Genomic DNA, 227,290 nt, shown 5'->3' on the forward strand with positions numbered 1-227,290 from the left:
GTTGCGGAAGTCGCCGGAGAAGATCCCCGGCGCAGTGGACGAACTCCTGCGGGTCAACCTGTCGATCGCCGACGGCCTGCCCCGTCTCGCCCTCGAAGACCTCACCCTCGGGGACGTCGAGGTGAAGAAGGGGGAGCTCCTCCTCGTCCTGGTCGAGGCCGCCAACACCGACCCGGCCGTGTTCAGCGACCCCCACGTCGTCGACATCGACCGGGAGAACGCGGCCACCCACCTCTCCTTCGGCGGCGGGCAGCACTACTGCCCCGCCACCGCGCTCGGCAAGCGGCACGCCGAGATCGCCATCGAGGTGCTCCTGGAGAAGATGCCCCGCCTCCAGCTCGCCGTGCCGGTCGACCAGCTCGTCTGGCGCACCCGGTTCATGAAGCGCCTCCCCGAGCGGCTCCCCGTCCTCTGGTAGCCGCTCGGCAGGCCGTACCTGGGCGGGTCAGTACTCGGACCCGCCCAGGTCGGGACGGTCGCGCAGCTCCACGGCGCGGGTGGCCGAGGCATGCAGTTCGAGGAGGGTGATCTCGTTGCGCCCCGCCCGGAGCACCGGGGCGGGGACGTACAGGGTGGCCTGGGCGCCGCGGGACCAATACCGGCCCAGGGCGAAGCCGTTGATCCAGACGCAGCCCTTGGTCCAGCCGGGCAGGGCGAGGAAGCTATCGGCCGGCTCCTCCACATCGGCGTACCCGCGGTGGAAGGCGGGGCCCACCGGCGGCGCGTCCGGGTCGAAGGCGCGGAAGGCCATCCCCGCGAAGCCGGCGGGATCGTCCAGGGGGAGAGCCCGGCTGGTCCATCGGTCCGGGGCCCGGCCGTTGACGAGGACGCGGCCGGCCAGTCCCTTGCGGTCGTGGATGCCCGGCCCGTAGTTGACCCTCCCCTGGTTCTCGACGAGTACGGACAGCCGGGCGCCCGGACGGGGGACGGTGAAGGCGAGGGCGTGCTCGTGGCCCTCGCGTTCGAGTACGCCGACGGGCTGTCCGTCCACGAAGACCTGCGCCCGGTCGCGGACGTCCTCGGCGTACAGGACGGCCGGGCCGCCGGCCGTCAGCGGGGTCTCGTACAGGACGAAACCGTAGCCCTGTCCGAGTTCCTCCATCGTGAGCGGCCGGTCGCCCTCGACCGGTCGGCCGAGGAGGTCGGCGTACTCCAACAGAGGTGCGCAGTCGGTCAGTTCGACGGGTCCGTGCGCCAGCTTCGGGCCGGGTGCGGGCACCGGAGCGTCGGGGACGGGGCCGTGCTTCGCGAGGACCTCCCGGAAGGCGGTGTACTTGGCCGTGGGATCGCCGGCCTCGTCCAGGAGCGCGTCGTAGTCGTACGAGGTGACCGTGGGCCGGTACGTTCCCTTGTCGTTCGCGCCGTTGGTGAAGCCGAAGTTCGTTCCGCCGTGGAACATGTAGATATTCACGGAGGCTCCGGCCGCGAGCAGCCGGTCCAGGTCGGCCGCGGCGTCCTCGGCGGCGCGCACCGCATGGGGCCCGCCCCAGTGGTCGAACCAGCCGATCCAGAACTCCGAGCACATCAGGGGCCCTTCGGGCCGGTGGGCGCGCAGCTGCGCGAGCCCGGCCTCCACCTTGCTGCCGAAGTTGACGGTGCTCAGCACTCCTTCCAGGCTGCCGCGGGCGAGGTCCGCGGGCTGGTCGCAGGTGAACAGGGGCACGTCCACACCGTGCCGGCGCAGCAGCCCGGCCAGTTCGGCGAGGTATCCGGTGTCCTGCCCGTAGGCCCCGTACTCGTTTTCGAGCTGGACGGCGAGCACCGGGCCGCCCCGGCCGCCCAGCCGGGACAGCAGGGGCGCCAGGAGCGCGCCGAGGTACTCGTCCACGGCCCGCAGGAAGCGCGGGTCGCTGCTGCGCAGCGCGATGCCCTCCTCGGCGAGGAGCCACGGGGGCAGGCCGCCGCCCTCCCATTCCGCGCAGATGTACGGGCCCGGGCGCAGCAGGACGTACAGGCCCTCGGCAGCGGCGAGGTCGAGGAAGCGGGGCAGGTCGAGGCCTCCGTCGAGGCGGAACTCCCCGCGCCGCGGGGCGTGGAGGTTCCACGGGACGTAGGTCTCGACCGTGTTGAGCCCCAGCAGCCGGGCCTTGTGGAGCCGGTCGGCCCATTGCTCCGGATGGACGCGGAAGTAGTGCAGTGCACCGGAGACGATGCGGAACGGCCGGTCGTCGAGACGGAAGCCGTCTGCGGCGATCTCCAGTCGGGGCATGCCGTGCGCTCCTGGGGAAGGGAGAAGGGAAGGTGGAGGGGAGGGGAAGGGGGCGGATTACTTCAGCGGGCGGCACAGCAGGGCGTCGGGGACCCCGCCGTGGTTCCACTTCCAGGTGTAGGCGACGCCCGCGAGGTACTCGGTGTCGGCGCACTGGCCCTTGTAGTTGCCGGGTGCCCAGTCGCTGGCGTTCGAGCCGCCAGTGGCGGGGCGGTTGTCCCCGCGGTCGAACCAGAGGGTGCGGCCGGTGGCGGGCAGGCTCGCGGCGGCGGGGGCGCACAGCAGCGCCGACATGGCGTTGCCACGGACGGCGTAGCCGACGGCGAAGGTCTGCGCGGGGCACTGGAGCTTGTTGTATCCGGCCGCCCAGTCGCCTGCGGTGACGTACCGCTCGTCCGTGACGACGGTCCAGGATCCGGTGGCCTTCGCCGGGCCGCCCGCGTCGGTGCACAGGCCCCGGCTGCTGCTGCGGCCGAGGCCGGTCAGCCGCTGGGAGTCGGGGCAGTTGCCCTTGCGGTTGCCCGGGGACCAGTCGGGCTTGGCGAGCATGGTCGCGGAGACGTCGTAGTCGGCGTGGTCGAGGTCGAGCATGTTCCAGTGGTCGACCTGGGCGACCGGACCGGTGCGGCCGGGGGTGGAGACCAGCCGGTTCCAGTCGTCCGCGCGCCAGTCCCCGCCGTCCCCGATGCCCTGGCGGGCACCGTTCGCGGCGTAGGAGAGCAAGGCCCAGTTGTCCATCGGGGCGCCGTCGGCGCCGGTCCAGCCGACGAGCGGCCAGATCGCGAAGTCGGTGTCGTTGGCCACGAGGATGTCGGTGAAGCGGTGCAGCCAGGCCTGTTCCTTGGCGTCGTTGGAGCCGCGGCCGCCGGCGCCGAACTCGCTGATCCATACCGGGGCGGTGAAGTGCTGCCCCTCCTGGGTGACGAACAGCGCCTGGGAGTTCACCACTTGGGCGAGCTGCTCGGGGGTGAAGTCCTGGTAGCGGGGGTCGTTCGTGGAGCCGGGGCCGCTACCGGCTCCGGTGTTGGCCGGTCCGGTGTAGCCGTAGAAGTGGGCGGCGTAGACGAGCTTGCCCGAGGTGATCAGCGTGTGGGAGAGGTTGGCCACCGGCGTCAGCATGGGCCGCCCGTGCGGAAGGCCGGCGAGCGGGATTCCGTACCAGTTGATGCCCTCCATGACGACCAGCATGTCGGGCGCCGCCCGCAGGATCCGGTTCCCGGCCTCCTCGAAGGCGGCGTAGGCGTCGTGGCTGTCGTACCAGCCCCAGTTGGGGTCGTCCCAGGTGTCGCGGCGCACCTCGTTGCGCAGGTCGGCCCCCACCACCCGCTTGTCCGCCTTGTAGCGGTTCACCATGAACACCCAGTCGTCCACCCACTGCTGGGTGCTCTGGCTGCTGTTCCAGCGCTCGTTGCCGTCCAGTCCGCAGCAGAAGCGGGAGGTGGTGGTGTGGTTGTTGAGGATGACCGCGAACCCGTCGGCGGTGAGCGCCGCGATGACGGCGTCGAGCACCTGCAGCGGAGTCTTGCCCTTCAGCTGCGGGTTGGCGGCGACCGCCGCGTCCGGGACGGGCTTGGTGTCGTGGACGAGCGCGTTGGAGAACGGCAGCCGGATGCTGTTGAGGCCCAGGCCGTGGAAGTCGGCCAGGATGGCGGCCACCGGTGCCCGGTCCAGGCCCAGGGGCATGTCGTGGGCCGATATCCCGTGCATGTGGCTGGCGGGATCGTTGATGTCCCCGCTGCCGGTCCATGTCCCTTGAGCTCCGGCCCAGTTGCCCGCTCTGAGCTTGAAGCGGTTACCCGCGGCGTCGACGATCCAGCGGCCCCGGGTGCTGAGCGGCGCGGTCCACGAGGCGGCCAGCTCGGGGCCGGTCAGGACCTCGGGCGCGGCCGGGGCGCCGGCCGCGGCGGGAACGGCGGCCGTCGCACCGGCCGCGGTGGTGGTGGCGAGGAGCAGCGCGGACAGCACGGCGAGTGCCGAGGCCGCGCGTCGGAGCAGTGGTGTGCCTGTCACGTTGGATCCTTCGGAGAGGGAGGATGTACCGTGCCGTGCCGTGGTCTCTGTGCGGTGGAGCCCTGTGCTGTGGCGCCGTGGTGCCGTGGTGCCGTCGCGCTCCGTGCCGTGCCCTTGCCGTCTAGCCCTTGAGGCCGCTGGTGGCGATGCCCGCCACGATGTAGCGCTGGGCGACCAGGAACATGACGACCAGGGGGACGATCGTCACGACGGCTCCGGCGAACAGGCCGGGCAGGTTGATGGTCTGCGAGGTGAGGAACGTCGACAGGGCGATCTGCGCCGTCCAGGCCGACGGGTCCTGTCCGATGACCAGGGGCCACAGGAAGGAGTTCCAGCTGTCGATGAACGCCAGTGCGCCCAGCGAGGCGAGCATCGCGCCCGAGTTGGGCAGGGCGATCCGGCGGTAGAGGCCGAACCAGCCGAGCCCGTCCAGTCGTCCGGCCTCTTCGATCTCGGCCGGGAACTGGAGGTAGAAGTTGCGGAACAGCAGGACGGCGAAGGGGTTGAACAGGCCGGGCGCGATGATGCCCCACAGCGTGTTCACCCCGCCGAGGGAGCCGACCACCACGAAGGTCGGCACGAAGGTCACCGAGCCGGGAATCATCAGGGTGGCGACCACCAGGGCCAGGAGGACACCGCGTCCCCGTACCGGGATCCGGGCGAAGGCGTAGCCGGCGGCGGAGGCCAGGAGGGTGGAGACGGGGGCCGTGATGAGGGCGATCACGGTGGAGTTCCCGAGCGCCCGGCCCATGGACAGGGTCGGGTCGTCGAAGAGCGCGGTGAAGTTCTCGAAGTGCGCCGTTGACGGCCACCAGGTCCAGTGCGGCGACGTGATGCCCCGGGCGTCCATCAGGGAGCCGCGCAGCATCAGGTAGAAGGGCGTCAGGAAGGCCGTCGTCAGCAGGCCCACCAGCAGTCCGCGCGCGCCGAGGCCCAGCGCTGCGGACAGTCTCGCCGCGGTCTTCACGGGCGGCTCACCCCTCGCTCCTGCCGAATCCGGTGAAGCGCCCCTGGATCAGGGTCACTCCGACGATGAGCGCGGTGAGTACGAAGGCTCCGGCCGATCCCATTCCGTAGTCCTGGCTTCCCATCGCGGTGTTGTAGAGGTAGCCCAGCGGGGTCTGGACGGGGGCGCCGCCGGTGCCGGAGAGCCCGCTGTTGAAGAGGTTGTAGAACTCGTCGAAGGCCTGGAAGGCGGCGATGAAGAGGAGCATCAGCACCGCGACGGAGGTGCCGCGCAGCATCGGCAGCGTGATCCGGCGCAGCAGCCGCAGGCCGGTCGCGCCGTCCAGTGCCGCGGCCTCGTAGAGCTCCTTGGGGATGCTCTGGAGGCCGGCCAGGAAGAGCACCATGTAGAAGCCGACCTGGAGCCAGAGGCGCAGGGTGACCAGGACGATCCAGTACAGCGGCGGGGTGGTGGTCTGCAGCCAGGGGACGGGTTCCATGCCGAACCAGCCGCCGAGGGTGTTGGCGATGCCGCCCGGGAGCCCGTTGAACAGGCACATCTTCCACAGGAGCGAGGCGGCCACGTAGGACACGGCCGCCGGGATGAGGAAGACGGTGCGCAGTACCGCACGCCCCCGCCGGATCCGGTGCACCAGCAGGGCGAGCCCGAGGGAGGCGGCGAAGGTGACCGGCACGATGAAGGCGGTGAACCAGAGGATCTGGGTCAGGGAGCCGCGGAAGGTCCCGTCGGAGAGCAGGGCCCGGTAGTTGTCCAGCCCCACCCAGCGGGTGGGAGCGATGGTGCCGCGCGCGTCGCTCAGGCTGAGCAGGAAGCTCCAGCCGATGGCGACGTACTTGAAGACGCCGAGGCCGATCAGGATCGGAGCGGTGAGCAGCGCGAAGGCGATCCGGCCGGAGCGGCCCGCGCCGGAGCGGCCCGCGCCCGGGCGGCCCGTGCCCGAGCGGCCCGTGCCCGAGCGGCCGGCGCGGGCCGCCCCCGCGGTGGACCGCCCGGACGGTCCGGGCGGTCCCGGCCGCCCGGACCGCCGTGTGGTCTGCGGTGCGGAGAGCATCAGCCGCGCTGCTTGTCGATGGCGGCCTGGGCCTGCTTCACCGCGTCCGCCAAGACCTCCGCGGGGACCCCCTGCCCGCCGACGATCTTCGCGGCGGCTCCCGTGAAGGCGGAGCTGACGGCGGTGTCCCAGGTGCCCGGGTTGGACTTGCCGTACGTGGCGGCCAGTTCCACGGCCTCCTTGGCGGCTCCGTCGGTGAGCTTCGCGGCCCCGGCCGCCACGGACTTGCGGGGCGGTACGTGGAACCCGTAGCTCTCGGCCCAGTCCTTCTGCAGGTCCGCCTGCCGGATCCACAGCCACTGGACGAACGTCTTCGCGGCGTCGGCGTTCTTGCTCTTGGCGTTCACGCAGCTGGTCCACCCGCCGACGCGCACGACGGGGGTGCCGCCGGCCTTGAAGGCGGGCCACGGCAGGACGCCGAAGTCCTCGCCGAGGGCGGTCTTGACGGCCGGCATCGCCCACAGGCCGCACCACTGCATGGGGACGACGTTCTGGGTGAGGGCGGACGGGTCCCACCAGTCGGTGGTGAATCCGAGGAGCAGGGACTTGTCCTCGTGCAGACGCCGCAGGCCATTCAAGGCCTCCAGCGCCTGCGGGGAGCCGAAGGCCACCTTGCCGTCGGTCACCAGGTCGCCGCCGTTCGAGCGGACGGCGAGGATCGGGCTGTCGCCCAGGCCGTCGTTGCCGAGGAACAGGCCCTTGCCGGACTTGGTGGTGAGGGCCTTGGCCGCCGCGGCCAGTTCGTCGAAGGTGGTGGGCGGGGTGATGCCGGCCTTGGCCAGCACGCTCTTGCGGAAGTACAGCATCATGACGTCGTCGATCATCTTGACGCCGTAGAGCTTGCCGTCGACGCCCACGCCGGCGACGGCGTTGTCGTTGAAGTCCGACCGCTCACCGCCGTAGAGCTCGTCGAGGGCGGCGATCTGGCCCCGGCGGGCCAGGCTTTCGCTGAAGTCGCCGATCTCGAAGACGTCCGGGGCCGCGTCGGTGAGCAGGGTCGCGTTGAGCTTGCCGGAGTAGTCGCCCGGGACCCAGGTGACCTTGACGGCTATGTCCGGGTGCGCCTTGGTGAAGGCGGTCGCGTAGCGCAGCGCGGCCTGCTGCGTGCCGGCCTCGCCGTACGCGTGGTACCAGACGTTCAGGGTGGTCTTCGCCCCGGAGGCGGCACCCGCGTTCGGGTCGGTGGAGCAGGCGGTGGTCACCACCGCTCCCGCGGCGATCAGCAGTGATCCGCCGAGAAAACGCCGTCGGCTAAGCTCGGTTCTGTGCGCGCTCATGTCGCATCCTTCCGTGAGGGTAGGCGGGATGTGGGTGTGTCCGGCGCGGTCGGTGCCCTCCATCAGTGCTTGCCGGCAGTGAGGGGCACCGGCCGGGTGGGCCGGGTGAGGTACCAGTGGTGCTCGGTGAGGTACCAGTGGTGCTCGGTTGGTGCGGTTACGGGAGCGCCGCCGCGGCCGTGCTCGGCGGGAACAGTGCCTGGACCGCCACCGCGGCTGCTCCACGGGCCCACTCCTCCCAGGGGAGCGGGCGCAGGGACAGGGGGCATTTGACCGCGGCCCCGAAGGCGTGGGCCGCGTAGGCGTCCTTGATGTGCTGTCCGAACAGGTCGTAGGTGCCCGCTCCCTCGCCGCTGACCACGACGCGTTCCGGGCCCACGAGGTTGACCAGGGTGGCGATGCCGACGCCGATCGCGCGGCCAGCCCGGGCGAAGGCGCCCCGTGCCACGGGGTCCCCGTCGCGGGCCAGTTCCACGGCGCGGTCGAAGGCGAGGTCGGGCACCCCGGTCCCGCGGCGGACCGCTTCGAGGATCGCTCCGGTCGAGGCGATGGCCTCGACGCAGCCGACCGCGCCGCAGCGGCAGCGCGGGCCGGCCGGGTCCACGCAGACGTGCCCCAGTTCCCCGGCCACGCCGTAGGCGCCGGTGACCAGTTGCCCGTTGACCACGAGCGCGGAGCCGATCCCCGCGCCGATCGTGACCAGCGCGAAGTAGCCGGTGCCGACCCCCTCCCCGAACCAGTGCTCGGCGATGGTCAGCGCCTTGACGTCGTTCTCGACGGTGACCGTCAGACCGGTGGTACCGGCGACGATCTCCGCGAGCGGTACGTCGCGCCAGCCGAGGCGGCCCGAGAAGCGGACCCGGCCGCCGCCGCGGTCCACGTCCCCCGAGACCGCGATGCCGAGGTGCCGGGTGCGGTCGCGGAACGCGGGCTCCGCGTCCAGCAGTTCGTCGACCAGTTCGGTCAACAAGCCTGCGATGGAGGAGGGTTCGTGACTGCCGATGGTTCGTTCGGCCGTGGCCCGGACCCGGGCCCGCAGGTCGCACACCACGCCGAACAGCCGGTCGTCACTGATCTTCACTCCGACGAAGAACTCCCGGTCCGGGGTGACCGCCAACGGGTTGACCGGTCGGCCGGCCCCGGGAGCGGTGCGCTCCGGCGGGAGTTCGTACAGGTACCCGTCGTCGATGAGCGGCCTCGCGGCCTTGGTGATGGCCGTCGAGGAGAGCCCGGTCCGGCGCGCGAGCTCCACCCGGCTGAGGGGACCCTCGGCCAGGAGCAGGGCGAGGACCGCCGTTTCGGCCGGTGCGGAGACCAGGGGCAGCTGTTGGTTTCGAAACACGGGTGCAACGTAGAGCAAATAAATAACTTCGTCCAGTATTGATTTCAACCCCGGGTCCGACCTAGCCTCTGGCCAACTCTCTGCCCGTACACGGGCCTTCGACCTCAGGGGACCCCTTCGTGCCTGCCGCGCTCCCGCTCGTCACCTTCGACTCCGGCTCCGGCCTCGCCGTGCTCCGCACGCCGAACAGCGTGTACGCGCTGCGCACCGGCCCGGACGGCAGCCCGCGACACCTCTACTGGGGCGCGCCGCTCGACACGGCCGCCCTGGCCCTGCTGCCGGAGGCCGCCTCCCCCGCCGCGAGCAGCTTCGAGGCCGGGGCCGCGGCGGACGAACTGGCTCCGCAGACCGGGGCGCGGTTCGGTCCGGCCGGTCTCCAGGTCCGGTTCGCCGACGGAACCAGCGGGGCCCAGTGGGAGTTCGCCGGACACCGCGTCGACGGCGGCGAGTTGCGGCTGTTCCTCAACGACCGCCGCTACCCCCTACGCGCGGAGCTCTGTTACCGCGTCCGGCCGGGCAGTGACGTCGTCGAGCGGTGGGTGGAGCTCGCGCACACCGGAGCCGAGGCCGGGACCGGGGTCGAAGCCGAGGCCGGAGCCGAGGCCGGAGCCGGAGCCGAGGCCGGCGCCGAGGCCGGTCCTGTCACCGTCGAACGGCTGGACTCCGCCTCCTGGACGGCCCCGGCCCTCGCCGACTACCGGCTCAGCCACCTCACCGGCGGCTGGAACAGCGAGTTCCAGCTGCACCGCGACCGGCTCCCGGTCACCGAGACCGTCCTGACCAGCCGCCGCGGGCTCACCGGCCACCACGCCAGTCCCTGGCTCGCCCTCGACGACGGCACGGCCTCCGAGGAGCACGGCGAGGTGTGGAGCACCGCCCTGGCCTGGAGCGGCAGTTGGCGCATCACCCTGCACCGCGACGCGGTGGGCCGCACCACTTGGACGGGAGGGTTCGGCCACGAGGGACTGCGCTGGACCCTGCGACCGGGGACCGGCCTGCGCACCCCCGTGTTCGCCGGGCTCTACACCCCGCGCGGCTTCGGCGCGGCCAGCCGGGCCTGGCACGGCTACGTCGCGGACCACGTGCTGCCGGAACCCGGACGGGAGCGGCCCGTGCTCTACAACTCCTGGGAGGCCACGGGCTTCGACGTCGAGCAGGCCGGCCAGATCAAGCTGGCCCGGCTGGCCGCCGGACTCGGCGCCGAGCTGTTCGTCCTGGACGACGGCTGGTTCGGCGCACGGCGCGACGACCGGGCCGGGCTGGGCGACTGGACCCCGCGCCCCGACGCCTTCCCCGACGGGCTACGCCCCCTCGCCGACGAGGTCCACCGCCTGGGCATGGCCTTCGGCCTGTGGGTGGAACCCGAAATGGTCAACCGGGACAGCGAGTTGTACCGCGCCCATCCGGACTGGGTTCTCCACTCCCCCACCCGGGAGGCGACCGAGCTGCGCCATCAGCTGGTGCTGAACTTCGCCCGGCCCGAGGTCGAGGCCTGGGCCCACCGGACCCTGGACCGCCTCGTACGCGACCACCGGGTGGACTGGCTCAAGTGGGACGCCAACCGCGCCTTCACCGAGGCCGGCTGGGAGGGGAACCCCGATCCCGACCGGCTCTGGATCGACCACACCCGGGCCGTCTACCGCGTCATGGACCGGCTGCGCGCCCGCCACCCCGGCCTGCGCATCGAGGCCTGCGCGGGCGGGGGCGGGCGCGCCGACCTGGGCATCCTGGCCCGCACCGACCAGGCGTGGACCTCCGACAACACCGACCCCGTCGACCGGATCGCGATCCAGGACGGCTTCAGCCAGCTCTTTCCGGCCCGGACCATGGCCGCATGGGTCACCGACAGCCCCAACCCGGCCACCGGCCGGAGCACTCCGCTGCGCTTCCGCTTCCACGTCGCCATGTCCGGTGCGCTCGGCCTGGGCGGGGACCTGACGGGCTGGTCCGCCGAGGAACTCGACGAGGCCGCCGCGCTCGTGGCCCAGTACAAGCTCATCCGCCCCCTGGTCCAGTACGGGATCCAGCACCGCGTCAAGGGCGGGGACGGGGTGACGGCCGTCCACTACGCCGCCGGGGACGGCGGGGAGCACGCCGTGCTCGCCTGGCGGCCCACGACCCGCTTCGGGCACCGGCCCGCGCCCCTCAAGCTGCCCGCACTCGACCCCGGCGCCCACTACCTGGACCCGGACCGGGACCAGGTGCACAGCGGCGCCGTCCTGGTCCACCGCGGCATCGAACTCTCGCTGCCCGCCGGGGACTACGCGAGCCGGCTGATCCGGCTGCGCCGCATCACCCCCTGAGCCCCGTGTACGGGCCGCCCGTACACGGAGAACCGCACCCACTCACAGACACCTTGGACCGGACTATGCACACTCAACACGTTCTGGTCGTCGGCATCGACGGCGTTCGGCTCGACCTGCTGCCGCAGCTGGACACCCCCCACCTGGACGAGATAGCGGACGCGGGCTTCCTCGCCCCCGTCGAGATCGACGAGACCACGCCCACGATGTCCGGACCCTGCTGGTCCACCATCGCCACCGGGGTCACCGTCGCCAAGCACGGGGTGTGGGGCAACCGGCTCGACGGCAACCGACTCGACGTCTTCCCCGACTTCACCACCCGCCTGGCACTCGAATGCGGGCGGCGGACCTTCGCGGCCGGCGGCTGGGCCCCCTTGTTCCTCGCCCAGCAGGGCGGGCCGCTCTTCACCGCCCCCAGCCGGCTGAGCTACATCGCCCCGCGCGCGGACACGCCGGAGGCCTGGGAGGAGGCCGACGAGGCCGTGACCGCCGAAGCGGCGCACGTGCTGGGCTCCGGGGAGGAGCTCCACGCCTCCTTCGTCTACCTCGGCGCCGTCGACGAGACCGCCCATTTCCTGGGCTGCGGCGAGGAGTACCGCCGCTCGATCGAGACGGCGGACCAGCGCCTGGGCCGCCTGGTCAAGGCCGTGCGCGACCGGCCGGGCCACCCCGGGGAGCAGTGGACGGTCATCGTGGTGACCGACCACGGGCACCGGGACGAGGGGGGCCACGGGGGCCGCAGCGAACTGGAGCGCACCGCCTGGGTCGCCGCGTGCGGGCCCGGTCTGGCAGCCGGCGTGACCCCGCCGGTGGTCCGGCACACCGATGTCGCCGCCCATGTCTACGCGGCCCTGGGCATCGGCCTGGACGGCCACTGGACCCTGGACGGCGCACCCTTCACCAGCTTCACCGCCTGACCGGGCGGGCTTCCGGGGGCGGGGCTCCGGCCCCGCCCCCGGTCACAGCCGTCGGGCGCCGGCCGCCGGGGTGACGGTGAGGAGCCGCGGGAAACGGTGGCCGGCCGCGCCGAAGGCCGCCGTGACGCTGTCGCCCACCGCGTTCTCGCGCCCCGCCTCCACCAGCGCGATGACGGAGCCGCCGAAGCCGCCTCCCGTCATCCGGGCGCCGAGGGCCCCGGCGCCGAGCGCGGCGGTCACCGCCAGGTCGGTCTCCGGACAGGAGACCCGGTAGTCGTCGCGGAGCGACGCGTGACCGGCCGTCAGGATCGGGCCCAGGGCGGCCGCGTCGCCCTCGCGGAGCCGGGCCACGGCCTCGGCGACCCGGCCGTTCTCGGTCACCACGTGACGGACCAACGGGACGAGTTCCTCGGGGAGTTCCTCCAGGGCCCCCGCGAGGTCCCGGGCGGGCAGGTCCCGCAGGGCGCGCAGGCCGAGCAGCCCGGCCGCCCGTTCACAGCCCGCGCGCAGGGCCGCGTACGCCCCGTCTCCCAGGTCGTGGGAGACCCGGGTGTCGATCACGAGCAGTCCGAGCCCCTGCCCCGGGAGGTCGAGGGGGACTCGCCGGTGGCTCTCCGGGGTGCGGGCGTCGAGGTGGAGGGCGGCCCCGGTGGTACAGCACACGGAGGCCATCTGGTCCATGATCCCGCAGGGCACTCCGGCGAAGGCGTTCTCCGCCCGCTGGGCGATCCGGGCCAGTTCGGGCCCGGGCAGCCGCAGTCCGTACAGCTCGTCGTAGGCGACGGCGACCGCGCACTCCAGGGCGGCGGAGGAGGAGAGCCCCGCGCCGGTGGGCACGGTGCTGTCGAAGTGCAGGTCCGCGCCGCCGACCGGGTGTCCGGCCCCGGCGAGGGCCCAGACCACACCGGCCGGGTACGCGGCCCAGCCCGGCACGGCTCCCGGGGCCAGGTCGGCCACGGCCAGTTCGGTGATCCGGCCGTCGCCCTGCGCGCTGTGCAGCAGCAGCCGGCCGTCCGTACGGGCGCGGGCGGCGAGCAGGGTGGTCTGCGGGAGGGCGATGGGGAGGGCGAACCCGTCGTTGTAGTCGGTGTGTTCACCGATCAGGTTGACCCGGCCGGGCGCCGCCCAGACCCCGTCGGGGGAACCGCCGAAGAGCTTCGCGAAGGTGCCCGCTGCCTGTGCGGTCCGGTTCACGCGAGGGCCTCCCGCAGTCGTCGCGCGGCCGTCTCGGGGGCCACGTCGTTGATGAAGGCTTCCGTCCCGGACTCCGTCCCGGCGAGGAACTTGAGCTTGTCGGGGGTCCTGCGGATGGTGAACAGCTCCAGGTGCAGGGCGAGTTCCCCGCCATCGGTGCGGGGCGCCTGGTGCCACGCGGAGATGTACGGGGTGGGGGCGGCCTCCCGCCGCGCATCCGCATCGGCCTCCGCCTCCACCTCCGGTACGGGGAACAGCCGGTCGAAGCGGCGGAGCAGGTCGAGGTAGATCCCGGGGAACTCGGCCCGCTCCGCTTCGGTGAGGCGGGTCAGGTCGGGGACCCGGCGGTGGGGGTAGAGGTGGACCTCGTACGGCCAGCGGGCGGCGTAGGGCACGAAGGCGGTCCAGTGCTCCCCGGCCGTCACGACCCGGTCGGTGGCGGCGCGGGCCCCGGAAACGAGGTCCTCGAAGAGGTTGCGGCCGGTGGCGGCGCGGTGCGCCCGCGCGGCGGCGGTCATCTTGGCGGTGCGCGGCGTGACGAAGGGGAAGGCGTAGATCTGCCCGTGCGGGTGGGCGAGGGTCACGCCGATCTCGGCTCCGCGGTTCTCGAAGCAGTACACCTGCTCGACACCGGGGAGGGCGGAGAGTTCCGCGGTGCGGTCGGTCCAGGCGTCCAGGACCAGCCGGGCCGCGGCCGGGGTGAGGTCGGCGAAACCGGCGTCGTGGTCGGGGGTGAAGCAGACGACTTCGCAGCGCCCGGCCCCGCCCGCGAGGGAGGGGAAGCGGTTCTCGAAGACGGCGACCTCGTAGTCGGCGGCGGGGATCTCGCTAAGCCGGCCGTCCCGGGAGGGGCAGAGCGGGCATTCGCCGGCGGGCGGGTGGTAGGTCCGGTTCTGGCGGTGGGAGGCGATGGTGATCCAGTCACCGGTGGCCTCGTCCCGCCGCAGTTCCGGCCTGCTGTCCACGGGATCCAGTGGGCGCAGGTCGGGCGCGTCGCGCACGGCACCTTCGTCGGTGTCGAAGTAGATCAGTTCGCGGCCGTCCGCGAGTTTCGCGAGGGTCTTCTTCACCTACCGAGAATAAACACTCTCGAACATTTTCCACCAGCCCACGCCGAGGTTTCCCCCAGACTTAAACAACATTGCCGTGTTATCTTGCTGCCTTCTGACCGGTTTCGCCGATTCCCGGGAGCGACCCGTGGCCGAGCAGGCTGCCCAACTGGCCCACCAGCGACGCGCGCTGATCCTGGACTCGGTCCGGCGCGAGGGCGCGGTGCGGGTGGCGGACCTGGTCGGGCAGCTCGGCGTCTCGGACATGACCGTCCGCCGGGACCTGGACGCCCTCGCCCGGCAAGGGCTCGTGGAGAAGGTCCACGGCGGAGCCGTCGCCCCGGCCGGGGCGAGCGCGCACGAGCCCGGGTTCGAGGCCAAGTCGGACCTGGAGGGCGACGCCAAGGCCGCCATCGCGGACACGGCCGCGACCCTGGTGGAACCGGGCAGCGTGATCGCCGTATCGGGCGGCACCACCGCGCACGCGGTCGCGGCCCGGCTCCTCGGCATCCCGCGGCTCACCATCGTCACCAACTCCCTCCCGGTGGCGGAACTGGTGTGGGCCGAAGGCCGGGAGCGCGGCGCCGGCGCCCCCACCCTGCTGCTCACCGGCGGCTCGCCCACGCCCTCGGCCGCCCTGGTCGGGCCGCTCGCCGACCTGACGATCGGCTCCCTCCACGTGGACCTGCTCTTCCTCGGCGCGCACGGGGTGGCGCAGGGCGCCGGCCTGACCACCCCCAACCTCATGGAGGCCCAGACCAACCGCGCCCTGGTCGCCTCGGCGCGCCGGGTCGCGGTCGTGGCGGACCACAGCAAGTGGGGGGTGGTGGGGCTCAGCGGCTTCGCGGCGCTCCGCCAGGCCGACTGGTTCGTCACCGATGCCGGTCTGCCCGCGCCCGCCCGCGCCGCGCTCGCGGAGGAAGTGGGCGAACTCCTCGTCGCGGGCGAGGAGCGGCCCTGAGAGTCCGCGGGACAGCCCCCGGGAACCGCCCGGGGCGGGCGGCCGGAGCCCCGGATCAGAACCCGGATTCAGGCCCCGGATCAGGCCCCGGATCAGAACCCGGATTCAGGCCCCAGGCTCCGCGGGGGCCGGTCCGGTGGTCGCCCGGATGACCAGCTCGGGGTCGAACAAGAGCTCCCCCGTGGGCACGTCCCGGTTGCTGACCAGCGCCAGTACGCTCCGCCCGACCTCCAGGGCGAGCCGGTCGGCGGGCTGGCGCACCGTGGTCAGGGGAGGGTCGGTGAACTCGGTGATGGACGAGCCGTCGTAGCCCACGACCGAGACGTCCCCGGGCACCGCGCGGCCCTGCCGGCGGATGCCCCGGATCGCCCCGAGGGCCATGTAGTCGCTGGCGGCCACGATCGCGGTGGCGCCCAGGGCGAGGAGCGGGCCGACGGCGGCCTGACCGCCCTCCACCGTGTAGGACTGCCGGATCACCCAGCGCTCCGGCTCCTCGATGCCCCGCTTGGCCATCGCCTCCAGGAAGCCCCGGACCCGGCGGTCCGCCGGCTGGTTGCCGGCCGGGCCGGAGGCCATGCCGATCCTGCGGTGACCGAGCCGGTGGAGGTGGTCGACGGCCAGCTCCGCGGCGAGCGCGTCATCGGTGGAGAAGACCGGGGTCGCCACCCCGTCCGCGAACTCGCCGTTGATGCCGACGTACGGGACCCGGCGCTGGCGCAGCAGTTCGTAGGTCTCGGTGTCGGCGCCCTCGACGGTGTTGGACGCGGAGAGGAAGACGACGGCCGCGACGCCCTTGTCGACGAGCGCGGAGATGAAGTCTCGCTCCTGGACCCCGCCCGGGAAGGCCGGGCAGAGAATGGTCTTGAGTCCGTGCGGGGCGAGCGCCGACTCGATGCGCTCGGCGACATCGGCGAAGAACGGGTTGGACACGAACTCGGTGATCACCGCGACCAGTTGGCCCTGGGTCTGCCGTTCGTAGCCGACTTCCGCCATGGCCTGTTCGACCGCGTCCCGGGTCTTCTTCGACACGCCCTGGCGTCGGTTGATCACCCGGCTGACGGTCGCCTCGCTGACCTGGGCGCGAGCGGCGACCTCGGTGATCCCGACCTTCATCGCGGTCCTTCCGTGATCGTGAGCGATACCAGACCGCCGCGCGGCACCGCCAGCGAGCGAGCTCCCTCCGGCAGGTACGACGGCGGACCGTCCATGATACGGCCGTCCGGCCCGTGGACCACTCCCCCGACCGCGCCCCCGCCGCCCAGCACCTCGACCATCACCCGGTCCCGGTCCGAGCCGTTGACCAGGTCGAAGCGGCGGTACGCGGAGAAGTCCAGGGGGACGACCCGGTCCCCGTGCACGCTCAGCAGACAGTGGTCCCCGGCGCTCACCCGCACCAGCGGGTACAGCTCGTCGGGCCGGCCCGGTTCCACCTCCCCGTCCAGCAGCAGCCCCCGCCACAGCCGCCACCGTCCCAGCCAGAACCCGACCGCCTCCCGGTGCGCCGCCGGCAGCCGGTCCAGCCGTACGGAGATCTGCGGCACCGCGTGCAGGGCCCCGATCAGCTGCCGGGCCACCGCCGCCACGGGCGCCCCGGGCGACCAGAGGAGCATGTCGGAGTGGACGGCCCCGCCGACGGCGAGCAGTGCGGTGTCGAGGGTGCGGACCCGGTTCGCGATGGCGTCCGCCGGGCAGTCGACGGAGCGGAGCATGTTGCCGAAGGGGGCCATGCCGGGTCCGGTGTAGGGCTGGCGCAGTTCCAGCAGCACGCCGGGGCGTACGGATTCCAGGGCGGCGCGCAGCTCCGTCAGCAGGGTCACCATGGCCACGCCGACGTCCCCCGCGCCGTCGCCCGCGTACACCATGGCCTGCTCCAGGAAGTCGAGCTTGAGTCCGTCGAGCCCGTACGCGCGGACCAGCCTGACGCAGAAACCGACGACGTGCGCGCGCACCTCGGGGCGGCGGGGGTCGAGCACGTGCGCCCCGGGCACGGTGGCGGGGGCGGGTGCGCAGCCGGCCCAGCGGTCGTGGCAGGCGGCTCCGGAGCCGAGCAGCAGCGGGGCGACCCAGGCGAGGTAGCTCAGCCCGTGCGCCCGGACCCGGGCCACGTGTCCGGCGAAGTCGGGGAACTTGGCCCGGTCCGGCTCCCAGTCCCCGCAGCCGGCGTACCCGCGCCCGTGGCCCTGCTCCTGCCAGCCGTCGTCGAGGATCAGTGCTCCGCAGCCGAGTCCGGCGGCCAGTTCGGCCTGGATTTCGACGGCGGCGGCGCTGACGTCCTGGTTGAAGGCGTACCAGGTGGAGTAGACGGGGGTGCGGGCCGCGTCGGGCACCGGCGCGGGGGCGAGTTCGGCGTCGAACCAGGAGCGCAGGGCCCGCAGGGCCCGTGCCACCGAGGGTGCGCGGGGGACGAGCAGGATCCGGTGGGCCTGTCGGGCGGCGGGCAGCCGGAGGTGGACGACGTGGGTGTCGTTCTCCTCGGAGACCCCGAAGCGGAGCTCGGCCTCGGGCACCGGGTCGGTGGCGGCGAAGGCGAGCAGGGTCGCGCCGTCGTGGTCGTAGAGGCAGCCGGCGGCGTGGCCGTCGACCAGCGAGACCCTGGAGCGGCCCTCCCAGTCGGCGAGGAGGGTGCGCCGCCAGCCGCCCTGCGGATGCCAGTAGCCGGCGGCGTCGCCGAGGGGCACGGAGAAGCGGATCTCGACGGGGGCCCCGTCGGCCCGGACCTCCAGCATCCGCAGCCCGTCGGGGAGTTCGCTCAGCGTCCAGGCCGGGTGGACGCCAGGGGCGTGGGCGAGGACGGCGAGCGAGACCCCGTCGAGCAGCGGCTCCTCGCGGGCGGGCGCCAGCCCCGCGGTGGTGACGGGCTCGGCGGTGGGCACGTCGCTGGTCACGCCGCTCGTCACGCCGCTCGTCACGGCGCTGGTCACGGCACTGGTCACGGCACTGGTCACGGGGTCACTCCTTCACGGCGCCGGCGAGCAGGCCGGACACGAACTGGCGCTGGAGCGCGAGGAATACGAGGGCCATCGGGATCGCGGCGGCCGCGGTTCCGGCGAGGATCGCTCCGTAGTCGGTCTCGTCCAGGCCCTGGAGGGAGGCGAGGGCCACCGGGACCGTGAACGTGGCGCTGTCGCGCAGGACGATCAGCGGCCAGATGAAGTCGTTCCACTGGTACAGGAAGAGGAAGATCGCCAAGGCGGCCAGCGCCGGTTTCATGGGAGGGAGCACCACCTTCCAGAACAGCCGCAGTTCACCGCAGCCGTCCATGCGTCCCGAGTCGAGGAGTTCGTCGGGGAGCGCGGCCATGGACTGGCGCATCAGGAAGATGCCGAAGGGCAGGGCCAGATTGGGCATGATCACGGCCTGGTAGGTGCCCAGCCAGCGCAGTTCGGCCATCAGCTGGAAGAGCGGTACGAGGGTGACCTGGGCGGGGACCACGAGCCCGAGCATGAGCAGCCCGAAGAGCGGTTCGCGGCCGCGGAAGCGGTACTTGGCGAAGCCGTAGCCGGCCAGCGTGCAGACGGCCCCCGCGCACAGGGTGTAGATCACCGCGATGAGCAGGGAGTTGAGGACCACCCGCCCGAAGTGCGCGGTGTCCTGCAGCGTTCGCAGGTTCTCCGCGAGGTGCCCGCCGGGCAGCAGGGGCGGCGGGCTGTCGAAGATCTCCCCGGAGCTGTGCGTGGCGGCGACCACGAGCCAGTAGAAGGGGACCAGGACGGCGGCCAGCGCGATGGCGAGTCCGGAGGTGAGCAGGATGCTCCTGCCGCGGTGTCGGGCGGCGGTCATGACTTCTCCCCCAGGAAGCGGAACTGGATCACGCCGAGGATGCCGATGAGGACGGCCAGGGCGTAGGCGATGGCGGAGGCGTAGCCGAAGTCGAAGTACTTGAAGGCGTTCTGGTAGACGTACACGCCGATGGTCAGGGTGGCGTTGTCCGGGCCACCGCCGGTGAGCACGTACGGCTCGTCGAAGATCTGCAGGGTGCCGATGGTGGACAGCACCGTGGTGAGCAGGAGCGCGGGGCGCAGGCCCGGCAGGGTGACGTGGCGGAAAGCGTGCCAGGGCCCGGCCCCGTCCACGGCCGCGGCGTCGTAGAGCTCGGCGGGCACGGACTGCAGGCGGGCGAGCAGGATCACCGCGTTGTAGCCGGTGTAGTGCCAGGTCAGCGCCAGGCCGAGGGACACCTTCGCCCACAGGGGGTCGGTCAGCCACGGCGACGGGTCCAGACCGACGAGCCCGGTCAGCCAGTTGACCAGACCGTAGTCCTTGTTGAGCAGGACGGAGAAGACGATCCCGTAGGCGACCAGGCCGGTGACCATCGGCAGGAAGAAGCCGAGCCGGAAGACGGCGCGGGCGCGCAGGGCGGTGGAGTCGAGGGCCACGGCGAGGCCGGTGGCGAGAGCCAGCATGACCGGTACCTGGACGGCGAGGATCACCGCGGTGTTCTTCAGGGCGGTCCAGAACAGCGGATCGTGCAGCAGCCGCGCGTAGTTGTCCGCGCCGACGAACCGGTCGCTCCCGCCGACGGTCTTGTGGAGGCTGATCACGAAGGACCGGCCGATGGGGTAGAGCTTGAAGGCGGCGAAGAGGAGCAGCGCGGGCAGGACGAAGAGGTACGGGGCCGCGCGCCGGCCCGCCCGGGGGCGCCGGGCCGTCCCGCGCGCGGCGACGGCCCGGACCCCGCGGCCGGCGCGCGTGGCGGACGGGGCGGACGCCGTGGACGGGCTGGTCACCGGGAGACCTTGCGTCCGGTCTGCCGGCCGAGCTGGTCGGCGGCCTCCTTGAGGACCTTCGCCGGGTCGGCGCCGCTCAGCAGCACCTTGGACTGGGCGTCGGTGACCAGTTTGAGGGCCCGCGCGTAGTCGGCGGTGTAATTGAACGCGGGCGAGGGGGCCTTGAGCGCCTCCAGGAAGACCTCGCCCTTCTTCTGGCCGCCGAAGAAGGCGGACGGCTCGTGGAAGACGGCGTCCTCGTAGGCCCTCATCAGGGCGGGGGCGATCCCCTTGCCCCGGTAGATCCGCACCTGGGAGGCCGGCCGGGTGAGCACGAACTCGATGAAGGACCAGGCGGCGGCCCGGTGCTTGCTGCCGCCCGCCACCGCGAGGTGGGTGGAGTTGACCGTGGCCGCGGTGGATCCGCCCCGGCGCACAGCCGGGGGCAGCCGGACCTTCCACTTGCCCGCCTCCTGCGGCACCTGCTCCTCGATGATGCCGCCGAACCAGGTGGGCATGGGCAGGACGGCCGCGGTCCCCTGCTTCAGCGAGCTCATCAGGGCGTTCCAGCCGCCGGCGAGGTCGCTGACCAGGCCGGCGTCGTTCATCGTCTTGATGAGGGTCATGGCCTTCACGGACTCCGGCGAGTCGAGGGTGATGTTCCCGCCGAGGTCGAAGTAGAAGGCGCCCTGGAGTTGGAGCAGCATCTGGAAGAAGTTGGCGGCGTCGGCCTGGGAGGCGGGCTTGTCGATGCCCAGCAGGTGGGCGCCGGTCTTTGCCTTGATCTCCTTGCCGGCCTCGATGGTCTCCTCCCAGGTCTGCAGGGCGCCGGCATCGACCCCGGCCTTCTCGAAGAGGTCGGCCCGGTAGTAGAAGCCCGCCGAATTCGCCTCCCAGGGAAGGGCGTTGACCCGCTTGCCGTCGGGGGACACGGTCTGCCACATGCCCTGGGCGAAGGCGTCCCGGTAGGTGTCCGCGCCGAGCGGCGCGAGGTCGGCGAGGCCGCCGGGGAACTTCTCCACATAGCCGGGCAGGTAGTCGACGCCGATGTGCAGGACGTCGGCGAGGCCCTGGCCGCCGGCCGCGAGCCCGGTGGTGATCTTGTCCCAGATGGCGGGGTTGCCGATGTCTTCGACCGTCACCTCGATCCCGGGGTACTTCTTGTTGAACTCCGGGACGAGCGCCTTCATTTCGGCGGCGGGGCCCTGCCAGGACCAGACCGTGATCCTGCCCTTGTCCTTCTCCCCCGCGGCCCCGGCCTGCCCCCCGGCGGCTTCGCCGCCCGTGCCGGAACAGGCGGTCAGGGCGCCGAGCGATCCGGCCCCCGCGGCGATGGCTCCAACCGTCCGCAGCACTCTCCGACGTTCCAGTTCCATACCTGACCCACCCCTGCTCGCACCGTTGCGGAAGCCGACTGGCCAGGACTGTAGCCACGCCTTCTCCTCACTTGCAAGAGTCTGATGAAAACTTTCAGTTGGATCGCGCAACAGATCCTGACAAGACCATTGCAAACTCTCAGAGACGGTTGCTAGCGTGCCGCCCGCCCCGCCCTGCCCCGGCAGGCCCAGCCGCACCCCGCCCACACCAGGGAGAACCCGATGACGCGTTCCCGTGTGCCACTCCTGTCCGCCCTCGCCCTGCTCCTGCCGCTCGCCCCGCTCACCCTCGGCGGCCCGGCCTCGGCGGCGGAGCCGACGGGCAGGGCCGCCGGCTCCGCACAGACCCCCGCCCTGCTGACCGTCACCAACCCCGGCTTCGAACAGGGGCGTACCGGATGGCGGTTCACCTCCGGCACCGGGGTCGCCACGAACTACCCGCACGGCGCCGCGCGGCTGGCCTACCTCGACGGCGGGGCGGGCAAGAAGGTGTCCCAGACGGTGACGGCCACGGGCCGGGGGACGTACGACATATCCGCCTGGATCGCGACGGGCGGGCCGAACGGCCACTACACCGCCCGCGTGAACGGCGCGGTCGCCGCGACGCTCACCCTGCCGAGCGCCTCGAACTACCGGCGCTACACGCTCGGTCGGATCGCCCTCGCCCCCGGTGACGTCCTGGAGATCGCCTTCGAGTCCGGGGATGCCTGGGTCAACGCCGACGACGTGATGCTCTCTCCCGCCTCCCCCGCGGACCCCCGGGTCAGCTCCTCCGACCCGAAGATCGTCGAGATGTTCGACTGGTCCAAGCGCAAGGCCAACAGCTGGGTGCACCTGCCGGGCACCAGGGGCCCGCTCAACGTGGACGAGAACCGCACCGGCGGCAGCGGCAACGGCACCTACGCCGCCTCCTACTGGGCCGGCTACGCCAACCGCAGCGGCTACTACTCGCGCGACATGGCCCACCAGCTGTCCGGGGCGGGGGTGCTCGCCCTGCACGCCGAGAACAAGTCGATGCTCCGCTCCTTCGCCGCGTCCGCCACCCCGGAGCACAAGTACTACCCGGCGTGGGCCTTCAACTTCGACACCTCGACCTACCTCTCGATCGACTACAAGAGCCCGACGAACTTCGTCCGCGAGGTGCCCGCCACCTTCGAGCTGGTGCAGAAGTCCGAGGAGGCGTACCGCTGGAGCGGGGACCGCGCCTACCTCGACGATCCGGCCCTGTGGGAGTTCTACCGCCACGCCACCGACGAGTTCGTCACCCTGCACGACGGGCTCAAGGACAACGGCGCCGTGAAGGTGGCGGAAGGCACCGGCCAGGGCATCTTCCAGGGCACCGCCAGCTACAACGAGCAGAGCGGCGAGCCCCTCGCCGAGGCCGGCGACGCGATCGGCTCGCAGTACCAGGCGTACCTGGCGATGGCCTCGCTCGCCCGCTCCAAGGGGGACGGCGCCCTAGCCGACCGGTACGAGACCAAGGCCGGAGACCTGAAGGCCTACTTCAACTCCACTTGGAGCGGCGCCGGTTCGGGTGCGTCCATGGTGCGCGGCTACACCACGGACGGGCGCGCCCTGACCGGCTGGGGCAAGGAGAACAGCTGGTTCATGCCCATGAAGCGGATCATCGACCCCGGCCCCCGCCGGGAGGCCTACCTGGACTACATCGACCAGCAGGCCTCGGGCCCGGGCCGCCCTTCCAACATCGAGGCCCTCACGTACCTCCCCGACACCTTCTTCCGGAACAACCGCAACGACACCGGCTGGAAGTGGATGAAGGACGTCTACGACCACAAGGACATCCAGCACGTGAACACCAAGCAGGGCACCAACGGGGACTACCCCGAGGTCTCCTTCACCCTGCTCGGCCAGACCGTCGAAGGCCTGCTGGGCGTCACCCCCGACGCACCCTCACACACCCTGAGCACCGGGTCCCGGCTGCCCTCGGGCATGGACTGGCTGCGGATCGACGACCTCCGGATCGGCGACTCGGCCTTCGCCCTGCGCCACGACGGGGCGACCAAGTCCACGCTCACGCACACCTCGGGCAGCGCCCCGTACACCTGGGAGGCCCGCTTCCCCGGCACCTATGCCACGCTCACGATCGACGGAGTGCCCCAGCCGGCGCGCACCAAGGTGCTGGACGGGTTCACGTACACCTACGCGACCGCGACCGTCGCCCCCGGCCGCACGATCACCGTCCAGGCGGGCTGAACCGGGACCGGCCCACCGGCAGCCGCCACCCGGCCACCGGCAGTCACCGCACGGCCACCGGTTGGCCCTCAGCGGTCAGTTCTGCCGCAGGGGCGGCATCGGCAGCGGGATGGAGTAGGCGGTGGCGCCCGCGCCCACGCCGCCCTCGCAGGTGTTCGGCGGCTGGGTTCCCGTCCCCCGGGTCGAGGGCCTTTCGGCCGCCCAGAACATGTAGCCGAGCAGGCCGGCCGTGGTTCCCGCGCCGTGGGGCGCCGCGGTCTGGGTGAAGGAACCGGTGGACTTCTGCAGGGAGTTCGCGAAGGCGGTGCACTCGGGCAGCGACTTCGTCTGGTCGCTGATGTAGAGCCCCGCGGTGAACTTGGCGGGCGCCAGCGGCAGGACGGGCGGCGAGTAGGTGGACTTGCCGTCGAGGTGTTCCTGCCAGTTGGCGATCGCGCCGGAAGCGGAGGGCTGGCGGGCGGGGACCATCGCGTTGGCGTAGTCGAGCACCGGTACGTCCGTACGGAGCCAGTCGGCGGTGGCCTTGCGGTTGATGCCGATCAGCCAGCGGTCACCGGCGGCGGTGTCGATCGTGAGCCGCGCGCGCTGGTCGGCTCCGGAGGCGTCGTAGGGGTGGCGGGACCGGTAGGTGTCGATGAAGGTCTGCAGGCCGGCCAGGTTCGGGTTGGTGTTCTGTTCGTAGTCGATCTCGATGCCGACACCCAGCCGGGTCGCGGCGTCGGCGGCGTTCAGCCCGAGCTGTGCGGCGTTTTCGGACAGGGCCGCGTCCCACTCGTCGGTGTAGGTGATGCCACCGATCGAGAGCATCACGCGGATGCCGCGCGAGGTGAAGTACTGGACGATCTCCGGGGTGATCCCGCGCGGGAGGCCGTCGACGGTGGTCGCGTCGTTCGTACGGTGCAGCAGCTTGAGCGGTTCGACGAAGCTCAGGACGACCAGGTTCACGGAGGGCCGGCCGTCGCCGCGGTCGATGAGCCAGTGGTTCATCGAGTCGAACTCCGCGATGGTGCGGACGGTGCCCCAGGTACACGCGTCGTTGCTGCAGTGCCAGGCACCGTAGACCTGCGGGCCGGTCGCCGAGACGGCGGACGCCGCGGTGCCGGTCGCCGTCGCGGCGGGGACGGGGAGGAGCAGTGCGAGGAGCAGGACGAGAACACCGAGCAGTCTGTGACGCATCAACGCCTCCGGGGAGGGAGCGGCCCGAGTGGGGGGTGGCGACCGCCGCCAGGGTGGCAGGTACAGACCAACTCGACAAGGGTCCGCGCCTCGTCTCTCGGGCATCGTCCGGGGTCGGCCCCTGGTCGTCCCGGGGTCGTCCGGCTCGTAAACGCGGACGCGTTCGCCGAACGGCTGTGGCAGCCGTTCGGCGAACGCCCTGCGGTGGCCGCGGGGTCGGATGGTCATCCCCCGTCTTGTCATGACCATCCGTGTCCCGTCAGGGGGGGCAGCGGCAGGTGGTGCGTGGCACGTGCGCGCGGCCGGTTGGGTGGACCGGGTCAGGCGCGGACTACCACCAGACGCCGGCGCGGAGCTTGCTCCAGGTGTTGGGGCCGACCTGGCCGTCGACCGAGATGCCGGCGTGGCTCTGCACGCTCTTCACGGCGTTGTAGGTGGCCGAACCGAACTGGCCGTCCTCCGTCAGCCAGGTCGGGTAGCTGGTGTTCTGGTTGATCAGGCACTGCACCTGCTTGATGCGCTTCACCGCTTCCGAGCCGGTCTGGCCCGTCGTGGTGAGCGCGGTGCCGCTGTAGTAGTTGCAGGTGTAGGCGGCGCTCTGCTCCGAGGGGACGGGGGCCGCGCTGGCGACGCCGCCGAGGGCGAGTCCGCCACCGAGTACGGCCGTGGCCACGGTCACCATGATCTGCTTGCGAAGGTTCATCTGCTGTGCCTCCGTTGTCGACGACCGGGCATCCGGCCCGGTGTTGGCAGCGACTCTCCTGCGCCAACATCGGCGGTGTCCAGCAAGCCCGGAGACGGGGGTCAGCGTGGGACGTCCCACGCTTTGAACTGCTGGGACGTGTTGCTCCGGGACACTTTCGTGGGACGCCGGGACGAGGGGGGATCGGGCCAAAGCATCCCGGGCCCTGGCCAATCCGCGGGTGGCGGCCCGATGCTGTGCCCTGGATTGAGGGGGGAAGCCACAGTGGCTCGTTGGAAGGAACTGCCCGCCGGCCTCGACGGCCGGGAGCGTCGGCTGGTGGCCGAGTTACGGCGCCTGAAGGACCACAGCGGCCTGAGCCTGGCCGCCCTCGCCGCCAAGACCGGCTACAGCCGCTCTTCGTGGGAGCGGTATCTCAACGGGAAGCAGTCAGTGCCCCGCGAGGCAGTCGAGGAACTGGCCCAGCTCTGCGGGGCGGACCCGACGCGGCTGGTGGTCCTGCACGACGTCGTCGTCCAGGCCCGACAGCAGGCCCCGGCCGCGGCCGGGGCGACGGACGGTGCGGCGCCACGGCCGGAAACCCCGGCCGGCCCGAGAGTGCGCACCGTCCCGTTCCGCGCCTTCCTCGCGGGGATCGCGGCGGCCGTGGTCGTGGCCTTCGGCGCGGGTCTCCTGACCGGTGGCGCCTGGGCCGATGACGGGGCGGATGGCGGGGATGCCGGTACGTCCGGCTACCGGCGCGGAGTGGCGTACGACTGCAAGATCAGCCGGCAGCAAGGTGCGTTGCACGCCGGGCACAGCACCAGCCGCGAGATCCTGCTCGACACCAACAGCACGGGCTTCGACGTCGTCGAGGTCCAGTGCCTGCTGCGTGAGCACGGCTTCGACCCGAAGAGCACCGACGGGCTGTACGGCCAGGACACCAAGGACGCCGCCACCCGGTTCCAGGCGGCGCACGGACTGGTCGCGGACGGGATCGTCGGCCCGAAGACCTGGGCGGAGCTGCGCAAGTGACCCTGCCGGCGGAGTGCGGGCACCTGGCCGCCGAGCTCCGGCAGCTGCGTCGGCGGACTGGCCTGAGCCTCGCGGACCTCGGCCGGAGCACCCCGTTCAGCAAATCCTCCTGGGAGCGCTATCTCAACGGCAAGCAGCCGCCGCCCCGGCAGGCGGTCGAGGCGCTGTGCGCCCTCGCACGCCGGCAGCCCGGTGAGTTGCTCGCGCTGTGGGAACTCGCGGACAGCGCCTGGAGCGGCCGAGCCGTCCCCACGTCCCCCGCCTCCCCCGCCTCCTCCACGTCCTCCACGTCCCCCACCTCCCCCGTCGGCCCCCGCCCCGTACCGGGTGGCCGACGCCGGCGGACGGTCCTGGCGGCCTCCGCGGTCGGCGGCATCACCCTCATCGTGACCGCGAGCCTGCTCCTGCCGCGCGGGAGCGGACCGCGGCACTCCGATGGTGCCGGGACGACGGAGAAACCGATTCGCAATCCCGGCTGTTCCGCGGCGAGCTGCACCGGCAAGGACCCGGTGCGCATGGGGTGCGGGGGTGCGGGCATGGTCACCGACCTGCGCACGGACACGGGGCCCGGCTCCCGTCAGCTCGAACTGCGGTACGGGGCCTTGTGCCGGGCCGTGTGGGTGCGGACCTCGGGCCTGCAACCCGGGGACCACGTCGAGCTGTTCGTCGCCGGTGTCCCGGACCCGCAGGAACTGTGGGTGAGCGAGGCGGACCTCGGTCGGTACGCGGCGACTCCGATGGCCGCGGTACCCCAGGGGACCGCGGGCACCCGCTCGTGCGTGACCCCGGGCAACCCGGCCGACGGCGCCCGGGTCTGCTTCGGCTGAACCACCCGGCACCGGGCCCGCCGTTCACCGGCGGCGGCCCCGTCGCGGACCGCGCCGGGAAGCGGTGGCGGTGGGATCCGGCGGCCCCCCGGGCGCGCCCGCCACCGGTTTGCGCGGCGGTTCCGGGCGGGCGGAGCGCAGGGGGGTCAGGAGGCCCGTGGCGGCGATCAGGACGCAGAAGGCGCCCGCGGCCAGGCTGGTCGACGGGACGCCGTGCCGGGCCGCCAGGGCGGTGAGCACCGCGGCTCCCACCGGGCCCGAGGCGTTGTGGACCGTCCAGAACGCGGATGTGACCCGCCCGAGCAGGTGGTCCGGGGTGACCTCCTGGCGCAGGGTCATGGAGCAGACGCCGCCCAGCGTCACCCCGAACATGAAGAGGACGGCCATCCCCGCGATCACGGGCACGCCGCGGCTGACCCCGATGCCCGCCACGGACAGGCCGATCAGCGCGACCGAGCCGAGCCAGCACGGGCCGAAGCCGAGGGTCCGGCGCAGCGGCCCGGCGGCGAAGGAGGCGCAGACGATGCCGATGCCGCTCACGGCCATCACGTAGCCGATGGTCGCCGGGGAGCGGTCGAGCTCGTCCTCGAGGCGGAAGATCAGCAGGTCGGTGGCGCCGATGGTGACGAAGGTGAGGAGGGTGAGCAGGACCGTCAGGGGGCGCAGCAGGGCGTGCGACCACAGGAAGCGGAAGCCGACCACGAACACCTCGCGCAGTGAGGTGTTCGTCCGCGACGGCCAGGGCGCTGCGGCGTCCCCCCGGGTGCGGAAGCGGACCCACCGCAGGCTGATCCCCGAGACGAGGAAGGTGGCTCCGTCCAGGGCGAGCGCCCAGGACCCGTCGATCCCCGCGACGAGCAGGCCGGCCACGACCGGGCCGAGGAGGGTGCCGAGGGCGAAGGTGCCCATCAGCCGGGCGTTGGCGGCGGTCAGGTCGGCCGGTTCGACCAGGGCGGGCACGGCGCTCACGTAGGCCACGTCGAAGAGCGTCTTCAGTACGGTGACCAGCGCGGTCAGCACGTACAGCCACCAGATCCGCGGGCCGCCGAAGGACCACACCAGCGGGACGGAGCCCAGGAGCGCGGCCCGCGCGAGGTCGCAGCCGATCATCAGGCGGCGGCGGTCCACCCGGTCCACCACGTGCCCCGCGAAGGTTCCCGTGGCGATGGCGAAGACCCCGGAGAGGGCGGTGATCAGGCCCATCCCGACCACGGATCCGGTGAGTTCGAGGACGATCAGCGGCAGGGCGAGCATCGATATGGAGCCGCCGAGCACCGACAGGGCCTGGCCGAGCCAGAAGACGATGAAGGGGCGGTTGTGCCGCAGTCCGCTCCGCGGGCCGCTCACCCCAGCAGGGCGTAGACGGTGGAGGCCTTCGCGGCCGGTTCCTCGGCGCCCTCGGGCGTCATGGTGATGTCGGCGAAGGCCATCCGCTTGCCGAGTTTGGTGACCCGTACGTCGATCAGCACGTCGGCGCCGATCACCGGCCGCTGGAAGCTCGTGGACTGCTGGACGGTGGTCATCGGACCGTAGGCCCCGCGCGCGGCGGAGATCGCGATGACGGTCGCGGTGTCCGCGGCGGCCATCAGGGCCTGCCCGCTGAGGCCCCCGCCGTCGCGGGCGAGGCTGTCGGACCAGGGCAGCCGCAGTACGGCGTGCCGGTCCCCCGTCTCCTGGACGGTGAGTCCGAGGGCGAGCACCCAGGGGGCGAAGTTGTCGTGGAGGATCTTGTCCGCGTCTGCCGGCGTCAGCGTCGTCATCGGGTGATTGTGGCGGCCCGGCCCGGACCGCCACAACTCCCTTCGCGCCAGGCGCGCCTCAGAGGGAGGCGGCCAGTTCCGTGCCCTGGCGGATGGCCCGCTTGGCGTCGAGTTCGGCGGCCACGTCGGCGCCGCCGATCAGGTGCGCCTCGATGCCGGCCGCGCGCAGGGCCTCGTACAGGTCGCGGCGCGGTTCCTGGCCGGTGCACAGGACCACCGTGTCGGCGGGTACGAGGCGCTGCTCGCCCTCCACCGTGATGTGCAGGCCCTCGCCGTCGATCCGGTCGTACGCGGCCCCGGCGACGGAGACGACACCGCGGTGCTTGAGCTCCGCCCGGTGGATCCACCCGGTGGTGGTGCCGAGCCCGGCGCCGACCTTGGTGGCCTTGCGCTGGAGCAGGTGCACCTGGCGCGGCGGGGCGGGGCGCTCGGGGGCGGTGAGGCCGCCGGGTCCGGTGTAGGCGGTGTCCACGCCCCAGTGGCGGAAGTAGACCTCCGGGTCCTGGGAGGCGCCTTCGCCGCTGTCGGTGAGGAACTCGGCGACGTCGAAGCCGATTCCGCCGGCGCCGAGGACGGCGACGCGCTGCCCGACGGGGGCGCCGTCGCGCAGGACGTCGAGGTAGCTGACGACGTTGGGGCCGTCGACGCCCTCGATGTCGGGCATGCGGGGGGTGACGCCGGTGGCGACGACGACCTCGTCGTAGCCGCGCAGGGTCTCGACGTCGGCGCGGGTGTTCAGCTTGACCTCGACCGCGTGCTCGGCGAGTTGGGTGCCGTAGTAGCGGATGGTCTCCTCGAACTCCTCCTTGCCGGGGATGCGGCGGGCGATGTCGAGCTGGCCGCCGATGTGGCCGGAGGCCTCGTAGAGGGTGACGGCGTGGCCGCGGCCGGCCGCGGAGACGGCGCAGGCCAGGCCGGCCGGGCCCGCTCCGACGACGGCGACGCGCTTCTTCAACTGCGTCGGAGACAGGATGAGTTCGGTCTCGTTGCAGGCGCGCGGGTTGACCAGGCAGGTGGTGAGCTTGCCGCTGAAGGTGTGGTCCAGGCAGGCCTGGTTGCAGCCGATGCAGGTGTTGATGGTCTCGGAGCGCCCGGCGGCGGCCTTGGCGACGAAATCGGCGTCGGCGAGGAAGGGGCGGGCGAGCGAGACCAGGTCGGCGCGGCCGTCGGCGAGCAACTCCTCGGCGATTTCCGGGGTGTTGATGCGGTTGCTGGTGACGAGGGGGACGGAGACCGCGCCCATCAGCCGCTTGGTGACCCAGGTGTAGGCGCCGCGCGGGACGGAGGTGGCGATGGTGGGGATGCGGGCCTCGTGCCAGCCGATGCCGGTGTTGATGATGGTGGCGCCGGCCGCCTCGATCTCCTTCGCGAGGTGGACGACCTCGTCGAGGGTGGAGCCGCCGGGGATCAGGTCGAGCATGGAGAGGCGGTAGATGAGGATGAAGTCCTCGCCGACGGCCGCGCGGGTGCGCCGGACGATCTCCAGCGGGAAGCGCACGCGGTTCTCGTAGGCGCCGCCCCAGCGGTCGGTGCGCTTGTTGGTGGCGGCGGCGATGAACTCGTTGACCAGGTAGCCCTCGGAGCCCATGATCTCGACGCCGTCGTAGCCGGCCAGCTTGGCGAGCCGGGCGGCGCGGACGAAGTCCTCGACGGTGCGCTCGACGTCGGCGTCGGTGAGCGCGTTCGGGACGAAGGGGCTGATGGGGGCCTGGAGGGCGCTGGGGGCGACCAGGTCCTTGTGGTAGGCGTAGCGGCCGAAGTGGAGGATCTGCATCGCGATCTTCCCGCCCTCGGCGTGCACCGCGTCGGTGACCACCCGGTGCTCGGCGGCCTCCTCCTCGGTGGTGAGGCGGGCACCCCCCTCGAAGGGCCGTCCGGCGTCGTTCGGGGCTATGCCGCCGGTGACGATCAGGCCCGCGCCGCCGCGGGCGCGCTCGGCGTAGAAGGCGGCGAGGCGCTCGAAGCCCCGCTCGTGCTCTTCGAGGCCGGTGTGCATGGAGCCCATGATCACGCGGTTCGGCAGGGTGGTGAAACCGAGGTCCAGGGGGCTCAGCAGGTGCGGGTACCGGCTCTGGGGACTCATGGGGGGCGCCTCCTCGCGCGGGGGGTGATGAACCTGTTCTAGCTGAGCGGGCGCTTATTATGCAACTAGGTGCACAACCGAGTGCGGAACCCCGCGGCCCGGAGATCCGCGGATTCCCAGGGCCGAGGGCCTTCACCGGCGGCACCTGTGGCGCAGTTCACGGGCCGGAGTGATCGCGAAGGATCGGGGGATGCCCGCATTCCCCGCCCCCGAGGGCCGTGACGCCCGCGTGCGCCACGGCGCCCCCGCCATGCGCGCGGCCCTGGCCGCCGCCGCGGCCACGGTGCTGCTCACCGGCTGCGCCATCGCCGAGTCTGACACCGACCGGCTCGGCCGCAAGGCCGCGCCGGACGCCGTGGACGCTGCGGACGCCCCCGCGCACGGCACGACGGTCGGCATCGGACAGCCCGTCTCCCTGGTCCTCACGGGGCAGCAGACGGCTAAGGCGAATGGAACCTGAGCTGGGACGAATGGCTGCGGGGCAGCGCCCTGGGCGCCTCCAAGACCTGATCCCAGCCCCCACCGGAGCCCGCCCGGTCGCGTGCGTACCGCCCGCGCTGCTCCTGGTCGCCGCCAGCGGCTGTTTGGGCGTGAACCGGAGCCGAACGGCATCCCGCAGGAGGGCGGCCGCCTGGAGGAGCCCCACGTGCACGGGCACGGTCCCGCAAGGGGCGTGCTGGTCGTCCACGGGTGATGACGCGCTGGGTTGTCGCCCCGTGCCTGGCCCTGTCACTCGGGTGCGTACGGCCCTGTTGCCGCCCGCAGGGTCTGGAGGGCGGCCAGTCTGTGGACGAAGCGGATCGCGAGGAGGGCGGCCACGAGCGACAGCATCCCCTGTGCTGCGGCTGCGCCGGCGGTGGCGGAGAGGCCCGCCGCGTCGGTGGCACTGTCGTACAGGGCCCCGTACACCCGGTCGGCGAGCAGGGACAGGAGCCACATCAGCCACCACCAGGTGATGAACGCGGTGGAGGTGGGTCGGTCGGAGCCGTTGGGGCTGAGCTGGCGGCTCGCTTCCCAGGTCTCCCTGGCGACGCGGACGGGGATGACCAGGTTGCCGAAGGGGATGAACCAGCCGCCGATGGCCCAGCCGCTGGACCGGGTCGCCGTGTCGGGCCTGAAGGCCTTGGCGGTCTTGTGGGCGAGGTAGAACCAGGTGATGAAGACGCCGGCCGTGGCGAGCAGGAGCGGCATCTGGATGAGGGCGGCCAAGGCCATAAGCGCGTCCGGCGGGGTGAGGCTGTCGGCCGTGCCCGCTTCGGGGTACTGGCCGCTCTCCAGTACCGAGCGGACGTAAAGGCCGGTTCCGGTCAGGAGCAGGGCGTACGCGCCGGAGACCGAGAGCAGCACGATCGTGGCGATGGACAGGCCGCGGGGCGGGCGGGGTGTGTCGGGCAGCGAGTTCCAGCCCGGCAACGGCTGGACGGGTACCGCTTGGTGGGCGTAGTCGGGGTCAGATGCCGCGGGTGGCGGCGAGCCGGGCGTGCTGTAGGACATGAAGTGGTACCCCCCACGGGAACGTGAACGTGTGACGTGAAAAGAAGGAAGCCGGCCGGCTGACGCGCACGGCGCCCCTCGGCACCCCCGGCCATGCCTGAGCTTCGGGTCCGGTGCCGATCCGTGCCGCCTGGTGCGGCCGTCCGCCGGACTCTGCCAGTCGGCTGCGGGGAGAGCAAGTGATCTTGAGGGGGTACATGTCGAGGCATCAACCCCGAACGGGCGCGAGACGGTCGACCGGCCGTCACCGTCGCCGGACGCTTCCGACGACCCCGTACGGCCGGAATGGTCACAAGTCGGATTCGTCACCCACGTCGGCGGCCGACAGCCTCGCGAGGGGGGGCGGGCATCAGGGTGAACCGGAGTGCTTGCCTGTCAGGAGAGGACGGTCGTTCTCTTCGTACAGGTGACGGCCGGTCATCCCGCCGGCCGGATGGCGGGATGACCGGCGACGCGGACGGGGCCGCGAGGGCGAAGTGTGGGGCCGATGCCGGAGGGAAGCGGGGCGTGGCCGGGGCGGGGGGTCAGGCGGCCTTGCTCAGCTTCTTCCAGTCGTCGTAGCCGATGCTCCAGTCGGCGTATCCGTTGCCGGGGCCGTCGACGTTCTTGATGGCTTCCTTCCCCTTGATCGTGAGCAGGTCGCCGAGGATGGTGTTGTCGAAGAGCCACTTCGAGTCGGCCGGGGTCATGCCGATGCAGCCGGCGCTGTGGTTGGTGTTGCCGACGTACTTCTGCGCCTCGGGAACCCCTTGGTGGAGGTACGCGCCGGTGTCGGTCACCCGCATGCCCCAGTTGACCACCACGTCGTAGTCCACCGGCCCGCCCACGGACGCGGAGGTCATGTGCACCTTGGGTTCCCGGGTCTTGAGTGCGTAGGTGCCCAGTCGGGACTGGCGACCCTTGACGGGCTGCCCGCCGGACATGGGGATGGACTTCACCACCTTGCCGTCGCGCTCGACGATGAGCCGGTGGGTGTCGAGGTCGGCGGTCAGCTGCTGGTCCCGGCCGATCTTGAACGTGCGGTCCAGGTCCCGGTCGAAGTGCGCGCCGCCGGGATCGACCGTGGTGAGCGTGCCCTTGACCGTGACGTCCGTACCGGGCTTCCAGGGCTCCTTGGGACGCCAGTCCAGGCGGTCGTGGCCCGAGGGCGTGGTGACCCAGCCCCAGGAACCCTCGGTCGGGGTCGACGCGGTGACCGTCAGCGCCTTCTCCACCGCGGCCTTGTCCTTGACCGGCTTCTCGAACTGCAGGGACACCGGCTGACCCGTGCCCACCGTCTTCCCCGCCCCCGGAAGCAGATCGAAGTCCAGTACGGCTCCGGTGGTCACCTTCTGCGGCACGGCCGCCTGCGACGCCGCGGCGTGCACACCCGCCGCGTCGGCGGACCCCTTCGCGTCGTCCGCCCGATCCGTGTCCCCGCCGGAGCCGCAGGCCGTGAGGAGCATCAGCCCGGCGACGACGGCGAACAGCGGGGCCGCGGGGCGGCCACGACCGGGGGCGGAAGCCGCAGGGGTCCTCTGGGGGCGAACACGCGTCATGGTGGACGGCTCTTCTCTGGAAAGGGCTGGCTGGGGTACAGCAGTGAGGACGGCTGCCGGCAACCGTCCGGTTCTTATCTGCTTATGACCGTTGTGTGACGAACCGCAGGTCCGTCTCGTCCCGGATCGCCGGTGGTCGCCGAACGCATCGCGAAGTCCCGGGTGCTCTGAGCCGCGTGCGCTGGCCGCCCACCCGGTGGGCCCGTGGGGCTCTCCGTCCGTCACCCGCTGCTGGACGCTACCCTCTGCCGGATGACGCGGAAGCCCAGCAGCACCCGGCCGGTAGGTAGTTGCGGGCGGCGGGCGCCAGCTGGGCGCCGCCGAGGTCGGAGTTGTAGGTGTCGACGGGCGGCATGGCGGCGGTGTGGCCGAAGGAGCCGTGCGGCCCGCGCGGCGGCGGGCGGCGCCGCCGTCACCCTGGGGATCCGCCCCGAACACCTGGACTTCCACGCCGCGCACAGCGACAAGGGCCCGCCCGTCACCTTCTACTCGGTGGAGGAGCTCGGCGCGGACGGCTTCGCGTACGGCCGCGAGGAGGGCCTGCGCGGCAAGACCATCCGGGTCATCCCGCGCCAGGAGGACACCCACCTGTTCCACACGGCGACGGGCGAACGCCTCCCCGACTGACCGCGCCCGCTCCCCGAGCCCGCTCGCCGCCACGAGAGCCCCGGACAGGTCACCGACCGGTCCGGGGCTCCCCCGTCCGCAGTTCCGAAATTTTTATTGCGCAAATTCTGCTTCAGATCTACTGTTCCCGCATGCGACCGAAGCGCGCCCCCGAGCGGATCACCGACCTGTCCCGGCTGAAGGCGTTCACGCACCCCCTGCGCATGCAGCTCTACCGGCTGCTGTACGCCGCCGGCTCGGCCACCGCGTCCCAGCTGGCCGAGCAGGTCGACCAGGCCCCGTCGCTGGTCAGTTACCACCTGCGCAAGCTGGCCGAGCACGGCTTCGTGACCGAGGCGAGCGGCCGGGGCGCCGACGGCCGCGAGCGGTGGTGGCAGGTGGCGTCCGACGAGGGCTGGGGCTTCCGCGACTCGGACTTCGCGCAGACGCCCGAAGGGGCCGCCGCCGTCGACGCGGTGACCCGCGGCATCCTCGACAACCGCACCGCGCAGTACCGCGCGTACCTGGACCAGACCGGCACGTGGGGCCCGCAATGGACCGACGCCGCGTTCACCTCCGAATGGATGCTCGAGCTGACCCCCGTCGAACTCGCCGAGATGAGCGCCGAGTTCGAGGCGCTCACCCGGCGCTGGCGGGAGCGCGGCAAGGCCGCCCGGGCGGACGGTGACACCGAGGACCGCGAGCACGTGTCCGTGCACCTCTACGGGTTCCCGTTCCGGCTCTGACGGAGCCGTATCCCCGGCCGTATTCCGAGCCGCACCCCAGCCGTATCCCGAACCGTCTCCCGAACCGCGTACCCGAGCCCTGTCCCGCGCGCGTCCCGAGCCATTGGAGCCTGCCTTGGCCACCGCAGAGAGAGCCCTGTCCGGATGCGCCGCCGTGCCCGCCCACCGCGACGGCAACGTGCTGCGCTGGCTCGCCGCGTACACCGCTTCCCTCGTCGGCGACAACGTGTACTTCATCGCCCTGGCCTGGTCCGCGCAGAAGTCCGCCGGTCCCGCCGAGGTCGGCCTCATCATGGCCGCCGGGGCGCTGCCCCGGGCCCTGCTGATGCTGGGCGGAGGCGTGGTGGCCGACCGGTTCGATCCCCGCCGCGTCCTGCTCGGCAGCGACGCGCTGCGCTGCGTCCTGCTCCTGTCGGTGGCCGCCGCCGTCGCCCTGACCGTACCGGCCTTGTGGCTCCTGGTCGGCGTGGCCCTGGTCTTCGGCGCGGTCGACGCCCTGTTCATACCCGCGATCGGAGCGCTCCCGCCGCGGATCACCAGCGCCGATCAGCTCACCCGCGTCACCGGCATGCGCTCCCTGTCCATGCGCCTCGGTCAGATCGCGAGCCCTCCTCTCGGCGGCCTGGCCATGGGACTCGGTGGCCCCACGGCCGCCTTCACCGTCGCGGGCCTCCTCTTCGCGCTGTCCCTGCCGCTCCTGATGACGGTGCGCATGCGGCCCGTCGGCGCGCGCGAGGAGACCCCGGCGGAACCGGGCACCGCGTGGAAGGACCTGCTCGACGGCCTGCGCTACATCCGCCATCACCGCCTCATCGGCCCGCTCGTCGCCGCCGGCGCGGTCTGCGAGCTCGGCCTCACGGGCACGCTCAATGTCGGCATGGTGCTGCTCAACGCGGAGCGCGGGTGGGGAGCTTCCGGCTACGGCTGGATCGTCGGCGGCTTCGGCGCGGGAGCTGCCGCCAGCGCGGCGCTGCTCGCACTCCTCGGCCGGCTGCCCCGCGCCGGCCTGGTGCTCTCCGGGACCCTGCTGATGGGCTGCGCGGGCGCGGCCACCATCGCGCTGGTGCCGGCCCTCTGGATCGCCGTGGTGCTCGCGGGGGCCGTGGGGCTGGGCGCGGGCGTCTTCGGCAGCCTGAACAACTCCCTGATACAGACCGCGGCGAACCCCGCGTACCTCGGCCGGGTCACCTCCGTCCTCATGCTCACCATGGTCGGGCTCGCGCCCCTCAGCTACCCGCTCGTCGGCGCCGCCATCGGAGCCTGGGGCTCCGCCCCGGTCTTCGTCGGCTGCGGCGCCTTCGGCAGCCTGGGCGTGGCCATCGCCCTGTCCTCCGGCGCCGTGCGGCGCGCCGAACTGCCGCGATTGGCGCCGGGCAAGGCCGCGTAGGGCCCGTCGGCCGGGGCCCGTCGGCCTTCGTGCGCGCGCTAGGGCCTGTCGTCAAACTCCCGCCTGCCGCGCGGCGTCCGGTGCGCGCTCTCGGCGTGCCGGGCGGAAAGCCGCGTACTGGACGTACCCGGCCTTCCGCCCGGTACGGCGAGAGCGCGTGCCGGGCGTCGCGCGGCAGGCGGGAGTTTGACGACAGGCCCTAGCCCTGTACGGGAACCACCGCCACCGGGCACAGGGCGTGCAGGAGCACCGCGTTGGAGACCGAGCCCATCAGCAGGGAGTTGGCCCGCAGGCGGCGGCGGTGGCGGCCCACCACGATGAGTTCGGCCCGCTGGGAGGCGGTGACCAGGCGGCCGGCCGGGTCGCCGGGCGCGACGACCGCTTCGACGGTGACGTCGGGGTAGTGCCTGGTCAGGTACGGCTGGAGGCGCGTGCGCTGGTTCTCGGCGAGTTCCCGGGCCGTCTCCGTGGCCTCCGCGCCCGCGGTGCCCGGCGGATAGCCGCCGCCGCGCTCCGCGACGAGGGAACCGACCAGGGTGAGCGAGGACAGCGGGACCAGGTGCGTGGAGACGACCTGGAGCACCGCGCCCCGGCGGCGGGCCTCCGCGAAGGCGAAGTCGACGACGTCCTCGGAGGTCTCGTCGGGTGCCAGGCCCAGGACGATCCTCCGTTCGCCGCCCGGGTCCCGGCCCGGGTCCCGAACCGGCGCCTGCCCCGCGGCCTCCTGCGTGACGAGCCGCGCGGTGTGCGGGACGACCACGACCGGGCAGGGCGACTGGGCCGCGCACACCCGGCTGTTGGAGCCGAGCAGCAGGCTGGCGAAGCCGCCGAGCCCGCGCGAGCCCATGACCAGGAGCTGCGCTCCCGCCGCGAGTTCGATCAGGGTGGCGGAGGGGGTTCCGTCGCGGGAGACGCAGGTGACGGGCGGCAGGTCGGCCCGCCCCGCCAGCCGCTCCCGCACCGCTTCCAGTACCGGATCGCCCTGCCCGCCGGGCGGCGGCGCGAGGGCCTCACCGTGGGCGTGGATCCGCGGGGCGTCGGGCCGTACGTGGGCCACGTAGAGCTCCGCCCCGCGCGTGCGCGCGGTGTCGAGGGCCCAGTCCAGGGTCCTCAGGCTGTGTTCCGAGCCGTCCACCGCGGCCAGGACGGGGCGGGCGGGGGCGGCAGTGGCCGAGTTGGTCTGCATGCCTCCACCCTCCGGCGGGGCGGGACCGGCGGGCAGGGGCCGAAGGCCCTATTTCACGCGGTAGTCGGCCTTCTCCGCGAGCTTGCCGTCCTTGTAGCAGAAGCGCAGCACCGTATCGCCGTTCCCGGCGTCGGACAGGTACCAGGAGCACTGGCTGCCGGCGGGCACGGCGGGGCCGCCGTCCTTGAGGGCCGAGGTGACGAAGCTTTCGCCCGAGGGCAGCTTGGCGCGGACCTCGGCCTCCGAATCGCCCACGCTCACGGCCTCGTACACCTTCTGGTCGACGAGGGTCTTCTCGGCCACGTCCATGACCTTGCCCACCCCGAACAGCAGCGCCACGAGCAGTCCGATCCCCAGCACCCCGGCCACCACACCGCCGATCAGGCATCCATTGCGTCGCGCCACGTCGAACTCCTCGTCCCTCTGCGTTCCTCTGTCTGCTTGTCCTCCCGACTCTCGCAAGCGGGGTCGGCCGCCGCTGTTCTCCAAAGTCTCGGGACCGCGCAACGATCGTCGTTCGAGGTCGGACCGGGTGCGGCGTGTATACAGGGATGAGAACGATCATTCGGACGAAACGCTTGAAACGTGAGGACCCAACGTGAGCCAGAACACCGAGCCTCTGATCGTCGTCGGCGTGGACGGTTCGAACCACTCGAAGCAGGCCCTGCGCTGGGGCGTGGCCCAGGCGAAGGCCATCGGCGGCCGCGTGCACGCCGTGATGAGCTGGGAGTGGAACACCAACCCCTTCGGCGTCAGCCCGGCCGAGCAGACCGAGCTCGTCCACGCCGAGGACGCGGCCCGGCAGAAGCTCGCCGATACCGTGGCGGAGGCGGTCGGCACCTCGCCGGGCGTGCCGGTCTTCCGCCGGGTGGAGCAGGGCTCGCCCGCGCGGGTGCTGGTGGAGGCCTCGAAGGAGGCGGCGCTGACGGTCGTCGGCACCCGCGGCTACGGCGGCATCAAGGGTGCGCTGCTGGGCTCGGTGAGCCAGCAGGTGGTGCAGTACGCGGCCAGCACGGTCGTCGTGGTCCGCGAGGACGGCTCCGCCTGAGGCACCGCGGCCGGGGGCCCGGAGGGGCCGCGGCCCGGGGTCCGGAGGGGCCGCGGCCCGGGATCCGCTCGGCGGCGGACCCCGGGGGCGTCTTGCCGATCAGGCCGGCGCCGCGCCCAGGTCCGCCGGGTCGGTGTTGGCCCCGCAGAGCACCACGGCGACCCGCTCGCCGAGCGGCCCGGACGCGGTGCGTACGGCCGCCAGGGCGGTCGCCGCGCCGGCTTCGACGACGATGCGGTGCTCGTCCCAGAGCGCGCGCCGGGCGGCGGTGATCGCCGAGTCCGGGACCAGGACGGACGCGGCGTTCGGCTGCCGCACGGCGGTCAGCGCGTCCGCGGAGACCCGGGTGGCTCCGAGCGAGTCGGAGGCCACCGAGTCCACCGGGACGTCCACGGGCCGGCCGGCTTCGAGGGCCGCGTTCAGGGCCCGGCAGTTCTCCGGCTCGGCCGCGACGACCCGTATGCCGTGTTCCCGCGCGGCGGTCGCGATGCCGGCGAACAGCCCGCCGCCGCCGACCGCGACGACGACCGTGTCCAGGCCGGGCAGGGCGGTGCGGATCTCGTCGAGCAGGGTCCCGGCGCCCGCGGCGATCAGCGGATGGTCGTACGCGTGGCTGCTCAGCGCCCCGCTCCCGGCGGCGAACTCCCGGCATGCGGCGAGCGCTTCGGCGTACCGGTCGCCGACGAGCCGTACGTCGGCCCCGTAGCCGCGCAGTCGCTCCACCTTCACGCGCGGGGCCGTGGCCGGCAGGAACACGGTGGCGGGCACGCCCTCGGCGCGGGCGGCCCAGGCACAGGCGAGCCCGGCGTTGCCGCCGGAGGCGATGGTGACCCCGGCGCCGGTGAGGCTGCCGGCGGCGCGGTGGGCGGCGAGGAAGTTGCGGGCTCCGCGCGCCTTGAAGGAGCCGGTGTGCTGGAGGTACTCCAGGGCGTACGAGATCCCTGCGCCCGCCGGTATCACCGTGACGGGCCGCACGGCCCCGGCGATCCGGGCGGCGGCGGCGCGCACGGCGCCGTAGTCGAGAGGCACCGCGTCGAGCTGCACTGGGTCGAGCTGCACCGCGTCGAGCTGCTGTTCCATGATCCCGTACTCCTGTCGTTCGGACATCTCGTCAGGCCCCCGCGGGCCGGTTCGCCTCGATCAGCTGCCGCAGGGCTCCGTAGTACACCTCGTGGTCGGTCAGCGCGGGCAGTACGTCGGCCAGCCCGCCCGAGAGCACGGGGAACTCGGCGGGGTCCAGGGCGGCCAGCGCCCCGCGCGAGGCGGCGGTGGCGGCGGCCGGGTCCCGGTGGTCGACGAAGGCCGCGCTGCCCAGGGTCAGCAGGTACATCCGCCGGTACGCGGTCATCGCCTCGGCGGGGTTCATCCCGGCGGCCACGCTGTCGGCGAGCGCCGGTTCCACGAGCCGCGCGAGCAGCTGCCGGCCGAGCCAGGGGCGGCCGCCGCGCAGGATCATCAGCCCGGGGTGGGCCGCGAGGAGCCGGTAGAGGGCGCTGAACCGCCGCTCGGTGGCTTCGGCCCAGCCCACCGCGGCCGGGATCTCGGGCAGCTGCGCGGCGAGGTGCTCGGTGCAGAGGTCGAGCAGGCCGGCGAGGTCGGTGCACCGGCGCTGGACGGTGGCGTGCGAGACGTCGAGCCGCTCGGCGAGCGCGCGGAAGCTGAGCGCGGCGGGCCCCTGCTCGTCGAGGATCCGCAGGGCGGCGGCGGCGATCGCCGCGGGTGTGGCACGGTCCAGGGCCGCTGATCTTCTGGGCATGGGATACAGCGTATCAGCCACTGTCACAGCCGCCGTAACGAACGGCGTACCGTACGTCGTATCACCCTCCTCCCGCGCACTCGACTACACCCATATTGCTGGTCATTGATCAATAACCCCCGACTTATGTTGACAGCGGGTAGTCACACCGCTGCACTGAGCCCTCGACAGCCCCCACGTCAAGGAGACTCCGTGCCGCCTCGCCTGCGTGCGTCGCTCCCCTGTCTGACCGCGGCCGCCCTGCTCGCCCTCGCGCTCTGCCCCGCCCCCGCGACGGCCGAGCCCCACGCGACGTCGGACACTCCGCTCGCGCTCACTCCGCCCATGGGCTGGAACAACTGGGCGCACTACATGTGCGACATCGACGAGGCCAAGGTCGTGGCGAACGCGGACGCGCTCGTGACCACCGGCCTGGCAGCCAAGGGCTACGACACCGTCACCATCGACGACTGCTGGATGACCAAGAGCCGTGACGCGGACGGCGATCTGGTCGTCGACACGCAGAAGTTCCCGCACGGGATGGCCTGGCTCGGCGCGTACCTGCACGCCAGGAAGCTGAAGTTCGGCATCTACCAGGACGCCGGCTCCCTCACCTGCGAGCGCTACCCCGGCAGCGGCTCCCCCGAGGGCGGCGGCCCCGACCACTACGCCCGCGACGCCCGGCAGTTCGCCTCCTGGAAGGTGGACTACGTCAAGATGGACGGCTGCAACCTCTGGGTGCCGGAGGGCAAGACCAAGGAACAGGCCTACCGGGACGCCTACAACTCCGTGGCCAGGGCGCTGCGCGGCAGCGGCCGGGACATGGCGCTGTCCGCCTCGGCGCCCGCCTACTTCCAGCAGGGCGAGTGGGGCGGATCCGACTGGCACAAGGTGATCGACTGGGCCGGCGAGACCGGCCAGCTGTGGCGCGAGGGCCGGGACATCAAGGTCTACAAGCCGACCGCCCCGAACACCTCGCGCTGGAGCTCGGTCATGGGCAACTACGGCTACAACCGCTGGCTCGGCCGGTACGCAGGCCCCGGCAACTGGAACGACCCCGACTTCCTGATCGCCGGCGCCCCCGGGCTCACCGCGGCGGAGAGCCGCAGCCAGGTCGGCCTGTGGGCCATGATGGCCGCGCCGTTCATCCTGTCCTCGCAGGTCTCCGAACTCTCCGCGGACGGGCTCGCCGCCCTCGGCAACACCGATCTGATCGCGCTGGACCAGGACCCGATGGGCCGCCAGGGCGCGGTGGTCTCCTCGAACGCCACCTTCGACATCCTGGTGCGGCCGCTGGCGAACGGGGACCGCGCGGTCGCCGTCCTCAACCGGTCCGGCGCCGCCCGCGACATCCGCGTACCGCTCGAGGAGCTCGGGCTGGACTCCTGCACCGTCGAGTCGAAGAACCTGTGGAACGGTGAGACCCGCGAGCTGTCCGACACCCTGACCGGAACGCTGGCCGCGCACGACACGGGCGTCTGGCGGCTCACCCCGCGCCCCGGCTGCGCCGAGGCCGTCCCGACCGGGCAGATCGCCGGCCGGGGCTCCGGTACGAGCGCCGCCTGCGCCGACGGGGCGAACACCACCGGCGTCGGCGCCGTCGTGATGGCCGCCTGTACGGGCGCACCCGACCAGCGCTGGACCCTGGGCCGGGACGGCGGCCTGCGCCAGGCCGGCGCCTGCCTGTCGGCGGGCGAGGAGGGCCTCGTGGAGCTGGCCGACTGCTCGGGCGACCGGCGCCACCACGAGCCGGGGCAAAGCTGGACCCCCCGCCGCGACGGCGCCCTGGTCGAGGACGCGAGCGGACTCTGCCTGACGGCGCCCGCCCCCGCGGCGGCCCCGGTCGAACCGGGCACCCCCGCCGAGCGGCTGCGGCTGACGCCCTGCGGCGACCACCAGGTCGACCAGGCGTGGGCCCTGCCGGTCTGACGGCCCGCCCATGGGGAAGCCGACGAGGCACCAGACGAGGAAGCATCCACCCACCGAGCCGAGCGAGCCGGCCGCAGCGCCTGAGCCGGCGGAGCCGACGGAAACAAGGACGACGCGCATGCCGGTCCCCCTCACACGACGCGGCCGGGCCGCCGCCCGGCGGGCGCGCCGCCGGATCACCCTGGCCGCGCTGCCCGCGGCCCTGTTCACCCTGACCGTCACCGGGGCGGCCCCCGGGGCGACGGCTCCGGCCGCAGGGACGGCGGCCCCCGGGGCGGCGGCTCCCGGGACGGCGGCCCCCGCCGTGGGGGCGGCGGCTCCCGCGGCCCAGTCCCCCGCGGCGGCGCCCGCGCCCCGGCCGCGGGCCTTCGACACCGCCCCCGCCCGGGCCTCCCTGCAGCGGCTGCTGCCGCGCCACGCGGGGCAGTTCACGCTGGTGCCCGACCCGGGATCCGGGCCCGACACCTTTACCGTGTCCGGCACCGCCGGCGCGATCACCGTCCGGGGATCCACCGGCGCCACGCTGCTCACCGGGGTCGGCTGGTACCTCCAGCACGTCGCCGGAGCCGACATCGGCTGGCCCGGAGACAGCATCGGCCTGCTGCCCGCCGAGCTGCCGGCGGTATCCTCGCCGGTCACCCGCAGCGCGCACGTGGCGCACCGGTACGCGCTGAACGACACCGACGACGGGTACAGCGGCCCGTACCGCACCTTCGAGGAACACCAGCGGCAGATCGACCTGCTCGCCCTGCACGGCATGAACGAGGTGTTCGTCCAGGTCGGCGCCGAGTACCCGTACTACAAGGCGCTCCAGCGGTTCGGCTACAGCGCCGAGGAGCTGCGGGAGTGGATCCCGGGTCCCGGTCACCAGAGCTGGTGGCTGCTGCAGAACCTGAGCGGCTTCGGCGGCCCGGTGTCCGAGGAACTGATGCGCGGCCGCGCCGAATTGGGCGGCAGGATCGCCGAGCAGCTGCGCGGTCTCGGCATGACCCCGGTCCTGCCGGGCTACTTCGGGACGGTGCCGCCGGCCTTCGCCGGTCGCAACCCCGGCGCGATCACGGTCCCGCAGGGCGACTGGGCGGGCTTCGACCGGCCCGACTGGCTGGACCCGATGTCGCCGCCCTTCGCCAAGCTGGCCGCCGCGTACTACGAGGAGCAGCGCGCGGTGTTCGGGGACAGCACGATGTACCGGATGAGCCCGCTGCACGAGGGCGGCCAGACCGGTTCGGTGGACGTGAAGTCGGCCGCCGGGGCGGTGCAGCAGGCTCTGTGGGCGGCGCATCCGGGCGCCCTGTGGGCGGTGCTGGGCTGGCAGGACGATCCGACCAAGGAGCTGCTGGCCGGGGTGGACACCTCGAAGCTGCTGATCCTGGACGGGCTCTCCGACCGGTACAACCGGCTGGACCGCGAGACCCGTTGGGGCGGGACCTCGTACGCCATCGGCTCGATCTACAACTTCGGCGGGCACACGACGATCGGCGCGAACACCTCGGTGTGGATCGACCGCTTCCAGTCCTGGCGGGCGAAGCCCGACAGCGCGCTGAAGGGCATCGCCTACCTGCCCGAGGCCACCGGCACCAATCCGGCGGCCTTCGACCTCTTCACCGACCTCGCGTGGGAGCCCGGCCCCGTCGACCAGCGCAAGTGGTTCGCGGACTTCGCGGCCCGCCGGTACGGGGCCCCGGACGCCCGGGCCGCCGCGGCCTGGGAGGAGCTGCGCACGGGCCCGTACAGCACCTCTTCGGGGCTGTGGTCGGAGTCCCAGGACAGCCTGTTCGCCGCCCGGCCGAGCCTGACGGCCGTGGGGTCGGCCTACTGGAGCCCCAAGGCGATGCGGTACCAGGCGGGTTCGGTGCGCCGGGCCCTGGACCACCTGCTCAAGGTGGATCCCCGGCTCCGCGGCTCCAGCGCCTACCGCTTCGACCTGGTGGACACCGCCCGGCAGGCCCTCGCCAACCACTCGCGGGTGCTGCTGCCCCGGATCAAGGCGGCCTACGAGGCCCAGGACCTGGCCCTGTTCCGCGAACTGACCGCCGACTGGTCCCAGCGGGAGCGGCAGTTGGACGCGCTCGTCGGATCCGATCCGAACTTCCTGCTCGGTTCCTGGCTGTCGGCGGCCCGCGCGCACGGCGGGGACGAGGCCGAGCGGGACCGGTACGAGTACGACGCCCGCTCGCTCCTCAGCGTGTGGGGGCGGCAGAGCACCAGCGAGGGCGGCTTCCTGCACGACTACGCGAACCGTGAATGGAGCGGTCTGGTCAGCGAGTTGTACGCGCGGCGCTGGTCCTCCTACTTCACCTCGCTGGAGGAGGCCCTGGTGCGGCGCGCCGCACCGAGGGCGATCGACTGGCACGCCTTCGAGGACGACTGGGCCAAGCTCACCACCCGCCATCCGACGCGGCCGACCGGTGACCCGTACGTCCTGGCGAGCGGCATCGCCGCCACCCTTCCGGCCGTCAACTGACGTACGCCCCGTGGGAGGTGGGGATCGGCCGATGGAACGGCGCTCACCCTCCGGGGGGAGGCCGCCCACCCGCCCGGGGGACAACCGGGCCGACCGGCCGACGCTCTAGCGCGGCACCGGGTTCACTGAAGGACACTGCCGGAAACGGATCAGGGGCGGTCACCGGAGCCATCCTCCGGTGACCGCCCCTTCCGACGCCCGCCATCGCCGGAAGGACGCCCGCCATGTCCGAGACCGACCCGCACCGCGTCTCCGCGACGCTGGAGCTGCTGGCGCTCCTCACCGGTGGCGCCCCCGCGCCTGCCGCAGCGTCCGCCACCGCGCCTGCCGACCCGCCCATCGGCCGGTTAGGGCCGCCCGCGGACCGGGAGCAGCAGCTTCGCCGCCGCTCCGCGCTGCGGGCACGGCTCACCGACGGGATCGTGGAACTGCGCAAGCGCCGGCCGTCGGAGGCACCCTGGTAGGTGGGGGTTCCATCCCACCGAGCGGGGCGGACGGTGACTCCGCATGATCCGAACGAAAGCGGGTCGGGCCGGCGCCGGAGGGCCGGGCCGGTACGCGCTCGGTGCCGTCGGCGGACTGCTCGCCGCCTTCGCCGGGCTGGCCCTGGCCCAGCTGGTCGCGGCGGCCGTCCGGCCCGAGGCGGCCCCGCTCACCGCCGTCGGCGGGGCCGTGGTCGACGGCACCCCGGCCGCCGTCAAGGAGTGGGCGATCCGCAGCTTCGGCACGGACGACAAGCTGGTCCTGACCCTGGGCGTCGGCGCCGTGCTGGCCGCCGCGGCGATCGCGGCCGGGCTGCTCGCCGTACGCCGCCCGGCCGCGGGCACGGCGCTCGCGGCCGCCTTCGGCGTGCTCGGCGCGGCGGCCGCGCTCGGCCGGCCGGAGGCGGCCCGGCCGGACGCCCTGCCCTCGCTGGTGGGCGGGTGCGCGGCCGCCGGAGTGCTGTACCTGCTGGTCAGAGCCATCCCGCGGCCCCGCCCGCGGGCCTCGGGAGCCGGCCCGCCCGGCGCCCTGGACCGCCGCGGCTTCGGCCGCCTCGCCGTCGCCGTCCTGGCCCTGTCGGCCGGAGCCGGGTACGCCGGGCGGCGGCTCGGCGCCTTCGGGGACGCGGGGGCCACGGCCTCGCGGGCCGGGCTCGTCCTTCCGCCGCCCGCCGCGGCGGCCCCGCCGGTCCCGGCCGGATCGGACCTGCGGATCCCCGGAGCCACCCGGTTCATCACGCCCGTCCGGGAGTTCTACCGGGTGGACACCGCCTTGGTGATCCCGCGCGTGGACGCCGGCACCTGGCGGCTGACCGTGCGCGGGGAGGGGGTCTCCAGGCCCCTCACCCTCGGCCTGCGGGAGCTGCTCGCCCGGCCCCTGGTCGAGCACGACGCCACCTTGACCTGCGTGTCGAACGAGGTCGGCGGCCCGTACGCGGGCACGGCCCGCTGGCTCGGCGTGCGCCTCGCCGATCTGCTCCGCGAGGCGGGGGTTCGGCCGCCCTCACAGGGCGGCCGCGCCGACCAGCTCGTGGCCCGCTCGGTGGACGGGATGACCCTCGGCACCCCCGTCGAGACCGTGATGGACGGCCGGGAGGCGCTGCTGGTGGTGGGCATGAACGGCGAACCGCTCCCCTTCCGGCACGGTTTCCCCGTACGGATGATCGTGCCGGGCCTGTACGGGTACGTCTCCGCGTGCAAGTGGCTGCGCGAGCTCCGGCTCACCACCTTCGCCGCGTACGACGCGTACTGGGTGCGCAGGTCCTGGGCGCAGCGGGCCCCGGTCAAGACCCAGTCGCGCATCGACACCCCGCGCCCCTCCGCCGAGGTCGCGGCGGGCCGGGTGGCCGTCGCCGGGGTGGCGTGGGCGCCGCACCGGGGCATCGCGCGGGTCGAGGTACGGGCGGACGCGGGTCCGTGGCGGGAGGCCCGGCTCGGGGCGGCGGACGGGAACGACACCTGGCGCCAGTGGGTGTGGCCCTGGGAGGCGGCTCCGGGCGGGCACACCCTGGAGGTCCGCGCCACGGACGGCGCCGGCGCCGTACAGACGGGGGAACGCGCCGGGACCCTCCCCGACGGCGCCACCGGATGGCACGCGGTGACCGTCCGGGTCCGGGGCTAGGTCGGGCCTGGTCGGGGTCAGGTCAGCAAGCGACGGCCGACTCCCCGGCCGGGCAGACCATGGCGGCCGGGCCGGCCAGGGCGCGGGCCTCGTGGAGGAGGCCGGGGTCGGTGGCGGAGCTGAGGGTCCAGACGACGGCGCCGCCCCAGGACGGCTCCGGGACGGCAGCGAAACGGTCCTTCAGGTCGGCTTCGGCGGTCTCCCGGTACGGGAGGTGCAGCGTCTCGTACCGCACCGGGGCGGTGTCCACCGGAAGGATCCGCGGCGCTCCGGGGCCGTCGACCAGCAGCTCGGTGAAGCCGCGGCCGCCGGCCTCCGCGGGACCGCGGGCGTGCGTGTTGCCCGGGTAGGCGGCGAAGGCGCCGGCTCCGGGGACCAGCCGGTGGTGGACGTGGCCCAGCGCCCAGTAGTCGTAGCCGGCGCGGGCCAGCGTCCGCGGGTCGGCCGGTGCGCAGATCCGGCGGCTCCAGGCACCGTGCAGGCTGGTGTGCAGCAGCCCAATGTTGACGGCGCCGGGGATCGCGCGCGGGAAGCCGGCCGCGAGGTCGCGGCGCTCGTCGGGTCCGGCCACCGACTGGCCGTGGACGGTGATGCCGAGGTCGGGCCAGGTCACCGACTCGGGGGCGTCGGCGCCGAGCCAGCGCACCGAGGGCGGGAGGTTCAGTTTGTGCGGCAGCGGGGTCTCGGCGTCGTGGTTGCCCGAGACCACCACCGTGCGCAGCCCCGCCTCGTGGAAGGCGCCGAGCGCGTCCTGGCAGGCGGCCAGCGCCCGGGCGTCGCAGTGGCGGCGGTCGAAGACGTCCCCGGCGATGAGCACCGCGTCGTAGCCGCCCTCGACGATGCGCCGCACGGCCGCGCGCAGGGCCTCGTACGGGGCTTCGCGCCCGTCTATCGCGGGCGCCCCGGGGTAGTCCGCGAGCCCGCGCAGGGCGGAGCCTATGTGCAGGTCGGCCAGGTGGGCCACGCGTATCGGCGCGGGCGCGGAGGTGTTCACCGGCCGAGGATGAGGTCGGTCTTGAAGGCGTCCCGCTCCAGCAGCCAGCCCTCGGCGCGGAGCTTGCCCATGAGGTCGGAGCGCAGCTCGACCGCGTCGCGCAGGGTGCGCCCCTTGGCGGTGATCTCGGCGAACCAGGCCAGCTCGCCGGAGGCGGTCCGCAGCCGGCTAACTTGCGTCTCCATCGGGTGATCGAGCATGCGCCCAGGGTAGTTGGACTGCCTTACCGGCCCGTGGAGTCGAGATGAAGCGGTGACCGACTCCGCCCAACCGGCAGGTTTCGCAGCCCACTTGGCGAGCTTTCCGGGGAGGCGGTCCAGGACCAGGGCGCGGGAGGCGTCGAGCCCCGGAAGTTCGCCGGGCGCCAGGCCCGGGACCGGACGGCACTTCTTGTTGGTGAAGTCGAGGGTGGCGCGGGTGTGGCTGAGGTTGACCTGGACGGAGTAATTGCCGTCGCCCACACAGAAGTTGTGTCCGGAGGCCTGGTCCATCACGCGCCGGACCTCGACCGGGTCCGTCCCGTCGCCCTCGATGTCGAAGCGGGCCTTGTAGGCGAGGCGGATCCGGTTCTCGTCGTCGTGGCGCCGCATGCGGACGATCCAGCCCTGGCCGTTCAGGCTGCGGCCGGCGTCGTCCATGTACTGGGCGACCTCGGAGCGGCCGGGCGCGCCGAGGGACAGCGCGGCGGCCGCGGCGGCCGTGGGCCGGCCGTCGGCGTCGAGCACCCGGTCCGGGTCGACCAGCAGCTTGACCTGGTAGCCCGCGCGCGCCGGAGTCACCGGCGAGATCCCGGCCCGCACGCCGGGACGAATCCGGCGACTCGTCGTTTTCGTCATTTTCCGCGTGTTGCGCATATCCCCGTCGATCATGCCTTATACGACACCAGCCCGCCCGAAATCCTCGGAACCGCGCAGGTGAACAGGCGGTGAATCTACCCCAGGACCAAGGTCCCGACCTGTAAGGTCTCGCGACCCCCGGGTTCGGGATCTTCGCCGTACGTTCACGCCGTTCGAAGATCATAGATTGTGAATGCATTCACAAAATCCTGGCAACGGACAAAGGTGCACGTCATGGCCACTCTGCTCACCCCTTCGCGCAAGATCACCACCCCCGGCGCCACCACCGGCCGGGCCGGAGGCGAGAACGGGGGCGACAGCGGTCCCGCACTGGCCCTGCCGGCCCGCATCGCCCTCGCAGCCCTCCGCGTCCTGGTCGCCTGGACCTTCATCTGGCCCTTCCTGGACAAGCTCTTCGGGCTCGGATTCAGCACCCCGTCGGCCAAGTCCGTCATCAACGGGGGCTCGCCCACCGAGGGTTTCCTGCTGCACGGGACGAAGGGCCCCTTCGCGCACACCTTCGACTCGGTAGCCGGCGCCGGCTGGCTTGACCTGATCTTCATGACGGGCCTGCTCGGCATCGGCCTGGCGTTCCTGCTCGGCATCGGCACGCGGATCGCCGCCGTGTCCTGCGCGATGATGATGGGCTTCATGTGGCTCGTCACGATGCTGCCCGCGACCAACCCCCTCACCGACGACCACTGGATCCTCGCGGTGGCCGGAGCCGTGGTGGCCACGACCGCTGCGGGCAACCACTTCGGGCTCGGCCGGGCCTGGCGCCGGACCGCACTGGTCCGCCGGTACCGCTTCCTCATCTGAGACCGCCGCCCTCCGGGACCGGCCCGCCCTCCGGGAGCATCGGGCCCGACACGATGCGCACCGCCCCCTCCCCCGGGCGGTGCGCATCGTAGATTTGGCGTATTGTCCGGAATTCTCCATCATTCCGTCGTACGTCAGGAGCCGGCGCAGTGGAGCTGACCAGTACGTCGTTCCTCGTCACGCTGATCGTCGTCACCGCACTCGCGATGCTCGCCGCACTGCTCCTGTGGAACGGGATCCCCGGCCCCGGCTGGGTGCGCTGGCCGGCCCGGCTGCTGATGATCGGCCTGTGCCAGCTCACCGCCATCTGCGTGGTGGCCACCTGGATCAACGGGAGCTACGGCCTCTACTCCTCCTGGGACGACCTGCTGGGCACCGAAGCCGGGCAGAACGACTCCGCCATGACCGGGCCGCCGCTGGGGCGGGCCAAGTTCACCCTCGGCGGCGACGGCACCCGCACCACGTACTTCCGCGGCTCCCACTCCAAGCTCGCCGGCCAGGTGATCGTGTGGACGCCCCCGGAGTACGACGCACCGGGCGCGGAGAAGACCCGGTTCCCCGTGCTGATGCTGCTGCACGGCTATCCGGGCTCGCCCCGCTCCTGGCTCGACATCGGTGACATGCCCGGCGCACTGGAGCAGCTCGTCCGGATCGGCGCGGCGCACCCCTTCATCCTGGTGATCCCCGACCTGTACCCCGGCGGGGTGAACACCGACTGCACGGACACCCCGCGGCGGAAGGTGGCGAGCTGGCTCGCCGAGGACGTGCCCGACCTGGTGGCCAAGAACTTCCGCACGCTCCCCGAGCCCAAGGGCTGGGGCCTGATGGGCATCTCCACCGGGGCCTTCTGCGCGGCCAAGCTGCCGCTCCAGTACCCGAAGGCCTTCCGGGCGGGCGCGGCCCTGGACCCGGATCCGCTGACCGGCGACCCCGATGTGCTGTCCGATCCGGTGCTGCGCGAGCGCAACAGCCCCATGTGGCTGGTCACCCACACGAAGAATGCCGACGTCGGGCTATTCCTGGCCACCTCGGCCCAGGACAAGGACAGCCCGCCGCAGCAGCTGACCGACTTCACGAAGGCGGCCCAGAACTCCGGGGTCCGGGTCAAGACGCTGGTCCGCCCTCAGGGCGGACACAACTTCCAGACCTGGATCGCGATGTACCCCGACGCGCTGGGGTGGCTGAGCACGGAGGTCTCACCGCCCGCCGAAGGCCCGTAGCCGGACCGGCAGCGACTCCACGCTGTTGCCTATGAAGCTCCGCTGGTGCGGGAGTTCGGCTTCGGGCACGGCCAGGTCCAGGTCCGGGAAGCGGGTGAAGAGGGCTTCCAGGGCGATGGTGGCCTCCAGCCGGGCGAGCGGGGCTCCGACGCAGTAGTGGGCGCCGTGTCCGAAGGAGAGGTTGCGGGCCGCGGTGGGGCGGGTCAGGTCGAACCGGTCGGCGTCCGGGCCGTGGAAGGCCTCGTCGCGGCCGGCCGCCGTGTAGCCGGCGAGGACCGGCGTGCCCTGCGGGATCACGGTCCCCTCGATGGTCAGATCGCGGGTCGGGTAGCGGAACGGGAACCAGCTGACCGGGGCGTCGAAGCGCAGGGTCTCGTCGACCACGTCCGACCAGGTGGCCTTCCCCTCCAGGACCAGCGCGAGCTGGTCGCGGTGGGTGCACAGGGCGCGTACGGCGTTGCTGATCAGATTGAGCGTGGTCTCGTGGCCGGCGACCAGCATCAGCCGCATGGTGCCGGTGAGTTCGGCCTCGCTGAGCCGGCCGCCGTCGTCGTCCCGGGCGGCGATCAGCGCACTGGTCAGATCCTCGCCCGGATCGGCCCGGCGGGCGGCGGCGATGGCGCCGATCAGCTCGACCAGCTCGCGCAGGGCCGCCATGACCTCGGCCGGGGTCTTGTCGGTGGCGACGATGACGGTGTTGGAGAGCTCGTGCAGCCGCCCCCGGTGTTCGGGGTCCACGCCGAGGAGCTCGCAGATCACGCTCATCGGGAGCGGGAGCGCGACGTGCGTGCGCAGGTCCGCCACCCCGTCCGGAGCGTCCCGCGCCGCCCGCTCCAGGTCCCCGAGCAGCCCGGCCGTCAGCTCCTCGATGCGGGGGCGCAGCCGCTCCACCTGGCGGACGGTGAAGGCGTTGCCCACCAGGGAGCGCAGCCGGCGGTGGTCGGCGTCGTCGGCGGTGTGCATGCCCTGGGCGTTGGCGAAGACGCGCAGCGGCCAGTCCGGAGGGATGGTGCCGTCGTGCAGGGCGGGGAAGTGCCGGGCGTCCTTGGCCACGTCGGGGTGGGCGAGGAACTCCCTCAGCGCCTCGTGACCGAGGACGACCGCGCCGGGAACACCGCCGGGAAGCACCACCTCGGCCACCGCCCCCTGGGCGCGCAGCCGGGCGTTGAGGGCGTGCGGGCAGCCGCCGGCGGGGTCGATGACGTACGGGGCCGCGGGCTCGGACGGGGGCGCGGACGGGGGCGTCGGCTCGGATGATGCCTGCGCGGGGTCGGTGGACAAACCTGTCTCCTGACAATACGAACGGATCTCCGCCAACAGTGCGGCCTCGGGGGCCGGTTGTTCAAGGCCGGGCCCGCCCCGTCTCAGGGATCCGCAGGCGCGCCGCGCCGCACCCGCCGCGCCCGGGCGTCGTAGGGTCGCGGTCATGACGGAGGCAGAGCGGACTCTCGAAGGCAAGGTGGCCCTGGTGGCCGGGGCGACCCGCGGCGCGGGCCGGGGCATCGCGGTCGAGTTGGGGGCCCGGGGCGCGACCGTGTACGTGAGCGGGCGCAGCACCCGGGGCAGGCGCTCGGAGTACGACCGGCCCGAGACGATCGAGGAGACGGCCGAGCTGGTCACGGCCGCCGGCGGACGCGGAATCGCGGTGGTGGCGGACCACCTGGTACCCGAACAGGTGGAGGCCCTCGTCGGGCGGATCGACTCGGAGCAGGGCCGGCTCGACGTCCTGGTGAACGACATCTGGGGCGGCGAGCGGCTCTTCGAGTGGGAGAGCACGGTCTGGGAACACGACCTGGACAACGGGCTGCGGCTGCTGCGGCTGGCCGTGGAGACCCACGCGGTCACCAGCCACTACGCGCTGCCCCTGCTGCTGCGCGAGCCGGGCGGACTGGTGGTGGAGATGACGGACGGCACGGCGGAGTACAACGCGAGCCGGTACCGGGTCTCCTTCTTCTACGACATCGCCAAGTCGGCGGTGCTGCGCATGGCGTTCGCGCTCGGACACGAGGTGGGCCCGCGCGGGGCGACGGCGGTGGCCCTGACCCCGGGCTGGCTCCGGTCGGAGATGATGCTGGACAACTTCGTTGTCACTGAGGCAAATTGGCGGGACGCACTGAAGACGGTCCCGCACTTCGCCATCTCGGAGACCCCGTTCTACGTCGGCCGCGCGGTCGCCGCGCTGGCCGCAGACCCGGAACTGTCGCGCTGGAACGGGCAGTCGCTCTCCAGCGGGCAACTGGCTCGGACCTACGGCTTCACCGACGTGGACGGCAGCCGGCCGGACGCCTGGCGGTACATGGTCGAGGTGCAGGACCCGGACCTCCCGGCGGACACCGCCGGCTACCGGTAGGCGGCGCCTTCCGGATCGGGCGGCGGCGGGCCCCGCCCGCCCGGATCAGGCCCGATCGGCCCGCTCCAGCAGCCGGGCGATCCCGTCGAGGACGCAGCGCAGGCCGAAGTCCCACACGGTCTCGGAACTGTACCCGCCGACCGCGCTGCCGACCCGCCCGGCGAGGGGGTAGCGCTCCGGGTCCATGGCCCGTTCCAGCAGCGGGGCGCTGAGCTCCCACCACTCCTGGTCGCCCTGGCGGGCGTTGTGCGCGGCGGTGTCGGCGGCGGCCAGGGCCTGCGCGTGGACGAAGCCGAGCAGGTGGGTCAGGGCGGCGTCCATCTCCACGTCGGTGAGGCCGATGCCCTCGAGGGCCGCGAGTTCGTACTCGTACTTGCCGATCACACCGGGCCCCAGCGGGGGGCGGGTGACGGACAGCTCGGCGGTCCACGGGTGCCGCAGGTACAGCGCGCGATTGTCCCCGGCGACGCGGGCGACCCGCTCGCGCCAGGACCCCTCCGGGTCCGGCTCGGCGCGGTCCATGGCCAGGTACGCGGCGTCCAGCATCAGGTCGAGCAGCTCGGCCTTGCCGGGGACGTAGGTGTAGAGGGTCATGGGGGTGACCCCCAGCCGCTGGGCCAGCGCCCGCATCGTCAGCGCGGCCAGCCCCGACCGCCCCTCGCTCGCCGCCTCGTCGGCCAGTGCGACGGCGGCGTCGACGACCCCGTCCACGGTCAGCCCCTGCCGGGGCCCGCGCCGCCCGCTGGGCGCCCCCTGCCCCGGCTCGCGCCACAGCAGCTCCAGCGTGCGGACGGGGTCGCCCGCGCCGCTCCGGTCCGTGGCCACTCCCGACCCCTTTCCGCCGCCTCACGGCAGCCCGGTCATTTAATCTTCTACGCTGTATAGAATACTATGTATAATGAAACTCCGAGCCCACGATACCAGGAGGACCCATGCGGATCACCGACACCGCCATCTGCCTCACCGTCGAGGACGCCACCATCTCTTCCGCCTTCCTGACCAGGCATTTCGGATTCAAGGAAACGATGGCGGCCGACGGGTTCGCCTCCCTCTCCCACCCCGACGGCCCGAACGTGATCTTCGTCCGGCGCGGCCTGGAGGTGCTCCCCGAGGACCTCCGCGAGCAGCACGCCGCCGGAGTGCTGCTCGCCTTCACCGTGGCCGACCTGCCCGCCGAGTACGAGCGCCTGCGCTCCGAGGGCGTCCCGATCGTCATGGAGCCGCGCGTGGAGCCCTGGGGCGAGCGGGTGTTCCTGGTGTCCGACCCCAACGGTGTGATCATCGAACTGGTCGACTGGGTGGAAACCCCCACCGAGCCGGCCGCCGACGCCACCCCCACCACCGCCTAGGACAGGAGCACCCTCCAGTGACCCCGCCCCGTCTGATCCCCCTGCTGGCGCAGTTCGACTTCGCGCGCACCCGCCTCTCCGGCCGCATGGCCGGGCCCGTCATGGACAGCGGCGACGGATCGGACACCCCGGTCGGCGGTCCCCTGACGGACGAGGAGTACCTCTGGGAGCCGGTAGCGGACTGCTGGTCGGTGCGGCGCCGCGCGGACGGGCCCGGGCCCCGGGCCACCGCGCTGGCCGGCGCGGGCGACTGGGGGCGCGACGCGGCGGCCTATCCGCACCCCTGGCCGCCGCCGTTCACCACGATCGCGTGGCGGCTGAGCCACCTCACCGAGATGCTCGCTCTGCGCGCCGACCACACCGCCGGGAGCCGCTCGCTGACCCGGGCCGACCAGCGCGTCGAGGGCGGCGCCGCGGCAGCGCTCACGGGCTTCGACTCCGCCGCGGGGGCCTGGCGCGACGCGCTGCGATGCGTCGACGAGGCGGCCCTGGACACCGTGGGGTACTGCACCTACCCCCACGGGAGCGACGCGGAGGAGCCGTTCGTCGACATCGCCTGGTGGGTCAACCAGGAACTGCTGCACCACGGGGCCGAGATCGCCCTGCTCCGCGATCTGTACCGGGCACGGCGGCCCTGAGCGGGCGCCCGCGCGCCGCCCCGTACGGGTTCACCCCTCGGGGGTCCACTCGGCGATCCCCTGGGGGCCCCCGGCCAGCGGGGCGAAGAAGCGGGCCACGTCGTGCTCGGTGACCTCGCCGAGGGTGGCCGGGGACCAGCGCGGGCTGCGGTCCTTGTCGACCACCTGCGCCCGGATGCCCTCCACCAGGTCGGGCGAGGTCAGCGCATTGCAGGAGACCCGGAACTCCTGTTCCAGCACCGGCTCCAGCGCGCCGAGGGCGGCGGCCCGGCGTACGGACTCCAGGGTCACCTTCAGGGCCGTCGGGGACTTCCCGAGGATGGTCTCGGCCGCCTCCTTCGCCGCCGGGTCCCCGTATCCGAGCAGCCGGTCCACGATCTCCTCGACGGTGGCGGCGGCGTAGCAGTGGTCGATCCAGTCCCGCGCCTCGGCCAGCGTCCCCGGCCCGGGCTCGGCGGCGTACGGCTCCACCACCTCCCGGGCCGGGGCCCCGGCGAGCTCGGCGGTCAGCGCCGGCAGCCGGTCGGCGGGTACGAAGCGGTCGGCCAGCCCGCACAGCAGCGCGTCGGCGGCGCCCACCGCGGAGCCGGTGAGGGCGAGATGGGTGCCGAGCAGGCCGGGGGCGCGGGCCAGCAGGTGCGTGCCGCCGACGTCCGGGACGAAGCCGATGCCGGTCTCGGGCATGGCGACGCGGGAACGCTCGGTGACCACGCGGACGCTCCCGTGAGCGGACACGCCGACCCCGCCGCCCATCACGATGCCGTCCATGAGGGCCACGTAGGGCTTGGGGTAGCGGGCGATGTGCGCGTTGAGGCGGTACTCGTCGCGCCAGAAGGCCGCCGAGGCCCGCGTCCCGGCCTTGGCGTCGTCGTGGATGGCCCGGATGTCCCCGCCGGCGCACAGCCCCCGCTCGCCCGCGCCGCGGATGAGCACCTGCTCCACGCCCGGGTCCCGCTCCCAGCCGGTCAGGGCCCCGGCGATGCGGAGCACCATGGGGTGGGTGAGGGCGTTGAGGGCGCGGGGGCGGTTGAGGGTGATCACCCCGGTACGGCCTTCGACGGCGCACAGGACGGTGTCGGCGCTGTCGTCGGGGGCGGCCATGGATGCGGTGTCGGCTTCGCTCTTCACGCCGTCCAGTATGGACGGCGCGTAGTCTGGCTGGTCATGGGAAAGATCATCCTGATGTCGCAGGTCTCCCTCGACGGCTACTACGAGGGCCCGGAGCGGCAGCTCGACTGGGGCCTCGTCGACGAAGAGCTGCACCAGCACATGAACGACGAAGTCCGTTCGGTCGGCGGCATGCTGATGGGCCGGGTCACCTACGAGCAGATGGCCGCCTACTGGCCCACCGCCGGCGCCGATCCGGCCGCGTCCGCGGTGGAGAAGGACTACGCCGGCATCTGGCGCTCCGCGCGGAAGTACGTGTACTCGCGCACCCTGGCCGCCGAGCAGGCCGACCCCGAGGTCACCGTGCTGCGGGAGGTCGTACCGGAGGAGGTCGCCGCCCTCAAGGCCGCCGCGGACGGTGATCTGACCGTGAGCGGGGCGGACCTCGCCGCCTCGTTCCTGCGCCACGGGCTGGTGGACGAGTACCGGATCTACGTGCACCCCGTACGCATCGGCCGCGGCCACCACCTCTTCCCGCCCTCCGACGGCACGGTTCCGCTGCGGCTGGAGGGGACGCGCACGTTCGGCACCGGGGTCGTGCTCCTGCGGTACACCGCCGCCTAGGTCGTCTCTTTCGGATCTTGTCGGCCGAGTCCGCGGCGTCTGGTGCCGTGCCTGGGCGTGCTGTCGGGGCGCTCGCGTGCTGGGTGTACGTGGTCGCCTCGGCAGTGCGGCCAGGCGCGGTGCCAGGCGTCGCGGGCCCGGCAAGATCCGAAAGAGACGGCCTAGGCCGGGGCAGAACCGGCCGGCGCGGACAGCGACGCGAGGTAGCCGGACAGGGCCGCCGCCGTGGCGGACAGCGGGAAGCGGGCGCCGAGGTACCCGTCCGGGCGTACGAGGAATCCGGTCGGGCCGTCGCAGCCGTACAGCCGGGCGAACTCCCCCGCGGCGTCGCGGTATCCGGGGACGGGGGCGGGGAGGCCGGCGCCCGCGTCGGGGGCGGCCTCGCGGGCGAGGACGGCCACCGTGCGCAAGTCGTCTTCACCCGCGCCGCCTTCCGCCGGCGCCGGCCCCGCCGCCCGGGCCCGCTCCGCCGCCTCGGCCAGGGCCGCGCCGTCGGCCCCGTACAGGAGCACCACGTGGCCGGCCCGGCCGCGCAGGACGTCGAGCAGCCGTGAGGGATAGGCGGCGATGGGCAGGGTCAACCCGCCGCAGTCCGGAGCCCGTTCGCCGGGCTGTGGGGCGTCGGCGGGGCCGAAGGGAGGACCGGCGAGCGGTCCGGCCGGGTAGCCGACGAGCAGTTGGGCCTCGCGGAGCAGCACGGTCCGCGGATCGTCGGGTTCGTTCTCGATGCCCTCGGTCGCGTGCCGCACGGTCCGGCCCACGACCTCCTCGCCGACGGGGCGGCGTTCGGCGTCGTAGCTCGTGAGCAGGGCGGGCCCGGCGGTTTCCCGCAGGACCAGCGCGAGCTTCCAGGCCAGGTTGCAGGCGTCCTGGATCCCGGTGTTCATGCCCTGGGCTCCGGTCGGCGGATGGATGTGGGCGGCGTCGCCCGCGACGAAGACGCGCCCGTCGCCGTACCGGTCGACGATGCGGTGGCTGATGCGGAACACGGAGGACCAGCGCATGCCGGACACCGTGGCCGGGGCCGGCGCGAGGCGGTCGACGACGGCCTGGATGTGGGAGAGCTCGGGGACCCGGCCCCCCTCCAGCCCGTGCCGTACGCCGTCGCCCGCTCCGGGGCCGCCCGCCGATCCGCTGCCCGGTCCGCCGGGCGGCTGCGCGGAGAGTTCGGGCGGGACGAGCATCGACATGCGGTAGCGGCCCCGGCCGGGCAGCGGGATGCACACCAGCGCGTCGTCGGTGGACCCGTCGGCGCCCTGGTGCATGGACCGCAGGCCGTACCCGTCGGGCAGATCCCAGTCGCTCACGACGTCGGCCAGCATGTACTCCTCGGCGAAGGCCCCGCCCTCGTAGGACAGCCCCAGACCCTTGCGCACGGTGCTGTGCGCTCCGTCGCAGCCGATGAGGTAGCGGGTGCGCAGCTCCTCCTCGCCGCCGGACGCGGTCCGCAGCAGGCTGGTGACGCCGCCCGCGGAGCCGTCCCCGTCCTGGGTGAACGACAGCAGTTCGGTGCCGCGTTCGATGACGGTGCCCAGCCCCGCGAGGTGCTCTTCGAGGATCCGCTCCGTCTCGTACTGGGGCAACGCGGCGAAGCGGTACGGGACTTCGGGAGGCAGCATGAGCTCGATCCGGGCCCGCTCGGCGCCGTTGACGTAGATCAGCTGGCCGCGCAGGGGGACGGCGCTCTCCATCACGGTGCGGGCCAGGCCCATCCGGTCCCAGATCTCCAGCGTGCGCGGCTGGATGCCGACCGCCTTCGCGTAGGGGAGGCGGGCGGGCAGCCGGTCGACGAGGCGGCAGCTCACGCCGTGGCGGCGCAGTTCCGCCGCCGCGCTGAGGCCTACCGGACCCGCGCCCGCGATCAGCACGTCGGTCGTCGGGGTGTGCGTCATGGGTTCCTCCCGATCGCCCGGCCCCGAACCGGTCCCTCCCTCCATGCTGGCCCGGTGCGGAGCGGACGGCCAGACGAACCGGTCAGCCCGCCTTGGCGTGCGCCCCCGGGGTGTGGCCGAAGGCCCGGCGGAACACGTCGATGAACGCGCTCGCCGAGGACCAGCCGCAGCGGTGCGCGACCGCCGTCACGGGGGTGTCGACCGCCAGCAGCCGCAGCGCGTGGTGCAGGCGCAGCTGGGTCCGCCACTGGGGGAAGGTCATGCCCAGCTCGGCGCGGAAGAGCCTGCTCAGGGTCCGCTCCCCCGCCCCGGCCCCGGCCTGCGCGGAGAGTTCCGCCAGGCCGCGCGCATCCGCCGGGTCGGCGTGCAGCAGCGCGCACACCGCGGCCAGCCGGGGGTCGGAGGGAGCGGGCAGGTGCAGCGGCTGGAGCGGCGAGGCCTTCAGCTGGTCGAGCAGCACCGCCAGCATCCGCCGCCGCTCGGCGCTGTCGTCCTGCGGGGCCCGGGTGTAGGCCAGGATCAGCTCGCGCAGCAGGGGGCCGACGGCGAGCACGGCGGGCGCGGAGAGGGAGAGCGGGTTGAGGCGGGTGGGGAGGCCGACGCAGTGCAGGTCGACGCGGCCGAAGGCCCGGTGCTCGTGCACGGTCCCGGCGGGGATCCACAGGGCGCGGGTGGTCGGGGCCACCCAGGTCCCGGCGTCGGTGGTGACGGAGAGCACCCCGGAGCCCGCGTAGCAGATCTGGTGGTCGTCGTGGCGGTGCGGATCGATGCCGAGGTGGGTGTCGAGCTCGCGGATGCTCGTCGCGGCGCGCGGAGTGTGGCGGATTTTCTGCATCACCCGGCAATTTATCGGAAGCGGGCCGCCCCCGGCGCGAGCGATTCTCGATCGGTGACCTCCATGAGACCCACCCCGTCCCCGCCACCGTCCCCGAACCCGTCCCCGAACCCGTCCCCGATGCCGATGCCGATGCCGATGCCGATGCCGACTCCGGCGGCAGCCTCCGGACCGGCGCCCGGACCGGCCAAGCTCCGTACGGCCGCCTTCTCCGCGGGCCACTCCTGCGTGGACGTCTACCAGGGCGCCGTCGCCGCGCTCGTGCCCTTCCTCGTCTCCGAGCGCTCGTACGGCTACGCCGCCGCCTCCGGCATCGTGCTGGCCGCCTCGCTGCTCTCCTCCGTGGTCCAGCCGCTGTTCGGAGCGCTCACCGACCGGTGGCCGATGCCCTGGCTGATCCCGCTGGCCACCGCCGCCGCGGGACTGGGCGTGGCGCTGGTCGGACTCGACGCCGGCTACGCGGCCACCCTCGCCGCCGTCGCCCTGTCCGGGCTGGGCGTCGCCGCCTATCACCCGGCGGCCGCCCGGCTGGTCCGTACGGTGGGCGGGCCCGGGCACGGGGCGATGAGCTGGTTCGCGCTCGGCGGCAACATCGGCTTCGCGTGCGCGCCGCTGCTGGTCGTCGGCGCGCTCGCGCTGCCGGGCCCGGCGGGGTGGTGGCTGCTGGCCGCCCCGGCGGCCCTGGGCGTGTTCCTCAACCGGCCGCCGTCCGCGAAGCGTTCGGCCGCGAACCCGCGAGCGGCGATCCCGGCCCCGGCCCGGGGCCCCCGCGACGACTGGCGGGCCTTCCTGCGGCTGTCCCTGGTGGTCGTGGTGCGCTCGGTCGTCTTCACCGGCCTGAGCACCTTCATCGGGCTGTACGTCCGGGAGCGCGGCGGTGGTGAAACCGCCGGCGCCGTGGCCCTGTTCACCCTCTTCGCCGGGAGCGCCGGCGGCACCCTCCTCGGAGGCCGGCTGGCCGCCCGCTGGGGGCGCGTCACCACCGTCCACCGCGCCTACGCGGCCGTGGTGCCGGCCGTCGCGGGCATCCTCTTCCTGCCGCTGCCGCTGGTGTACGTCTGCTCGGCGCTGGCCGCCACCGCCCTGTACGTGCCGTTCTCCCTCCAGGTCACCCTGGGCCAGGACTACTTGCCGAGCCGCATGGGCACGGCGAGCGGGGTCACCCTGGGCCTGACCGTCAGCATCGGGGGCCTCGCGAGCCCCGTGATCGGCGCGGCGGCCGACGCGGCCTCCCTGCGGACGGCCCTGCTCCCGCTGGCGGCGCTGCCGCTGCTGGCCTGGGCCCTGGCCCGGCGCCTGCCGGAGCCCGCGGAGCCGGAGCTCACTCCCGCTCGGGGGTGAGGGCGGCCTCCCGCGGCCGGGAGCGGTGGGCCCGCCAGGCGGCCAGGGCCTGCGCGCGGGTGCCCTCGGGATGGCCGGCGTGCCAGTCGCGGAGGAACCGGTTCAGCTCGAACTGGGCCCCGATCTCCCGGGGTTCGGCCGCCGCCGCCCGGGTGGCGTGCCAGTGGGCGACCGCCTCGGCGAGGGTGTGTCCCGCGCCCTGGGCGACGTAATCCCGCATGAAGGCGTCGAAGTGGAAGCCGGGCCCGATCTCCCGGAGGAAGTAGGCCCGCAGCACCTGGCCGCACCGCTGCCCCGGCGGGATCACGCTGGCCCCGTCCACGGGCGCCGCCAGCTGCCGGCCCGCACCACGGACGGGCCGGCCGCCGGACCGGGCCGGAGCCGGGTCCGCGGCCGGGGCCGGCGCCGGAAACCCGTCCAGCGCGGCGGCGATCCGCGCCGTGACCGCCGCCTTCCCGCCTCCGGACGGGAGGCCCATCGCCCGGGCCAGGGCGCTGAGTTCGGCCAGCGTCCAGTACCAGCGGGCCAGCTCCGCCCCGCTCAGTTCCGGGCTCGGAGCAGGCCGCACTTCACCGTCATTCGTACGCACGTTCCCATTCTAGACGCCTCTTCCGGAGTCCTCGGCTCCCTCGGTCACCCTCGGTCAACGAGCCGCGGCCGCACGCCGTTCACGGCCCCGCAGGACGTCCAGGGCGAAGAACCTCGGGACGGCCGCGCCCAGCCCGTCGGGGCCGGTGAACCCGCGCCGGGCCATCTCGACCTCCGGCGAGGTGCCGCGCCCCTGCCAGTGGCGCAGGAAGAGCTTCGCGCACATCGGCGGCGGCGGGACCACGAGCCGCGGACGGGTCTCCACCGCGGCCTCGTCGGCCCGGACCACCAGGGCGCACCACTCCTCCCAGCGCTCGGAGTCCCGCAGGCGCGCCAGGACCGTCGGCCGCCAGTCCACCGACTGCCACACCGGCCACACCCGCACCATGAGGAGCCGGATCCGCTCGGCGGCGGGGAGCTCGTCCCGTTCCCGCTCCGTGAACCAGCGCGCGAGGGAGTCCGGCAGCGGCGACCGTCCGTCGAGCCCGAGCTTGTCCCGTGCGTACGTCGCGAGGGTCATGCCCCGGGCGCCGGCGAGCTCCTCCAACAAGCCGGTCAGCACCTCCTCGTGCAGCGCCGGGTAGCCCTCGTCGAACAGCCGGGCGGCGTCCAGTACGTCGAGGTCCGACATCCACCGGCCGGGGGCGTGCTCCCGCCGGGTCCGGCGGACCAGGGACTGGGTCCGGCTGATGCCGGTGACGGGCACCTCGGGCGCCACCGGACCGGGGGGCACCGCGCCCCGGCCCGCGATCGCGCGCAGCGCCGCCATGGCGTCGAGCCGTTTCAGGTCCCAGACGCCCGAGGCGATCATCTCCTCCAGCGTCCACAGGGCGTCGTGGTCCTCCTCGTCCAGCGCCCCCTCGATGTCCTTCCAGCCGCGGTGGGTGAAGGGCAGCGCCGCGGCCGCCGCCACGATCCGCCGTCCGGCGTCGGGCGCGATCAGGTCGCTCTCGGCGCCCTCCTTGCAGCCGTAGCGGAGGTTCACCAGGGCCACGGTCTGGGGCGGGTACCCCATCTCGGCCGGGCCGTGCAGGACCCCCACCTCGTCGTCCCCGTCGATCTCGCCCGAGGCGTACATCGTGAAGACGGTGCCCAGGCCCCGCATGCCGCAAGGAGCGAGCTCCGCGGCCCGCAGCGCCCCCATGCTCGCGGCGCCGATCACCTCCGCGCCCTCGGTGAGGACCTGGAGGATCTCCTTGTGGCCGACCGAGCGGCGTTCCCGGAAGTAGCCGTCGACGACCACGACCACGTCTCCCGGGTCCCACCGGTCCGCGAGGAGGTCGCCCCGGCCCGCCGGCGGCCGCACCTCCGCGTCCGGGAGCACCGCGTGGACGTCGGCGGCCGAGATGGTCGGCCCCGCGTAGACGATCACCCTGGACCCGTTCAACTACAGCACCTCCGGGCATACGCGGCTCCCCGGAGCCACGACCTTGACGACCGGGACCCCGATCTCCTCGCGCGTCAGGTCGACGAGGAGGGGCGGGTGGGAGAAGGCGGCGGCCGCCCGGCCCACCACGTGGGCGAGGGCGCCGGCCAGACTGTCGTGCGGGACGGGGTCCTCCACGAGGCCCCTGATGTCGGCTGCCGCCGGGCCCGAGCGTGCGCCGCGCAGCCGGTCGGCGTCCACGTGGCCGAAGTCCTCCCGGAGGTCGTCCCGGGCCCCCGAGATGTACGCGAGCCTGGCCTGGGCCGCCTCGGAGACGGCCCGGGTGAGGGCGATCTCCGGGCTGAGGTGGCAGCCGAAGCCGAACATCGGCGCCGGGTACTCGTCGTCGGCGACCCAGGAGAGGAAGCACGGCAGGCCGGTGGGCGAGGGGACGAGGCGGACCTCCAGGGTGACGCCGGCCCGTTCGATCAGGGTGCACAGCTCGTCGGCCACCGGGGACCCGAGGGAGCGCGGGTCGACGCGTACGCCCATCTCCCCGCCCCCGGTGACCGCGGCGGTCATCGCGTCGCGCTCGATGACCTCGCAGAGCGCGTGCAGGGCGGCTTCGATCCGGGTGTTCCCGCCGGCCAGGCCGTTCGTCGACTCGAAGAACACCGGCGGGTTCCAGTCGGTGTGCTCCTCCAGCGTCAGCCGGACGACGTTCACGGGAACGAGGGTGCGCGCTCCGTCGACCAGGGACCTGGCCGCCACCCATTCCAATGGCAGCCCGTCGTGCAGAAGGTTCGGCGCGGAGGGTGCCAACGCGGCTACGTCGTAGCCCAGTTGCGTACGGAGCTTACGGGGGGAGGCAGTCAGCGCGGGCAGGGCCGGCTGTTCGACGTGCCAGGTCTCGACCGACTCCATCACCGCCGAGAGCCTGGCCAGTTCGGGGGTCATCCCCTTGCCCTGGGAGACGGCGAGCGTTCTGGACAGCGGCCGGATCGCCTGGAAGGTCGGGATGCCGATGGAGTCGAGCCGGGTGATGTCGGCGACCCGGGTGACACCCACCTGGGCCGCGGCGCGGGTCACCATCTCCCAGGTGGCCTTCGGTGGTTGGGCCCGGTCCGTGCCCGGGAGGCGGTGCACGGAGCGGTCCTGCGGCGTGGCGAGCCAGGCCAGGGGCGCATCGTCGGTCTGCGCAGTGTCACGGGTCTGCACGGTGGGGAGCTCCTGCGGGTCAGAGGTTCCGGGTGCGCCGCAACAGCGCCCGGCCGGCGATGAAGTTGGCGACGATCGCGACGACGGCGAGCACCACCAGGGAGGGCCAGGCCTTGCCCAGGCCGAAGATCGCGGCGTCGCGCATGCCGGTGACGGCGTACGACACCGGGTTCACCGTCGAGATCCACCGCAGCACGGTGGGCAGTTGCTGCGAAGTGGACAGCGACGGCGCGGCGAAGACGAGGACGGGCACCGACACGCTGGTGAGCACCATGAAGGTGCGGTAGTCGCTGATGAGGACGGCCGCGGCGAGGTACAGCCCGTTGAACGCCACCGACGAGAGCACCAGCGCAAGCAGCAGCCAGATCCAGTGGGACGCGTGGAAGGGGTAGTCGAAGATGACCGCGGCGACGGCCAGGGCCAGCAGGCTCTGGGCCAGCACGAGCGAGACCCCGGCCAGCAGTTTGCCGGCCAGGAAGCGCGAGCGGCGCAGCGGCCAGCTCCAGAGCTGGGTCGACACCCCGCTCATCTCCTCCTGGAACATCGCCATGCCCGTCGTCCCGGAGGCGCTGACCACCGACATGGCCAGCACCATGGGGAGGAGGAAGACCGCGAAGGGGAGGGTCTCGCCCCGGTAGGTGATGTTCCCCACGACGTTGCCCAGCGAGGTGTTCACCAGGAGCAGGTACACGAGCATGGGGGTCAGGCCGAGGATGAGGTTGACCCTGTTGCGGGCGAGGAGCGCGTACTCGCGGTAGAACACGGCGATGAAGTCCGCCGGTTTGCCCGAGGCGACCGGCGGCGTGGTCTTGAATCCCAGGTCGGCCACGGTGTCAGCCCTCGTTCCCGGTCATGCGCAGGAAGACCTGCTCCAGCGAGTCGGTGACGGTGGAGATTCCGGAGATCGCGACTCCGGAGTCGTGGCAGTGCCGGGACAGTTGCGGCAGTACGTCCCGGACCTGCGCGTTGTCGATGCGCACCTCGGCGTCCTGGACCGTGGCGGCCAGTCCGGCCGCGGCCGCCCACTCCTTGACGACCTTGGCGCCGACCGCGTCGTCGACGCTGACCAGCAGATGCGCTCCGCCGAACTCGCGGACGAGTTCGCTCGGTTGGGCGAAGCGGACCACCTTGCCCTGGTTGATGACCAGGACCCGCTGGGCGTTGCGCTCCAGCTCCTGGATGATGTGGCTGGTCCAGATGACGGTCATGCCGTACTCCTCGCGGAGCCACCGGACGAAGCGCTCGATCTGGTGCCGGCCGGCCACGTCCAGTCCGGCCGAGGGCTCGTCGAGGATGAGCAGTTCGGGGATGGTCAGCAGGGCCCGTACGAGCTGCAGCCGCTGGCGCTGCCCGCCGGACAGCTGGAAGACGAGCCGGGACAGGTGGTCGGCCAGGCCCAGGTATTCGGCCACCTCCATCGCCCAGGGGCGGGTGGTGCGCCAGGACAGGCCCTTGAAGCGGGTGGCGATCAGCAGGTTGTCCAGGGCCGAGAGCATCTCGTCGTAGGGGGCGGACTGGTGCATCGCGCCGATGCCGGTCTTGGCGGCGACCGGGTCGCGGGCCGGGTCCACGCCGAACACCCGGATCCGGCCGGTGGTGGGAGGGGTGACGCCGCAGATCATCTTCATCAGGGTGGTCTTTCCGGCACCGTTGGGTCCCAGCAGCCCGATGGTCTCGCCTTTGGCGATGTCGAATGAAATACGGTCGACTGCCGGCGTCTCTTTCCCGCGGTATCGCTTGGTCAGTTCCTCGGCGTTCACCACACCATTCGCCACGGTCCGCCCTCCAGAATGTGATCGGTGGTCCTCGGGGAATTTCTCCGGTCGGCGTTTGTCCGGCACCGCCGATCGGGCTTGCTGCGGCTGGACGTTACGCCCGCGGGGCGGCACGGGAGCGGCCGCCGTCCAAGCTGCCGCGCAACTGCCTCCGTTCTTCCTCCTGCCGTACGGAACCGTTGGCTAGCATGCGCAGATGAGCCGTTCAGTACAGACGGAAGACCGTGACGGCCGATCCGTTGTGGTTCTGGTGAATTGCGCGGGCGGCCGTGAATTGGAGGTCGTACGGAATGCTTTGACGGGTCCTCTGGAAACTCCGGCGATACTGATCCGGCAGGACGAACTCATGTCGACCTCGATGACTCTGGATGTGGACACCGGTCTGCTGGACGTCGCCGGGCGCCGGGTCCGGCCGGCCGTGGTGTGGGTGCGGCACGGTTCGGCCTGCGCGCTGATGGCGCAGGCGAGGCCCGCCGGTTCGATGACTCCGCTGCGGGCGGAGTCCTGGTCCGGTTTCCTGCGGCAGGTGGCGGCCACGGCGGACACCGCACTGCCCGGCGGCGCGGTCGTCGGGCCGGGCCAGCTGGCTCAGGCGCGCCGGCTGGGCGTGCGCACACCCCGTACGGTCGTCACCAATGACGTGCCGACGGGGGCGGGCGCGGTGGGTGCGCCCACCCTCGTGGTCAAGACTCCGGACTTCCGGCTGTTCGAGCCGGACCGGTCGGCCTGGAAGACCTGCCTGCCGCGGGTCGCCGGCCGGGAAGCGGTGGAGCGGGACCCGGGACCGACGGTGCCGGGCGGCGCGGGAGAGCGCCCGGTCGTGGTCCAGGAGTACGTGCCGCACACGCGAGAACTGCGCGTCTACCAACTCGACGGCGGGATCTGCGCCTTCGAGGTCCAGAAGCCCGATCCGTCGAGCCCGATGACGGATCCCGACAGCGTCACCGTGACGCGCGTCGACTGCCCCCACCCCGCGGCCGAGGCGGTGCGCACCCTGTGCGCGGCGTGGAACCTGCGCTACGGGGCGTTCGACCTGCTCGTGTCCGACACCGGGGACGTGGTGTTCCTGGAGGCCAACCCGGACGGGGACTGGCTCTGGTTCGAACGCAAGGCGCGCTGGCACGGCGTCTCGTTCATGGCCGCCGTCATGGTCCGTGAGCTGTTCGTACGCAGTACGTCGTGAATGGTGCGCCGTGAGGCGTCGTGAGGAGTGCGTCGTGAGGAGTACGTCGTCAGGAGTGCGTCGTGAGGAACTCGCGCCGGTGACGGCGTTACGGGGTGCCGAGATCTCCAGCCGGGGCCTGGTGCTCGTGGCCCTGGTGGCACGGGGGCACACGACCGACCGCGTGGCCCGTGCGCTGCGCCTGAGCAGGCACACGGTGGGCGAGGAGATCAGTGTCCTGCTCGACCGGTTCAACTGCAGGAACAGGGCGGAACTGGTGGCGTACTGCTACGTCCACCGGCTCCTGCCGATCGATGTCTGGCCGCCGCCGTGCGGCCCCGTGAAAGGAGTGGGTGACGTGTTCGACCCTCTGACCGCTCTGCGCGAGGCCGGGCTTCCGGTCGACCAGTTGAGCACCGCGCAGCGCGAGGTGCTGGCGGGCCTGACCGAGGAGGAGACGTCGGTCGTCGTATCGGTGCAGCTGCGGCTGGTCGAGGCGGATTCCGGTGCGGATGCCGAGGTGTGGGCGCACGACCTGAAGCTGCTCTGAGCCCGCGTGAGCCGGAGACTGGTGGTCGTCCTCTTCCTCGATCTGGTCGGGTGGACCCGGCTCGCCGAGCGCGTGGACCCGGAGTCGCTGCAAGGGCTGCTCGACGAGTACTACGAGATCTGCTCGGCCGCGGTGGAGGAACACGGCGGTGTCGTCGAGAAGTTCATCGGTGACGCCGTCATGGCGGTCTTCGGAGCCGACACCTCCCAGGAGGACGACGCCCCGCGGGCACTGCGCGCGGCCACGCGGATCCGCGCCGAGGTCCGCGACCTGCGCACGCCCGCCACCGACGCGGCTCCGGTCGAGGTCCATTGCGGGATCGCGGCCGGGGAGGCGCTGGTGACGCGTTCGGCCCGGGCCGGCATCCGGGTCGTCGGCGACGTGGTCAACCTGGCCGCGCGCCTGCAGTCCCTGGCCGTCGCCGGGGAGATCATCGTCAACGAGACCGTGGCGCACCTGGCCCGCCCGCACTACACGATGGTCCCGGTGCCGCCGGTGGCGCTGAAGGGCAAGTCCGAACCGGTACCCGTCCTCGTGGTCACCGGGGAGGCGGCCGCGGACGGCGCGGGCGAGCACTCCCTCATGGTGGACCGCGGCGCCGAACGCCACCGGCTGCGCGGGATCTACCACCGGGTGGCCCGGGAGCGGCGCGCGGAACTGGTGACCGTGCTCGGGCCGCCCGGCATCGGCAAGACCCGCCTGGTGCGGGAGGCCGTGGACGACCTCCTGGCGGCCGGGGCCGGGCCCGTCGCCGTGTTCGGCAGCTGCCAGTCGTACGGAACCGCCGGGAACTACGGGGCGCTCGTCGAAATGCTGGACGCGCTGATCCGGCGGGCGCCGTCCTGCGCGGAATTGCTGCGGTCGGACGAACGGATCGCCGGCGTCCTCGCGGCCCTGCGCGACGCCTCGCTCCCCCGGCGGGCCGGCGCGGTCCCGGGCCCGGGCGTGGAGGAGGTGTCCTGGGCGACCCGCGAACTGCTCACCGCCGCGGCCCACGGCCCGCTCGTGGTGGTGTGGGACAACCTCGCGTGGGCCGGCCAGTCGCTCCTGGGGCTGATCGGCGAGCTGATGGACGGGCTGCGCGACCTTCCGCTCCTGATGGTCTGCGTGTCCCGACCGGAGTTCGCGGGGCGGGAGGATCCCGGGCGGCCGGGAGAGGCGGACGTGATCGAGGTCGGGGCGCTGGTCCCGGCCGACAGCGCGCGGCTGGCGTTCTCGCTGGCCGGGCGCGGGAGCGGCGACGAGGTGGAACTGCACGGGCTCGACCTGGCCGAGCAGGTGGACCGGGTCGCCGTGTACAGCGCGGGCAATCCGCTGTACATCCGGCTGATGATGGACTGGCTGCGCAGCGGCCGGACCGTCGAGGAGGTGCCGCCGAGCATCACGGCCATGGTGGGGGCGATGATCGACCGGCTGCCCGCGCCGGGCCGCCGGCTGCTGGGCGCGGCTTCGGTGATCGGCCCCTCGTTCACCCTGGAGCAGCTCGCGCTGCTGGGCGAGCCGGCTCCGGAGGCGGCGGCCCTGGAGCTCGCGGGCCGGCACCTGTTCCGGGCCACGGAGGAAGCGGGCGGCTACCGCTTCGTCCAGCAGCCGGTGCACGAAGTGGCGTACGGCCGGCTGGAGAAGGAGCAGCGGGTCACCTGGCACCGGCGGCTGGCCGAGCACGGTTTCAGTCCGGGCTTCCACCTCGAAGCCGCCACCCGGCTCCTCGCCGGGCTGCGCCCCGACGACGCGCAGCTGCCCGAGCTGGCGCGGGAGGCGGCCGGGGCCCTGCTGGGCGAGGGCACCGTGGCGCTGCGGCAGCGTGACGTGCCGACGGCGATCGGGCTGCTCGAGCGGGCGCTCGTACTGGCGCGGGGCGGGCCGGACCGGTGCCGGTCGGTCGCCGCCGTCCGGCTCAGTGACGCCCGCATGCTCTCCGGGGACACCCGGGGCGCCCTGGAGGCGGTGGAGGAGGGCACGTGGCGCGACACCGGGCCCGGCGCCCACACCGGCACCGCGCCCGCGCCCGCCCTGGTACGGGTGCAGCGGCTGCTGCTGGCCGCCCGCCTCGGGAAGGTCTCGGCGGCGGACGTGGAGGGGCTGCGGGCCGCGCTCGACGGAGAGGAGCCCGACCGGTCGGCCCGGTGCCGGTTCGAGCAGCTGCGGATGCTGATCCACCTGGACCACGGCCGGTTCGGGGCCGCGGAGGAGGCGGCGTGCGCCGCGCTCGCCCACGCCCGGGACACCGCCGACGCGTACGAGGAGGACCGGCTGCTGGTGGCCCTGTGCGAGATCCGGCAGTGGTCGCCGAGTCCGATGGCGCAGAAGCTCGCGGGGTGCGCGGAGCTCCTGGAACGGTTCGCCGCCGACCGGTTCCTGGCCCTGCCCGCGCTCGCCGCCCGCGCGCGCTGCCTGGCGCTGACCGGGGACCGCGGCGGTGCCCGAGCGGCGCTGACCGAGGCCGAGTCCGTCGTCGTACAGCTCCGGCTGACCCTGGGGCGGGTCCTGGTCGATCAGGTGGCCGCGCTGGCCGCCTCCCTGGACGGTGAGCACGCGGAGGCCGAGCGGCGCTTCGGCCGCGCGGCGGACGCTCTCGAACAGGCGGGCTACGTACCGGTGGCGCTGACCATGCGGGTGCAGGCGGCCCGCGAGTGCGCCCGCCGGGACCGGGCGGAGGAGGCGGCCCGCAGGATCGCCGAACTGCTCGCGCGGCGCGCGGAGATGGACGTCCGGGGCCGGATCCTGTGCCTGTCGGCCGCCGTACTGGGCGCGGCGGCGCAGGGCCGCGCCGAGCCGGCGCAAGCCGAGCCGGCGCAAGCCGAGCCGGTACGCGCCGAGCCGGTACGCGCCGAAGTGCTGCGCGCCGAGGTGCTGCGGCTGCTCCGGGACCTCGACGACCCGTGTCTGCGGGGCGAGGTCTACTTCGATCTGGCCCGGGCCCACCGCCTCCTGGGCGAGCGGGACGAGGCCCTGGCCATGGCCGCACTCGCCGCCGACAGCTACGCCGCCGTCGGCGCGGTGAAACCGCTGGAGGCGGTACGGGCATGGACGTGAACGGCGCGCCCTGGCGGCGCGAGCGGCGGCCGCACGCGTCGGGGATGCCCGCGTGGAGCATGCCGGCCGGCGGGGACCCCGGCGATCCGCTGCCCACGGCCCTGTTCGCGGGGATCGGCCCGCGCTGGGCGTGGGAGGGCGCGAGCGGAGAGGGCGTACGGGTCTGCGTGCTCGACAGCGGCGTCCAGGCGGAGCACCCGCTCGTCGGCGCGGTCGAGCGGGCCTGGCAGGTGGTGAGCGCCGAGGGCCGGGCTCCGCGCGTCGAGGAGTGCGAGCCGCACGACAGCGCCGGGCACGGGACCGCCTGCGCGGGGATCATCCGCTCCCTCGCGCCCCGGGCCTCGCTCAGTTCGCTCAAGGTGCTCGGGGACGGGAGGGCCGGCAGCGCCTCCGCGCTGATCGCCGGACTGGCCTTCGCGATCGAGGAGGGGTTCGACGTCATCAGCATGAGCCTGTCGACGACCCGGGTCGAATTCCGCGACCGGCTGGCCGAGTTGTGCGACCGCGCCTACTTCCGGCGGACCGCGGTGGTGGCGGCGGCGCACAACCTGCCCATCGAGAGCTTCCCCTGGAACTTCGCCTCGGTGATCTCCGTCGCGAGCCACGCCGAGCCGGACGGCATGCGCTTCTACTACAACGCCGCTCCCCCGGTGGAGTTCCGTGCCCGGGGAGTGCGCGTGCCGGTGGCGAGCCTGGGCGGCGGCACGGTCCGCAACACCGGCAACAGCTTCGCGGCGCCGCACATGGCCGGGATCGCGGCCCTCGTCCTGAGCAAGCATCCGTGGCTCACGCCGTTCCAGCTCAAGAGCGTCCTGTACCACTGCGCAGCGAACGTCCACGGAGAAGGAGACGGAGCATGAAACCCTGGCCGCACGATCTGATGGCCACCGAACGTCAACTCCTGCAGTCTGTCGTCACGGTGGCCCGGTACATCTACGGGGCGGCCGCCTCCTCGGTCTTCATGGTGAGCCCCGACACCGGTGAGCTGATCTTCGCGGCGGTGGCGGGCGAGGGCGAACAGGGCCTGGTCGGCCGGCGCTTCGAGCCCGGCACCGGCATCGCCGGCTGGGTGGCGGCCAGCGGACAGCCGCTGATCACGGACGACGTGGGCGCCACGGACCGGTTCGCCCGCGACGCGGCGGCCTCCACCGGGTACGTTCCCGCGAGCATCATGGCCGCCCCGCTCATCGCGGACGGGGAGTGCATCGGCGTGATCGAGGTACTGGACCGCCACGTGCACGACGAGCACGCTCCCGGCCGGGAGCTCGACGACATCGAACTGCTGGGCCTGCTGGCCACGCAGGCCGCCCTGAGCCTCGCCCTGCTGCGGCGCAGCGAGCAGGCCGCGAGCGGGGCGCCGCGCATGGGCGAGCTGGTGGCCAGGCTGTCCCAGCACGCGGTCATGGACGCCTCCGACCCGCTGGCCGTCTCCCTGCTGAGCATCTCGCTGGACCTGCTGGACCGGGGTTCGCACCCCGGTTCGAAGGTGGTCTGACGGCCGAGGGAGACGGAACGCAGACGGAGCGCAGACGAATCGCAGACGCACCGGCGACGCGGCGGAGACGCGGACGGAACGGGCCCCTCCTACCCTCCTGGCCTATGGTCCACAGTGTCGAGGCCGAGACTCCGTCGTTTCCCGAACTCCTCCGCTTCAAGCGCGTCCAGGCCGGGCTCACGCAGCGGACGCTCGCCGACATGTCGACGATCAGCCCGCGCACGATCCGCGCCCTGGAGTCGGGCCGGGTGAACGCGCGGATGCAGACCGTCCGGCTGCTCGCCGACGCCTTGGGGCTGGACGGCCTGGCGCGGGAGCTCTTCGTCACCGCCGGCCTGGGCGGCGGGGGGCCGGCTCCGGTCGGGGCCGGGCCCTGCCCGGCGGTGCCCAGGTCCGTCAACGCCCTCCTCGGACGGGACGTCGAGGTCCGGTCGATGGTGGGCGCCCTGGAATCGGACCACCGCCGGATGATCTCGCTCTCGGGCCTCGCCGGCGTGGGAAAGTCGCGGGTCGCGGCGGAGACGGCGGCCCGGCTGAGCTCCCGGCGCGGCTGGCCGGTGCTGTGGATCGGGTCGGGAACGACGGCCCCGGCCGGTCCCGGCACGGCCTTCGGCCCCTTGCTGCGGTCCTTGCGCCTGCTCGTCGAATCGGGTGCTCAGGACGTGTCCGCGGTCTGCCGGCTGATCGGCCGGCACGAGCTGCTGCTCGTGCTCGACGGGGTCGCGGACGCGCGGGACCCGGTTGGCGTGGAGGAGCTGCTGGCGTACTGCCCGGGCATCCGGGTGGTCAGCACGTCACGGGCGCCGTGGACCGTGGCGGGCGTCCAGGGGACGGTGCTCGCGCCCCTGGCCCTCCCCGGGCCGGACGGGGAGGGGACGGCGGCGGGATCCCTGGACGTCTTGACCGCCGTGCCGTCGGTGCGGCTGCTTGTGGAACGGCTCGCCGAGGTCCGGCCGGGGTTCGTACTGGGCCGGGCGGACGCGGTGGCCGCGGTAAGGCTGTGCCGGACCCTGGACGGTCTGCCGGCCGCGCTGGAAGCGGCGGCCGCGGGGTGCGGGGTACTGAGCCTGCGGCGCCTCGCGGACATGCCGGCGACGGAGCTGCTCGAACTGCCGGCGGCCGCCCGGCCGGTCGGCGTCCCCGGGACGATCGGCTGCCCGATCCGGTCGGGGGTCGAGCGGCTGGACCCCGTACCGCGCAAGCTCCTTGGCGAACTGGCCGGTTTCGACATGGCCTTGACGGCCTGCGAGGCCGCCGAAGCGCTGGGCCTGCCGATGAACCAGGTGGTCGGCGGACTCGGTGCGCTGACGGGCGGCGGGTTCGTCCGGGCCGCGCACGGGGAGGCGGAGACCCGCCTGCACCTGCCGAACCTGGTGCGGGCGGCCCTTGGCTGATAGAGGATCAGCCCAGGTGTTCCGCGAGGAACCGCTCCACGGCCGCGTAGTAGGCCTGCCGGTTCGCGGGCCGGGACAGCCCGTGCCCCTCGTCCGGGAACAGCAGGTACTCGTACGGGAGTTGCTTGGCCTCCAGCGCCGCGACGATCTGCTCCGCCTCCGCCCGGGGCACGCGGACGTCGTTGGCGCCCTGGACGATCAGGAGCGGGATGCGGATCTCGTCGACCCGGGACAGCGGTGAGCGTTCCCACAGCATGGCGCGCTCCGTTTCCGGGTCCCCCACCTGGGCGTGCATGAACGAGCGCAGCACGGTGCGGTAGGGCGCCCCGGCCGCGAGCAGCGTCAGCAGGTTCGACGGACCGCAGAGGTCGATCGCGCAGGTGAACACCTCGGGGGTGAAGGCCGCGCCGACCAGCGCGGCGTACCCCCCGTACGAGCAGCCCATGATCGCGATCCGGGCGGGGTCGATGCCGCCGTCCGCGACGAGGTGCGCGACCGCGTCGAGCAGATCGGTCTGCATCGCGGCACCCCACTGCTTGGCGCCCAGGTTGCGGAAGTGCTTGCCGTAGCCCGTCGAACCGCGGAAGTTGACCTGGACGCAGGCGTAGCCGCGGTTGGCCAGGAGCTGCGCCTCCTCGTCGAACGCGAAGGTGTGGCGGGCCCAGGGCCCGCCGTGCACGTTCACCACCGCGGGCAGGCCCGTGCGTTCGGCGCCGGGCGGCCAGGTGACGTAGCCGTGGACGGTGACCCCGTCGCGCGCGGAGAACGCGAAGGGCTCCATCCGGGCCAGCGTGTACGCCTCGAGCTCCCGCTGGTGGCTGAAGAGGTGGCGCAGCGTCCCGGCCGGCCGGTCGTAGACGTAGTAGAGGACGGGGCCGGCTCCGGTCACCACCGAGACCGTCCACAGCCGGTCGCCGCGGTCGGTGCGGTCCACGTAGACCTCGCCGTCGACCGACAGGAGGGCGAGCTCGCCGCGGATCCGGCCGATGTCCTTGCCGAACTCCTCGTCCAGGAAGACCCATTCGTCGCGGTCCTTCGCGAACAGCGCCGCTTGCGGCCTGCGGGTCACCGGGTCGAACTCGACCTGTTTGACGTCGTACACCGGGTCATGCGCGAGCAGCGTCCGCCGGCCGGTGGCGAGTTCGACGGCGAACAGGCGGCCGGCGTTGGCCCCGATGGAGGACAGGAGGTGGCAGGTGGCGCCGTCGCGGGAGAAGCCGAGCACGCGCGTCCCCATGGCGTCGTCGTAGGGCACGTCGAGCCAGGGCGTGGCACCGTCCGGTCCGCCCGGAGCCCCCGAATCCTCCGGCGGGTCGAGGAACACGGACAGGCCGCCGTCCGGCTTCACCACCGTGCCGCCGCGCACCCGCAGGTCGGTGTCCACGATCCAGCTCAGGTACCCGGGGTTCTCCGCGACCTTGGTGAGCCGGTCCGTCAGCAGGTCCAGGGCGTAGACGTCGTGCAGCGCGGGCCGGTCCTTGTTCAGTCCGATCAGCAGGGTCGTCGGGTGCCACCGGTTGTGCGCCAGCACCCGTGCCTGGACTCCGTCGAAGGGGGTGGCGCAGCGCTCCCGGCCGGTGATCAGGTCGACGAGGTGGACCCGCCAGCTCTCGTCGCCGTCCCGGTCGCGCAGGTAGAACAGGGTGCGGTCGTCGTGGCACAGGCCGTACGTGCGGATGCCGCGGCCCCGGTCGTGCGTGACGGGCCTCGCCTCCCCGGGCCGGTCCACGGGCGCCGTCCACACGTTCAGGACGCCGTCGTCCGGGGCCAGGTAGACGAGACGGGTCCCGTCCGGGGAGATCTCGGGCACGAGGTACGACGGGTTGCCGAACAGGACGGAGTGCGGGATCAGCGGTACGGCCGGCTTGGTCACGGTTCCCTTCCCGGGTCGGGTGGTTGGACGCCGCGCTCCGAGAACCACCAGTCGCGGAGTTCGGGGAACTGCGCGACCGCCTCGTCGGTGTCGAGCGGCGGGGCCGCGGGGCGGCCGGCGGAGGGTGCGGGGAGGGCCGGCCCGGAAGGGACCGGCGTCCGGGCGGGGACCGGTTCCTGGGCGGGGAACGGCGTCTGGACGGGGACCAGCGTCTGGGCGCGGAACAGCCGGGTCATCAGCACCGGGCTGCCGAGCACCGCTCGGGACACCTTGGCCCGCATCCGCTGCCCGGCGGCGGACAGGGGAGCCGACCCGGGGCCTGACCCGGGACCTGCCGCTGGGCCTGCTCCTGAGCCTTCGCCTGAGCCGGAGCCCTCCGCGACGGCCCGCGCCCGGTCCTGTTCGGTCGCCATCCGCCAGGATTCCGCGGCCACTGCGGCCATCGCGGCCTGGATCGCGGGCAGCGCGCGGGGCCGGGCGCCGCGTTCGCTCAGCTCCCGGTCCAGCCGCAGCGCGCCGAGCAGTGCGACGGACATCCCGTGCGAGTAGACGGGGTTCACGGCCGTCAGCGCGTCGCCGACGACCAGGAAGCCCTCGGGCAGCGGCAGCCGCTCGAAGAACCTCCGGCGGTTCGCGGTGGCACGGAACGGTCTTACTCCGCCGAGGGGTTCGGCCGCCGCCAGTAGTTCCGCCGCGAGGGGCGAGCGCAGCGAGCGGGCGCAGTCCGTGAATCCCGGCTCGTCCGACGGCGGTCTGGCCGCGCGCGTGCCGGTCAGCGTGAAGATCCACCGGCCGTCCTCGATGGGGAACAGCGTGGCTCCGTACCCCGGGCGGCCGCGCTCGGGCCGCGGGTGCACCATGACCGCCGGGAGGTCGGCGGCGAGGGCGGGGGGCGCCCGGTAGATCCGGGTGGAGTACGCCAGTCCCGGGTCGAGCACCTCCTCCTCGACTCCGGGTCCGCCGATCGCGGTCAGCCAGCGTCCGGCCCGCGAACGCCGGCCCGTCGCGTCCACCACCAGGTCGGCGCCGAGCGTCTCGCGGGAGCCGTCCTCGTGCGCGACCAGGACACCGGTCACGCGGGTCGCGTCCCCCGCGAGTCCCAGGACCCGGGTGCGCTCCCGTACGGTGACCGCCCCGTCGGCCAGGGCCCGCTGCCGGATGACGTCGTCCATCAGCCAGCGGCTGCACGAGACCATGAAGGCCCCGGTCTCGTGGCGGCGGAACCAGCCGTCCGCGCTCAGGATCAGCGCGCCGTCCGGCAGGCCCCTGCGGTGCGCTCCCCGGGCGAGGAGCGCCTCCAGCGTTCCGGGGAGCAGCGTGTCCAGGGCCTCGGCGCCGGCGGTCACCAGGACGTGGCTGTGGTACGCCTGCGGCAGCTCCGGCCGGACCCCCGGCCCGTCCGGGTACCGGCCGCCCTCGACGACGGTGACCTCGTCGGCGTGCCGGGAGAGCACCTTGGCCACCAGCACCCCCGCGAAGCCTCCGCCGAGGACGACGGCCCTGGTCATGACCGTGCAGCCGGCTCGCTCCGTACGGCCTGCGTTCCGGCTTCCTTCTGCTCGGCGTCCGTCTCCTCGATGAGGTCGGCTTCGATCATGGAGGTGATGAAGGCGTCCACCTCCGCGCGGATGCGGGCCGTCATCACCGGGTTGTGCCCCGCGAACAGCAGGGACAGGTTCGTGATGACCGTCTCCCGGTCCCCGTCGCTCTCCACGAGCGCCCAGATCTGGGCGGCCGTCGCGTTCAGGGTGCGGAAGTCGCCGGACTCGCTGTGGTACAGCGAGATGCCGTCCCCGGTCTCCTGCCAGATCACCGCGTCACTGATGTGCAGGGACATCTCCCAGCCTCCTGTTCACCGGCATGATCGGAATCAGTTCGCCCACCTTGATCGCGGGCACGGGCGCCGGCGGGCGGACGTAGGTCTTCCACTGCTCGTGGGCCTCGTGCACCTCCCCGGTGGCTACCAGCCGGGGAATGGTCATCTCGGTGCCGTCCAGGGCGAGTTCGGCGCGGGTCACGCCGGTCTCCTGCCACAGCTGCGTGGTCACTCCGTGCCGCAGGATCCGGCACAGGTGGCGGCTGTTGCGCCGCAGGTCGCCGGACTCCGACATGTGCGCGGCCCGGCAGCCGCCGCCGCAGTTCGCCTTGATGTAGCACTTCTCGCAGTCGGCGTGGAACTCCCCGCCGTACACGGTGCTCCGGCGCATCGAGGTCAGGACCGGGCTGGCGAAGATCTCCGACAGCCGCTGCTTCCTGATGTTTCCGGCGAACTCCCCCTTGCCCGTGACGAGTTTGCACGGGTAGACGTCGCCGAGGGAGTTGACGTAGATCTCGTGCCCGCCCATGCCGCAGTTGCCCTTGACCGAGCACGCGGTGACCGGCCTCGGGCCGTCCGGCTTGAGCTTGCCGGCGACCGGCGAGGTCCAGACGAGCTGCTGCACGTCCAGGTGGTCCTGCCACCCGAAGTCGTAGGTGTCGTCCGCGCCCCTGCCCAGGTCGTTGTGGTTCATCAGGCGGACGCTGTGGATCTCGATCCCGTCGAGGAAGGAGGCGAAGTCCTCCAGCTCGTGGATGTTGTCCGAGGTGACGATGTGGTTGATGGCCGGCGCCACCCCGGCCTCGTTGAGGAGCTGGATCGCCCGGTGGGTCTTGGCGAACGCGCCCTTGCCGCGGGTGCGGTCGTGGGTCTCGGCCGTGCCTCCGTCGAGGCTCACGGTGACGGCGTCGAAGAGCTCGGCGAACCGCCGGGCCTTCTCCGCGGTCCGGATCATCGTCGCGTTGGTGATGATGTTGGCCTTCAGGCCGCTGTTCTTGGCGTGCTCGACGACCTGGAAGAGATCCTTGCGGAGCATCGGCTCGCCGCCGGTGAAGATGATGGTCCCGGCGCCGAAGTCGGCGATCTGCGAGACCAGGTCCAGGGACTCGGCGGTGTCGAGCTCGCCCGGCAGGCACTTCTCCGAGGAGGCGTAGCAGTACGGGCAGCGCAGGTTGCAGCCGTCGGTGATGGCGTAGTACGCGACGCCCAGGGGCGGTTCGCTCAGCCTGACCTTGGGTTTGTTGCCGTTGAAGTACACGATCCAGCTCAGGATGAGCTTGGCGAGGACGCGTTCCGTCTCGTCGTTCTGCTCCAGCCCCGGCTGCTCCCCGCGGGCCCGGGCGGCCGCCAGGGTCTCGAGGACCCGAAACTCACGTCCGGAGAGGACGCACCGGGCGGCCACCTCCGGGTTGACCACGAGGTGGTCCTCGCCGTGCACGAAGTACGTCAGGTCGTTGGGCACCTCGAACAACGACAGGTTCCGAACCAGGTTTCCGCGCATCCCGCCTCCTCTCTGGACTGGCACAGGCGCGGCCCGACGCGAACCGCCGCCGGACCCCGCCTGTGGAACGGTCAGTTCTCGGCCTGGCCCGATCCCGACCAGAGGCCGCAGGCACACAGCATCGCGGCGTCGAAGCCCTCCTTCGTGGCCTCCGGGGAGGTCCAGTCCTGGGAGTGCGCCACCACGTCGGGCAGGATCGCCGCGAGGCGGGTCTTCGTCGAGATGAGGACCTTGGTCTCCTCGGGGGTCAGGCTGGCGTAGAACTCTTCGAGGGCGGGCGCCATCGTGCCGCCGATGACACCGGCCGCACGCAGGGACTCCAGGGCGTTGAAGGACATGCTTCCACCTTTCGCTGTCGCGTTCGATCGGGGACGCAACCGAGACTGCGCGCGGCGGACCCGTGAAACAACCCCACGAATGTGGGTTGTGCGGGAGCGGCGAAGGGGACATACGCAGCGCGGGCGGGGCGTCTTGCGCCAGTGGCCCGGGACGGCCGGAACGCGCCGCGCACGGGTGTTGACGATCTCCAGACCGTGCCTCACGCTCAGACCACAGCCGTTGTGAAGCTCATGTGAAGCGAACGTGGAAATCGGGATCAATGGAGCGCCCACCCGGCGGCCGGCGGCCCGTCGGACGACCCGAGAGGTGCGATGAATCCCACCGGCTTAGGCATCGTGCACATATCGCTGTTGCCAGGCTTCGTCTGCCGCACCGACCAACGGATCACCGACCTCAGCGACACCCAGCAACGGCTCGTCGCGGCCCTGGTGCTCGCAGACCGTCCGCTCAGGCGCGTCGACCTGGCCTCCCGACTGTGGCCCGACGCCCCGCCCGACCGGGCGGGTGCCCGGTTGAGACAGACCCTGTGGCGGCTAAATCAAGCCACGACCGGAGGCCTGTTGCGGGCCTCGCACACCACCGTCACCCTCACCGATCGCGTCGAGGTGGACTACCGGGCTGCGGCCAGGCTGATCGCGGCGGTGTCCGGAGCGGTCGGGGCCGTCGCGACGCTCGGCGCGGTCGCGGGCGGGGACCGGCTGCCGCAGGCGTGGAGCGTACTGCGCCACCCGCTGCTGAACGACTGGGACGACGACTGGCTCGTACCGTTCCAGGAGAAGTGGAAGGTCCAGCGCGTCCAGACGCTGGAGCGCCTCGCCGAGAAGTTCCTCCAGCGCCGGCAGCACGCTGCGGTGCTCGAACTGGCCGACGCCGCCACCCAGGCCGACCCGCTGCGGGAGGGGCCCCGGCGGATCGCCGTGCAGTCGTGCCTGTTCGCCGGCGAGGTGGCCGACGCGCACCGCCGCTACCGCGGCTACCAGGAACTGCTCGCCGCCGAGTTGGGCGTGGCGCCGAGCGGGGCCATCCCGCGGCTGCTCAGACAGGACCGCGAGCGCCAGCTCGCCCTCGCGGCGGAGTACTGACCGGCGGGCACTGATCGGGGAGTACCGACCCGGGAGCACTGACCGGGTGCCGTCGTACCGCCCCGTACGGCCCGGGAACCGCACCACGGCGGCCCGTCGGGCGCCCTGCCCTGGAGATGACCGCCCGGAGGCGGCGGACCAGGAGGGGGCGCAGGGCGGGCGGGTCCGGGAGCGGGTCCGGGAGCGGGTCCGGGAGCGGGCGGGGTCAGGGTCTGGAGGATGAGGAGGTTCATGCCGGCGTGATCCGCACCGGGAGGCTCTCCAGCCCGTTGACGACGATCGACCGCAAGGGGACGGCGGGGCGCGTACCGCCCTCGTCCCGCTGGAGCGCGGCGTCCCCCGGCAGGTCTTCGGCTGCGTGGTCCAGACCTCGCCTTCGGCCAGGTCCAGCGGATCCCCCGAGGAACTCGGCCAGCAGCTCCACCGCGGCATCCGCGTCGGGACAGGCGTCCATGACCTCCAGAACGGGCGCGGGGAAGTCCGATGGCAGGCCAGGGGCCGCGGGGCGATGGTGTACGCGGTCCGCAGCGTCTCGTGGCGGTCGTGCACGGCCTCGATCGCCGCCGCGAGGGCGTCCTCGTCGAGCGCGCCGTCGAGTTCGAAGAGGAGCAGGCAGTGGGCCGACCGGTCCTCGGGCTGGAGCAGGTGCTGGGTGAGGTAGCCGGCCTGCATGGGGGTGAGGGGTACGCCGGCGGCGTCGCGGGACGGGTCGCCGCCGGCGGGCGCGGCAGCGACGCCGGGGGGCGGCGGCGGGCGCCCGGCGCGGCGGGACCGGGGGCCCGGGTGGTGGCCAGCCAGTCCCCGAGGGTCCTTGCCGTGGGATGGGCGTACAGACGTGACACCGGTACGGGGCGGCCGAGTTCGGCGGCGAGCCGGGCGCAGACCCGGCCGGCGGCCGGCGAGCTGCCGCCGAGGTCGGTGAAGGGGACGTCGACGGGGGCGGCGGCCGGTAGACCGAGGACGTCGGCGAAGACGGCGGCGGCCCGGACCGCGAGGGCGTGGCGCGCTCTGCGAGTTCCTGGACGCGGGCGTAGTCCCGTTCGAGGACCTCGACCGAGTCGTGCCCGGGTCCACACCACGAGGGTGGCGGTGTAGAGGTCGAGGGTGGGGCGGATGCGGCTGCCCGGGGCGAGCTTGGGAACGACCAGGTGGACGCAGTCCAGTGCCTCGATCTCCGCGATCACTTCCCGGTCGAGGCTGTCGACGACGCCCTCCAGGGTGGTGGCGGTGAAGATCTGGCTCGCCTCCGTCGGCTTGCGGTAGGTGCGGCCGGCGTGCCGGTCGAGGAACTCCTGCGGGCGGGCGTAGGCCAGGGCGGTCATGTCGGCCTGATTGCCGCCCAGGCAGAGGTCGTTGAAGTCCGGCAGGACCCCGCCGGAGAGGCGGGCCCCGATCTCGACGAGGGCCGGTCCCTGCGGGGTGACGATGACCTCGGCGTGCGTGGGCCCGTACTGGATGCCCAGAGCGTCGAGCACCTCGTGCATGTAGGCGATGATCTCGGGCGCGGGCGCGGGCGCGGGCGCGGCGTCCGGCTCGGTGACGGAGTCGCGGTCGTAGAGCCGGTGGGTGCCGTCGAGGCGCTTGCGGTACTGCCGGATCCCGCAGGCGTGGCCCCCCCCCCCCCCCCCCCCCCCCCCCCCCCCCCGTACGAGACGAAGTCGACCATGTACTCCTCGCCGTCGAGGAAGGGCTGGACGAGGACCTCGTCGTTGCGCTCACCGAAGATGTTGACGGTGCCGAGCACGGCCTCCGCGGCCTTGCGGATCTCCACCGGGCCCCGGCAGACGGCGACGCCCTCGGTGGCGGCGGACGACAGCGGCTTGACGACCACCGGGTAGGCGCCGCGCTGTTCGGCCCAGGCGACGATCTCCTCGGCGCTGCCGCTCTTCAGCTGGTCCGCGCAGCGGACCCCGGCGCGGCGCAGGGTCTCGATCATCTCGTACTTGTCGCGCCGTGCGCGGGACAGCGCGGTGCCGTTGCCCGGCAGGCCGAGCAGTTCGGAGAGCTCGTCGGCGAGTTCGACGCCCGGCTCCTGGCCCGCGACCACGCAGATCGGCTCGAACTCCGCGAGCCTGGCGGCGGTCTCGGCGGGGGTGCCGTGGGGCACCACCGCGCGGTACGCGGTCAGGTCGGGCGGCCGCATCGACGTCATCAGCTCGGTGGTGCTCTGTACGTGCACCACGTACACGCCCAGCCTGGCAAAGGCCGGTGGCAAGTGATTGCCTCTGGTGTACGCGTCCACCATCACTGCGGCCAGGCGTACTTGCTCGCTCCTCATGATGTTCCACCTTGCGCTCATCGGAACAGCCCCGACCCGAAGGGGCCTGGCTGTTTCCAGATAGTGGCAAGAATTTGCCAATATGATTGCCGGTCTGGCAATATCGGTGGGGCAGCATCCACCGATCCGTACGCGGAGGCCAGGCCCATGACCGTCACTGCACCCGTACTGCCGCCCCCACCGGGCTTGAGCCGTGGCACCGCGCTCGCACTGGCGGTCGCCGGCGCCCTCACGGTCTCGAACATCTACTTCCCGCAGCCGCTGCTCGACGCCATCGCCTCCGGCCTCGGCATCAGCGGCTCGGCGGCGGGCCTGGTCGCCACCGCGGCGCAGGTCGGCTACGCCCTCGGCATCAGCCTCGTCGTCCCCCTCGCGGACACGGCCCGGCTGCGCCGGCTCACGAGCGTGCTGCTCCTGCTGACCACGGCGGGGCTGCTGGTCGCCGCCTTCTCCCCCGACCTGGTCACGCTCACGGTGGCCACGGTCGCGCTGTCCACCACGACGGTGCTGCCGCAGGTGATCATGCCGACCGCGGCGTCGATGGCCGGGCCGGGCCGCAGCGGCAGCGCCCTGGGCCTGATCGGCATCGGACTGACGCTCGGCTCCACGCTCTCGCGCACCCTCTCCGGCGCGGTCGTGGGCCTCAGCGGCGACTGGCGCACGGCCTACCTGGTGGCGGCGGCGCTCACCGGCGGCCTGCTCCTGTTCCTGCCCAGGCTGTTGCCCGAACGGGCCCCCGGGGGCCCGGCGTTGCCCTACCGCGCCTTGATCGCCTCCATGCCGCGGCTGGTCGCGGCCCATCCCGAGCTGCGCCTGTCGGCGTACCTGGGGGCGACGGTGTTCGCCGCCTTCAGCGCGTTCTGGGCGACCCTGGCCTTCCACCTGGCCGGCCCGCCGTTCGGTCTGGGGGTCGCCTGGGCGGGCCTGTTCGGGCTGTTCAGCCTGCCGGCCGCGCTGTTGTCGTACTCTGCGGGCCGGCTCAGCGACCAGCACCGGCCGCGCTACGTCAACAACCTGGCCTTCGCGTGCGTGAGCGCCGCCTTCCTGCTCCTCGGCACGCTCGGCGACCGGTCCCTGATCGCACTGGTCGTGGGCTGCAACCTGCTGGTGTACGGCGGCAGCTGCTGGCAGATCGCCAACCAGGTCCGCGTCTTCCGGCTGGCGGCGGGAATCCGCGCCCGCCTCAACACGGTGTTCATGCTGGCCAGTTTCGCCGGCGGCTCGGTGGGCTCGTTCGCGGGGGCCGCGCTCTACCAGGCCTACGGATGGCAGGGCATGATCCTGGGCTGCGGAGGCTTCCTGGCCCTGGCCGCCCTGGGCATGGTGGCGGGACGCCGGATGGACTGACCGGACGGGCCCGGCCCGACCGGACGCGCGAAGGGGGTGGTGCGGGAGCCGGAAGCTCCCGCACCACCCCCTTCGCGTCGGTCGGGCCGCCCCTCCCGGATCCGGCCCGGCGCACACCGCCCGGCGCTTCGCCTCCCCGCGCCGCGCGCGGCGAGACGCACGCCTCTCCCCCGCGCGTCTCGCCGCGCGTCAGGCCCTGGGACCGGCTGCCCCGCGCGCCTGCGCGAGGGCTTCGGCCAGCGTCCGCCAGATGTCCGCGGCCAGGTCGATGCTGGCCGCCGCCTGGGCCTCCTCCGCGAGTTCGCGCATCCGCGCCAGGCCCTCGTCCTCCCGGCCCTCGACGATGAGGAGCCGACTGTCCAGCATGTCCAGCCGGACCCGGTCGCGGTACGTGGTCTTCGCGTCGGCGCCGCGCACCCGGTCCAGCAGCGTGCGGGCGTCGGCGAAACGCCCGCCCAGGAAGGCGATTTCCGCCTTCAGGGCCGTCACCTCGTGGCCCAGGGCGGGGATGTCCACGTAGACCAGGCTCGCCTCGGCCTGCTCGGCGTACTGCTCCGCCCGGTCCAGTTCCGGCGGCGCCTTGCGGACGTGGAGCCGGGCGGCGGCGACCCTGAGCCTGACCCACAGCAACAGGTTCTCCGCGCTGCTGAAGCGCTCCAGCGCCTGCGCCAAGAGGCCCTGGGCGCTGTCCAGGTCGCCCTGGCGGACCCGCACGGCGGCGGCGGTCCACAGCGACTCGGCCCACAGGGTGTCGGTGCGGCCCTGCGTGAGGGCGGTCAGCTCGTCGGCGTGCGCGCGGGCCTCCCCGAGCCGGCCCGCCTCGGTCTCCACGGAGACCAGCGCGAGCAGGCTGGCGGCCACGTCGGCCACCGGGAGCCCGTTCTCCCGGGCCAGCCGGTACGCCGCCGCGCCGGCCTCGCCGGCGGGGCCGATCTCGCCGCAGGCCCGCAGGCAGCGCGCCAACTGGGTCTGGCCCCGGGCGCTCAGCTCGGGCAGGCCCAGCTCGTCGCCGAGCCGGACGAGCTCCAGCAGCAGCTCCCGCTCCTTGGCGTGCTCCCCCCTGCGGCGCCGCCACTGGGCGACCAGCCACAGACCCTGCCAGCGCAGCAGCGGGTCCTGGTCCCCCTCCCCGCCCAGGGCGCTCTCGACCGCCACGGCGGTCTCGTCGGTGCCCGCGGACGCGGCGACGGCGAGGGCCCGGGCCAACGAGTTGGCGGCGGCCTCTTCGAACGCGGAGGCGGGTACGCCGAGTTGCGCGGCCAGATGCTCTACGGCCCGCGCGGTGGGCTGCCGGGCGCCGGACTCCAGCCGGGACAGATAGCCGGTGGACATGCCCTCGCCGGCAAGGGCGGCCTGCGAGAGCCCTCGCTCGGTGCGGAGCTGCTTGAGCCGGCGCCCGAACAGCGGTTGTTCCAACACGTGATCAACCCCATGGATTCGGAGGCGGTGACAGGGGTGGCAGGGCCGGACGACTTCCGTGACATGCGCGTACCCACGGAAACACTCCGCCCCAGGCGGACCAGAGGCTAGCCCGGAAGCCCACAGTTGGGCAAATTCTTGCCCAAAGCGCGCGAGCGCCAAACAGGGATCTCGAACTTCTGGCACTACAGGCCTTGCCAATTGGTTGGCAATACCTTGCCAAAGTGCTGGGACCTGCACTAGCTTTCTCGGCAACGCGGTGGTCACGACGATTCCGCGGATCTCGCCTTCCCATCTCGCTCAGGAGTTCCAGTGCGTTCCTTCCTCCGTGCCACCCGTGTCCGCGTCGCAGCGGGCGCCATCGCCTTCGTCGCCCTGTTCGCCGTCGTCGGTGCGTCCGGAAGCCCCGCCGGGGACATCGGCTGGCCGGTTCCGCCGAAGGGCGCCACGGTCGCCGGGGACATCGGCTGGCCCTCGCCGGTGGCTCCCGCCACCGCCGCCCGCACCGACATCGGCTGGCCGGTCAAGGGCGCGTAACGCCGACGGCGCCCGGCCGGCACCCCGGCCCCTCCTTCTCCACCCCCACACAGAGAGTGATCGACCCGGCGGCTTCGACTCGCCCCCGGCCCGCCCGGTCAAGACCGCCGTAATCGTGGACGGGTACTCGACCGGCACGCTCCTCCCCCCGGCCTCCCCCCGGCCTTCGCCCGTCTCGGCCTCGACGTGGTGCACGTGTACAGCTCCGCGGAACCGATGGCGACGATGCTCCCGCCGGATCCGGACGCCTACCGGGACCAGTTCCACTGCCCCGACGAGGCCGCCTTCGAAGCAACGGTCTCGGCGCTCGCGGAGCTCGGCCCGGTGGCCGTCCTGGCGGGCCAGGAGCCCGGCGTGCCCCTCGCCGACGCGCTCAGCGAGGCCCTGCGCCGCGCCGGGGTGAGGTGCGCCGACCAGTTCAAGAGCGGCGATCCGCAGGCCGTCGCCGACTGGGCCGAGCGTTCGGCCGGGTACCCCGTAATCGTCAAGCCGCTCAGCTCGGCCTCCACCGACCGCGTCTACCGGTGCCACGACGCCGCCGAGGTCCTGACGGCCGCCCGCGCGGTGCTCGGCTCCACCGACATCTTCGAGCGCGGGAACACCGAAGCCCTGGCGCAGTCCTTCCTGGAGGGCACCGAGTACATCGTGGACACGGTCAGCGTGGCGGGCGAGCGGTACGTGTGCGGGGTGTGGAAGTACGAGAAGGAAATCCTGCCGAACGGCAAGAACATCTACGACCTCGACGTCCTGCTCGCCCCGGACGCCGCACCGGTGCCCGCGCTGATCGCCTACGTCGACACGGTGCTGGAAGCCCTCGGCATCCAGCACGGCCCTGGCCTACGCACGGCCCGAGGAGTTCGCCCGCCGGTACGCCGGCCAGGTCTACTCTCCCCGCACCGCGGCCGCCGTCCACAGCACCCGCACCACCTTCGGCGGACTGGTCGCATCGGTGGACCAGGAGGCGGTGGACCGGATCGAGGCCCTGCCGGGCGTCCACCTCGTGGGCGTCAAACTCGGTCCGGGCAAGCGCCTGACCCCGACCGCCGACCTGCTGACCAGCCCGCTGCGCATCTTCATGACGGCCGACGACATGGAGCGGATCCGCACGGACCGGGACACCATCCAGACCCCACGACCGAACGCCCGTTGGGCATCGGCGGGGCCCGACCAGTCCCCGGCGGACGGTCCGCGGTGGTACGCGATGGTCCAGAACCGGCCGACCCGCGCACCGAACCCGGCCGCCGTTCGCCTGGTGTACGCGCCGCCGTCACGCCAGGCTCTCTCACCGGAACCCCGGACCCGCTGTGCTGGGGCACTCAGCCACCCCTCGACCACGGAGGTCGTTCGCGCCATGGACCAACTCAATCGTCGGCGTTTCCTGCAGCTCGCGGGCGGAACCACCGCCCTGACGATGCTGGGCGAGAGCATCGCCCGTGCCGCCGCGATCCCCGCACAGGGGACCACCGGCTCCATCGCGGACGTCGAGCACATCGTCGTGCTCATGCAGGAGAACCGTTCCTTCGACCACTACTTCGGTGCGCTGCGCGGTGTCCGCGGCTTCGGCGACCCGCGCCCGGTGACCCTGCCCAGCGGCAAGTCCGTCTGGCACCAGTCCGACGGCACGAAGGAGACGCTGCCCTTCCGGCCGCCGTCCGAGGACCTGGGCATGGAATTCCTCCAGGGCCTCAACCACGACTGGGCGGGCGGCCAGAGCGCCTTCAACAAGGGCAGGTACGACAACTGGGTCCCCGCCAAGACGGCCACCACGATGGCCCACCTGACCCGCCAGGACATCCCCTTCCACTACGCCCTCGCGGACGCGTTCACCATCTGCGACGCCTACCACTGCTCGTTCATCGGCTCCACCGACCCCAACCGCTACTACCTCTGGTCGGGCCACACCGGCAACGACGGCAAGGGCGGCGGCCCGGTCCTCAACAACGCCGAAGCCGGGTACGGCTGGACCACCTACCCGGAACGACTGGAGGCGGCCGGAGTCTCCTGGAAGGTCTACCAGGACATCGGCGACGGCCTCGACGCCGCCGGCTCCTGGGGCTGGATCGACGATGCCTACCGCGGGAACTACGGCGACAACTCGCTGCTGTACTTCAACACCTACCGGGACGCCCAACCCGGCAGCGCCCTGCACGAGAAGGCCCGTACGGGCACCAACGCGGCCGCCGGCGAAGGCTACTTCGACAAGCTGCGCGCGGACGTCGTCGGCGGCACCCTCCCGCAGATCTCCTGGATAGCCGCTCCCGAAGCCTTCAGCGAGCACTCCAACTGGCCCTCCAACTACGGCGCCTGGTACATCTCCCAGGTCCTGGACGCGCTCACCGCCGACCCCGATGTGTGGGCGAAGACGGCCCTCTTCATCACCTACGACGAGAACGACGGCTTCTTCGACCACGTCGTCCCGCCGTACGCCCCCGCCAGCGCGGCCCAGGGCCTGTCGACCACGCCCACCGCCCTGGACGTCTTCCCCGGCAAGGCTGGTTACGTGGCCGGACCCTACGGCCTGGGCCCGCGCGTGCCGATGCTCGTCGTCTCCCCCTGGAGCACCGGCGGCTACGCCTGCTCCGAGACCTTCGACCACACCTCGGTCATCCGCTTCATGGAGCAGCGCTTCGGCGTCCACGAGCCCAACATCTCGCCCTGGCGCCGCGCCGTCTGCGGCGACCTCACCTCCGCCTTCGACTTCGCCCGCAAGGACACCGCCCAGGCCCCGCTGCCCGACACCGACGGCTGGTACCCGCCGGACCGCGAGCGCCACCCCGACTTCCGGGCCACCCCGCCGTCCCAAGGGGTCATGCCGCGCCAGGAGAAGGGCCCGCGCCGCACGCGCGCGCTCAAGTACGCCCCGTACGTGGACGGCTCCGCGCTCGTCTCCGAGGGCAAGTTCCGGCTGACCTTCAGCGGCGGCCCGGAGCTGGGCGCGCAGTTCTACGTCACCTCCGGCAACCGCACCGACGCGCCCTGGACCTACACCACCGAGGCCGGCAAGTCGATCGCGGACACCTGGAACACCGCCTACTCGGCCGGGTCCACCGACCTAACCGTGCACGGCCCGAACGGCTTCCTGCGCGCCTTCCGCAACCCCGGCACCACCCCCGGCCCCGAGGTCACCGCCCGCCATGACGCCGCGACGGGGAACCTGGACCTCGCCTTGACCAACGCCGGCGCCACCACCGTCACCCTGACGCTCACCAACGCCTACGGCGGCGGCCCGAAGCGCCTCAAGGTCCCCAAGGGCGCCACCGTCAGGCACACGGTCTCCCTGAAGAACACCCGTCGCTGGTACGACGTGACCGTCACCGCGTCCGGCACCCCGGGCTTCCTGCGCCGCTTCGCCGGCACGGTGGAAACCGGCCGCACGGGCCTGTCCGACCCGGCGATCCTGACGGAACGCTCCTCCTGACGGCACCAGCCCCGCGAATGCCCGTGAGATACCCGTGACGTGCCCGCGGAGTCGCCCTTTCGGGTGGCTCCGCGGGCACGTCGCCCGTCAGCCGTCAGCCGTCAGCCGTCAGCCGTCAGCCGTCAGCCGTCGAACCGCTGACGGGAGGCCTCGATGTGGCCGAGGTACCGGTGGGTCCAGTCGCACAGTCCGGCGATCGTCACCCGCAGGTCCCGGCCCGGGTCGGTGAGGGCGTACTCGACGCGCGGCGGCACGACGGGGTGGACCGTGCGCTCGATCAAGCCGTAGCGCTCGAGCATGCGCAGGTTCTGGGTGAGCATCTTGTGGCTGATGCCCTCGATCTCGCCCCGCACCTCGGTGAAGCGCAGGGTGCGCTCCCCCAGCGCCTCGATGATCAGGAGCGCCCATTTGTTGGCGACGTCCGAGAAGATCTCCCGCGCCAGGGAGTCCACGCGCCTGAGGTCGGCGTCCTCGGGCGAGCCGCTGTAGCTGGTCTTCATCGCCGGCCAGGTCGCCTGGGGCCCCGACGGCATCACCGTCGGCAAGGACGACCTCGCCGCTCAGGTCGAGCGGTGCTACGTCAACATCGCCACCGCCCTGGCGGCGGTCGGCGCCTCCTTCGACGACGTGGCGAAACTGACCGTCTACGTCGTCGACTGGACCCCCGCCAAGATGCCCCTGCTCATGGAGGGCATCATCCGGGCGGCCGCGGCCCTGGGGAGCGCCCCGGTCCCACCGGCCAGCCTGCTGGGCGTCGCGGCACTGGACGTACCCGAGCACCTGGTCGAGATCGAAGCCACGGCGGTCATCGGCTGAACACCGCGACCCGTCCGCCGCCAACCGCCAGGTTGACCGCCGCGAGCCGGACGGGCTGATGAAATGCCTTCGACGGCAAAGGGCGGCGGGTCGCGGGCGGAGGAGGCACGTGTCGGAACAGGGCGGACCGGGCGGTCCGGAGGCGCGGCTGCGCTCCATGGAGGAGGCCCTGGAGCAGATCGGAACCTCCCCCGACGAGCGGCAGACATGCCGGGAACTGGCCGGATTCCTGCTCCGCACCCTGTCCGACGCCGCGGCGGTGGACCTGATCCGCCCCGGCGCCCGTACCGAGCGCGTGGCCGTGGCCGGCGCGACGGCCCTCCTGGACGGTTCCGCCGCCGACGGCGCGCCGCTGGTCCGGGCCCTGGACCGGGACCATCCCCTGGAAACGTGGACCGCCGGAACCGGGGCCGCCCGCACCTACGCCGCCTCGGTCCCCCTGATGGCCCGGGGCGAGCTGTACGGCAGGATCCTGACCGTCCGCGCGCGGGCGCACTACGGGGACCACGAGCTGGCGACCCTGCACTTCGCCGCGCGCCTGACCGCCATCCACCTCGGTCACGCCCGGCGCCTCGCGGCGACCGAGAGGACCGCACTGGACCTGCAACGCGCCCTGGTCGCGGAACCCGGCCGGCCCCACCCCAACCTGGAGATCGCCAGCCGCTACCTGCCCGTCGGGGCCCGCGCGCTGGTCGGCGGCGACTGGTTCGAGACGATCCGCCTGCACTTCGGCCGTACCCTCCTCGCCGTCGGGGACGTGATGGGGCACGGCCTGGAGGCCGCGGTCGACATGAACGCGTACCGCTCCGTGCTGCGCGAGGTCGCCTCCACCGACCTCGCCCCGCACCGGGTGCTGCGCCAACTCGACTCCCTGTCCGCGTCGGACGACACCCGCAGGCCCGCGACCTGCCTGCTCGTCCGCATCGACCCGGCCCGGGGCATGGCCCTCTACGCCAGCGCGGGGCACCTGCCGCCCGCCCTCTTCACCGGCGACGGCACGGGCGAACTCCTGGATGTCCCGGTCGGCCCGCCCCTGGGCACCGGCGCCGGCGGCTACGAGGCCCTGGCCCGGCCGTTCACGGCCGACCAGACCCTGCTCCTGTACACGGACGGCCTGGTGGAACGGCGCAGCGAGGACATCGACACCTCCCTGGCCCGGCTAGCGGCCCTGCGCCTGGCCTCCTGGACGCCCCTCCCGGAGGTGGTCGACGCGGTCTGCGCCGGCCTGGACGCTCAACACGCCGAGGACGACGTAGCCGTACTGGCCGCACGCCTGCGCCATCGACCCGCCTAGCCTGTCGGATCTTGCCTCAGCGGCGCCTCCGCACCGTCATCAGAATCTGGCTCAGCACGGCCGCCGCAGCACGGCGGCGGGCCGGGCTCGAAGACCACACGGCCGGGAGGACCACGCCGGCGAACAGCGCCGTGAACATCAGGGCCGGCAGCACGATCGTGGGTGAGGTAAGCCAGCGCACGCGGGTTCCTTCCTCTCGGACGGCCGCACGTTGCGGCCGGTTCGAGTCTGAGACCACGGCGCCCTCGTGGGACCGGCCGCTGAAGAAGACCGAAGAGGCTGACATAGGCGCAGGTCACGACATACGCTGACGGCGGTTTTCCTGAAAACCGCGGAACCGGGGGGTGCCGGATGGGGGATTCGACGGGCGCCGTGGCGGACTTCTGCGCCACGCTCCGCCGAATGGTGCGCGGTTGTGGTGTGTCGCAGACGGAGCTCGCGCGGGTACTGAACCGGAGCGACTCGGCGGTCTCCATGCTCCTGAACGGTCAGCGCGCCAAAGCACCCCAACCGGACGAGATCCTGCCGATCGTGCACCACTGCCGCAGCAGGGCGGGCGCCCATCCCCCGCCCGGCCTCATCCTGGACACGGCGTGGTGGCGCGCACGCCTCGCCGAACTGCAGGAGACGACAGAGGGGCACCGGCGCCGGCAGCCGAGGCATGCCCAGGAGCAGTTACCCATCGAGCTGCCCGAGGCCGTCCCGTTCGACTTCGAATCCGCCTTCGCGGTCTTGGCTGGCCGACGTGACGGTTTCGAGAGCATGGAAGCGGACATCCTGGAACCACTCAGCCTGCTCGGTGCACGACCCGGCGCACTGCTGCGGCTCTTCGAGGGGTTCGGGGTCCGGGTCCGTGCCTGCAACGGCATCGCAAGGACGGCGCTGCTGTGCGCGGCGGACATCGTCCTCCTGGTGAGCGCCTTCTGCGACGCGGTCGGGCGCCTCGGGGCCGAACGCGACCCCGAGGCGATGGCACAGGCAGACCTGCGGACCCAAGTACTCGAAGAGCTGGGACGGGTGGCGCTCGGCTCCACCCGCGTCCGGTACCCCTCCGAGCTTCGTGCCGAGATCGCGGCGGCCTACACGGCCTGCGCCGACCTCATGGCCTTCGGCGGTTTCAGTGGGGCGTCCCACGAGGAACTCGCACATCTGGCCCTGCGCCGCTACGAGACCTTGCACGCCTCGGTCACATGGGACTGCCCGGAGCTGCGCCTCACCTCCGAGACGTACGATCCCGACGAGGAGGCGGAGGGGCAGCAGGTGACAGCGGATCGGGTCGGCCTCATGGAACTGGGGCTGCTCCTGTCGGAGTTCACACCAACCGCTCCGCCCACCGCCCGCCAACGGGAACTGCTCCGGGCCCCGATCTCCGCCGCCGACGGGTCGGGGCCGGTGATCCCCTCCCTGGCGGCCGGCTATGTGAACCCGGCCTTCCGCGTGGCCGGACACCCGGCCGACTGGCAGCTGGCCGTCGATACCTGGTGGGAAGGCCGACCCCTCAGAGAGGACATCGCGGGATTCCTCGCCGCACACCTCCTCAGCCACCAGGCCACGCAGACACCCCTATTGGTCCTCGGCCACCCGGGTTCGGGCAAGTCACTGCTCATGAAGCTCGTGGCGGCCCGCTTGCCGCAATCGGAGTTCGCCTGTCTGCACGTCGAGCTCCGGCACGTTCGCGCCGAGCTCGACCTTCAGGAACAACTCGAAGGGGCCCTGTTCAGGTCGACAGGGCAGCGGGCCCCCTGGCCGGACGCGATGCCCTCCGGGCTCGCCCTCCGAGTCGTCCTGCTGGACGGACTGGACGAGCTGATCCAGGCGGGCGCGGACAGGCTCGACATGAGCAGCCAATGGCGCTACTTGAAGCGCATCGAGCAACTCCAGCAGCGCGAATACGAGCTGGGCCGGCCGGTCGTCTTCATCGTGACGAGCCGAACCGTGGTAGCCGATCAGGTACTGACCCCCACAGCCTCCACCGTCCTGCGCATCGAACCCTTCGACGACGCCCGCATCGTCTGCTGGCTGGAGGTCTGGCAGGCAACGAACCGGAGGTACTTCGCCGCGCACGACCTACAGCCACTCACGTGGGACGTCGTGCGCCCGTACCGGGAACTCGCACGCCATTCTCTGCTCCTGCTCATGCTCGCGCTGTACGACGCGACCGGCAATCCGTTGCGAGGACTGGGCGGCCGGGACATCCGCCGCGTCGATCTGTACGAGCGGCTCCTGAAGGAGTTCGTCCGGCGCCAAGTCGTCAAACACGACGGCCCTCTGCCTCCTTCCGCCGAGACGGAGGCGGTCAAGACCGAGCTCCGGCGTCTGGGGGTGATCGCCATCGGAATGTTCAACCGCCGCAAACAGAGCCTGAGCGCGGACGAGGCGGACAGCGACCTCGGCGGTCTGCTCGGAGAAGCCGGCTCCGCCCTGCTGTTCGGCCGGTTCTTCTTCGTGCACGAGGCACAGGCGCTGGTCTCGGAGGAACGCCTTCGCTCATACGAGTTCCTGCACGCAACCTTCGGTGAGTACCTGGTCGCCCGGCTGGTCTGCGACGAGCTGGAACGGACACGTGCGGCGGCTGAACCGGACGTGGCGGCGGTGTGCCACGACGCGGTTCTGAGATCCCTCCTGTCGTTCGTCCCGCTCAGCGACCGCGCTCAGGTCCTCGACAATCTGCGCGAGCTGGCCGGACCGGCGGGACCTCGTCGGCACAGCGGCCTGGCAGGACTCCTGCGGACCCTGTTCCACAAGGACGACCGGACCGGTGACGGGCCGGCTGACCTCGCCTACCGCCCAGCCGATCGCAGGCGCACCGAGAGGGACGCGGTCTACGAGGCGAATCTCCTCCTGCTCGCTCTCGTCGTCGAAGACGGAGTCCGGGCCTCGGAGTTCCTGGTCGTCACGGATCCCGTCGACCGGTGGTGGCGCTGCGCGCAGTTCTGGCGTTCCCAGTTGAGCGAGGCGTCCTGGGAGTCGTTCGCCCGTTCCGTGTCCGTGGACACGACGGCCACCACCGGGGCCGCCGGAACGGACACGGGAGACCTGCGGCTCTCCCTTCGAGGGACCACCGGGCTCGCGGACGACGTGCCTTTGATCCTGCGCAGCACGGTGATCGGGCCGGCCGCGTTCCACGATGCGCGAGGGGTGGACGCCGGTGATCTCACCAGGCGGCTGTCCCCCCTCGTCGACACGGACGTGCAGCACGTACTCCACGCTCTGGCTCCTCTCCTGCGGAGCTTGCCGAGCACCCTGAACACCTACCGGGTCGACAAGGAGCAACGGCCCGTGTCGGCTGCGCATGCCCTCATGGGTCTCCTGTGCGGGAAACCGGGGCAGCCGCTCGCCGCACACTATGCGGACGTCCTGGAAGTACTGCGTCACCTGCCCGAGCCCGAGCGCCCGCCCGTCGCGGGTCTCCTCGTGCGGCACCTGGTCCACGACGCCGACCGGCTGCCCGACGACATCGTTCGGCCCCTCCTCGTAGAGGTGATCCGGTCAGGCGCAGGCGACGACGCTCCTCTGTGGGGAGGCCTCTGGCCCGTGCTCGAGGAGTACGTGCTCCGCATGTCGGCCGTGCCGGCCACGAAGAACCCGAAGCAGGAGGAAGCCGAGCGCAAGGCACTGGTCGGCCATCTCCGCGGTTACGGGGCGCTGTTCCACGGACCGCGGGAACGCCTGGAGCAGATCCTGAGGGAGGCGGGGAGCACCCCGATCTGGGCGGTGGGGGCATGGGGGCCGGGGAACGCGGCGCTGGAGCACGGGCGGGCGCTGTTCGAGGCGCTGCCCTCGGACCAGCAGGAGCCGAGGCTGCTCATCGGGCTGCTACGGCTGGCTCACGAACTGGGTCAACAGGACTGGCTCTCCACGCATACCGAGCCCCTCCTGCTGGCGCTACGGCCGGCGGACGTTCTGCGCATGCGCGCCAGCGACGCCGACGTTCTGCTCCCCTTCGTACAGGACGCCGGGCTGCTGGGGTCGTTCGAGAGGATTCGGGAAATCTGGCGTGGTCCCGCCGCGGGCGGCAGGGCGGTCCTGGACTAGCCGACTCCCCGGAGGTTGTGGCTTCCGCCCCCGGTTCGTTCCCAAAAAACTCAGAGGCCGTATCGGATTTCTCCGATACGGCCTCTGAACTGCGACTTCGAAAAGTCGGGACGACAGGATTTGAACCTGCGACCCCTTGACCCCCAGTCAAGTGCGCTACCAAGCTGCGCCACGTCCCGATGTGCTTCTGATCTGGGGTTTCCCCCGTCTCGGCGGCACATGCAGAACATTACCCCACACCGAGGGGTGTCCATGCACCGGTTATCGGCGAGAGGGGGATGCGGCGAGGATGGAAGGGTGAACGCACGGGATCGGGACGATGAGGGGCGGGCGCGGAACGCCCGTCCCCGGGACGGGCTGGGGCGGCCGCTGCCCTACGGGGCCCAAGGCGTGGAGCGGCAGCCCGAGGGAGTGGTGCGCTCGCCCGGGGAGACGGTGGCGCAGGCGCAGCGGCTGCTGGACGCCGGGATGCCCTTCCACGCGCACGAGGTGTTCGAGGACGCCTGGAAGTCGGGGCCCGGGGCCGAAGCGCCGCTGTGGCGGGCGCTGGCGCAGCTGGCGGTCGGGCTGACGCACTCCGCGCGCGGGAACGCGGTCGGCGGGGCCCGGCTGCTGCGCCGCGGAGCGGATGCGCTGGCCCTGGCCGGGCGGGAGACGGCCAGGGACTCGGCCGCAGCCGGGGCCGGGACAGTGCCCGGGACCCCTTACGGGATGGACCTCCCCGGGTTGGCCGGCTGGGCCCGGGAGCTGGCGGGGCGGGTGGAGGCCGGAGCGGTCGTCGACGCCGCCGCCGAGGCTCCGCACCTCACGGGCGACCCCGGCCCGGTCTGACCCCGGAGCGAGTCCGGGGCGAGGCCGGCGGACGGCGCGGCCCGGCCCGGCCCGGTCGGCGCGGCGGGGCCCGGCCCGTGCGGCGGCCCGGGCCCGTGCCCGCGCGGTCGGGGTCTCGGGCTGCTGCGGTGGTGTCCGGGTCCGCGCCCGACGGGGCTACGCCGGCTGGAGGAGGTCCCAGCGGTTGCCGTAGAGGTCCTGGAAGACGGCGACCGAGCCGTACGGCTCGTGGCGCGGCTCCTCCAGGAAGCGGACGCCCTCCGCGGTCATCCGGGCGTGGTCGGCGGCGAAGTCGTCGGTGTACAGGAAGAAGCCGACCCGGCCGCCCGTCTGGTCGCCGACGCGGGAGCGCTGGGCGTCGTCCTTGGCGCGGGCCAGCAGCAGGGCCGACTCCTTGGCGCCCGGCGGGCGCACCACGACCCAGCGGGAGCCGTCCGGGCGCGCGGTGTCCTCGGCGAGGTCGAAGCCGAGCGCGCGGGTGTAGAAGTCGATGGCCTCGTCGTAGTCGTGGACCACGAGGGCGGTGAGGGCGAGGTGGGAGGACATGCCCTCATTGTGCTCCGAGGAGGACCACTTCCAGGGTGCGGGGCCCGTGCACGCCCTCCACCCGGTCCAGCTCGATGTCGCTGGTGGCGGAGGGTCCCGAGATCCAGGTCAGGGCGCGGGTGGGGTCCAGCAGCGGCAGCGCGCGGGGGACCGAGTCGACCACCTGGCCGGGGACGCGGACCACGCAGATGTGGTGGTCGGGGACGAGGGTGATCCGCCGCCGTCCCTGCTCGGGCCCGCCGTCGAGGACGATCGTGCCGGTCTCGGCGATCGCCAGGGCGCAGCCGGTCACCACGCTGTCGACCGCGTCCAGTTGGTACGGGGTGGAGTCCGCCCGGTCGTGGATCAGGGTCGGGTCGGCGGCCGCCAGCCAGTACGGGGGCAGCCCGGGCGGTACCAGGACCGAGGCCGCGCCCCGCTCGGCCAGGAGGCGGGCCAGCAGCGCGGCGATGCCGTCCTCGCCGACCCGGTGCACCTTCGCCCGGTACTCCGTGAGGTTCGCCGCGAGCAGGTCGACGGTCTCGGCCGGGGTGCGGGCTCCGTGCACCGGGAGGTAGTCCCGGGGGATCGCGGTGTCCGGGCGCGGCTCGGGCAGGGCCCGGCGGATGCGGGCCAGGATCTGCTCCCTGGCGCTCATGGGCGTGCCTCCTTCTCGCGCGCCGCCCACCAGTCTCGGAACGGGCGCTCGGGGAGCTCCGGCAGCTCCCGGCTGTCGGTCCAGGCCCGCCCCGGCCCCGGCAGCCGGCGCGGTCGCAGCCGTCGGGCCCGGGCCAGCAGCCGCTCCCCCGCGCGCAGCGCGCCCGGGCGGTCGAGGAGGATCCGGGCGGCCCGCATGGCGGCCCGTTCGGCGGTGTGGCCGTCGGCGGGGCGCAGGCGCACGCGGATCCCCTCGCGGGTCACCGGGCCGCCCTGGGCGATGCGTTCGCGCAGGTGGAGCAGTACCTCGGGGATGTCGATGGCGACCGGACAGACCTCGTAGCAGGCCCCGCACAGGGTGGAGGCGTAGGGCAGGGTGGCGTCGATCTCGCTTCCGGTGCCCCGGAGCTGGGGGCTGAGGATGGCGCCGATCGGGCCGGGGTAGACGGAGCCGTAGGCGTGGCCGCCGGCGCGCTCGTACACCGGGCAGACGTTGAGGCAGGCCGAGCAGCGGATGCAGCGCAGGGCCTGACGGCCCACCTCGTCGGCGAGGGTGTCGGTGCGGCCGTTGTCGAGGAGGACGAGGTGGAAGGCGGAGGGGCCGTCGCCGTCGACGACCCCGGTCCACATGGTCGTGTACGGGTTCATCCGCTCGGCCGTCGAGGAGCGGGGCAGGGTCTGGAGGAAGATCTCCAGGTCGCGGAAGGTGGGGACCACCTTCTCGATCCCGACCACGGAGATCAGCGTCTCGGGAAGGGTCAGGCACATCCTGCCGTTGCCCTCGGACTCCAGCACGACCATCGTGCCGGTCTCGGCGACCATGAAGTTGGCTCCGGACACGGCGACTTTGGCGCGCAGGAACTTCTCGCGCAGGTGCAGCCGGGCGGCCTCGGCGAGTTCGCGCGGGTCGTCGCCCAGCCCCTCGGGGGCCGGACGGCCCCAGCCGCCCATCTCCGCGGCGAAGATCTCGCGGATCTCGCCGCGGTTGCGGTGGATGGCCGGGACCAGGATGTGGGAGGGCCGGTCGTGGCCGAGCTGGACGATGAGCTCGGCGAGGTCGGTCTCGTACGCGGCGATCCCGGCCGCCTCCAGGGCCTCGTTCAGGCCGATCTCCTGGGTGGCCATGGACTTGACCTTGACCACTTCCGTCTCCCCGGTGGCCCGGACCAGGTCCGTCACGACGCGGTTGGCCTCCTCCGCGTCGGCCGCCCAGTGGACGGTGCCGCCCGCGGCGGTGACGGCGGCCTCCAGCTGGAGCAGGTACCGGTCCAGGTGCGCCAGCGTGTGGTCCTTGACTGCCTTGCCGGCCGCGCGCAGCCGGTCCCAGTCCTCCAGTTCGGCGACGGCCCGGGCCCGCTTGTCGCGGATGGTGTGCGTGGCGTGGCGCAGGTTGGCCCGCAGCACCTCGTCCCGTACGGCTTCGCGGGCCGCGTCGGGGAAGGCCGGCATGCCGAGGTACGTGCCCGTCATACGAGTCCTCCGAGCCCTTGGACGGGCTCCTCTTCCGTCGCGGCCAGGATCTCGGCGAGGTGCAGGGCCCGCAGCGGGGCGCCCCGGCGCCGCAGGATGCCGTCGAGGTGGGCGAGGCAGGAGTTGTCGGCCCCGCAGAGCACCTCGGCGCCCGTGGAGAGGGCGTGGGCGGTCTTGTCGGTGCCCATGGCCGCCGATACGTCCGGGTTCTTGACGGCGAAGGTCCCGCCGAAGCCGCAGCACTCCTCGGCGCCGGGCAGTTCGCGCAGTTCCAGACCGCGTACGGCCTCCAGCAGCCGGCGGGGCCGGTCGCCGAGGCCCAGAGTCCGCAGGCCGTGGCAGGACGGGTGGTAGGTGACGGTGTGCGGGAAGTGGGCGCCGACGTCGGTCACGCCGAGGACGTCGACCAGGAACTCGGTGAGCTCGTACACGCGCGGTACGAGGTCCTCGGCCAGCGCGGCCAGCCCCGGTCCCCGGCCCTCGGCCTCGGCCGCGCGCCCGATCCGGGGGTAGTGGGCGCGGACCATGGCGGCGCAGGAACCGGACGGGGTGACCACGTACTCGTACCCCGCGAAGGCCTCGGCGGTACGCCGGACCAGTGGTTCCGCCTCGCGCCGGTAGCCGGTGTTGTACTGCGGCTGCCCGCAGCAGCTCTGCGCGGCGGGGAAGTCCACGGTGACCCCGAGCCGCTCCAGGAGGCGGACCACGGCGATGCCCGTGCGCGGGTAGAGCGCGTCGTTGACGCAGGTGACGAACAGGGCGGCGCGCATGACGGGCAGAATAGCCCGGTGAAGAAGTTCTCAGTGATCGGCATAGGCGCGGGCGACCCGGACCACCTGACCCTCCAGGCGGTCAGGGCGATCGGCGCGGCGGACGCATTCCTCATCCTGGAGAAGGGCGAGGAGAAGGCGGATCTGACCGGGCTGCGGCGGGCGATGCTCGACGCGCACGCACGCCCCGGACACCGGCTGGTGGAGGGCCGCGATCCCGACCGGGACCGGACGCCCTCCGACTACACCCCCACGGTGGACGGCTGGCGCAGCGCGCGGGCCGAGCTCTTCGAGCGGTTCGTCGCGGAGGACCTGGCGGAGGGCGAGACGGGCGCGTTCCTGGTGTGGGGCGACCCCTCGCTCTACGACTCCACGCTCGCGATCCTCGACGAGGTGCTGGAGAAGGGCCGGGTCGCCTTCGAGCACGAGGTGGTGCCCGGCATCAGCAGCATCTCCTCGCTGCTGGCCCGCCACCGCACCACCCTCAACCGGGTGGGCCGCCCGGTCCAGATCACCACCGGGCGCCGGCTCGCGGAGGGCTGGCCGGACGGGGTGGACGACGTGGTGGTGATGCTGGACGCCCGGCACGCCTTCACCGCCCACCTCGACCAGGACCTGTACATCTACTGGGGTGCGTACGTCGGCACCCCCGACGAGATCCTGGTCTCGGGGAAGCTGGCGGAGGTCGCCGGCCGGATCGAGGAACTGCGCACCGAGGCCCGTGCCCGCAAGGGCTGGATCATGGACACGTACCTGCTCCGGCGCGACTGAGGCCCCGCCTCAGACCAGGTAGGCGGGCAGCACCTCGGCGAGCCGTTCGTACTCCTCGGCCCGGTTGTAGATCTGGCCGCTCACCCGGATGCCGCCGCCGCCCGGCCAGGGCCAGATGAGTACCCGGATCCGCTGCTCGGCCGCGATCCGCTCGCGCAGCGCGGCGGCGGCCGCAGGGGTTTCGGCCACCCCCGGCGGCAGGCGCAGCGTGCGCAGGGCGAGGCCTTCGGTGTACGGGAGCGGGGCGATTCCCGGGATCTCGGCGAGCAGGGCCGCGCCGTGGGCGGCCAGCGCGCTGTTGTGGGCGCGCACCTTGGCCGCGTCGAGCTCCTCCAGCAGGTCGAGCCCCTCCGGGGCGGCGAGCCAGCCGGTGTAGTCGAAGGTGGCGCGGTTCTCCACGGAGCGCGGGTAGCCGTGGTGGTCCTCCCAGGAGGGCACCGGCGGCCGGACCCGGGCACGGTGCCGCGGGGCGACGGACAGGATCGCGGTGCCGGACGGGGCGTAGGCCCATTTGTGGAGGTTGCCGAACCAGAAGTCGGCGCCCCCGCCCAGCGGGTCCGGGATCATGCCGGGCGCGTGCGCGCCGTCCACGATGGTGGTGACGCCGCGCTCGGCGAGCTCGGCGAGAAGCCGGGGCGAGGCGATGAGCCGGGCGGTGGGCGAGCTGATGTGGTCGAGCACGGCGACCCGGGTCCGCGGGGTGACCCCGGCCAGCACGGTTTCCCGTACGGCGTCCTCGTCGGGGAGGTCGGTCCCCAGGGCCACGGTGGTGAGCGGGGCGCGCCGCGCGGCGGCCGCGACGACGGTGCCGTAGCCGTGGTCGGTGACCAGGATCTCGTCGCCGGCGGCGAACTCCACGGCGTCGAGGGCCACGTTGGCGGCCTCGGTGGCGTTGGAAACGAAGGCGAGCGCGTCCGGCTCGGCGCCGAGCCGGGCGGCGATCCGGGTCCGGGCCCCGACGAGCCGGTCGGGGGCGCCGATGAAGAAGGCGTCGGGGTCCGCGTGCGCCTCGGCCCGCAGGGCGGCCTGTGCTTCCTGGACGGGGATCGGAACCGCTCCGAACGACCCGTGGTTCAGGTGGGCGATGTCATCGGAGAGCCGGAACAGCTCGCGGCCGCCCGGGAATTCGGCGGGGCGGCGTACGGACCCGGTGCGATCGGCACGGCCGGTCGGCTCGGGGCGTTCGGGCGGCTCGGGGAGCTGGGTCACGTGGGACCTCCGTGGGTGCGGCGCGGCTGTCGAGCCGATCATGCCCCGCCGCCCGCCCGGAGCGACAGACCTCTCCCCGGCCATCGCGGCCGGGGAGGGGGACCTCGGCCGCCGGGCCCTCAGGCCGCCGGCGGGCGCGCGGTCTGGCGGAGCGTGGGGCCCGCGCCCAGTTCCGCGAGCCAGGCGTCCAGGTCGGCCACGGCGGGCGGGTCCAGCAGGGCCGGGTCCACCGTGGTGCGGAGCTGGTGGGGCACCCCCGAGGCGAGCAGCAGGCGCAGGCCGCGCTCCGCGGAGGCGGCCGCGTGGCCGATGCCGGTGACCCGTTCGTAGCGGCCGGGCGGGGCCTTGACGTCGAAGCCGACCCAGTCCAGCAGGCCCGCGTCCAGCAGCCGGGCGAGGCGCCGGGGGAAGGCTCCCCCGGTGTGGAGCCCGACCTCCAGGCCGAGCGCACGGGCCTCCCGGACGGCCCGGGGCAGGCCGCGCTGGAGGAGCGGTTCCCCGCCCGAGAACACGATCCCGTCGAGCAGCCCCGTACGGCGGGCCAGGTGGCCGAGCACCTCGTCCCAGGAGACGGCGGCGGGGGTTCGGGCGGGCAGCAGGCCGGGGTTGTGGCAGTAGCCGCAGCGCCAGGGGCAGCCCTGGCAGAAGACGGTGGTGACCAGCCGGCCGGGCCAGTCGCAGGTGGACAGCCGGGACCAGCCGCCGATGCGGATGACCTCGTCCGGCTGCGCGCCGGACGCGGCCGGCACGGCGGGGCTCACACGGCCGCCTTGAAGTGGACGCGCTCGGCGTGTTCGCCCTTCTTGCCGATGTTGAAGGAGGACACCGGGCGGTGGTAGCCCATGACCCGGGTCCAGACCTCGCACACCGCCCCGCAGGTGGGGCAGTGGGGCTGCTCCCCCGCCAGGTAGCCGTGGTCCGCGCAGATGGAGAAGGTCGGGGTCACCGTCAGGTACGGGAGCCGGAAGGTCTCCAGCGCGCGCCGGACCAGTTTGCGGCAGGCCTCGGCCGTCGGGATCCGCTCGGGGGTGTACAGGTGCAGGACGGTGCCGCCCGTGCACTTGCCCTGCAGCTCGTCCTGGCGCTCCAGCGCCTCGAAGGGGTCGTCGGTCCAGCCGACGGGCAGCTGCGAGGAGTTGGTGTAGTACGGGTTGGCGTCGGTGCCGGCCTGGAGGATGCGGGGAAGCGGGCCCGGTCCTCCTTCGCGAAGCGGTACGTCGTCCCCTCGGCGGGGGTGGCCTCCAGGTTGTAGAGGTGGCCGGTGGTCTCCTGGAAGTCGACCATCCGGGCCCGGACCCGGTCCAGGAGGCGGACGGCGAGGGCGTGGCCCTCGGGCGCGGTGATGTCGTACGCGTCGCCGCTGAAGTTGCGCACCATCTCGTTGACCCCGTTGACCCCGATGGTGGAGAAGTGGTTGCGCAGGGTGCCCAAGTACCGCTTGGTGTAGGGGAAGAGGCCCCCGTCGATCAGGTCCTGGACGGTGATCCGCTTGAGTTCGAGGCTGTCCTTGGCGAGCTCGCACAGCCGGTCCACCTCGACCAGCAGCCCCGCCTCGTCGCCCGCGCAAAGGTGCCCGAGCCGGGCGCAGTTGAGGGTGACCACGCCGAGCGAACCGGTCTGTTCGGCGCTGCCGAAGAGCCCGTTGCCGCGCTTGAGGAGCTCGGTCAGGTCGAGCTGGAGGCGGCAGCACATGGAGCGGATCATGTTCGGTTCGAGCTCGGAGTTGATGAAGTTCTGGAAGTACGGGAGCCCGTACTTGGCGGTCATCGTGAAGAGCAGCTCGGCGTTCTCGCTCTCCCAGGGGAAGTCCCGGGTGATGTTGTAGGTCGGGATGGGGAAGGTGAACACCCGCCCGGTGGCGTCTCCTTCCGTCATCACCTCGATGTACGCCCGGTTGATCATGTCCATCTCGGCCTGGAGCTCGCCGTAGGTGAAGCCGGTCTCCTCCCCCGCGACCACCGGGACCTGCTCGCGCAGGTCCTCGGGGCAGGTCCAGTCGAAGGTGAGGTTGGTGAAGGGGGTCTGGGTGCCCCAGCGCGAGGGCACGTTGAGGTTGTGCACGAGCTCCTGGACGCACTGCCTGACCTGGTCGTACGTCATCGAGTCGAGGCGGACGTAGGGCGCGAGGCAGGTGTCGAAGGAGGAGAAGGCCTGGGCTCCCGCCCATTCGTTCTGCAGGGTGCCGAGGAAGTTCACGATCTGGCCCACGGCCGAGGACAGGTGCCGGGGCGGGGCGGAGTCGATCTGTCCGGGGACCCCGTTGAAGCCCTCGGTCAGCAGGGTGCGCAGGGACCAGCCGGCGCAGTAGCCGGAGAGCATGTCCAGGTCGTGGATGTGGAGGCCGCCCTCGCGGTGCGCGCGGGCCACGGCGGCGGGATAGACCTGTTCCAGCCAGTAGTTCGCCGTGACCTTGCCGGCGGCGTTGAGGATGAGGCCGCCGAGCGAATAGCCCTGGTTGGCGTTGGCGTTCACCCGCCAGTCCCGGCGGTCCAGGTATTCGGTCACGGTCTCTACGGCGTCGACGACAGCAGTCACGGCAGCCCTCCCACGAGGCTCGGCACGGAAGAATGGCGGGCTTCGAAGCCCATGCCGGCAGGGGTCGGACTCGTCCGCCGTGGCGGACTCACCGTTGCGGGGCAGTCCCGGATTCCCACCGGGTTCCCTGTTGCCTCGGTCGGGGAGAGGCCCCGCCGAACCGGCAGAGCCAACACTACATATAGATGTGATGGCAGATCACCACCACTACATATGGGGTGACGAAGGTCCCGGAGCAAGGGACTTCAGGCCCTGCGGGCTCAACTCCGACCGCTGGTGGCGGCGTAGTACTGGAGGTCCTGGACCTCTACCGTGCGGTCCACCCGGTACGGCAGCTCCACCCGGGCCCCGGCCTTGCCGTCGCGCACCACGGCCGCCGAGCCCGTGCCCGGCCCCAGGGGCAGCAGCTCGCAGTGGACACCGGCCGGAGCGGCGTGCGCGTCCCCGGCCGCTCCCACGGCCGTACGGATGCTCGCGGGCGCGGTCAGGAAGCTCAGCACCTCCACCGTGTCCCGGGCCGCGGCGCTGCCGCCCCGCAGCGACATCACCAGGGACTGGCCGCCGCTCGGGTCGGCGGCGGCGAACTGGGTGCGCGAGCTCAGGTACAGCGTGTCGCGGGCGATCTTCGGCCAGCCGCCCGTCTTGAACCGGGTGAGGTAGTACGAGGAAAGGTCCAGGTAGGCATGGCCGTTGTGCAGGGAGGGCGCGAACTGGCTGCCCTCGCTGTAGTCGTTCCAGGTGGTGAGCTGGACCCAGTCGGCCCCGTCCTCGATGGCGCGGTTCCATGTGGCGCGCAGGGTCGCGGTGTTGCCGGCCTCGTCGTAGATGCCCTGGTTGGGCCGGGCGTCCTGGACCGATACGGGCTGCATCCAGATCTTGCCCGCGCCGTGGGCGCGCCGGACGTCGCGGGTGGAGCTCTCCTGGCCGACGTAACTGCGGCTGCCCCACTCGGAGAATCCGTAGCTGATGGGCTCGAATTCACCGCTGTGCGCGCCGAAGTCGAGAAAGAGCGGAACGAAGGCGGTGCGGATGCCGTGCCGGGACTTCAGGACGTCCATGACCCGGGTCCACCAGGCGGCGCTCTTCTCCTCGGCCTTGAACGGCGAGACGACCAGCCGGCCGTCGGGCAGCCGGTGGGCCGCCGGGGCCTTGCCGAGGTCCGCGAGGAGGTCGGCGAGCACGGCCGGGTCGTCGGTGCCCAGGGAGGTCATGTCCGGCATCAGCATGACCTTGAAGGCCGGGTCCACCGAGCGGGCGGCCTCCATCAGGAGCGCGCAGCGCTCCCGGTTCTTCCCGGCCAGGGAGAGCAGGTCGAGGGTGAATCCGTCGAGGCCCGCGGCGCGGGCCGTACGGACCTCCTGCTGGAGGTTGGCGAGCTCCCAGTTCCCGGCCTTGGGCGGGACGGGCAGCGGCCGGTCGCGCAGCAGGCCCCCGTAGCGCTCGTGCTTGCCGTTCTCGCCGTCCGGCTTCAGGTAGTTGCGGGTGTAGTAGTCGGCGTCGGCGTTCGCGTTGTCGAGGGAGAGCGGGTACGGGGTGAAGTAGTGGGCGAAGACCAGCTTCTTGCCGGCGGCGCCGGAGCGCAGGGCGGCCGGCTGCGGCATGTCGAAGGGCAGCGGGCCGGACGGGCGGACTCCGTCGTCGCCACCGGACTCCGGGTCCTCGGGTTCCGGGGACGGCGCGGGCGTGCTCTGCGGGGCGGTGGCGGCCGGGCCTCCGGTGGCGGCGGGGCCGGTGGCCGTGGGCGCGGGGCCGTCGCCGGGGCCCGCGGGCAGCGTGGCGCCCGGGACCGCTCCCGGACGGCCCTGCGCTCCGGCGACCGTGCGGGTGTCCCAGGCGAGGCCCGTCGCTGCGCAGACGCCCACGAGGAGGAAGGCGGTCAGGAAGAGGCTCAGCACGGGTCTTCGGCTGCGGAAGCCCGGGCGACCGCGGAAGCCCGGGCGGCCGCGGAAGCCCGGGCGGCCGCGGAAGCCCGGACCGCCCTGGAGGCCCGCACGGCGCCTGAAGCCCGCACGGCCGCGCAAGCCCGCACGGCCGCCCAAGCCCGTACGGCCCCGCAAGCCCGCACGGCGCCGGTGCGACGCGGGTCTCGCGCCCCGCCCTGCCCGACGCCGGTCCGCACTCATCCTGGCCCTCCCCAGAGCATTCCCGCGCCGCGCCCGGACATCGGGCCGCACCGCAGCAGTACAGCGGATTCCGGGCCCCCGGACAACCGTTGCCGGAAACGGCCGCGAACGACGGGGGTCGCGCCTCTTCGTACGGGGGTGGACAAAGCCATGTGACCTGTACAACTCCGGCGATCATCGGACGCCACGGTCCTTTCAGCGGAATAGGGAATTCCACTGGCCTTTCCTGAAAAGTGGCGCATAATCGTCTTCATGCGGCTTGAAACAACCCTCTTGCCGCAGGTCACGCATGCAGGGGGGCATCGTGTCGATGAGGGATTCCAGAGGAGCCGGTACTTTCCCGGCGACCTCCGCGGAGCTGTCCCGTCTATTCACCGCCGTGCGGCGGGGCAAGGTGCTGACCGTCACCGGTCGGTTCCGTGAGCCCCGGAGCCAATTGGTGCGGGAGATCGGGCAACGGCTCTCGTCCAATTTCTACGACGGAGTGGCCGTCGTGTCCATGGACCGGCGGTTCGGGATCCGCGACCTGACCGCCGCGCTGGGCAGTCTGCCCGGCATGCCGTTCCTGCCGTACGGGACGTCGAACGCGGCGTCGTGGCTGGCGGAGCGCGACATGCTGCTCGTGCTCGACGGCTGCGAGCACCTCGCGTCCGAGACCCTGGACTGGCTGCGCGAGCTGCTCGCCGTGGCTCCCGGGCTGCGGATCCTGGCCGCCGGGCGCGACCCGCTGGCCTTCTCGCCGGATCAGGTGCACCGACTCTGAGCGGGTGCGGAAACGGGTCCGCCCCGGTCGGCGATTGCCGACCGGGGCGGACCCGTGGAAGCGGTGGACCTCAGTCCCGATGAACCTCAGTCCTGATGAATCTCAGTCCCGATGAATCTCGGTCCCGATGGACCCCGATCCCGATGAACCTCAGCCGAGGAGCGCGAGCGCCTCGTTCAGCGTCGCGGACGGCCGCATGATCGCCGAGGCCTTGGCGGCGTCGGGCTGGTAGTAGCCGCCGATCTCCGCCGGAGCGCCCTGTACGGCGATGAGCTCGCCGACGATCTTCTCCTCGGACTCGGCCAGCGTCTTGGCCAGCGGGTCGAAGGCGGCGGCCAGCTTCGGGTCCTGGGTCTGGCGCGACAGCTCCTGCGCCCAGTACAGGGCGAGGTAGAAGTGGCTGCCGCGGTTGTCGATGCCGCCCAGCTTGCGGCTCGGCGACTTGTCCTCGTTGAGGAAAGTGCCGGTCGCCCGGTCCAGGGTGTCGGCCAGCACCTGGGCGCGGGCGTTGCCGGTGGTGGTGGCCAGGTGCTCGAAGGAGACGGCCAGCGCGAGGAACTCACCGAGGGAGTCCCAGCGCAGGTAGTTCTCCTTGACGAGCTGCTGGACGTGCTTCGGGGCGGAGCCGCCGGCGCCGGTCTCGAAGAGGCCGCCGCCGTTCATCAGCGGGACGACCGACAGCATCTTGGCGCTGGTGCCCAGCTCCAGGATGGGGAAGAGGTCGGTCAGGTAGTCGCGCAGCACGTTGCCGGTCACCGAGATGGTGTCCTCGCCGCGGCGGATCCGCTCCAGGGAGTAGGCGGTGGCCTCGACCGGGGACAGGATCTTGATGGTCAGACCGTCGGTGTCGTGGTCCGCGAGGTACGTCTTGACCTTGGCGATCAGCTGCGCGTCGTGCGCGCGGCCCTCGTCCAGCCAGAAGATGGCCGGGACACCGGTGGCGCGGGCGCGGGTGACGGCGAGCTTGACCCAGTCCTGGATCGGCGCGTCCTTGGTCTGGCAGGCGCGGAAGATGTCGCCGGCGGCGACCTCCTGCTCCAGGACCGTGGCACCCGAGGCGTTGACGAGGCGGACGGTGCCCGCCGCGGCCAGCTCGAAGGTCTTGTCGTGGCTGCCGTACTCCTCGGCCTTCTGGGCCATGAGGCCGACGTTCGGCACCGAGCCCATCGTGGACGGGTCGTACGCGCCGTGCGCGCGGCAGTCGTCGATGACGACCTGGTAGACACCGGCGTAGCTGCTGTCCGGGAGGACGGCGAGCGTGTCGGCCTCGGCGCCGTCCGGGCCCCACATGTGGCCGGAGGTGCGGATCATGGCCGGCATCGAGGCGTCGACGATGACGTCCGACGGGACGTGCAGGTTGGTGATGCCCTTGTCGGAGTCCACCATCGCGAGGGCCGGGCCCTCGGCGATCTCGGCGTCGAAGGAGGCCTTGATCGCGTCGGCGTCGGGCAGCGCGCCCAGGCCGTTCAGGATGGTGCCGAGACCGTCGTTCGGGGAGAGGCCGGCGGCCGCCAGGGTCGCGCCGTAGCGGGCGAAGGTCTTCGGGAAGAAGGCGCGGACCACGTGGCCGAAGATGATCGGGTCGGAGACCTTCATCATCGTGGCCTTGAGGTGCACGGAGAACAGGACGTCCTCGGCCTTGGCGCGCTCGATCTGGTCGTTCAGGAAGGTGCGCAGCGCGTCGACGTGCAGGACGGACGCGTCCACGACCTCGCCGGCGAGGACCGGTACGGACTCGCGCAGGACGGTGACGGCGCCGTCGGCGTCGACGAACTCGATGCGGAGCGTGTCGGCCTCGGCGATCACGGCGGACTTCTCGGTGGAGCGGAAGTCGTTCTCGCCCATGGTGGCGACGTTCGTCTTCGACTCGGAGACCCAGGCACCCATGCGGTGCGGGTGCGCCTTGGCGTAGTTCTTGACCGAGGCCGGGGCGCGGCGGTCGGAGTTGCCCTCGCGCAGGACCGGGTTGACGGCGCTGCCCTTGATCTTGTCGTAACGGGCGCGGTTCTCCCGCTCCTCGTCGCTCTTCGGGTCGTCCGGGTAGTCCGGAAGCGCGTAGCCCTGGCCCTGGAGCTCGGCTACCGCGGCCTTGAGCTGCGGGATCGACGCCGAGACGTTGGGCAGCTTGATGATGTTGGCCTCGGGCGTCTTCGCCAGCTCGCCGAGCTCGGCGAGGGCGTCCGCGATCCGCTGCCCCTCTTCCAGGTACTCGGGGAAGCTGGCGATGATCCGGCCTGCCAGGGAGATGTCACGGGTCTCGACATTCACACCGGCCGTCGACGCGTACGCCTGGATCACAGGCAGGAACGAATACGTCGCGAGGGCCGGGGCCTCGTCAGTGTGCGTGTAGATGATGGTCGAGTCAGTCACCGGATGCTCCGCTCCACAGTCTGCGTCTCTCGTCTGCAACATTGCTCGACATCAAGATATCTCGTGATCGGGCCGGTCTGGACAGCCCCCCGGCGCAAGGTCGGAGGAGACGCGCGTCACGCGGGGCGCCGGGGGAGGCCCCGAACGCCGAAAACGCCGCCACCGGCTGTTTCCAGCCAGGGGCGGCGCTCGGGCGCTACGGATTCACGGACCCGCTCAGGCGTGGACGGCCTTCGGGCTCGGGCCGTACTGGTTCGGGCCGGGGGTCCCCTCGGTGGCCATGAGCACGATGGCCCAGATCCAGCCGACGAAGGGGATGATGCCGACCAGGATCCACCAACCGGACTTGCCCTGGTCGTGGAGGCGGCGCACGCCCACCCCGAGCGTGGGGAGGAAGAGGCCGAGAGCGAGCAGCGAGTACAGCAGCGGGTAGGTGCCGAGCGCGAAGTCGACGACGATGGCGACGATCAGCAGCGCCACGTAGATCAGCGTGTACATCCAGTATTCCTGGCGCCGGGCGCGACCGTTGAAGTCGACGTACCGCTTGACGACATCGGTGAAGTAGTGCATGGGTCCCCCCAGAGGACGACGTTCCGGCCCACCCGGACGGAGCAAGCCGGGGCAGAACTTATGCCCCGCTTACGTCGCGGTCAAGCCATTTGGCGAGGCACCAAAAAGGTTACTTTTCGCCGCTCGGCGGCTCAAACACACCAGTACCGGACGCAACTTGGGACCCCTTGCCCCCACGCGCTCACCGCCCGTGACGAAATGACCTGACGGAAGTCTTACGGCGGGGCGTGGGAGCCCCCGGCCCGCCCCGGCGGTCCGTAACGTCCCGGTCATGCGCGTACTCGTCACCGGCGGATCCGGGTTCATCGGCTCCCACATCGTTACCACTCTGCGCCTCCACGGCCACGACCCCCTCGTCCTGGACCTCGTCCCCCCGCCGAACGGTGGCGAGTTCGTACGGGCCGACGTCCGCGAACCCGAGGCGGTGCGCAGGGCCCTGCGCGGGGTGGACTCCGTCTGCCACCAGGCCGCGATGGTCGGCCTCGGCAAGGACTTCGCGGACGCCCCGGCGTACGTCTCCCACAACGACCTCGGCACGGCGGTGCTGCTCGCCGCCATGGCGGACGGCGGGGTCCGGGACCTGGTCCTCGCCGGCTCGATGGTGGTCTACGGGGAGGGCCGCTACGAGTGCCCCCGCCACGGGGTGGTCCGCCCGGGCCCGCGCCGCGCCGCCGACCTGGCCGCGGGCCGCTTCGAACCGCACTGCCCCACCTGCGACTCGGAGCTGGCGCCGGGGCTGGTGGCCGAGGACGCCCCGACGGATCCGCGCAACGTGTACGCGACCACGAAGCTGGCCCAGGAACACCTGGCGGCCTCCTGGGCCCGGTGCGTGGACGGCCGGGCGGTGTCGCTGCGCTACCACAACGTGTACGGCCCGGGAATGCCGCGCGACACCCCGTACGCGGGCGTGGCCTCCTTCTTCCGCTCCTCGCTGGCGCGGGGCGAGGCCCCGCAGGTGTACGAGGACGGCGGCCAGCGGCGGGACTTCGTCCACGTGACGGACGTCGCGGAGGCCAACGCCCTGGCCCTGGAGGCCTCGACACCGCCCGGCGTGTGCACCGCGTACAACGCCGGCAGCGGAACCCCGCACACGGTCGGCGAGATGGCCACCGCCCTGGCCGCGGCCCACGGTGGCCCCGCGCCCGTCGTCACCGGCGAATTCCGCCTCGGCGACGTCCGCCACATCACGGCCGACTCCCACCGCCTGCGCACGGACCTGGGCTGGCGGCCGGAGACGGACTTCGCCACGGGCATGCGGGACTTCGCCCACGCCTAGGTTCGTCCCACGGCCGCGCCCGTTCAGGCGGACGCCGGCCACATCCGGGCGGGCTCCGGCCACATCCAGCCCCGCCGGCGTTCGAGGCGCGGGGGTCCGGGGCCGGCCCCCGGCAACGGCGCCGCACCCCACCCACGGCGGGCGCCACCCTCCGGCCCCGCAGGCGTTCGAAGCGCGGGGCTGGAGGCGGCGCCCCGACCCCGGCCGGGCTCAGGCCGGCAGCGGCAGGGTCACCTCGAACCGGCACCCTCCGGGAACGTTCCGTACCGCCGCCCGCCCCGCGTGGGCCTCCACGATGCCCCGTACGATCGCCAGCCCCAGCCCCGCCCCCGCCGGAGGCGCCGGCACCGATGCCACTCCCGCCGAGGCCACTCCCGCCGACGCCACCCCCGCCGGAGGCGTCCGCGCCTGCGTGCCCCGCCAGCCCGTGTCGAAGACCCGCGGCAGGTCCTCCGCCGGGATGCCGCCGCAGCCGTCCGTCACCGAGACGACCACCGCTCCCCCGCCGTCCCGCACCGAAGCCGCGATCGCCACCGTGCCGTCCACCGGCGTGTGCCGGATCGCGTTGATCAGCAGGTTGGCCAGGACCCGGGTCATCTCCTTGCCGTCCACCTCCACCGGCACCCGGTCCACCGCTCCGCCGTCGAGCCGCACCCCGCGCTCCCGCGCCAGCGGATGCACCCCGGACAGCGCGTCTCCGACCAGGTCGTACACGGACATCCGGCTCGGGCTCAGCGCCAGTGCCCCCGCGTGGATGCGGGACAGTTCGAAGAGGTCACCGACCATGGAGTTCAGCCGGTCCACCTCGGTGCGGATCTGCCGGTGGTAGCGCGCCGGATCCTCCGCCATGCCGTCCTCCAGCGCCTCGGACATCGCCCGCAGCCCCGCCAGCGGGGTCCGCAGATCGTGCGAGATCCAGGCCACCAGCTCCCGCCGCGAGGTCTCCAGCGCCCGCTCCCGTTCCCGGGACACCGCCAGCTTCTCGCTCGTCGCCGCGAGCTCCCGCGACAGGGAGTCCAGTTCCGCCGTCGCGAGGCCCGGCGGCGCCGCGAAGCTGCCGCCGTCACCGAAGTTCCGTGCGGCCAGCGACAGGTCCCGGCTGCGGGCCACCACCCACCGCCCCAGCACCAGCGCCACGGCCAGCGAGACCACCGCCGCCATGGCAACGACCAGGGTGACGACCCCGAGGTCGTGCCGGGAGAGGAACATCGCCTGGGCCACGGCCAGCGTCCCGGCCAGCATGGCGGTGACCGTCACCGCGGCGATCACCGTCAGGGACACGGCCACCGAGCGGTGCCGCACCAGCCTGAGCACGAGCGCCCCGAGCGCCCCCGCGCACACGGCCCCGCCGAACGCGAACAGCGCGATGAGCAGTATGTCCTTCATGCCGCGGCCACCTCGCCCGGTTCGAAGCGGTAGCCGACGCCCCACACCGTCTGGATCAGCTTCGGCCTCCCCGGGTCCTCCTCGACCTTGGCGCGCAGGCGGCGTACGTGCACCGTCACCGTCGACAGGTCGCCGAAGTCCCAGCCCCACACCTCGCGCATCAGATCCTCCCGCCCGTGCGCCTGCCCGGGATGCCGCAGGAAGTGCGCCAGCAGATCGAACTCCCGCACTGTCAGCGCCAGTTCGCGGCCGTCCTTCGCCGCCCGGTGGGTGGCCGGATCGAGGGTGATCCCGGCGCCCGTGAGCCGGTCCCCTCCCCCGCCGGCCGCCGAGACGGCTTCGGCCCCGGCGGCCGCCGCGCGGCGCAGCACGGAGGCGACCCGCAGGACGAGCTCGCGCGGGCTGAAGGGTTTCGTGACGTAGTCGTCCGCGCCCAGTTCCAGTCCCGCGATCCGGTCGTCCTCGTCGCCGCGCGCGGTCAGCATGATCACGGGCACCGGACCGTCCGCGCGGAGCCTGCGGCACACCTCCAGCCCGTCCAGACCCGGCAGCATGAGGTCCAGTACGACCAGGTCCGGCCGGATCAGCGCGGCGTGGGCGAGCGCCGCCCGACCGTCGGCGACGCTCTCCACCGTGTAGCCCGCGCGCCTCAGGTAGCCGGTGACGACCTCCGCCACCGTGGGGTCGTCGTCGACGACCAGGATCCGGGCGGGCGCCTGCTCCGTACCGCCACCGCTGCCGATCCTGCCGCCGCTGCCGCTGCCGCTACCGTTCACGCCGTCACCGCTCATACCGTCCAGCCTCCCACCCCCGGGCTCCCTCCCGGACCCCGGATCGCGTCCGTGGGAGCGACGTCCGCGTTTCGTAAGGAGTGCACGGCCCTTTTACGGGCCCCCGGTTCCTACGGTGAATCCGTGAGCGAAACCGTGACGGTAGACGTCGTACTTCCCTGTCTGAACGAGGCCGAGGCCCTGCCCTGGGTGCTCGCGCGCATTCCGGACGGCTGGCGGGCCCTGGTCGTGGACAACGGTTCCACCGACGGCTCCGCCGAGCTCGCGCGGAGCCTCGGCGCGACCGTGGTCACCGAGTCCCGGCGCGGTTTCGGCGCCGCCTGCCACGCCGGACTGCTCGCCTCCGAGGCGGACGTCGTCTGCTTCTGCGACTGCGACGCCTCGATGGACCCCGGGCTGCTGACCGGCTTCGTGGCGGCCGTCGCCGCGGGCGAGGCCGATCTGGTGCTCGGCCGGCGCCGTCCGCGGGGCCGCGGCGCCTGGCCCGCGCACGCCCGGGCCGGGAACCTGGCGCTGGCCCGGCTGCTGCGCCGGCGGACCGGCCTGCGGCTGCGCGATCTGGGCCCGATGCGGGCCGCGCGACGGCAGGGCCTGCTCGGACTGGACCTGTCGGACCGGCGCTCCGGCTACCCGCTGCAGATGGTGGTCCGGGCCGCGGACGCGGGATGGCGGGTCCGGGAGGTGGACGTGCCGTACCTGCCGCGCTCGGGGAAGTCGAAGGTGACGGGCACCTGGCGGGGCACCTGGCAGGCGGTGCGCGACATGAGCCGGGTCCTGGCGCAGCCGGCCGGCGGCCCGGCCTCCGACGGTGCTGCCCCCGGCGGCACTACTCCCGACGGCACTGCTCCCGGCGGCCCGGCGGCCGGCCGGGCCGGTGCGGGCACGCCCTCCGGCGGTGCCCGATGACCACGACCACCACCCTGCTGGTGATCGCGAAGGAGCCGGTCCCGGGACGGGTCAAGACCCGGCTCACCCCGCCGTTCACCCCGGCCGAGGCGGCCGCGCTGGCCGAGGCCTCGCTCGCCGACACGCTCGCCGCCGTGGCCGCGGCCCCCGCGCGGCGCCGGGTCCTGGTCCTGGAGGGCCGGCCCGGACCGTGGCTGCCGGCCGGCTTCGAGGTGGTCCCGCAGTGCGCCGGGAGCCTGGACCTGCGGCTCGCCGCCGCTTTCGGGGCCTGCGACGGGCCCGCGCTGCTGATCGGCATGGACACCCCGCAGGTCACGCCGGAGCTGCTGGACGTCGACTGGTCGGCGTACGAGGCCTGGTTCGGGCCCGCCGTCGACGGCGGGTTCTGGGCGCTCGGACTGGCCGTCCCCGACCCGTCACTCCTGCGCGGGGTACCGATGTCGGTCCCCGAGACGGGCGCGGTCCAGTACGAACGGCTCCGCGCGGCCGGGCTGCGCACCGGGCGGCTGCCCGTCCTGCGCGACGTCGACACCGCCGGGGACGCCCGCCTGGTCGCCGCCGAGGCCCCGGCGGGGGCCTTCGCCGCCCGGCTGGCGGACTTCACCCGCCACCTCACCCGGCCGGTGCTGCGATGACCACGCTCACCTCGGGCGGCGCCCGGGCCGGGGGTCCGGTCACCGCCTGGTCGGCCGATCCGTACACGGTGGCCCTGCGCCGCGGCCGCGGGCCGCTCTACCTGCGGCGGGGCGACGGATGGCTGCTCCCGCTGGACGTGGAGCGCTGGTGCGAGGCTCCGGACGGCCCCGACCGGACGGTGCTGGACCGCTGCCGGGGCGCCGTCCTGGACATCGGCTGCGGCCCCGGCCGGCTGGTCTGCGCGCTCGCCGCCCGCGGGCACCGGGCCCTCGGCATCGACGTCAGCCCGGAGGCGGTGGCCCGGACCGCCCGCACGGGCGGCGCCGCCCTGCACCGGTCGGTCTTCGACACCCTTCCGGGCGAAGGCCGTTGGGACACGGCCCTGCTCATCGACGGGAACATCGGCATCGGCGGGGACCCCGCCGCGCTGCTGCGCCGCACGGCCGAGGTGCTCGCGGTGACGGGCTCGCTGATCGTGGAGTGCGCGCAGGCGGAGGACGGGGCCGACGTCGACGAACGCTGCGAGGTCCGGGTGGCCGACGGCCGCGGCGGCCTCGGCGCCCCGTTCCCCTGGGCCCGCGTCGGCCGGGCGGCCCTGGCCCGGCACGCGGCGGCCGCGGACTGGGCCCCGTCCGCCCACTGGACGACGGCGGGCCGGTCCTTCACCGTCCTGAAGCGGCGGGCCGGCCCTTCACCGTGCTGACCTCGGCGCGGGCGAAGACCACACGCCGAACCACTGCTCCGCGCCGAACTCCTCGAACCGCTCCACCTCGGTGAACCCCAGCTTCGCCGCGAGGCGCATCGCGCGGTCGTTGGCGGTCTGCGTGCACAGCACGACCGGCTCACCGGGAATCGCGCCGGCGACCCAGCCGAGCGCCGCGGCGCACGCCTCGGCGGCGTACCCGTGTCCCCAGGCCCCGGGGAGGAACATGTAGCCGAGTTCAGCCTCTCCGGCATCCGGCAGGAGGTGCCCCGGGCGCTCCGCGCCGCGCCGGTCGAGCGACACCGTGCCGATCATCGCTCCGTCGAGGTCGACCGCGAAGAGGCCGGGGCGCCGCCCGGGCACCTCGGGCACGGCACGCTCGAGTTCCTCGCGCGGCAGCGGACCTCCGAGGTAGGTGCGCACGTCCGGCGAGGCGAACAGTTCGATGAACGCCGTCCGGTCCCGGGCCTCGGACTCGCGGAGCACGAGCCGTTCGGTCCGTATCGGGACGGGCGGCCAGGCCACGGGTCCGAGTTCGGTCATGCGGGGCAACCTATCGAACAGCGTTGCCCCGTCGCTCCGTCAGCGCAGGCCCCCGTACGCGGCCATCACGATCTCCATGCCGCGGTCGTCCCGCCGGTGCTCCCGGTCGATCATCCGGTTCATGACGTAGGCCACGGTCATCCGGGCGTCGGGGTCGCTCACGACCAGCGATCCGCCCCAGCCGCCCCAGCCGAAGGTGTTGCCGAACTTCCCGAAGCCCGTAGTCCAGGACATCGGCGTCCCCAGCACGCGGTCCGTGCCGCCGAACACCTCCTGCCACGCGGGCTCGCACCCCCGGGGCGACAGCAGGCGCACGCCGGCGGCGGTTCCCCGGTTCGACAGCGCCGACTGGACCAGGGCGACGGAGCGGGCGTTGCCGTAGCCGTTCACCGCGGGGAGCCGCGCACGGCGCCAGGCCGGCGTGTTGACGTCCCTGACCCGGACGGCGACGCCGGTGTCCCCGCGGCGTGCGCCGTCCGGTCCGGGCGGCGCGGTGGCCGCGTACGCGTCGGTGAGCGACGGCGGCGGGATCAGTGGTGCGACGCGGTGGTCGTGCTCCGCGGGGAGCCCGATGTGGAAGTCCGCGCCCAGCGGGCCGGCGACCTCCCGCGCGAAGAACTCGCCGATGCCGAGCCCGGTGACGCGGCGGACGATCTCGCCGACGAGGAACCCGAAGGTGAGCGCGTGGTAGCCGGCGGCCGTTCCCGGTTCCCATGCGGGGGCCCGCGCGGCCAGCCCCGCCGTCACGCCCTCCCAGTCGTACAGCTCCGCTACCGCGTTCAGCCCGGGAAGGTCCGGCAGCCCCGCGGTGTGCGAGAGCACGTGCCGTACGAGCACGCCCTCCTTGCCCGCCGCGGCGAACTCGGGCCAGTGGGCGGCGACCGGCGCCGACAGGTCGAGGAGGCCCCGGTCGGCCAGGATCAGCGCGCACAGGGCCGTCATGTTCTTGGTCGTCGAGTTCACGCAGGTGAGGGTGGAGTCCTCCCACGCGACGGAGCGGTCCGCGTCGGCGTACCCGCCCCAGAGGTCGACCACCGGCTCGCCGTCGACGTAGACCGCCGCCGAGGCACCCACGTCGTCCTTGTCGAGCAGCCCCGCGAGTACCTCGTGGACCGCCCCGAACCGCGGCTCGCAATATCCCTTAATGTCGTTCATGGGCACAAGCCTCGGGCGGCGCCGGGGTCTGCCGCCCGATACTTCCCGCACCGGATCTGTCGGGCGGGCACGACACGCCACCACAGGGCGGGCACGGAAGGGCGGGCGGCGTGCTGGAGCGGCTGAACCTGGCGTTGGAGCACCTGGAGTCCCGCCTCGACCAGGAGATCGACATGGCCGAGGTGGCCCGGATCGCCGCGGTGTCGGAGTACCACTTCCGGCGGCTGTTCTCGGCGCTCGCCGGAATGCCGCTCCCGGTCTACGTGCGGCGCCGGCGGATGACCCTCGCCGGGGCCGAGGTGCTCGCCGGGGAACTGACGCTGCTCGATGTCGCGGTGCGGTACGGGTACGGCTCGGGCGAGGCGTTCGCCCGGGCGTTCCGGTCGGTGCACGGCATCGGGCCGGGCGAGGCCCGGCGCACGGGCGCGGTGCTCACGGCGCAGCCCCGCATGTCCTTCCGTGTCGTCGTCGAGGGAAGCACGGCCATGCGGTACCGGATCGTGGAGAAGGGCCCGTTCCGGGTCCTCGGCCGCAAGGCCCGGGTCCCCCTCGTGCACGACGGGCCCAACGCGGCCGCCACGGCCCACGTGGAGAGCCTGGACGAGCGGACGGTCCTGCGGATGAAGGAACTGCCCGCCCTGGAGCCGGAAGGGGTCCTTTCGGCGGTGGTGCACCTGACCGACAGCCGGGACGAGGGCGCCGAGGTGGACTACTGGGTCGGGGTGGTGACCGGCCCGGGGACGCCCGCCGGGGAACTCGACGCACTCGATGCCCCGGACACCGTCGATGCCCCCGACACCCTCGACGCCCTCGACGTACCGGCCGGGACCTGGGCCGTCTTCGACAACCGAGGGCCCTATCCGAGCTCCCTCCAGGAGCTGTGGCGCGACGTGTTCACCCAGTGGTTCCCCTCGAACCCGTACACGAGCCGCCCGGGGCCTGAGCTCCTCCTGACGCGGCCGGTGGCGATCGGCGCGGAGACCGGCTCCCAGCTGTGGATCCCGGTCGAGCGGGGCGGCGCCTGACGACGCGCCGGCCGCCGTCACCCCGCCCGCCCGACACCTTACGAAACGCGGACGCCGGGCCGGGTCGCCCGCCCGGCGGCGCCCCGCGCTGCCAGGCTGGCCGTATGGACCACCCCCGCGCCCGGACCCTCCTCACCCTGCTGCTGCTCGCCGCGCTGACCGCCGTTCTCGTGCCCGCCGTCCGCGAGGAGGGCTACTTCGCCGACCCCGCGCGGCTCACCTGGTGGTACGCGGCCGCCTGGACGCTGTTCGGCGCGGCCGCCTGGTCGCTGCGGCGGGTCCCGGAGCGGTACGTGGTCCCCCTCGTGCTGGCGGGCGCGCTGGCCGTCTGCGCGGCGGGGCTCTCCGGGCCGCCGCTGACCAGCACCGATTCCTTCCGCTACGCCTGGGACGGGCGGGTGCAGGCCGCCGGGATCTCCCCGTACGACCACGCCCCCGGCGATCCGGCGCTGCGCGCCCTGCGCGACGACTGGCTGTTCCCGCGCGGCGCGGCCGCCTGCGCCGGGCCCGACCGGGTGGCCATCGAGCCGGGGGTGTGCACCCGCATCAACCGGCCCACCGTCCACACCGTCTACCCGCCCGTCGCGGAGGGGTACTTCGGGCTGGTGCACGCCCTGTCCCCGCCGGGCGTGCGGCACAAGGCCCTGCAGACCGGCGGGGCCCTGCTGGCGCTCGCCGTGACCGGGGCGCTGCTGCTGATCCAGCGCCGCCGGGGCGCGCGGCCGCGTACCGCCGCGTACTGGGCCTGGTGTCCGGCGGTGGCGGTGGAGGCGGTGAACAACGCGCACGTGGACGTGCTCGCGGTCCTGCTGTCGGTGGCGGCGCTGGGGGTGGTGGTGCGCCGACGCGCCCTCGGCGGCGCCCTGTTCGGGCTGGCGATCGCGGCGAAGCTGTTGCCGGCCGTACTGCTGCCCGGCGCGCTGGCCGGCGTACGGCGGTGGCGGGACGCTGCGGCGCTGCTGCTGCCGGCGGCCGCGGCCGTGGGCCTGACCTATCTGCCGTACGTGCTGCTCTCGCGCGCGTCGGTCTTCGGCTACCTGGGCGGCTACGCCGAGGAGGAGGGGTACGAGGACCCGGGCGCGGGCGGCCGCTACGCGCTGCTGCGCCTCGTGCTCCCGGACTCCTGGTCGGTGCCCGCGGTCGCGGTCGGGATGCTGGCGGTGTCGGCGTACGTCTGGCGGCGCGGGGATCCCGAACAGCCTTGGAGCGCGGCGCTGTTGGTGACGGGCACGGCGTTCCTACTGATGACCCCGGGGTACTCCTGGTACGCGCTGCTGCTGATCGCGCTGGTGGCGCTGGACGGCCGCGCGGAGTGGCTGGGGGTGGCGGTCGCGGGGGCGGCGGCGTACGTCTCGGTGCGCGCGCTGGGCGGGGCGACCATCCCGGTGGCGTACGGACTGGCGGGCGCGGCCGTGCTGGTGGGGTGGGCGCTGCGGCGGCGGGCGGCGGCCCGGGGAGGGAGGGGCGTTCGCCCCGGACCGCCGCCTCACGCTCCGCGGAGCGGTCAGCCGATGTGGAACGGGTCCCCGTAGACCTTCCAGTCCAGGGGGGTGTTGAGGTTGAGGTTGCCCTTCTTGAGCCACACCCGCTGGGCCGTGTCGACACGGCTGGTGTCGCTGTGCGCCTCCTCCTGCTTCATCGCCCAGACCCGGGCGTCGAGGAAGGCGTTCAGCCAGGTGGTCTCGTTGCCGCCCTGGGCCGGGGGCTTGGCCTTGGTGAGGGCGCGCTTGCGGATGTTGCGGAAGCTGGTGGAGTCGGTGCCGTCACCGTGCATGACGATGGCGTCGTAGTAGGTGAACTGCCCGAGGACGCCGACTCCGTCGGCCTTGCCCTGCTTCACGGCCGGGTTGAAGTAGACCCGGTCGCGCTCGTGGTCCTGGGCCTTCTTGAAGTCGGAATCGGAGGCCGCCTTCACCCAGTCCTTGGTGAAGTTGGGGTCGAGCCCGGAGTGCGAGTCGCTGCCGTCCACCTTCCGCAGGGCGGGGAGGTACTTGGCGAGCACGTTGCCCGGCTTGATCTGCGTGTAGTACTCGACGAGTTCGAGCATGTCGTGGGTGCCGGAACAGAATCCGATGATGCCCGCCGTGTAGCCGCGGCCGTCGTCTATGTCCTCGATGTACTTGTACTGCGCCTTCCAGTTCAGCGAGGAGTTCTCGGCGCTGGAGACGATCTGCATGGCGATGTCCTTCTTCACCGGGTCGTCGAGTCCGACGGCGGCGGCGGCCGACACCTCCGCGGAAGCCGGCGCCGCGGTGGGGGCGGCGGCGGTCGCGTGGGCGGTGACGGGCACGGCGAGAAGGGCGGCGCCGAGCAGGGTACTTACGGTCAGTCGCTTGCGGTGGGGGGTGAACACAGTGCCTCCATAAGGGAGTTGTTGCTCTGGCGACTTCGTTAGGAAACTTTACTACCAGAAGTCCTGCCACCTCAAGGCCCCGGACGGCACGGGCACGGGCACGGGCGTTACGGGCACCGGAGTTACGCGCACGGGCCGGCGGCGCTTCGTCGCCAACGCCTCCCACGAGCTGAAGACCCCCCTGGCCGTCCAGCGCGCCACCCTCCAGGTCGGCCCTGCACATCGAATGCGCCGCCGCCGCGCCGTGGTTCGTTCCCGGCAACCCGTCCTGCGGAGGCACCTGCTGACCAACCTGATCCGCGACGCCGTCTGGTACAACCACCCCGGTGGCCACGCACGCGTAGGGCTCGACGGATCCGCCCTGACGGTGACCAACACCCGGCCCCCGCATCCCCGCCCACCGCGTCCCCGGCCTCTTCGAGCCCTTCCGGCGCCTCGACGCGGACCGCACCACCACGCCCGGCAACGGCCTGGGACTCTCCATCGCCGCCTCCGTCACCCAAGCCCACCACGCCGCCCTGGCGGCGCGGGCCCGACAAGATCCGAAAGAGACGGCCTGGCCCGGACGGCGGGCTCGCCCTCACCCTGCGCTTCCGGCCGGGGCGGCCGTAGGCCGGGGGCGGGAGCGTCGTCGGGACTCGGCTCAGCCTTCCGTGGGGGCGACCGGGTGCGCCGCCAGGCGGGCCCGCAGGCCCCGCTTCACTTCCGGCCACTCCGGGCGCGTGATGCTGTAGACCGCCGTATCGCGGATCCAGCCGTCCCGCATGACCATGTGGTGCCGCAGTACGCCCTCGTGCTGCGCACCGATCCGGGTGATCGCCGCCCGCGACTTCGCGTTCCGCACGTCCGTGAGCAGCTCGACCCGGTTCATCCCCATCGTCTCGAAGGCGTGCGTCAGCATCAGCAGCTTCGCCTCGGTGTTCGCACCGCTCCGCTGCCGGGACGCCGCCAGGAAGGTCCAGCCGATCTCCAGTCGCCGGTTCGCGGTGTTGATGACCATCAGCCGGGTGGACCCGATGACCCGCCCCGTCGCCGCGTCCACCGTGGCGTACGGGATCTGGTGGCCCTGCGCCCGCGCCTCGACGGCGTCCTCGATGAAGCCCCGCACATCGTCGGGGTGCGGGACGATCGTCACCGCGAGCTCCCAGAGACTGCCGTCGCGGACCGCCTCGCACAGCCCGTCGTGGTGCCGCGGCTCCAGCGGCTCCAACCGCACCCGTTCCCCGGCCAGTTCCGCCGTCGCCCCCGCGCCCGCCGCTGCCTGCCGCATGCCTGACCTGCCCGTTCCTCGTGTCCGCGCGCCAACACGGGGACCCTACCGGGCACTACGGGCCATCCTCCCGGGGTTTTCCGGCGCTCCGGCGCTCCGGCTCCGGCCCTCCGGCCGGTCAGAGCCAGCCGTTGCGCCGGAAACCCCGGTGGATGACGAAGCACGCGACGGCCATCACGCCGAGCACGAGGGGATATCCGTAGGTCCAGTGCAGTTCCGGCATGTGCTCGAAGTTCATGCCGTAGACCCCGCAGACCATCGTGGGGACGGCGACGATGGCCGCCCATGCGGTGATCTTGCGCATGTCCTCGTTCTGGGCGACGGTCACCTGCGCGAGATGGGCCTGGAGTATCGAGTCGAGGAGGGTGTCGTACGCACTGATCTGGTCGGTGGCACGGGTCAGATGGTCGGCGACGTCCCGGAAGTAGGTGCGCATCTCCGGTGGGATGACCGCGATCGGCTGGGTGCTCAGCTGCGCGAGCGGACGGGCCAGCGGGGCCACCGCCCTGCGCAGTTCCAGCAGTTCCCGCTTGAGCTGGTAGATCCGCCCGGCGTCCCCGCGGCCGCCGTGCTCGCTGAAGACCATGGTCTCGACGTCGTCTATGTCGTTCTGCACCGCGTCCGTGACGGCCACGTACTCGTCGACCACGTGGTCGGCCAGTGCGTGCAGGACGGAGACCGGCCCCTTGGCCAGCTGCTCGGGGAGCGTTTCCAGCTCCTCGCGGACCGACCCGAGGGTGCCGCGCCCGCCGTGCCGGATGGTGATGACGAAGTCGCTGCCGGCGAAGGCCATGAGTTCGCCGGTCTCCACCACCTCGCTGGTCGCGGTCAGTTCCTCGTGCTCCACGTAGCGCACGGTCTTGAACACGGCGAAGAGGGTCTCGTCGTAGCGCTCGATCTTGGGCCGCTGGTGGGCCCGGACCGCGTCACCGACGGCGAGCGGGTGCAGGCCGAGCAGCTCGGCGAGCCCGGCGAACTCCTCCTGCGAGGGCTCGTGCAGGCCGACCCAGACGAAGCCCTCGCCCGTCTTGCGGACGCGGCGCAGCGCCTCGCCGACATCGGCGTGGCCGTGACCGTCCTGGCGCACGCCGTCCCGGTACACGATGCAGTTGACGACGGCGCTGCCGAGCGGGGAGCGGGCCGGGTGACTGAGGTCGACGGCCCGCCGGTAGCTGCGGCGCACGGCTCGGCGCAGGGTGCTGAACATGGACAACGGACGTACTCCCCTTCGGCGGATCAGCCGCCAGTGTGCCACCGGCACGCGGACCGCCCTACCAGCCCACCCGACCGACCGACCCGACCGGCCCGGCCGACCAGCCCGACCGACCGACCGGCCCGACCAGCCCGGCCGACCACCACGGCCGGCCTCACCGGCCGGCCCTCAGGCCCGGTCGATGAAGACGCTCGTGGACTTCACCCGCGCGGTCGCCCGCGCCCCGACCTCCAGGCCGAGTTCCTCCACGGCCTCCCGGGTCAGCAGCGACACGACGCGGTGCGGTCCGGCCTGGATCTCCACCTGTGCGTCTACCGTGCCCAGTTTCACGCCCGTCACGATGCCGGGGAAGGCGTTGCGCGCCGAGGTGTACGGGGTCCCCTCGTCGTCGCCGCCCTCCTGCGCGATCTCCACGCAGAACGCGGCGAGGTCCGGCCCGTCGACCATCCGCCGGGTGCCGTCCCGACGCGTCGGGAACCGTTCCGCGTCGGCCCATCGCCGGGCCGTGTCTACGCTGACGCCGAGCAGCCGCGCCGCCTGGCCGATGGTGTAGGACTCCATGCCCGCAGCCTAAGCCCTCCCCCGACCGGTCCTCGCAGGCCACAGGGCAGAGGGCAGAGGGCACAGGGCAGAGGCCACAGGGCAGAGGGCAGAGGGCAAGCGTCCGAAGGAGACGGCCCCGAAGGGACGGCCTAGTCGAGCGCCGCCGCGGCCGCCCGTGCCACCGCCTCCGCGACCATCGACAGCGCGGGCGAGTCCAGCTTCCACTGCTGCCAGTAGAGCGGGACGTCCAGGCTCCGCCCGGGCGCGATCACCACCAGCCGGCCCGCCTCCAGCAACGGGTCGGCCTGCACCATCGGCAGCATCGCCCAGCCCAGCCCGGCGGCCGCCGCGTCGCAGAACCCCTCCGACGTCGGCACGGAGTGGCGTACCGCGGACGCCGTGGCCGCCGCGTCCCCCGTCAGCAGCCGCACGAACTCGTCCTGGAGCAGGTCGAGCCGGTCGTACACGACGACCGGCGCCTCCCTCAGGTCCCGCTCCACCGCGCCCCGCAGATGCCGCGCCGCGAACTCCGGGCTCGCCACCGCCAGGTAGCGCACGAGCCCCAGCCTGCGCACCGTGCACCCCGCCACGGGCACCGGCTGCGAGGTGACCGCCGCCATCACGCGTCCGTCCCGGAGCAGTTCGGTCGCGTGCGCCTCGTCCTCCCGGTGCAGTTCGAAGCAGACCGGCGGATCCTGCGGCACTCCCGTCAGCGCGGGCAGGAACCAGGTGGCCAGCGAGTCGGCGTTGACCGCGATCGGCAGCCGCACCGGCCCCAGGCCCTCGGCCATGCCGAGCTCGGCCCGCGCGTCGCGCTCCAGCCGGACGAGCTGCCGCGCGAAGCGGACGAGGACCTCCCCCGACTCGGTCGCCCGCACGGGCTTGGTCCGCATCAGCAGCACCCGCCCGGTCCGCTGCTCCAATGCCTTGACGCGCTGACTGACGGCGGAGGGGGTCACGTGCAGGGCGGCGGCCGCCGCGTCGAAGGTGCCCTCGTCGATCACCGCGAGCAGGGTCCGTACCTGGTCGACAGGCAGCTCATCCATCACAGCGGCTAATGGTAGGTAAGAATCTTTAGCTGTACTCCTCGCCGCGCCGCCGCCTACGGTCGAAGACATGAACCACGGCATCATCCCGGCGGCCCTCGCGGGCTTCGGCACCGGGCTTTCCCTCATCGTCGCCATCGGCGCCCAGAACGCCTTCGTCCTGCGCCAGGGCGTCCGCCGCCAGTCGGTCTTCGCCGTGGTCGCCATCTGCGCCCTCTCGGACGCGGCCCTGATCGCCCTCGGAGTGGCCGGCGTCGGCGCGTTCGTCACCGCCTGGCCGCCGGCCCTCACCCTCGTCGGGCTCGTCGGCGGCGCCTTCCTGATCGGCTACGGAGCCCTGGCCGCCCGCCGGGTGCTGCGCCCCGGCCCGGGCGCCCTCGACGGGGTCCCGGGGCCCGGCTCCGGCCCCGCCGCCACCTCCGCCGCCACCCGGCGCGCCGTGCTGACCTGCCTGGCCATGACCTGGCTCAACCCGCACGTCTACCTCGACACCGTGCTGCTGCTCGGCTCCCTGGCCGCCGGCCGCGGCGACCTGCGCTGGGCCTTCGGCGCCGGGGCCGTCCTGGCGAGCCTCACCTGGTTCGGCGCGCTGGGCTACGGCGCCCGGCTGCTCAGCGGCCCGCTCGGCCGGCCCTCGGCCTGGCGGGCCCTGGACGGACTCGTCGCGGCCACCATGGTCACGATGGGCGGCCTGCTCCTCGCCCGGGCCTGAACCCTTCCGCGCCTGACCCCTTCCGCGCCGGGCGCCCGCCGGCTCGGGCGCCGGCATCTGCCGCCGTCCCCCGAGGTCCACCCCATGGACACTCCTCGAGTGGGTACGGATCACCGTGCCCGCCCGCCCGCACGCCCGCCTCCAGGAGCCCTTGTGCCGGATCAGCCCCCGCCCCCGCCGCCGCCCGCGTCCCCGTACACCGACTCGGTCCGCGCCTATTACGCCGCCCAGCCCTCCCCCCTCGTGGCCGCCACCGGGATCGTGCTGGACCCGCGCGGGCGGGTGCTCGTCCTCACCACCTCGTACAAGGCGGAGCTGGAGCTCCCGGGCGGGGGCGTGGAGGACACCGAGACCCCGGAGGAGGGGCTGGCCCGCGAGCTGAAGGAGGAGCTGGACCTGAGCGTGCCGGTGGGGCGGCTGCTCGCGGTGGACTCCCGCCCGCCGGGGCCCCTCGGGCGGTCCCTCGTCGTCCACGTCCACCTGGTCGGCCCGCTGACCCCCGAGGAGACCTCCGCGATCTCCTTCCCGGACGGGGAGGTCACCGAGGCGCGCTGGCTCACCCCCGAGGAGGCCTACGCGGCCCTGGACACCCGGAAGGCCGCCCGCCTGCGCGCCGCACTGGCGGCCCTGTACTCCGGCTCCCTCGCGCACCTGATCGAGGGCGTGCCGCAGCCCGGCTCCCCGGCCGGCTTCGACCCCGCGCGCCGGGCGGAGTTGGAACACGCGGGCGCCTACGACACCGCCGGCCACCGCGCCGCCCGCCCCAAGGCCCTCACGGCGGCGAGCATGGTGTTCACGGACTCCGCGGGCGGGGTCCTGCTGGTGCGGCCCGCGTACGGCGATCCGGACCACTGGAACCTCCCCGGCGGCGGCATCGACAGCGACCTCGGCGAGATCCCGCGCGCCGCGGCCCGCCGCGAGGTCCTCGAAGAGCTCGGCCTCGACCTCGCCCCGGGCCGGCTGCTCGCGGTCAACTGGTCCCACCGTCCCGGCTATCCGGCCCGGGTCCGCTTCCTCTACGACGGTGGCACCCTCGACGCCGCCGCCCTGGCCCGGATCCGCCTGCCCGAGGCGGAACTCCTCGCATGGCGCGCGGTCCCCCCGGCCGAACTGCGCCGCTACACCAAACCGTCCCTCCGCCGCCAGATCGAGGCCTCCCTCACGGCGCGCACCACCGCGGACGGCCCCGTCGAACTGCACGCGGGCCGGCCGGTGGACCGGACCGACAGCGCGTGAAGCGGCGCCGCCGGACGGTCCGGCGGCGCCGCTCGTGGTGCGGGGTGGGTCAGGTCAGAAGAGGTTGGTGACGCTGGTGGCCCAGCCGCTCGCGCCGACCAGCAGGGGCGCCCTGAAGCCGGTGAGACCACCCGGATAGAAGAGCAGGCAGCCGGTGGGGCAGGTGGTGGTGGCCGCCCTACCCCCGCTGGTGACGTAGTTCACCACGAGCTCGGGGTCGGCCGGAGTGGTGGCCCACAGGTCGCCCTGCTGGTCACCCGCCTTGGGCTGGAACTGCTTGTACGGGATGACCTGACCGTCGCTGGTGATCGTCTTGCTGACGACGGTGCCCTGGGCATTGCCCCGGCTGACTATCACCGGGCGCACGCCGGGCTGCCAGCCCCCGGCGGCGTAGGTGGCGCGGGGCGCGAGGCCGAACGTGCCGTCCGCGGCGATCCTGCCGGGATAGAGGTAGAGCTTCCCGTCGAGCTTGTTGCGGGCGAGGATGTCCTTCACGCCATCGCCGTTCTGATCCCCGATGCCGAGGATCGTGTAGCTCTTCCAGCTGGTGCCGCCGGTGAACGCGGGGCTCTTGAAGTCGAAGGGCTTGGTCTGGTCCGCGCTTCCGTCGGACAGGGTCCGGCCGGAATAGACGCGCAGGCGGGCGGCCGAGCAGGCGTCGTCCACACATTCGACGACGGCCAGGTCGTTGCCCTTCCTGAAGCCGTCATCCGTGCGCTGGTCCAGATCGCCGGGGGCGAGGATCTGCTGGAGCCGCCCCCAGCCCGCGGACCCGAGGCCGGCGGGCGGGGCCAGCTCCCGGCGGGTGGCGTACGAGGGGTCACCCTGACCATTGCCCGGATAGACGTACAGCTTGTTGTCGCTCAAGCGGGCCATGACGTCCTCGAAGCCGTCCGGTGCGGCCGAGGAGCCGGTGAATCCGACGAAGTCACCGCCGTGCGCGATCAGCGCACCCTTCCAGCCGGACTCCGCGACGACGCGCGACCGCACACGGCCGGCTCCGTTGCCGGCGTAGAAGCGCAGGCCGCCGTCGGCTTCGGGGCCGAGCAGGTCGACGAAGCCGTCGCCGTTGAGGTCGCCGAGGAGATCCGTGCGCGTCCCGTTCAGCGGAGTCTGCCCTGCCGCGTAGACGAAGGAGGCCGGGGACGTTGCCAGCGAGATGTCGGTGGTCGTCGAGCCGTTGCCCGCCTTGTCGAAAGCGCGGACCGCCAGCGTGTGCCGGGGCGACACCGTCAGGTTGACTTCGAGGGTGGCTTCCGTGGCGCCGTTGGCGAGCGGAATCCAGTTGTTCCCGCCGCAAGGAGGGCTGGACACGGAGAGGGGGTGGTCCATGGACCAGCAGAACCCGGCGAGGTCGGTGGCCGGATTCTTGAATTTGAGGCGCATCTTGGTGCGCACCGGCTGGGTGGTGAGGTCGCTGCCGTCCTCCTTGGTGACGGTGACGGGCTCGGCGGGCGCGTCCGCGTCGACGCTGAAGGCGCACGCGGCGGTGTAGGCGCTGTAGGCGCCCTCCTGGTCCTTCGCCCGGACCTTCCACTTGTAGCCGCCGGTGGGAAGGTTCCGGGCGAGGACCTTCGCCGTCGCCGTGCCGCCGCTGGGCACGGGGGTGACGTCGGAAACCGGTACGGCCGCACCCGCCGCGGTGGTGACGACGAACCGAGGGGTGACGGTCCCGCCGTCGTTGTCGCGCAGGCCCGCGGTCAGCACCAGGCCGCCGTTGCCCATCAGCCCGTTGCAGGGGACGGCCTTGTTGCCTTCGGCGGAAGGCACCCAGTTCCCTTCGAAGGCTCCGGAGCTGGTGACCTCGGGCTTGGTCGGGGTCGCCGCCGACGCGCCCGGTGCGGAGAGCAGGTCTGCCGCCGTGAGCGGGAGGATGAGCGTGAGAACGGCTATGAGTGCGCGGGGCACTCGTGCACCGGCTCTTCGGCGAGTCATGGGAATCGTGAGTCCTTCTGCGCATGTCCTGGTTGTGGATCATCGCAGGGTAGGGCACACACGTTCGCATGAGCGCAGCAATATCGGCGGGCGGCTACTTCGGCTCGGTCGCGAGCTGGATCAGGTTGCCGCAGGTGTCGTCGAGGACGGCGGTGGTGACGGGGCCCATCTCCAGCGGCTCCTGGGTGAAGCGGACGCCGAGGCCGCGCAGGCGCTCGTACTCCGCCGTGACGTCGTCGACGGCGAACTGGGCGAGCGGGATGCCGTCCTCGACGAGGGCGTCGCGGTAGGTCCTGGCGGCGGGGTGGCCGGCGGGTTCCAGGAGGAGTTCGGCGGCCCCGGGCTCCTCGGGGGAGACCACGGTCAGCCACCGGGCCCCTCCGCCCAGCGGGACGTCGTGCTTCTTCACGAACCCGAGGATCTCGGTGTAGAAGTGCAGGGCCTTGGCCTGGTCGTCGACGAAGACGCTGGTCATGTGGATCTTCACGGGGTGCTCTCTTCCGGTCCGGACGGGTCGGGCGCGCGCCACCGCTCGGCGATGTGCCGCAGCGGGGCGGTGTTCAGGTCATGGAACTTGTACCGGCCCTCCCGCCTCGTCTCGACGAGTCCGGCGGCCTCAAGCACCGCGAGGTGCTGGGAGACGCCCTGGCGCGAGATGCCGAGCTGGTGCTTCATCGTCAGCCGCGAGCAGATCTCGAACAGCGTCTGCCCGGACTTCTCCGCGAGCTCGTCGAGGATGGTGCGGCGGGTCGGGTCGGCCAGAGCTCTGAAGAGTTCGTCGGCCACCACCCCAGCATAGGCAAGCAGTGACTTGCCTATCAACTCGGGGAGACTGCCGAAGAAGAAGAGCGCCTAAGACCGGTGAATCCTTTTCGGGCCTCCCCGCCTCTTGTCCCCGTACCGGCCGAACGGGCCGACGGATCCAGGAGGAAACACCATGATGATCACCAGCCTCGTAGTGATCGGAGCCCTGCTCGTGGGCGCGTGCGGTTGGCACCTCGTCCGGCGCTACAAGAGCCGGGCCTGACCAGAGCCAGACGGGAGAACCTCCGGGAATGAGCCGTACATGAACCAACGCTTCACCTGGCCGGACGAGCGGCTGATCAGGGCCGCCCAGGACGGCGACGTCACCTCGCTCACCACCGTCGTCATGGAGTCACAGCCCCACGTGCGCAAGTTCGCCCTCTCGCTCTGCGCATCGCCCCAGGACGCGGAGGACGCGGCGCAGGAGGCGCTGATCATCCTCTACCGGAAGATCGGCACCCTGCGGGCCACGGGCGCCCTCGCGTCGTGGATGTTCCGGATCGTGCGCAACGAGTGCCTGCGGCAGCTACGACTGGTTGTCCCGCGGAGCGACGCGGCCGCGGCCCCGGACCATCCGGAGCCCGCGGAACCGTCCGCCGAGGACTCCGCGCTGCACCGGCTGGAGGCGGAGCGGGTCGCGGCCGCGATCAGCGCCCTGCCCCGTGACCAGCGCCAGGTCCTGATCCTGCGGGACGTCCAGGGCCTGCCCGGCAGGAGGGTCGCCGACGCGCTCGGCCTGAGCACGACCGCGATGAAATCGCGGCTGCACCGGGCCCGCGCGGCGCTGCGCCACTCCCTGGCGGCGATCGACCGACCAGTCGCACGAGCAGAAGGAGAGGCAGGGCGGTGAACAGGCTGAACACCGTGAAACCGGCACGGCCGACGGTACGGGGGACACCCGGCGTGAACTACGCCAGCAGGTCCGTCCCGCGCCACCTGGCGCGCGGCGCCATCGGCTTCGGGCTGATCATCGGATCGATCGCCCTGGTGCCCGTGGCCGGTCCGGTCACCCTGCTGGCGGCCCCACTGGCCCTCGTCGCCTTCCGCGGCTGCCCCACGTGCTGGATGGTCGGCCTGGCGCAGACCGTCTCGCGCGGCCGCCTGGAGCGCCGGTGCGCGGACGGCGCCTGCACCCTCGCCAAGCCCCCGCCTCCGCCTCCGCCGAGCGCTAGGGCTTGATGTTCTGGTTCAGGTGGAACAGGTTGCCCGGGTCGTAGGTCCTCTTGACCGCGACCAAACGGTCGTAATTGCCCTTGTAGTTGGCGCGGATGCGGTCCTGGTCGTCGTCCGCCATGAAGTTGACGTAGCCGCCCTCCTCCGAGTGCGGGGCGGTGGCCTCGTAGTAGTCGCGGACCCAGGCGGTGTTGGCCTCGTTGTCGGCGGGGTCCGGCCACATGCCGGCGATGACGGTGGCGAAGGAGGCGTCCCGGTAGGCGAAGGCCGTGGCCTCCGGGGCGACCCGGTGGCAGGCTCCGTTGATCGGGTAGATGTGGACCGTCGAGTTCACGGCGGGCACGCGGGGGCCGTGCACCAGGTGCGCCTCGATGGCCTCGTCGCTCAGCTCCGTCACGAAGTTGGCCTTCCAGTAGTGCTGGAGACCGGGCGGCACCAACGCGTCGAAGGCGCTGTTGAGTGCGGGATACGGCATGACCCCGACGTGCTCCGCGACCACCGGCGCGAAGTCGTGGAAGGGCTGGAGGGCGCGCTCGCCCTCCTCGACCGGGCCCGCCCAGCACGACACGATCAGAATGAAGGTGTCTCCGTGCCGGTCCTCGGGGATGAACGGCAGCGGCGGGGCGATCTGGAAGGCCGGGAACCCGCCGAGCTGCTCCGGCGCGTCGGCGATGAAGTCCCGGTAGGCGCGCAGCACGTCGCCGGCGCTGTCCAGCTCGTAGAGGATCGGGCCGCCGTAGATGTCCTTCACGGGGCTGAGCCGGAATTCGAGGGAGGTGACCGCGCCGAAGTTGCCGCCACCGCCGCGCAGCGCCCAGAAGAGGTCCTCGTGCTCCTGCTCGCTCGCCACGACGAGCTGTCCGTCCGCCGTCACCACATCAGCGGAGATCAGGTTGTCGCAGCTCAGGCCCAGGCCGCGGTCGAGGTAGCCGATGCCGCCGCCCAGGGTGAGGCCGCCGACGCCGGTGGTGGAGATGATCCCGCCGGTCGTCGCCAGACCGAAGGCGTGGGTGGCCGCGTTGAAGTCGCCCCAGGTCGCGCCACCCTCGGCGCGCGCCGTGCGCCGTACGGGGTCCACGCGGACGCCGCGCATCGCGGACAGGTCGGCGACCACGCCGTCGTCGCACGTGCCGAAGCCGGGCACGCTGTGCCCGCCGCCCCGGACGGCCAGGTCGAGCCCGTTCTCCCGGGCGTAGTCGACGGCGGCCATGACATCGCCCGCGTTGGCGCAGCGCACGACGGCGGCCGGCCGTCTGTCGATCATGGCGTTGTAGACCGTGCGGGCTTCGTCGTAGTCCTCGTCCCCCGGCGTGACGACGGTGCCGCGTACCCGTTGACTCAGCTGGTCCACAGTGAGCTTGCCCATGGCCATCGCTCCTCGCGCCCCGGCTCGGCTCGGTGTGACCTGCGGCGAGCCGCCCCGGGACTGTCTGCCGGTGAATAGGCCGCCCCCGTTTCACGCTACGCCGAATGGGTGGAGCGGCAATCCGGAGCCGGTGCGCGGGCCCCGGTGGACATCGCCCCCCTTGAGGCGTACTCAGGAAATAGCCCCATCCCTCTTCGGACCCCTTTGCCGACCTAGGCGGTAGTGGTCATGACCAGCACTCTTCGGGTCGATCCCGCCAACGCCGAACAGGCCCGCGCCTGGGACGGCCAGGAAGGCGCGTACTGGGCGGAACACGCCGATCGGTACGACCGTGCGATCGGCCCCCATCGCACGCACCTCCTCGCGGCGGCCGAGGTGTCCCCCACCGACCGGGTGCTGGACATCGGCTGCGGCACCGGCCAGACCACCCGCGACGCCGCGCGACGGGCGAGCGGCGGCCGGGCCCTGGGCGTGGACCTGTCGGCGGCGATGCTGCGCGTGGCACGGCAGCGAACGGTGGCCGAAGGACTGGACAACGCCGACTTCGTCCAGGCCGACGCCCAGGTCCACCCCTTCCCCTCCGCCGGGTTCGACCTGGCCGTCAGCCGCACCGGGACCATGTTCTTCGCCGACCCGGTCGCCGCCTTCCGCAACATCGCGGGCGCGCTGCGACCCGGCGGACGCCTCGTACAGCTGGTCTGGCAGGCACCGGCGGGCAACGAATGGTTCCTCTCGTTCACCCGCGCCCTGGCCGCCGGACGTCCGCCGCCCACGCCCGCACCCGACGCTCCCGGACCGTTCGGGCTCGCGGACCCGGAGCGGGTCCGGAGCGTCCTCACGACCGCCGGCTTCACCGATGTCCGGCTGGAAGCCCATACCGAGGCGATGTGGTTCGGCGAGGACGCCGACGACGCGGAGCGGTTCACGCTCGGCATGCTCGGCTGGATACTCGAAGGGCTCGACGACGAGGGCCGGCGGCGCGCCGTCGACGACCTGCGGGCCACCCTGACCGCTCACGACACCGCCGCCGGCGTCCTCTACGACTCGGCGGCCTGGATCATCCGGGCAGCCCGTCCGTAACGAAGGGCGTGGCCAAGGCCGTGGCGACCGGGCGACCGCCGAAAGCGGCCGGGCATGACAAAAGCCGTCCTCTCACGGATGAGAGAACGGCTTCCGACCTGCGTTTCCGCATGGTCGGGACGACAGGATTTGAACCTGCGACCCCTTGACCCCCAGTCAAGTGCGCTACCAAGCTGCGCCACGTCCCGATACGCGTTGACCTGGGGTTTCCCCTGTTTGAACGCGCAGGAGAACGATACCGCACTTCCGGAGGTGGTCGCGCGCACCTTTCCACTCCGCGGCGGGGCGGGCGAGGGCCGGTGGGGCGGCGGTTGACCTCAAGCGCGCTTGAGGTTGCACGATCGGTCCATGACACGGACAGCGACCGCGGACGTCCGGTTCCGCCACGAAGACCTCGGAGCCCTCATGGCCCTCATGACGGGGGCCGAGAAGCACGGCCCCGCCGCCACCTCCACGCTCGACGCGCTGTGGGTGCTCTACGACCGGATCCTGCGGGTCGAACCCGGCAGCGCCGAGGATCCGGGACGGGACCGGTTCTGCTGTCGAAGGGGCACGGACCGATGGCCTACTACGCGGTCCTCGCCGCCAAGGGGTTCTTCCCGGTCGAGTGGCTCAGCGGGTTCGGCGCGTACGACTCGCCCCTCGGGCACCACCCGGACCGCACCCTGATCCCCGGAGTGGAGATCGGCAGCGGTTCCCTCGGGCACGGGCTGCCGCTCGCCGTGGGGAACGCGCTCGGGCTGCGGGCCCAGGGGCTCACCGACCCGGCCGTGTGGGTGCTGATCGGGGACGCGGAGCTGGACGAGGGAAGCAACCACGAGGCGCTCGCGTACGCCGGCTCGGCGGGGCTGGAGCGGTTGCACACCATCGTGATCGACAACGACTCCGCGACCCACGGCTGGCAGGGCGGCATCGCCTCCCGTTTCGAGGCCGCCGGCTGGTCCGCGGTCACCGTGGACGGCCGGGACCACGCGGCACTGCACACGGCGTACGCCACACCTCACCCGGGCCGGCCGCACGCCGTGATCGCCCGGGTCGAGAAGAAGCACTGAAGAGCGCCGAAGAGCACTGAAGAAGCACGGCCCAAGCAGTCGAAGCAGGCGAAGCGGGCGAAGCAGGAGCGATCTCCGAGGGGGAGACATGGACACCATGCGCGAGCGGTTCATTTCGGTCACATCACGGGCACTCGACGAGGATCCCCGCCTGGCCGTCGTCCTGGCCGAGATCACCATGGACGGCTTCCGGCCCGCCCAGGAGCGCCATCCGGACCGCGTGATCAACGTGGGCATCCGCGAGCAGCTGCTGGTCGGCGTGGGCGGCGGCCTGGCCCTCACGGGGCTGCGCCCGGTGGTGCACACCTTCGCCAGCTTCCTGGTGGAGCGGCCCTTCGAGCAGGTCAAGCTCGACTTCGGGCACCAGGGCACGGGCGGGGTCCTCGTCAGCGCGAGCGCGAGCTACGACTGGCCCGCCGGCGGGTTCACCCACATGGCGCCGGGCGACGTGGCCCTGCTCGACACCCTGGACGGATGGACCGTGCACGTCCCGGGCCACCCGGACGAGGCCGAGGCGCTGTTGCGCCACGCCTACGCCGCCGGGGACGACAAGGTCTACGTCCGGCTCTCCGCACAGTCGAACACGGCGGCCCGTCCCATCGCCGGCCTGCGCTTCCAGACCGTACGGGAGGGTCGTGCGGGCGTCGTCGTCGCCGTCGGGCCCCTGCTCGACAACGTCCTCGCCGCGACCGAGGGCATGGATGTGAGCGTGCTGTACGCGCCGACCGTACGGCCCTTCGACGACGCGGCACTGCGCACCGCCGTCGGGCACGGCCCGGCCGACGTGGTGCTGGTCGAGCCGTACCTCGCGGGCACCTCCACGGCCGCCGCGAACCGGGCACTCGAAGCGGTCCCGCACCGGGTGCTCGGCCTCGGGGTGGGCCGGGCCGAGCTGCGCCGCTACGGCACGGTGGACGAGCACACGGCGGCCCACGGACTCGACCCGGCCTCGCTGCGCGCGCGGATCGCCGCCTTCACTCCGCGGTGAGCGGCCCCTTCGGCCCCCCTCCGCCCCCTCCGCCCCCTACGGCCCCTTCGGCCCCGAGCGGTCCAGCTCCGGATGGGCGGCCGCCAGGCGCTTGGGGGCCGCCTGCCGCCAGGAGTCGGTCAGGATCGAGCGCAGCTCCGCGGCGTCCTCCACCGCCGCCAGCCGGACCCGGAGCCAGTCGTAGTTGTCGTCGTGGCCGGGCCGCAGGAAGAACTTCTCCGGCTCCGCGGCGATCAGTTCCGCACGGTCCTCCCGGGGACACTTCACCCCGATCGAGGTGTCGTCGTCGCCGAGCGCCACGAAGATCTTCCCGCTCTTCCCGTTGGCTCCGCCCACCCTGAACGTGGGCATGCCCCAGGCGAGTTTCTCGCTGCTCTCCGGGAACGACAGCGCGATCTCCCGGACGTCCTCCGCCGTCGTGGCCATCCCCCGACTCCTCTCCGACACGGGCCCGCACACGGGCACGGATGGTGCCTCGTCTCCGACCGTAGACCCGGGCACTGACATTCACCCCCGGGCCGCGCGGTCCTCCCGTTCGTGCAGCAGCTCCACCAGCTCCGCCGCCAGCTCCTTCACGGCCGCGAGCCCCGCCAGCCCCCACCGCCTGGGCACCACGTCCACCGCGCACACCGTCCCCAGGACGATCCCGCGCCGGTCGGTCAGCGGCGCTCCCGCATAGGACCGCACGCCGCTCTCGTCCACGACGGCGTTGCCCGCGAAGCGCGCGAAGTCCCGTACGTCCTCCAGCACCAGCGCGCGCCGCCGTACCACCACGTGCGGGCAGTACCCGTGGTCCCGGGGGAGCGTCCGCGCCGGATAGCCGCTCGCCGGGGCGTCGGCCGCGTGGTGCAGGCCGGCGAAGAACTGCCGTTCCTCGCTGATGAAGTTGACGCCCGCGTAGGGCGCCGCGAGTTCGTCCGCGACCCGCCGCGCGAAGGCGTCCAGCTCGCCGTCCGTCCGCTCCCCCAGCCCCAGTTCGCGCAGGCGCAGTACGCGCGCGGGCGCCTCCCGGTCCACCGGTGTGAGCAGCAGGTGTCCGGTCGATTCGTAGTACGTCATGGTGTCTCCCCCACATCACGTCACTCCGCGCGCCGCGCGGACCTCATGGACATCTCGTACTCCGGGTACCTCGCACGCGTCGGGTGCGACCCGTCGAGCAGGTGGTGGACCAGGGCTGCCAGCACCCCCGTTCCGGAGCTCCGCAGGCGGGCGTCGCAGCGCACGACGGGCACCTGCGCGCCGATCCCCATGGCGTCCCGCACCTCGCCGGGGGTGTAGCGGTGCCCGCCGTCGAACTCGTTGACGGCGACGATGAAGCCGACTCCCCGGCGCTCGAAGAAGTCCACGGCGGGGAAGCAGTCGGCGAGGCGGCGCGTGTCGGCGAGCACCACCGCCCCGAGCGCGCCCGCGCACAGCTCCTCCCACAGGAACCAGAAGCGCTGCTGGCCTGGGGTGCCGAAGAGGTAGAGCACGTTGCGCTCGTCCAGGGTGATCCGGCCGAAGTCGAGTGCCACGGTCGTCGTCGTCTTCGCCTCGACCCCGTCGAGCGGGTCGGCGGCCTCGCCCGGTCCGCTCAGCAGCTCCTCCGTGCTGAGCGGTTCGATCTCGCTCACCGCGCCCACGAAGGTGGTCTTGCCCGCCCCGAACCCGCCCGCGACCAGGATCTTCAAGGTCGCCGAGGTTCCGCGGGCGGCCGGGTCAGAGCCGTTTGCGCAGGCCATCGAGCACCGCCCGGAGCAGGGACTGGTCGTCGTCGGCGAAGGAGCCGCCGGTCGGGAAGCAGGGCGCCCGCACCGTCACGGCCCCTTGTTCCATCAGGTCGCCGAGGACGACCTTGACCACCACCGCCGGCAGCCGCAGGTGTCCGGCCACCTCGGCGACGGTGACCGCGGCCGAGCCGGCGCAGAGCCGGAGCGCGAGGACGTGCTCGGCGCCGAGGGGGACGCGCGGGCGCACGCCGGTCGCCGTCACCAGCGAGAGCAGGTCGAGGGCGACGGACGCTCGCGTCCGCCCGCCGCTCGCGGTGTACGGACGGATGACCCGGCCCGCCGAATCGTCCAGCCACGGCGCGTCGCGCGGTCCCCCCGCTGCCGTCGCCCCCCTGGCGCGGGCCCTCATCGCTCCGTGTCGGCGGCGGGCCGCCTCGGCGGGGCGGCCAGGTACGGGCGGACGCTCTTGACCAGCATGGCCATCTCGTAGCCGAGCACGCCCGCGTCGGCCTCCCGGTCGGCCAGTACGGCCAGACAGGTGCCGGATCCGGCCGCCGAGACGAAGACGAGGGCGGTGTCGAGCTCGACCACCACCTGCCGGACCTCGGCGCCCTCCGCGAACCGGGACCCGGCGCTGCGTCCCAGGGCGTACAGCCCGGAGGCGAGGGCCGCCAGGTGGTCGGCGCTGTCGGCGTCGAGTCCGTGCAGGCAGGTGACGAGCCCGTCGGCGGTCAGCAGCACCGCGCTGCGCGTGTACGGAACCCGCTGGACCAGGCCGCTGAGCAGCCAGTCCAGGTCCGAGAGCCGGGTGGTCGTCGTGCTGGTCGTGGCTGCCGTGCTGATCGTGGTCGTCGTACTGATCGTGGTCGCCGCTTCGCCGCCCATGGGGGTGCGCTCCTTAGCTGTCGGGTGAGGGGCCGGGGTCACGTCTGGTGCTCCGACTGGGCGAGGCCGAAGCCCCGTTGGAAGGCGGCCATCAGGCCGGGGTCGTGTACGGGCCGCTCCGCGCCCTCGCCGTCGCCCGGCCGGGGTGCGGGGGCCTCGCGCAGCTGGGGCACGAGGTGCTCCTGGGCCCGCCGGCGGGGCAGCGGCGGCCGCTCGCCGCCGTCCCTGGCGGCGGGTACGGCGGAGAGCGGCGGCGCGGGGGGCGCCGCCACGACGGTCCTCACGCCGGCGTCGCGGCCCGGCGCGACCGGCGGGGCACCGGAGGGCTCCGGCACCCCGGGCAGAGGCACCCGTACGGGCTCCAGCCGTGGCGCTCCCGCCCCCTCGCCGGTCCCCCAGGCGGTGGCCCGGGAGCCGCCCAGGGCGTCGGCGGCGCTCGGCGCGTCGGCCCCCAACAGCTCCTGGGGCAGGACCAGTACGGCGAGCACGCCGCCGTAGATGTTCGACTTGAGTTCCACGGCGATCCCGTGCCTGCGGGCCAGCGCGGAGACGACGAACAGGCCGATCCGCCCGTCGGCCAGCAGGTGCCGGACGCTGATCTGGTCGGGGTCGCCGAGCAGGGCGTTCATCCGGTGCGCTTCCTCCGGCGGCATGCCGAGGCCCCGGTCCTCCACCTCGACGGCGATCCCGGCCGTGACCCGCTCCGCGCGCACCACGACGTCGGTGTCGGGCGCGGAGAACACGGTGGCGTTCTCGACCAGTTCGGCCAGCAGGTGCACGACGTCGGCGACGGCGTGGCCCCGTACGGAACCGCCCGCGGGGGGCACCACTTTGACGCGGGTGTACTGCTCGACCTCCGCGACCGAGGAGCGCAGCACCTCGCTCAGATCGACGGGCCGGGTCCACTGGCGGCGCGAGGCCGCTCCGCCGAGCACCGCGAGGTTCTCCGCGTGGCGCCGGATCCGGGTGGCGAGGTGGTCGACGTGGAAGAGCTCCTTGAGCAGGTCCGGGTCCTCGACCGTGTCCTCCAGGTCGTCCAGCAGCGAGATCTCCCGGTGCACGAGGGACTGGAGGCGGCGGGCGAGGTTGACGAAGACCTCGACCTTGCGGTCGCTGTCGGAGGGCGTGACGGGTCCGCCGAGGCGGACCAGGGTCGCGTGGGCCTGTTCGCGGGCGCCGCGCAGTTCCTGGGCCAGCAGCCAGAACTCGTCGACGCCCGCCGTCTCGGGGCCGAAGGACGGCGCGGCCGGCACGCCGCGCAGCGGGCGCGCGGGCAGCTCGCCGCGCTCCAGCCGGTCGGCGGTGGTGTGCAGCTCCTGGCGGCCGCGGACGCTGGAGCGGCGCAGGGCCTCGCAGCGGTCGCGGACGGTCTTGGCCGCGCGCTGGGCCCCGAGCAGGGCGGCCGCGAGCGCGCCCGCGAAGAGCAGCGCGCAGCCGCTGAGCACGGGCCACAGCCGGGGGTCCCGGGCGCCCGCGCCGCCGCCGAGCTGGAGCGCGAAGATCACCGCGGCGGCGCCGCTGAGCCCGGCGGCCAGCGTGGGCAGCAGGGCGGCGCGGATCAGCTGGGGCCGTATCTGCCGACCGGGACCGGTGACGGCGTGTCTCGACGGGGAGTGGCGGGCGGCGCGGAGTCCGGACATCGGCGTCCTCGGTATGTGGGGCCCGGCCCCCGGGCTTCCCGGGATCCGGTGTTGATCACCGGATACCCACGCTAGACCGCATGCTCGGCCCCAGGACGGCCAGTTGGGGAACTTCGCCCGGGTGCTTCCCGCTCCCGATGGAGCGCTCGCACGACAGCCCGAATGCGCCGGGAGCGCGCACTCCCCGGCGCTCCGCGGGCACGCGCCCTCTCCCGGAGCCCCCGCCCGCACCTCGGCCCCCTTCCGCCCCAGCGACGGCGGCCGACTACCCGGGAGTCACACACACCACTTCGGCAGATGCGGCCCGATTTGAAGAATCTCCCCAGTAGATGCAGCCGTAAGAGACTGTTAGAGTCCGCATGCGCCGCTCACGAAAGAGCGGCGAAATGGCCGGTCCATGTCCCGGTCTGCCCCTGAGCGGCGTACATCCGCGAGGCAGACAGCCGTTGTGATGCCGTGACAGCTCCGCACCGACGACGCCCGTGCGCACCGGACCCGCCCATCGCCTATCAGTTGGGGAGATCTCCATGACCGCAGGACCGCTGCGCCGCTTCGCCGCGGGCAGGACACTGGCCCTGGGCGCCGTACTGGCCCTGGCCCTACCGGGAACCGCCTACGCCAACACCGTGAGCGTGACCGTGAAGACCCCCGGGGCCACCAGCGGACCCGCCACCGGCAACTCCGAGATATCGACGCACGCGGACTGCGCCTCCGGCCTGGCCTCCGGCGGCGGTGTCAACCAGGCCATCGGCACCGGCGCGAGCGTGAACGGCAACCACGTCAACGGCACCTCGCCCAGCTCCGACGGCACCACCGAGTACACCGGCTCCACCGGCGTGGTCGGCACGGACGTGACGCACTGGCTCGGCATCGGCGGAAGCGGCGGCCAGGTCAACGCCTCCTTCTCCACCACGCCCTACGCGATGTGCTTCACCAGCAACCTGATCAACCACACCCAGGTCGTCATGAACAAGGCCAACACCCCCACCGCGGGGGCGACGGCGGGCCGCGTCACGGCGACCTGCCCGGCCAACACCCGCCTGCTCGGCGGCGGCGCCCGGACCACCCCTGGCAACACGGGCAGCCTCAAGGTGATCGCGAGCTTCCCCACCTTCGACAACTCCGCCCACAGCTACGGCGCGAGGGCCGCGGCGAACGGGGAGACCAACCCCGACTCCTGGTCGGCGGTCGGCTGGGACTCCGGTGCCAACGCCGGCGACTACACCTACGCCTACGCGATCTGCAGCGGAAGCGGCATCACCGTCACCGGCGCCACGGTGACGGTCCGCTACGCCGAGGTGAGCGGCCCGACCTCCGGGAGCACCGGCCAGACGGCGACCGTGGGCTGCGGCGGCAACGACGGGAAGCTGGTCAGCGGCGGTGCCGCGATCAGCGCGGGCAGCGTGACCACCACCGACTTCACCGGTCCGGGCTCGGGCGGCGACCACCTCAACGGAAGCTTCCCCAGCACCTCCGGCGGGGCCGCCGTCGCCGACGGGACCACCACGGCGGCGTACTGGACGGCCGCCTCCCACACCGGAGGCCAGTCCTCGCCCGGCACCGACACCGCGGTCTGGGCGCTGTGCGCCGACGACGGCGTCTGAGGCAGCGGTTCCGGACGGCCCGCCCCCGCCCCGCGCCGCACCTGACATAGAGAGAGAATCCGATGAGCGCCACACTCCGGCGGGCTTCGACCGCCGCCACCACCGGCAAGGCCCTGCTCCTGGCCGCCCTGTTGACCATGGCCGTACCGGGATCCGCGTACGCCAAGACCGCCGACGTCACCGTCAGCGTCCCCGGAGCCACCATGGGCCCCACGACCGGTTTCGCCGAGGTCTCCTCGCGGGCGGATTGCGGGCGCGGCCCCGTCTCCGGCGGCGGGATCCTCCAGGCCATCGGCGACGACGAGAACTCCAACGGCAGTCACGTGATGGGCATGGCGCCCAGCGCCGACGGCATCACCGAGTACGCCGGCACCCCGGGCGGCGTCGGCCTCGACGCCGCGCACTGGCTGGCGTTCGGCGGGACCGGGGCCCGTAGCAACGCCGACCTCTCCACCACCTCCTACGCGATGTGCCTGCGCTCCAACCTGATCCGGCACACCCAGGTGGTGATGAACAACGCCCTCGGGCCCTCCACCTCGCAATCGGCCCGTCTGGTGACGGCGACCTGCCCGGCCGGCACGGTCCTGATCGGCGGCGGCGCCCGCACCACCCCGGCCAGTGCGGGCAGCCTGAAGCCCATCGCGAGCTTCCCCACGTTCAGCGACGCCGAGCACCACTTCGGCTCGATCGCCGCCGGTGACGGCGAGAACGGCCCCGACTCCTGGACCGCGGTCGGGGGGATCGGCGGCGGGCGCGGCCCGGACAACATGACCTTCGCCTACGCGATCTGCGGCGCGGGCGGCACCGATCTCAAGCACGTCTCCACGACGGTCCGCTTCCGTGAGGTCAGCGGCCCGGACACGGGCTCCACGGGGCAGACGGCGACGGTCGGCTGCTCCCGCGCCGACGGGCAGCTGGTCAGCGGGTGCGCCGCCATCAGCGGCGGCAACGTGACCACCACCGACTTCGCCAAGGCGACCTCGGGCGGCCCCCACCTCAACGGCAGCTTCCCCAGCGACGCCGCGGGCACCCCGGCCGGCGACGGAGCGTCCGATCCGTCGCACTGGACCGCCTTCACCCACAGCGGCGGCTCGGCCTCCCCCGGCAGCTACTCCGACGTCTGGGCGCTGTGCCTGGACGTGCGGCACGGGCACAAGCCGTAGCTCTGCTCGGCTCCTCCGGCTCCCCCGGCACAACGGGCTACCCCGGCGCAACCGAAGAGCGGGACTTCCTGATCCAGGAGGTCCCGCTCCGCCTTTCGAGGCCGGCGAGACTACGGGGCTACGGGGCTACGGGGCTGGGCTACGGGGCTACGAGCCCACCGCCTCCGGCTCCTCACGGATCACGGCCGCGGGCCGCTCGGCCGCCACGGGCCGGACCGGCGCGGGCGGCGGGGGCGAGCCCGCCGCCACGAACGGCCGCCACCAGGGCGCGCTCGGCGCGTCCGCCGCACCCGGCTCGAACGGCTGGCCCGGAATCGGCAGGGCGATCGCCGCACCGGCGCCCTCGGCGGCGGTCACCGTGCCCTCCCCCGGTTCGTCCCACGGGTGCGGGGCCAGGTTGAAGGTGCCCCAGTGGATCGGCAGCATCGTGCCGCGCGCGACGCCGCCCTGGAGGTCGAGGTGGGCGCGCACGCCCTCCTCGGGCGTCATGTGGATGTCGGTCCAGAACTCCGAGTACGCGCCGATCTGGATCATCGTCGCGTCGAAGGGGCCGTGCGCCGCGCCGATCTCCTGGAAGCCGGAGAAGTAGCCGGTGTCCCCGCTGTGGTAGATCCGGTGCTCGTCGCCCGCGACGACCCAGGACGCCCACAGGGTGAACTGCTGGTTGCGCAGGCCGCGCCCGCAGAAGTGCTGGGCCGGGGTGGCGGTGAGCGAGAGCCCGGCGACCTTCGTGGTCTCGTTCCAGTCGAGCTCGCGCAGCCGGTCGGCCGGGACGCCCCAGCGCTCCAGGTGCGCGCCGACGCCGAGCGGCACGGCGAAGACCGTGTCCGTACCGGCCAGTGCCTTGATCGTCGGCAGGTCGAGGTGGTCGTAGTGGTCGTGCGAGATGACCACTACATCGACCTCGCCCAGCGAGGCCAGCGGTACGGGGACCGGGTGCAGGCGCTTGGGCCCGGCGAAGGGGAAGGGGGAGCACCGCTCGCCCCAGACCGGGTCGAAGAGGACCCGGCGCCCGTCGATCTCCGCGAGCACGCTCGAATGGCCCATCCACGTCAGCCGCAGGCCGCTCGCCGGGGGCTTCGAGAGCTCCGCGAGGGTCGTCGGGTAGACCGGGATGGGCGCGCCGGGGCTACGCCGGAGCCGCTGCTCCTTGTGGAAGTAGATCTTGGCGAACTCGGCCATGGATCCGGAGGGTCTGGTCCTGGTCCCGGCCGGGTTCTGGAAGATTCCGTCGGCGAAGTTCGGCGAACGCCGGATCCGCTCCAGCCTGGCACCGGACGGGTCCGCGCCGAAGGCTTCGGGCCGCAGTGCGCGCAGCCGTGGACGCAAGGGACGGGAGCCGGTCAAGGCGCCTCCAGTGTGGGGGGGTGCGGGCAGGGCGTTCTCATGATTACCACCATCCCAACGCGCGACACCCCCCAAGGATTCCGCTACGCGCCCGCGAACGCTCTCCGCCCCCTGCCCGCAGACCCCCGCGCCACCTCCCGTGCCCACCTCCCGCGCCGCCTCCCGCTCGCCCCTACAGCGGCAGCAGGTCCGGCCGCTTCGGCTCCACGTGGTCGCCGGAGGACTCCCCGCGCAGCCGCCGGCCGATCCACGGCGCGAGGTGTTCGCGGGCCCAGTGGATGTTGTCGCGGGTGGTGTCCACGGACCCGCGCGGCCGCATCGGCGGCCAGGGCTGGTCCGGATCGGCCGGCGTGTCGAGGCCGAGCACCTGGGCGGCGCGCAGGGCGACCCTGGTGTGCCCCTCGGGCGAGAGGTGCAGCCGGTCGTCGTCCCAGGCCCGCCGGTCCTGTATGGATTTAAGCGACCAGAGGTCGAGCACGGGGCACTCGTAGCGGTCGGCGATCGACCGGACGTGCGCGCTGAACGTCGCGATCTTGCCCCGCATGTGCTTGAGGACCGGTACGTCGCGCGTGTCGAAGCCGGTGGTGATGACGACCAGGCCGACGGATCCGGTGAGGTCGCGCACGGCCGCCTCGTACCGGTCGGCCACGTCGTCCGGATCGCTGCCGGGCCGGATGATGTCGTTGCCGCCCGCGCAGAAGGTCACCAGGTCCGGTGCGAGCTCCTTGGCCCGGGGGACCTGCTCGGCCACGATCTGGTCCAGCAGCCGGCCCCGTACGGCCAGGTTCGCGTAGCGGAACGCTCCGGAACCGGCCGGCCCCCCGGATTCGGCCGACCGGCGGGGGTCGCCGGGGTCGCCGGGGGCACCGGGGGCACCGGGGGCACCGGAGCCGCCGGATGCCGCGGAGTGCTCGTACCGCTCCTCGCACCGATCGGCCAGGAGAACGGCCAGCCGGTCCGCCCAGCCGAGGAAGGTGTCCCCCGGTCCCGGGTCCCCCACGCCCTCGGTGAAGCTGTCCCCGAGCGCCGCGTACGAGCCAATGGTCTTGGTCTTGGATGTCGTCGTCGCTGCCACGGGAGCCCATACTTCCCCCCGGATCATGACCTACGCGACCGTAGCCAGGGCCTTACGGACCGTGATCTTCGCCACCCCGCGCCATAATGGATGGAACTGCGGGTGGAAGGGGACGTCCCGTGCCATCGGCCCTGCCGGGGGGCGAGGAGGCTCACGGCCCGTTCTGGTCCGAGCCGGGGGCGCTGCTGGAGCACGTGCCCGTGGCGGTCTTCGGTCTCGATGACGGCGACCTCGTCAGCTACTGGGGGCCCGGCGCGCGGGACCTCTTCGGGTACGACTCCACCGCCGTCCTGTCGAAGCCCGGCGCGGTCCTCTTCGCCGACGGGCCCCGGAGCGGCTCCGTTTCCTGCGCCCGGCTCACGGAGCGGGGCCGGACGCTCGGGTACTGGAGGGGCCGGCTGACGGCGCGGCGTCGTGACGGCACGACCTTCGCGTGCGGATTCCGGGCCTTCTCCATGCGGGGAACCGCAGGACGTTCGCTGGTGATGGTCCTGGCGAGCCGCAGTGACGAGCTCGACCGGGTCAAGACCAACCTCGCCTTCCTCGACGCGCTCTTCGAGACCTGCCCCATCGGCTTGGTCATGCTCGACCCGGACCTGCGGTACGTCCACCTCAACCAGGCGCTCGCCGACATGGACGGCCTCCCGATCGAGGCACACCTCGGGCGGCCCATCGACGAATTCATGATCATGTCCGACGGCGGCGAGTACCGGAACATGCTCCGGACCGTCGCCCTGGGCGGACCGCCGATCGTGGGGGCGCTGGTGGGCACGCGCCCGCGCGGCCATCCGGACCGTGACCAAGTGCGGTCGGTGAGCTTCTTCCCCCTGAGCCAGGCGGTCGGCTCGCGCCCCGGAGTGGGCGGGCTGATGGTGGACGTGACCGACCGGGAACAGGCCATCCTGGAAGCCACCGCGGGCCGTCGGAGGCTGGCCCTGCTCGCCGAGGCCTCCACACGCATCGGGACCACCCTCGACCTGAACCTCACGGCCCAGGAGTTGGTCGACGCGTCGATGCCGGACTTCTGCGACGGCGCGGTGGTCGAACTCGTGGAGTGGATGGACGAGGCGGCGGATTTTGATCCGGGGCTACCGCTCTTCACCCGCCGGATCGCGTCGGGCACGATCCTGCCCCCTCCGGCCACCGAACTCGTGAGCGGGGTGGAGACGGTGCGGTATCCCCCCGGTTCCGTCATCCACGACATGCTGCGGACCGGCCGCGCCGTCTCCGCCGTGGTGAACGAGGAGTTCCTGGCCCGGACCGTCCTCATCGAGTCGCGCGCGCGGCTCCTGGCCGAGAGCGGGTTGGCCTGCGTCCTCATCGCCCCGCTCATCGCCAGGGGCACCGTCCAGGGCATCGCCATGTTCGGCCGGTCCGCCGACCGGCCGGCCTTCACCAAGGACGACGTCAGCCTTGCCGGTGAGCTCGCCTCACGTGCCGCGATCTGTCTGGACAACGCCCGTCTGTACAGCCGCGTCCAGGACATCTCGATCACCCTGCAACGGGCCTTGCTGCCCAGCGTGCTGGCGACCAGCCCGTACGTGGACGTGGCCCACCGGTACGTGCCCGGCAGCCGCGTCACCGAGGTCGGTGGCGACTGGTACGACGTGATCAACCTGCCCGACGGCCGGGTCGCCCTCGTGGTGGGCGACGTGATGGGGCACGGGGTGTCGGCCGCCGCCGCCATGGGCCGCCTCCGCATCACCACCAAGGCCCTGGCCAGGCACGACAGCGAGCCCGCCGACCTGCTCGCCGAGCTCGACGCGTGCGCCCAGGAGGCCGGCATCGAGCTGGCGACGTGCCTGTACATCGCCTACGACCCGAAGAGCGGCCGCGCCCGCATCGCCAGCGCCGGCCATCCCCCACCCCTGCTGCTCCGGCCGGACGGCACGGTCGAGACCATCGACGACGTCCTGGGAGTCCCTCTCGGCGTCGGCGGGTTCCCCTTCCGGACGACCGAGATCGAACTCCCCGGGAACGCGACCCTCGCCCTGTACACCGACGGCCTCATCGAGGCGCGCGGCCGGGACATCGACGCCGGCCTGGAAGCGCTGCGGGTCGAACTGCGAGGAGCCCCGAAGCCGTTGGAGGCGATGGCGGACCACATCCTCGCGAGCCTGCTGCCCACCCCGCCGACCGACGACACCGTTCTGGTGCTCGCCCGCGTCCACCGCGCCCCGTAGACCGCGCGCGAGACCGCGCGCGCGGCGAGAAGCGGACCGTGCGCGCGATGAGGGGGGCACGGGTTTCCGGGAGGCCGTAACAGGTTCCGCGAGGCAGTCTGGTCCCATGGGGTCACATCCTCGCCCGCCTCCCGGCCGAACGGGGGCTCACGGCACGCTCCTGTTCGCCCTGGCCCAGTGCGCGCCCTTCGCGATCGCGCTGGGCGTGCTGGGCATCGAGCTCTCGCCCGCACACGACCTGGTCACCGGCCCCGTCCTCACCACGACTCCGGCGCTGGCCGCGCTGACGATGGGCCCGGTGGGCACGCTGTCCGCGGCGGCCCTCGCCGCGGCCGTGAACGCGACCTCCGCCACGTACAACCAGTCGTGGGGAACCCAGACCCAGCTGATCATCGGCAACTTCCTGGGGATCATCGTGGTGTCCGTGGCCAGTGTCACCCTGAGTAACGCGGTGCGCGCCCGCAGACAGAGCGAACTCGACCAGGTCCGCCGGATCGCGGTGGCGGCCCAGGAGGTCGTCCTGCGGCCCGTTCCCGAGCTCCTGGGCCCGCTGCGGGCGGCCAGCATGTGCCTCGCGGCCGGGACGGGCGCCCAGGTGGGCGGAGATCTGTACGAGGCCGTACAGACGCGCTACGGCGTCCGGCTGATCGTGGGGGACGTCCGGGGGAAAGGGCTGTCGGCCATACGCGCGGTCGCGGTGGCCCTGGGCGCGTTCCGGGAGGCCGTGCACTACGAGCAGGATCTGCAGGAGGTCATGAACCATTGCGCGGCCGCGCTGCGGCGGGAAGCCACCGTCCCGGGCACGTACTCCCAGGCGGAACTTCCCGAGGTCCTGCTGGAGGGATTCACCACCGCGCTCATCGCCGAGGTGCCGGACGAACCGGTGGTGCACCTGGTCAGCCGCGGCCATCCGCCTCCGCTGGTGCTGCGCCGGGGCAAGGTCCAGGCGCTGCCGCCCGCCTCCCCGATGCCGCCGCTCGGGCTCGAAGACCTGGTGAGCGGCCCTCCCGCCCCACCCGAGACCCACCCGTTCCTGCCCGGCGACCGGCTGCTGCTCTACACCGACGGCGTGATCGAAGCCCGCGACCGTGCCGACGCGTTCTTCCCCCTGCCGCAGGCCATGGAGCGGATACCCGCGGGCACCTCCCCACAGGAGTTCCTGGACGAACTGCACCAGGCGCTGATCCGCCATACCGAGGGCCTCTTGACGGACGACGTGGCGATGATCCTCATCGACCGGACCACGTGAAGCGCAACGGGGTGATTTGGGCGAGGAGTTCACCGGCGTACGGGCCGTGGCCGTCGAGGTCGGCGAGGCTGGGCACGTCGGGTTCGACGAACTGCACGGGGTGGTGTACGAGATCGCCGGTGATCACCGCGCGCTCCTCCCCGGATTCCACCACGACGGCGACCTGACCGGGGGTGGCCCGTCAGTGATCCGTATGGACGGGGCCACCCGCCGTCAAGGACCCGTCATGAGGCGGGACCGGAGATGGGGAGGCGGGGATAGCTTCGGTGTCGCGCCCCGGGCTGCCTCCCCGCATCCGGGGCCTCACCCGCCACTCGCGGTTCCTCTGGGAGGGCCCCATGTGTTTGTTCCAGTACGACGACGACCCGGAGCCTGAAGAACGCGTCCCGGCCGGACCCCTGTACGTACCGGTCCTGCCGGGAAGGGCGGAGGTGGTGGTGCGCCTGTTCCGGACCCCGCTGGGAGCCCGTACCGCCGTGGGCTTCACCAGCGCGGAGCGGCTGGCGGCCACGCTCGGCGCCGGCCGGCCCTGGATCCGGCTCTCCGAGTCCGCGCTCCGCACGATCGCCGGGCCGGTCGGAGCGTCGCTGCTGACCGTCGATCCGACGCTGACCGCTCCCGCGGTCACCCCGACGACGCCGGAGACGGCGCCGGCGACCGTTCCGGTCACCCCACCGGTGCCACGGGATCCCGACGTCACCGCCCGGACCGCCTGAAGGGGCCGCACCTTGACCATCACCGACCTTCCCGATGCCCTGGCCTCCTCCGGCGAACTGTCCGTGTGGCCCGCGTCCACGACCCCGCTGCCGCACGGCGACCTCGCCGTCGGCGGCGTGTCCTTGGCAGAGATCGCCGACCGGTTCGACACACCGGTCTACGTGCTGGACGAGGGCGAGGTCCGCGACCGGTGCCGCACCTACCGCGCCGCCCTGCCCGAGGCCGAAGTCCTCTACGCCGCCAAGGCGTTCCTCTCCCGCGCGCTGGTGCGCTGGGTTCGGGAGGAGGGCCTGGGCTTGGACGTCTGCTCCGCCGGGGAGCTGGAACTCGCCGTGACCGCCGGTTTCCCCGCCGACCGCATCGTGCTCCACGGCAACGCGAAGTCGCCCCGCGACCTGGAGTCGGCGCTGCGCCTGGGCGTGGGACGGATCGTCATCGACAGCCCGTCCGAGATAGCCCGGATCGCGGCCGCCGTCGGACCCGGCGGACACCAGAAGGTGATGGTGCGCGTCGTGCCGGGCATCTCGGCCGGAGGCCACGCCAAGATCCGTACCGGTACGGAGGACCAGAAGTTCGGGCTCTCGCTCGCCGACGGGTCGGCGCAGCACGCCATCGCGCGCGTACTGGGCCTGCCGCAGCTCGAACTGACCGGCCTGCACTGCCACATCGGCTCGCAGATCACCGAGGTGAAGCCCTACCTGGTGGCGCTGCGCCGCATGGTCGGGCTGATGGCCCGGATCCGCGGCGCACACGGCGTCGTCCTGCCCGAGCTGGACATGGGCGGCGGCCACGGCATCGCCTACCGGCCCGGCGAACCCGCCCTCGACCTCACCGCGCTCGCCCGCCGGATGCGCGCCGAGCTCGGCGGCGCCTGCGCCGCGGCGGGCCTGCCCGTGCCCCGGCTCGTCATCGAACCGGGGCGTGCCGTCGTCGGGCCGGCCGGGGTCGCCCTGTACCGCGTACTGGCCGTCAAACACACGGGCGACACCGTCTTCGCCGCCGTCGACGGCGGCATGAGCGACAACCCGCGCCCCGCCCTGTACGGGGTGCGCTACGCGCCCCGCCTCCTCGGCCGCCACTCGACGGCCGCCCCGCGTACGACGACGGTCGTGGGCCGGCACTGCGAGGCCGGAGACATCCTCGCGAGCGACGTCGATCTGCCGGGCGACATCCGCCCCGGAGACCTGCTCGCCGTACCGGTGGCGGGCGCCTACCAGTTGTCCATGGCCTCCGGCTACAACATGGTCGGCAGGCCCCCGGTGATCGCGGTCCACGAAGGCACGGCCCGGGTACTCGTACGGCGCGAAACCCTGGACGATCTCCGGATCCGCGACATCGGCGACTAGCCGGTCGCGTCGAGGTCTCCTCGACCGCTTCGGCTTGGTCTTGGTCTTGATCTCGGCGGGAGTGGACAACATCGTTGCGCTTCTTGAGGGCCAGGAGGCCGTTTCCTCAGAACTGCCTCAAGTCCGTCACCCGGGGACAAACGGTGTGCCAGCGTGAGTGGGGGAACCACCCACCATTCCGAGCGGACGGACACCGACGTGATGGCCTCAACAGCAGCAGTTCGTCGTGGATTTGGACGCCGAGCCGGGCACGGCGCAGCCGCAGTCGCGCAAGCGCCCGCGGTGCCATGGCGCAAGCAGCGGATGCGGCGCGCGATCACGCTCCTCACGGCAGGTTCCTGCACGGGCGCCCTGCTCATCGCCCTGGCCCCCACCGCCTCGGCCTCGGCCTCGGCCAGTGGAATGCAGTCCTACGTCTCCCCAGGCGACTACGTCTTCACCGTCCCGGCCGGCTTGACCTCGATCACCGTCTCGGCCGTCGGCGCGGCCGGGCAGTCCACCCACGACGGCGAAGAGGGCGTGACCGCTCCCGGTGGCGCACCCGGGGAAGCCCAGGGCACCTTCCAGGTCACCCCCGGCAAGAGGTTCTACATCCACGTCCCGGCCACGTCCGGCGTTGCCTACGGCACCCACGGTACGGGCGGCGGCGCCGCCTATATCCGTACCAGCACTTCCACGACCTTCACCGGAAACCCGGCCACCGACCCGCGCATCGTGGTCGCCGGTGGCGGCGGGGGCGCCGCCGTCCAGTGGGACTTCGGGTACGGGTCGGGCGGGTACGCCGGGACCACCGGAGCCGCCGGAGCCACCGGATACGCGATCGAGGACTACCTCGATCCGGGTCGGGGAGCCTCCGGCGCCACCCAGACCTCGGGCGGCGCCGGAGGGGCTTCGTGCCACGGCCAGGCGCCCGGGGGCAGCGGCACCGCCGGCTTCGGCGGGAAGACCGGCATGCCCGGTTCCTCGTTCGGCGGGGGCGGAGGCGGCGACGGCTGGTTCGGCGGCGGCGCCGGCGGCCAGGCCGACCAGACCATGTGGTACTTCTGCGGGGCGGCCGGCGGAGGCGGCGGAGGCTCCAACTACATCTCGAGCAGCGCGACCAACCGTTCGTCGAGCCACATCAGCACCCTGGGCCCGCGCGTTCTGATCAAGTGGTCCTGACGGCAGCCGCGTCGGCCTAGGCCACTGATGGCCCTCCTCCTCGACCAGCCGGCTCGCACGCATGTCGCCCGGTATCCACTGACAGGAGGTGTCAGCAGACTGGCTCTAACCTGCGGCGCATGGACGACAACTGGACCATGGACCTCACACACACCGGGCGGGCCACCGCATGAGCATCGTCGAACTCCGGCAGTACACCCTGCGTCCCGGCGCCCGGGAGACGCTGATCGAGCTGTTCGAGCGCGAGTTCGTGACCGGTCAGCAGGCAGTCGGCATCACCGTCGGCGGCCGGTTCCGCGACCTGGACGACCCGGACCGCTTCGTCTGGCTGCGCGCGTTCCCCGACATGGCGCACCGCCGGCGCGCGCTCGAGGCGTTCTACACCGGCCCGGTCTGGCGGGAGCACCGCGACACCGCCAACGCCACCATGATCGACAGTGACGACGTCCTGCTCTTGCGCGGCCCGGGCTTCACGCCGGGGCCGGGCACGAGCGAGGTGTTCGCGACCGTCTGCCACCCCACCGACGCGGCCGATTTCGACGCGTACGCCGCCCGGCACCTGGGCCCGGGCCACGCGCTGCACCGTACCGAGCACGCCGAGAACGACTTTCCCCGCTTGCCCGTCCGGACCGGGGAAGACGTCCGGATCTGGTTCGGCCGGGCCGAGCCGGCACCCTGGCCGACCCGACGGCTGCGATGGGAGCCTGTGAAGCCTCGGAACTCCTAAAGGTTGTTGCAGAAGGGTGGGTGTGGGCAGGTCGGTGGGATGGCTGACCTGTTGTTTCACCGGGCGGTGGCGAGGTTGTGCATGATGGCGACGGCTTGGACGGCGTGGTGGAGGCCGTCTCCTTTCTGGCGGCAGGCTCAGAGGATCTTCCGGTTCTTCATGCGGGCGAAGGCGTGCTCGACGCGGGCGCGGACCCGTCGGTGTTCGGCGTTGTCCTCCCTGGTGGCGACGGCACGATACCTCTTGAGGCGGTTGAGCCCGCACTCCACCGCGTGGCGCTCGCGGTAGTCGACCGGGTCGAAGCGCGGTGGCCGGTCACCCTGAGGGAGCCGAGCCTCTGGCAGTTGCGTGCCTGATCCGCCTTGTTGGGGTTGATGTAGCAGATCTCGCGGCGGCGCAGGTAGGCACGGTTCTTGCGGGAGGCGTACGCCTTTTCGGTCCTGTCGAGTCCTCCTCAATCCTGGCCAGTCGGAGGTGGTGAGGCGATCGCCCTACCACCATTGCCGCTCGACAGCTCCACCGGAGACTCGACGCCAACCGCCGGTCCGCCCCGGAGAGCAGATGCCGTCGGCCTCCATGCCCAAAGCGAGGCCACAGAGCAGAAGCCGACTCTGGACCTGGGTGGTGATCGGTACTACCTGCCCAGCCTCTTCCTTGACGAGGGCGAACTCGAGTTCGTTGATGTGGTCTGTACGACGGCCCGGTTCTATGCCACCGAAGTCGTCTCGTCTACCCACGCGGAAATGCCCTGACCTCAGTAGTTTTCCGCGCGAATCCGGAAGGGCAGGCTGCCTGGCTCCCGGTCGACCACTCCCTGCTCGTAGACGCCTCCCAGGATTCCAGCGGCTCCACGACGGTCCCCTCCTACAGCGTCTGCCCACCGCTGCTCTTGGCCGGACCCGCAGGGCTCTGGCTCGCAACCGCGATCGGACACCTTGCCCAGCAGAGCTGAACGCAGCCACCTGGACTGTCACGAGTTGCGAAAGTCTTGAATGCGTCTTTGTCTGGGTCGACCCCGGCGGGGAGCATCGCTAGCCTCAGGACTCACTTTGGACAGCCGTGCGTCTCATGCGGTGAAGACGGGGAAACCATGGATGTTGCGGTGATCGCGGAAGGCCCCGACGGGGAAGACCAACTCCGTTCTCTAAGGGACTGGTTATCCGACTCCCAGGAGTTGCGGGGGCGGGTCGAAGGGGTAGAGCGGCCGCCACGGGCCGGCACGCTGGGGCCGGTGCTCGACGCATTGTCGGTCGCACTCGGCCCGGCCGGTGCGGCGAGCGCGCTGGCCACCGGTCTCGTCGCCTGGCTGCGCACCCGCCGGGGCGATGTGCACATCAAAGTGACGCTTCCGGACCGCAGTTCGCTGGAGCTGACCGCGAAGCGGGTCTCCGGTCTCGACACCGACGCCCTGCAGCAGCAAGTGACCCAACTGGGGGACCTATTGAACCGGCATCAGGACACGGGCGGGCCCGATCCCCACGAACTGCCGTGACGGACCTGTCGGGTGCCGGCGTACGGGTCCTGCTGATCGCGACCGCCACTCACGAGGGCCCCCTGCTGACGTCGGTGCCCGCGGTCACAACCTCCTGCCAGGACCTGCGCACGGCCCTGATCGACCGCTGCGGGGTGCGGCCCGACCACCTTCGCACGCTGCTGGACCCAGCCGACGCGCAGGCCATGGCGCAGGCCGTCACCGAGGAGGCGCAGCGCGCGGACACCGTGCTGCTGGTCTATTTCATCGGGCACGGTCTGCTCGGCCCCGACGGCGAGCTGTATCTGGCGGCGACCGGCACCGACCGCCTCACCCCCGGCATGGCCGGGCATCAGGCGCTGTCGTTCTCCTCGCTGCGGCAGGCACTGGAGGCGAGCCGGGCGTCGTCCGTCGTTGTCGTACTCGACTGCTGCTTCTCCGGACGGGCTTCTCTGGGCAGAAGCCCGTCCCTGCCCGCGTTCACGATGACGCCCGCGCACGGCATGTACCTGATGGGCTCCGCGGAGCAGCTGGCCCTCGCGCCGCCCGACGCCACGCACACGGCATTCACCGGCGCGCTCCTCGAGCTGCTGACGCACGGCGACCCGCGCGGGCTCCAGCCTCTGACCCTGGACGCCGTCTTCGACTGGGTCTTCCGCGCCATGGGTGACCGGCAGGGGCCGCTGCCCCGACGCCAGGCCGGGGACCGCTCGGGACACCTGGTCATCGCACCGAACCCGGCGGTACCGACGCGCGCGGAGCCTCCCGAGGAAGTGGAGCCCGCGCCCGGCCGCTGCCCATATCTGGGCCTGGACGCCTTCGGGGTGGACGACGCCGACGTGTACTTCGGGCGCGACGGCATGACGGAGCGGGTCTTCGCCGCACTGGCGGAGGCTGCCGGGGCGGATGAGCCGGGCCCACTGGTTCTGGTGGGCCCGTCCGGCTCGGGAAAGACCTCGCTTCTCAACGCCGGGCTGACGGCCGGACTGCGCGAGCGAGGATTGCTCGGCACCACCTCCTGGCTCCCCCTGCACCTCACCCCCGGCAGGAGCCCGCTCCGAAGGCTGGCAGCACTCTTCGACACCGGCTCTGAGACCGTCGAACGGTTGAGGGAGGACCCCGGCCACGCGATCGAGCTGGCCGACCGGTTGGCGGCCGGCCGGCCGGAGCACCGGGTGATCGTCCTCGTCGACCAGTTGGAGGAACTATTCACGCTGTGCCCGGATCTATCGGAGCGCACCGCGTTCCTGCGTGCGGTGACCGCCCTGGCCCGGCCCTCGGGAGGCGGTCGGCCGGGGACCCCGGTGGTGCTCGCGCTCCGGGCGGACTTCTACGGCCAGGCGGCAGCCCACCCCGAACTGCTCGCCGCTCTGCGCGACACCCAGCTTTTGGTCGAGCCGATGACCCCCGGCGAACTCCACGCCGCCGTGGAGGGACCCGCCACTGCCGCCGGGCTGATCCTCGACGAGGGCCTCGCCGACGTGATCCTGCACGAGTTCGGCGCGACGACCGACCGGCAATCGGCCGCGGGGGCACTGCCGCTGCTGTCCCACGTCCTGTGGGCGACCTGGCTGCGGCGCGCCGGATCGCGGCTCACCGTCGCCCAGTACCGGGCCGCCGGCGGCATCGCGGAGGCGATCAGGACCACCGCCGACGACACGTACGACGGACTCGACCCGCAGGGCCGGGAAGCCGTACGTCTCATGCTGCCCCGGCTGGTGCGCGTAGGGGAGGACTCCGCCGACACCGCCCAGCCCGTGGATCGCTCCGCGCTCCTACACGGCCTGCCCGACACTCCGGCCGCACAGCGGGCGATCGACCGGTTCACCCGGGCCCGTCTGCTCACCCTCGACCAGGACTCCGCCCGCATCAGCCATGAAGCGCTGCTGCGCGCCTGGCCCCGGCTGACGGAGTGGGTCGACGCCGACCGGGACTGGCTGCGCGCCCGGCAGCAACTGACCACCGACACCCGGGCATGGGAGCGGTCCGGGCGGGAGTCCTCGCTTCTCTACCGGGGAAGCAGGCTGGCCGCCGTACGGGAACGCGCCGCGTCGTCACCGGCGAGCGCGGTCGAACCCGACTCCGTGCTCGCCGAGTTCGTGGACGCGTCTTGGCGGCAGGAGCGCCGTGGTGTGCGCCGGGCCCGGATCGCCGTGGCGTTCCTCACAGCGCTGTTCGTGCTCGCCACCTCCGGGCTGATCGGTTCCGTGATCTTCCAGCGGCGGGCCGAGCGGGCGGGCGAACGGGATCTGGCCCGGTACCTCGCGGCCGAAGCCGAGGAGATCCGCGTCCAGCAGCCCGGTCTCGCCAAGCAGCTGAGCCTGGTCTCGTACCGGACGGACAAGGACGCGGGGCGCGGCTCGCTGCTCAACAGCCGGCGCATACCCGGCGTGATCAACGCGGAGGAGCCGGCTCAGGACCTGGCCTACAGCGGTGACGGCCGAATCCTCGCGATCTCCACCGGTGGCGCGATCGAGCTGCGCTTTCCGGGCGGCTCCGCACAGGTCGAAACAGGCGTGACCGGACCCGTCGTGATCAGCCGCGACGGCCTGACGCTCGCTGCGGTCACCTACGACGAGTCTCAGCCGAAGACGGCGTGGGTGCGGCTGTGGGACATCTCGCATCCCGACCGTCCGAGGCAGACCGCCGCACCCAGTGTGGACCACTCGATCCACGCGCTCGCCCTGAGCGTGGACGGGAAGACCTTGTACGGCGGCCTGTCGACCGGTGGGATCCAGGTCTGGGACATCGGCGACCCCGCCGCGCCGCAACCCCTGCCCGCCCTCCAGGGCCATTCCGCGCGGATCGACTCCCTGGCAGTGTCCCCCCGGCGAGACCTGCTCGCCAGCATGAGCGCGGACGGCCGGGTCCAGCTCTGGAAGGCGGCCGACTCCGGACGCCCCAAGCGCGTCGCCGTGCTCGAGGGGGCGCCGTACGACCGCAGCGTTCTGGTGAACCCCGGGCCGTTGCACCGGGTGGCCTTCAACCCCGACGGACAGATGCTCGCGGCTCCGGTCGCCGTGACCGGCGGGGACAGGATCGGGCTGTGGGAGTTGGACGAGCCCGGCGCGCCCCGGAGGAGGGCCTCGAAAGCAGACGATCCGAAGGGCGCCATGTCCATCCCCTGCTCGGAGGGAACGAGTTCCCTGGCGTTCAGCCCGATCCGAGAGTTCGTGGCCGGGACCTGCGGCAGCACCTGGCAGGCGTGGATCTACCAGGAGAGCCTGGTTGCCGACGCGATCCTGCCCGGGGCGTCGGGCGGCGGCGAGGGAGGCTACACCGATGTGGGGACGGTCCTGTTCGACCCCGCCAATCCGCGCAGACTGCTGCAGTCCACCGCCCACGGCGTGCGTGTCTTCTACGTCGGCAACCCGGCCCAACTGGGCGCCGAGGCACTCCTTCAGGCGATGCCCGGGACGGGAGCCCAGTTCGATTACCGGTCGGACGGCAAGAGGACACTGCTCGCCCTTCAGGGGGTGGGTGTGAACTACCTGTGGGACGTGACGGACATGCCGGGCTCGGGCACGGTCCTCGCCACGACCCGCTCGCCGGACATGTTCTCGGGAGGGGACATCGCCCTCAGCCCGGACGGCCGCCTCCTCGCGAACGTCGAGGTGTACGAGACCGGTGAGGCCGACAAGGACGGCAAGAGGCAGAAGAACCTCGGTGTGCGACTGCGCAGCACCTCAGCAGCTCCGAATACCGAACCGCTCTCCACCATCGAAGAGTTGGACAACGGTGTGGCACAAATCGCCTTCAGCCCAACCGAGCCCGTGCTGGCCGTATCCGACATGAACGGCTGGAAGGACCTCAACCACAAGACACCGGGCGTACGGATCTACGACATCACGCACCCCGAGCGTCCGCAGCAGATCGCCCGGATCGACGCGACGGCCCCGATGCTGGAGTTCTCCCCGGACGGCACGTCACTCCTCCTCACCGACACCCCCTTCGCCGACCCTCGCGACACCCTGCCGCAGCCGGCGGACGAGTTGGAGAGCTGGGACCTCACCGACCCCGGGCACCCGGAGAAGCAGTGGGCGCGCCCGGTCGAGGCCGAGATGGGCTCGGTACACACCGCGTTCCGCCCGGACGGCAAGCTGCTCGCCATCTACGACAGCGGCGGCGTTCTGAGGCTATGGCGTGTCGAGGAGCACCGGCTCACCGAACAGCTCGCCCAGGTCTCCGTGAGCATCGACGGGAGCCCGATCGCCTTCAGCCCCGACGGAACCCGCCTCGCCCTGACCGCGACGACGGCCGTGGGTGCCGACGAACGCCCGGAGATCTGGGATCTGGCCGATCCGCGGAATCCCCACCGGCACTCCTACCTGCCGGGCTCATCGCGCGCCGCCGACTTCTACGCGCTCCAGTTCACCCCGGACGGCGATTTCCTCGCCATCGTCAGGGCTTCCGCGGGCGTAGAGCTGTGGGACACCGACCCCGAACGGGCGATCGGCGAGATCTGCGCCTCGGTCGGCGATCCCATCACCCCGGAGGAATGGAGGCGCTACCTGCCCGGCAAACCGTACGATCCACCGTGCCGCCCGTCCTAGGGAATCGGGTCGACTGCGCCCTGCCCCCCTCGGGCCCTCCGGGGCCGCGGCTCTGTGCGAGGGGATCTGTGGGACCGGGACCCCCCTCCGGTCCCGGCCCCACGGTTCAGGCGAGCAGCCGGGTCTCGGCGCTCGGTAGTTTGTTCCACCAGTGGCCGTACCGCCGGTAGACCTCCGGTTCGCGGTCGGCCAGGAAGGCCGTCAGCGCCCGGGCCTCGCCGGCGAGGGCCTCCCAGACCTCCTCCGGCAGCGGGTGGAAGGCGGTGGCCTCGATGCCGGCGCCGGACGGCCGCCACACGCCGGCGACGTGGCCGTCGACCAGCAGGGTCGCCAGGGTGTCGCCGTTCATCCGCGCGACGAGCTTGCGGTACGCCGGCGGAACGATGCGGCTCCGGTCGGCGTAGGCCAGCAGCACGCTGTCCCACATGGCCATCAGCCGGGGCGGCGCCGGTGTGTCCTCCTCCGGAATCGGCGCGCCCTGGACGTCGAACAGCTCCTCGCCGTCCGGCCCCGTCAGCCGGACGAGCCCGCCGGCCGGCTCCAGCGCGCGCAGGGCCTGGCGGACCCTGGACCGCGGGACCAGGGAGAACTGCGCCACGTCCGCCGCCGACGCCGGCCCGAACCCCTCCAGGTAGCGCAGGACCAGCGTCCGCAGGGACTCCTCCGCCGCCTCCGGGTCCGCCGGTACGGTGCGCGGCCGGCTCGGGGGTGCGACGTACGACGGACGCTCCCCGAACGACCACGGCGCGGCGGTGGGCGCGTGCAGCAGCGGTGCGTACTGCCGCAGCCCCCACCACGCTCCTGGCCGCGGCGCGGCCCCCAGCCGGTGTCCGAGCCAGGCCTCGCACTCCGCCGTCGTACGGGGCCGGTCGGCGAAGTCCAGCAGTTCCGGCACGAGGAGGTCGGCGTCCTCGGCCGTCAGCCCCGAGTCCGTGAAGCGGGTCCCGAGCCGGGCGGCCCGTACGGACGGCTGCACGGCCTCCCGGAAGACCGGGTAGTCCCGCGCGTGCACGGCGTGCAGGGTCAGCCGCATCAGCGTCGACTTGAGGACCTCGCGCCCCGTGAAGGCCGCGTCGAGGTCCGCCGGGTCGAAACCGGCGAGCCGGTTCCACAGCGCGAGGTAGGGCGAGGCCGCGTGCTGCGCCTGCAGGGCGACCACCCTGCGGACCGCGTCGCCGACGCCCATCACCTCGCGCCGCAGCAGCAACTGCCGTGCGAGGGTGGAGCGGTTGAGCTCCCTTGCGCTGACCTTCATGCCACGCCCGTCCCGTCCCGTGCCGGAACGCGCAGCCTAACCGGCACCTCCGACAGCGCCTCGGCCTCAGATGCTGACGCCCTTGGACCGCAGGTAGGCCATTGGGTCGATGTCCGAGCCGTACGAGGGCCCGGTGCGGATCTCGAAGTGCAGGTGCGGGCCGGTCACGTTGCCCGTGGCGCCGGAGAGGCCGAGGGTCTGCCCGGCGGTGACGCTCTGGCCGGACGAGACGGAGAGCTGGGAGAGGTGCGCGTACTGGCTGTACTTGCCGTCGGCGTGCCGGACGACGACCTCGTTGCCGTACGCGCCGCCCCAGCCGGCCGAGACCACGGTGCCCGCGCCGACCGCCTTGACGGTGGTGCCGGTGCTCGCGGAGAAGTCCACACCGGTGTGGTAGCCGCTGGACCACATGGAGCCGGCGGTCTTGTACGCGGTGGAGGTGCCGCCGCCGACCGGGGCGACGAAGCCGGTGGACGTGGAACCGCCCTGCTGCTCGGCGGGAGCCTCGGGGGCGGCGTCCTGGGGAGCGGCCGCCTCGTCGGAGGAACCCGCCCCGTCGGAGGAATCCGACGAATCGCCAGAAGTGGAAGAACCGAACGAAGCGGACTTCTTGGCCGGCTTCGGCGTTTCGGCCGGCGCGGAGTCGGCGGTCGCGGCCGGAGCCGCGCCCTTCGCGCCGAGCGTGAGCTCCAGGCCCGGGTGGATCAGCGACGGGTCGGTGCCGACGGCCTCGAGGTTGTCCGCGTAGAGCTGCTCCCAGCCACCGGTGAGGTGCTGGCGCTCGGCGATCTTGGAAAGGTAGTCGCCCGGCACCACGGTGTAGACCGTGGGGGCGCTCTGCGCGGCGGCCGGGGCGGCCTGGAGCGAGGCGGGCACCTGCGCGGCCAGGGCCGGAGCGACGGCGGGCGCCGCGGCCGGGACGCCCGCGGCGTGGGCGCCGGTGGCCCCGAGCAGCGGCAGCGCGAGGGCCGCGCCACCGGTGCCGGCGGCGGCGAATCCGCGGGATATCGAGCGGGACTTGGGACGGCGGCGCTTACCCGTTCCGTGCATGGCGAATTCCTCTCCGACGCCTGCGAGGTGAGCTGTCGGGTTCGGACTGGAGATGTCCGGCCGCCTCAGTGCCGGTGAACAGCACATGTACGGCTTCACCCCGAGCTGTCCCGTTGTAAAGATCTCAACCGGAGATCCGGAACAGCGGCTTACCTGGTTCCCCCGCTCCTGCCGCGCGCGTGAATAGTCGGGTGCGGTTTCCGGTCGGCGGCAGGATTAGGCGGTCCGTCCGGATCGATCGCGAACGTAATCGAGCACGGCCGCACGGAACAAGTCATGAATTCCCCAATAGAATCTTGAAGATGACGGGCCGCCGGAATTCCGGTCACCCTGCGTCCATTCCGCACCCCCAACAGCCGCCCCAGCAAGGCAATTCACCATTCGCGATCAGCCACTCAACGTCACCGTATGATCTGGCTCACGGGGGCATGTCCGATCTCGCCTCTCGTTATGGCAAGTTGTCCACAACCGGCGTAATTCGGACACCATCAACGACGACCACACGGAGGAGCCCGGTGACCCAGCCGATACCCCAGAGTCCGCACGAGGAGCCGGCGCTGACCGGAGTGCGCAACTTCCGCGACGTGGGCGGGTTGCCGACCACGGACGGCCGGAGGGTCAAGTCGGGACGACTGTTCCGAAGCGGACATCTAGCGCATGCCACCGAAAGCGACGCGCAGTTCCTCGGGTCGCTCGGGCTGCACACCGTCTTCGACTTCCGCAACGGAGCCGACCACGCGCTGGAGGGTCCGGACGTGGAGCTGCCCGGGGTGCGCAACGTCGGCATTCCGCTTTCGGATCCGGCCGCCGGCGGGGAGTTCTGGAAGATGGTCCGCGAAGGGGAGCTGGCGCAGCTCCGCGAGCTCCTGGGCGAGGGCAGGGCCGCCGCGCGGATGTCCGGTTCGTACCGGCAGATGATCCGTGCCCGTACCGCCGAGCACAGCCGGGTGGTGCACGCGCTCGCCGAGGACAGCGTCCCGGCCCTCATGCACTGCGCCGCCGGGAAGGACCGGGCCGGCCTGTCGATCGCCGTCACCCTGCTCGCGCTGGGCGTGGAGCGGGAGGCGATCCTCGCGGACTACCTGGAGTCGAACGCCCCGCACAACCGCTACCGGGTCCGCCGGGGCAGCGACGCGCCCGAGGCCCGCGCCCCCGAGGTGATGGAGCTGCTCGCCCCGCTCTTCGACGCCCGCGCCCCGTATCTGACCACGGCCTTCGACACCATCGACGAGGAGTGGGGCGGTGTGGAGCGCTACCTGGCCGAGGGCCTCGGGCTCGCGCCCGAGACCCTCGGCAGGCTCCGCGACCGGCTGCTGGACTGACGCCCACGAGGTGGGCCGTCGCCCGCCGAGCCGCCGGCTCGCCGTACGGCCGCCGGCTCGCCGCCCGGCCGCGGCTCAGCGGTTGGCGACGGCCTGCTTCACCAGCGTCCGGCCGAAGTCCCACATCAGCGCGCCGCCGCCGTGGGCCTCGTCCATGACCGCCCGGAAGGCGCCGACGAACCGGTCGACGTCCGCCTCGTCCACGATCAGCGGCGGGATCAGTTTGATCACTTCCAGGTGATCCCCGGAGACCTGCGTGAGGATCCGGTGCTTCTGCAGCAGGGGCACCACGACCATCTGCGCGAACAGCCCCTTGCGCGCCGCCTGCAGCATGGTCCAGCGGCTCCGCAGGCCCAGCGAGGACGGCCGGCCGAACTCGATGCCGATCATCAGCCCGCGTCCCCGTACCTCGTGGAGGAGTTCGTACTCGTCCACGAGCGCGGCGAGCCGCCCGCGCAGCAGGTCGCCCATCGCGCGGGCCCGGGCCACCACCTGTTCGTCCTCCATGACGGAGAGGACGGCGAGCCCGGCCGCCATCGCCTGCGCGTTGGAGCCGAAGCTGGCGGAGTGGACGAGCACCCGGTCCATGGATGAGTAGACCTTCTTGAAGATCCAGTCCTTGCCCAGGGTCGCGCCGACCGGCACGTAGCCGCCGGAGAGGGCCTTGGCCACGCAGACCAGGTCCGGTTCGACTCCGGGCTCGTGCTGGTAGGCGTAGAAGTCGCCGGTCCGTCCGAGGCCGGTCTGCACCTCGTCCGCGATCAGCAGCGCCTCCCGCCGGTGCAGGAGCTCCTGCGCGGCGAGCAGGAAGCCGGGCGGCGCGGCGAGCACCCCCTTGCCCTGGATCGGCTCGACGACGAGGGCCGCCACGTCCCCCTTCTTCAGCTCCCGCTCCAGCGCGTCCAGGTCCCCGAGCGCGATCGCGGTGTCCGGCAGCAGCGGCGCGAACCCCTCGCGGAAGCCGGCCTCGCCGTTGACCGAGAGCGAGCCCGTGGTGAGCCCGTGGAAGGCGTGGTCGCAGTAGAGGACCCTGGGGCGCCCGGTGGCGTACCGGGCGAACTTCAGGGCGGTCTCCACCGCTTCCGTGCCGCTGTTGCCGAAGAAGACCCGGTCCAGGTGCGGACTGTGGGAGAGCAGCTTCTCGGCCAGCAGCCCGGGCAGCGGCTGGCAGTCGAAGCGGGTGAGGTCGGCGAGCTGGGCGTCCAGCACGTCGTGCAGGGCGCGCCGGACCACCGGGTGGTGGCGGCCCAGGCCCATCACTCCGAAGCCCGCCAGCATGTCGAGGTAGTCGTTGCCCTCGGCATCCCAGAAGTGGGCTCCCTCGGCGCGCACGTACACCTTGTCGAACCCGATGGTGTGCAGCATTCGGGGCAGCTGGTGGTTGAGGTGGCGGGCGTGCAGTTCGTACCGCTCGCCACCCCGCTCGGCCAGCAGGGCGCCGAGATCGAAGCCGGTCATGCCGACTTGTCCCTGCTCCCGCCCCCCACGGTCTCGCGGACGGCCCGCAGCGACTCCTTGAGCGAACCCATCGTGGCCAGGACGGCCGTGGGCTCGTACCCGCAGTGCGCCATGCAGTTCGCGCAGCGCGGGTCCTTCCCGCGGCCGTACTTGCTCCAGTCGGTCTCCTCGATCAGTTCCCGGTACGAGGGCACGTACCCGTCGCTCATCAGATAGCAGGGGCGCTGCCAGCCGAAGAGCGAGTAATTCGGAATGGCCCATGCGGTGCAGGGGAAATCGGCTTTGCCTTCCAGGAAGTCCAGGAAGAGCGGGGAGTGGTTGAGGCGCCAGCGCCGCCGGTTGCCTCCGGCGAAGGCCTTCTTGAAGAGTTCGCGGGTCTGTTCGACGCCGAGGAAGTGCTCCTGGTCGGGAGCCTTTTCGTAGGCGTAGGCCGGCGAGATCATCATCTCGTCCACCTGGAGATCGTCATTGAGGTAGTTGAGGACCTCGATGATGGTCTGCGGGGTGTCGGTGTTGAAGAAGGTGGAGTTGGTCGTCACCCGGAATCCGCGCTTCTTCGCCTCCTTGATGGCCTCGACCGCCTCGTCGAAGACGCCTTCCTTCGCGACCGATTCGTCGTGGCGCTCGCGCAGTCCGTCGATGTGCACGGCGAAGGCGAAGTACGGGGAGGGCGTGAACTTCTCGATCTTCTTGCGCAGCAGCATCGCGTTGGTGCAGAGGAAGACGTACTTCCGCTTGGCCACCAACTGGCGCACGATCTCGTCGATCTGCGGGTGCATCAAGGGCTCGCCGCCCGCGATGGACACCATCGGCGCGCCCGATTCCAGCACGGCGCCCACCGCCTGGGCCACGGGCATGCGCTGCTTGAGCACCCCGGCCGGGTGCTGGATCTTCCCGCACCCCTCGCAGGCCAGGTTGCAGGCGTAGAGCGGTTCCAGCTCGACGATCAGCGGGAACTTCTCACGCTTGCGGAGCTTCTGTTCGAGCAGGTACGTCCCGACCCTGATGGTCTGTCGCAGTGGCATGGCCATCTGGCTCACCTCCTGGGGAGCAGCAAAGAACGGTGCCATTCGTAAAACGCGGGCAGTACGGCACGCAGTACGCGAAAGGCTGATATTCCCCCGCGAACGGTGCCGATACGGACGAGCTCATGCTCCGGAGCGTCCACGATCACCCGGACGGCCGCAACCGGACGGTCCGCGGCCCCCGGGACGCTCCCGCCCCGGGTCGCGGTCCAGAGGGTGGCGGCCGATTCCATGTCGACCCCGATGGCGCCGTCGGCGCGCAGCTGGGCGCGCTCCTGGCCCCGGACGACGTGGTCGGATCCGGTCAGTGCACCGAGGTGTACGGTCCGGCCGGGTACGGCCCGGGCCAGCGCCTCGGCGAGCAGGGCGGTACCGGCGCAGGCGACCGTGCCGCGCGGGTCCCGGGTCTCCTCGGCGACGATCAGGTCGCCGGGGCTCATGCCGGGCAGCAGCCCGGCGCAGAAGCCGGTGGCGAGCACGGCGGCGCCGTGCAGCCGCGGCTCGGCCAGTTTGCGGCCGACGGCGCGCTCGGCCGCGCGCGGGCCCATCCCCGTGCGCAGCACCTCGTGGCGTCCGGGCGCGCCGCTCTCCCGGACCCCGCGGTACGAGGTGCTGCGCAGGGCGGTCCGCTCGATGCGCAGGGCGCAGGCGATCAGCAGCGGCGGGGCGGCCCCGGCGGGTCGGCCGGTCATCGGGCCTCCCCGGGGGACGGGGCCGCGTGCGGGAGGGCGGTGGGGTCCGCGTACCGTCCGCCCGGGCCGAACGGTTCTCCGTACAGGTAGCGGCCCAGCGCGGTGAGCGGGAAGACCTGGCGGTACAGGTGGTAGTTGATGGAGAAGTCCCAGGGGAATCCGGTACCGGTGAAGTACGGCTCGTCCCAGGTGCCGTCGGGGCGCTGGGTGGAGACGAGGTAGCCGATCCCCCGCCGCACGGACGGCGCGTCGCGCTCCCCCGCCGACAGCAGGGCCATCAGCGCCCACGCCGTCTGCGAGGCGGTCGAGGCACCCTTCCCCGCCCAGGACGGGTCCTGGTAGGAGCGCTGGTCCTCGCCCCATCCGCCGTCCTCGTTCTGTACGGATTCCAGCCAGGCCACGGCGCGCCGGATCGCGGGGTGCGAGGGGGCGTAGCCGGCGGCGGTCAGCGCCGGGACCACCGAGCCGGTGCCGTAGACGTAGTTGGTGCCCCAGCGGCCGAACCAGCCGCCGTTGGGGTCCTGTTCGGCGAGGAGCCACGCGATGCCGCGCCGGGTGCGCGCGTCGCCCGCCCGGCCCTCGACGGCGAGCATCTCCACGACGTGGGCGGTGACGTCGGCCGAGGGCGGGTCGATGACCTCGCCGAAGTCGCAGAAGGGCAGCTTGTTGGGGAAGGGGCTGGTGTTGTCGGCGTCGAAGGCGCCCCAGGCGCCGTTCTTCGACTGCATGCCGAGGTTCCAGGACACTCCCCTGGCGATGGCCCCCTCCATCCGCGCCCGGTCGGGGTGTTGGATGCGGCGCAGGGCCAGGACGACTTCGGCGGTGTCGTCGATGTCGGGGTAGTTGTCGTTGTGGAACTCGAACGCCCAGCCGCCCGGGGCCAGTTGGGGCCTGCGCACGGCCCAGTCCCCGCTGCGCACGATCTCCTCGCCGAGCATCCAGTCGGCGGCCTTGACCAGGGCGGGGTGGTCGGAGGGCAGTCCCGCGTCGGCCAGCGCGATCGCCGCCAGGCAGGTGTCCCACACCGGGGACTGGCAGGCCTCGATCATGCGGGCGCCGTCCGCGCGCCAGACGGCGAAGCGGTCCAGGGACTCCAGTCCGGCGCGCATCACGGGGTGGCGCAGGTCGTAGCCGAGCAGGTGCAGGGCGATGACGGAGTACACGGCCGGCGGCTGGATGCCGCCCCAGCAGCCGTCGTTCTCCTGCCGTTCCACGATCCAGCGCCCGGCGCTGGCCATGGCCGCCGCGCGCAGCCGGCGCGGGGCGAACCGGCGGTAGACGTGCAGGGCCTTGTCCATGCGCTGGAATGCGCCGTCCCAACTGGCCAGCGGGGCCAGCTTCTTGGCGGGGTACGGGGTCCGCGCGTCGGTGTGCAGCTCGTCCAGTGCGAAGGGGCCCGGGCGGACCGGGCGCAGGGCGGAGACCACGGTGAGGGGGACGATCGTCTGCCGGGCCCAGCAGCCGAAGTCGTAGATGTTCAGCGGCACCCAGGGCGGCAGGAACAACAGTTCGGGCGGGAGTTCGGGCAGGTGGTCCCAGCTCCACCAGCCGAACAGCGCCAGCCAGATGCGGGTGAACACGCGGGCGCCCGCCACTCCCCCGTTGGCCCGGATCCACGCCGAGGCGCGGGCCATGTGCGGGGCGTCGGGCGCGTCTCCGGCGAGGCGCAGGGCCACGTAGGCCTCGATGGTGGCGGAGAGGTCGCAGGGGCCCCCGTGAAAGGTGGCCCAGGTTCCGTCGTCCCGCTGCTCCCCGCGGATGAACAGGGCCGCGGCCCGGGTGGTGGCCTCGTCCCCGATCCCGAGGAACTGGCGCAGCAGCAGGTCCTCGGCGTCCATGGTGACGTTGGTCTCCAGGTCGCCCTTCCACCAGCCGGCCTCGTCCTGCCGCTCCAGCAGGTCCCGGACCGCCCGGTCGGCGGCCTCGCGGACCCCGCGCGGCCCGGCGGAGCCGGGATCCGGGCCTGGGTCCGGGCCGGCGCCGGGGGCCGGGCCCGGCGGTCCGCCGCCGGGCCCGGGGCCGGGCTCGTTCGGGTCGGCGCCGCAGGCATGGGCGCCGCCGTTGGTCGTCGCAGTCATGGCTTCCCCTTTGCGTGCAGTGTCCTCTGCTGTCATCCGCTGTACTGGGGGCCGCCGTCGGACGGTACTACCAACAGGCAATACGGTCCGGCGACTGACGATTCATATGCGCGTACGGGTGGCGATCACCTCTTGCGCACGACGACGAAGTCGGCGAGCGCCACGAGCTGGTCGCGCACGCGCTGGTCCATGTCCACGCCGTCGAGGGCCTTGATGGCGATCTCGTACTGGCGGCGCGCCTCGTCGGCGGTCCACCGGCGACCGCCGGCGGCCTCGATGAGCGCGGCGCGGGCCGCGAACTCCTCCTCGGAGAAGTTCTCGAAGTCGTTGCTCTTGGCATCGGCGGCGAGCAGCTCGGTGAGCTCCTCACTGGCCGGTCCGCCGGCGGCGAGGGCGGCGACGACCGGCAGCGACTTCTTGCGCTGACGCAGGTCGCTCCAGGTCTGCTTGCCGGTGGACTCCGGGTCGCCCCAGATGCCGAGGAGGTCGTCGACGGCCTGGAAGGCGAGGCCGAGGTGGTAGCCGTACTCCTCCAGCTTGTCGGCCGTACGGTCGTCCGCGCCGCCGAGCACGGCGCCGATGGAGACCGCGCAGGCGAGCAGGGCGCCGGTCTTGTTGCCCTCCATCTCCAGGCATTCCTCGACGCTGACGCTCTCGCGGTGCTCGTAGGAGATGTCCTGGGCCTGGCCGTCGATGAGCTTGCGGCTCGCGGTGGTCAGACGGCGCGCCGCACGGCCCGCCTCGACCGTGCCGAGTTCCAGCAGCACCTCGTTGGCCAGGGCGAACAGGGCGTCGCCGACCAGGATGGCGAGGGCGGGCCCGTGGACCTTCCACACCGTGTCGCGGTGGCGGCGCTGCTCGTCGCCGTCCATCAGGTCGTCGTGCAGCAGCGAGAAGTTGTGGACGAGTTCGACCGCGACGGCACCGGGGATGCCGACCTCGGCGGCGGCGCCGGCGGCTTCCGCCGAGAGCAGGGCGAGGGCGGGGCGCACGGCCTTGCCGCCGTCGCCGTCCGCGGGGTTGCCGTGGGCGTCGATCCAGCCGAAGTGGTAGGCGGCGACGGTGTCCATGGGCGCGGCGAGCCGGTCCACGGCGGCGCGGAGCACGGGCGTCGAGAGCGTACGGCCTCGTTCGAGGAGGGCGAGCGTGTCCGCCTTCTCCCCGCCGGCCGGGCCCGCACTGGCGTCCGTGTTCTCGACGGCCGGATTCCCCGGGTTCACTGGCTCTCCTCTGGTTCCTGTACGTACTGCGGTGCGTGGTGCTGTGGTGCCGACGGTGCCGGTGGTGGTCATACCGCCTCCTGCAAGGGGTGTTCGCGGTGGCGGCCCAGCGGCACGAGCGCGGCATGGGCCGCGCTCAGCCCGCTGCGGACGGCGCTCTCCATGGTCGCGGGCCAACCCGTCGCGGTCCACGCACCGGCGAGGAAGAGCCCCGGCGTGTCGGTCCGGGCTCCGGGCCGGAGCCGTCCGACGCCGGGGCTGGGGGCGAAGGTCGCGGTGCGCTCCCGGGTGACGAAGAAGTCGCGCACCTTGGCTCCGCGCGCGGCGGGCAGCAGCCGTTCCAGCTCGGGCAGGTACTTCGCGCGCAGGACCGAGACGGGCTCGTCGATGTCCTCGTGCGCGACCGACTGGGACAGCGCCAGGTACTGGCCGCCGTCGGGGAGGCCCGAGGAGTCGGTTCGGTCGAAGACCCACTGGACCGGGGAGCCGAGGGCCGCGAAGAAGGGCTGCTTGAGAACCTTGCGGTCGTACACGACGTGCACGTTGAGGATCGGCGCGGTGCCGATGTCGAGCAGCTTGTCGGGGTCGGCGAGCGCCCCGGCGGGCAGCAGCCCGTGCGCCTCGCGCTGCGGGACGGCGAGGACGACGGTGCCGGCGTCGAACGAGTCGCCCTCGGTGGCCACCCGCCAACCACCCTCCGGGGTACGGGAGATGTCCGTGACCCGGGTGCGCAGTTCGGTGCGCACCCCGGCGGCGTCCAGGGCCTTGCGGGCGAGGGTGTCGTGCAGGTCGCCGAGCGGTACCCGGGCCCAGCCGATGTCGGCCGCGCCGTTCTCGGAGAGCAGGCCGGTCTTGAACACCATGGCGGCCAGCCCCAGCGAGGACTGCCCGGCGGTGGCGTTGAGCGTGGCGATGCCGACGAGGTCCCACAGCGCCTCGATGGTGCGCGGGGACTGGCCGTACCGGCCGAGCCAGGTCGCGAAGTCCACGCCGTCGAGCGCCGGGTCGGCGGGGTCGAGGCGGCGCAGCGCGAGGGCGGCGCGCCCGACGGACGCCCGCTCGGCGAGCGAGAGGTGCGGGTAGCGGGCCAGCGAGGCCGCCAGGTGCAGCGGCACGGGCAGGGCGCTGCGGCGCAGCCGGCCGAGCCGGGGGCCGCCGGGGTGGGCGACGTCGAGGACGGGTACGTCGAGCCGGTCCTGCAGCGGTGCCAGGGCGGCGCCGTCGACGCGGTCGAGAAACCACCGGTAGGCGGTACAGCAGCGCAGGTAGACGTGCTGGCCGTTGTCGACGGTCAGTTCCCCGCGCTTGAAGGAGAACGCCAGGCCGCCGAGGCGGGGCCGGCCCTCCAGCAGGGTCACCCGCAGGCCGGCGTCGGCGAGTTCCAGCGCGGTGGTGACACCGGCGAGCCCCCCGCCGACGACCACGGCCCGGTCCGCGCTCATACGTCCTCCTCCGTCATTCCCACGGACGCCGCCGGGCGCCGCGGGGTTGCTCCCGTCCGCCCCGCCGCCGCGGCTCGCCGGCCCGCCGTCATCAGAGCCGCCTCCTGGTGCTCTGGCGCGCGATGGTCCGCGCGTCCAGGCCGGAGAGGCCGCGGACCGCCACGTACGCCTTCTCGTGCGGCGGCAGCGAGACCCGGCCGCGGAGCACGGCCTCCGGCTCGCGCTCGATGCGGTCGAGCAGGCGCCGGTAGATGCCGGCCATGGCCGCGACGCAGGCGCCGCTGCGCCGGTCGAGCAGGGGCAGCAGCCGGTAGCCCTCCACGAACAGGGCGCGGGCGCGCCGTACTTCGTGGTGGACGAGCCCGGCGAAGTCGGCTCCGCTGGGCATCCGCGCGCTGTTGAAGCCGTCGGAGCAGCCGAACTTGGCGAGGTCCTCGGCGGGCAGGTAGGTCCGTCCGGTGCCCGCGTCCTCACGAACGTCCCTGAGGATGTTGGTGAGTTGCAGGGCGAGACCGAGTGTGTTGGCGTATTCGCCGGCCCGTGCGGCGTCGTGCCCGGCCGCACCGGTGTGCCCGCCGGCGGGCGCGGTGCCGAACACGCCGAGCGAGAGCCGGCCGATGGCTCCTGCCACGCAGCGGCAGTAGACCTTGAGGTCGTCCCAGGTCTCGTACGTCTCCCCGCGGACGTCCATGAGGACGCCGTCGATGAGTTCGTCGAGCCCTTCGAGCGGGATCGGGAAACGGCGCGAGGCGTGTGCGAGGGCGACCGCGACCGGGTCGGTGTCGTCCTCTTCGACCTCCTCGGCGCGGATCCGGCCCAGCAGGGTGCGGGTCTCCTCCAGCCGGGCCAGTTTGACCTCGTGCGGCAGCGTGCCGTCGCCGATGTCGTCGACCCGCCGGGAGAAGGCGTACAGCGCGGACATCGCCTGCCGCTTGTCGGCGGGCAGCAGACGGATGCCGTAGGCGAAGTTGCGCGCCTGCGAGCCGGTCACGGCCTCGCAGTAGCTGTAGGCAGCCGCGATCGGTGAAGACATCGCAGCCGGTGCGGACATCGCCGCCGGCACGGACGGGGCGCCCGGTGCGGACGCGTGTGTGGGGCCCTCCACGATCGGGCTCACCCCTTTCTCGGCGCTGTGCGCAGGACGGCGGCCACCTCGCGGAGCAGGACGCTCTTGGTGGCCTTGGGCGGGCCGGGGAGGACGTCGAAGCCGGCGGCGGTGACGGCTCGCAGGGCGGCGCGTCCCCCTCCCACGAAGCCCGCGAGCAGCAGCCGGAGCCTTCCGTGGACGCTGCCCACGAGCGGCGTGCCTTCGTCGAGGAGCTCCCGCGCCCGTTCGGTTTCGAAGGCGACGAGGGCGCGTACGGACGCACCCGCGGACGGGGCCTTCAGGTCGGTCTCGGTCACGTGGAAGCGGCGCAGGTCCTCGCCCGGGAGGTAGATCCGGTCCCGGGCGAGGTCCTCGGCGACGTCCTGGAGGTGTTCGGCGATCTGCAGGGCGGTGCAGACGGCGTCGGAGCGGCGGATCCGCTCGGGGGTGCTGGTGCCGGTGAGGTCCAGCACGAGCCGCCCCACCGGGTTGGCGGAGAGCTCGCAGTAGCCGACGAGGTCGTCGTACGTGGCGTAGCGCGCGACCCGCTGGTCCTGGCGGTTGGCTTCGATGAGCCCCAGAAACGATTCGGGAGTGAGGCCGTGGGCGCGCACGACGGGCTGCAGGGCCAGCACGAGGGGGTGGCGCGGGGGCCCGTCGGTGCCGCCGAAGACGCGCTTCAGGTCGGCTTCGAGGGCGTCGAGCATGGCGAGCCGGTCGTCCGTGGCGGCGGGGTCGAGCCCGAGCAGCACGGCGTCCTGGCCACCCGGGGCGAGGTCGCCGTCGCCGATGTCGTCGACGAGGCGGGCGTACCCGTAGACCGCCATCAGGCCCTCGCGCCAGGCGCGGGGCAGGAAGGCGGGGGCGACGGGGAAGTTCTCGGAGCGCGCCTTGCCTAGGGTGGCGGCGCCGGGGTGCGCGGGGAGGGAGCCGGAGGTGTCGGAAGGCCCGTGCGGCCGGGGGCTGGTGCCGTGCCCCGGGCTCACCGCCCGCCGCCCGCGGCGGGGACGGCCGTCGTGCCTGGGGGCCGGAGAATTCCCGTAGCCATTGCCGTCACATCTCCCGTTCTACACTGCCGACCCAAAGCATCCTATTTCGGACACGCCGCCGCACTTTCCCCAGGGCGTACCGGGCTATTCACCTATGGGGGGAATCGCCCCTTCTTGCCCACGATTGAGGCCCGGCCCAGCTTACGCTGTACAACGCCGCCGAACCTCGACGGGTATTCGCTCCACCACACAATGTCGCCCGCACGCCACTCGCGTGAAAAGGCGCGGCCCCGCGCGCCGGGCACGCGTACGGCACACGTCACGCGTACGACACCCGCACGGCACTCGTATGGCACCCGCACGGCACCCGTATGGCACCCGCACGGCACGCGCACGCATGCGACGGCCCCCGCCGCCGGACGCGGTGGGGGCCGTCGGTGGAAAACCGTCAGCTGGTCGCCTTCTCGTAGGCCGCGACGACTTCCTCGGTGGGACCGTCCATCAGGAGTTCGCCCCGCTCCAGCCACAGCACCCGGTCGCAGGTGTCGCGGATGGACTTGTTGTTGTGACTCACGAGGAAAACGGTTCCGGCGGTCTTGCGCAGTTCCCGGATGCGCTCCTCGGAACGCACCTGGAACTTCCGGTCACCGGTGGCCAGCGCCTCGTCGATCATCAGCACGTCGTGGTCCTTGGACGCGGCGATGGAGAAACGCAGGCGGGCGGCCATGCCGGAGGAGTAGGTCCGCATCGGCAGGGAGATGAAGTCCCCCTTTTCGTTGATGCCCGAGAAGTCGACGATGTCCTGGTAGCGCTCCCGGATCTGCGCGCGGGTCATCCCCATCGCGAGACCGCCGAGGACCACGTTGCGCTCACCGGTGAGGTCGTTCATCAGCGCCGCGTTGACACCCAGCAGCGAGGGCTGGCCGTCGGTGTAGACCTTGCCCGACTCGCAGGGCAGCAGACCCGCGATGGCCCGGAGCAGGGTGGACTTGCCCGAGCCGTTGGAGCCGATGACACCGATGGCCTCGCCGCGGTACGCCGTGAAGGAGACCCCGCGCACGGCGTGGACCCGGCGGACACCCGGTGCGTCGCCGCGCCGGCGGACTATCTTGCTGAGCGCCGCCGTGGCGCTGCCCTTGCCGGCGCTGCCGGTGTTGACCCGGTAGACGATGTGGACCTCGTCGGCGATGACGGTGGGGACGTGCCCCTGGTTGTTCTCAGCCACGGCCGTAACGCTCCTCAGCCTTCCAGAAGTACACGAATCCGCCGACGCCGAGCAGGAGGGCCCAGCCGACCGCGAAGGCCCAGACGTGCGGCGGCAGGTGGCTCCCGCCGTACCCGTCGATGAGGGCGAAGCGGATCAGGTCCATGTAGATCGCGGCCGGGTTCCACTGCAGCATGTCCGCGATCCACGGGGGCTTGCCCGCGAGCATCGTGTCGATCGAGAACATGACGCCGGAGGCGTACATCCACGTGCGGGTGACGAACGGCATGAGCTGCGCGAGGTCGGGGGTCTTGGACCCCATCCGGGCGAAAACCAGGGCGAGACCGGTGTTGAAGACGAACTGGAGGATCAGTGCCGGGATCACGAGCAGCCAGGACAGCGACGGGTAGTTGCCGAATCCGATCGTGACCACGAACACGACGACCATCGAGAACAGGAGCTGCTGGAGCTGCTGCAGCGAGAAGGAGATCGGCAGCGAGGCGCGCGGGAAGTGCAGGGCCCGGACCAGCCCGATGTTGCCCGGGATCGCCCTGACACCCGCCATCAGCGAGGTCTGCGTGAAGGTGAAGACGAAGACGCCGATCACCAGGAAGGGGATGTAGTCGTGCTTGTCGATGCCCCGCCCGGCGTTCAGGATCAGCCCGAAGATCAGGTAGTAGACCAGCGCGTTCAGCAGGGGGGTCGCCACCTGCCAGATCTGGCCGAGCTTCGCCTGGCTGTACTGGGCCAGCAGCTTGGCGCGGGAGAACGCGATGATGAAGTGGCGGCGCTCCCAGAGCTGGCGCACGTACTCGACCAGGCTCGGTCGGCGTCCGCTGACGGACAGGCCGTACTTCCTGGCGAGCTCCGCGGAGCTCAGCCCGGCGTCTTCGGACGGCCGCCTGCTCGTGGCAAGGGTTCCGTCCTGGGTTGTGTCACTCACAAGATGAAACTTTCCGTCTTCATGATGCGGCAGAAGGTGGCATCGGGCCTGAGTCGATCGGTTCGTGATCGCGCCATGGTCTCAGACCCGGACGTTTCAGATGACAGGCGGTCGGCCCAGCCGGGTCAGCCGCCAGACCGTACGCCATCTCATGGGGCGCCGGGGACCGCAGGAGGTCGTCCAGCCCTCCTTGAAGCCGCCGAACCAGGCCTTGAGCGCGGGCCCCGAGGGCTTGCGCAGGAGCGTCAGCAGGAGCCAGACGCCCACGTAGACCGGGACCAGCGGGGCGGGCAGGTTGCGGCGGGCGAGCCACACCCGGTTGCGAGCCACCATACGGTGGTAGACCGCGTGCCGGGACGGGGCCGTGGCGGGGTGCAGGAGCACCATGTCCGCGCGGTAGTCGATCAGCCACCCGGCGTCGAGCGCCCGCCAGGCCAGATCGGTCTCCTCGTGCGCGTAGAAGAACTGCCCGGGGAGGTCTCCGACCTGTTCGAACACCTTCGTGCGGACGGCGTTGGCGCCGCCCAGGAAGGTGGTGACGCGCGAGGAGCGCATCGGGTCGGAGGCCCGCAGCCGGGGGACGTGCCGCCGCTGCGTCTCGCCGCTCTGCGGATCGGCGATCCGGAAGCTGACGATGCCCAGCTCGGGGTCCTCGGTGAAGGCCTGGCGGCACAGCTCGGCGGTGTCGGTGCGCTCCAGCAGTCCGTCGTCGTCCAGGAAGAGCAGGACGTCCACGTCGAAGGTGTCCGAGCCGTTGGCTCCCGCACCGCGGAAGGCCTCGATGCCGACGTTGCGCCCGCCCGGGATGCCCAGGTTCTCGGGCAGCTCGACGGTGCGCACGCCGGCCGCCGGGTCCGCCAGGCCGGGGAGCCGTACGCCCTGGCCCACGACGACCACCTCGACCGGGGCCCCGTCCTGCCGGGCCACGGAGTCGAGGAGCGCCTTGAGCTCGTCCGGGCGGTTGCCCATCGTGATGATGACGGCGCCCAGCCGCAGCGGCGCGCTCACTTGAGCCTGCTGGAGGCCAGGACCGACACCAGGTGCAGCACCGTCTGGAGCAGCGCGATGCCGGCGAGCACCGCGACGCCGAGGCGGGAGAAGTACAGGTCGCCGCGGACCTGGTCCAGGATCGCCAGCACCAGGATGAGCAGCGAGGCCTCGATGCCGAGGACCAGGCGGTGGAACTTGAGCGCGGCGGCGGCCCGGCGGGCGAGCGCCATGCCGGAGGAGCGCGGCGTGGCCGCCGCGTCCTGGACCACGGGCTTGCCGGCCTGGTGGCGGGCGACGCCGACCAGGTCGGTCTCGGCCTTGATGAGGATCGCGCCGAGCGCCGCGAGGGTGCCCAGGAAGGCCCACAGCCAGTCGATGCGCCCGGTGCCCCACAGGTCGGAGGCGCGCAGGCCGAAGCCGACGAGCACCGCCGCGTCGCACAGGTAGGCGCCGACCCGGTCCAGGTAGACCCCGGACAGCGAGAACTGCTTCTTCCAGCGGGCGACCTCGCCGTCGACACAGTCGAGCAGCAGGTACATCTGCACCGCGACCACGCCGAGGACGGCGCCCCAGACGCCCGGCACCAGCAGGGCCGGGGCGGCGAGGACTCCGGCGAGGGTCATCACGTAGGTCAGCTGGTTCGGCGTGACCTTGGTGGTGACCAGGAGGCGGGTGATGCGCAGGGAGATCTCGCGCATGTAGAGGCGCCCGCCCCAGTGCTCGCCGCTGACCCGGTCCTTGACGCCCGCCGGGTGAACGACGGGCCGGAGTTCAGCTACGGATGGTCTTGGCATAGTCGGCGTAAGCGTCCCTGATCTCGGCGGCGGACAGGTTGAGGTGCTCCAGGATCGTGAACCGTCCCGGGCGGGTCTGCGGGGCGTACTCGACTGCCGCGACGAACTCGTCCACGCTGAACCCGATCTCCTCGGGCAGCACGGGCAGGCCGTGACCGCGCAGCACCTGGGCGAAGAGCACGGACTGCTCCGTGGCCCCCCGCAGGTGCATGGCGAAGGCGGCACCGATGCCGACCTGCTCGCCGTGGAGCGCGGAGCGTCCCGGGTAGAGCAGGTCGAAGGCGTGGCTGATCTCGTGGCAGGCGCCGGACGCCGGGCGGGTGTCCCCGCTGATCGACATGGCGATGCCGGTGAGGACCAGCGCCTCGGAGAGGACCGTGAGGAACTCGTCGTCGCCGCAGCCGCCGGGGTGGCGCAGTACGGACTCTCCGGCGGTACGGGCCATGGCCGCGGCCAGGCCGTCCACCGGCTCGCCCGTGATCTTGTGCGAAAGCTCCCAGTCGGCGATCGCCGAGATGTTGGAGAGGCAGTCGCCGATGCCTGAGCGGACGAACCGCACCGGCGCCTCGCGGATCACGTCGAGGTCGATCACCATGGCGATCGGCGTCGGGACCCCGTAGGAGCCCCGGCCGTTGTCGTTGTCCAGGGTGGCGACCGGCGAGCAGATGCCGTCGTGCGCCAGGTTGGTGGCGACGGCCACCATGGGCAGGCCGACCCGCGCCGCGGCGTACTTCGCCACGTCGAGGATCTTGCCGCCGCCCAGGCCCACGACCGCGTCGTAGCGGTTGCCCTTTATGTCGTCGGCGAGCTTGACCGCGGAGTCGATGGTGCCGTCGATGACGGGGTACCAGTCGGCGTGCGGCAGCACGGGCTCCAGCTTGGCGCGCAGCACCGCGCCGGAGCCGCCGCTGATGGCGATCGCGAGCTTGCCGGACGACGAGATCCGCTGGTCGGCCAGGAGGCCGGCCAGGTCGTCCATCGCGCCGCGGCTGATGTCGACGACGAGGGGCGAGGGGATGAGCCTCGTCAGTACTGGCATGCGATCGTCCGGCCCTTGGCGAGGTCGTCGTGGTTGTCGATCTCGACCCACTTGACGTCACCGATGGGGGCCACGTCGATGGTGAAACCGTCGTTGACGAGCTGCTGGTAGCCGTCCTCGTAGTAGAGGTCGGGGTCGCGCTCGAAGGTGGTCTTCAGCGCCTCGGCCAGCGCCTCGGCGGCCTCCGGCTCGATGAGGGTGACGCCGATGTACTCGCCGGTCGCGGTGGCCGGGTCCATCAGCTTGGTGATCCGCTGAACGCCCTTCTCGCCGTCGGTGATGACCTTCATCTCCTCGTCGGCCAGGCTCTTGACCGTGTCGAGGGCGAGGATGATCTTCTGGCCCCGGCCGCGGGCGGCGAGCAGGGTCTTCTCGACGGAGACGGGGTGGACGGTGTCACCGTTGGCGAGGATCACACCCTGCTTCAGGACGTCACGGGCGCACCACAGGGAGTAGGCGTTGTTCCACTCCTCGGCCTTGTCGTTGTCGATCAGCGTGATCTTGACGCCGTACTTGGCCTCCAGCGCCTCGCGGCGCTCGTACACGGCTTCCTTGCGGTAGCCGACGACGATGGCGACCTCGGTCAGGCCGACCTCGGCGAAGTTGCCGAGCGTCAGGTCGAGGACCGTGATGCTCTCCTCGGCCCCTTCGGGTCCGACGGGCACGAGGGCCTTGGGCAGGGTGTCGGTGTAGGGACGCAGGCGGCGTCCGGCTCCGGCAGCGAGGACGAGGCCGATCATGCTGGTTCTCCTTCGTCATGTACGGCGGGTGCCCCGGAGGAAACCCAGAAGCGGATGCTCTCCACGAGCACCACGAGTGCCACGAACACGGCGAGGGCCGTGAGCGCGACGGGGAAGTCGACGGCGCGCGATGCCAGGACGGAGGCCAGGACCGTGATCAAGAGGATCCGGCCTTCGTGCCCGCCGATCGTCCGCACCAGCCAGTGCGGGGGCGCGCCGGTGCCACCGCGGATGCGGTAGACCGTGTCGTAGTGATGGTAGGCGACCGCCGCGACCAGTCCGAATGCCGCGGGAAGGGCCCCGGGGACGTCCGCCTTGGCGGCGAGGATCAGGACGGTGGTGTATTCGGCGGCCCGGAAGACGGGCGGCACGAGCCAGTCGAGGGCTCCCTTGAGGGGCGCCATGACCGCCGAACCCGCCACGAGGACGTACATGCCGGCCGCGGCGACGCTCTTCCAGCTGCCGAAGGGCTGCTGCCAGATCGCGAGGACGGCGGCGGCCGCCACCGCGAGGCCGAGGAGGCCGAGCGACCTGGCGTGCAGTCGCGTCAGCACCCGGGCGGCGAGCTCGGCCAGCGGGCCCGAGTCGGCCAGGTCCGCCAGGGCCTGGGCGGCCCGGTCGGTACGGGTCGCCTTGCGGGTCAGCGAGCGCAGGACCCGGCCGGCCGTGGTGTAGAGCGCGCCGAAGGCGCAGCCGACGAGCAGGGCGTAGAAGACGATCCGCGGGGTGGTGAAGGCGATGAGGACCGCGATCATGGCCCAGCGCTCGCCGATCGGCAGGATGATCATGCGCCGGACCCAGACCGTCCAGCCCACGCTGTCGAGCTTGTCCGACAGGGCCGCGGTGGGGCTCGTATTCGCCGTGGCGTCGTGGTTGGCCTCGTTGAACGAGAAGTCCACCACGTGCCGGCAGGTCATCAGGATCATGGCGCCGAGCGCCAGGGCCCAGACGTCGTCGCCGTTGCGGGCCGCGCCGAGCGCGAGGCCCGCGTAGAAGGAGTACTCCTTCGCGCGGTCGAAGGTGGCGTCGAGCCAGGCGCCCATCGTCGAGTACTGGAGCGAGTAGCGGGCGAGCTGCCCGTCCGTGCAGTCCAGGACGAAGGAGAGCAGCAGCAGCACGCCGGAGGCCACGTAGCCCCAGCGGTCGCCGGTGGCGGCGCAGCCGGCCGCGATCAGTGCGGTGATCAGCGAGGCGGTGGTGACCTGGTTGGGGGTCAGGCCGCGGCGCGCGCACCAGCGGGCGATGTAGCGCGAGTACGGGCTGATGAAGAAGGTGGTGAAGAACCCGTCGCGGGACTTCACGGCGGTGCGCAGCCGGACGGCCTCGTCGTCCACGGCCGCCACGGCGGCGGCGGCCGCCCGGCGCTCGGCGGTGGTGGCGGGCACGGCGGCTACGAGGGTGCCCAGCTCGGGGCGGTGCACGGGGGTGCCCTCGGACTCGACGGCGGCGGCGAGCCGGTCGGGGTACGGGCCCTGGCCCGCGGGGGCGGACGCGTCGAGCGCGGCGGCCCGGTCCAGGGCCGCGCGGGCGCCGGGCTGGACGGCGAGGGCCCCGGTGACGGCGCAGGCGTCGAACCGCGGGTCGGTCAGCGCGAGGCGCAAGGCGTGCACGTGTCCGACGAACTCCGCGTCCACCACGGCCACCCGCTGCTCGGCGGGTACGCGCGCCAGGGCGGCGGCGGTGTCCGCCGGGGTGGCCGCGGGGCGGACCTCGAAACCGAGTGAGCGCAGCTCGTCGGCGAGCGCTGATCCGGGCACCGGCAGGCCGGTAAGGATGACGGTCGGCAGACGAACTCACTCCTTGCACGCACACGGGTAACGGTCGCCGGGTGGGCCGGCGGCACGTCGGCAGAGGCTATCGGATGAACGGAAGCAGGGGTTCACCGCCTGTTTACGCTCCGATAAGCCGAAAATCATGGGCCTGTCGGTCCTGTGCCGATCATCATTGACGATCGGTGGGAGCGATCACAAACCCGCCTGCGCACCGCCGCTGTTAGGGTGGTCGCAGACGCGTGCGATTTCAGCAAGAGCGTCCCAATCGCCCGAATGTCACATGAGACATGAGACATGACGAAAGAAAGAGGTGGGGTTGATGACCGTCGCAGGCGTCGCCGCCCAGCGCAGCGCACTCCGGTACATCCCCCTCTCCTTCCGGGCGTCCGGCCGGGCCTGATCACACCGATCACCCGCGTCGGCCGGAGCCCCCTTTCAAGGGTTCACGTTGACCGACCACACCGGTAACACGAGCAACTCCCACACCAACGACTTCACCGCCGACTTCGGCACCCGGGGCGACCTCTTCTTCGAGGCGTTCCTGGAGCTGCACCGCGGCCTGCCCCGGCAGTCCCCCGGTTCCGAGGCGACCACCCGCCACCTGCTGTCCCTGTGCGGACCGCTGCCCGAGCGGCCGCGCGCCCTGGACCTGGGCTGCGGTCCCGGCCCCAGCGCCCTGCTGCTCGCCGCCGAGGCGGGCGGCCTCGGGGCCGACGTCACCGCCGTCGACCTCCAAGGCGGCTTCCTCGACGAGCTCCGCGCGGCCGCCGCGGCCCGCGGGCTCACCGATCGCGTCCGCGCCGTGCAGGCGGACATCGGCGACCTCGCCGACCGTCCGGACGGTTCCTTCGATCTCGTCTGGGCCGAGGGCTCGGCCTACAACATCGGCTTCGCCACCGCGCTCGCGCGGTGGAAGCGGCTGCTCGCCCCCGGCGGCACCCTGGTGCTGAGCGAGTGCGAATGGACCGTCGACGAACCCTCCGCCGGGGTCCGCGCCTTCTGGGACCCGCACTACGCGCTGCGCTCCACCGCCCGCAACCTGGCCGCGATCCAGGCCGCGGGCTACCAGGTGCTCGCGGTGCACCGGCAGCCCGATTCCGACTGGGCCGCCTACTACGGTCCGCTCGGCGAGCGGGCCGCCGCGGCTCCGGCACCCTCGGGTCACGAAGCCGCGGCCGCGCTGGGCTTCGTACGCGAGGAGATCGACGTACGGCAGCGGTACGGGCACGAGTACGGGTACACCGCCTACGTCCTGCGGCCGGTGACGGCCGGGGACGGCGGCGCCTGGCCCGTCCGTCCCGAGGCGGACGGGGACGCGGCCGCCGTGCACGCGGTGCACGCAGCGGCCTTCGGGACCCCGGCCGAAGCCGACCTCGTGGACGCGCTGCGCGCGGACGGCTCCTGGCTGCCCGGTCTGTCCTACGTGGCCGAGGGCCCGGACGGGTCGGTCGCGGCGCACGCCCTGCTGACCCGGTGCGAGGTGGACGGGGCGCCGGCGCTCGCGCTCGCCCCGGTGGCCGCCGCTCCCGCGCTCCAGCGCTCGGGCGCCGGCAGCGCGGTCGTACGGGCCCTGCTCGCGGCGGCCGCCGAGCGCGGGGAGCACCTCGTGCTCGTTCTCGGGCACCCCGAGTACTACACCCGCTTCGGGTTCGTGCCGGCTTCGCGCTTCGGCATCCGGGCGCCCTTCGAGGTGCCCGACGAGGCGATGATGGCGCTGGTGCTCGGCGATTCGGTGCCGGTTCCCGCGGGCACGATCAAGTACCCGGCTCCGTTCGGGGTTTGATGCCGGGGCCGGCCCGCGGCCGGACGAACTGACGGATCCGCACGCTCCGCCCCTCGCCGCATATCACGCGGCGGGGGGCGGACATGCGCAGATCACCGAAGTGGGGGCAATCCCCATTTGTACGGCAGACTGAAAGCCGAAGTCCGAAGCGAAGGATGGGTATGCCGACCACACCAGCCACCGCCGCGAACAGCGCGACCACCGGCACCGGCGCTCAAGAACCGATCATGCTCGAACTGGTCGACGAGTCCGGCAACACCATCGGTACGGCGGAGAAGCTCTCCGCCCACCAGGCCCCCGGTCAGCTGCACCGGGCGTTCTCGGTGTTCCTCTTCGACGAGCAGGGCCGGATGCTGCTCCAGCAGCGCGCCCTCGGGAAGTACCACTCCCCCGGCGTGTGGTCGAACACGTGTTGCGGTCACCCCTACCCCGGGGAGTCGCCGTTCGCGGCGGCGGCCCGGCGGACCCACGAGGAGCTGGGGCTGTCGCCCTCGCTGCTCGCGGAGGCGGGAACGGTCCGCTACAACCACCCGGACCCGGCGTCGGGGCTGGTGGAGCAGGAGTACAACCACCTGTTCGTGGGACTCGCGCAGCGATCGGTGCGGCCGGATCCGGAGGAGATCGCGGACACCGCCTTCGTGACCGCGGAGGAACTCGCGAAGCGGCACGCCGAGGTCCCGTTCTCGGCCTGGTTCATGACCGTGCTGGACGCGGCCCGGCCCGCGATCCGCGAGCTGACGGGCGACGCGGCGGGCTGGTAGCCGGCCGTCGGGCCGGTGGCCGTCGCCGGCGGTCGTCGCCGGTGGTCGTCGCCGGTGGCCTTCGGGCCCGGCCCGGCTCAGACCGCCGAGGTCGGGGTGGCCGCGGGAGTCGCGAGGGCCGTGGTGAGCGGCAGCGCCGCCCAGATCACCTTGCCGCCCGTGGAGGTGTGCTCCACGTCGCAGACCCCGCCGGCCTCCAGCGTGATCTCCCGGACCAGGAGGAGGCCCCGGCCGCCGGTCTGGCCGAAATCCGCCTCCAGCGCCTTGGGCCGGTACGGGTGGTTGTCCTCGACGGCCACCCGTACCCACTCCCGGCCGATGGCCACCTCCACCGCGACCTCCGGGGAGAGCACGGCCGCGTGGCGGACCGAGTTCGTCACCAGTTCGGAGACGATCAGCAGCAGGGAGTAGACCAGGTCTCCGTCGGCCGGCACCTCCTGGCGGCCGAGCAGGTCACGGACCGCCCGGCGGGCCTGCGGAACGGATTCTTCTACCGCGGGTGCCGTGAATCGCCACACTCCCTCGTACGAAAGGGGGGCGGCCGCGACCTCCGGCTCGTCCCCCTTGACTGGCGGGACGCTCCCGCTCACATCCATCTCCCGGCCCCCGTCTTCACGCTCGATCGTCTGCACACGTAAAGAGTGGGGACCGGACCGCTCCGGGCCGGACCACTGACCAGAAGTCAGCAGCATTCGGACACTTTCTGACCGCTGGCGTATGACAGAGTCAGTTGTTCGACCGTTCCTGATCTTCTGGCGGGTTCGTCTCGGCCGCCTGGCGCGTCTCCGGCGCGGCCACTCCCGCCCCCGCCGGCGTCAGCGGAACCTCGTCGTCCCTGACCAAGCCCAGGATGCGGCGCGCTCCCATGCCCACGGCGATCAGACTCAGGCCATCGAACAGCAGCGCGAGGGAGAAGAACGCTCCGATCACGTACAGGCTGCTGCCGGGCCAGTTCGCGAGGATCAGCAGGCCCAGCAGGATGCCGAAGGCACCCTGGACCAGCGTCAGCCCGAGGTGCGCGCCGCGCACCACCACGGCGCCGGCCAGCCGGAACACCCCGCCGACGAGGAAGAGCAGCGCCGCGAACATGGTGAGCGCCTCCGCGCTCGCCTCCGGGCGGCGCAGGATCACGAAACCGGCCGCGATGTTGATCGCGGCGACGATGACGGCCAGCCAGAAGTAGTTGCTCTTGCGCGACTGGATCGCCTGGAACAGGCCCACCGCGCCGCCGAACAGCAGCAGCCAGCCGAAGAGGAACATCGTGGTCAGGGTGGCGACACCGGTGTAGACGAGGCCCACCAGGCCGGCCACCACCAGGAGCGCCCCGAGCAGGGCCATCCACGCGAAACTGCGACTGACCTTCTTCTTGTCGGCCTTCATGTCCTGTGGACCCGTACGGTCCCCACGCTCGCCACGGTCTGCGCCCATGGACGCGCCACCTTTCCGCTGCCCCCGACGGACCTTCGGACCCCGCGACTGCCTGCCGGTCCACCGAGCTGCCGGCGACCGGTCTCTTGATCATAGGTTTGACCGTCCGGGATAGCATCCGGCGCATGGACGCCGCCCTGCTCTCCTCCGTCGCCGACGGGGTCGCCACCGTCGTGATCTCGCACCCCGCCAAGCGCAACGCCATGACGGCCGCGATGTGGCGCGGGCTGCCGGAGCTGCTGGCCGGGCTCGCGGCGGATCCGGCCGTACGGGTACTGGTCCTGACGGGGGCCGGCGAGACCTTCTGCGCGGGGGCCGACATCTCCTCCCTGACCGGGGACGAGGACCCGCAGGCCCTGGCCGTGGCGGCGGAAGAGGCGCTCGCCGCCTTCCCCAAGCCCACGCTGGCCGCGATCCGCGGGTTCTGCGTGGGCGGGGGCAGCCAGCTGGCCGCGGCCTGCGATCTGCGCTTCGCGGAGGAGGGCGCCTCCTTCGGGGTGACTCCGGCGAAGCTGGGCATCGTCTACCCGGCCTCGTCCACCCGGCGGCTCGCCTCGCTGGTGGGCCCGTCGGCCGCCAAGTACCTTCTCTTCTCAGCCGAGTTGATCGACGCGGAACGGGCGCTGCGCACCGGACTGCTGGACGAGCTGCTTCCGGCGGGTCAACTGTCGAAGCGCGTCACGGAGTTCACCCGGATCCTGACCACGCGCAGTCAGCTCACGCAGAGTTCGGCGAAGGAGTTCGCGGACGGCCGCACGGACCGGGACGCCCACTGGGCGGCGCAGGCCGCGGCCAGCGGGGACATCGCGGAGGGGGTCGCCGCGTTCCTGGAACGGCGCGCGCCCGCCTTCAGCTGGACTCCTCCTTCGGAGTGACCGGAGCCGCCTTCGGAGTGACCGGAGCCTTCGCGAGGGCCGGGGCCGTAGGAGTGACCGAGCGGAGCATCGCGACGATCTCTGCGGGTGCCTTGTCGGGAGAGCCCGCGTCGTAGGGCGGCTGCGGGTCGTACTCGGTCATCAGCTGCACGGCCTGCGCGTACGTGTCCCCCGCGATGCGGCCGAGGAGCGCCAGCCCCATGTCGATCCCCGCGGACACCCCGGCGGCCGTCACGTACTTCCCGTCGAAGACCACCCGCTCCGAGACGGGCTCCGCCCCGAACGGGGGCAACCGGTCCAGGTACAGCCAGTGGCCGGTGGCCCGGCGCCCGTCGAGCAGGCCGGCGGCGGCGAGCAGCGTCGAGCCGCTGCAGACGGAGGTGGTCCACGTGCTGGTGGCGTCGACGGTCCGCAGCCAGTCGAGGACCACGGGGTTCCCCATCTCCCGGTCCGTGACCTGCCCGCCGGGCACCAGGACGATGTCCGGCCGCGTCACCTCGTCGAGCCCCTTGTCCGCGACGAGGGCGAGCGAGCCCTGGTCGGTCCGTACGGGCCCGGGACGCTCGGCCACGAACACGGTCTCGGCGCCCTGGAGCCGGCCCAGGGTGTCGAAGGGCCCGATGGCGTCGAGGGCGGTGAACCCGTCGAAAAGCAGTACGGCGATCTGCATGGCTCCTCCGGAGCGGTTGGTTGCCGGTTGCCGGCTGTCAGTGGGTGGTGCCGAAGCGGCGGCGGTATTCGGACGGGGGCTGGCCCAGGGTCTTCACGAAGGCGCGGCGCAGCGCTTCCGGGTTCCCGTAGCCGCAGGACCTGGAGATCTGGGCGATGCCCTCGCCGCCCTCCTCCAGGAGCCGGCGCGCGTGCTCGACCCGGACCCGCTCCACGTACCGCCCCGGCGTGACCCCGGTCTCGGCCTGGAAGGCCCGCGCGAAGTGCCGGGGCGACAGCGCCGCCCGCGCGGCGAGCGCCTCCACGCTCAGGTCCTCCCCCGGGTGCTCGGTGATCCAGTGCTGGACGTCGCGCAGCGGCTCCCGCCGCGCCGTCTGGGCCGCGAGCTGCGCGCTGAACTGGGCCTGGTTGCCGGGCCTGCGCAGGAACACCACCAGGTGCCGGGCGACGGACATCGCCAGCTCCCGCCCGTGGTCCTCCTCCACCAGGGCCAGCGCGAGGTCGATGCCCGCCGTGACCCCGGCCGAGGTGGCCACCGGCCCGTCGCGGACGTAGATCGGGTCGGGTTCCACGGTGACGGCCGGGTAGTCCCGGGCCATCCGCTCGCACACGTACCAGTGCGTCGTCGCGCGCCGTCCGTCCAGCAGCCCGGCCTCGGCGAGCAGCAGTCCGCCGGTGCAGACCGATACCAGCCGCTCCGCGGCCCCGCCGTGCGCGCGGAGCCAGTCCGTGATCTCCGGCGCGAAGTCCCCCGTGTACCGGCCGCCGGGCACCAGCAGCGTGGTCCCGGCGCCCGGACGCTCGCCCTCCAGGTCCCCGTCAGGGACGATCCGCAGCCCGCTGCTCGTACGGACCGGGGCGCCGCCCGGTGAGACGGTGCGCAGCGCGTACCGTGCCGGTCCCGGGTGGTGGTCGGCGCCGGAGAACACCTCCAGCGGCCCCGTGACGTCCAGGCTCTGCACGCCGTCGTAGAGGACGACGAGCACGTTTCGCAGCGACATGACCTCATCGTGTGGCACCCCTCCGATGGCCGCAATGACGCACACCCCACCTATCCGGCCATGCCGGCACCGGTGCGATCCTGTCCTGGCACCGCCGCCACCCGTGGGCCCGCCCGTCCCGCCCACTCCCCCTCGTCCCGGAGCCCGTCCTGTACCCCGTCGCCGCCGCGTGTCTGTCCGTCGCCCTCCTCCTCGGGGTGCTCGCCTTCGCCGTCCTGCGGCCGCGCGGGCTGCCGGAGGCCGCGGCCGCCGTGCCCGCCGCGGGGCTGCTCGTCGTACTGGGCGTCGTACCGCCCGCCGACGCGTGGGCGCAGACGCGTGAGCTGCTGCCCGTGGTCGGGTTCCTCGCGGTGATCCTGGCGCTGGCCCGGCTCTGCGCCGACGAGGGGCTGTTCAAGGCCGCCGGCGCCGCGGTGGCCCGGCGGGCGGCGGGGCGGGGGCCGGTGGCGCTGCTCGGCGGGGTGTTCGCGGTCGCCTCGGTGGTCACCGCGGCTCTGAGCCTGGACGCGACCGTGGTGTTGCTGACCCCGGTGGTGCTGGCCACCGCCTCCCGGCTGGGGGCCCGGCCGCGCCCGCACGTCTACGCCACCGCGCACCTGGCGAACTCCGCCTCGCTGCTCCTGCCGGTCTCCAACCTCACCAATCTGCTCGCCTTCGCCGCGAGCGGGCTGTCCTTCACCCGGTTCGCGGGGCTCATGGCCCTGCCCTGGCTGGCGGCGATCGGCGTGGAGTACGCCGTGTTCCGGCGCTTCTTCCGCGGCGACCTGGCGGCCGCCCCGGAGCACGTACCGCAGTCCGTGGATCCCGCGCCACTGCCCCGGTTCGCGGCCGGGGTCCTCGCGCTGACCCTGGTCGGCTTCGCGCTCGCCTCCTTCGCGGGGGCGAGCCCCGCCTGGGCGGCGCTCGCGGGCACGCTCGTCCTGGCCGTACGGGCCCTGCGGCGCCGGGAGACCACGCCCCCGCGGATCCTGGGCTCCACGGCGCCGGCCTTCTGCCTGTTCGTACTGGCCCTCGGAGTGGTCGTACGGGCGGTCGTGGACCACGGGCTCGGGGACGGGCTGGAATGGGTGACCCCGGCCGGGGATTCCCTGCCGGCGCTGCTCGGGGTGGCGGCGGTGGCCGCCGTACTGGCCAACCTGATCAACAACCTGCCCGCGGTCCTGGCCCTGCTCCCGGTGGCGGCGGTGGGCGGCGCGGGTCCGGTGCTGGCGGTGCTGATCGGGGTGAACATCGGGCCGAACCTCACCTACGCGGGGTCCCTGGCCACCCTGCTGTGGCGGCGGATCCTGCACGCGGACGGGTACGAGGGCGTCCGGCTCGGGGACTTCACCCGGCTCGGGCTGCTGACCACCGTGCCGGCCCTCGCCGCCGCGGTGACGGCCCTGTGGGCGGGCCTCCGGCTCCTCGGCACGTGATCCGCCGGCCGGCCGCGGCCCCGTCCCGGCCCCGGGACCCGGACGCGCGGGGCGCGGATAGGATCGGGGCATCATGACTGCAACCCTCGTCGCCAAGAAGCTCACCGCCGCGCACGGTGAGCGCACGCTCTTCGCCGATCTCGACCTCGTCGTCGCGCCCGGCGACGTCATCGGCCTCGTCGGCGTCAACGGCGCCGGGAAGTCCACCCTGCTGCGGATGCTCGCCGGGCTGGACGCACCCGAGACAGGTGAGCTGCGGCTCTCCCCGCCCGCCGCCGCCGTCGGGCACCTTCCCCAGGAGCCGGAGCGGCGCCCCGGCGAGTCCATCCGCGAGTTCCTGGCCCGGCGTACCGGAGTGGCCGCTGCGCAGACGGAGCTGGACGCGGCGACGCAGGGTCTGGTGGACGGCACCCCGGGCGCGGACGACGCGTACGCGGACTCCCTCGACCGGTGGCTGAACCTCGGCGGCGCCGACCTCGACGAGCGGGCCCTGCAGGTCGCCGACGACCTCGGGCTGTCGGTCGGTCTCGACCTGCCGATGACCGCACTGTCCGGCGGCCAGGCCGCCCGCGCCGGACTGGCCTCACTGCTGCTGTCCCGCTACGACGTGTTCCTGCTCGACGAGCCCACCAACGACCTCGACCTCGACGGTCTGGAGCGTCTGGAGCAGTTCGTGAAGGGGCTGCGCGCCGGCACGGTCGTGATCAGCCACGACCGCGAGTTCCTCACGCGCACCGTCACCAAGGTCCTCGAACTCGACCTGGCCCAGCAGCAGATCAACCTCTACGGCGGCGGCTACGACGCCTACCTGGAGGAGCGCGAGCGGGCCCGCAACCACGCCCGCGAGGAGTACGACGAGTACTCCGACAAGCGCTCCGCGCTGGAGGACCGGGCCGCGATGCAGCGCGGCTGGAGCGACAAGGGCGTCAAGAACTCCAAGCGCAAGGCCACCGACAACGACAAGTCCGCCAGGAAGGCCGCCGCCGACGCGAGTGAGAAGCAGGCCTCCAAGGCCCGCCAGACGCAGCGCGCGATCGAGCGGCTCGAAGTGGTCGACGAGCCGCGCAAGGAGTGGGAACTGCGCATGGAGATCGCGGCGGCCCCGCGCTCCGGCTCCGTGGTGGCCACCCTGCGCGAAGCGGTCGTCCAGCGCGGGGACTTCGCCTTCGGACCGGCGAGCCTGCAGATCGACTGGGCGGACCGGGTCGCCATCACCGGCGCCAACGGGGCCGGCAAGTCAACCCTGTTGGCCGTGCTCCTGGGCCGCCTCGCCCCGGACTCCGGCTCCGCCACCCTCGGCTCGGGCGTGCGGGTCGGCGAAGTGGACCAGGCCCGCGGCCTGTTCCTCGGCGACGAACCCCTGATCGACGCCTTCTGCGCGGCCGTTCCGGACACCGAACCGGCCGAAGTCCGCACCCTGCTGGCCAAGTTCGGCCTGAAAGCGGCGCACGTGACCCGCCCGGCGGCCACCCTCTCCCCCGGCGAGCGCACCCGGGCGGCCCTGGCCCTGCTCCAGGGGCGCGGGGTGAACCTGCTGGTGCTGGACGAGCCGACGAACCACCTCGACCTGCCGGCCATCGAGCAGTTGGAGTCCGCGCTGGAGTCCTACGAGGGCACCCTGCTGCTGGTCACCCACGACCGCCGGATGCTCGACGCGGTCCAGGTGACCCGTCGCCTGCACGTCGCGGACGGCAAGGTCACCGAGGTCTAGACCGGCCCCCGCCCAAGATGCCGACCCGGTCGGGCGCGACTAGCCTTTGTGGGTGAGAGCCGCAACCGCGGAGCACACCCCCACGGCCGGACGTCGTACGTCGGGTGGGCGGACCGGTGCTTCCGCATCTTCGGCGGCCCTGTATCCGATCCCGGGCTGCGCCTACGCGTACGCGGCCCGCGGTTCCGTCCTTCATGCCTCGGAGAGGTTCGAGGAGGGCGGAAGGAAAGGGAAAATTCTCATGTTTGCACTGAGAGCGAAGCGCCTCTTCGTTGTCTCCGCCGCAGGTCTCCTGATGGCCGGCGGGGCCGCGCTCGGCACGGCGGGCACCGCCTCGGCGGCGACCCCGGCCCAGCACGTGAGCTACGTCGCCGGTGGCTGGGACCACGACGACGACGACAACGGCTGGCACCACGGCGGCTGGTGGGACGACGATGACGACTACGGCTACGGAGGCTACAACCACGGCGACTGCTGACCGCTGACCCGTCCTGCGACCCAGGCGTGCGCGGCCCTGCCACAGGGCCGCGCACCGGGCTGCCGCGACGCCCGCGTCAGCTCCCGTCCGGCCGGTCCGCCGGGGCCCGCCGGGTGCGGGCCATCTTCCGGGCCACGAACCCGCGCGGGAGGTGGCGGGCGGCCAGCGCGTACGCCTGGTAGCGCCGGCCCGTGATGCTCACCGGGCGGCGCCGGGCCAGGTCCTTCAGCGCTCGGGCCACCACGTCGCCCGGCTCCAGCCACACCGCGTCGCGCAGGGCGCTGACGTCCATCCCGGCGCGCTCCTGGAACTCGGTGCGGGTGAATCCCGGTACCACCGCGAGCACGCGGACCCCGTACGGCTCCATGTCCACGCGCAGGGATTCACTGAAGGCCGTGATCCAGGCCTTCGCGGCGCCGTAGGTCCCGGTGGGCAGCAGTCCGGCCACCGAGGAGACGTTGAGGACCGCGCCGCGGCGGCGCTCGCGCAGGCCCGGGAGCACCGCGTGGGTGAGCCGCAGCGGCACCTTGACCAGCAGGTCGAGCATCCGCTCCTCGTCCTCGACCGGGTTGTACGGGAAGGGAGCGGGGAGTCCGAAGCCCGCGTTGTTGACCAGCATGTCGACGGGCCGGGCCCGGTCGGCGAGCCGCTCGGCGACGGCTCCGAGCCCGCCCTCCTCGAGCAGGTCTGCGGGCAACACCTCGCAGACGGTGCCGAATTCCCGGGCGAGGCCGGCGGCGACGGCTTCGAGGCGGTCTTTGTCGCGGGCGACGAGGACGAGGTCGCAGCCCTTGGCGGCGAAGCCGCGGGCGAAGGCCGCGCCCAGTCCGGCGCTGGCCCCGGTGATCAGTACGGTGGTCAAGAGAGGTTCACTTCCTGGCTGTCGGGCGTATCGCGTGTCTCACGCGGTGAAACCGGCCGTGGCCGGTGAGGCGTAGGCCTGGGCCACGTCCACGAGGAAGCGGGTCTCGCCTTCCAGGTCGCCTCCCTCGGCCGAGGTCTGGAGGGCCGCGGGCAGCTCCAAGGCGTCGCCGTCGGAACGCTGTTGCGGGATCCCGGCAAGCTTGGCCTGCCGTGCCTCCTTCAGTACGCAGGCCAGCGCGGCCGCGCCGGCCCGCTGTTCGGGCACTCCGCTGCCGGCCACGTGGCTGCGCGCGAGCTCCGGCACGCCTGGAGCCACGTACTCCCCCAGGATCAGGATGGCGTCGCGGGTCTCGATCACCTTGCGGTACACGAGCAGGTTGCGCGGGACCGGCGGCCACAGCAGTTCCAGCAGCCGGCCGCCGCGCGGCTGGTTGAGGGCCACGTGCGGGACGGCGTGGACCAGGTCGCGCCAGAGCGGCCACAGCCGCCAGGCGGTGGCGGTGTCGGCGGCCGTGCGGCGGAAGGTGAACAGCGTGGGGACGAGGATCGCGGCGGCGCGGAGCAGGCCGTGGGCGTTCATCAGGAGCGGGTTCGCGGGCATCGCCCAGGTGAAGCCGAAGAGCGCCTTGAGCAGGTAGACGAACCAGAACACCCCGGCGAGCGCGGTGCCCAGGCCGAACAGCATCAGGCCGACGGCGAGGCCCCGGCTCTCGGCGCGCCGGCTGTAGCGCCAGCAGACCAGCACGCAGACGGTGTTGGCGATCAGGTGGGCGGAGATCAGCACCAGCCAGTACACGAGGGAGGGCACCGGGTCGCCGACGGGCGGGATGGTGTGCGTGCCGTGGTCGGGCGCGGCCACGTCGAGGCCCACGAGGACGGCCAGCCAGAGGACCGTGCCGGCGCCGGAGGCGATCTGGAGCCGGCGGCCACGGGTGGCGGCGGCCACGAAGTAGAGCACGGCGCCGGCCGAGAGGACGCCGATGAGGTTGCGCACCAGCCCGATGGTGTGGGCGTAGCCGGGGTCGCGGCCCATGGCGTAGGCGACGACGTCGGGGAGGTTCAGGGTCATCGCCGCCGCGGCGGTGGCAACGGCGAGCCACAGGCCCCGCTGGTGGGGGGCGCGCAGGGCGCCGGGTGCGCGGAGCAGGACGGCGATCCAGAGGCATACGACGCTGGGGACGGCGAGCGCGTCGCCGAAGGCGATCAGATCAGAAGCCACGGTGGACCGGCCCCCGCCCGCGCCGCTCGTAGCCCATCGCGGACTCCAGCCGGGCGAGCGTGTCCCGCCCCGCGGCGCCGGGGCCGAGGTGCGGGCCGCGGGATCCCGTGCGGATGCGGATCATGCTGGCGAGCATCTCCGCCTCCCGCTCCTGGCGGGTGGTGTAGTTGGTGCGTCCGAGCACGGTGGGGACGGCTCCGTCCGGCCCGCCGGCCCCCGGGGGGTCCTCGGTGGGGGCATCCAGCGAGTGGTGCCCGAAGAGGATGTGGCCGAGCTCGTGCAGCACGATGTGCTCCCGGTGCAGCGGGGTGGTCTGCGCCTCGTAGAAGACGTAGTCCACGTCGGCGGTACCGACCCACAGTCCGCACACTCCGGACTCGGCCGCCTCCTTGGGCAGCGGGTGGAGCCGGATGGGGCGGCCCCGCTGCTCGGCTATCCGCTCGCACAGTCCGTCGAGCGAGAAGGGGTCCGTCAGGTCAAGACGGCCGAGAATCGCCTCGCACCGTTTGCGCAGACTGGGCTGAGGGTGGCGCATGTGTTCCCTCTTCGGACCCTTTCTCGGGCAACGGTGGTAGGCGTGCGTGGGCTGGGGCATGGCGTCCTTGGTCTTCAAGGCGACCTCGGGAATGCGGTCCCGAAGGAAAAACGGAGGCCCGCTCGCCGGAAGACGAACGGGCGTTCCGTCATGCCTACAGATCATCCGGATGAGTTGGCAAGGTATGTCCCCATGTCAGGTACCTATTCAGCCAATCCGGCACGCACTGTCACGAACGGCTAGCGCCCCCGGCCACCCCGCTCGTCGGGGCCGCTGAGCCCCGCGCGGCGCAGGGCGTCGGCCATCGCGCTGTTGGCGGGGGCCGGAGCGCCCCCGCCCTGTCGCTGGCCGCCGCCTCCTTGACCACCCTGACCGCCCTGGCGGCGGCCCTTGCCGCCGTCGCGGGAGCCGCCCTGACCGCCCTGGCCGCGCTCGCCGCCGCCTTGGCCGCTCTGACCACCCTGGCCGCCCGGGCCGCGCTGCTGCGGGGGCCGGCCGCCGCCGCGCCGCTCGCCCCGCTCCTCGCGCTGCCTCGGCGCGCCGCCGTCGGCGCCGCCGCGCTCCGCCTCGTCCTCCAGCCGCAGCGTCAGGGAGATCCGCTTGCGCGGGATGTCCACGTCCATGACCTTGACCCGGACGATGTCGCCCGGCTTCACCACGTCCCGCGGGTCCTTGACGAAGGTCTTGGACAGCGCCGAGACGTGCGCGAGCCCGTCCTGGTGGACGCCGATGTCGATGAAGGCGCCGAAGGCGGCCACATTGGTGACCACGCCCTCCAGGATCATCCCGGGGGCCAGGTCGCCGATCTTCTCGACTCCCTCCTTGAAGGTCGCCGTCTTGAAGGCGGGCCTCGGGTCCCGGCCCGGCTTCTCCAGCTCGCGCAGGATGTCCGTGACCGTGGGCAGGCCGAAGGCCTCGGTGACGAACTGCTCCGGCCGCAGCGAGCGCAGCACACCGGTGTTGCCGATCAGGGCCGCCACCTCGCTGCCCGCCGTCTTGCCCATGGTGCGGACCACCGGGTAGGCCTCGGGGTGCACGCTGGAGGAGTCCAGCGGGTCGTCCCCGCCGCGGATCCGCAGGAAGCCCGCGCACTGCTCGTACGCCTTCGGGCCGAGGCGGGCCACGTCCTTGAGCCCCTTGCGGTTGCGGAAGGGGCCGTTGGCATCGCGGTGCGCCACGATGTTCTCGGCGAGTCCGCCGCTGATGCCCGACACCCGCGAAAGCAGCGGCGCGGAGGCGGTGTTGACGTCGACGCCGACGCCGTTCACACAGTCCTCGACCACGGCGTCCAGCGAACGCGAGAGCTTCACCTCGGACAGGTCGTGCTGGTACTGGCCGACGCCGATCGACTTCGGGTCGATCTTCACCAGTTCGGCGAGCGGGTCCTGCAGACGCCGGGCGATGGAGACGGCGCCGCGCAACGACACGTCCATGTCGGGGAGTTCGGCCGAGGCGAAGGCGGACGCCGAGTACACGGAGGCGCCGGCCTCCGAGACCATGACCTTGGTGAGCTTCAGCTCGGGATTGCGGGTGATGAGGTCCGCAGCGAGCTTGTCGGTCTCCCGGGAGGCGGTGCCGTTGCCGATGGCGACGAGCTCGACCGCGTGCTCCTTGGCGAGGCGGGCCAGCTTGGCCAGCGCGTCGTCCCACTTGTTGGCGGGCACGTGCGGGTAGATCACCTCGGTGGCGACCACCTTGCCGGTCGCGTCCACCACGGCCACCTTCACGCCGGTGCGGAAGCCCGGGTCCAGCCCGAGCGTGGCGCGGGTGCCCGCGGGCGCGGCGAGCAGCAGGTCGCGCAGGTTGGACGCGAAGACCCGTACCGCCTCGTCCTCGGCGGCCGCGCGGAGGCGGGAGCGCAGGTCGATGCCGAGGTGCACCTGGATCTTGGTGCGCCAGGCCCAGCGGACGGTGTCGGCGAGCCACTTGTCGCCGGGACGGCCGCGATCGTTGACGCCGAAGCGGCGGGCGACCATGCCCTCGTACGTGGACGGTCCGGGAGTCTCGCTCGGTTCTTCCGGCTCCAGCGTGAGGTCGAGCACGTCCTCCTTCTCCCCGCGGAGCATGGCGAGCACGCGGTGCGAGGGGAGGGCCGTGAACGGCTCGGTGAAGTCGAAGTAGTCGGCGAACTTGGCGCCCGCCTCCTCCTTGCCCTCGCGGACCTTCGCGGCGAGCCGGCCGCGGCCCCACATGCGCTCGCGCAGTTCGCCGATCAGGTCGGCGTCCTCGCCGAACTTCTCGGTGAGGATCGCGCGGGCGCCCTCCAGGGCGGCGGCCGGGTCGGCCACGCCCTTGTCGGCGTCCACGAACGCGGCGGCGGCCACGGCCGGTTCCGCCGACGGGTCGGCCAGCAGCCCCTCGGCGAGCGGGGCGAGGCCGGCTTCACGGGCGATCTGGGCCTTGGTGCGGCGCTTGGTCTTGAAGGGGAGGTAGATGTCCTCCAGCCGGGCCTTGGTGTCGGCCGCGTTGATCCGGGCCTCCAGCTCGGCGTCGAGCTTGCCCTGCTCCCGTACGGAGTCGAGGATCGAGGCGCGCCGGTCCTCCAGCTCGCGCAGGTAGCGCAGCCGTTCCTCCAGGGTGCGCAGCTGGGTGTCGTCGAGCATCTCGGTCGCTTCCTTGCGGTAGCGCGCGATGAACGGCACGGTCGAGCCGCCGTCGAGCAGCTCGACGGCGGACTTGACCTGCCGCTCCCGTACGCCGAGCTCCTCGGCGATCCTGCCTTCGATGGACATCGTCACTGTGCGGTCCCGCCTGCCTTCGTACGTGTACGTGATGCTGGTGCGCGCTGCGTGATGCTGCCGCGTGCTGCGTCGGAAGGCTGCCAATTGTGGCAGGTGGCGGCCCCGGACGTCGGGAGCCCTGTCCGTAGGGGGTCTCAGGCCTTGCCCATGAGGTCCCCGGGGAAGGCTCCGGCGACGAAGGCCCGCACGGTGAACCCGCCGCCGATCTCCGCGAGCCGGGCGACTCCGGCCGCGCCGAGGTGCTCGTACGGAGCCTCGTCCAGGCGGTCGGTCTCCGTCTCCAGCGCTTCGCGCAGCGCCGCGCCCGCGGGGGTGAGCTCGCCTCCGGAATCGAGCAGGCCGCGCTCGCGCAGGCGGTCCGCGGCCGCGTCCAGGTCGGACTGCTCCCAGCCGCGGATGCGCTTGAGGTACTTCGGTGTCATGCCGTGGCCGCTCGCCGTGTGGCTGACCAGGGCCTCGACCGGGTCCAGGCCGACGGTGAGCAGGGCGACCAGGTGCCCGTCGCCGCGGTGCTCGCGCAGCAGGGTGGTGGCGTGCCACAGCTTGAGGTGCGGCTCCTCGGGTACGGGGAGGTCCGCGTGGGCCGAGTAGAGCGTACGGGCGTGCCGGGTGCAGGCCTCGCTCGCGCGCATCGCCAGGGCGGCCGCCTCGGCCATCTCGGGGGACGCGAGGGTCTCGTCGCCGAGGAGCCGGCGCAGGGTGCTGTCCGCGGCCCGCAGCCGGGCGGCGAGGACCTGCGCGGGGGTGGCGGTGTCCCAGACGGCGGGGAGGTGCCGGGCCACGAGGTCGTGGCGGTAGTTGTAGAAGGTGGCCGTCACCGTGCCCGCCCCGACCGCACCCATGGCGGCGGAGCGGGAGGCGAGGTTGACGGCGTTGTGGTCGGTGATCCCGAGGGCCGCGAACTCCTTGCCGAGGTCGGGCGAGAAGTAGACGGTCGAGTGCAGCGGATTGATCGCCCCGTGCCAGCAGCTACGGGCGGCGCGCGCCGGAAGAGTCATGGCGCGCAGGTTACCGACTGCTTGGTATGGAGAGAAGGGCGAGGTGTCGCGCGACTACCTCAGCTCGGCTCCGGTGGCGACGACCACCCCGTAGAGCTCGGTGACCGTGGCGAGGGCCGCCTGGTGGATCTGGCGCGCCGTGAGGGCTCCCGCCGGGCTCTCCAGCGCCCGGGTCGCCGAGGCGTCGGCGACGACCGTCGGGGCGTAGCCGTGCAGGAAGGCGCCCTGGGTGGTGAACAGGGTGCACATGTTGGTCATGAACCCGGCGATGATCAGGTTCTTGCGCCCGGTGGCCCCGATGATCTCGTGGAGATCGGTCCCGTGGAAGCCGTTCGGGACGGACTTGGTGACGACGGCCTCGCCGGCCCGGGGGGCGACGGAAGCGTGCAGGGTGCCCGGTTCGGTGTCGACGCCGTAGCCGCCGTCGCGGACGTGGACGACGGGGGCGCCGGCCTCGCGGGCCCGGGCGAGGAGCAGCGAGGCGGAGGCCAGCGCCGGTTCCCAGCCGTCGAGCTCCATGACGCCGCCGGTGTAGGTGTTCTGGTAGTCGACGAGGACCAGGACCGCGTCCTCGAAGGTCGCGGGGGTCTCGTCGAAGCCGTTGAGCTGACGCAGGGTGGTCGTGGTCATAGGGGTGCCGTTCTCACGAGGGTGGGGTGGGGTCGCGGCCCGCTCGGGGCCGCATCGGCAACGCTAGGAGGCCTCGAACGCGCGGGCAATGACGGCCGGGCCGCAGATCCGGACATCGGTCCGCGCGGGCCCCGGGCCGCGGGCGGTGTGCGGGGTCTCGCCGGCGCCCCGGCCGGGCGTGTTCCGCACGGGCGTTTTTCAGACGCGTGGCGATCATGTGACAGGAGGGGCCATGGACATGACGTGGGGTCCCGAGCGTGAATACGGTCGAACGGAAGCCACTCCCCTACCCCTTTGGAGTTCAAGGTGCACCGCAAAGTCATCGCTCCGAGCGTGCTCGCCGCCTCCCTTCTGCTGGTGATCCCGGCGTCGGCGGCGAGTTCCGTTCCGGGCGCACCGGGTATCGGCGATCCCTACTACCCGGCCAGCGGCAACGGCGGGTACGAGGTGTCGCACTACGACCTGCGCCTCCAGTACCAGCCGAAGACCGACCTGCTGGAGGGCACCGCCGCCCTGCTGACCACCGCCAAGCAGGACCTGTCCCGCTTCAACCTGGACTTCGGCCTGGACGTCAGCGAGATCCGGGTCAACGGGGTCAAGGCGAAGTTCGCCAAGTCCGGCGTCTCGGAGCTGGAGGTCACCCCGGCCGCCCCGCTCGCCCGCGGCAAGCAGTCGAGCGTGGTCGTCAAGTACGCGGGCAAGCCCTCGGAGTTCAAGGTCGACGGCTGGTCCGCCTGGCAGCGCACCCCGGACGGCGGCGTCGCCGCGCAGGAGCCCGACGCGGCGGCCTGGTGGTTCCCGAGCAACGACCACCCGCTCGACAAGGCCACCTTCGACGTGTCGGTGAACGTGCCCGACGGCACGCAGGCCATCAGCAACGGCGTGCTGCAGTCGCAGAGTTCACGGCTGGGCTGGACCCGGTACAACTGGCGCTCGAACAAGCCGCAGGCCACGTACCTCGCCACCCTGGCCGTCGGAAAGTTCGACATCACCACCGACAAGACGGCGAGCGGGCTGCCGATCCTGAACGCCTACAGCCAGGACCTCGGCGACAACGCGGGCGCGGCGCGTGCGAGCGTGGAGCGGACCGGTGAGGTCGCGGAGTGGCTGGAGGGGGTCTTCGGGCCGTACCCCTTCAACGCGCTCGGCGGGTACGTGCCGAACGTGCCCAGCGGGTTCGCCCTGGAGACGCAGACCCGGCCGTTCTACAGCCCCCGGCAGTTCGCGAACGGCGCGAACGTGTCCGTGGTCGTGCACGAGCTGGCCCACCAGTGGTACGGGGACAGCGTGTCGGTCGACGGTTGGAAGGACATCTGGGTCAACGAGGGCTTCGCCCGCTACAGCCAGTGGCTGTGGTCGGAGAAGGAGGGCGAGGGCACCGCTCAGGAGCTCGCCGACTGGGCGTACGGACAGCGGCCGGCCGAGGACCCGTTCTGGCAGGTCAAGCCGGGCGACCCGGGTCCGGAGAACCAGTTCCACGGGGCCGTCTACGACCGCGGTGCGATCGCGATCCAGGCGCTGCGCAACCACGTCGGCGACGAGAAGTTCTTCCGGATCCTGAAGGGCTGGCCGACCGAGCGGGCCTACGGCAACGCCAAGGTCGGCGACTTCGTCCGCTACGCCGAGAAGATCTCGAACCAGCCGCTCGCGCAGCTCTTCGAGACCTGGCTCTACACCCCGGGCAAGCCGGACGCCTCGGCCCTGAACCCGGCGAAGGCCTCCACGGCTCCGGGCGCCCGCACCCTGCGCGCCCCGGCGACCCGCAAGGCGACGGAGCCGAAGTCGTGGAAGAAGATCGCCGCGACGAACACCGTGCACGACGCGCACTGACTCAACCCCGTACGAAGCTGCGCGCCGTCGCCCCTCAGCGGGCGGCGGCGCGTTCGCGCGCGCGGGCGGCGCGGGCGATCGGCAGGTAGCGCAGGCGCTCCGGCAGCAGGGGTACGAGGAGGCGCAGGGCCGTACTGAACCGGCGCAGGCGGCGTTCCTGGGCCGGGGTCCACTCCAGGCCGATGGCGGCGCGCGCCTCGGGCGGCATGTAGCCGGCGGTGACGAAGGCCCGGAAGTGCAGGAAGGCGGCCCGCAGGACGGGCCAGGTCAGCCGCAGCAGGAGCCGGACCGGCAGCGGGCCGCCGGCGGGGCGGGGCAGGGGCGCGTCGGTGGCGAGGAGTTCGCGGGCGACCTTGGTGGGCTCGATCTCCTCGGCCAGCATCCGGTGGTAGTACGGCCAGTACTCCTCGATGCTCCGCGGCATGTCCCGGTCGTGCAGACCGAGGATGCGGCCGACCTGGAGCCACTCCCGGTAGAGCTGACGCTCCTGGGCCGGGGTGAAGGGGCGCAGCAGGTAGCGCCCGGCGTACAGGTAGACCGGGAAGCCGGTGGCGTGCACCCAGGCGTAGCAGGCCGGGTCGAGGGAGTGGTAGGGGCGCCCCCGGGTGTCGGTTCCCTGGATCTCCTTGTGCAGGCGGCGCACCCGGCGCCCCTCGGCCGCGGCGTCGGCCCCGCCGTACACCCACAGCTGGACCGAGCGCAGGGAGCGCTCGCCGCGGCCCCAGGGGTCGGTGCGGAAGACGGAGTGCTCGTCGACGCCGGCGCCGATGGCGGGGTGGGCGACCTGCAGGGTGAAGGCGGCGGGCAGCATGAGCAGCGCGCGAACGTCTCCGGCGATGGTCCAGAGCACTCCCCCGGGCGGCGGGGGCTCGGGATCGCGGTCGCTTCGCTTCGTGCCCATCCGCGTTCCCCCAGGGTGTCGGCCTGCCGTTCTCCCAGTATGCAGGGGGTCCGGCGGCTTCCGCCGACCCCTGTGGACGGTGCATCCTGCCGCCATGAACCTGTCCCCCTGGGCCCTGCTGCGGGACCTGGCTCCCTGGATGCTGATCGGCACGGCCGTCACGCTCGCCCTGGTCCTCGCGGTGCTCGTCGCGCTGTTCGGGGTGCCGTACTTCCTCCTGCGGTTCCGCCGCCACCGGGAGGACGCCACCGAGGTCTCCGGCGCCCCCGAAGCCTCCGCTCCGGGCGGTATCGGGGACTTCACCTGGAGTTCCGCGCGGGACGAAGACCGGCGGGCCGGCTGAGGTCCGGCCGCGGAAACACCGAAGAAGTAGGACTGCGTCCAGAAACCCGTGTCACAGGTGTTACCGCGAAGTAACCCTGGCTGCTTGGATGGCGGAGCCGATCTTCCCCCACAGGAACGAGGGAACCTCCATGCCCCAGATCCAGCCCCGCAGGACCCGCGCCGCCGCCGCGGCCGTCGCCGCGATCGCCGTCGGATCGCTCGTGGCGACCGCGGCTCCGGCCGCCACCGCCGCCGAGAGCGCCGCCGCGCCGCGGCTCAGCGTCCTGTCGTACAACGCGTTCCTGATGAGCAAGAGCCTGTACCCCAACTGGGGCCAGGACCACCGGGCGGCCGAGATCCCCAAGGCCTCCTGGTACCAGGGCCACGACGTGGTCGTCCTCCAGGAGGCCTTCGACAACGGGGCCTCCGACGCGCTGAAGGCCAACTCGGCCGCGCAGTACCCGTACCAGACCCCGATCGTGGGCCGCGGCAAGAGCGGCTGGGACGCCACGGGCGGCGCCTACTCCTCCACCACCCCGGAGGACGGCGGCGTCACGATCCTCAGCAAGTGGCCGATCGTGCGCAAGGAGCAGGTGGTCTACAAGGACGCCTGCGGCGCCGACTGGTGGTCCAACAAGGGCTTCGCCTACGTCGTGCTGAACGTGAACGGCACCAAGGTCCACGTGGTCGGCACCCACGCCCAGTCCACCGACCCCGGCTGCGGCGCGGGCGAGGCGGCGCAGATGCGCGCCCTCCAGTTCCGGAACATCGACGCGTTCCTGGACGCCAAGAACATCCCGGCGAGCGAGCAGGTCATCGTGGCGGGCGACATGAACGTCGACTCGCGCACCCCGGAGCTGGCCACCATGCTGGCCAACGCCGACCTGGCGGCCTCCGACACCCGCACGGGGCACACGTACTCCTTCGACACCGCGCTGAACTCGATAGCGAAGTACCGCTACCCGACCGATCCGCGCGAGGACCTGGACTACGTGCTCTACCGCAAGGGCAACGCCCGCCCGGCGGGCTGGGAGAACAACGTGGTCCTGGAGCAGTCGGCGCCCTGGACGGTCTCCAGCTGGGGCACCTCCTACACGTACACCAACCTCAGCGACCACTACCCGCTGATCGGCCGCTGATCCGAACCGGCCGGGTGCCCGCCGCCACCGCGGGGCATCCGGCCGGTCCGGTTCCGGCTCAGTCCCGCTCAGTCCCGGCTCAGTCCCGGCTCAGCAAGGGGCTGTCGGCCGGGAGTTCCACCCAGCGGCGCGGCGGGCCCTCCACGGCGCGCCCGTCGTCGAGCCGCATCCCCGCCCGCGCGCAGGCGTAGGCCAGCGAGCGCGCTCCCCGCAGGTCCTCCTCCGGCACCCACTGCCAGAAGCGGTGCAGCCAGTGCCCCTGCGGCGACCCCTCGTACGGCGGGAGCCCGATCTCCTCGTGCTCCTCCTCCCGGCCGTCCACGGAGAGCTGCCCGAAGGTGCCGCCCGCCGCGTTGAAGTACACCCCGTACGCGCGGCGCCCGGGCGACAGGGCGCCGAGCACCTTCGGCGTGTACGCCCGGTACCAGGAGGGCTGGATCAGCACGCAGCCGCCCGGCACTCCCGTCACGCCGATGAACCGCTCCGCCTCCTCGGTGTACGGATCGAAGCCGTCGGGTCCCGTGCCGTACGGGCCGGGCTCACGGTCCAGGTCCAGCACCCGGCAGCGCTCCGGATCCGTGCCGAGCCTGCGGACCGCCTCGTCCTCCGTGATCCCGCCGACGAAGGCGACCGACAGCCCCTCGGTGTGGATGCCCCTGAACACCAGGGCCTGTTCGTCGGCCTCCCGCTGCGCCGTCACCTCCTCGGCGCTGCGGGGAACCGCTCCGGGGAGGTCCGCGAAGAGCGCGGCCATTTCGGTGCACAGCGCGAGGCTGCCCGGCGAGTGCCCGGCGATCCGGGGCGTCCAGGCATCGGCCCCGGCGGCCAGCAGCGCGGCCGCGTTGTCCGCGCGGCCGTGGGCCACGGCCTCCCAGAGTGCGGTCACGCCGCTTCCGTCGAGGTGGTCCAGGGCGTCCACGTCGGCGACGAGCCCGGCGAGTTCGGCCACGGACTCGGGCCGGCCGCGCTCGGCGGTACGGTGCAGCGGCGATCCGAAATGGCCCCCGTCAGGGTCGGGGTCGGGAGCCGCGCCCGCCGCGAGCCGGGCGCGGATGATTTCGGGGTCCGCCCACCCCTGCGATCCCATCCCCTCCCAGTCGGCGCGCTCGCGCTCGGGGACGGGCGGCACGTACACGTCCGAGTACCAGGCCGGCTGCGGCTGCGGCTGCGGCTGCGGCTGCGGCTGCGGCTGCGGCTGCGGCTGCGCCATGATGTCGGCCGGCCCGGAGCTGTCCTCGCCGTACGCGACGCACCGGAGGAACACGTCCAGCCTGATCGACAGCGAGGCGGGCCACACCTCCCAGCCCACGAGCACGACGCGCGTCTCGGGTCCGGCGCCGACCTCCAGCGTCTGCGGGATCCTGGCCGGGGCGAACCAGTGCTCCGGAGGGTGTTCCTCGTCCCCGTCCCGCGGTGCCTCGTACGCGCCCAGCCGCATCTCCCCCCGAGCGGCCGCCTTCGGCGGATCCGGCACGATCAGTCCATCGAAGAAGCTCATGGACCGATCGTGCCAGCCGCCTCTGACAGCGGGTCAGGAGCCGCTCAGCCGGAGGCCTTCGACCGCTCCCACTCGCTGGCGTAGTCGTTGAAGATGGCCCGCAGGTGGTGGCCGATCTTCAGGTAGTCCAGATCGTCGAGGTTGGCCAGCGAGACGCGCACCGACCACTGGGGGCCGTCGAATCCGCCGCCGTTGAGGAGGACCACCGAGGTCTGCTCGGCGAGCCGGAACAGCGGGTCGACGGGCTCGTAGTTCTTCTCCAGGAAGTCGGCGAAGTCCTTGCCGTGCACCCGTTCCGCCTCGGCCAGCAGGTCGAGCTCGATGTAGTACCCGGCCCGCTTGTCGTCCTCGGAGATCTTCATCTGGGCTCCCTCCAGGAGGAGGTCGAGCCTGCGGTGGACGATCTGCCGGATGCGCTCCTTGTACGCCTGGCCCTCGTCCAGCATGTCGAAGAGCGAGAAGAGCACCATCATCGTCTGCTGCGGCAGCGAGAGGCCGGCCGTGTGGTTGAGGGCCACCGACCGGGAGTCCGCGACGAGCCGGTCGATGAAGCGGATCTTCTCCGGCTCCAGGCTGAGGGTGCCGTACCGCTTGGCGAGGCGGTCCTTCTGGTCCTGGGGGAAGTTCGCGACCATCGCGTCGATGACGTTGTCGTCGTGCAGCCCGATGACGCCGAGCCGCCAGCCGGTGCAGCCGTAGTGCTTGGAGTACGAGTACACGAGCAGGGTGTTGCGCGGCAGGTCGGCGGCGATCGAGCGGAAGCCGGGCACGAAGGTGCCGTACACGTCGTCCGTGACGATCAGCAGGTTCGGGTTGCTGGTGGCGACGATGTCCTTGATCTGGTTCGCCACCCGGTCGCTCAGCGCGAGCGAGGGCGGGTTGGAGGGGTTGACCAGGCAGACGAGCTTCACGGAGGGGTCGGCCAGCTTGGCGACCTCCTCCTCCGGGTAGCGCCACTGGCGCACGCCGGTCTCGGCGAAGAGGCTCGCGGAGACGTTGACCACCTCGAACTCGAAGGTGTCGAGCTCGGGGATCTCGATGTACGGGGTGAACACCGGGGTCATCAGGGCGATCTTGTCGCCCTTCTTCAGGATCCCGTTCTTCATCAGGGAGTCGAAGATGTAGCACATGGCGGCGGTGCCGCCCTCGGTCGCGAACAGCGACAGGTTGTTGCCCTCCGGCGGCTTCTTGCCGAACATCTCGTCGGCCACGTAGCCGCGCACGATGTGCTCCGCGTGGGTCAGCATCCGGTCCGGGACGGGGTAGTTGTCGCCCGTGATGGAGTCGGTCAGCTCGTGCACGAAGGCGTCCTTGTCGAACGGCCAGCGCTTCAGCGCGTACTGGACGCAGGCGGAGAGCATCTCCACGCCCGGCAGGTCCGGGTGGCGCCGGGTCCAGGACTCGAACCGCTCCGCGATGCCCTTCTTCTCCGGCATCCCGCCCAGGTTGTCGGCGGTCCACACCCGCCGGGACTCCTCCAGCGCGAAGTAGCCCAGCGCGTAGAAGGCCTCGCGCGGCCCGGTGGCGATCCAGTTCGGGTTGCCGCGGCCCGCGTTGAGCATGGCGCGGGCGGTGGTGTCCTTCTGGCCCGGCTTGTCGGCCTGGGCGGCCGTGGCGAGCTGGATGAACTTGTCCTTCAGCTCGAAGGGGCTGAGCTGCGCGAAGGACTGGATTTCCTCGCGGCTGAAGGTGGTCTTCGGCACGGTGACTTCCTTTAGTTCGAGGTGTGGTTCGAGGTGTGGTTCGAGGGGGCTCTGCGTCAGTGGTTGAGGATGACGATCACGGCGCCCCAAATGGTCAGCAGCACGTTGCTGATCGCGTAGGGGATCGTGTAACCGAGCGTCGGCACCTGCGATTTGGACTGTTCGTTGACCGCGCCGATCGCCGCCGTGGTGGTCTGGCCGCCCGCCAGGACGCCCATCAGGATCGGGAAGCGGATCTTCTGGACGTGGTGGCCGACGAGGAAGCCGACCAGGAGCGGGATCAGCGTGGCGATGGCTCCGAAGAGCAGCAGTCCCCAGCCGGCGGTGGCCAGCCCGCTGGTGAAGCTGGGCCCGGCGTTGATGCCGACGACCGCGACGAAGAGGCAGAGCCCGAGGGTGTCCATGAACCACTGGGCGCCGGGCGGGACGTTGCCGTACGTCGGGTACTTGCCGCGGATCCAGCCGAAGACCAGGCCCATGATGAGCGCGCCGCCCGAGGTGGACAGCGAGATCGGGACCCCGCCCGCGGTGAGCGCCGGGATGCCCAGGCAGCCGCCGAGGAAGATGCCCAGGCCCACCCAGATCATGTCGGTGGCGAAGCTGGTGGGCACCGGCTTGCCGATGGCCTTGCCCGCCGGGTCGACCAGCCGCTTGGGGCCGGACAGGATCAGGGTGTCGCCGCGCTCCAGCGGGGTGGCGAGCCGGTAGGGGAACTCCGTACCGGAGCGGTAGAGCTTGTCGATGAAGACGCCGACCATGAACGGCTCGGCGCGCAGGTCCGCGATGGTCTTGCCGAGCTGCCCCTTCTCCGAGGCGACCACGTGCAGCGTCTCGGTCTGGTAGCCGAGGAGTTCGACGTCGTCGGTCTCGGGGCCGATGTGGGTGCGGGCGTCGAAGTCGACCAGGGATCCGCGCAGGGCGCTGACGGCGACGACGTCGCCCGCGAGCAGGGTGGTCTGCTGGGTGTGGTCGAGGATCTGCCCGTCCCGGCGGACCCGGGTGAGGTAGATGCGGTGGCCCAGTGCCTTCTGCTGGTTCTCGAAGTCGTCGATGGTCCGTCCGACGAGATCGGGCCGCTGGATGGTGTAGGCCCGCAGGACGATCTCGTAGTACCCCTCGCGCAGGTCGGGGTTGTCGCTGGGCGCGTCCATCTCCTTGGCGATCTGGGCGCTCTCGGCCGCGAGGTTGCGCCGGTAGAGCCGGGGCAGCACGTTGGCCAGGAGCATCGCGCAGAGGATGGTGCCGAGCGGGTAGGTGACCGCGTAGCCGACGGCGACGAAGTCCTGCTGTTCCTTGATCTGGTCGGGCGAGAGGCCCGGCAGGTTGCCGATGGCGTCCTGGGCCACGCCGATGACGGCGGACTGGGTGAGCGCGCCGCCCAGCAGGCCGGCGCTGAGCCCCGGCCCGTAGCCGAGCATGACGGCGAAGCCCCAGGAGACCAGCAGGCCGGTGACGCAGACGATCACCGCGTTGACGACCTGCGGGAGGCCGTCCTTCTTCAGGCCGCGGAAAAACTGCGGGCCGACCTTGTAGCCGAGGGCGAAGAGGAACATGGTGAAGAAGAGGTTCTTCACGGTCCCGTCGATGGTGATCTTGAACTGGGCGCCGAAGACGAGTCCGACGATGAGGCAACCGGTGACGGCGCCCAGCCCGATCGCCTTCCAGCGCAGCTTCCCGACGAGGAAGCCGAGCGCGACGGTGATGAAGACCAGGAGTTCGGGGTGTGGCTGGAAGATGTTCCTGTTCAGGAAATCGATCATGTGGGCGCCGTCCGGGTGGGATTGAGGACGTGGCGGGACGGCGTCAGGCGCCTAGGATCCCGACGAGGATCGGTCCGGTGAGTGGGAGCAGGAAGTTGGACAGGGCGTAGGTGATCGTGTAGCCGAGCATCGGGACCGAGCTCTGCGCCACCTGCGTGACCGAGGTGATGGCCGGGGTGGAGCACTGCTGTCCGGCGATGGCGCCGATCAGCAGCGGCTTCTCGATCTTCAGGAACTTGCGCCCGACGACCAGCGAGATCGTGGCCGGTACGAGGACCATGGCGATCCCGGCGAACGGCAGCAGGGCCCCGTACTCCTTGAGGAGCGGCCAGGCCTGCGGGCCCGAGGTCAGCCCGGTGCAGGCGATGAAGACCGCGAGCCCCATGTCCTTGATCGTGGTGGCCGCTTGCGGCGGGAAGGCGCCGAAGGTCTGCCGGCGGGAGCGGAACCACCCGAAGAGCAGACCCGAGATCAGGCAGCCGCCGCCGGTGCCGAGCGAGAGCGGGACCCCGCCGGCGCGGACCACGATCTGCCCGATGAGCGAGCCCATCGCGATGCCGAGACCGAGGTAGATGAAGTCGGTGGCGTCGTTCTTGGCCACCGTGCCGATCTTCTCCACGATCCGGTTCAGGCCCGAGCGGGCGCCCACGAGGGTGACGACGTCTCCGCGCTCGACGATGGTGTCCGGGTTGGCGGGCAGGTGCTGCTCGCCGCGGAGCACGTCGGTCACGTACACGCCGCTGCGCCCGAACTCCGGGTGGGTGGCGCGGATCTGGTCCAGGGACTTGCCGGCGACCGACTTGTCGGTCATGGCGACCTGCCGGGTGGCCAGCGGGGTGTCCACGCCCGGGATGCCGGGGGTCTCCGGGCCGATGGCCCGGCCCGCCGCGATGGCCTCGGAGCGCCGGCCGACGACGAGGACGAGGTCGGAGAGCACGAGTTCGAGGTCCGGGCTGGGGGTGAGGTCCTTGGAACCGCGCCGGATCGCCTCCACGGTGACCCTGCCGTCGAAGGCCGCTTCCAGGTTCCCCACGGTGCGGCCGTCGGCGAGGGTGACCAGGTGGGTGCGCCCGACCAGGCCGGGCACCGCCTCCTGCTCGTCGCTCTCCAGGCCGCCGGAGCCGCCGCCGCGCATCTTCTCCCACAGCTCGCGCGAGGCTTCCGCGAGGTTGGTGCGGAGCAGCATCGGCATGATCTGGCTGGTGTAGATGACGATGGTGACCAGGCCGAAGAGGTAGCACACCGTGTACGCGGTGGCCACGTGGCCCTGGTACGTGGTGATCTGCTCCGCGGTCAGGTCGGGCAGCTTGCCGATCGCCTCGGTGGCGGTGCCGACCACGGCGGATTCGGTGGCCGCGCCCGCGAGGATGCCCGAGGCGGTGCCGACGTCGAGGTCGAAGGCCTTGGCAAGGAAGTAGGCCAGGCCGAGCACGCTGACGAGCTCGATGAAGCAGAGCGCGAAGAAGCGCATGCTCTTGCGGTTGAGGTTGGCGAAGAACTGCGGTCCGGCCATGTAACCGAGGGCGAAGATGAAGAGCGCGAAGAAGATCGTCTTCACGTCGGCGTCGATCTCGATCTTGGCCCAGGCGCCGAGCAGCAGCGACACGATCAGCGTGCCGCAGATGCCGCCGAGGGTGATCGGGCCCACGCGCACCTTGCCCAGCAGGTATCCGGCCGCGAGGCAGAGGAACAGGGCGAGTTCGGGGTGGTCTTGCAGCACACCCATGGGCAATCAGCCGCCCTTGCCGGGCGGCGTGGCGAATTCAGGGCATATGCACATTCCCTCACCCTTGCCCGGTGAGCGAAGATCCGCTCACCGGGTAGGGCCGTTCGTGTGACGGACCTTTCTACGAAGCTTCGTACGGCGCTGCGTACTGCTCCGCGTAGAGCCCCTCGATCAGCTCCGCGTACTTCTCCCGGACCACCCGGCGGCGCAGTTTCAAGGACGGGGTCAGCTCCCCCGACTCCGGACCCCACTCCCCGGTCAGCAGCCGGTAGCGCTTGATCTGCTCGGTGCGGTTGAGCCGGGCGTTGGCGGCCGCGACGGCCCGGGCGACCTCCTCCCGTACGGCCGGGTGCGCGGCGAGCTCCGCGGGCGTTGCGGCCGCGGCGTCGATGCCCTGGGCCTGCGCCCAGGCCGGGCCGAGTTCGGGGTCCAGGACGAGGAGGGCGACGAGGTAGGAGCGGCCGTCGCCGTGCACCAGGGCCTGGCCGATCAGCGGGTGTTCCTTGAGGGTGTTCTCCACGAGGGCGGGCGAGACGTTCTTCCCGTTCGAGGTGATGATCAGTTCCTTCTTGCGGTCGGTCAGCCAGAGGAACCCCGCCTCGTCGAGCCGCCCGATGTCCCCGGTCGGGAACCAGCCCTCGTCGTCGGAGGCGCTCTCCACCGAGCCGTCCGGCAGGAGGTACCCGCCGAAGACCGTCTCCCCGCGCGTGAAGATCTCCCCGTCCTCGGCGATCCGCAGCTCCAGCCCCTCGATCGGGCGGCCCACGGAACCCAGCCGGAAGCCGTCCGGGCTGTTGACCGTGCACACCCCGGAGGTCTCGGTCAGCCCCCACGCGTCCATGATGGTGATGCCCCAGCCCGCCCAGAAGCGGACCACGTCGATCGGCATCGGCGCGGTGGCGCTGGCCGTCCAGACCAGGCGGTCCAGCCCGGCCAGGGTCAGCAGCGGGTCCAGCACCCCTTCCTTGGCCCGGGCGTACGAGGCTTCGAGCGCGGCCGGGACCTCCTCCCCGCGCTCCCGGTGCCCGGCCCGCTCCCGCGCCAGGTCGCCCGCGGCTTCGATGGCGCGCCGCTGCTCCTCGGGCAGCCGCCCGAGCACCGCCCGTACGGAGGCGGCCAGCTTCTCCCACACCCGGGGCACCCCGAAGAACTGCACCGGGTGCAGCTCGCGCACCGCGACCGATACGGCGGCGGGGTCGGCGCACAGCCGGACGTGGGCGGCCCGCAGGAGCGGGAGGTAGATGCCGAGGATCCGCTCGGCTATGTGCGCGAAGGGCAGGTAGCAGAGGTGCTCGGCGTGCTCCGGCAGCTCGATGTGCCCGTCGAGGCGGACCGACTGGAGCACGATGTTGCGGTGGGTCAGGCGCACCCCCTTGGGGTCGCCGGTGGTGCCCGAGGTGTAGACGACGGTGAGCGGGTCCTCGGAGCGGGTCTCCCGCCAGGCCTTCTCGAAGGCCTCGGAGCGGTGCAGGTGCACGCCGCCGGCGTACACCGACGCGTAGGTCGAGTGCGGGCCCGCTTCGGGGGCCTCGGCCACGACGAGCCGTTCGAGCGGGGTCGCCGGATCGGCCAGCAGCGGCTCCCACCGGGCCAGCTCCCGGGCGCCCTCGACCACGGCGAGCCGGGCCCGGCTGTGGCGGGCTATGTGGGCGATCTGCTCGGGCGCGGAGGTCCCGTACACGGTGACGGGGACGGCGCCGAGGTGGACCAGGGCGAGGTCGGTGAGCCAGTGCTCGGGGCGGTTGCCCATCATCAGCAGGACGTGCTCGCCGCGTCCGACGCCGAGGGAGGCGTAGCCGGCGGCGAGGACGGCCACCTTGCGGCGGACGTCCGACCAGCTGAGGGTGGTCCAGGCCGTGCCGTCGGGGCCCTCGCGCCACGAGAGGGCGGGAAGATCACCGTGTTCGGCGGCGTTGCGCGCCAGCAGGGCGGGCAGGGTGAGCTCTTCAGCAGGTGCGGGCAGTCGCAGTTTCGTGGGCATGGGCAGCTCCTTGCCGTTTCACATCGTTGGTGCGACAGCAATACTGTTGAACACGAACCGTGTCGGCGTGCTGATCAGAGAGCAAGGCGGAGAGCCCATGACCACCCAGGCACCGGAGCCGGCGTCGCTGACCGTCGACGAACTGGCGGCCAGGGCGGGTGTGACCGTCCGCACCGTACGGTTCTACAGCACCCGCGGGCTTTTGCCCCCTCCCGTGATCGGACCCCGTCGGGTGGGCCGTTACGGGCCGGAGCACCTGTCCCGCCTCGCGCTCATCGAGGAGTTGCAGCACCAGGGCATGACCCTCTCCGCCATCGAGCGCTACCTCGACGCCCTGCCCGACGACCTGAGTGCGCACGATCTGGCCATCCACCGCGCGCTGGTGGCGACCTGGGCCCCGGACGCGGCGCTGGACTCCTCCCGCGCGGAGCTGGAGAAGCGGGCCGGGCGGACGCTGACGGAGACCGACATCCGGCGGCTGACGGCCATGAACGTGCTGACGCCGACCCCGGAGGGCTTCCGGGTGGACGTGGGACTGCTGCGGCTCGGGGTCGCGCTGCTCGACGTGCCGATCGCCCACGAGACGATCCTGGCCGCGCGCGAGGTGCTGCTCGGCCACGCGCGGACGGCGGCGCACCAACTGACCGCGCTGTTCCGGGACGAGGTGTGGGGGCCGTTCACGGAGGGCGAGAGCGATCCGGAGCGGGTGGAGTCGATGAAGGCGCTCTCCGCGCACATGCAGCCGATGGTGGTACAGGCCCTGGTGACCGCGTTCCAGCGCTCGCTGAAGGAGGAACTGCGGGCTGCCTTCGTCTCGGAGCCGGTAGGTTCAGGCCATGGCGATGATCTACGCAACCACCATGAAGCCCGGTAAGACGGAGCTTCTGACAGCCTGGCTTCCGACGCGGCCGTGGTACGCGTCCACCGGACAGACCCCCGAGCTCGACCGCTCGGGCGGGTTCCGGCTCGATGACCCCGAGGGCGAGGTCGGCATCGAGTTCATGGTGCTCACCGACCGATCGGGCGGCCGGGAAACCTCCTACCTCGTGCCCCTGACCTACCGCGGCGCCCCGCTGGAGGGCGCCGGGGCCGCTCTCGTGGGCACCTCCGAGCACGGGGTGCTCGGCACCCGCTGGATCTACGACGGCGCCCACGACCCGGTGCTCGTGGGCCAGTTGCTCGCGCTGATCGAGGGCCGCGCCGTGGCGCAGGACCAGTGCGACAGCGGTACCACCGACCCCTCGGTCACCGCCTGGTACGAGGGCCCGGGGCTCCCGGCGGCCCTCCAGGGGCGGCCGGAAGTCACCGACACCGCGCGGGGCACCGAGGTGCGCCTGCCGGGCACCCCGGCGCTGGCCCTCGCGCGCGTCCTGCGGCCCGGGGATTCGGGGCCGCGGGACGCCTCGGCGGCCGTCGGCCGGCTCACGGCCGGCTGGACCACGCCGGACGGGGCGGCGTACCGGGGCGTGTTCGCGGAGCTGCACACCGCCGGCGACGCCGCCTCCTGATCCTGGTCCCGCTCCTCGCTCCCCTCAGACCGTTCGGTCCGCGTACGTCTCTCCCCGCCCGGCCTTCTCCACCAGGGAGGCGGGCGGGGCGAAACGCTCGCCGTACTTCTCGGCCAGCTCGCGGGCCCGGGCCACGAACCCGGCCGGGCCGCCCTCGTAGCCGTTGATGTACTGGATCACGCCGCCGGTCCAGGCCGGGAAGCCGATGCCCATGATGGAGCCGATGTTGGCGTCGGCGTACGAGGTGAGGACCCCCTCGTCGAAGCAGCGGACGGTGTCCAGCGCCTCGGAGAAGAGCATCCGCTCCTTCATGTCCTCGAACGGGATCGCGTACCCGTCCTTGGTGAAGTGCTCCCGCAGCCCCGGCCAGATCCCGGCGCGCTTGCCGCTCTCGTCGTACGCGTAGAACCCGCCGCCGCCGCTGCGCCCGGGGCGCCCGAACTCGTCGACCATCCGGTCGATGACGGTGTCGGCCGGGTGCTCCGGCCAGTCCCGGCCCTCGGCCTCGAAGGCCTTGCGGGTCTCGTTGCGGATCTTGCGGGGCAGCGTGAGGGTCAGCTCGTCCATCAGGGAGAGCACCTTGGCCGGATATCCGGCCTGGGCCGCGGCCTGCTCGATGGAGGCGGGCTCGATGCCCTCGCCGACCATGGCGACGCCCTCGTTGATGAACTGGCCGATGACCCGCGAGGTGAAGAACCCGCGCGAGTCGTTGACCACGATCGGGGTCTTGTTGATCTGCCGTACGAGGTCGAAGGCGCGGGCGATGGCCTCGTCCCCGGTGCGCTCGCCCTTGATGATCTCGACCAGCGGCATCTTGTCCACGGGCGAGAAGAAATGCAGTCCGATGAAGTCGGCGGGCCGCGAAACCCCTTCCGCGAGGCCCGTGATGGGCAGCGTGGAGGTGTTGGAGCAGAGCAGCGCGTCGGGGGTGAGGTACTCCTGGATCTCCTGGAACACCTTGTGCTTGAGGGCGGTGTCCTCGAAGACGGCCTCGATGACGGCGTCGCAGCCCGCCAGGTCGGACGGCTCGGCGGTCGGGGTGATCCGGGCGAGCAGTTCGGCGCGCTTGGCCTCGGTGGTGCGGCCCCGGGACAGTGCCTTGTCGAGCAGCTTCTCGGAGTACGCCTTGCCCTTGGCGGCGGCCTCGGGGGTGACGTCCTTCAGCACCACCTCGATGCCCGCGCGGGCGCAGGAGTAGGCGATGCCCGCGCCCATCATGCCGGCGCCGAGGACCGCGACCTTGGAGACCTTGCGGGGTGCCACGCCCTGCGGGCGGCTGCGGCCGGCGTTGACGGCCTGGAGGTCGAAGAAGAACGCCTGGATCATGTTCTTGGCGGTCTGCCCGGTGACCAGCTCGGTGAAGTAGCGGGCCTCGATGGTCAGCGCGGTCTCGAAGTCCACCTGGGCGCCTTCGACGGCGCAGGCCAGGATGTTGCGCGGGGCCGGGTACGGGGCCCCGTTCAGCTGCTTCTTCAAGTTGGCCGGGAAGGCCGGGAGGTTGGCGGCGAACCGCGGGGTGGACGGCGTACCGCCCGGGATCTTGTAGCCGGGGACGTCCCACGGCTGCTTCGATTCCGGGTTCGCGTCGATGAAGGCGTGCGCCTTGGCGAGCATCTCCTCGGGCGTGGCGGCCAGTTCGTGCACCAGACCGTTGTCCAGGGCGCGCTGGGGGGTGTACTGGGTCCCCTGCAGCAGCACCTTGAGGAGCGCGTCGGCGATGCCCATCAGGCGGACGGTCCGGGTGACGCCGCCGCCGGCCGGGAGCAGGCCGAGGGTGACCTCGGGCAGGCCGAGCCGGGAGCCGGGCGCGTCGAGGGCCACCCGGTGGTGGGAGGCCAGGCAGATCTCGTAACCGCCGCCGAGGGCCGTACCGTTGATGGCGGCGACGACGGGCTTGCCGAGGGTCTCGATGCGGCGCAGCGAGGCCTTGATGGCGGTGCCGGTGTCGAAGGCCAGCCGGGCATCCTCGGGGCGCAGCCGGATCATGTCCTTGAGGTCGCCGCCCGCGAAGAAGGTCTTCTTGGCGGAGGTGAAGATGATGCCGCGGATGGAGTCCTTCTCGGCCTCGGCGCGCTCCGCGATCCGGGCGATGGAGTCCTTGAAGGCCTGGTTCATCGTGTTGGCGGACTGGTTCGGGTCGTCGAGGACCAGGGTGACGACGCCGGTCTCGTCCTGTTCCCAGCGGATCGTGGTGGACTCGCTCATGGTTCGCAACTTCCGTGTCGGGGGTGGGATCAGGGATCGGGGATCAGGACGGGGTTCAGAGGCGTTCGACGATGGTGGCGACGCCCATGCCGCCGCCGACGCAGAGGGTGACGAGGCCGTAGCGCTTGTCCTGGCGCTCCAGTTCGTCGACGACGGTGCCGAGGATCATCGCGCCGGTGGCGCCGAGCGGGTGGCCGAGCGCGATGGCGCCGCCGTTGACGTTGACCTTGTCCAGGGAGACGCCCATGTCCTTGACGAAGCGGAGCACGACGCCGGCGAAGGCCTCGTTGATCTCGATCAGGTCGATGTCGTCGATGGTCAGGCCGGCCTTGGCGAGGGCCTTGCGGGTGGCCGGGGCGGGGCCGGTGAGCATGATGGTGGGCTCGGAGCCGGAGACGGCGGCCGAGACGATCCGCGCGCGGGGCGTCAGGCCGTTTCGCATCCCCGCCTCGCGGGACCCGATCGCGACGAGCGAGGCACCGTCGACGATGCCGGAGGAGTTGCCCGCGTGGTGGACGTGGTCGATCTTCTCGACCCAGTGGTACTTCTGCAGGGCCACGGCGTCGAAGCCGCCGAGCTCGCCGATGTCCGCGAAGGAGGGCTTCAGCCGGGCGAGGGTGTCGGCGGTGGTGCCGGGACGGACGAACTCGTCGTGGTCCAGGACCACCAGGCCGTTGCGGTCGGTGACCGGGACGATCGACTTGGCGAAGCGGCCGTCCTTGATGGCGGCGGCGGCCCGCTCCTGGGACAGCGAGGCGTACTCGTCCACGTCCCGCCGGGAGAAGCCCTCGATGGTGGCGATCAGGTCGGCGCCGATGCCCTGCGGGACGAAGTCGGTGTCCCAGCCGGTCATCGGGTCGTTGAACCAGGCTCCGCCGTCCGAGGCCATCGGGACGCGGGACATCGATTCCACGCCGCCCGCGAGGACCAGGTCCTCCCAGCCGGAGCGGACCTTCGCGGCGGCCATGTTGACCGCTTCGAGGCCCGAGGCGCAGAAGCGGTTCTCCTGGACGCCCGCGACGGTGTCCGGCAGCCCGGCGGCGATCGCCGCGATCCGGGCGATGTCGGAGCCCTGGTCGCCGACCGGGCTGACGACGCCGAGCACGATGTCGTCGATGGTGCCGGGGTCCAGGCCGGGGTTGCGCTCGCGCAGGGCGTGGATGAGGCCGACGACCAGGTCGATCGGCTTGGTGCCGTGCAGGGAGCCGTTGGCCTTGCCCCGTCCGCGCGGCGTGCGGATCGCGTCGTATACGTACGCTTCGGTGCTCACTGGTCAAGCCTTTCGGGGGTGCGGAGGCAGGGGAGGATCAAGGGGAAGCAGGGGGAGGATCACAGGGAGACAGGGAGACAGGGAGAGGTCAGGCCAGTAGGGAACGGCCGATGATCTCCTTCATGATCTCGGTCGTGCCGCCGTAGATGGTCTGGATGCGGCCGTCGGTGAAGGCCCGGGCGACCCGGTACTCGGTCATGTAGCCGTATCCGCCGTGCAGTTGCAGACAGCGGTCGGCGACCCGCTTCTGGAGCTCGGTGGCCCACCACTTCGCCATCGAGGCGTGGACGTGGTCCAGTTCCCCGTTGGAGTGGTCGGTGATGCAGCGGTCGAGGAAGGTACGGGTGACCGCGCACTCGGTGGCCATCTCGGCGATCTCGAAGCGGACGTGCTGGAGCTTGGAGAGCGGCCGCCCGAAGGCCTCGCGCTCCTTCACGTACCGCGTGGTGATCTCCAGCAGGTACTCGGCGGCGGCGATGCCGGCCATCGCGATGCCCATCCGCTCCTGCGCGAGATTGGTCATCAGGTGGACGAAGGCGCCGTTGAGCTCGCCGAGCAGGTTCTCCTTGGGGACGCGCACGTCGTTGAAGAACAGCTCGGCGGTGTCCTGCGCCTTCTGGCCGATCTTGTCGAGGTTGCGGCCGCGCTCGAAGCCCTCGGTACCGCGCTCCACGACCAGCAGGGACATCCCGTGCGCCCCGCCCTCGGGGGTGGTCTTCGCGACCACGATCACCAGGTCGGCGAGGATGCCGTTGGAGATGAAGGTCTTGGAGCCGTTGAGCACCCAGTGGTCGCCCGCGTCCTCGGCGGTGGTCCGGATGCCCTGGAGGTCGGAGCCGGCGCCCGGTTCGGTCATCGCGATGGCGGTGATGATCTCGCCCGAGCAGAAGCCCGGCAGCCAGCGGCGCTTCTGCTCCTCGGTGGCCAGCGAGGTCAGGTACGGCCCGATGATGTCGTTGTGCAGGCCGATCGCGAGCCCGGCGGCGCCCGCCCGGGTGAACTCCTCGGCGATCACCGCCGCGTAGCGGAAGTCGGTGTTCCCGCCGCCCCCGTACTCCTCCGGGACGGCCAGGCCCAGCAGCCCCTGGCGGCCGGCGGCCCGCCAGGCCTCGCGGCTGACGATCCCGTCCTTCTCCCACTGCTCGTAGTGCGGCAGCACCTCCTTGCTGAGGAAGGTGCGGACGGTTTCGCGGAACGCCTCGTGGTCGGCGTCGAAGAGCTGGCGCTTCATGTTCGGGGGCCTCCTAGAGCCAGTTCTTGACGGTGTCGACGAGCCGGGCCGGATCGGGTCCCACGGGGGTCACGTTGAGCATGGTCACTCCCGCTTCCCGGAAGGCATCGACGCGCTCGCGCACGTAACCCTCGGGCCCGCACAGCGTGGTGAGCTCGCACAGTTCGTCCGGTACGGCGGCGGCGGCGTCGCGCTTGTGCCCGGAGAGGTAGAGCTCCTGGATCTTGCGGGCCTCCTCCCCGTACCCGTAGGCGACGGCCAGGTCGTTGTAGAAGTTCTTGCCGACCGCGCCCATGCCGCCGACGTACAGGGCGATCTGCGGCCGCGCGAGGTCCCGCAGCGCCGCCGCGTCCTCGCCGATGGCGAGCAGTCCGCCCGCCGCGACCTGGAGCGGGCCGAGTTCGGGCGCGCGCAGGGCGGCGCCTTCGGCGAGGGCGCTCCCCCACACCGCGTCGGCCTTCTCCGGCACGAACAGGGTGGGGAGCCAGCCGTCGGCGATCTCGGCCGTCAGCCGTACGTTGGCCGGTCCGAGCGAGGCCACGTAGACCGGGATGTCCGCGCGGACCGGACGGGTCAGCATCTTCAGCGGCTTGCCGTGCCGGCCGCCCATCGAAGGCGGCAGCGGCATGTCGGTGATGCCGTGGTGGTCGATGGTCTCGCGGCGCCAGATGCGCCGGCACAGCTCGACCGTCTCGCGGGTCCGGCCGAGGGGCTTGTCGTACGGCTTTCCGTGCCAGCCCTCGACCACCTGGGGGCCCGACGCCCCGAGGCCGAGCATCGCCCGGCCGCCGGACATCGCGTCCAGGCCCGCCGCCGTCTGGGCGATGAGGGCGGGGGTCCGCGAGTAGACGTTGAGGATGGCCGAGCCGATCTTCATCCGCTCGGTCCGGGCAGCCAGGTACCCCATGATCGTCGGGGCGTCGAAACCCCAGGCCTCGGCCACCCAGACGGCGTCGAGACCTGCCGCCTCCAGGGCCGCGGCTTCGTCGGCGGCCCGGCGGGGGTCCCCCGCGTAGTCCAGCATCATGGACAGTTCCATCAGCCCTCCTTGCCGAGCAGTCCCGGTACGCCCCAGTCGGCAGCCACCGACTCCGTGTGCGCGCCGGGCAGCGCGGGTCCGCCCACCGCGGTGGCCGGGGTCACGGAGAACCGGGGCGCGGGGGCGGGCTGGGTGATGCCGGCGGCCTCGACGAAGGTGCCGCGGGCGGCCAGGTGCGGGTGGTGCGGGGCCTCGCGCAGCGAGAGCACGGGCGCCACGCAGGCGTCGGTGCCCGCGAAGACGGCCGTCCACTCCTCGCGGGTACGGGACTTGAAGCGCGCTGCGACGGCCTCGCGGAGCTCGCCCCAGCGGGCCAGGTCCTTGCGGGCGGGGGCCTCGTCCTTGATGCCGAGGAGTTCCACGAAGGTGTCGTAGAACTGCTGCTCCAGCGCGCCGACCGCCATGTACCCGCCGTCGGAGGTCTCGTAGCTGCCGTAGAAGGGGCAGCCGCCGTCCAGCAGGTTGGCCCCGCGCCGGTCCTGCCAGCCGCCGGCGGCCATCATCCCGTGGATCATGGCGGTGAGGTGGGCGGTCCCGTCGACGATGGCCGCGTCCACGACCTGGCCCGTACCACCGGGGGTGCGGGCGTGCTGGAGGGCGGCGAGGACGCCGATGACGAGGTAGAGCGAGCCGCCGGCGTAGTCGCCGACCAGGTTGGCGGGGACGGCCGGGGGCTCGCCCGGGTTGCCGATCATGCCGAGGGCGCCGGTGACCGCGATGTACGCGATGTCGTGCCCGGCGGTGTGGGCGAGCGGGCCGTCCTGACCCCAGCCGGTCATCCGGCCGTAGACGAGCCGGGGATTGCGGGCGTGGCAGTCGGCCGGTCCCACGCCGAGCCGTTCGGCGACCCCGGGCCGGAAGCCCTCGATGAGCACGTCCGCGCGCTCGACCAGGTCCAGCACGCGGGCCGGGCCGTCGGCGGACTTCAGGTCGACGAGGACGGAGCGCTTGGTGCGGTTGGTGATGTCGTAGGCAGGGTTCACGGCCAGTCCGCCGCCGCCGGGCCGGTCCACCCGCACCACGTCGGCCCCCAGGTCGGCGAGGACCATGGCGGCGAACGGGCCCGGCCCGATGCCCGCCAGCTCGACGACGCGCACGCCCGCGAGCGGCCCCCCGCCGCTTGCGGGCACGCTCCCCGTCACGTTCCCTGTCACTGCCATCGAGCCCCCAGCATCCGGTGGCACCACTGCCGCCACTGTGTGACACAACTGATGTAACACCAGTGATGCTAGGAACCTGTTCCACGGAGCACAAGAGCAAGCGCTTAGCCGGTTCGCGCGTCGAGCTCCTTGAGGTCCCGTTTGAGCGCGACGGTCCGGTAGCTCTCCTCCACCCATTCGCACAGCACCTCGGCGGAGGGCGACCCCTTCTCACCCAGCGGCAGCGAGACCCAGCCGGCCTTCCCCAGCCCGTATCCGGTCGGCTCCGCGCCGGGCGCGGTCATGGCGTGACCGTGCAGCGCCTCGTCCTTGAGCTTCACGGAGATCCCGGGCGACGGACCGTCCGTGTTCCCGAGGAACAGGAAGATCTTCTTGTTGACCTTCACCACGCAGTCCTCGGGACCCCACGGGAACTCCTCCCGCGCCTGCGGCAATCCGAGGGCGAATTCCCGGACCGCCTCCCACTTGCGCACCCCAGCCTTCACGCGGACCTCCACTCACCGCGGGCCGCACCGATCGCACGGACCGTCCCCCTCCACGCTAGTGACCTGAGTCTGAGGTTTGTCGTTAGTTCGGCATGAGTCGTCCCGGTCCGAAGATTCCGCCGTTGTCGGTGACTGATGCCCAGCGTGCTGTGCTGGAGGGCTGGTTACGTCGTCGTTCGACAGCTCAGGCTCTGGCTCAGCGGTCGCGGATCGTGCTGGAGTGCGCGGGCGGGCATTCGGTGATGGAAGTTTCGCGGCGGCTTGGGATCGCGCCGGACACGGTCCGCACCTGGCGGCGGCGGTTTCTGGAGCACGGCCTGGACGGGCTGGGCGACGAGCCGCGGCCGGGTGTCCCGCGGAAGATCACCGACGCTGATGTCGAGCGGGTGATCGTCAAAACACTGGAAGAGACGCCGAAGAACGCGACGCACTGGTCGACGAGGTCGATGGCCGCGGCCACGGGAATGTCGCAGTCGACGGTCTCAAGGATCTGGCGGGCGTTCGCGCTGGCTCCGCATCGTTCGCAGACGTTCAAGCTGTCGACGGACCCGCTGTTCATCGACAAGGTCCGCGACGTGGTCGGCCTCTACCTGGACCCGCCGGAGAAGGCTCTGGTCCTCTGCGTGGATGAGAAGTCGCAGATCCAGGCCCTGGACCGGTCCCAGCCGGTCCTGCCGATGATGCCTGGCGTTCCAGAGCGCCGCAGTCACGACTACATCCGCGCCGGCACAACCACCCTCTTCGCGGCCCTGGAGGTCGCCACCGGCAAGGTCATCGGGTCTCTCCACCGCCGCCACCGGGCCGCCGAGTTCAAGAAGTTCCTGGCCAAGATCGACAAAGAAGTGCCGGCGGATCTTCAGATCCATCTGATCCTCGACAACTATGCGACCCACAAGACGCCGGACATCAAGAAATGGCTGCTGGCACACCCGCGGTTCCACCTGCACTTCACACCGACGAGTGCGTCGTGGCTGAACCTGGTGGAGCGGTGGTTCGCCGAGCTCACCCAGAAGAAGCTCAAGCGTGGAGTCCACCGCTCCGTCCAGGCTCTCGAGCGCGACATCCGTTCATGGCTGGCCGACTGGAACGACCAGCCCAAGCCCTTCCTCTGGACGAAGACAGCCGACGAGATCCTCGACAAAGTCGCCGCCTACTGCCACCGAATCTCTGACTCAGGTCACTAGGCCGTCTCTTTCGGATCCTGACTGCGAACAGGCCCCCGACACGGCCGCGCGACGGACACCCGCTAGCCTCAGCGACCACCGACACCGTCTGGGAGGCTCCCGATGAACGCAGCTGGCCGGCACGAACCCCGCATCGCGGAACGGGAGTACGACCTCGTGCTCTTCGGCGCGACCGGGTTCGTGGGGGCGCTGACCGCCGAGTACCTCGCGGTGAACGCCCCCGCGGACTGCCGCTGGGCCCTCGCGGGGCGCGACCTCGCGAAGCTGGAGCGGCTGCGCGAGCGGCTGACCGCCCTCGACCCGCGCTGCGCGGACCTGCCGCTGCTGCGCGCCGACGCCCAGGACGCCGCGGCGACCCGCGAACTGGCCGCCTCCACCCGGGTGCTGGCCACGACCGTGGGGCCGTACGTCTGGTACGGGGCCCCGCTGGTGGCCGCCTGCGCAGCGGCGGGCACCGACTACCTGGACCTGACCGGCGAGCCGGAGTTCGTGGACCGGATGTACGTCGAGCACGACGCTCGGGCCCGCGAGAGCGGTGCCCGGATCGTGCACGCCTGCGGCTTCGACTCGATCCCGGCCGACCTCGGGGCGTACTTCACGGTCGCACAGCTGCCGGCCGGGGTCCCGCTGACCGTGGACGCGTTCGTGCGCTCCAACGCCCTCTTCTCGGGCGGCACCTTCACCACCGTGCTCACCGCGCTGGGCCGCGGACCGCAGAACCTGTCCGCCGCCCGCGCCCGCCGCATGCACGAGCCCCGGCTGCTGGGCCGGCGGGTACGGGTCCCCGTGGGCGCGCCGCGCTTCAGCCGGGAGACCGGCACCTGGGCCCTGCCGATGCCCGTCCTGGACGTCCAGGTCGTGGCCCGGTCGGCGGCGGCGCTGGAGCGGTACGGCCCGGACTTCCGCTACCGGCACTACGCCTCCGTACGGCACCTGCCCGTCGCCGTGGGCGGTACGGCGGCGATCGGCGGGGTGGCCGCCCTCGCGCAGATCCCGCCGGTGCGCCAGTGGCTCGCCGACCGCTGGGAGCCGGGCCAGGGCCCGGACGCGGAGCGCCGGGCCCGCAGCTGGTTCAGCGTGCGGTTCGTGGGCGAGGGCGGCGGCCGCCGGGTGTTCACCGAGGTCTCGGGCGGCGACCCGGGGTACGGGGAGACCGCGAAGATGCTCGCGGAATCCGCGCTCTGCCTCGCCTACGACGCCCTGCCCGAGCGCTCCGGCCAGCTGACCACCGCCGTGGCGATGGGCGACGCCCTGCTGGACCGGCTTCAGAAGGCGGGCATCCGCTTCCGGGTGGCGGCCTCCGACTGAGGCACCGGCCCGGGCGGCCGCGGCGCGGCCCCTACGCCGTGGCTTCGCGCAGGGCCCGTCGGCACAGGGAGTCGGCGTGCCGGGTGGTCTCCGGGATCCGGAAGCGGGGGCTCAGCGCCAGGGCGTGCGCGCACGCGTTGTCCAGGGACACCCGGTGGCCGACCGATACGTACACGGGCTTGATCCCGTCCTGCGTGCGCAGCGCCCGCCCGACGACCTCGCCGTCGGGTGCGCGGAGCGGGGAGAGGTCTCCGCGCCGGGCGCCCGGTTCCCCGTAGGTGAAGGTGAAGGGGTTCTTCGCGACGCCGATGGCGGGCATCCCGGTGACCACCCCGAGGTGGCAGGCGAGCCCGAAGCGGCGCGGGTGGGCCAGCCCGTAGCCGTCGCAGACGACGAGGTCCGGCGTGACGGTCAGCGACTCCAGCGCGGCGAGCACGGTCGGCAGCTCGCGGAAGGCGAGCAGTCCGGGTACGTAGGGGAAGCTGACGCGGCCGACGGAGGTGGTCTCCTCCACGACGCGCAGGGTGGCGGCGTCGAGGACGACGGCGGCCGCGGCCACGAGGTCGCGCTCGTCGTCGTAGGCCACGTCCACCCCGGCGATCAGCCCTTCTCCGGGCGGGGGTCCGTTTTCGGTCAGGACGACCCTGCCGCGCAGTTCATCCTGTATCGCCTTGGCTTCGGCCTCGTCGGCGGGAGTCTTCGCACTCGTCATAGTGGTGCGAGAGTAGCCTGGCGATCATGTTCGTCATGGAGCTCACCTACACCGCGCCCGTCGAAGACGTCGAAGAGGAGATGGACGCGCACATCGCCTGGCTGGACGGCTACTACGCGGCCGGCATCTTCCTCGCCTCGGGCCGCAAGGTCCCGCGCGACGGGGGCATGATCCTGGCCGGCGGGGTCTCCCGCCGGGAGATCGAGAAGATCGCGGCCGGGGACCCCTTCACGGTGGCCGGGGTCTGCGCCTACCGGATCACCGAGTTCATCGCGACGAAGACCTCGGCGGACCTGGCGACGGTACGGGAGAGCCCGGAGTTCTAGGCCCGGTTCCCTGGCTTTGGGCCTGTGGAGTGAGCGGGAACCGGCCTTACTGGAACCCCTCCGGGGCCTGTCGGCGGGCCCCGGATCCCCGCGCCACCCATCACCCTGTGCGATCACACAGGCGTGTTCAGGCCATTCGGTGACACAGCTCACTCCGGTTCGCGTGCACGGATTCGCCTCATCGCGCGTCTATCCCGTTGCCGGACCCCCACCCCGCGGTCCGGCACGAGATCCGCCGCAAGGGAGCGAGCCTTGATCACTGTCATCGAGCAGGCCGTGCAGGCCCGACTGATCGCCACCGCGCCGAAGGTCGACACCGTGCCCGTCACGCTCTGCTACGACCGGTCGGATCCCTTCGCCGTCCGGATGGCCTTCCCCGCACCCGCGACGCTGGAGGGCATCGAGGTCTCCTGGACCTTCTCGCGGGAGCTGCTGGAGTCCGGACTGGACCGCCCGTCCGGTTGCGGGGACGTGCGCGTGCGCCCGTACGACGCCGACCGGACCACCGTGGAGTTCCACGCCCCCGAGGGGGTCGCGATCGTGCTCATGGTGACGGCCGAGCTGCACCGCTTCCTGGAGCGGGCCTCGACGATCGTGCCCCCTGGCCTGGAGCACCTGTACCTCGACATGGACCAGAGCCTCGCCGAGCTGATGCGCGACTCCTGCTGAAGCCCCCGCCTCCCTCGTTTAATTCGTTTGCCGACGGCTCCGCCGCGCCGTAGCTTCGTAGACGCCCCATCGCCGTCGAAACGGAGCAGGACGTTGCTTCTCTGAGGTCCGAGACACCGACCCACCGCCTTCTGTCGCGGTCCGCTGTGTCTCCCCCGCGTTGCACTCACCACTCACGCAACCTGGAGGCCTCCATGAGTCCTGCTCCCACCTTCGTCACCTGCGCCGACCTGTCCTTCGACTGGCCCGACGGAACACCCGTCTTCGAGGGGTTCCAGCTCACCGTCGGCCCCGGCCGCACCGGCCTGATCGGTCGCAACGGCTGCGGGAAGTCCACCCTGCTGAAACTAGTCGCCGGGGAACTGACGCCCACCGAAGGCCAGTTGGCCGTGGCCGGCACCGTCGGCCAGCTCCCGCAGACCGTCACCTTCGACACCACCCTGCGGGTGGACGAGGCGCTCGGCATCCACACCGCCAGGGCCGCCCTGCACGCCATCGAGGCGGGCGAGGCGAGCGAGGCCAACTTCACCGCGATCGGCGACGACTGGGACGTGGAGGAACGGGCCCTGGCCACGCTCGACCAGCTCGGGCTCGGCGGCATCGGACTGGACCGCACCACCGGCGAACTGTCGGGCGGGGAGTGCGTACTGCTCCGGCTGGCCTCCCTGCTGCTGAGCCGTCCGGACGTCCTGCTGCTGGACGAGCCCACCAACAACCTCGACCTGCGGGCCCGGCGCCGGCTGTACGCGGCCGTCGAATCCTGGTCCGGGGTGATGCTCCTGGTCAGCCACGACCGGGAACTGCTGGACCGGGTCGACCAGATCGCCGACCTCCGCGACGGCGAAATCCGCTGGTACGGCGGCAACTTCACGCAATACGAGGAGATGCTCGAGGCCGAGCAGGAGGCGGCCGAGCGGATGGTCCGGGTAGCGGAGGGTGACGTACAGCGCCAGAAGCGCGAACTGGCGCAGGCCCACGCCAAGCTGGCCCGGCGAAAGCGGTACGGCCAGAAGATGTTCGACACCAAGCGCGAGCCGAAGATCGTCATGGGTGCGCGCAAGCGGTCGGCGCAGGAATCGGCGGGCAAGCACCGCATCATGCACACCGAGAAGCTGGCCGAGGCCGAGGAACGCCTCGACCAGGCGGAGCTGGCGGTCCGCGACGACGCCGAGATCCGGATCAAACTGCCCGCCACCCAGGTCCCGCCGGGCCGCCGCGTGCTCACCCTGAGCGGGTTGCACCCGGTACACGGGGCCGCGATCGAGGGCGAGTGGGAGCTGCGCGGTCCGGAGCGGATCGCGCTGGTGGGGGCCAACGGCTCGGGCAAGACCACGCTGCTGCGCACGATCGCGGGACAACTGGCCCCGCTGTCGGGCGAGTCGGTGACCCATGTCCCGGCCCGGTTCCTGCCGCAGCGGCTCGACGTACTGGACGACGACCGCTCGGTCGCGGAGAACGTGGCGCGGTTCGCCCCGCACGCGACGAACAACCTGATCCGGGCGAGGCTCGCGCACTTCCTGTTCCGGGGCGCGCGGGCGGACCAGCCCGCGGGCACGCTGTCGGGCGGCGAGCGGTTCCGGGCGACGCTGGCGGCGCTGCTGCTCGCCGAGCCCGCCCCGCAGCTGCTCATGCTGGACGAGCCGACGAACAACCTGGACCTGGGATCCGTACGGCAGTTGACCGACGCCCTGGATTCCTACGAAGGGGCGCTCGTGGTCGCGAGCCATGACGTGCCGTTCCTGGAGTCGATCGGCATCACCCGGTGGCTGCTGCTCGACGACGGGCTGCGGCCGACGACGGCCGAGGAGGTCCACCGGTCGCTGTGGCACGGGTGAGCCGGGACGGCTGCCGCACGGGTGAGCCGGGACGACGGGTGGCCCGCGTCAGCGCGGCAAAGGCAGTAACGCCCAGGACTTGGTGCCGCCCATCGGGGTGAGCACGGGGGTGAGCCCCCAGTCCCCGCCGCAGGCCTCGACCACCGCCGACAGCAGCCACATCCCGCGGCTGCGGCGCCGCCGGCACTCCTCGCTCGCCTCGGGCGAGGAGTGCGCGGGGTGCTGGTCGAAGACGACGATCCGCAGCGCGTCGAACTGCCAGCGGACCTTGAGCACCATCTCCTTGTCGGGCGTGAACCGATAGGCACAGGCCACGAGTTCGGAGGCGGCCAGCGCCGCGTTGTCGCACAGGTCGGGCAGTCCGTGCCGGTCGAGCAGCGAGCGCAGGGTGGCCCGGGCGCTGCCCGCACAGTGGGCACCGCCCGGCAGGCCTATGGAATAGCTCAGTTTCTCCGCCCCTGGCGGGGCCTGCCGGAACTCGTGGACCGACCGCAGGCCACGGAGAGTGCCCGTCATCGTGCTGCTCCAAGGTTCTGAGGTGCCGAAAGCGCTGATCGCCGTGTGGTCATACAAGAGCTGGAGGTCGCCCCGTGTGAGACTTGCGCTACCGACCGTAGCGCAACGTGGTGCACAGTGCTACTACTTGTATGACGACTTGATGTTTTCTCATGTCATATCCGGACTCGTGAGGGCACTCCCGCATGCCCCGGCCGGAGGAGGGGGGACCCGTGCCACCGCGGAGTACGCCGACCGCACGCCAGCAGCGCCTGGGCTCCGAGCTGCGCAAACTCCGCGAGCAGTCGGGCATGTCGGTGCAGCAGGCCGCGGCGCTCATGGGGGTGGACCGCACCAGGATCCCCAACATCGAATCCGGCCGGATCGCGATCGGCGCCGAGCGTGTCCGCACCCTCGCCTTCAACTACGACTGCCCCGACACGGCGTTGGTCGACCTGCTCGCCTCGATGGCCCAGGAGCGCGACAAGGGGTGGTGGGAGCAGCACCGGGGGATGCTGCCGCCCGCGCTGCTGGACATCTGCGAACTGGAGCACCACTCCGCCGCGTTGCACACCGCCGTGACCACGCACATACCCGGCCTGCTGCAGACCGAGGCGCACGCGCGGGCGGTCTTCGACACCGCCGATCCACCACTGCCCGAGCCCGACCTGCAGGCGCGGCTCGCCCTGCGGATGCACCGTCAGCAGGTGTTCGCGCGCGAGGCACCGCCGCTGTACGAGGCGGTCGTGCACGAGGCGGCGCTGCGCATGCAGTTCGGCGGTCCGAAGGTGGCGCGGGCACAGCTCGAACACATACTGGAGCAGTCGGAGCGGGCGCGTACGACCGTGCGCGTGATTCCGTTCTCCGCCGGCGGGTTCCCCGGCGCCGGCCAGTCCTTCACGTACGCGGCCGCCACGATCAGCGAGCTGGACACGGTGCAGCTGGACAGTTCGCACGGCTCGATGTTGCTGGATTCGCAGATGAAGCTGCTCCGCTACCGGGGCCTGCTGGAGCGGCTGCGCTCCCTGGCGCTGCCGGCCCGCGACTCCCGCGATTTCATCCGCGCCATCGCACAGACCCTCTGACCGGACCGACCGCCGACCGGCTGACCGACTGACCACCGAGCCGGATCCGACGAGGAGACGAGAGAACGACATGGGCACGACGACCACCACCCCGACCGACACGGCCACCCCGGCGACCGCGTCCGCGACGGCGGGCATCGCCTGGGACGAGGCGTTCTGCAGCGAGGGGGCCAACTGTTTCCGCTTCGGGCGCGACGCCGAGGGGCAGGCGTACATTGGAACCACCGGGTCCGGGACCTACGTCACCGACTCGATCGACGCGCTCCGTGCACTGATCTCGGCCGTCAAGGCGGGAGCCGCGGACCACCTGCTGGCGTGACTTTAGTCCTTTCAGGCCACTCCACACCCCCCTCAAACTGCATAGATAACGTGACGTAACCAGACAGAAGTCCCCATGGGGCTTGGCTGGTCTTGATGTCGCGCTTAACCTACGACTCCGTAGGCTACGGAACCGTAGGTAAGTCTCTTTTGCACTCAGGAGTACCCGTGACGATCACCTCTCCCCACCTCGGCAGCTCGGAGGCGTGGACGGACGCCAAGCTGCTGTTCGCGCTGGAAGAGGTGGTCGAGAAGGAACTCAACCGCCACCTGAAGGTCACCAAGGACTGGATGCCCCACGAGTACGTCCCGTGGAGCGACGGCCGGAACTTCCCCGGTTTCTTCGAGGACGGCGAAGCCTGGGACCCGCAGCAGTCCAAGGTGACCGAGATCGGCAAGATCGCGCTCGTCGTCAACCTGCTGACGGAGGACAACCTCCCCAGCTACCACCACGAGATCGCCTCGCTTTTCGGCCGCAACGGCGCCTGGGGCACCTGGGTGCACCGCTGGACCGCCGAGGAGGGCCGTCACGGCATCGTGATGCGCGACTACCTGCTGGCCTCGCGCGCCGTGGACCCGGACAAGCTCGAGGCATTCCGGATGCAGCACATGTCGGAGGGGTTCGAGTCCGACAACCGCCACTCGATGCTCCACTCCGTGGCGTACGTGGCCTTCCAGGAGCTCGCGACCCGCATCTCGCACCGCAACACCGGCCACCAGTCCGGTGACCCGGTCTGCGACCGCATGCTGGCCCGCATCGCGCAGGACGAGAACCTGCACATGGTCTTCTACCGCAACCTGCTGGGCGCGGCCTTCGAGCTCGCTCCGGACCTGACGATGCAGGCCGTGCGGGACGTCGTCGTCGACTTCCGGATGCCCGGACACGGGATGCCCGGCTTCGAGCGGATGGCCGCGCAGATGGCGATCGGCGGGGTCTACAACCTGCGGATCCACCACGACGACGTGCTGAGCCCCGTGATCCGCTTCCTGAAGATCATGGACATCGACGGCCTCGGCCCCGACGGGCAGAAGGCCCAGGAGGAGCTCGGCCTCTT

At 72.4% G+C, this 227,290-nt stretch carries 202 protein-coding genes, 2 tRNA genes, 5 pseudogenes and 2 riboswitches (2 of these 211 running past the window's edge); of the genes and pseudogenes, 84 read left to right on the top strand and 125 right to left on the bottom strand.

Going from position 1 to position 227,290, the window contains the following annotated elements; all coding sequences use genetic code 11:
* Positions 1-418, top strand: the 3' end of a protein-coding gene (locus OG730_RS05475) for a cytochrome P450 (protein ID WP_327303111.1). Its footprint begins 767 nt before the window's first position; only the last 418 of its 1,185 coding nucleotides appear in the window; its start codon lies off the left edge, out of view; its stop codon occupies positions 416-418.
* 27 nt (positions 419-445) lie between these two features.
* Here the strand turns inward: OG730_RS05475 and OG730_RS05480 are convergent, their stop codons facing one another.
* From OG730_RS05480 to OG730_RS05505, 6 genes are all read right to left on the bottom strand, one after another.
* On the bottom strand, positions 446-2,209 hold the full coding sequence (locus OG730_RS05480) for a glycoside hydrolase family 35 protein (RefSeq protein ID WP_327303112.1): 1,764 nt from the start codon (positions 2,207-2,209) through the stop codon (positions 446-448).
* 57 nt (positions 2,210-2,266) lie between these two features.
* Positions 2,267-4,219 carry a glycoside hydrolase family 5 protein gene (locus OG730_RS05485; RefSeq protein ID WP_327303113.1) on the bottom strand — a complete coding sequence of 651 codons (1,953 nt, stop codon included), beginning with the start codon at positions 4,217-4,219 and terminating at the stop codon, positions 2,267-2,269.
* Between the two features lie 121 nt (positions 4,220-4,340).
* Entirely contained in the window at positions 4,341-5,186 is an 846-nt protein-coding gene (locus OG730_RS05490) for a carbohydrate ABC transporter permease (protein WP_327303114.1), read from the bottom strand.
* A 7-nt stretch (positions 5,187-5,193) separates the two neighbouring features.
* Positions 5,194-6,237 carry a carbohydrate ABC transporter permease gene (locus tag OG730_RS05495; RefSeq protein WP_327303115.1) on the bottom strand — a complete coding sequence of 348 codons (1,044 nt, stop codon included), beginning with the start codon at positions 6,235-6,237 and terminating at the stop codon, positions 5,194-5,196.
* Complete coding sequence (locus OG730_RS05500) at positions 6,237-7,514, bottom strand: ABC transporter substrate-binding protein (protein WP_327303116.1); 1,278 nt, start codon at positions 7,512-7,514, stop codon at positions 6,237-6,239. The genes OG730_RS05495 and OG730_RS05500 overlap by 1 nt, the downstream gene beginning before the upstream one ends.
* Positions 7,515-7,671: 157 nt before the next feature.
* Positions 7,672-8,856, bottom strand: a complete 1,185-nt coding sequence (locus OG730_RS05505; RefSeq protein ID WP_327303117.1) for an ROK family protein — start codon at positions 8,854-8,856, stop codon at positions 7,672-7,674.
* A gap of 119 nt (positions 8,857-8,975) precedes the next feature.
* On the opposite strand from OG730_RS05505, the gene OG730_RS05510 reads away from it, so the two are divergent.
* Both OG730_RS05510 and OG730_RS05515 read left to right on the top strand, forming a co-directional pair.
* Positions 8,976-11,159 carry an alpha-galactosidase gene (locus tag OG730_RS05510; protein ID WP_327303118.1) on the top strand — a complete coding sequence of 728 codons (2,184 nt, stop codon included), beginning with the start codon at positions 8,976-8,978 and terminating at the stop codon, positions 11,157-11,159.
* A gap of 65 nt (positions 11,160-11,224) precedes the next feature.
* Positions 11,225-12,076 carry an alkaline phosphatase family protein gene (locus tag OG730_RS05515; RefSeq protein ID WP_327303119.1) on the top strand — a complete coding sequence of 284 codons (852 nt, stop codon included), beginning with the start codon at positions 11,225-11,227 and terminating at the stop codon, positions 12,074-12,076.
* 42 nt (positions 12,077-12,118) lie between these two features.
* On the opposite strand, the gene galK is transcribed toward OG730_RS05515, so the two are convergent.
* Positions 12,119-13,270 carry a galactokinase gene (gene galK / locus OG730_RS05520; RefSeq protein WP_327303120.1) on the bottom strand — a complete coding sequence of 384 codons (1,152 nt, stop codon included), beginning with the start codon at positions 13,268-13,270 and terminating at the stop codon, positions 12,119-12,121.
* Positions 13,267-14,340: a galactose-1-phosphate uridylyltransferase gene (gene galT, locus OG730_RS05525; protein WP_327303121.1), complete on the bottom strand. Its 1,074-nt coding sequence runs from the start codon at positions 14,338-14,340 to the stop codon at positions 13,267-13,269. The genes galK and galT overlap by 4 nt, the downstream gene beginning before the upstream one ends.
* Before the next feature lie 127 nt (positions 14,341-14,467).
* Between galT and OG730_RS05530 the strand changes: the two genes are divergently transcribed.
* Positions 14,468-15,280 (top strand): DeoR/GlpR family DNA-binding transcription regulator, encoded by an 813-nt coding sequence (locus tag OG730_RS05530; RefSeq protein ID WP_327303122.1) that lies wholly within the window; start codon positions 14,468-14,470, stop codon positions 15,278-15,280.
* A 105-nt stretch (positions 15,281-15,385) separates the two neighbouring features.
* Here OG730_RS05530 and OG730_RS05535 read toward each other — a convergent pair whose 3' ends face one another.
* Genes OG730_RS05535 through OG730_RS05555 form a run of 5 tightly spaced genes read right to left on the bottom strand, consistent with a single transcriptional unit; the run spans position 15,386 to position 21,341 of the window.
* Positions 15,386-16,393 carry a LacI family DNA-binding transcriptional regulator gene (locus tag OG730_RS05535; protein WP_327303123.1) on the bottom strand — a complete coding sequence of 336 codons (1,008 nt, stop codon included), beginning with the start codon at positions 16,391-16,393 and terminating at the stop codon, positions 15,386-15,388.
* The gene (locus OG730_RS05540; protein ID WP_327303124.1) at positions 16,390-18,225 is read right to left on the bottom strand and encodes a glycoside hydrolase family 36 protein; all 1,836 of its coding nucleotides are present in this window, start codon (positions 18,223-18,225) and stop codon (positions 16,390-16,392) included. The genes OG730_RS05535 and OG730_RS05540 overlap by 4 nt, the downstream gene beginning before the upstream one ends.
* Before the next feature lie 4 nt (positions 18,226-18,229).
* Positions 18,230-19,060, bottom strand: a complete 831-nt coding sequence (locus OG730_RS05545) for a carbohydrate ABC transporter permease (protein WP_327303125.1) — start codon at positions 19,058-19,060, stop codon at positions 18,230-18,232.
* A complete protein-coding gene (locus tag OG730_RS05550) occupies positions 19,057-20,007 on the bottom strand; it encodes a carbohydrate ABC transporter permease (protein ID WP_327303126.1) in 951 nt (316 codons plus the stop codon). The genes OG730_RS05545 and OG730_RS05550 overlap by 4 nt, the downstream gene beginning before the upstream one ends.
* Positions 20,004-21,341 (bottom strand): ABC transporter substrate-binding protein, encoded by a 1,338-nt coding sequence (locus OG730_RS05555; protein ID WP_327303127.1) that lies wholly within the window; start codon positions 21,339-21,341, stop codon positions 20,004-20,006. The genes OG730_RS05550 and OG730_RS05555 overlap by 4 nt, the downstream gene beginning before the upstream one ends.
* A gap of 243 nt (positions 21,342-21,584) precedes the next feature.
* Between OG730_RS05555 and OG730_RS05560 the strand changes: the two genes are divergently transcribed.
* Positions 21,585-23,576 carry a hypothetical protein gene (locus OG730_RS05560; RefSeq protein ID WP_327303128.1) on the top strand — a complete coding sequence of 664 codons (1,992 nt, stop codon included), beginning with the start codon at positions 21,585-21,587 and terminating at the stop codon, positions 23,574-23,576.
* A gap of 75 nt (positions 23,577-23,651) precedes the next feature.
* Here OG730_RS05560 and OG730_RS05565 read toward each other — a convergent pair whose 3' ends face one another.
* Both OG730_RS05565 and OG730_RS05570 read right to left on the bottom strand, forming a co-directional pair.
* On the bottom strand, positions 23,652-24,752 hold the full coding sequence (locus tag OG730_RS05565) for a glycoside hydrolase family 18 protein (RefSeq protein ID WP_327303129.1): 1,101 nt from the start codon (positions 24,750-24,752) through the stop codon (positions 23,652-23,654).
* Between the two features lie 331 nt (positions 24,753-25,083).
* Positions 25,084-25,455, bottom strand: coding sequence for a peptidoglycan-binding domain-containing protein (locus tag OG730_RS05570; RefSeq protein ID WP_327303130.1), 372 nt, complete (start codon positions 25,453-25,455; stop codon positions 25,084-25,086).
* Positions 25,456-25,719: 264 nt separating this feature from the next.
* Here OG730_RS05570 and OG730_RS05575 point away from each other — a divergent pair, with 264 nt between their 5' ends.
* The gene (locus OG730_RS05575; protein ID WP_327303131.1) at positions 25,720-26,469 is read left to right on the top strand and encodes a helix-turn-helix domain-containing protein; all 750 of its coding nucleotides are present in this window, start codon (positions 25,720-25,722) and stop codon (positions 26,467-26,469) included.
* Positions 26,466-27,296: a helix-turn-helix domain-containing protein gene (locus OG730_RS05580; protein WP_327303132.1), complete on the top strand. Its 831-nt coding sequence runs from the start codon at positions 26,466-26,468 to the stop codon at positions 27,294-27,296. Before OG730_RS05575 ends, OG730_RS05580 begins: the two co-directional genes overlap by 4 nt.
* Before the next feature lie 24 nt (positions 27,297-27,320).
* On the opposite strand, the gene OG730_RS05585 is transcribed toward OG730_RS05580, so the two are convergent.
* From OG730_RS05585 to OG730_RS05595, 3 genes are read right to left on the bottom strand one after another with little or no spacing between them, the layout of a single operon-like run.
* The gene (locus OG730_RS05585) at positions 27,321-28,643 is read right to left on the bottom strand and encodes an MFS transporter (RefSeq protein WP_327303133.1); all 1,323 of its coding nucleotides are present in this window, start codon (positions 28,641-28,643) and stop codon (positions 27,321-27,323) included.
* Positions 28,640-29,056 (bottom strand): PaaI family thioesterase, encoded by a 417-nt coding sequence (locus tag OG730_RS05590; RefSeq protein ID WP_327303134.1) that lies wholly within the window; start codon positions 29,054-29,056, stop codon positions 28,640-28,642. Before OG730_RS05590 ends, OG730_RS05585 begins: the two co-directional genes overlap by 4 nt.
* 58 nt (positions 29,057-29,114) lie before the next feature.
* Positions 29,115-31,139 carry an oxidoreductase gene (locus OG730_RS05595; protein WP_327303135.1) on the bottom strand — a complete coding sequence of 675 codons (2,025 nt, stop codon included), beginning with the start codon at positions 31,137-31,139 and terminating at the stop codon, positions 29,115-29,117.
* A gap of 190 nt (positions 31,140-31,329) precedes the next feature.
* On the opposite strand from OG730_RS05595, the gene OG730_RS05600 reads away from it, so the two are divergent.
* Positions 31,330-31,599: a hypothetical protein gene (locus OG730_RS05600; protein ID WP_327303136.1), complete on the top strand. Its 270-nt coding sequence runs from the start codon at positions 31,330-31,332 to the stop codon at positions 31,597-31,599.
* Between the two features lie 269 nt (positions 31,600-31,868).
* Here OG730_RS05600 and OG730_RS05605 read toward each other — a convergent pair whose 3' ends face one another.
* Both OG730_RS05605 and OG730_RS05610 read right to left on the bottom strand, forming a co-directional pair.
* Complete coding sequence (locus OG730_RS05605) at positions 31,869-32,633, bottom strand: DUF4328 domain-containing protein (protein WP_327303137.1); 765 nt, start codon at positions 32,631-32,633, stop codon at positions 31,869-31,871.
* Positions 32,634-33,157: 524 nt separating this feature from the next.
* Entirely contained in the window at positions 33,158-34,171 is a 1,014-nt protein-coding gene (locus tag OG730_RS05610; RefSeq protein WP_327303138.1) for a L,D-transpeptidase, read from the bottom strand.
* A 492-nt stretch (positions 34,172-34,663) separates the two neighbouring features.
* On the opposite strand from OG730_RS05610, the gene OG730_RS05615 reads away from it, so the two are divergent.
* The 3 genes from OG730_RS05615 (at position 34,664) to OG730_RS05625 (ending at position 36,910) form a co-directional block, all read left to right on the top strand.
* Positions 34,664-34,798, top strand: a complete 135-nt coding sequence (locus OG730_RS05615; protein WP_327303139.1) for a hypothetical protein — start codon at positions 34,664-34,666, stop codon at positions 34,796-34,798.
* A gap of 131 nt (positions 34,799-34,929) precedes the next feature.
* Positions 34,930-35,523 (top strand): ArsR/SmtB family transcription factor, encoded by a 594-nt coding sequence (locus OG730_RS05620; RefSeq protein ID WP_327303140.1) that lies wholly within the window; start codon positions 34,930-34,932, stop codon positions 35,521-35,523.
* A gap of 115 nt (positions 35,524-35,638) precedes the next feature.
* Entirely contained in the window at positions 35,639-36,910 is a 1,272-nt protein-coding gene (locus tag OG730_RS05625; RefSeq protein WP_327303141.1) for an MFS transporter, read from the top strand.
* Positions 36,911-37,109: 199 nt separating this feature from the next.
* Here the strand turns inward: OG730_RS05625 and OG730_RS05630 are convergent, their stop codons facing one another.
* Together OG730_RS05630 and OG730_RS05635 are read right to left on the bottom strand one after the other, a co-directional pair.
* Positions 37,110-38,096, bottom strand: coding sequence for a universal stress protein (locus OG730_RS05630; RefSeq protein ID WP_327303142.1), 987 nt, complete (start codon positions 38,094-38,096; stop codon positions 37,110-37,112).
* 48 nt (positions 38,097-38,144) lie between these two features.
* Positions 38,145-38,501 carry a hypothetical protein gene (locus tag OG730_RS05635; RefSeq protein WP_327303143.1) on the bottom strand — a complete coding sequence of 119 codons (357 nt, stop codon included), beginning with the start codon at positions 38,499-38,501 and terminating at the stop codon, positions 38,145-38,147.
* 193 nt (positions 38,502-38,694) lie between these two features.
* On the opposite strand from OG730_RS05635, the gene OG730_RS05640 reads away from it, so the two are divergent.
* Entirely contained in the window at positions 38,695-39,144 is a 450-nt protein-coding gene (locus OG730_RS05640; protein ID WP_327303144.1) for a universal stress protein, read from the top strand.
* Positions 39,145-39,243: 99 nt separating this feature from the next.
* On the opposite strand, the gene OG730_RS05645 is transcribed toward OG730_RS05640, so the two are convergent.
* Positions 39,244-40,224: a serine/threonine dehydratase gene (locus OG730_RS05645; RefSeq protein WP_327309156.1), complete on the bottom strand. Its 981-nt coding sequence runs from the start codon at positions 40,222-40,224 to the stop codon at positions 39,244-39,246.
* 31 nt (positions 40,225-40,255) lie between these two features.
* Positions 40,256-40,900 carry a TetR/AcrR family transcriptional regulator gene (locus OG730_RS05650; RefSeq protein ID WP_327303145.1) on the bottom strand — a complete coding sequence of 215 codons (645 nt, stop codon included), beginning with the start codon at positions 40,898-40,900 and terminating at the stop codon, positions 40,256-40,258.
* 192 nt (positions 40,901-41,092) lie between these two features.
* On the opposite strand from OG730_RS05650, the gene OG730_RS05655 reads away from it, so the two are divergent.
* The 4 genes from OG730_RS05655 to OG730_RS05670 all read left to right on the top strand — a co-directional run bounded on the left by OG730_RS05655 (position 41,093) and on the right by OG730_RS05670 (position 47,375).
* Positions 41,093-42,808, top strand: a complete 1,716-nt coding sequence (locus OG730_RS05655) for a ricin-type beta-trefoil lectin domain protein (protein WP_327303146.1) — start codon at positions 41,093-41,095, stop codon at positions 42,806-42,808.
* A gap of 118 nt (positions 42,809-42,926) precedes the next feature.
* Positions 42,927-45,272, top strand: coding sequence for an alpha-N-acetylglucosaminidase (locus tag OG730_RS05660; protein ID WP_327303147.1), 2,346 nt, complete (start codon positions 42,927-42,929; stop codon positions 45,270-45,272).
* 224 nt (positions 45,273-45,496) lie between these two features.
* Positions 45,497-45,736 carry a hypothetical protein gene (locus tag OG730_RS05665; protein ID WP_327303148.1) on the top strand — a complete coding sequence of 80 codons (240 nt, stop codon included), beginning with the start codon at positions 45,497-45,499 and terminating at the stop codon, positions 45,734-45,736.
* A 43-nt stretch (positions 45,737-45,779) separates the two neighbouring features.
* Positions 45,780-47,375, top strand: a complete 1,596-nt coding sequence (locus OG730_RS05670; RefSeq protein ID WP_327303149.1) for a molybdopterin-dependent oxidoreductase — start codon at positions 45,780-45,782, stop codon at positions 47,373-47,375.
* A 22-nt stretch (positions 47,376-47,397) separates the two neighbouring features.
* Here OG730_RS05670 and OG730_RS05675 read toward each other — a convergent pair whose 3' ends face one another.
* Together OG730_RS05675 and OG730_RS05680 are read right to left on the bottom strand one after the other, a co-directional pair.
* Positions 47,398-48,369, bottom strand: a complete 972-nt coding sequence (locus OG730_RS05675; protein WP_327303150.1) for a metallophosphoesterase family protein — start codon at positions 48,367-48,369, stop codon at positions 47,398-47,400.
* The gene (locus OG730_RS05680) at positions 48,366-49,205 is read right to left on the bottom strand and encodes a hypothetical protein (RefSeq protein ID WP_327303151.1); all 840 of its coding nucleotides are present in this window, start codon (positions 49,203-49,205) and stop codon (positions 48,366-48,368) included. Before OG730_RS05680 ends, OG730_RS05675 begins: the two co-directional genes overlap by 4 nt.
* 234 nt (positions 49,206-49,439) lie before the next feature.
* Here OG730_RS05680 and OG730_RS05685 point away from each other — a divergent pair, with 234 nt between their 5' ends.
* Complete coding sequence (locus tag OG730_RS05685; RefSeq protein ID WP_327303152.1) at positions 49,440-50,024, top strand: DoxX family membrane protein; 585 nt, start codon at positions 49,440-49,442, stop codon at positions 50,022-50,024.
* A gap of 149 nt (positions 50,025-50,173) precedes the next feature.
* The gene (locus OG730_RS05690) at positions 50,174-51,244 is read left to right on the top strand and encodes an alpha/beta hydrolase (protein ID WP_327303153.1); all 1,071 of its coding nucleotides are present in this window, start codon (positions 50,174-50,176) and stop codon (positions 51,242-51,244) included.
* Here OG730_RS05690 and OG730_RS05695 read toward each other — a convergent pair.
* Positions 51,221-52,444 (bottom strand): cytochrome P450 family protein, encoded by a 1,224-nt coding sequence (locus OG730_RS05695; RefSeq protein ID WP_327309157.1) that lies wholly within the window; start codon positions 52,442-52,444, stop codon positions 51,221-51,223. The two genes, OG730_RS05690 and OG730_RS05695, sit on opposite strands and share 24 nt — an antisense overlap.
* 226 nt (positions 52,445-52,670) lie before the next feature.
* Between OG730_RS05695 and OG730_RS05700 the strand changes: the two genes are divergently transcribed.
* Positions 52,671-53,594: an SDR family oxidoreductase gene (locus tag OG730_RS05700; protein ID WP_327303154.1), complete on the top strand. Its 924-nt coding sequence runs from the start codon at positions 52,671-52,673 to the stop codon at positions 53,592-53,594.
* 45 nt (positions 53,595-53,639) lie between these two features.
* Here the strand turns inward: OG730_RS05700 and OG730_RS05705 are convergent, their stop codons facing one another.
* Complete coding sequence (locus OG730_RS05705; RefSeq protein ID WP_327303155.1) at positions 53,640-54,419, bottom strand: TetR/AcrR family transcriptional regulator; 780 nt, start codon at positions 54,417-54,419, stop codon at positions 53,640-53,642.
* Positions 54,420-54,526: 107 nt separating this feature from the next.
* Between OG730_RS05705 and OG730_RS05710 the strand changes: the two genes are divergently transcribed.
* Both OG730_RS05710 and OG730_RS05715 read left to right on the top strand, forming a co-directional pair.
* Positions 54,527-54,943, top strand: coding sequence for a VOC family protein (locus OG730_RS05710; RefSeq protein WP_327303156.1), 417 nt, complete (start codon positions 54,527-54,529; stop codon positions 54,941-54,943).
* Positions 54,944-54,960: 17 nt separating this feature from the next.
* Positions 54,961-55,581, top strand: coding sequence for a DinB family protein (locus OG730_RS05715; protein ID WP_327303157.1), 621 nt, complete (start codon positions 54,961-54,963; stop codon positions 55,579-55,581).
* A 30-nt stretch (positions 55,582-55,611) separates the two neighbouring features.
* On the opposite strand, the gene OG730_RS05720 is transcribed toward OG730_RS05715, so the two are convergent.
* Complete coding sequence (locus OG730_RS05720) at positions 55,612-56,682, bottom strand: enoyl-CoA hydratase/isomerase family protein (protein WP_327309158.1); 1,071 nt, start codon at positions 56,680-56,682, stop codon at positions 55,612-55,614.
* A 63-nt stretch (positions 56,683-56,745) separates the two neighbouring features.
* Between OG730_RS05720 and OG730_RS05725 the strand changes: the two genes are divergently transcribed.
* A complete protein-coding gene (locus OG730_RS05725; protein ID WP_327303158.1) occupies positions 56,746-57,312 on the top strand; it encodes a dihydrofolate reductase family protein in 567 nt (188 codons plus the stop codon).
* Positions 57,313-57,473: 161 nt separating this feature from the next.
* Here the strand turns inward: OG730_RS05725 and OG730_RS05730 are convergent, their stop codons facing one another.
* On the bottom strand, positions 57,474-59,204 hold the full coding sequence (locus tag OG730_RS05730) for an FAD-dependent monooxygenase (RefSeq protein WP_327303159.1): 1,731 nt from the start codon (positions 59,202-59,204) through the stop codon (positions 57,474-57,476).
* Positions 59,205-59,286: 82 nt separating this feature from the next.
* Positions 59,287-60,039, bottom strand: a complete 753-nt coding sequence (locus OG730_RS05735; RefSeq protein ID WP_327303160.1) for an AraC family transcriptional regulator — start codon at positions 60,037-60,039, stop codon at positions 59,287-59,289.
* A gap of 120 nt (positions 60,040-60,159) precedes the next feature.
* Between OG730_RS05735 and OG730_RS05740 the strand changes: the two genes are divergently transcribed.
* On the top strand, positions 60,160-61,380 hold the full coding sequence (locus OG730_RS05740) for an MFS transporter (protein WP_327303161.1): 1,221 nt from the start codon (positions 60,160-60,162) through the stop codon (positions 61,378-61,380).
* On the opposite strand, the gene OG730_RS05745 is transcribed toward OG730_RS05740, so the two are convergent.
* The 5 genes from OG730_RS05745 to OG730_RS05765 are packed head-to-tail and all read right to left on the bottom strand — an operon-like array spanning position 61,361 to position 66,327.
* Complete coding sequence (locus OG730_RS05745; protein WP_327303162.1) at positions 61,361-61,969, bottom strand: DUF6434 domain-containing protein; 609 nt, start codon at positions 61,967-61,969, stop codon at positions 61,361-61,363. The genes OG730_RS05740 and OG730_RS05745 overlap by 20 nt on opposite strands.
* Positions 61,970-62,023: 54 nt before the next feature.
* Positions 62,024-63,355, bottom strand: a complete 1,332-nt coding sequence (locus OG730_RS05750) for a TfuA-like protein (protein WP_327303163.1) — start codon at positions 63,353-63,355, stop codon at positions 62,024-62,026.
* Positions 63,356-64,552: a YcaO-like family protein gene (locus tag OG730_RS05755; RefSeq protein ID WP_327303164.1), complete on the bottom strand. Its 1,197-nt coding sequence runs from the start codon at positions 64,550-64,552 to the stop codon at positions 63,356-63,358.
* A 19-nt stretch (positions 64,553-64,571) separates the two neighbouring features.
* The gene (locus OG730_RS05760; protein WP_327303165.1) at positions 64,572-65,381 is read right to left on the bottom strand and encodes an ABC transporter permease; all 810 of its coding nucleotides are present in this window, start codon (positions 65,379-65,381) and stop codon (positions 64,572-64,574) included.
* 4 nt (positions 65,382-65,385) lie between these two features.
* A complete protein-coding gene (locus tag OG730_RS05765) occupies positions 65,386-66,327 on the bottom strand; it encodes an ABC transporter ATP-binding protein (protein WP_327303166.1) in 942 nt (313 codons plus the stop codon).
* Positions 66,328-66,673: 346 nt separating this feature from the next.
* Here OG730_RS05765 and OG730_RS05770 point away from each other — a divergent pair, with 346 nt between their 5' ends.
* From OG730_RS05770 to OG730_RS05795, 6 genes are all read left to right on the top strand, one after another.
* Positions 66,674-67,510, top strand: coding sequence for an MvdC/MvdD family ATP grasp protein (locus OG730_RS05770; protein ID WP_327303167.1), 837 nt, complete (start codon positions 66,674-66,676; stop codon positions 67,508-67,510).
* 34 nt (positions 67,511-67,544) lie between these two features.
* Positions 67,545-68,039: an aroma-sacti cluster domain-containing protein gene (locus tag OG730_RS05775; protein WP_327303168.1), complete on the top strand. Its 495-nt coding sequence runs from the start codon at positions 67,545-67,547 to the stop codon at positions 68,037-68,039.
* Between the two features lie 6 nt (positions 68,040-68,045).
* Positions 68,046-71,075, top strand: a complete 3,030-nt coding sequence (locus OG730_RS05780) for an AAA family ATPase (RefSeq protein WP_327303169.1) — start codon at positions 68,046-68,048, stop codon at positions 71,073-71,075.
* Entirely contained in the window at positions 71,072-71,935 is an 864-nt protein-coding gene (locus OG730_RS05785) for a S8 family serine peptidase (protein WP_442815174.1), read from the top strand. The genes OG730_RS05780 and OG730_RS05785 overlap by 4 nt, the downstream gene beginning before the upstream one ends.
* Positions 71,932-72,570 (top strand): GAF domain-containing protein, encoded by a 639-nt coding sequence (locus tag OG730_RS05790; RefSeq protein ID WP_327303171.1) that lies wholly within the window; start codon positions 71,932-71,934, stop codon positions 72,568-72,570. The genes OG730_RS05785 and OG730_RS05790 overlap by 4 nt, the downstream gene beginning before the upstream one ends.
* A 104-nt stretch (positions 72,571-72,674) precedes the next feature.
* Positions 72,675-73,964 (top strand): helix-turn-helix domain-containing protein, encoded by a 1,290-nt coding sequence (locus OG730_RS05795; protein ID WP_327303172.1) that lies wholly within the window; start codon positions 72,675-72,677, stop codon positions 73,962-73,964.
* A 7-nt stretch (positions 73,965-73,971) separates the two neighbouring features.
* Here OG730_RS05795 and OG730_RS05800 read toward each other — a convergent pair whose 3' ends face one another.
* The 5 genes from OG730_RS05800 to OG730_RS05820 all read right to left on the bottom strand — a co-directional run bounded on the left by OG730_RS05800 (position 73,972) and on the right by OG730_RS05820 (position 79,492).
* Positions 73,972-75,837 carry a S9 family peptidase gene (locus tag OG730_RS05800; protein WP_327303173.1) on the bottom strand — a complete coding sequence of 622 codons (1,866 nt, stop codon included), beginning with the start codon at positions 75,835-75,837 and terminating at the stop codon, positions 73,972-73,974.
* The gene (locus OG730_RS05805) at positions 75,834-77,345 is read right to left on the bottom strand and encodes an NAD(P)/FAD-dependent oxidoreductase (RefSeq protein ID WP_327303174.1); all 1,512 of its coding nucleotides are present in this window, start codon (positions 77,343-77,345) and stop codon (positions 75,834-75,836) included. The genes OG730_RS05800 and OG730_RS05805 overlap by 4 nt, the downstream gene beginning before the upstream one ends.
* Positions 77,342-77,674, bottom strand: a complete 333-nt coding sequence (locus OG730_RS05810; RefSeq protein WP_327303175.1) for a PqqD family protein — start codon at positions 77,672-77,674, stop codon at positions 77,342-77,344. Before OG730_RS05810 ends, OG730_RS05805 begins: the two co-directional genes overlap by 4 nt.
* Positions 77,655-79,154, bottom strand: a complete 1,500-nt coding sequence (gene stsB / locus OG730_RS05815) for a StsB family radical SAM/SPASM domain sactipeptide maturase (protein WP_327303176.1) — start codon at positions 79,152-79,154, stop codon at positions 77,655-77,657. Before stsB ends, OG730_RS05810 begins: the two co-directional genes overlap by 20 nt.
* Before the next feature lie 71 nt (positions 79,155-79,225).
* Positions 79,226-79,492 (bottom strand): StsA-related sactipeptide RiPP, encoded by a 267-nt coding sequence (locus OG730_RS05820; protein WP_266884495.1) that lies wholly within the window; start codon positions 79,490-79,492, stop codon positions 79,226-79,228.
* A gap of 312 nt (positions 79,493-79,804) precedes the next feature.
* Between OG730_RS05820 and OG730_RS05825 the strand changes: the two genes are divergently transcribed.
* Positions 79,805-80,575: an AfsR/SARP family transcriptional regulator gene (locus OG730_RS05825; protein WP_327303177.1), complete on the top strand. Its 771-nt coding sequence runs from the start codon at positions 79,805-79,807 to the stop codon at positions 80,573-80,575.
* A 229-nt stretch (positions 80,576-80,804) separates the two neighbouring features.
* Here OG730_RS05825 and OG730_RS05830 read toward each other — a convergent pair whose 3' ends face one another.
* The 3 genes and pseudogenes from OG730_RS05830 to OG730_RS05835 all read right to left on the bottom strand — a co-directional run bounded on the left by OG730_RS05830 (position 80,805) and on the right by OG730_RS05835 (position 82,853).
* Positions 80,805-81,029 (bottom strand): hypothetical protein, encoded by a 225-nt coding sequence (locus OG730_RS05830; RefSeq protein ID WP_327303178.1) that lies wholly within the window; start codon positions 81,027-81,029, stop codon positions 80,805-80,807.
* Positions 81,030-81,378: 349 nt separating this feature from the next.
* Positions 81,379-81,897, bottom strand: a pseudogene (locus OG730_RS44230) (acyl carrier protein); the annotation flags it as partial.
* Entirely contained in the window at positions 81,894-82,853 is a 960-nt protein-coding gene (locus OG730_RS05835; protein ID WP_327303179.1) for an ATP-binding protein, read from the bottom strand. The gene OG730_RS05835 and the pseudogene OG730_RS44230, both read right to left, overlap by 4 nt.
* A 147-nt stretch (positions 82,854-83,000) precedes the next feature.
* On the opposite strand from OG730_RS05835, the gene OG730_RS05840 reads away from it, so the two are divergent.
* Positions 83,001-84,200 carry an MFS transporter gene (locus OG730_RS05840; protein ID WP_327303180.1) on the top strand — a complete coding sequence of 400 codons (1,200 nt, stop codon included), beginning with the start codon at positions 83,001-83,003 and terminating at the stop codon, positions 84,198-84,200.
* A 189-nt stretch (positions 84,201-84,389) separates the two neighbouring features.
* Here the strand turns inward: OG730_RS05840 and OG730_RS05845 are convergent, their stop codons facing one another.
* On the bottom strand, positions 84,390-85,619 hold the full coding sequence (locus OG730_RS05845; RefSeq protein ID WP_327303181.1) for a helix-turn-helix domain-containing protein: 1,230 nt from the start codon (positions 85,617-85,619) through the stop codon (positions 84,390-84,392).
* Positions 85,620-85,931: 312 nt separating this feature from the next.
* On the opposite strand from OG730_RS05845, the gene OG730_RS05850 reads away from it, so the two are divergent.
* Complete coding sequence (locus OG730_RS05850; protein WP_327303182.1) at positions 85,932-86,156, top strand: hypothetical protein; 225 nt, start codon at positions 85,932-85,934, stop codon at positions 86,154-86,156.
* A gap of 518 nt (positions 86,157-86,674) precedes the next feature.
* On the opposite strand, the gene OG730_RS05855 is transcribed toward OG730_RS05850, so the two are convergent.
* Positions 86,675-86,887, bottom strand: a complete 213-nt coding sequence (locus tag OG730_RS05855) for a hypothetical protein (RefSeq protein ID WP_327303183.1) — start codon at positions 86,885-86,887, stop codon at positions 86,675-86,677.
* A 620-nt stretch (positions 86,888-87,507) separates the two neighbouring features.
* Between OG730_RS05855 and OG730_RS05860 the strand changes: the two genes are divergently transcribed.
* A complete protein-coding gene (locus OG730_RS05860; RefSeq protein WP_327309159.1) occupies positions 87,508-89,574 on the top strand; it encodes a phosphocholine-specific phospholipase C in 2,067 nt (688 codons plus the stop codon).
* Between the two features lie 122 nt (positions 89,575-89,696).
* Here the strand turns inward: OG730_RS05860 and OG730_RS05865 are convergent, their stop codons facing one another.
* The gene (locus OG730_RS05865; protein ID WP_327303184.1) at positions 89,697-90,074 is read right to left on the bottom strand and encodes a winged helix-turn-helix transcriptional regulator; all 378 of its coding nucleotides are present in this window, start codon (positions 90,072-90,074) and stop codon (positions 89,697-89,699) included.
* On the opposite strand from OG730_RS05865, the pseudogene OG730_RS05870 reads away from it, so the two are divergent.
* Both OG730_RS05870 and OG730_RS05875 read left to right on the top strand, forming a co-directional pair.
* A pseudogene (locus OG730_RS05870) lies at positions 90,064-90,390 on the top strand (RidA family protein); the annotation flags it as partial. The gene OG730_RS05865 and the pseudogene OG730_RS05870 overlap by 11 nt on opposite strands.
* 109 nt (positions 90,391-90,499) lie before the next feature.
* Positions 90,500-91,684 (top strand): PP2C family protein-serine/threonine phosphatase, encoded by a 1,185-nt coding sequence (locus tag OG730_RS05875; protein WP_327303185.1) that lies wholly within the window; start codon positions 90,500-90,502, stop codon positions 91,682-91,684.
* 16 nt (positions 91,685-91,700) lie between these two features.
* On the opposite strand, the gene OG730_RS05880 is transcribed toward OG730_RS05875, so the two are convergent.
* Positions 91,701-91,865 (bottom strand): hypothetical protein, encoded by a 165-nt coding sequence (locus tag OG730_RS05880; protein WP_327303186.1) that lies wholly within the window; start codon positions 91,863-91,865, stop codon positions 91,701-91,703.
* A 239-nt stretch (positions 91,866-92,104) separates the two neighbouring features.
* Between OG730_RS05880 and OG730_RS05885 the strand changes: the two genes are divergently transcribed.
* Positions 92,105-95,719, top strand: a complete 3,615-nt coding sequence (locus tag OG730_RS05885; protein WP_327303187.1) for an NACHT domain-containing protein — start codon at positions 92,105-92,107, stop codon at positions 95,717-95,719.
* A gap of 105 nt (positions 95,720-95,824) precedes the next feature.
* Here the strand turns inward: OG730_RS05885 and OG730_RS05890 are convergent.
* Positions 95,825-95,898, bottom strand: a tRNA-Pro gene (locus tag OG730_RS05890).
* A gap of 118 nt (positions 95,899-96,016) precedes the next feature.
* Between OG730_RS05890 and OG730_RS05895 the strand changes: the two genes are divergently transcribed.
* Positions 96,017-96,550: a DUF309 domain-containing protein gene (locus tag OG730_RS05895; protein WP_327303188.1), complete on the top strand. Its 534-nt coding sequence runs from the start codon at positions 96,017-96,019 to the stop codon at positions 96,548-96,550.
* Positions 96,551-96,706: 156 nt separating this feature from the next.
* Here OG730_RS05895 and OG730_RS05900 read toward each other — a convergent pair whose 3' ends face one another.
* Genes OG730_RS05900 through OG730_RS05915 form a run of 4 tightly spaced genes read right to left on the bottom strand, consistent with a single transcriptional unit; the run spans position 96,707 to position 99,972 of the window.
* Positions 96,707-97,096 carry a VOC family protein gene (locus OG730_RS05900; RefSeq protein WP_327303189.1) on the bottom strand — a complete coding sequence of 130 codons (390 nt, stop codon included), beginning with the start codon at positions 97,094-97,096 and terminating at the stop codon, positions 96,707-96,709.
* A gap of 4 nt (positions 97,097-97,100) precedes the next feature.
* Positions 97,101-97,733 (bottom strand): LutC/YkgG family protein, encoded by a 633-nt coding sequence (locus OG730_RS05905; protein ID WP_327303190.1) that lies wholly within the window; start codon positions 97,731-97,733, stop codon positions 97,101-97,103.
* Positions 97,730-99,202 (bottom strand): lactate utilization protein B, encoded by a 1,473-nt coding sequence (locus tag OG730_RS05910; RefSeq protein WP_327303191.1) that lies wholly within the window; start codon positions 99,200-99,202, stop codon positions 97,730-97,732. The genes OG730_RS05905 and OG730_RS05910 overlap by 4 nt, the downstream gene beginning before the upstream one ends.
* Entirely contained in the window at positions 99,199-99,972 is a 774-nt protein-coding gene (locus tag OG730_RS05915; RefSeq protein ID WP_327303192.1) for a (Fe-S)-binding protein, read from the bottom strand. The genes OG730_RS05910 and OG730_RS05915 overlap by 4 nt, the downstream gene beginning before the upstream one ends.
* Before the next feature lie 18 nt (positions 99,973-99,990).
* Between OG730_RS05915 and cobF the strand changes: the two genes are divergently transcribed.
* Positions 99,991-100,743 carry a precorrin-6A synthase (deacetylating) gene (cobF, locus tag OG730_RS05920; protein ID WP_327303193.1) on the top strand — a complete coding sequence of 251 codons (753 nt, stop codon included), beginning with the start codon at positions 99,991-99,993 and terminating at the stop codon, positions 100,741-100,743.
* A 9-nt stretch (positions 100,744-100,752) separates the two neighbouring features.
* Here the strand turns inward: cobF and OG730_RS05925 are convergent, their stop codons facing one another.
* The 5 genes and pseudogenes from OG730_RS05925 to OG730_RS05945 all read right to left on the bottom strand — a co-directional run bounded on the left by OG730_RS05925 (position 100,753) and on the right by OG730_RS05945 (position 106,382).
* Positions 100,753-101,952, bottom strand: a complete 1,200-nt coding sequence (locus OG730_RS05925) for an aminotransferase class V-fold PLP-dependent enzyme (RefSeq protein ID WP_327303194.1) — start codon at positions 101,950-101,952, stop codon at positions 100,753-100,755.
* 119 nt (positions 101,953-102,071) lie between these two features.
* Positions 102,072-102,713 (bottom strand): anaerobic ribonucleoside-triphosphate reductase activating protein, encoded by a 642-nt coding sequence (locus OG730_RS05930; protein WP_327303195.1) that lies wholly within the window; start codon positions 102,711-102,713, stop codon positions 102,072-102,074.
* Positions 102,710-103,129 (bottom strand): anaerobic ribonucleoside-triphosphate reductase, encoded by a 420-nt coding sequence (gene nrdD, locus OG730_RS05935; RefSeq protein ID WP_327309160.1) that lies wholly within the window; start codon positions 103,127-103,129, stop codon positions 102,710-102,712. The genes OG730_RS05930 and nrdD overlap by 4 nt, the downstream gene beginning before the upstream one ends.
* A gap of 11 nt (positions 103,130-103,140) precedes the next feature.
* Positions 103,141-104,487, bottom strand: a pseudogene (locus tag OG730_RS05940) (ribonucleoside triphosphate reductase); the annotation flags it as partial.
* Between the two features lie 39 nt (positions 104,488-104,526).
* A riboswitch (cobalamin riboswitch) is annotated at positions 104,527-104,667 on the bottom strand.
* 80 nt (positions 104,668-104,747) lie between these two features.
* Entirely contained in the window at positions 104,748-106,382 is a 1,635-nt protein-coding gene (locus tag OG730_RS05945) for a glycoside hydrolase family 71 protein (protein ID WP_327303196.1), read from the bottom strand.
* A 538-nt stretch (positions 106,383-106,920) separates the two neighbouring features.
* On the opposite strand from OG730_RS05945, the gene OG730_RS05950 reads away from it, so the two are divergent.
* Entirely contained in the window at positions 106,921-107,373 is a 453-nt protein-coding gene (locus tag OG730_RS05950; protein WP_327303197.1) for a hypothetical protein, read from the top strand.
* A gap of 150 nt (positions 107,374-107,523) precedes the next feature.
* Here OG730_RS05950 and OG730_RS05955 read toward each other — a convergent pair whose 3' ends face one another.
* Together OG730_RS05955 and OG730_RS05960 are read right to left on the bottom strand one after the other, a co-directional pair.
* Positions 107,524-109,743, bottom strand: a complete 2,220-nt coding sequence (locus OG730_RS05955) for an NADP-dependent isocitrate dehydrogenase (RefSeq protein ID WP_327303198.1) — start codon at positions 109,741-109,743, stop codon at positions 107,524-107,526.
* A 216-nt stretch (positions 109,744-109,959) separates the two neighbouring features.
* A complete protein-coding gene (locus OG730_RS05960) occupies positions 109,960-110,313 on the bottom strand; it encodes a DUF805 domain-containing protein (RefSeq protein ID WP_327303199.1) in 354 nt (117 codons plus the stop codon).
* Between the two features lie 271 nt (positions 110,314-110,584).
* Here OG730_RS05960 and OG730_RS05965 point away from each other — a divergent pair, with 271 nt between their 5' ends.
* On the top strand, positions 110,585-111,589 hold the full coding sequence (locus OG730_RS05965; protein WP_327303200.1) for an NAD-dependent epimerase/dehydratase family protein: 1,005 nt from the start codon (positions 110,585-110,587) through the stop codon (positions 111,587-111,589).
* A 210-nt stretch (positions 111,590-111,799) separates the two neighbouring features.
* Here OG730_RS05965 and OG730_RS05970 read toward each other — a convergent pair whose 3' ends face one another.
* Both OG730_RS05970 and OG730_RS05975 read right to left on the bottom strand, forming a co-directional pair.
* Positions 111,800-112,975 carry a sensor histidine kinase gene (locus OG730_RS05970; RefSeq protein ID WP_327303201.1) on the bottom strand — a complete coding sequence of 392 codons (1,176 nt, stop codon included), beginning with the start codon at positions 112,973-112,975 and terminating at the stop codon, positions 111,800-111,802.
* Positions 112,972-113,679: a response regulator gene (locus OG730_RS05975; protein WP_327309161.1), complete on the bottom strand. Its 708-nt coding sequence runs from the start codon at positions 113,677-113,679 to the stop codon at positions 112,972-112,974. Before OG730_RS05975 ends, OG730_RS05970 begins: the two co-directional genes overlap by 4 nt.
* A 210-nt stretch (positions 113,680-113,889) precedes the next feature.
* Here OG730_RS05975 and OG730_RS05980 point away from each other — a divergent pair, with 210 nt between their 5' ends.
* The 3 genes from OG730_RS05980 to OG730_RS05990 are packed head-to-tail and all read left to right on the top strand — an operon-like array spanning position 113,890 to position 116,011.
* Complete coding sequence (locus OG730_RS05980; protein WP_327303202.1) at positions 113,890-114,672, top strand: glycosyltransferase family 2 protein; 783 nt, start codon at positions 113,890-113,892, stop codon at positions 114,670-114,672.
* Positions 114,669-115,307, top strand: a complete 639-nt coding sequence (locus OG730_RS05985) for a TIGR04282 family arsenosugar biosynthesis glycosyltransferase (RefSeq protein WP_327303203.1) — start codon at positions 114,669-114,671, stop codon at positions 115,305-115,307. Before OG730_RS05980 ends, OG730_RS05985 begins: the two co-directional genes overlap by 4 nt.
* Positions 115,304-116,011: a class I SAM-dependent methyltransferase gene (locus OG730_RS05990; protein WP_327303204.1), complete on the top strand. Its 708-nt coding sequence runs from the start codon at positions 115,304-115,306 to the stop codon at positions 116,009-116,011. Before OG730_RS05985 ends, OG730_RS05990 begins: the two co-directional genes overlap by 4 nt.
* Here OG730_RS05990 and OG730_RS05995 read toward each other — a convergent pair.
* Together OG730_RS05995 and OG730_RS06000 are read right to left on the bottom strand one after the other, a co-directional pair.
* Entirely contained in the window at positions 116,000-116,554 is a 555-nt protein-coding gene (locus tag OG730_RS05995) for a GNAT family N-acetyltransferase (RefSeq protein WP_327303205.1), read from the bottom strand. The genes OG730_RS05990 and OG730_RS05995 overlap by 12 nt on opposite strands.
* Positions 116,555-116,593: 39 nt before the next feature.
* The gene (locus OG730_RS06000) at positions 116,594-117,709 is read right to left on the bottom strand and encodes a serine hydrolase domain-containing protein (RefSeq protein ID WP_327303206.1); all 1,116 of its coding nucleotides are present in this window, start codon (positions 117,707-117,709) and stop codon (positions 116,594-116,596) included.
* A 110-nt stretch (positions 117,710-117,819) separates the two neighbouring features.
* Here OG730_RS06000 and OG730_RS06005 point away from each other — a divergent pair, with 110 nt between their 5' ends.
* The gene (locus OG730_RS06005; RefSeq protein ID WP_327303207.1) at positions 117,820-118,734 is read left to right on the top strand and encodes an AraC family transcriptional regulator; all 915 of its coding nucleotides are present in this window, start codon (positions 117,820-117,822) and stop codon (positions 118,732-118,734) included.
* 104 nt (positions 118,735-118,838) lie between these two features.
* Entirely contained in the window at positions 118,839-120,266 is a 1,428-nt protein-coding gene (locus tag OG730_RS06010; protein ID WP_327303208.1) for a glycosyltransferase 87 family protein, read from the top strand.
* Here OG730_RS06010 and OG730_RS06015 read toward each other — a convergent pair.
* Positions 120,239-121,087: a chitosanase gene (locus tag OG730_RS06015; protein WP_327303209.1), complete on the bottom strand. Its 849-nt coding sequence runs from the start codon at positions 121,085-121,087 to the stop codon at positions 120,239-120,241. The two genes, OG730_RS06010 and OG730_RS06015, sit on opposite strands and share 28 nt — an antisense overlap.
* A gap of 389 nt (positions 121,088-121,476) precedes the next feature.
* Between OG730_RS06015 and OG730_RS06020 the strand changes: the two genes are divergently transcribed.
* Positions 121,477-121,821 (top strand): ATP-binding protein, encoded by a 345-nt coding sequence (locus tag OG730_RS06020; RefSeq protein WP_327309162.1) that lies wholly within the window; start codon positions 121,477-121,479, stop codon positions 121,819-121,821.
* Here OG730_RS06020 and OG730_RS06025 read toward each other — a convergent pair.
* From OG730_RS06025 to OG730_RS06040, 4 genes are all read right to left on the bottom strand, one after another.
* Complete coding sequence (locus tag OG730_RS06025) at positions 121,731-122,357, bottom strand: GNAT family N-acetyltransferase (RefSeq protein ID WP_327303210.1); 627 nt, start codon at positions 122,355-122,357, stop codon at positions 121,731-121,733. The genes OG730_RS06020 and OG730_RS06025 overlap by 91 nt on opposite strands.
* Before the next feature lie 118 nt (positions 122,358-122,475).
* Positions 122,476-123,564: a magnesium/cobalt transporter CorA gene (gene corA / locus OG730_RS06030; protein ID WP_327309163.1), complete on the bottom strand. Its 1,089-nt coding sequence runs from the start codon at positions 123,562-123,564 to the stop codon at positions 122,476-122,478.
* Positions 123,565-123,738: 174 nt separating this feature from the next.
* On the bottom strand, positions 123,739-124,131 hold the full coding sequence (locus OG730_RS06035) for a TOBE domain-containing protein (protein ID WP_327303211.1): 393 nt from the start codon (positions 124,129-124,131) through the stop codon (positions 123,739-123,741).
* A 131-nt stretch (positions 124,132-124,262) separates the two neighbouring features.
* Positions 124,263-125,159 carry a LysR family transcriptional regulator ArgP gene (locus OG730_RS06040; protein WP_327303212.1) on the bottom strand — a complete coding sequence of 299 codons (897 nt, stop codon included), beginning with the start codon at positions 125,157-125,159 and terminating at the stop codon, positions 124,263-124,265.
* A 70-nt stretch (positions 125,160-125,229) separates the two neighbouring features.
* Between OG730_RS06040 and OG730_RS06045 the strand changes: the two genes are divergently transcribed.
* Both OG730_RS06045 and OG730_RS06050 read left to right on the top strand, forming a co-directional pair.
* Complete coding sequence (locus tag OG730_RS06045) at positions 125,230-125,871, top strand: LysE/ArgO family amino acid transporter (RefSeq protein WP_327303213.1); 642 nt, start codon at positions 125,230-125,232, stop codon at positions 125,869-125,871.
* A 153-nt stretch (positions 125,872-126,024) separates the two neighbouring features.
* The gene (locus OG730_RS06050; RefSeq protein WP_327303214.1) at positions 126,025-127,107 is read left to right on the top strand and encodes an NUDIX domain-containing protein; all 1,083 of its coding nucleotides are present in this window, start codon (positions 126,025-126,027) and stop codon (positions 127,105-127,107) included.
* A 54-nt stretch (positions 127,108-127,161) separates the two neighbouring features.
* On the opposite strand, the gene OG730_RS06055 is transcribed toward OG730_RS06050, so the two are convergent.
* The 3 genes from OG730_RS06055 to OG730_RS06065 all read right to left on the bottom strand — a co-directional run bounded on the left by OG730_RS06055 (position 127,162) and on the right by OG730_RS06065 (position 129,828).
* Positions 127,162-129,015 (bottom strand): hypothetical protein, encoded by a 1,854-nt coding sequence (locus OG730_RS06055; RefSeq protein WP_327303215.1) that lies wholly within the window; start codon positions 129,013-129,015, stop codon positions 127,162-127,164.
* Positions 129,016-129,136: 121 nt separating this feature from the next.
* Positions 129,137-129,529 carry a VOC family protein gene (locus tag OG730_RS06060; protein ID WP_327303216.1) on the bottom strand — a complete coding sequence of 131 codons (393 nt, stop codon included), beginning with the start codon at positions 129,527-129,529 and terminating at the stop codon, positions 129,137-129,139.
* Entirely contained in the window at positions 129,526-129,828 is a 303-nt protein-coding gene (locus OG730_RS06065) for an ArsR/SmtB family transcription factor (RefSeq protein ID WP_327303217.1), read from the bottom strand. The genes OG730_RS06060 and OG730_RS06065 overlap by 4 nt, the downstream gene beginning before the upstream one ends.
* 151 nt (positions 129,829-129,979) lie before the next feature.
* Between OG730_RS06065 and OG730_RS06070 the strand changes: the two genes are divergently transcribed.
* Genes OG730_RS06070 through OG730_RS06080 form a run of 3 tightly spaced genes read left to right on the top strand, consistent with a single transcriptional unit; the run spans position 129,980 to position 131,025 of the window.
* Positions 129,980-130,069: an LPXTG cell wall anchor domain-containing protein gene (locus OG730_RS06070; RefSeq protein WP_327303218.1), complete on the top strand. Its 90-nt coding sequence runs from the start codon at positions 129,980-129,982 to the stop codon at positions 130,067-130,069.
* A 39-nt stretch (positions 130,070-130,108) separates the two neighbouring features.
* A complete protein-coding gene (locus OG730_RS06075; RefSeq protein ID WP_327303219.1) occupies positions 130,109-130,696 on the top strand; it encodes an RNA polymerase sigma factor in 588 nt (195 codons plus the stop codon).
* 5 nt (positions 130,697-130,701) lie between these two features.
* The gene (locus OG730_RS06080; RefSeq protein ID WP_442815175.1) at positions 130,702-131,025 is read left to right on the top strand and encodes a hypothetical protein; all 324 of its coding nucleotides are present in this window, start codon (positions 130,702-130,704) and stop codon (positions 131,023-131,025) included.
* Here OG730_RS06080 and OG730_RS06085 read toward each other — a convergent pair.
* The gene (locus OG730_RS06085) at positions 131,015-132,385 is read right to left on the bottom strand and encodes an FAD-binding oxidoreductase (RefSeq protein ID WP_327303221.1); all 1,371 of its coding nucleotides are present in this window, start codon (positions 132,383-132,385) and stop codon (positions 131,015-131,017) included. The two genes, OG730_RS06080 and OG730_RS06085, sit on opposite strands and share 11 nt — an antisense overlap.
* Before the next feature lie 228 nt (positions 132,386-132,613).
* Here OG730_RS06085 and OG730_RS06090 point away from each other — a divergent pair, with 228 nt between their 5' ends.
* Complete coding sequence (locus OG730_RS06090) at positions 132,614-133,465, top strand: class I SAM-dependent methyltransferase (RefSeq protein ID WP_327303222.1); 852 nt, start codon at positions 132,614-132,616, stop codon at positions 133,463-133,465.
* 111 nt (positions 133,466-133,576) lie between these two features.
* Here OG730_RS06090 and OG730_RS06095 read toward each other — a convergent pair.
* Positions 133,577-133,653 (bottom strand) — tRNA-Pro (locus tag OG730_RS06095).
* A 160-nt stretch (positions 133,654-133,813) separates the two neighbouring features.
* Between OG730_RS06095 and OG730_RS06100 the strand changes: the two are divergent.
* Positions 133,814-134,517 (top strand): annotated as a pseudogene (locus OG730_RS06100) (transketolase).
* A gap of 88 nt (positions 134,518-134,605) precedes the next feature.
* Positions 134,606-135,505, top strand: coding sequence for a transketolase family protein (locus OG730_RS06105; protein WP_327303223.1), 900 nt, complete (start codon positions 134,606-134,608; stop codon positions 135,503-135,505).
* Between the two features lie 36 nt (positions 135,506-135,541).
* On the opposite strand, the gene OG730_RS06110 is transcribed toward OG730_RS06105, so the two are convergent.
* The 6 genes from OG730_RS06110 to OG730_RS06135 all read right to left on the bottom strand — a co-directional run bounded on the left by OG730_RS06110 (position 135,542) and on the right by OG730_RS06135 (position 139,739).
* Positions 135,542-135,931, bottom strand: a complete 390-nt coding sequence (locus OG730_RS06110; protein WP_327303224.1) for an MmcQ/YjbR family DNA-binding protein — start codon at positions 135,929-135,931, stop codon at positions 135,542-135,544.
* Positions 135,932-136,012: 81 nt separating this feature from the next.
* Positions 136,013-136,564 (bottom strand): GAF domain-containing protein, encoded by a 552-nt coding sequence (locus OG730_RS06115; protein WP_327303225.1) that lies wholly within the window; start codon positions 136,562-136,564, stop codon positions 136,013-136,015.
* Positions 136,565-136,584: 20 nt separating this feature from the next.
* Positions 136,585-137,226: a GTP-binding protein gene (locus OG730_RS06120; RefSeq protein ID WP_327303226.1), complete on the bottom strand. Its 642-nt coding sequence runs from the start codon at positions 137,224-137,226 to the stop codon at positions 136,585-136,587.
* On the bottom strand, positions 137,204-137,623 hold the full coding sequence (locus tag OG730_RS06125; RefSeq protein WP_327303227.1) for a DUF742 domain-containing protein: 420 nt from the start codon (positions 137,621-137,623) through the stop codon (positions 137,204-137,206). Before OG730_RS06125 ends, OG730_RS06120 begins: the two co-directional genes overlap by 23 nt.
* Positions 137,620-138,099 carry a roadblock/LC7 domain-containing protein gene (locus OG730_RS06130; protein WP_327303228.1) on the bottom strand — a complete coding sequence of 160 codons (480 nt, stop codon included), beginning with the start codon at positions 138,097-138,099 and terminating at the stop codon, positions 137,620-137,622. The genes OG730_RS06125 and OG730_RS06130 overlap by 4 nt, the downstream gene beginning before the upstream one ends.
* Positions 138,100-138,137: 38 nt before the next feature.
* Complete coding sequence (locus OG730_RS06135) at positions 138,138-139,739, bottom strand: sensor histidine kinase (RefSeq protein ID WP_327303229.1); 1,602 nt, start codon at positions 139,737-139,739, stop codon at positions 138,138-138,140.
* A gap of 527 nt (positions 139,740-140,266) precedes the next feature.
* On the opposite strand from OG730_RS06135, the gene OG730_RS06140 reads away from it, so the two are divergent.
* Both OG730_RS06140 and OG730_RS06145 read left to right on the top strand, forming a co-directional pair.
* Positions 140,267-141,343: a hypothetical protein gene (locus tag OG730_RS06140; RefSeq protein ID WP_327303230.1), complete on the top strand. Its 1,077-nt coding sequence runs from the start codon at positions 140,267-140,269 to the stop codon at positions 141,341-141,343.
* Between the two features lie 62 nt (positions 141,344-141,405).
* Positions 141,406-142,506 carry a hypothetical protein gene (locus OG730_RS06145; protein ID WP_327303231.1) on the top strand — a complete coding sequence of 367 codons (1,101 nt, stop codon included), beginning with the start codon at positions 141,406-141,408 and terminating at the stop codon, positions 142,504-142,506.
* Positions 142,507-142,653: 147 nt separating this feature from the next.
* Here OG730_RS06145 and OG730_RS06150 read toward each other — a convergent pair whose 3' ends face one another.
* The gene (locus OG730_RS06150) at positions 142,654-143,853 is read right to left on the bottom strand and encodes an MBL fold metallo-hydrolase (protein WP_327303232.1); all 1,200 of its coding nucleotides are present in this window, start codon (positions 143,851-143,853) and stop codon (positions 142,654-142,656) included.
* A 172-nt stretch (positions 143,854-144,025) separates the two neighbouring features.
* Complete coding sequence (locus tag OG730_RS06155; RefSeq protein WP_442814835.1) at positions 144,026-144,955, bottom strand: SGNH/GDSL hydrolase family protein; 930 nt, start codon at positions 144,953-144,955, stop codon at positions 144,026-144,028.
* A gap of 92 nt (positions 144,956-145,047) precedes the next feature.
* Here OG730_RS06155 and OG730_RS06160 point away from each other — a divergent pair, with 92 nt between their 5' ends.
* A complete protein-coding gene (locus OG730_RS06160; protein ID WP_327303234.1) occupies positions 145,048-147,111 on the top strand; it encodes a SpoIIE family protein phosphatase in 2,064 nt (687 codons plus the stop codon).
* Positions 147,112-147,217: 106 nt separating this feature from the next.
* Positions 147,218-148,360 carry a PP2C family protein-serine/threonine phosphatase gene (locus OG730_RS06165; RefSeq protein ID WP_327303235.1) on the top strand — a complete coding sequence of 381 codons (1,143 nt, stop codon included), beginning with the start codon at positions 147,218-147,220 and terminating at the stop codon, positions 148,358-148,360.
* Here OG730_RS06165 and OG730_RS06170 read toward each other — a convergent pair.
* Positions 148,341-148,514 carry a hypothetical protein gene (locus tag OG730_RS06170; RefSeq protein WP_327303236.1) on the bottom strand — a complete coding sequence of 58 codons (174 nt, stop codon included), beginning with the start codon at positions 148,512-148,514 and terminating at the stop codon, positions 148,341-148,343. The genes OG730_RS06165 and OG730_RS06170 overlap by 20 nt on opposite strands.
* 184 nt (positions 148,515-148,698) lie before the next feature.
* On the opposite strand from OG730_RS06170, the gene OG730_RS06175 reads away from it, so the two are divergent.
* The 4 genes from OG730_RS06175 to OG730_RS06190 all read left to right on the top strand — a co-directional run bounded on the left by OG730_RS06175 (position 148,699) and on the right by OG730_RS06190 (position 152,311).
* Entirely contained in the window at positions 148,699-149,076 is a 378-nt protein-coding gene (locus OG730_RS06175; RefSeq protein ID WP_327303237.1) for an SAV_915 family protein, read from the top strand.
* Positions 149,077-149,088: 12 nt separating this feature from the next.
* Positions 149,089-150,423 carry a diaminopimelate decarboxylase gene (gene lysA / locus OG730_RS06180; RefSeq protein WP_327303238.1) on the top strand — a complete coding sequence of 445 codons (1,335 nt, stop codon included), beginning with the start codon at positions 149,089-149,091 and terminating at the stop codon, positions 150,421-150,423.
* Positions 150,424-150,705: 282 nt separating this feature from the next.
* A complete protein-coding gene (locus tag OG730_RS06185; protein ID WP_327303239.1) occupies positions 150,706-151,584 on the top strand; it encodes a hypothetical protein in 879 nt (292 codons plus the stop codon).
* A 169-nt stretch (positions 151,585-151,753) separates the two neighbouring features.
* Complete coding sequence (locus OG730_RS06190) at positions 151,754-152,311, top strand: NIPSNAP family protein (RefSeq protein ID WP_327303240.1); 558 nt, start codon at positions 151,754-151,756, stop codon at positions 152,309-152,311.
* Between the two features lie 56 nt (positions 152,312-152,367).
* On the opposite strand, the pseudogene OG730_RS06195 reads toward OG730_RS06190, so the two are convergent.
* Positions 152,368-152,529 (bottom strand): annotated as a pseudogene (locus tag OG730_RS06195) (IS5/IS1182 family transposase); the annotation flags it as partial.
* An 872-nt stretch (positions 152,530-153,401) separates the two neighbouring features.
* Here OG730_RS06195 and OG730_RS06200 point away from each other — a divergent pair.
* Both OG730_RS06200 and OG730_RS06205 read left to right on the top strand, forming a co-directional pair.
* Positions 153,402-153,803 carry an effector-associated constant component EACC1 gene (locus tag OG730_RS06200; RefSeq protein WP_327303241.1) on the top strand — a complete coding sequence of 134 codons (402 nt, stop codon included), beginning with the start codon at positions 153,402-153,404 and terminating at the stop codon, positions 153,801-153,803.
* On the top strand, positions 153,800-158,335 hold the full coding sequence (locus OG730_RS06205; protein ID WP_327303242.1) for a caspase, EACC1-associated type: 4,536 nt from the start codon (positions 153,800-153,802) through the stop codon (positions 158,333-158,335). Before OG730_RS06200 ends, OG730_RS06205 begins: the two co-directional genes overlap by 4 nt.
* 106 nt (positions 158,336-158,441) lie before the next feature.
* Here the strand turns inward: OG730_RS06205 and OG730_RS06210 are convergent, their stop codons facing one another.
* Together OG730_RS06210 and OG730_RS06215 are read right to left on the bottom strand one after the other, a co-directional pair.
* Positions 158,442-159,590 (bottom strand): winged helix DNA-binding domain-containing protein, encoded by a 1,149-nt coding sequence (locus tag OG730_RS06210; protein WP_327303243.1) that lies wholly within the window; start codon positions 159,588-159,590, stop codon positions 158,442-158,444.
* Positions 159,591-159,656: 66 nt separating this feature from the next.
* Positions 159,657-160,640: a LysM peptidoglycan-binding domain-containing M23 family metallopeptidase gene (locus OG730_RS06215; RefSeq protein WP_327303244.1), complete on the bottom strand. Its 984-nt coding sequence runs from the start codon at positions 160,638-160,640 to the stop codon at positions 159,657-159,659.
* Positions 160,641-160,642: 2 nt separating this feature from the next.
* A riboswitch (cyclic di-AMP (ydaO/yuaA leader) is annotated at positions 160,643-160,840 on the bottom strand.
* A 315-nt stretch (positions 160,841-161,155) separates the two neighbouring features.
* On the opposite strand from OG730_RS06215, the gene OG730_RS06220 reads away from it, so the two are divergent.
* The gene (locus OG730_RS06220; RefSeq protein ID WP_327303245.1) at positions 161,156-161,962 is read left to right on the top strand and encodes a tyrosine-protein phosphatase; all 807 of its coding nucleotides are present in this window, start codon (positions 161,156-161,158) and stop codon (positions 161,960-161,962) included.
* A gap of 75 nt (positions 161,963-162,037) precedes the next feature.
* Here the strand turns inward: OG730_RS06220 and OG730_RS06225 are convergent, their stop codons facing one another.
* From OG730_RS06225 to OG730_RS06295, 15 genes are all read right to left on the bottom strand, one after another.
* Positions 162,038-163,420, bottom strand: coding sequence for an aspartate aminotransferase family protein (locus tag OG730_RS06225; protein ID WP_327303246.1), 1,383 nt, complete (start codon positions 163,418-163,420; stop codon positions 162,038-162,040).
* A complete protein-coding gene (gene hpnH / locus OG730_RS06230) occupies positions 163,417-164,451 on the bottom strand; it encodes an adenosyl-hopene transferase HpnH (RefSeq protein ID WP_266903114.1) in 1,035 nt (344 codons plus the stop codon). The genes OG730_RS06225 and hpnH overlap by 4 nt, the downstream gene beginning before the upstream one ends.
* 5 nt (positions 164,452-164,456) lie before the next feature.
* On the bottom strand, positions 164,457-165,137 hold the full coding sequence (locus tag OG730_RS06235; RefSeq protein WP_327303247.1) for a phosphorylase family protein: 681 nt from the start codon (positions 165,135-165,137) through the stop codon (positions 164,457-164,459).
* Positions 165,134-167,215, bottom strand: a complete 2,082-nt coding sequence (gene shc, locus OG730_RS06240) for a squalene--hopene cyclase (RefSeq protein WP_327303248.1) — start codon at positions 167,213-167,215, stop codon at positions 165,134-165,136. The genes OG730_RS06235 and shc overlap by 4 nt, the downstream gene beginning before the upstream one ends.
* Before the next feature lie 125 nt (positions 167,216-167,340).
* Positions 167,341-168,435: a polyprenyl synthetase family protein gene (locus OG730_RS06245; protein WP_442814836.1), complete on the bottom strand. Its 1,095-nt coding sequence runs from the start codon at positions 168,433-168,435 to the stop codon at positions 167,341-167,343.
* Between the two features lie 68 nt (positions 168,436-168,503).
* Positions 168,504-169,877 carry a hydroxysqualene dehydroxylase HpnE gene (gene hpnE, locus OG730_RS06250; RefSeq protein WP_327303250.1) on the bottom strand — a complete coding sequence of 458 codons (1,374 nt, stop codon included), beginning with the start codon at positions 169,875-169,877 and terminating at the stop codon, positions 168,504-168,506.
* A gap of 91 nt (positions 169,878-169,968) precedes the next feature.
* Positions 169,969-170,910 carry a presqualene diphosphate synthase HpnD gene (gene hpnD / locus OG730_RS06255; protein ID WP_327303251.1) on the bottom strand — a complete coding sequence of 314 codons (942 nt, stop codon included), beginning with the start codon at positions 170,908-170,910 and terminating at the stop codon, positions 169,969-169,971.
* An 80-nt stretch (positions 170,911-170,990) separates the two neighbouring features.
* Positions 170,991-171,950 (bottom strand): squalene synthase HpnC, encoded by a 960-nt coding sequence (gene hpnC / locus OG730_RS06260; RefSeq protein WP_327303252.1) that lies wholly within the window; start codon positions 171,948-171,950, stop codon positions 170,991-170,993.
* Between the two features lie 451 nt (positions 171,951-172,401).
* Entirely contained in the window at positions 172,402-173,178 is a 777-nt protein-coding gene (locus OG730_RS06265; protein WP_327303253.1) for an ABC transporter ATP-binding protein, read from the bottom strand.
* The gene (locus OG730_RS06270) at positions 173,171-174,100 is read right to left on the bottom strand and encodes an ABC transporter permease (RefSeq protein ID WP_327303254.1); all 930 of its coding nucleotides are present in this window, start codon (positions 174,098-174,100) and stop codon (positions 173,171-173,173) included. The genes OG730_RS06265 and OG730_RS06270 overlap by 8 nt, the downstream gene beginning before the upstream one ends.
* Positions 174,101-174,196: 96 nt before the next feature.
* Positions 174,197-175,108: a glycosyltransferase family 2 protein gene (locus tag OG730_RS06275; protein ID WP_327303255.1), complete on the bottom strand. Its 912-nt coding sequence runs from the start codon at positions 175,106-175,108 to the stop codon at positions 174,197-174,199.
* Complete coding sequence (locus OG730_RS06280; RefSeq protein WP_327303256.1) at positions 175,105-175,884, bottom strand: CDP-alcohol phosphatidyltransferase family protein; 780 nt, start codon at positions 175,882-175,884, stop codon at positions 175,105-175,107. Before OG730_RS06280 ends, OG730_RS06275 begins: the two co-directional genes overlap by 4 nt.
* The gene (locus tag OG730_RS06285) at positions 175,862-176,923 is read right to left on the bottom strand and encodes an iron-containing alcohol dehydrogenase family protein (RefSeq protein WP_327303257.1); all 1,062 of its coding nucleotides are present in this window, start codon (positions 176,921-176,923) and stop codon (positions 175,862-175,864) included. Before OG730_RS06285 ends, OG730_RS06280 begins: the two co-directional genes overlap by 23 nt.
* The gene (locus OG730_RS06290) at positions 176,911-177,663 is read right to left on the bottom strand and encodes a phosphocholine cytidylyltransferase family protein (RefSeq protein ID WP_327303258.1); all 753 of its coding nucleotides are present in this window, start codon (positions 177,661-177,663) and stop codon (positions 176,911-176,913) included. Before OG730_RS06290 ends, OG730_RS06285 begins: the two co-directional genes overlap by 13 nt.
* Positions 177,660-179,450, bottom strand: a complete 1,791-nt coding sequence (locus tag OG730_RS06295; protein ID WP_327309164.1) for a DUF5941 domain-containing protein — start codon at positions 179,448-179,450, stop codon at positions 177,660-177,662. Before OG730_RS06295 ends, OG730_RS06290 begins: the two co-directional genes overlap by 4 nt.
* A gap of 526 nt (positions 179,451-179,976) precedes the next feature.
* Here OG730_RS06295 and OG730_RS06300 point away from each other — a divergent pair.
* Both OG730_RS06300 and idi read left to right on the top strand, forming a co-directional pair.
* A complete protein-coding gene (locus tag OG730_RS06300; RefSeq protein WP_327309165.1) occupies positions 179,977-181,218 on the top strand; it encodes a GNAT family N-acetyltransferase in 1,242 nt (413 codons plus the stop codon).
* Between the two features lie 161 nt (positions 181,219-181,379).
* On the top strand, positions 181,380-181,979 hold the full coding sequence (gene idi / locus OG730_RS06305) for an isopentenyl-diphosphate Delta-isomerase (RefSeq protein ID WP_250740854.1): 600 nt from the start codon (positions 181,380-181,382) through the stop codon (positions 181,977-181,979).
* A gap of 77 nt (positions 181,980-182,056) precedes the next feature.
* Here idi and OG730_RS06310 read toward each other — a convergent pair whose 3' ends face one another.
* Complete coding sequence (locus OG730_RS06310) at positions 182,057-182,611, bottom strand: ATP-binding protein (protein WP_389433077.1); 555 nt, start codon at positions 182,609-182,611, stop codon at positions 182,057-182,059.
* Positions 182,612-182,705: 94 nt separating this feature from the next.
* The gene (locus OG730_RS06315; RefSeq protein WP_327309167.1) at positions 182,706-183,359 is read right to left on the bottom strand and encodes an HdeD family acid-resistance protein; all 654 of its coding nucleotides are present in this window, start codon (positions 183,357-183,359) and stop codon (positions 182,706-182,708) included.
* Positions 183,360-183,532: 173 nt separating this feature from the next.
* Here OG730_RS06315 and OG730_RS06320 point away from each other — a divergent pair, with 173 nt between their 5' ends.
* A complete protein-coding gene (locus tag OG730_RS06320) occupies positions 183,533-184,282 on the top strand; it encodes an enoyl-CoA hydratase/isomerase family protein (protein ID WP_327303259.1) in 750 nt (249 codons plus the stop codon).
* On the opposite strand, the gene OG730_RS06325 is transcribed toward OG730_RS06320, so the two are convergent.
* Both OG730_RS06325 and OG730_RS06330 read right to left on the bottom strand, forming a co-directional pair.
* Positions 184,257-184,952, bottom strand: a complete 696-nt coding sequence (locus tag OG730_RS06325; RefSeq protein WP_327303260.1) for a DJ-1/PfpI family protein — start codon at positions 184,950-184,952, stop codon at positions 184,257-184,259. The genes OG730_RS06320 and OG730_RS06325 overlap by 26 nt on opposite strands.
* A gap of 37 nt (positions 184,953-184,989) precedes the next feature.
* A complete protein-coding gene (locus tag OG730_RS06330) occupies positions 184,990-185,952 on the bottom strand; it encodes a GlxA family transcriptional regulator (RefSeq protein WP_327303261.1) in 963 nt (320 codons plus the stop codon).
* A 173-nt stretch (positions 185,953-186,125) separates the two neighbouring features.
* On the opposite strand from OG730_RS06330, the gene OG730_RS06335 reads away from it, so the two are divergent.
* The 3 genes from OG730_RS06335 to OG730_RS06345 all read left to right on the top strand — a co-directional run bounded on the left by OG730_RS06335 (position 186,126) and on the right by OG730_RS06345 (position 189,556).
* Complete coding sequence (locus OG730_RS06335; protein ID WP_442815176.1) at positions 186,126-187,367, top strand: ArsB/NhaD family transporter; 1,242 nt, start codon at positions 186,126-186,128, stop codon at positions 187,365-187,367.
* 73 nt (positions 187,368-187,440) lie between these two features.
* Positions 187,441-189,078: an ABC-F family ATP-binding cassette domain-containing protein gene (locus OG730_RS06340; RefSeq protein WP_327303262.1), complete on the top strand. Its 1,638-nt coding sequence runs from the start codon at positions 187,441-187,443 to the stop codon at positions 189,076-189,078.
* Positions 189,079-189,319: 241 nt separating this feature from the next.
* A complete protein-coding gene (locus OG730_RS06345) occupies positions 189,320-189,556 on the top strand; it encodes a hypothetical protein (RefSeq protein ID WP_327303263.1) in 237 nt (78 codons plus the stop codon).
* A 76-nt stretch (positions 189,557-189,632) separates the two neighbouring features.
* Here OG730_RS06345 and OG730_RS06350 read toward each other — a convergent pair whose 3' ends face one another.
* From OG730_RS06350 to OG730_RS06375, 6 genes are all read right to left on the bottom strand, one after another.
* Positions 189,633-190,418 (bottom strand): SDR family NAD(P)-dependent oxidoreductase, encoded by a 786-nt coding sequence (locus tag OG730_RS06350; protein WP_327303264.1) that lies wholly within the window; start codon positions 190,416-190,418, stop codon positions 189,633-189,635.
* Between the two features lie 39 nt (positions 190,419-190,457).
* Complete coding sequence (locus tag OG730_RS06355; protein ID WP_327303265.1) at positions 190,458-191,639, bottom strand: MAB_1171c family putative transporter; 1,182 nt, start codon at positions 191,637-191,639, stop codon at positions 190,458-190,460.
* A complete protein-coding gene (locus OG730_RS06360) occupies positions 191,629-192,174 on the bottom strand; it encodes a hypothetical protein (protein ID WP_327303266.1) in 546 nt (181 codons plus the stop codon). Before OG730_RS06360 ends, OG730_RS06355 begins: the two co-directional genes overlap by 11 nt.
* Positions 192,175-192,413: 239 nt before the next feature.
* Complete coding sequence (locus tag OG730_RS06365) at positions 192,414-194,912, bottom strand: Tex family protein (RefSeq protein ID WP_327303267.1); 2,499 nt, start codon at positions 194,910-194,912, stop codon at positions 192,414-192,416.
* Positions 194,913-195,049: 137 nt separating this feature from the next.
* Complete coding sequence (locus OG730_RS06370) at positions 195,050-195,913, bottom strand: SCO6745 family protein (RefSeq protein WP_327303268.1); 864 nt, start codon at positions 195,911-195,913, stop codon at positions 195,050-195,052.
* 54 nt (positions 195,914-195,967) lie between these two features.
* Positions 195,968-196,543, bottom strand: a complete 576-nt coding sequence (locus OG730_RS06375; RefSeq protein ID WP_327303269.1) for an isochorismatase family protein — start codon at positions 196,541-196,543, stop codon at positions 195,968-195,970.
* A 306-nt stretch (positions 196,544-196,849) separates the two neighbouring features.
* Between OG730_RS06375 and OG730_RS06380 the strand changes: the two genes are divergently transcribed.
* Positions 196,850-198,373: a M1 family metallopeptidase gene (locus OG730_RS06380; protein WP_327303270.1), complete on the top strand. Its 1,524-nt coding sequence runs from the start codon at positions 196,850-196,852 to the stop codon at positions 198,371-198,373.
* Positions 198,374-198,407: 34 nt separating this feature from the next.
* On the opposite strand, the gene OG730_RS06385 is transcribed toward OG730_RS06380, so the two are convergent.
* Positions 198,408-199,274: an oxygenase MpaB family protein gene (locus tag OG730_RS06385; RefSeq protein ID WP_327303271.1), complete on the bottom strand. Its 867-nt coding sequence runs from the start codon at positions 199,272-199,274 to the stop codon at positions 198,408-198,410.
* A 94-nt stretch (positions 199,275-199,368) separates the two neighbouring features.
* Between OG730_RS06385 and OG730_RS06390 the strand changes: the two genes are divergently transcribed.
* Entirely contained in the window at positions 199,369-199,617 is a 249-nt protein-coding gene (locus OG730_RS06390) for a hypothetical protein (protein WP_327303272.1), read from the top strand.
* Positions 199,618-199,747: 130 nt separating this feature from the next.
* A complete protein-coding gene (gene sph, locus OG730_RS06395; RefSeq protein WP_327303273.1) occupies positions 199,748-200,737 on the top strand; it encodes a sphingomyelin phosphodiesterase in 990 nt (329 codons plus the stop codon).
* A gap of 79 nt (positions 200,738-200,816) precedes the next feature.
* Here sph and OG730_RS06400 read toward each other — a convergent pair whose 3' ends face one another.
* From OG730_RS06400 to OG730_RS06420, 5 genes are all read right to left on the bottom strand, one after another.
* Positions 200,817-202,235, bottom strand: a complete 1,419-nt coding sequence (locus OG730_RS06400) for an ankyrin repeat domain-containing protein (protein ID WP_327303274.1) — start codon at positions 202,233-202,235, stop codon at positions 200,817-200,819.
* Positions 202,236-202,279: 44 nt separating this feature from the next.
* Positions 202,280-203,938, bottom strand: a complete 1,659-nt coding sequence (locus OG730_RS06405; RefSeq protein WP_327303275.1) for a bifunctional aspartate transaminase/aspartate 4-decarboxylase — start codon at positions 203,936-203,938, stop codon at positions 202,280-202,282.
* Positions 203,939-203,994: 56 nt separating this feature from the next.
* On the bottom strand, positions 203,995-205,698 hold the full coding sequence (gene aspT / locus OG730_RS06410; protein WP_327303276.1) for an aspartate-alanine antiporter: 1,704 nt from the start codon (positions 205,696-205,698) through the stop codon (positions 203,995-203,997).
* A gap of 43 nt (positions 205,699-205,741) precedes the next feature.
* The gene (aspT, locus tag OG730_RS06415) at positions 205,742-207,424 is read right to left on the bottom strand and encodes an aspartate-alanine antiporter (protein WP_327303277.1); all 1,683 of its coding nucleotides are present in this window, start codon (positions 207,422-207,424) and stop codon (positions 205,742-205,744) included.
* A 121-nt stretch (positions 207,425-207,545) separates the two neighbouring features.
* Positions 207,546-209,405, bottom strand: coding sequence for an AMP-dependent synthetase/ligase (locus OG730_RS06420; RefSeq protein ID WP_327303278.1), 1,860 nt, complete (start codon positions 209,403-209,405; stop codon positions 207,546-207,548).
* Between the two features lie 97 nt (positions 209,406-209,502).
* On the opposite strand from OG730_RS06420, the gene OG730_RS06425 reads away from it, so the two are divergent.
* Complete coding sequence (locus OG730_RS06425) at positions 209,503-210,279, top strand: MerR family transcriptional regulator (RefSeq protein WP_327303279.1); 777 nt, start codon at positions 209,503-209,505, stop codon at positions 210,277-210,279.
* Positions 210,242-210,913, top strand: coding sequence for a maltokinase N-terminal cap-like domain-containing protein (locus OG730_RS06430; protein ID WP_327303280.1), 672 nt, complete (start codon positions 210,242-210,244; stop codon positions 210,911-210,913). The genes OG730_RS06425 and OG730_RS06430 overlap by 38 nt, the downstream gene beginning before the upstream one ends.
* Positions 210,914-210,937: 24 nt before the next feature.
* Here the strand turns inward: OG730_RS06430 and OG730_RS06435 are convergent, their stop codons facing one another.
* The 6 genes from OG730_RS06435 to OG730_RS06460 form a co-directional block, all read right to left on the bottom strand.
* Positions 210,938-213,118 (bottom strand): 3-hydroxyacyl-CoA dehydrogenase NAD-binding domain-containing protein, encoded by a 2,181-nt coding sequence (locus OG730_RS06435; RefSeq protein ID WP_327303281.1) that lies wholly within the window; start codon positions 213,116-213,118, stop codon positions 210,938-210,940.
* A 55-nt stretch (positions 213,119-213,173) separates the two neighbouring features.
* On the bottom strand, positions 213,174-214,388 hold the full coding sequence (locus OG730_RS06440) for an acetyl-CoA C-acetyltransferase (protein ID WP_327303282.1): 1,215 nt from the start codon (positions 214,386-214,388) through the stop codon (positions 213,174-213,176).
* 88 nt (positions 214,389-214,476) lie between these two features.
* A complete protein-coding gene (locus tag OG730_RS06445) occupies positions 214,477-215,619 on the bottom strand; it encodes an acyl-CoA dehydrogenase family protein (RefSeq protein WP_327303283.1) in 1,143 nt (380 codons plus the stop codon).
* Positions 215,620-215,632: 13 nt separating this feature from the next.
* Positions 215,633-216,658, bottom strand: coding sequence for an LLM class F420-dependent oxidoreductase (locus OG730_RS06450; RefSeq protein ID WP_327303284.1), 1,026 nt, complete (start codon positions 216,656-216,658; stop codon positions 215,633-215,635).
* Positions 216,658-217,818 carry a CaiB/BaiF CoA transferase family protein gene (locus tag OG730_RS06455; RefSeq protein ID WP_442814839.1) on the bottom strand — a complete coding sequence of 387 codons (1,161 nt, stop codon included), beginning with the start codon at positions 217,816-217,818 and terminating at the stop codon, positions 216,658-216,660. The genes OG730_RS06450 and OG730_RS06455 overlap by 1 nt, the downstream gene beginning before the upstream one ends.
* Positions 217,819-217,922: 104 nt before the next feature.
* On the bottom strand, positions 217,923-218,315 hold the full coding sequence (locus OG730_RS06460) for an MmcQ/YjbR family DNA-binding protein (protein ID WP_327303286.1): 393 nt from the start codon (positions 218,313-218,315) through the stop codon (positions 217,923-217,925).
* Between the two features lie 80 nt (positions 218,316-218,395).
* On the opposite strand from OG730_RS06460, the gene OG730_RS06465 reads away from it, so the two are divergent.
* Positions 218,396-219,487: an IS630 family transposase gene (locus OG730_RS06465; RefSeq protein WP_327302643.1), complete on the top strand. Its 1,092-nt coding sequence runs from the start codon at positions 218,396-218,398 to the stop codon at positions 219,485-219,487.
* Positions 219,488-219,589: 102 nt separating this feature from the next.
* Positions 219,590-220,795: a saccharopine dehydrogenase family protein gene (locus OG730_RS06470; RefSeq protein WP_327303287.1), complete on the top strand. Its 1,206-nt coding sequence runs from the start codon at positions 219,590-219,592 to the stop codon at positions 220,793-220,795.
* A 31-nt stretch (positions 220,796-220,826) separates the two neighbouring features.
* Here the strand turns inward: OG730_RS06470 and OG730_RS06475 are convergent, their stop codons facing one another.
* Positions 220,827-221,507, bottom strand: coding sequence for an endonuclease V (locus tag OG730_RS06475; RefSeq protein ID WP_327303288.1), 681 nt, complete (start codon positions 221,505-221,507; stop codon positions 220,827-220,829).
* A 26-nt stretch (positions 221,508-221,533) separates the two neighbouring features.
* On the opposite strand from OG730_RS06475, the gene OG730_RS06480 reads away from it, so the two are divergent.
* From OG730_RS06480 to OG730_RS06490, 3 genes are all read left to right on the top strand, one after another.
* The gene (locus OG730_RS06480; RefSeq protein ID WP_327303289.1) at positions 221,534-221,833 is read left to right on the top strand and encodes a YciI family protein; all 300 of its coding nucleotides are present in this window, start codon (positions 221,534-221,536) and stop codon (positions 221,831-221,833) included.
* A 252-nt stretch (positions 221,834-222,085) separates the two neighbouring features.
* The gene (locus OG730_RS06485) at positions 222,086-222,502 is read left to right on the top strand and encodes a spore wall synthesis regulator SsgD (RefSeq protein WP_327303290.1); all 417 of its coding nucleotides are present in this window, start codon (positions 222,086-222,088) and stop codon (positions 222,500-222,502) included.
* A gap of 194 nt (positions 222,503-222,696) precedes the next feature.
* The gene (locus OG730_RS06490; protein ID WP_327303291.1) at positions 222,697-224,337 is read left to right on the top strand and encodes an ABC-F family ATP-binding cassette domain-containing protein; all 1,641 of its coding nucleotides are present in this window, start codon (positions 222,697-222,699) and stop codon (positions 224,335-224,337) included.
* Between the two features lie 48 nt (positions 224,338-224,385).
* Here the strand turns inward: OG730_RS06490 and OG730_RS06495 are convergent, their stop codons facing one another.
* Positions 224,386-224,853: an ATP-binding protein gene (locus OG730_RS06495; RefSeq protein WP_327303292.1), complete on the bottom strand. Its 468-nt coding sequence runs from the start codon at positions 224,851-224,853 to the stop codon at positions 224,386-224,388.
* A gap of 212 nt (positions 224,854-225,065) precedes the next feature.
* Between OG730_RS06495 and OG730_RS06500 the strand changes: the two genes are divergently transcribed.
* The 3 genes from OG730_RS06500 to OG730_RS06510 all read left to right on the top strand — a co-directional run.
* On the top strand, positions 225,066-225,917 hold the full coding sequence (locus OG730_RS06500; protein ID WP_327303293.1) for a helix-turn-helix domain-containing protein: 852 nt from the start codon (positions 225,066-225,068) through the stop codon (positions 225,915-225,917).
* Between the two features lie 70 nt (positions 225,918-225,987).
* On the top strand, positions 225,988-226,236 hold the full coding sequence (locus OG730_RS06505; RefSeq protein WP_327303294.1) for a hypothetical protein: 249 nt from the start codon (positions 225,988-225,990) through the stop codon (positions 226,234-226,236).
* 167 nt (positions 226,237-226,403) lie between these two features.
* Positions 226,404-227,290, top strand: the 5' portion of a protein-coding gene (locus tag OG730_RS06510; RefSeq protein ID WP_327303295.1) for an acyl-ACP desaturase. The gene runs 85 nt beyond the window's last position; 887 of the gene's 972 nt are visible here — the first part of the coding sequence; the start codon lies at positions 226,404-226,406; its stop codon lies beyond the right edge, outside the window.

It is taken from the genome of Streptomyces sp. NBC_01298 (genome assembly GCF_035978755.1).
In the GTDB taxonomy this organism is placed as follows: domain Bacteria; phylum Actinomycetota; class Actinomycetes; order Streptomycetales; family Streptomycetaceae; genus Streptomyces.

What these genes read in the sequence shown, in the direction of transcription:
- OG730_RS05480 (WP_327303112.1), bottom strand. Translation starts at nt 2,209, where the DNA reads ATGCCCCGACTGGAGATCGCCGCAGACGGCTTCCGTCTCGACGACCGG.
- OG730_RS05495 (WP_327303115.1), bottom strand. Translation starts at nt 6,237, where the DNA reads ATGCTCTCCGCACCGCAGACCACACGGCGGTCCGGGCGGCCGGGACCG.
- OG730_RS05500 (WP_327303116.1), bottom strand. Translation starts at nt 7,514, where the DNA reads ATGAGCGCGCACAGAACCGAGCTTAGCCGACGGCGTTTTCTCGGCGGA.
- OG730_RS05515 (WP_327303119.1), top strand. Translation starts at nt 11,225, where the DNA reads ATGCACACTCAACACGTTCTGGTCGTCGGCATCGACGGCGTTCGGCTC.
- OG730_RS05535 (WP_327303123.1), bottom strand. Translation starts at nt 16,393, where the DNA reads ATGAAGGTCGGGATCACCGAGGTCGCCGCTCGCGCCCAGGTCAGCGAG.
- OG730_RS05545 (WP_327303125.1), bottom strand. Translation starts at nt 19,060, where the DNA reads ATGACCGCCGCCCGACACCGCGGCAGGAGCATCCTGCTCACCTCCGGA.
- OG730_RS05560 (WP_327303128.1), top strand. Translation starts at nt 21,585, where the DNA reads ATGACGCGTTCCCGTGTGCCACTCCTGTCCGCCCTCGCCCTGCTCCTG.
- OG730_RS05565 (WP_327303129.1), bottom strand. Translation starts at nt 24,752, where the DNA reads ATGCGTCACAGACTGCTCGGTGTTCTCGTCCTGCTCCTCGCACTGCTC.
- OG730_RS05570 (WP_327303130.1), bottom strand. Translation starts at nt 25,455, where the DNA reads ATGAACCTTCGCAAGCAGATCATGGTGACCGTGGCCACGGCCGTACTC.
- OG730_RS05590 (WP_327303134.1), bottom strand. Translation starts at nt 29,056, where the DNA reads ATGACGACGCTGACGCCGGCAGACGCGGACAAGATCCTCCACGACAAC.
- OG730_RS05595 (WP_327303135.1), bottom strand. Translation starts at nt 31,139, where the DNA reads ATGAGTCCCCAGAGCCGGTACCCGCACCTGCTGAGCCCCCTGGACCTC.
- OG730_RS05600 (WP_327303136.1), top strand. Translation starts at nt 31,330, where the DNA reads ATGCCCGCATTCCCCGCCCCCGAGGGCCGTGACGCCCGCGTGCGCCAC.
- OG730_RS05605 (WP_327303137.1), bottom strand. Translation starts at nt 32,633, where the DNA reads ATGTCCTACAGCACGCCCGGCTCGCCGCCACCCGCGGCATCTGACCCC.
- OG730_RS05610 (WP_327303138.1), bottom strand. Translation starts at nt 34,171, where the DNA reads ATGACGCGTGTTCGCCCCCAGAGGACCCCTGCGGCTTCCGCCCCCGGT.
- OG730_RS05620 (WP_327303140.1), top strand. Translation starts at nt 34,930, where the DNA reads ATGCGACCGAAGCGCGCCCCCGAGCGGATCACCGACCTGTCCCGGCTG.
- OG730_RS05630 (WP_327303142.1), bottom strand. Translation starts at nt 38,096, where the DNA reads ATGCAGACCAACTCGGCCACTGCCGCCCCCGCCCGCCCCGTCCTGGCC.
- OG730_RS05645 (WP_327309156.1), bottom strand. Translation starts at nt 40,224, where the DNA reads ATGGAACAGCAGCTCGACGCGGTGCAGCTCGACCCAGTGCAGCTCGAC.
- OG730_RS05650 (WP_327303145.1), bottom strand. Translation starts at nt 40,900, where the DNA reads ATGCCCAGAAGATCAGCGGCCCTGGACCGTGCCACACCCGCGGCGATC.
- OG730_RS05660 (WP_327303147.1), top strand. Translation starts at nt 42,927, where the DNA reads ATGCCGGTCCCCCTCACACGACGCGGCCGGGCCGCCGCCCGGCGGGCG.
- OG730_RS05665 (WP_327303148.1), top strand. Translation starts at nt 45,497, where the DNA reads ATGTCCGAGACCGACCCGCACCGCGTCTCCGCGACGCTGGAGCTGCTG.
- OG730_RS05670 (WP_327303149.1), top strand. Translation starts at nt 45,780, where the DNA reads ATGATCCGAACGAAAGCGGGTCGGGCCGGCGCCGGAGGGCCGGGCCGG.
- OG730_RS05680 (WP_327303151.1), bottom strand. Translation starts at nt 49,205, where the DNA reads ATGACGAAAACGACGAGTCGCCGGATTCGTCCCGGCGTGCGGGCCGGG.
- OG730_RS05685 (WP_327303152.1), top strand. Translation starts at nt 49,440, where the DNA reads ATGGCCACTCTGCTCACCCCTTCGCGCAAGATCACCACCCCCGGCGCC.
- OG730_RS05700 (WP_327303154.1), top strand. Translation starts at nt 52,671, where the DNA reads ATGACGGAGGCAGAGCGGACTCTCGAAGGCAAGGTGGCCCTGGTGGCC.
- OG730_RS05710 (WP_327303156.1), top strand. Translation starts at nt 54,527, where the DNA reads ATGCGGATCACCGACACCGCCATCTGCCTCACCGTCGAGGACGCCACC.
- OG730_RS05720 (WP_327309158.1), bottom strand. Translation starts at nt 56,682, where the DNA reads ATGGCCGCCCCCGACGACAGCGCCGACACCGTCCTGTGCGCCGTCGAA.
- OG730_RS05725 (WP_327303158.1), top strand. Translation starts at nt 56,746, where the DNA reads ATGGGAAAGATCATCCTGATGTCGCAGGTCTCCCTCGACGGCTACTAC.
- OG730_RS05730 (WP_327303159.1), bottom strand. Translation starts at nt 59,204, where the DNA reads ATGACGCACACCCCGACGACCGACGTGCTGATCGCGGGCGCGGGTCCG.
- OG730_RS05735 (WP_327303160.1), bottom strand. Translation starts at nt 60,039, where the DNA reads ATGCAGAAAATCCGCCACACTCCGCGCGCCGCGACGAGCATCCGCGAG.
- OG730_RS05740 (WP_327303161.1), top strand. Translation starts at nt 60,160, where the DNA reads ATGCCGATGCCGATGCCGATGCCGATGCCGACTCCGGCGGCAGCCTCC.
- OG730_RS05770 (WP_327303167.1), top strand. Translation starts at nt 66,674, where the DNA reads ATGTCGACCTCGATGACTCTGGATGTGGACACCGGTCTGCTGGACGTC.
- OG730_RS05790 (WP_327303171.1), top strand. Translation starts at nt 71,932, where the DNA reads ATGAAACCCTGGCCGCACGATCTGATGGCCACCGAACGTCAACTCCTG.
- OG730_RS05795 (WP_327303172.1), top strand. Translation starts at nt 72,675, where the DNA reads ATGGTCCACAGTGTCGAGGCCGAGACTCCGTCGTTTCCCGAACTCCTC.
- OG730_RS05805 (WP_327303174.1), bottom strand. Translation starts at nt 77,345, where the DNA reads ATGACCAGGGCCGTCGTCCTCGGCGGAGGCTTCGCGGGGGTGCTGGTG.
- OG730_RS05810 (WP_327303175.1), bottom strand. Translation starts at nt 77,674, where the DNA reads ATGTCCCTGCACATCAGTGACGCGGTGATCTGGCAGGAGACCGGGGAC.
- stsB (WP_327303176.1), bottom strand. Translation starts at nt 79,154, where the DNA reads ATGCGCGGAAACCTGGTTCGGAACCTGTCGTTGTTCGAGGTGCCCAAC.
- OG730_RS05820 (WP_266884495.1), bottom strand. Translation starts at nt 79,492, where the DNA reads ATGTCCTTCAACGCCCTGGAGTCCCTGCGTGCGGCCGGTGTCATCGGC.
- OG730_RS05825 (WP_327303177.1), top strand. Translation starts at nt 79,805, where the DNA reads ATGAATCCCACCGGCTTAGGCATCGTGCACATATCGCTGTTGCCAGGC.
- OG730_RS05830 (WP_327303178.1), bottom strand. Translation starts at nt 81,029, where the DNA reads ATGGACGCCTGTCCCGACGCGGATGCCGCGGTGGAGCTGCTGGCCGAG.
- OG730_RS05835 (WP_327303179.1), bottom strand. Translation starts at nt 82,853, where the DNA reads ATGAGGAGCGAGCAAGTACGCCTGGCCGCAGTGATGGTGGACGCGTAC.
- OG730_RS05840 (WP_327303180.1), top strand. Translation starts at nt 83,001, where the DNA reads ATGACCGTCACTGCACCCGTACTGCCGCCCCCACCGGGCTTGAGCCGT.
- OG730_RS05855 (WP_327303183.1), bottom strand. Translation starts at nt 86,887, where the DNA reads ATGTTCTTGCCGTTCGGCAGGATTTCCTTCTCGTACTTCCACACCCCG.
- OG730_RS05860 (WP_327309159.1), top strand. Translation starts at nt 87,508, where the DNA reads ATGGACCAACTCAATCGTCGGCGTTTCCTGCAGCTCGCGGGCGGAACC.
- OG730_RS05865 (WP_327303184.1), bottom strand. Translation starts at nt 90,074, where the DNA reads ATGAAGACCAGCTACAGCGGCTCGCCCGAGGACGCCGACCTCAGGCGC.
- OG730_RS05900 (WP_327303189.1), bottom strand. Translation starts at nt 97,096, where the DNA reads ATGTCCTCCCACCTCGCCCTCACCGCCCTCGTGGTCCACGACTACGAC.
- OG730_RS05905 (WP_327303190.1), bottom strand. Translation starts at nt 97,733, where the DNA reads ATGAGCGCCAGGGAGCAGATCCTGGCCCGCATCCGCCGGGCCCTGCCC.
- OG730_RS05910 (WP_327303191.1), bottom strand. Translation starts at nt 99,202, where the DNA reads ATGACGGGCACGTACCTCGGCATGCCGGCCTTCCCCGACGCGGCCCGC.
- OG730_RS05915 (WP_327303192.1), bottom strand. Translation starts at nt 99,972, where the DNA reads ATGCGCGCCGCCCTGTTCGTCACCTGCGTCAACGACGCGCTCTACCCG.
- OG730_RS05950 (WP_327303197.1), top strand. Translation starts at nt 106,921, where the DNA reads ATGAGGGATTCCAGAGGAGCCGGTACTTTCCCGGCGACCTCCGCGGAG.
- OG730_RS05960 (WP_327303199.1), bottom strand. Translation starts at nt 110,313, where the DNA reads ATGCACTACTTCACCGATGTCGTCAAGCGGTACGTCGACTTCAACGGT.
- OG730_RS05965 (WP_327303200.1), top strand. Translation starts at nt 110,585, where the DNA reads ATGCGCGTACTCGTCACCGGCGGATCCGGGTTCATCGGCTCCCACATC.
- OG730_RS05970 (WP_327303201.1), bottom strand. Translation starts at nt 112,975, where the DNA reads ATGAAGGACATACTGCTCATCGCGCTGTTCGCGTTCGGCGGGGCCGTG.
- OG730_RS05985 (WP_327303203.1), top strand. Translation starts at nt 114,669, where the DNA reads ATGACCACGACCACCACCCTGCTGGTGATCGCGAAGGAGCCGGTCCCG.
- OG730_RS05990 (WP_327303204.1), top strand. Translation starts at nt 115,304, where the DNA reads ATGACCACGCTCACCTCGGGCGGCGCCCGGGCCGGGGGTCCGGTCACC.
- OG730_RS05995 (WP_327303205.1), bottom strand. Translation starts at nt 116,554, where the DNA reads ATGACCGAACTCGGACCCGTGGCCTGGCCGCCCGTCCCGATACGGACC.
- OG730_RS06000 (WP_327303206.1), bottom strand. Translation starts at nt 117,709, where the DNA reads ATGAACGACATTAAGGGATATTGCGAGCCGCGGTTCGGGGCGGTCCAC.
- OG730_RS06010 (WP_327303208.1), top strand. Translation starts at nt 118,839, where the DNA reads ATGGACCACCCCCGCGCCCGGACCCTCCTCACCCTGCTGCTGCTCGCC.
- OG730_RS06025 (WP_327303210.1), bottom strand. Translation starts at nt 122,357, where the DNA reads ATGCGGCAGGCAGCGGCGGGCGCGGGGGCGACGGCGGAACTGGCCGGG.
- corA (WP_327309163.1), bottom strand. Translation starts at nt 123,564, where the DNA reads ATGTTCAGCACCCTGCGCCGAGCCGTGCGCCGCAGCTACCGGCGGGCC.
- OG730_RS06035 (WP_327303211.1), bottom strand. Translation starts at nt 124,131, where the DNA reads ATGGAGTCCTACACCATCGGCCAGGCGGCGCGGCTGCTCGGCGTCAGC.
- OG730_RS06040 (WP_327303212.1), bottom strand. Translation starts at nt 125,159, where the DNA reads ATGGATGAGCTGCCTGTCGACCAGGTACGGACCCTGCTCGCGGTGATC.
- OG730_RS06045 (WP_327303213.1), top strand. Translation starts at nt 125,230, where the DNA reads ATGAACCACGGCATCATCCCGGCGGCCCTCGCGGGCTTCGGCACCGGG.
- OG730_RS06070 (WP_327303218.1), top strand. Translation starts at nt 129,980, where the DNA reads ATGATGATCACCAGCCTCGTAGTGATCGGAGCCCTGCTCGTGGGCGCG.
- OG730_RS06075 (WP_327303219.1), top strand. Translation starts at nt 130,109, where the DNA reads ATGAACCAACGCTTCACCTGGCCGGACGAGCGGCTGATCAGGGCCGCC.
- OG730_RS06085 (WP_327303221.1), bottom strand. Translation starts at nt 132,385, where the DNA reads ATGGGCAAGCTCACTGTGGACCAGCTGAGTCAACGGGTACGCGGCACC.
- OG730_RS06090 (WP_327303222.1), top strand. Translation starts at nt 132,614, where the DNA reads ATGACCAGCACTCTTCGGGTCGATCCCGCCAACGCCGAACAGGCCCGC.
- OG730_RS06105 (WP_327303223.1), top strand. Translation starts at nt 134,606, where the DNA reads ATGGACACCATGCGCGAGCGGTTCATTTCGGTCACATCACGGGCACTC.
- OG730_RS06110 (WP_327303224.1), bottom strand. Translation starts at nt 135,931, where the DNA reads ATGGCCACGACGGCGGAGGACGTCCGGGAGATCGCGCTGTCGTTCCCG.
- OG730_RS06115 (WP_327303225.1), bottom strand. Translation starts at nt 136,564, where the DNA reads ATGACGTACTACGAATCGACCGGACACCTGCTGCTCACACCGGTGGAC.
- OG730_RS06120 (WP_327303226.1), bottom strand. Translation starts at nt 137,226, where the DNA reads ATGGCCTGCGCAAACGGCTCTGACCCGGCCGCCCGCGGAACCTCGGCG.
- OG730_RS06125 (WP_327303227.1), bottom strand. Translation starts at nt 137,623, where the DNA reads ATGAGGGCCCGCGCCAGGGGGGCGACGGCAGCGGGGGGACCGCGCGAC.
- OG730_RS06130 (WP_327303228.1), bottom strand. Translation starts at nt 138,099, where the DNA reads ATGGGCGGCGAAGCGGCGACCACGATCAGTACGACGACCACGATCAGC.
- OG730_RS06135 (WP_327303229.1), bottom strand. Translation starts at nt 139,739, where the DNA reads ATGTCCGGACTCCGCGCCGCCCGCCACTCCCCGTCGAGACACGCCGTC.
- OG730_RS06140 (WP_327303230.1), top strand. Translation starts at nt 140,267, where the DNA reads ATGACCGCAGGACCGCTGCGCCGCTTCGCCGCGGGCAGGACACTGGCC.
- OG730_RS06145 (WP_327303231.1), top strand. Translation starts at nt 141,406, where the DNA reads ATGAGCGCCACACTCCGGCGGGCTTCGACCGCCGCCACCACCGGCAAG.
- OG730_RS06155 (WP_442814835.1), bottom strand. Translation starts at nt 144,955, where the DNA reads ATGATCCGGGGGGAAGTATGGGCTCCCGTGGCAGCGACGACGACATCC.
- OG730_RS06165 (WP_327303235.1), top strand. Translation starts at nt 147,218, where the DNA reads ATGGGGTCACATCCTCGCCCGCCTCCCGGCCGAACGGGGGCTCACGGC.
- OG730_RS06175 (WP_327303237.1), top strand. Translation starts at nt 148,699, where the DNA reads ATGTGTTTGTTCCAGTACGACGACGACCCGGAGCCTGAAGAACGCGTC.
- OG730_RS06190 (WP_327303240.1), top strand. Translation starts at nt 151,754, where the DNA reads ATGAGCATCGTCGAACTCCGGCAGTACACCCTGCGTCCCGGCGCCCGG.
- OG730_RS06200 (WP_327303241.1), top strand. Translation starts at nt 153,402, where the DNA reads ATGGATGTTGCGGTGATCGCGGAAGGCCCCGACGGGGAAGACCAACTC.
- OG730_RS06210 (WP_327303243.1), bottom strand. Translation starts at nt 159,590, where the DNA reads ATGAAGGTCAGCGCAAGGGAGCTCAACCGCTCCACCCTCGCACGGCAG.
- OG730_RS06215 (WP_327303244.1), bottom strand. Translation starts at nt 160,640, where the DNA reads ATGCACGGAACGGGTAAGCGCCGCCGTCCCAAGTCCCGCTCGATATCC.
- OG730_RS06225 (WP_327303246.1), bottom strand. Translation starts at nt 163,420, where the DNA reads ATGACCGGCTTCGATCTCGGCGCCCTGCTGGCCGAGCGGGGTGGCGAG.
- hpnH (WP_266903114.1), bottom strand. Translation starts at nt 164,451, where the DNA reads ATGGCCATGCCACTGCGACAGACCATCAGGGTCGGGACGTACCTGCTC.
- OG730_RS06235 (WP_327303247.1), bottom strand. Translation starts at nt 165,137, where the DNA reads ATGACCGGCCGACCCGCCGGGGCCGCCCCGCCGCTGCTGATCGCCTGC.
- shc (WP_327303248.1), bottom strand. Translation starts at nt 167,215, where the DNA reads ATGACTGCGACGACCAACGGCGGCGCCCATGCCTGCGGCGCCGACCCG.
- hpnE (WP_327303250.1), bottom strand. Translation starts at nt 169,877, where the DNA reads ATGAGCGCGGACCGGGCCGTGGTCGTCGGCGGGGGGCTCGCCGGTGTC.
- hpnD (WP_327303251.1), bottom strand. Translation starts at nt 170,910, where the DNA reads ATGTCTTCACCGATCGCGGCTGCCTACAGCTACTGCGAGGCCGTGACC.
- OG730_RS06280 (WP_327303256.1), bottom strand. Translation starts at nt 175,884, where the DNA reads ATGCCAAGACCATCCGTAGCTGAACTCCGGCCCGTCGTTCACCCGGCG.
- OG730_RS06285 (WP_327303257.1), bottom strand. Translation starts at nt 176,923, where the DNA reads ATGCCAGTACTGACGAGGCTCATCCCCTCGCCCCTCGTCGTCGACATC.
- OG730_RS06290 (WP_327303258.1), bottom strand. Translation starts at nt 177,663, where the DNA reads ATGATCGGCCTCGTCCTCGCTGCCGGAGCCGGACGCCGCCTGCGTCCC.
- idi (WP_250740854.1), top strand. Translation starts at nt 181,380, where the DNA reads ATGCCGACCACACCAGCCACCGCCGCGAACAGCGCGACCACCGGCACC.
- OG730_RS06315 (WP_327309167.1), bottom strand. Translation starts at nt 183,359, where the DNA reads ATGAAGGCCGACAAGAAGAAGGTCAGTCGCAGTTTCGCGTGGATGGCC.
- OG730_RS06320 (WP_327303259.1), top strand. Translation starts at nt 183,533, where the DNA reads ATGGACGCCGCCCTGCTCTCCTCCGTCGCCGACGGGGTCGCCACCGTC.
- OG730_RS06325 (WP_327303260.1), bottom strand. Translation starts at nt 184,952, where the DNA reads ATGCAGATCGCCGTACTGCTTTTCGACGGGTTCACCGCCCTCGACGCC.
- OG730_RS06330 (WP_327303261.1), bottom strand. Translation starts at nt 185,952, where the DNA reads ATGTCGCTGCGAAACGTGCTCGTCGTCCTCTACGACGGCGTGCAGAGC.
- OG730_RS06340 (WP_327303262.1), top strand. Translation starts at nt 187,441, where the DNA reads ATGACTGCAACCCTCGTCGCCAAGAAGCTCACCGCCGCGCACGGTGAG.
- OG730_RS06345 (WP_327303263.1), top strand. Translation starts at nt 189,320, where the DNA reads ATGTTTGCACTGAGAGCGAAGCGCCTCTTCGTTGTCTCCGCCGCAGGT.
- OG730_RS06360 (WP_327303266.1), bottom strand. Translation starts at nt 192,174, where the DNA reads ATGCGCCACCCTCAGCCCAGTCTGCGCAAACGGTGCGAGGCGATTCTC.
- OG730_RS06370 (WP_327303268.1), bottom strand. Translation starts at nt 195,913, where the DNA reads ATGACTCTTCCGGCGCGCGCCGCCCGTAGCTGCTGGCACGGGGCGATC.
- OG730_RS06375 (WP_327303269.1), bottom strand. Translation starts at nt 196,543, where the DNA reads ATGACCACGACCACCCTGCGTCAGCTCAACGGCTTCGACGAGACCCCC.
- OG730_RS06385 (WP_327303271.1), bottom strand. Translation starts at nt 199,274, where the DNA reads ATGGGCACGAAGCGAAGCGACCGCGATCCCGAGCCCCCGCCGCCCGGG.
- OG730_RS06390 (WP_327303272.1), top strand. Translation starts at nt 199,369, where the DNA reads ATGAACCTGTCCCCCTGGGCCCTGCTGCGGGACCTGGCTCCCTGGATG.
- sph (WP_327303273.1), top strand. Translation starts at nt 199,748, where the DNA reads ATGCCCCAGATCCAGCCCCGCAGGACCCGCGCCGCCGCCGCGGCCGTC.
- OG730_RS06400 (WP_327303274.1), bottom strand. Translation starts at nt 202,235, where the DNA reads ATGAGCTTCTTCGATGGACTGATCGTGCCGGATCCGCCGAAGGCGGCC.
- aspT (WP_327303276.1), bottom strand. Translation starts at nt 205,698, where the DNA reads ATGATCGATTTCCTGAACAGGAACATCTTCCAGCCACACCCCGAACTC.
- aspT (WP_327303277.1), bottom strand. Translation starts at nt 207,424, where the DNA reads ATGGGTGTGCTGCAAGACCACCCCGAACTCGCCCTGTTCCTCTGCCTC.
- OG730_RS06420 (WP_327303278.1), bottom strand. Translation starts at nt 209,405, where the DNA reads ATGCCCACGAAACTGCGACTGCCCGCACCTGCTGAAGAGCTCACCCTG.
- OG730_RS06425 (WP_327303279.1), top strand. Translation starts at nt 209,503, where the DNA reads ATGACCACCCAGGCACCGGAGCCGGCGTCGCTGACCGTCGACGAACTG.
- OG730_RS06430 (WP_327303280.1), top strand. Translation starts at nt 210,242, where the DNA reads ATGGCGATGATCTACGCAACCACCATGAAGCCCGGTAAGACGGAGCTT.
- OG730_RS06435 (WP_327303281.1), bottom strand. Translation starts at nt 213,118, where the DNA reads ATGAGCGAGTCCACCACGATCCGCTGGGAACAGGACGAGACCGGCGTC.
- OG730_RS06445 (WP_327303283.1), bottom strand. Translation starts at nt 215,619, where the DNA reads ATGAAGCGCCAGCTCTTCGACGCCGACCACGAGGCGTTCCGCGAAACC.
- OG730_RS06450 (WP_327303284.1), bottom strand. Translation starts at nt 216,658, where the DNA reads ATGGAACTGTCCATGATGCTGGACTACGCGGGGGACCCCCGCCGGGCC.
- OG730_RS06455 (WP_442814839.1), bottom strand. Translation starts at nt 217,818, where the DNA reads ATGGCAGTGACAGGGAACGTGACGGGGAGCGTGCCCGCAAGCGGCGGG.
- OG730_RS06465 (WP_327302643.1), top strand. Translation starts at nt 218,396, where the DNA reads ATGAGTCGTCCCGGTCCGAAGATTCCGCCGTTGTCGGTGACTGATGCC.
- OG730_RS06470 (WP_327303287.1), top strand. Translation starts at nt 219,590, where the DNA reads ATGAACGCAGCTGGCCGGCACGAACCCCGCATCGCGGAACGGGAGTAC.
- OG730_RS06475 (WP_327303288.1), bottom strand. Translation starts at nt 221,507, where the DNA reads ATGACGAGTGCGAAGACTCCCGCCGACGAGGCCGAAGCCAAGGCGATA.
- OG730_RS06480 (WP_327303289.1), top strand. Translation starts at nt 221,534, where the DNA reads ATGTTCGTCATGGAGCTCACCTACACCGCGCCCGTCGAAGACGTCGAA.
- OG730_RS06490 (WP_327303291.1), top strand. Translation starts at nt 222,697, where the DNA reads ATGAGTCCTGCTCCCACCTTCGTCACCTGCGCCGACCTGTCCTTCGAC.
- OG730_RS06495 (WP_327303292.1), bottom strand. Translation starts at nt 224,853, where the DNA reads ATGACGGGCACTCTCCGTGGCCTGCGGTCGGTCCACGAGTTCCGGCAG.
- OG730_RS06505 (WP_327303294.1), top strand. Translation starts at nt 225,988, where the DNA reads ATGGGCACGACGACCACCACCCCGACCGACACGGCCACCCCGGCGACC.